This window comes from Paenibacillus phocaeensis, from assembly GCF_900021165.1.
In the GTDB taxonomy this organism is placed as follows: Bacteria; Bacillota; Bacilli; order Paenibacillales; family Paenibacillaceae; genus Fontibacillus; species Fontibacillus phocaensis.
Genome location: NZ_FCOQ01000013.1, coordinates 55,772 through 270,000 on the forward strand (window position 1 = coordinate 55,772; position 214,229 = coordinate 270,000).

At 52.9% G+C, this 214,229-nt stretch carries 196 protein-coding genes, 1 tRNA gene, 2 pseudogenes and 2 riboswitches (2 of these 201 running past the window's edge); of the genes and pseudogenes, 83 read left to right on the forward strand and 116 right to left on the reverse strand.

The window, feature by feature from the left end; translation table 11 throughout:
* Positions 1 to 108, reverse strand: partial view of a DUF2075 domain-containing protein gene (locus tag BN3795_RS07720; RefSeq protein WP_068784137.1) — the start only. The gene continues 1,752 nt to the left of window position 1, outside the view; 108 of the gene's 1,860 nt are visible here — the first part of the coding sequence; the start codon lies at positions 106 to 108; its stop codon lies off the left edge, out of view.
* 15 nt (positions 109 to 123) lie between these two features.
* On the reverse strand, positions 124 to 456 hold the full coding sequence (locus BN3795_RS07725; protein WP_068784138.1) for a nucleotide pyrophosphohydrolase: 333 nt from the start codon (positions 454 to 456) through the stop codon (positions 124 to 126).
* A gap of 107 nt (positions 457 to 563) precedes the next feature.
* Between BN3795_RS07725 and BN3795_RS26260 the strand changes: the two genes are divergently transcribed.
* Complete coding sequence (locus tag BN3795_RS26260; RefSeq protein WP_408635016.1) at positions 564 to 1,202, forward strand: Abi family protein; 639 nt, start codon at positions 564 to 566, stop codon at positions 1,200 to 1,202.
* A gap of 156 nt (positions 1,203 to 1,358) precedes the next feature.
* On the opposite strand, the gene BN3795_RS07735 is transcribed toward BN3795_RS26260, so the two are convergent.
* Genes BN3795_RS07735 through BN3795_RS07745 form a run of 3 tightly spaced genes read right to left on the reverse strand, consistent with a single transcriptional unit; the run spans position 1,359 to position 2,949 of the window.
* Entirely contained in the window at positions 1,359 to 1,823 is a 465-nt protein-coding gene (locus tag BN3795_RS07735; protein ID WP_068784140.1) for a DoxX family protein, read from the reverse strand.
* A gap of 43 nt (positions 1,824 to 1,866) precedes the next feature.
* Complete coding sequence (locus BN3795_RS07740; RefSeq protein WP_110945080.1) at positions 1,867 to 2,328, reverse strand: DUF2269 family protein; 462 nt, start codon at positions 2,326 to 2,328, stop codon at positions 1,867 to 1,869.
* A 6-nt stretch (positions 2,329 to 2,334) separates the two neighbouring features.
* Entirely contained in the window at positions 2,335 to 2,949 is a 615-nt protein-coding gene (locus BN3795_RS07745) for a TetR/AcrR family transcriptional regulator (RefSeq protein ID WP_068784141.1), read from the reverse strand.
* Between the two features lie 257 nt (positions 2,950 to 3,206).
* On the opposite strand from BN3795_RS07745, the gene BN3795_RS07750 reads away from it, so the two are divergent.
* Positions 3,207 to 3,857: a MerR family transcriptional regulator gene (locus BN3795_RS07750; RefSeq protein ID WP_068784142.1), complete on the forward strand. Its 651-nt coding sequence runs from the start codon at positions 3,207 to 3,209 to the stop codon at positions 3,855 to 3,857.
* A 353-nt stretch (positions 3,858 to 4,210) separates the two neighbouring features.
* The gene (locus BN3795_RS07755; RefSeq protein ID WP_068784143.1) at positions 4,211 to 4,729 is read left to right on the forward strand and encodes a ClbS/DfsB family four-helix bundle protein; all 519 of its coding nucleotides are present in this window, start codon (positions 4,211 to 4,213) and stop codon (positions 4,727 to 4,729) included.
* Between the two features lie 2 nt (positions 4,730 to 4,731).
* On the opposite strand, the gene BN3795_RS07760 is transcribed toward BN3795_RS07755, so the two are convergent.
* From BN3795_RS07760 to BN3795_RS07775, 4 genes are all read right to left on the reverse strand, one after another.
* The gene (locus tag BN3795_RS07760) at positions 4,732 to 5,148 is read right to left on the reverse strand and encodes a hypothetical protein (protein ID WP_232729878.1); all 417 of its coding nucleotides are present in this window, start codon (positions 5,146 to 5,148) and stop codon (positions 4,732 to 4,734) included.
* A gap of 59 nt (positions 5,149 to 5,207) precedes the next feature.
* Positions 5,208 to 6,125 carry an HPr(Ser) kinase/phosphatase gene (hprK, locus tag BN3795_RS07765; protein WP_068784144.1) on the reverse strand — a complete coding sequence of 306 codons (918 nt, stop codon included), beginning with the start codon at positions 6,123 to 6,125 and terminating at the stop codon, positions 5,208 to 5,210.
* 19 nt (positions 6,126 to 6,144) lie between these two features.
* Positions 6,145 to 6,942: an AAC(3) family N-acetyltransferase gene (locus BN3795_RS07770; RefSeq protein ID WP_068784145.1), complete on the reverse strand. Its 798-nt coding sequence runs from the start codon at positions 6,940 to 6,942 to the stop codon at positions 6,145 to 6,147.
* Between the two features lie 238 nt (positions 6,943 to 7,180).
* A complete protein-coding gene (locus BN3795_RS07775) occupies positions 7,181 to 7,540 on the reverse strand; it encodes a helix-turn-helix domain-containing protein (RefSeq protein ID WP_408635017.1) in 360 nt (119 codons plus the stop codon).
* A gap of 136 nt (positions 7,541 to 7,676) precedes the next feature.
* On the opposite strand from BN3795_RS07775, the gene BN3795_RS07780 reads away from it, so the two are divergent.
* A complete protein-coding gene (locus BN3795_RS07780) occupies positions 7,677 to 8,015 on the forward strand; it encodes a hypothetical protein (protein ID WP_068784147.1) in 339 nt (112 codons plus the stop codon).
* A gap of 121 nt (positions 8,016 to 8,136) precedes the next feature.
* Here BN3795_RS07780 and BN3795_RS07785 read toward each other — a convergent pair whose 3' ends face one another.
* Complete coding sequence (locus BN3795_RS07785) at positions 8,137 to 9,042, reverse strand: methyl-accepting chemotaxis protein (RefSeq protein ID WP_068784148.1); 906 nt, start codon at positions 9,040 to 9,042, stop codon at positions 8,137 to 8,139.
* 251 nt (positions 9,043 to 9,293) lie between these two features.
* Here BN3795_RS07785 and BN3795_RS07790 point away from each other — a divergent pair, with 251 nt between their 5' ends.
* Positions 9,294 to 11,582 (forward strand): bifunctional 2',3'-cyclic-nucleotide 2'-phosphodiesterase/3'-nucleotidase, encoded by a 2,289-nt coding sequence (locus BN3795_RS07790; RefSeq protein WP_068784149.1) that lies wholly within the window; start codon positions 9,294 to 9,296, stop codon positions 11,580 to 11,582.
* A gap of 254 nt (positions 11,583 to 11,836) precedes the next feature.
* On the forward strand, positions 11,837 to 13,393 hold the full coding sequence (locus BN3795_RS07795) for a serine hydrolase domain-containing protein (protein ID WP_232729880.1): 1,557 nt from the start codon (positions 11,837 to 11,839) through the stop codon (positions 13,391 to 13,393).
* Positions 13,394 to 13,546: 153 nt separating this feature from the next.
* Here the strand turns inward: BN3795_RS07795 and BN3795_RS07800 are convergent, their stop codons facing one another.
* From BN3795_RS07800 to BN3795_RS07855, 12 genes are all read right to left on the reverse strand, one after another.
* A complete protein-coding gene (locus BN3795_RS07800) occupies positions 13,547 to 14,278 on the reverse strand; it encodes a glutamine amidotransferase (RefSeq protein WP_068784150.1) in 732 nt (243 codons plus the stop codon).
* Between the two features lie 45 nt (positions 14,279 to 14,323).
* Positions 14,324 to 15,634 carry an ArgE/DapE family deacylase gene (locus BN3795_RS07805; protein ID WP_068784151.1) on the reverse strand — a complete coding sequence of 437 codons (1,311 nt, stop codon included), beginning with the start codon at positions 15,632 to 15,634 and terminating at the stop codon, positions 14,324 to 14,326.
* Positions 15,635 to 15,667: 33 nt separating this feature from the next.
* Complete coding sequence (locus tag BN3795_RS07810; protein WP_068784152.1) at positions 15,668 to 16,177, reverse strand: ureidoglycolate lyase; 510 nt, start codon at positions 16,175 to 16,177, stop codon at positions 15,668 to 15,670.
* A gap of 27 nt (positions 16,178 to 16,204) precedes the next feature.
* Entirely contained in the window at positions 16,205 to 17,248 is a 1,044-nt protein-coding gene (locus BN3795_RS07815) for an autoinducer 2 ABC transporter substrate-binding protein (RefSeq protein ID WP_068784153.1), read from the reverse strand.
* Between the two features lie 20 nt (positions 17,249 to 17,268).
* On the reverse strand, positions 17,269 to 18,195 hold the full coding sequence (locus tag BN3795_RS07820) for an ABC transporter permease (protein ID WP_232729885.1): 927 nt from the start codon (positions 18,193 to 18,195) through the stop codon (positions 17,269 to 17,271).
* A gap of 5 nt (positions 18,196 to 18,200) precedes the next feature.
* Positions 18,201 to 19,163, reverse strand: coding sequence for an ABC transporter permease (locus tag BN3795_RS07825; protein ID WP_068784154.1), 963 nt, complete (start codon positions 19,161 to 19,163; stop codon positions 18,201 to 18,203).
* Positions 19,160 to 20,674 (reverse strand): sugar ABC transporter ATP-binding protein, encoded by a 1,515-nt coding sequence (locus BN3795_RS07830; RefSeq protein WP_068784155.1) that lies wholly within the window; start codon positions 20,672 to 20,674, stop codon positions 19,160 to 19,162. Before BN3795_RS07830 ends, BN3795_RS07825 begins: the two co-directional genes overlap by 4 nt.
* 170 nt (positions 20,675 to 20,844) lie before the next feature.
* Positions 20,845 to 21,768 carry a ribokinase gene (locus BN3795_RS07835; RefSeq protein WP_068784156.1) on the reverse strand — a complete coding sequence of 308 codons (924 nt, stop codon included), beginning with the start codon at positions 21,766 to 21,768 and terminating at the stop codon, positions 20,845 to 20,847.
* Between the two features lie 17 nt (positions 21,769 to 21,785).
* Positions 21,786 to 22,811, reverse strand: a complete 1,026-nt coding sequence (locus BN3795_RS07840) for a LacI family DNA-binding transcriptional regulator (RefSeq protein ID WP_068784157.1) — start codon at positions 22,809 to 22,811, stop codon at positions 21,786 to 21,788.
* A gap of 577 nt (positions 22,812 to 23,388) precedes the next feature.
* The gene (locus BN3795_RS07845) at positions 23,389 to 23,874 is read right to left on the reverse strand and encodes a pyridoxamine 5'-phosphate oxidase family protein (RefSeq protein WP_068784158.1); all 486 of its coding nucleotides are present in this window, start codon (positions 23,872 to 23,874) and stop codon (positions 23,389 to 23,391) included.
* Between the two features lie 330 nt (positions 23,875 to 24,204).
* The gene (locus tag BN3795_RS07850) at positions 24,205 to 24,861 is read right to left on the reverse strand and encodes an urea amidolyase associated protein UAAP2 (RefSeq protein WP_068784320.1); all 657 of its coding nucleotides are present in this window, start codon (positions 24,859 to 24,861) and stop codon (positions 24,205 to 24,207) included.
* Between the two features lie 33 nt (positions 24,862 to 24,894).
* Entirely contained in the window at positions 24,895 to 25,611 is a 717-nt protein-coding gene (locus tag BN3795_RS07855) for an urea amidolyase associated protein UAAP1 (protein ID WP_068784159.1), read from the reverse strand.
* Positions 25,612 to 25,711: 100 nt separating this feature from the next.
* Positions 25,712 to 25,810: riboswitch (guanidine-I (ykkC/yxkD leader) on the reverse strand.
* A 453-nt stretch (positions 25,811 to 26,263) separates the two neighbouring features.
* On the opposite strand from BN3795_RS07855, the gene atzF reads away from it, so the two are divergent.
* From atzF to BN3795_RS07900, 9 genes are all read left to right on the forward strand, one after another.
* On the forward strand, positions 26,264 to 28,009 hold the full coding sequence (gene atzF / locus BN3795_RS07860) for an allophanate hydrolase (RefSeq protein WP_068784160.1): 1,746 nt from the start codon (positions 26,264 to 26,266) through the stop codon (positions 28,007 to 28,009).
* An 18-nt stretch (positions 28,010 to 28,027) separates the two neighbouring features.
* Positions 28,028 to 29,662: a PucR family transcriptional regulator gene (locus BN3795_RS07865; RefSeq protein ID WP_068784161.1), complete on the forward strand. Its 1,635-nt coding sequence runs from the start codon at positions 28,028 to 28,030 to the stop codon at positions 29,660 to 29,662.
* Positions 29,663 to 29,691: 29 nt separating this feature from the next.
* The gene (locus BN3795_RS07870; RefSeq protein WP_068784162.1) at positions 29,692 to 30,492 is read left to right on the forward strand and encodes an ABC transporter permease; all 801 of its coding nucleotides are present in this window, start codon (positions 29,692 to 29,694) and stop codon (positions 30,490 to 30,492) included.
* Positions 30,493 to 30,550: 58 nt separating this feature from the next.
* Positions 30,551 to 31,354 carry an ABC transporter ATP-binding protein gene (locus BN3795_RS07875; protein ID WP_068784163.1) on the forward strand — a complete coding sequence of 268 codons (804 nt, stop codon included), beginning with the start codon at positions 30,551 to 30,553 and terminating at the stop codon, positions 31,352 to 31,354.
* Positions 31,341 to 32,714, forward strand: coding sequence for an MATE family efflux transporter (locus BN3795_RS07880; RefSeq protein ID WP_068784164.1), 1,374 nt, complete (start codon positions 31,341 to 31,343; stop codon positions 32,712 to 32,714). Before BN3795_RS07875 ends, BN3795_RS07880 begins: the two co-directional genes overlap by 14 nt.
* Before the next feature lie 52 nt (positions 32,715 to 32,766).
* On the forward strand, positions 32,767 to 33,846 hold the full coding sequence (locus BN3795_RS07885) for an ABC transporter substrate-binding protein (protein ID WP_068784165.1): 1,080 nt from the start codon (positions 32,767 to 32,769) through the stop codon (positions 33,844 to 33,846).
* A 67-nt stretch (positions 33,847 to 33,913) separates the two neighbouring features.
* Positions 33,914 to 34,486 (forward strand): cysteine hydrolase family protein, encoded by a 573-nt coding sequence (locus BN3795_RS07890; protein WP_068784166.1) that lies wholly within the window; start codon positions 33,914 to 33,916, stop codon positions 34,484 to 34,486.
* A gap of 31 nt (positions 34,487 to 34,517) precedes the next feature.
* The gene (locus tag BN3795_RS07895; protein ID WP_068784167.1) at positions 34,518 to 35,087 is read left to right on the forward strand and encodes a cysteine hydrolase family protein; all 570 of its coding nucleotides are present in this window, start codon (positions 34,518 to 34,520) and stop codon (positions 35,085 to 35,087) included.
* Positions 35,088 to 35,092: 5 nt separating this feature from the next.
* Positions 35,093 to 36,679, forward strand: a complete 1,587-nt coding sequence (locus tag BN3795_RS07900; protein ID WP_068784321.1) for an amidohydrolase — start codon at positions 35,093 to 35,095, stop codon at positions 36,677 to 36,679.
* Positions 36,680 to 37,085: 406 nt separating this feature from the next.
* On the opposite strand, the gene BN3795_RS07905 is transcribed toward BN3795_RS07900, so the two are convergent.
* The 6 genes from BN3795_RS07905 to BN3795_RS07930 form a co-directional block, all read right to left on the reverse strand.
* Positions 37,086 to 39,470 carry a phosphoketolase family protein gene (locus BN3795_RS07905; protein ID WP_068784168.1) on the reverse strand — a complete coding sequence of 795 codons (2,385 nt, stop codon included), beginning with the start codon at positions 39,468 to 39,470 and terminating at the stop codon, positions 37,086 to 37,088.
* A gap of 267 nt (positions 39,471 to 39,737) precedes the next feature.
* Positions 39,738 to 40,562 carry a hypothetical protein gene (locus BN3795_RS07910; protein ID WP_068784169.1) on the reverse strand — a complete coding sequence of 275 codons (825 nt, stop codon included), beginning with the start codon at positions 40,560 to 40,562 and terminating at the stop codon, positions 39,738 to 39,740.
* Positions 40,563 to 40,620: 58 nt separating this feature from the next.
* Positions 40,621 to 40,974, reverse strand: a complete 354-nt coding sequence (locus BN3795_RS07915; protein WP_198524676.1) for a hypothetical protein — start codon at positions 40,972 to 40,974, stop codon at positions 40,621 to 40,623.
* A gap of 217 nt (positions 40,975 to 41,191) precedes the next feature.
* Positions 41,192 to 41,920: a GntR family transcriptional regulator gene (locus BN3795_RS07920; RefSeq protein ID WP_068784171.1), complete on the reverse strand. Its 729-nt coding sequence runs from the start codon at positions 41,918 to 41,920 to the stop codon at positions 41,192 to 41,194.
* A gap of 328 nt (positions 41,921 to 42,248) precedes the next feature.
* Positions 42,249 to 43,208, reverse strand: coding sequence for an SMI1/KNR4 family protein (locus tag BN3795_RS07925; RefSeq protein WP_068784172.1), 960 nt, complete (start codon positions 43,206 to 43,208; stop codon positions 42,249 to 42,251).
* A gap of 96 nt (positions 43,209 to 43,304) precedes the next feature.
* Positions 43,305 to 44,225: a DUF4180 domain-containing protein gene (locus BN3795_RS07930; protein WP_068784173.1), complete on the reverse strand. Its 921-nt coding sequence runs from the start codon at positions 44,223 to 44,225 to the stop codon at positions 43,305 to 43,307.
* Positions 44,226 to 44,511: 286 nt separating this feature from the next.
* Here BN3795_RS07930 and BN3795_RS07935 point away from each other — a divergent pair, with 286 nt between their 5' ends.
* The gene (locus BN3795_RS07935) at positions 44,512 to 45,132 is read left to right on the forward strand and encodes a TetR/AcrR family transcriptional regulator (protein ID WP_068784322.1); all 621 of its coding nucleotides are present in this window, start codon (positions 44,512 to 44,514) and stop codon (positions 45,130 to 45,132) included.
* 282 nt (positions 45,133 to 45,414) lie between these two features.
* Positions 45,415 to 46,059, forward strand: coding sequence for a peroxiredoxin-like family protein (locus BN3795_RS07940; protein ID WP_068784174.1), 645 nt, complete (start codon positions 45,415 to 45,417; stop codon positions 46,057 to 46,059).
* Here BN3795_RS07940 and BN3795_RS07945 read toward each other — a convergent pair.
* Positions 46,007 to 47,920: a heavy metal translocating P-type ATPase gene (locus BN3795_RS07945; RefSeq protein WP_068784175.1), complete on the reverse strand. Its 1,914-nt coding sequence runs from the start codon at positions 47,918 to 47,920 to the stop codon at positions 46,007 to 46,009. The genes BN3795_RS07940 and BN3795_RS07945 overlap by 53 nt on opposite strands.
* On the reverse strand, positions 47,904 to 48,143 hold the full coding sequence (locus BN3795_RS07950; protein WP_068784176.1) for a heavy-metal-associated domain-containing protein: 240 nt from the start codon (positions 48,141 to 48,143) through the stop codon (positions 47,904 to 47,906). Before BN3795_RS07950 ends, BN3795_RS07945 begins: the two co-directional genes overlap by 17 nt.
* Before the next feature lie 1,195 nt (positions 48,144 to 49,338).
* On the opposite strand from BN3795_RS07950, the gene BN3795_RS07955 reads away from it, so the two are divergent.
* From BN3795_RS07955 to BN3795_RS07990, 8 genes are all read left to right on the forward strand, one after another.
* Entirely contained in the window at positions 49,339 to 50,592 is a 1,254-nt protein-coding gene (locus tag BN3795_RS07955; protein ID WP_068784177.1) for a saccharopine dehydrogenase family protein, read from the forward strand.
* 1 nt (position 50,593) lies between these two features.
* Positions 50,594 to 51,721, forward strand: a complete 1,128-nt coding sequence (gene nspC, locus BN3795_RS07960; RefSeq protein WP_068784178.1) for a carboxynorspermidine decarboxylase — start codon at positions 50,594 to 50,596, stop codon at positions 51,719 to 51,721.
* Positions 51,722 to 51,962: 241 nt separating this feature from the next.
* A complete protein-coding gene (locus BN3795_RS07965; protein ID WP_232729881.1) occupies positions 51,963 to 55,943 on the forward strand; it encodes a carbohydrate-binding protein in 3,981 nt (1,326 codons plus the stop codon).
* A 159-nt stretch (positions 55,944 to 56,102) separates the two neighbouring features.
* Positions 56,103 to 56,351, forward strand: a complete 249-nt coding sequence (locus tag BN3795_RS07970) for a spore gernimation protein GerQ (protein WP_068784180.1) — start codon at positions 56,103 to 56,105, stop codon at positions 56,349 to 56,351.
* Positions 56,352 to 56,364: 13 nt separating this feature from the next.
* Positions 56,365 to 56,751, forward strand: a complete 387-nt coding sequence (locus BN3795_RS07975) for a spore coat protein (protein ID WP_068784181.1) — start codon at positions 56,365 to 56,367, stop codon at positions 56,749 to 56,751.
* Entirely contained in the window at positions 56,748 to 57,884 is a 1,137-nt protein-coding gene (locus tag BN3795_RS07980; RefSeq protein WP_068784182.1) for a zinc-dependent alcohol dehydrogenase, read from the forward strand. Before BN3795_RS07975 ends, BN3795_RS07980 begins: the two co-directional genes overlap by 4 nt.
* Before the next feature lie 31 nt (positions 57,885 to 57,915).
* Positions 57,916 to 58,134 carry a hypothetical protein gene (locus BN3795_RS07985; RefSeq protein WP_068784183.1) on the forward strand — a complete coding sequence of 73 codons (219 nt, stop codon included), beginning with the start codon at positions 57,916 to 57,918 and terminating at the stop codon, positions 58,132 to 58,134.
* Complete coding sequence (locus tag BN3795_RS07990; protein WP_068784184.1) at positions 58,131 to 58,427, forward strand: spore coat protein; 297 nt, start codon at positions 58,131 to 58,133, stop codon at positions 58,425 to 58,427. Before BN3795_RS07985 ends, BN3795_RS07990 begins: the two co-directional genes overlap by 4 nt.
* Positions 58,428 to 58,530: 103 nt before the next feature.
* Here BN3795_RS07990 and BN3795_RS07995 read toward each other — a convergent pair.
* The 4 genes and pseudogenes from BN3795_RS07995 to BN3795_RS08010 all read right to left on the reverse strand — a co-directional run bounded on the left by BN3795_RS07995 (position 58,531) and on the right by BN3795_RS08010 (position 61,468).
* Positions 58,531 to 59,201 (reverse strand): annotated as a pseudogene (locus tag BN3795_RS07995) (GNAT family N-acetyltransferase).
* 20 nt (positions 59,202 to 59,221) lie between these two features.
* Positions 59,222 to 59,896, reverse strand: coding sequence for a GNAT family N-acetyltransferase (locus tag BN3795_RS08000; protein WP_068784185.1), 675 nt, complete (start codon positions 59,894 to 59,896; stop codon positions 59,222 to 59,224).
* 45 nt (positions 59,897 to 59,941) lie between these two features.
* Complete coding sequence (locus BN3795_RS08005; RefSeq protein ID WP_068784186.1) at positions 59,942 to 60,799, reverse strand: carbon-nitrogen hydrolase family protein; 858 nt, start codon at positions 60,797 to 60,799, stop codon at positions 59,942 to 59,944.
* Between the two features lie 99 nt (positions 60,800 to 60,898).
* On the reverse strand, positions 60,899 to 61,468 hold the full coding sequence (locus BN3795_RS08010) for a TetR/AcrR family transcriptional regulator (RefSeq protein ID WP_068784187.1): 570 nt from the start codon (positions 61,466 to 61,468) through the stop codon (positions 60,899 to 60,901).
* Positions 61,469 to 61,629: 161 nt separating this feature from the next.
* Between BN3795_RS08010 and BN3795_RS08015 the strand changes: the two genes are divergently transcribed.
* Complete coding sequence (locus BN3795_RS08015; protein ID WP_068784188.1) at positions 61,630 to 62,511, forward strand: ketopantoate reductase family protein; 882 nt, start codon at positions 61,630 to 61,632, stop codon at positions 62,509 to 62,511.
* A 120-nt stretch (positions 62,512 to 62,631) separates the two neighbouring features.
* On the forward strand, positions 62,632 to 63,921 hold the full coding sequence (locus BN3795_RS08020) for an NCS2 family permease (protein WP_068784189.1): 1,290 nt from the start codon (positions 62,632 to 62,634) through the stop codon (positions 63,919 to 63,921).
* A gap of 41 nt (positions 63,922 to 63,962) precedes the next feature.
* Here the strand turns inward: BN3795_RS08020 and BN3795_RS08025 are convergent, their stop codons facing one another.
* Entirely contained in the window at positions 63,963 to 64,688 is a 726-nt protein-coding gene (locus BN3795_RS08025) for a MerR family DNA-binding transcriptional regulator (protein ID WP_068784190.1), read from the reverse strand.
* Positions 64,689 to 64,842: 154 nt separating this feature from the next.
* Between BN3795_RS08025 and BN3795_RS08030 the strand changes: the two genes are divergently transcribed.
* Positions 64,843 to 65,727 (forward strand): alpha/beta fold hydrolase, encoded by an 885-nt coding sequence (locus BN3795_RS08030; RefSeq protein ID WP_068784323.1) that lies wholly within the window; start codon positions 64,843 to 64,845, stop codon positions 65,725 to 65,727.
* Between the two features lie 62 nt (positions 65,728 to 65,789).
* Here the strand turns inward: BN3795_RS08030 and BN3795_RS08035 are convergent, their stop codons facing one another.
* Entirely contained in the window at positions 65,790 to 67,298 is a 1,509-nt protein-coding gene (locus BN3795_RS08035) for a malate:quinone oxidoreductase (protein WP_068784191.1), read from the reverse strand.
* A 335-nt stretch (positions 67,299 to 67,633) separates the two neighbouring features.
* Here BN3795_RS08035 and BN3795_RS08040 point away from each other — a divergent pair, with 335 nt between their 5' ends.
* From BN3795_RS08040 to BN3795_RS08050, 3 genes are read left to right on the forward strand one after another with little or no spacing between them, the layout of a single operon-like run.
* Complete coding sequence (locus BN3795_RS08040) at positions 67,634 to 68,116, forward strand: DUF2975 domain-containing protein (RefSeq protein WP_068784192.1); 483 nt, start codon at positions 67,634 to 67,636, stop codon at positions 68,114 to 68,116.
* A 13-nt stretch (positions 68,117 to 68,129) separates the two neighbouring features.
* On the forward strand, positions 68,130 to 68,342 hold the full coding sequence (locus BN3795_RS08045; protein WP_068784193.1) for a helix-turn-helix domain-containing protein: 213 nt from the start codon (positions 68,130 to 68,132) through the stop codon (positions 68,340 to 68,342).
* Between the two features lie 28 nt (positions 68,343 to 68,370).
* The gene (locus BN3795_RS08050; RefSeq protein ID WP_068784194.1) at positions 68,371 to 69,156 is read left to right on the forward strand and encodes a DUF817 domain-containing protein; all 786 of its coding nucleotides are present in this window, start codon (positions 68,371 to 68,373) and stop codon (positions 69,154 to 69,156) included.
* A gap of 64 nt (positions 69,157 to 69,220) precedes the next feature.
* Here BN3795_RS08050 and BN3795_RS08055 read toward each other — a convergent pair whose 3' ends face one another.
* Both BN3795_RS08055 and BN3795_RS08060 read right to left on the reverse strand, forming a co-directional pair.
* Positions 69,221 to 70,600, reverse strand: a complete 1,380-nt coding sequence (locus BN3795_RS08055) for an amino acid permease (RefSeq protein WP_068784195.1) — start codon at positions 70,598 to 70,600, stop codon at positions 69,221 to 69,223.
* A gap of 155 nt (positions 70,601 to 70,755) precedes the next feature.
* Positions 70,756 to 70,833, reverse strand: a riboswitch (glycine riboswitch).
* A 101-nt stretch (positions 70,834 to 70,934) separates the two neighbouring features.
* On the reverse strand, positions 70,935 to 71,660 hold the full coding sequence (locus BN3795_RS08060) for a 3-ketoacyl-ACP reductase (RefSeq protein WP_068784196.1): 726 nt from the start codon (positions 71,658 to 71,660) through the stop codon (positions 70,935 to 70,937).
* A gap of 159 nt (positions 71,661 to 71,819) precedes the next feature.
* Between BN3795_RS08060 and BN3795_RS08065 the strand changes: the two genes are divergently transcribed.
* From BN3795_RS08065 to BN3795_RS08090, 6 genes are all read left to right on the forward strand, one after another.
* Positions 71,820 to 72,194, forward strand: coding sequence for a MerR family transcriptional regulator (locus BN3795_RS08065; protein ID WP_068784197.1), 375 nt, complete (start codon positions 71,820 to 71,822; stop codon positions 72,192 to 72,194).
* Positions 72,191 to 72,955, forward strand: coding sequence for an SDR family oxidoreductase (locus BN3795_RS08070; RefSeq protein ID WP_068784198.1), 765 nt, complete (start codon positions 72,191 to 72,193; stop codon positions 72,953 to 72,955). Before BN3795_RS08065 ends, BN3795_RS08070 begins: the two co-directional genes overlap by 4 nt.
* A gap of 263 nt (positions 72,956 to 73,218) precedes the next feature.
* Positions 73,219 to 74,064 (forward strand): transporter substrate-binding domain-containing protein, encoded by an 846-nt coding sequence (locus tag BN3795_RS08075; protein ID WP_068784199.1) that lies wholly within the window; start codon positions 73,219 to 73,221, stop codon positions 74,062 to 74,064.
* A gap of 15 nt (positions 74,065 to 74,079) precedes the next feature.
* Positions 74,080 to 75,414 carry a CapA family protein gene (locus BN3795_RS08080; protein WP_068784200.1) on the forward strand — a complete coding sequence of 445 codons (1,335 nt, stop codon included), beginning with the start codon at positions 74,080 to 74,082 and terminating at the stop codon, positions 75,412 to 75,414.
* 42 nt (positions 75,415 to 75,456) lie between these two features.
* A complete protein-coding gene (locus BN3795_RS08085) occupies positions 75,457 to 76,218 on the forward strand; it encodes an amino acid ABC transporter permease (protein WP_232729882.1) in 762 nt (253 codons plus the stop codon).
* The gene (locus BN3795_RS08090) at positions 76,219 to 76,971 is read left to right on the forward strand and encodes an amino acid ABC transporter ATP-binding protein (RefSeq protein ID WP_068784201.1); all 753 of its coding nucleotides are present in this window, start codon (positions 76,219 to 76,221) and stop codon (positions 76,969 to 76,971) included. It begins immediately after the preceding gene.
* Positions 76,972 to 77,049: 78 nt separating this feature from the next.
* On the opposite strand, the gene BN3795_RS08095 is transcribed toward BN3795_RS08090, so the two are convergent.
* Positions 77,050 to 78,441 carry an MATE family efflux transporter gene (locus BN3795_RS08095; protein ID WP_068784202.1) on the reverse strand — a complete coding sequence of 464 codons (1,392 nt, stop codon included), beginning with the start codon at positions 78,439 to 78,441 and terminating at the stop codon, positions 77,050 to 77,052.
* A gap of 116 nt (positions 78,442 to 78,557) precedes the next feature.
* On the opposite strand from BN3795_RS08095, the gene BN3795_RS25500 reads away from it, so the two are divergent.
* On the forward strand, positions 78,558 to 78,728 hold the full coding sequence (locus BN3795_RS25500) for a MerR family transcriptional regulator (RefSeq protein ID WP_198524677.1): 171 nt from the start codon (positions 78,558 to 78,560) through the stop codon (positions 78,726 to 78,728).
* 56 nt (positions 78,729 to 78,784) lie between these two features.
* Here BN3795_RS25500 and BN3795_RS08100 read toward each other — a convergent pair whose 3' ends face one another.
* Positions 78,785 to 79,210 (reverse strand): SRPBCC family protein, encoded by a 426-nt coding sequence (locus BN3795_RS08100; protein WP_068784203.1) that lies wholly within the window; start codon positions 79,208 to 79,210, stop codon positions 78,785 to 78,787.
* A 73-nt stretch (positions 79,211 to 79,283) separates the two neighbouring features.
* The gene (locus BN3795_RS08105) at positions 79,284 to 80,240 is read right to left on the reverse strand and encodes a sigma-70 family RNA polymerase sigma factor (protein WP_068784204.1); all 957 of its coding nucleotides are present in this window, start codon (positions 80,238 to 80,240) and stop codon (positions 79,284 to 79,286) included.
* Between the two features lie 260 nt (positions 80,241 to 80,500).
* Here BN3795_RS08105 and BN3795_RS08110 point away from each other — a divergent pair, with 260 nt between their 5' ends.
* Positions 80,501 to 82,885: a glycoside hydrolase family 16 protein gene (locus BN3795_RS08110; protein ID WP_068784205.1), complete on the forward strand. Its 2,385-nt coding sequence runs from the start codon at positions 80,501 to 80,503 to the stop codon at positions 82,883 to 82,885.
* A 108-nt stretch (positions 82,886 to 82,993) separates the two neighbouring features.
* On the opposite strand, the gene BN3795_RS08115 is transcribed toward BN3795_RS08110, so the two are convergent.
* Positions 82,994 to 83,458 (reverse strand): VOC family protein, encoded by a 465-nt coding sequence (locus BN3795_RS08115; protein WP_068784206.1) that lies wholly within the window; start codon positions 83,456 to 83,458, stop codon positions 82,994 to 82,996.
* A gap of 98 nt (positions 83,459 to 83,556) precedes the next feature.
* Between BN3795_RS08115 and BN3795_RS08120 the strand changes: the two genes are divergently transcribed.
* On the forward strand, positions 83,557 to 84,474 hold the full coding sequence (locus tag BN3795_RS08120; RefSeq protein ID WP_068784207.1) for a helix-turn-helix transcriptional regulator: 918 nt from the start codon (positions 83,557 to 83,559) through the stop codon (positions 84,472 to 84,474).
* On the opposite strand, the gene BN3795_RS08125 is transcribed toward BN3795_RS08120, so the two are convergent.
* Together BN3795_RS08125 and BN3795_RS08130 are read right to left on the reverse strand one after the other, a co-directional pair.
* Positions 84,458 to 84,925, reverse strand: a complete 468-nt coding sequence (locus BN3795_RS08125) for a phage tail protein (RefSeq protein WP_068784208.1) — start codon at positions 84,923 to 84,925, stop codon at positions 84,458 to 84,460. The genes BN3795_RS08120 and BN3795_RS08125 overlap by 17 nt on opposite strands.
* Positions 84,926 to 84,949: 24 nt before the next feature.
* Entirely contained in the window at positions 84,950 to 85,435 is a 486-nt protein-coding gene (locus BN3795_RS08130; RefSeq protein WP_068784209.1) for a GyrI-like domain-containing protein, read from the reverse strand.
* A gap of 99 nt (positions 85,436 to 85,534) precedes the next feature.
* On the opposite strand from BN3795_RS08130, the gene BN3795_RS08135 reads away from it, so the two are divergent.
* Positions 85,535 to 86,515 (forward strand): helix-turn-helix transcriptional regulator, encoded by a 981-nt coding sequence (locus BN3795_RS08135; protein ID WP_068784210.1) that lies wholly within the window; start codon positions 85,535 to 85,537, stop codon positions 86,513 to 86,515.
* 121 nt (positions 86,516 to 86,636) lie between these two features.
* Here BN3795_RS08135 and BN3795_RS08140 read toward each other — a convergent pair whose 3' ends face one another.
* Positions 86,637 to 87,323, reverse strand: coding sequence for a TetR/AcrR family transcriptional regulator (locus BN3795_RS08140; protein ID WP_068784211.1), 687 nt, complete (start codon positions 87,321 to 87,323; stop codon positions 86,637 to 86,639).
* 136 nt (positions 87,324 to 87,459) lie between these two features.
* Between BN3795_RS08140 and BN3795_RS08145 the strand changes: the two genes are divergently transcribed.
* The gene (locus BN3795_RS08145; protein ID WP_068784212.1) at positions 87,460 to 88,812 is read left to right on the forward strand and encodes an MATE family efflux transporter; all 1,353 of its coding nucleotides are present in this window, start codon (positions 87,460 to 87,462) and stop codon (positions 88,810 to 88,812) included.
* A 67-nt stretch (positions 88,813 to 88,879) separates the two neighbouring features.
* Here BN3795_RS08145 and BN3795_RS08150 read toward each other — a convergent pair whose 3' ends face one another.
* From BN3795_RS08150 to BN3795_RS08160, 3 genes are all read right to left on the reverse strand, one after another.
* A complete protein-coding gene (locus BN3795_RS08150) occupies positions 88,880 to 89,836 on the reverse strand; it encodes an NAD-dependent epimerase/dehydratase family protein (RefSeq protein WP_198524682.1) in 957 nt (318 codons plus the stop codon).
* A 183-nt stretch (positions 89,837 to 90,019) separates the two neighbouring features.
* Positions 90,020 to 90,541: a TetR/AcrR family transcriptional regulator gene (locus tag BN3795_RS08155; RefSeq protein ID WP_068784214.1), complete on the reverse strand. Its 522-nt coding sequence runs from the start codon at positions 90,539 to 90,541 to the stop codon at positions 90,020 to 90,022.
* A 163-nt stretch (positions 90,542 to 90,704) separates the two neighbouring features.
* Positions 90,705 to 91,964 carry an acyltransferase family protein gene (locus BN3795_RS08160; protein ID WP_068784325.1) on the reverse strand — a complete coding sequence of 420 codons (1,260 nt, stop codon included), beginning with the start codon at positions 91,962 to 91,964 and terminating at the stop codon, positions 90,705 to 90,707.
* Between the two features lie 304 nt (positions 91,965 to 92,268).
* On the opposite strand from BN3795_RS08160, the gene BN3795_RS08165 reads away from it, so the two are divergent.
* From BN3795_RS08165 to gtfA, 12 genes are all read left to right on the forward strand, one after another.
* Complete coding sequence (locus BN3795_RS08165) at positions 92,269 to 93,426, forward strand: iron-containing alcohol dehydrogenase (RefSeq protein WP_068784215.1); 1,158 nt, start codon at positions 92,269 to 92,271, stop codon at positions 93,424 to 93,426.
* Positions 93,427 to 93,506: 80 nt separating this feature from the next.
* Positions 93,507 to 95,261, forward strand: a complete 1,755-nt coding sequence (locus BN3795_RS08170) for a PrpR N-terminal domain-containing protein (protein ID WP_068784216.1) — start codon at positions 93,507 to 93,509, stop codon at positions 95,259 to 95,261.
* 68 nt (positions 95,262 to 95,329) lie between these two features.
* Positions 95,330 to 96,694, forward strand: coding sequence for a four-carbon acid sugar kinase family protein (locus BN3795_RS08175; protein WP_068784217.1), 1,365 nt, complete (start codon positions 95,330 to 95,332; stop codon positions 96,692 to 96,694).
* Positions 96,691 to 97,710: a 4-hydroxythreonine-4-phosphate dehydrogenase PdxA gene (gene pdxA / locus BN3795_RS08180; protein ID WP_068784218.1), complete on the forward strand. Its 1,020-nt coding sequence runs from the start codon at positions 96,691 to 96,693 to the stop codon at positions 97,708 to 97,710. The genes BN3795_RS08175 and pdxA overlap by 4 nt, the downstream gene beginning before the upstream one ends.
* 22 nt (positions 97,711 to 97,732) lie before the next feature.
* Positions 97,733 to 98,623, forward strand: a complete 891-nt coding sequence (gene dapA / locus BN3795_RS08185) for a 4-hydroxy-tetrahydrodipicolinate synthase (protein ID WP_110945082.1) — start codon at positions 97,733 to 97,735, stop codon at positions 98,621 to 98,623.
* Between the two features lie 184 nt (positions 98,624 to 98,807).
* Positions 98,808 to 100,382 (forward strand): extracellular solute-binding protein, encoded by a 1,575-nt coding sequence (locus BN3795_RS08190; protein ID WP_068784219.1) that lies wholly within the window; start codon positions 98,808 to 98,810, stop codon positions 100,380 to 100,382.
* A gap of 89 nt (positions 100,383 to 100,471) precedes the next feature.
* Positions 100,472 to 101,431, forward strand: a complete 960-nt coding sequence (locus BN3795_RS08195; RefSeq protein WP_198524678.1) for an ABC transporter permease — start codon at positions 100,472 to 100,474, stop codon at positions 101,429 to 101,431.
* Positions 101,432 to 101,446: 15 nt separating this feature from the next.
* Positions 101,447 to 102,319 carry a carbohydrate ABC transporter permease gene (locus BN3795_RS08200; RefSeq protein ID WP_198524679.1) on the forward strand — a complete coding sequence of 291 codons (873 nt, stop codon included), beginning with the start codon at positions 101,447 to 101,449 and terminating at the stop codon, positions 102,317 to 102,319.
* 72 nt (positions 102,320 to 102,391) lie between these two features.
* Entirely contained in the window at positions 102,392 to 103,519 is a 1,128-nt protein-coding gene (locus tag BN3795_RS08205; protein WP_068784222.1) for a sialidase family protein, read from the forward strand.
* Positions 103,520 to 103,639: 120 nt separating this feature from the next.
* Positions 103,640 to 104,488: an AraC family transcriptional regulator gene (locus BN3795_RS08210; protein ID WP_068784223.1), complete on the forward strand. Its 849-nt coding sequence runs from the start codon at positions 103,640 to 103,642 to the stop codon at positions 104,486 to 104,488.
* A gap of 82 nt (positions 104,489 to 104,570) precedes the next feature.
* Positions 104,571 to 105,527 (forward strand): carbohydrate kinase family protein, encoded by a 957-nt coding sequence (locus tag BN3795_RS08215; RefSeq protein ID WP_068784224.1) that lies wholly within the window; start codon positions 104,571 to 104,573, stop codon positions 105,525 to 105,527.
* Positions 105,528 to 105,539: 12 nt separating this feature from the next.
* Positions 105,540 to 107,009 (forward strand): sucrose phosphorylase, encoded by a 1,470-nt coding sequence (gene gtfA, locus BN3795_RS08220; protein ID WP_068784225.1) that lies wholly within the window; start codon positions 105,540 to 105,542, stop codon positions 107,007 to 107,009.
* Between the two features lie 256 nt (positions 107,010 to 107,265).
* Here the strand turns inward: gtfA and BN3795_RS08225 are convergent, their stop codons facing one another.
* From BN3795_RS08225 to BN3795_RS08245, 5 genes are all read right to left on the reverse strand, one after another.
* Positions 107,266 to 110,856 carry an S-layer homology domain-containing protein gene (locus BN3795_RS08225; protein ID WP_068784226.1) on the reverse strand — a complete coding sequence of 1,197 codons (3,591 nt, stop codon included), beginning with the start codon at positions 110,854 to 110,856 and terminating at the stop codon, positions 107,266 to 107,268.
* A 552-nt stretch (positions 110,857 to 111,408) separates the two neighbouring features.
* Positions 111,409 to 113,703 carry a preprotein translocase subunit SecA gene (locus BN3795_RS08230; RefSeq protein ID WP_068784227.1) on the reverse strand — a complete coding sequence of 765 codons (2,295 nt, stop codon included), beginning with the start codon at positions 113,701 to 113,703 and terminating at the stop codon, positions 111,409 to 111,411.
* Between the two features lie 16 nt (positions 113,704 to 113,719).
* Positions 113,720 to 114,445 carry an ABC transporter permease gene (locus BN3795_RS08235; protein ID WP_068784228.1) on the reverse strand — a complete coding sequence of 242 codons (726 nt, stop codon included), beginning with the start codon at positions 114,443 to 114,445 and terminating at the stop codon, positions 113,720 to 113,722.
* The gene (locus BN3795_RS08240; protein ID WP_068784229.1) at positions 114,442 to 115,287 is read right to left on the reverse strand and encodes an ABC transporter ATP-binding protein; all 846 of its coding nucleotides are present in this window, start codon (positions 115,285 to 115,287) and stop codon (positions 114,442 to 114,444) included. Before BN3795_RS08240 ends, BN3795_RS08235 begins: the two co-directional genes overlap by 4 nt.
* Before the next feature lie 153 nt (positions 115,288 to 115,440).
* Positions 115,441 to 116,376 carry a LytTR family transcriptional regulator DNA-binding domain-containing protein gene (locus BN3795_RS08245; RefSeq protein WP_068784230.1) on the reverse strand — a complete coding sequence of 312 codons (936 nt, stop codon included), beginning with the start codon at positions 116,374 to 116,376 and terminating at the stop codon, positions 115,441 to 115,443.
* Between the two features lie 119 nt (positions 116,377 to 116,495).
* Here BN3795_RS08245 and BN3795_RS08250 point away from each other — a divergent pair, with 119 nt between their 5' ends.
* The gene (locus BN3795_RS08250) at positions 116,496 to 116,834 is read left to right on the forward strand and encodes a hypothetical protein (protein ID WP_198524680.1); all 339 of its coding nucleotides are present in this window, start codon (positions 116,496 to 116,498) and stop codon (positions 116,832 to 116,834) included.
* 70 nt (positions 116,835 to 116,904) lie between these two features.
* Here the strand turns inward: BN3795_RS08250 and BN3795_RS08255 are convergent, their stop codons facing one another.
* The 4 genes from BN3795_RS08255 to BN3795_RS08270 form a co-directional block, all read right to left on the reverse strand.
* Entirely contained in the window at positions 116,905 to 117,348 is a 444-nt protein-coding gene (locus tag BN3795_RS08255) for a VOC family protein (RefSeq protein ID WP_068784232.1), read from the reverse strand.
* A 116-nt stretch (positions 117,349 to 117,464) separates the two neighbouring features.
* Positions 117,465 to 118,610, reverse strand: a complete 1,146-nt coding sequence (locus BN3795_RS08260) for a hypothetical protein (protein WP_068784233.1) — start codon at positions 118,608 to 118,610, stop codon at positions 117,465 to 117,467.
* 124 nt (positions 118,611 to 118,734) lie between these two features.
* On the reverse strand, positions 118,735 to 119,304 hold the full coding sequence (locus tag BN3795_RS08265) for a dihydrofolate reductase family protein (RefSeq protein ID WP_068784234.1): 570 nt from the start codon (positions 119,302 to 119,304) through the stop codon (positions 118,735 to 118,737).
* A gap of 106 nt (positions 119,305 to 119,410) precedes the next feature.
* Positions 119,411 to 120,379: a helix-turn-helix transcriptional regulator gene (locus BN3795_RS08270; RefSeq protein ID WP_068784235.1), complete on the reverse strand. Its 969-nt coding sequence runs from the start codon at positions 120,377 to 120,379 to the stop codon at positions 119,411 to 119,413.
* A 123-nt stretch (positions 120,380 to 120,502) separates the two neighbouring features.
* On the opposite strand from BN3795_RS08270, the gene BN3795_RS08275 reads away from it, so the two are divergent.
* Positions 120,503 to 121,252, forward strand: coding sequence for an alpha/beta fold hydrolase (locus BN3795_RS08275; RefSeq protein WP_068784236.1), 750 nt, complete (start codon positions 120,503 to 120,505; stop codon positions 121,250 to 121,252).
* 24 nt (positions 121,253 to 121,276) lie between these two features.
* Here BN3795_RS08275 and BN3795_RS08280 read toward each other — a convergent pair whose 3' ends face one another.
* From BN3795_RS08280 to BN3795_RS08305, 6 genes and pseudogenes are all read right to left on the reverse strand, one after another.
* Positions 121,277 to 121,681, reverse strand: a complete 405-nt coding sequence (locus tag BN3795_RS08280) for a VOC family protein (RefSeq protein ID WP_068784237.1) — start codon at positions 121,679 to 121,681, stop codon at positions 121,277 to 121,279.
* Between the two features lie 72 nt (positions 121,682 to 121,753).
* Positions 121,754 to 122,701: a helix-turn-helix transcriptional regulator gene (locus BN3795_RS08285; protein WP_068784238.1), complete on the reverse strand. Its 948-nt coding sequence runs from the start codon at positions 122,699 to 122,701 to the stop codon at positions 121,754 to 121,756.
* Between the two features lie 112 nt (positions 122,702 to 122,813).
* Positions 122,814 to 125,081: a hypothetical protein gene (locus BN3795_RS08290; RefSeq protein WP_068784239.1), complete on the reverse strand. Its 2,268-nt coding sequence runs from the start codon at positions 125,079 to 125,081 to the stop codon at positions 122,814 to 122,816.
* A gap of 144 nt (positions 125,082 to 125,225) precedes the next feature.
* Positions 125,226 to 125,929 (reverse strand): annotated as a pseudogene (locus BN3795_RS08295) (aspartate/glutamate racemase family protein).
* A gap of 302 nt (positions 125,930 to 126,231) precedes the next feature.
* Complete coding sequence (locus BN3795_RS08300) at positions 126,232 to 126,669, reverse strand: GNAT family N-acetyltransferase (RefSeq protein WP_068784240.1); 438 nt, start codon at positions 126,667 to 126,669, stop codon at positions 126,232 to 126,234.
* 150 nt (positions 126,670 to 126,819) lie between these two features.
* Complete coding sequence (locus tag BN3795_RS08305) at positions 126,820 to 127,266, reverse strand: GNAT family N-acetyltransferase (protein ID WP_068784241.1); 447 nt, start codon at positions 127,264 to 127,266, stop codon at positions 126,820 to 126,822.
* 357 nt (positions 127,267 to 127,623) lie between these two features.
* On the opposite strand from BN3795_RS08305, the gene BN3795_RS08310 reads away from it, so the two are divergent.
* Together BN3795_RS08310 and BN3795_RS08315 are read left to right on the forward strand one after the other, a co-directional pair.
* Positions 127,624 to 128,487, forward strand: coding sequence for a helix-turn-helix domain-containing protein (locus BN3795_RS08310; protein WP_232729883.1), 864 nt, complete (start codon positions 127,624 to 127,626; stop codon positions 128,485 to 128,487).
* Positions 128,488 to 128,537: 50 nt separating this feature from the next.
* The gene (locus BN3795_RS08315) at positions 128,538 to 128,999 is read left to right on the forward strand and encodes an aldo/keto reductase (protein WP_068784243.1); all 462 of its coding nucleotides are present in this window, start codon (positions 128,538 to 128,540) and stop codon (positions 128,997 to 128,999) included.
* A gap of 26 nt (positions 129,000 to 129,025) precedes the next feature.
* Here the strand turns inward: BN3795_RS08315 and BN3795_RS08320 are convergent, their stop codons facing one another.
* A complete protein-coding gene (locus BN3795_RS08320; RefSeq protein WP_068784244.1) occupies positions 129,026 to 130,000 on the reverse strand; it encodes an SDR family NAD(P)-dependent oxidoreductase in 975 nt (324 codons plus the stop codon).
* 139 nt (positions 130,001 to 130,139) lie between these two features.
* Between BN3795_RS08320 and BN3795_RS08325 the strand changes: the two genes are divergently transcribed.
* Entirely contained in the window at positions 130,140 to 130,712 is a 573-nt protein-coding gene (locus BN3795_RS08325) for a TetR/AcrR family transcriptional regulator (RefSeq protein ID WP_068784245.1), read from the forward strand.
* A 495-nt stretch (positions 130,713 to 131,207) separates the two neighbouring features.
* Here BN3795_RS08325 and BN3795_RS08330 read toward each other — a convergent pair whose 3' ends face one another.
* The gene (locus BN3795_RS08330) at positions 131,208 to 131,792 is read right to left on the reverse strand and encodes a TetR/AcrR family transcriptional regulator (RefSeq protein WP_068784327.1); all 585 of its coding nucleotides are present in this window, start codon (positions 131,790 to 131,792) and stop codon (positions 131,208 to 131,210) included.
* 234 nt (positions 131,793 to 132,026) lie between these two features.
* Between BN3795_RS08330 and BN3795_RS08335 the strand changes: the two genes are divergently transcribed.
* The 3 genes from BN3795_RS08335 (at position 132,027) to BN3795_RS08345 (ending at position 135,723) form a co-directional block, all read left to right on the forward strand.
* On the forward strand, positions 132,027 to 132,932 hold the full coding sequence (locus BN3795_RS08335; protein ID WP_068784246.1) for an SDR family oxidoreductase: 906 nt from the start codon (positions 132,027 to 132,029) through the stop codon (positions 132,930 to 132,932).
* The gene (locus BN3795_RS08340) at positions 132,929 to 134,464 is read left to right on the forward strand and encodes an MFS transporter (RefSeq protein WP_068784247.1); all 1,536 of its coding nucleotides are present in this window, start codon (positions 132,929 to 132,931) and stop codon (positions 134,462 to 134,464) included. Before BN3795_RS08335 ends, BN3795_RS08340 begins: the two co-directional genes overlap by 4 nt.
* A gap of 419 nt (positions 134,465 to 134,883) precedes the next feature.
* On the forward strand, positions 134,884 to 135,723 hold the full coding sequence (locus BN3795_RS08345; protein ID WP_068784248.1) for an alpha/beta fold hydrolase: 840 nt from the start codon (positions 134,884 to 134,886) through the stop codon (positions 135,721 to 135,723).
* A gap of 230 nt (positions 135,724 to 135,953) precedes the next feature.
* On the opposite strand, the gene BN3795_RS08350 is transcribed toward BN3795_RS08345, so the two are convergent.
* The 4 genes from BN3795_RS08350 to rlmH form a co-directional block, all read right to left on the reverse strand.
* A complete protein-coding gene (locus BN3795_RS08350) occupies positions 135,954 to 136,754 on the reverse strand; it encodes an SDR family NAD(P)-dependent oxidoreductase (protein ID WP_068784249.1) in 801 nt (266 codons plus the stop codon).
* A gap of 232 nt (positions 136,755 to 136,986) precedes the next feature.
* A complete protein-coding gene (locus tag BN3795_RS08355; RefSeq protein ID WP_068784250.1) occupies positions 136,987 to 137,904 on the reverse strand; it encodes an SDR family oxidoreductase in 918 nt (305 codons plus the stop codon).
* Positions 137,905 to 137,993: 89 nt separating this feature from the next.
* Positions 137,994 to 138,998, reverse strand: a complete 1,005-nt coding sequence (locus tag BN3795_RS08360) for an AraC family transcriptional regulator (protein ID WP_068784251.1) — start codon at positions 138,996 to 138,998, stop codon at positions 137,994 to 137,996.
* 96 nt (positions 138,999 to 139,094) lie between these two features.
* Entirely contained in the window at positions 139,095 to 139,574 is a 480-nt protein-coding gene (gene rlmH / locus BN3795_RS08365; protein ID WP_068784252.1) for a 23S rRNA (pseudouridine(1915)-N(3))-methyltransferase RlmH, read from the reverse strand.
* A gap of 220 nt (positions 139,575 to 139,794) precedes the next feature.
* Here rlmH and BN3795_RS08370 point away from each other — a divergent pair, with 220 nt between their 5' ends.
* Together BN3795_RS08370 and BN3795_RS08375 are read left to right on the forward strand one after the other, a co-directional pair.
* Complete coding sequence (locus tag BN3795_RS08370) at positions 139,795 to 140,424, forward strand: TetR/AcrR family transcriptional regulator (RefSeq protein ID WP_269800212.1); 630 nt, start codon at positions 139,795 to 139,797, stop codon at positions 140,422 to 140,424.
* A 31-nt stretch (positions 140,425 to 140,455) separates the two neighbouring features.
* Positions 140,456 to 141,337, forward strand: a complete 882-nt coding sequence (locus BN3795_RS08375) for a hypothetical protein (protein WP_068784253.1) — start codon at positions 140,456 to 140,458, stop codon at positions 141,335 to 141,337.
* A gap of 6 nt (positions 141,338 to 141,343) precedes the next feature.
* Here the strand turns inward: BN3795_RS08375 and BN3795_RS25015 are convergent, their stop codons facing one another.
* The 4 genes from BN3795_RS25015 to BN3795_RS08390 form a co-directional block, all read right to left on the reverse strand.
* Positions 141,344 to 141,511, reverse strand: a complete 168-nt coding sequence (locus BN3795_RS25015; protein ID WP_082691335.1) for a CxxH/CxxC protein — start codon at positions 141,509 to 141,511, stop codon at positions 141,344 to 141,346.
* Positions 141,512 to 141,680: 169 nt separating this feature from the next.
* Entirely contained in the window at positions 141,681 to 143,243 is a 1,563-nt protein-coding gene (locus tag BN3795_RS08380) for a CAP domain-containing protein (protein ID WP_068784254.1), read from the reverse strand.
* A gap of 75 nt (positions 143,244 to 143,318) precedes the next feature.
* A complete protein-coding gene (locus BN3795_RS08385) occupies positions 143,319 to 144,950 on the reverse strand; it encodes a glycerol-3-phosphate dehydrogenase/oxidase (protein ID WP_232729886.1) in 1,632 nt (543 codons plus the stop codon).
* A gap of 165 nt (positions 144,951 to 145,115) precedes the next feature.
* Positions 145,116 to 146,387 (reverse strand): S1C family serine protease, encoded by a 1,272-nt coding sequence (locus BN3795_RS08390; RefSeq protein WP_068784256.1) that lies wholly within the window; start codon positions 146,385 to 146,387, stop codon positions 145,116 to 145,118.
* A gap of 410 nt (positions 146,388 to 146,797) precedes the next feature.
* On the opposite strand from BN3795_RS08390, the gene BN3795_RS08395 reads away from it, so the two are divergent.
* On the forward strand, positions 146,798 to 147,007 hold the full coding sequence (locus BN3795_RS08395) for a hypothetical protein (protein ID WP_068784257.1): 210 nt from the start codon (positions 146,798 to 146,800) through the stop codon (positions 147,005 to 147,007).
* Between the two features lie 1,230 nt (positions 147,008 to 148,237).
* Here BN3795_RS08395 and BN3795_RS08400 read toward each other — a convergent pair.
* Complete coding sequence (locus BN3795_RS08400; RefSeq protein WP_068784258.1) at positions 148,238 to 149,134, reverse strand: AraC family transcriptional regulator; 897 nt, start codon at positions 149,132 to 149,134, stop codon at positions 148,238 to 148,240.
* 141 nt (positions 149,135 to 149,275) lie between these two features.
* On the opposite strand from BN3795_RS08400, the gene BN3795_RS08405 reads away from it, so the two are divergent.
* Entirely contained in the window at positions 149,276 to 150,673 is a 1,398-nt protein-coding gene (locus BN3795_RS08405) for a family 4 glycosyl hydrolase (RefSeq protein WP_068784259.1), read from the forward strand.
* A 390-nt stretch (positions 150,674 to 151,063) separates the two neighbouring features.
* On the opposite strand, the gene BN3795_RS08410 is transcribed toward BN3795_RS08405, so the two are convergent.
* From BN3795_RS08410 to yycF, 5 genes are all read right to left on the reverse strand, one after another.
* Positions 151,064 to 151,870 (reverse strand): MBL fold metallo-hydrolase, encoded by an 807-nt coding sequence (locus BN3795_RS08410; protein WP_068784260.1) that lies wholly within the window; start codon positions 151,868 to 151,870, stop codon positions 151,064 to 151,066.
* Between the two features lie 9 nt (positions 151,871 to 151,879).
* Positions 151,880 to 152,629, reverse strand: a complete 750-nt coding sequence (gene yycI / locus BN3795_RS08415) for a two-component system regulatory protein YycI (RefSeq protein ID WP_068784261.1) — start codon at positions 152,627 to 152,629, stop codon at positions 151,880 to 151,882.
* A 299-nt stretch (positions 152,630 to 152,928) separates the two neighbouring features.
* A complete protein-coding gene (locus BN3795_RS08420; RefSeq protein WP_332835595.1) occupies positions 152,929 to 154,596 on the reverse strand; it encodes a YycH family regulatory protein in 1,668 nt (555 codons plus the stop codon).
* On the reverse strand, positions 154,593 to 156,416 hold the full coding sequence (gene walK / locus BN3795_RS08425; protein WP_068784262.1) for a cell wall metabolism sensor histidine kinase WalK: 1,824 nt from the start codon (positions 156,414 to 156,416) through the stop codon (positions 154,593 to 154,595). Before walK ends, BN3795_RS08420 begins: the two co-directional genes overlap by 4 nt.
* A gap of 1 nt (position 156,417) precedes the next feature.
* On the reverse strand, positions 156,418 to 157,134 hold the full coding sequence (yycF, locus tag BN3795_RS08430) for a response regulator YycF (RefSeq protein WP_068784263.1): 717 nt from the start codon (positions 157,132 to 157,134) through the stop codon (positions 156,418 to 156,420).
* Between the two features lie 167 nt (positions 157,135 to 157,301).
* Between yycF and BN3795_RS08435 the strand changes: the two genes are divergently transcribed.
* The 4 genes from BN3795_RS08435 (at position 157,302) to BN3795_RS08450 (ending at position 163,596) form a co-directional block, all read left to right on the forward strand.
* Positions 157,302 to 157,988 carry a response regulator transcription factor gene (locus BN3795_RS08435; RefSeq protein WP_068784264.1) on the forward strand — a complete coding sequence of 229 codons (687 nt, stop codon included), beginning with the start codon at positions 157,302 to 157,304 and terminating at the stop codon, positions 157,986 to 157,988.
* On the forward strand, positions 157,985 to 159,346 hold the full coding sequence (locus BN3795_RS08440; RefSeq protein WP_068784265.1) for a sensor histidine kinase: 1,362 nt from the start codon (positions 157,985 to 157,987) through the stop codon (positions 159,344 to 159,346). The genes BN3795_RS08435 and BN3795_RS08440 overlap by 4 nt, the downstream gene beginning before the upstream one ends.
* 70 nt (positions 159,347 to 159,416) lie before the next feature.
* Positions 159,417 to 162,551: an efflux RND transporter permease subunit gene (locus BN3795_RS08445; protein ID WP_068784266.1), complete on the forward strand. Its 3,135-nt coding sequence runs from the start codon at positions 159,417 to 159,419 to the stop codon at positions 162,549 to 162,551.
* Positions 162,544 to 163,596, forward strand: a complete 1,053-nt coding sequence (locus tag BN3795_RS08450) for an efflux RND transporter periplasmic adaptor subunit (RefSeq protein ID WP_068784267.1) — start codon at positions 162,544 to 162,546, stop codon at positions 163,594 to 163,596. The genes BN3795_RS08445 and BN3795_RS08450 overlap by 8 nt, the downstream gene beginning before the upstream one ends.
* Before the next feature lie 84 nt (positions 163,597 to 163,680).
* Here the strand turns inward: BN3795_RS08450 and BN3795_RS08455 are convergent, their stop codons facing one another.
* From BN3795_RS08455 to BN3795_RS08470, 4 genes are all read right to left on the reverse strand, one after another.
* Complete coding sequence (locus tag BN3795_RS08455; RefSeq protein ID WP_068784268.1) at positions 163,681 to 165,231, reverse strand: M23 family metallopeptidase; 1,551 nt, start codon at positions 165,229 to 165,231, stop codon at positions 163,681 to 163,683.
* 238 nt (positions 165,232 to 165,469) lie between these two features.
* Positions 165,470 to 166,201 carry a hypothetical protein gene (locus BN3795_RS08460; RefSeq protein ID WP_068784269.1) on the reverse strand — a complete coding sequence of 244 codons (732 nt, stop codon included), beginning with the start codon at positions 166,199 to 166,201 and terminating at the stop codon, positions 165,470 to 165,472.
* Between the two features lie 172 nt (positions 166,202 to 166,373).
* Entirely contained in the window at positions 166,374 to 167,660 is a 1,287-nt protein-coding gene (locus BN3795_RS08465; protein WP_068784270.1) for an adenylosuccinate synthase, read from the reverse strand.
* 323 nt (positions 167,661 to 167,983) lie between these two features.
* Positions 167,984 to 169,480, reverse strand: a complete 1,497-nt coding sequence (locus tag BN3795_RS08470) for an MDR family MFS transporter (RefSeq protein ID WP_068784271.1) — start codon at positions 169,478 to 169,480, stop codon at positions 167,984 to 167,986.
* A gap of 170 nt (positions 169,481 to 169,650) precedes the next feature.
* Between BN3795_RS08470 and BN3795_RS08475 the strand changes: the two genes are divergently transcribed.
* Positions 169,651 to 170,340: a helix-turn-helix domain-containing protein gene (locus BN3795_RS08475; RefSeq protein WP_068784272.1), complete on the forward strand. Its 690-nt coding sequence runs from the start codon at positions 169,651 to 169,653 to the stop codon at positions 170,338 to 170,340.
* A gap of 103 nt (positions 170,341 to 170,443) precedes the next feature.
* Here the strand turns inward: BN3795_RS08475 and dnaB are convergent, their stop codons facing one another.
* From dnaB to rpsF, 15 genes are all read right to left on the reverse strand, one after another.
* Positions 170,444 to 171,805 carry a replicative DNA helicase gene (dnaB, locus tag BN3795_RS08480; RefSeq protein ID WP_068784273.1) on the reverse strand — a complete coding sequence of 454 codons (1,362 nt, stop codon included), beginning with the start codon at positions 171,803 to 171,805 and terminating at the stop codon, positions 170,444 to 170,446.
* Between the two features lies 1 nt (position 171,806).
* Positions 171,807 to 172,250: a 50S ribosomal protein L9 gene (gene rplI / locus BN3795_RS08485; protein WP_068784274.1), complete on the reverse strand. Its 444-nt coding sequence runs from the start codon at positions 172,248 to 172,250 to the stop codon at positions 171,807 to 171,809.
* Positions 172,247 to 174,229 carry a DHH family phosphoesterase gene (locus BN3795_RS08490; protein WP_068784275.1) on the reverse strand — a complete coding sequence of 661 codons (1,983 nt, stop codon included), beginning with the start codon at positions 174,227 to 174,229 and terminating at the stop codon, positions 172,247 to 172,249. Before BN3795_RS08490 ends, rplI begins: the two co-directional genes overlap by 4 nt.
* A gap of 11 nt (positions 174,230 to 174,240) precedes the next feature.
* Positions 174,241 to 175,161, reverse strand: a complete 921-nt coding sequence (locus tag BN3795_RS08495; protein ID WP_068784276.1) for a DUF2232 domain-containing protein — start codon at positions 175,159 to 175,161, stop codon at positions 174,241 to 174,243.
* 6 nt (positions 175,162 to 175,167) lie between these two features.
* Positions 175,168 to 175,470 (reverse strand): MazG-like family protein, encoded by a 303-nt coding sequence (locus BN3795_RS08500; protein ID WP_068784277.1) that lies wholly within the window; start codon positions 175,468 to 175,470, stop codon positions 175,168 to 175,170.
* Positions 175,471 to 175,621: 151 nt separating this feature from the next.
* Positions 175,622 to 176,047, reverse strand: coding sequence for a CBS domain-containing protein (locus BN3795_RS08505; RefSeq protein WP_068784329.1), 426 nt, complete (start codon positions 176,045 to 176,047; stop codon positions 175,622 to 175,624).
* A 167-nt stretch (positions 176,048 to 176,214) separates the two neighbouring features.
* Positions 176,215 to 177,318 carry an LCP family protein gene (locus BN3795_RS08510; protein WP_068784278.1) on the reverse strand — a complete coding sequence of 368 codons (1,104 nt, stop codon included), beginning with the start codon at positions 177,316 to 177,318 and terminating at the stop codon, positions 176,215 to 176,217.
* Between the two features lie 334 nt (positions 177,319 to 177,652).
* Entirely contained in the window at positions 177,653 to 178,693 is a 1,041-nt protein-coding gene (locus BN3795_RS08515) for an ABC transporter ATP-binding protein (protein ID WP_068784279.1), read from the reverse strand.
* Positions 178,690 to 179,718, reverse strand: coding sequence for an ABC transporter ATP-binding protein (locus tag BN3795_RS08520; RefSeq protein WP_068784280.1), 1,029 nt, complete (start codon positions 179,716 to 179,718; stop codon positions 178,690 to 178,692). Before BN3795_RS08520 ends, BN3795_RS08515 begins: the two co-directional genes overlap by 4 nt.
* A complete protein-coding gene (locus BN3795_RS08525) occupies positions 179,685 to 180,701 on the reverse strand; it encodes an ABC transporter permease (RefSeq protein WP_110945085.1) in 1,017 nt (338 codons plus the stop codon). Before BN3795_RS08525 ends, BN3795_RS08520 begins: the two co-directional genes overlap by 34 nt.
* Complete coding sequence (locus BN3795_RS08530; RefSeq protein WP_068784281.1) at positions 180,698 to 181,669, reverse strand: ABC transporter permease; 972 nt, start codon at positions 181,667 to 181,669, stop codon at positions 180,698 to 180,700. Before BN3795_RS08530 ends, BN3795_RS08525 begins: the two co-directional genes overlap by 4 nt.
* 127 nt (positions 181,670 to 181,796) lie before the next feature.
* Positions 181,797 to 183,536, reverse strand: coding sequence for an ABC transporter substrate-binding protein (locus BN3795_RS08535; protein WP_068784282.1), 1,740 nt, complete (start codon positions 183,534 to 183,536; stop codon positions 181,797 to 181,799).
* Positions 183,537 to 184,174: 638 nt separating this feature from the next.
* Entirely contained in the window at positions 184,175 to 184,444 is a 270-nt protein-coding gene (gene rpsR / locus BN3795_RS08540; protein ID WP_009223360.1) for a 30S ribosomal protein S18, read from the reverse strand.
* Between the two features lie 21 nt (positions 184,445 to 184,465).
* Positions 184,466 to 184,951 carry a single-stranded DNA-binding protein gene (ssb, locus tag BN3795_RS08545; protein WP_068784283.1) on the reverse strand — a complete coding sequence of 162 codons (486 nt, stop codon included), beginning with the start codon at positions 184,949 to 184,951 and terminating at the stop codon, positions 184,466 to 184,468.
* A 40-nt stretch (positions 184,952 to 184,991) separates the two neighbouring features.
* Positions 184,992 to 185,276 (reverse strand): 30S ribosomal protein S6, encoded by a 285-nt coding sequence (gene rpsF, locus BN3795_RS08550; protein WP_068784284.1) that lies wholly within the window; start codon positions 185,274 to 185,276, stop codon positions 184,992 to 184,994.
* Positions 185,277 to 185,551: 275 nt separating this feature from the next.
* Here rpsF and BN3795_RS08555 point away from each other — a divergent pair, with 275 nt between their 5' ends.
* Positions 185,552 to 185,749 carry a YjzC family protein gene (locus BN3795_RS08555; RefSeq protein ID WP_068784285.1) on the forward strand — a complete coding sequence of 66 codons (198 nt, stop codon included), beginning with the start codon at positions 185,552 to 185,554 and terminating at the stop codon, positions 185,747 to 185,749.
* 374 nt (positions 185,750 to 186,123) lie between these two features.
* On the opposite strand, the gene BN3795_RS08560 is transcribed toward BN3795_RS08555, so the two are convergent.
* From BN3795_RS08560 to BN3795_RS08575, 4 genes are all read right to left on the reverse strand, one after another.
* A tRNA-Ser gene (locus tag BN3795_RS08560) sits at positions 186,124 to 186,214 on the reverse strand.
* 70 nt (positions 186,215 to 186,284) lie between these two features.
* Positions 186,285 to 186,527, reverse strand: a complete 243-nt coding sequence (locus tag BN3795_RS08565; RefSeq protein WP_068784286.1) for a DUF951 domain-containing protein — start codon at positions 186,525 to 186,527, stop codon at positions 186,285 to 186,287.
* Positions 186,528 to 186,574: 47 nt separating this feature from the next.
* Entirely contained in the window at positions 186,575 to 187,432 is an 858-nt protein-coding gene (locus tag BN3795_RS08570; RefSeq protein ID WP_068784287.1) for a mechanosensitive ion channel family protein, read from the reverse strand.
* A gap of 24 nt (positions 187,433 to 187,456) precedes the next feature.
* Positions 187,457 to 187,711: a DUF3343 domain-containing protein gene (locus tag BN3795_RS08575; RefSeq protein WP_068784288.1), complete on the reverse strand. Its 255-nt coding sequence runs from the start codon at positions 187,709 to 187,711 to the stop codon at positions 187,457 to 187,459.
* Positions 187,712 to 187,845: 134 nt separating this feature from the next.
* On the opposite strand from BN3795_RS08575, the gene yyaC reads away from it, so the two are divergent.
* Positions 187,846 to 188,454, forward strand: a complete 609-nt coding sequence (yyaC, locus tag BN3795_RS08580) for a spore protease YyaC (protein WP_068784289.1) — start codon at positions 187,846 to 187,848, stop codon at positions 188,452 to 188,454.
* Here yyaC and BN3795_RS08585 read toward each other — a convergent pair.
* The 13 genes from BN3795_RS08585 to rpmH all read right to left on the reverse strand — a co-directional run bounded on the left by BN3795_RS08585 (position 188,405) and on the right by rpmH (position 200,497).
* Positions 188,405 to 188,926, reverse strand: a complete 522-nt coding sequence (locus BN3795_RS08585) for a DUF4446 family protein (RefSeq protein WP_068784290.1) — start codon at positions 188,924 to 188,926, stop codon at positions 188,405 to 188,407. The genes yyaC and BN3795_RS08585 overlap by 50 nt on opposite strands.
* A gap of 27 nt (positions 188,927 to 188,953) precedes the next feature.
* Positions 188,954 to 190,102, reverse strand: coding sequence for an aminotransferase class V-fold PLP-dependent enzyme (locus tag BN3795_RS08590; protein WP_068784331.1), 1,149 nt, complete (start codon positions 190,100 to 190,102; stop codon positions 188,954 to 188,956).
* A gap of 125 nt (positions 190,103 to 190,227) precedes the next feature.
* Positions 190,228 to 191,067 carry a ParB/RepB/Spo0J family partition protein gene (locus BN3795_RS08595; RefSeq protein WP_068784291.1) on the reverse strand — a complete coding sequence of 280 codons (840 nt, stop codon included), beginning with the start codon at positions 191,065 to 191,067 and terminating at the stop codon, positions 190,228 to 190,230.
* Positions 191,060 to 191,821, reverse strand: coding sequence for a ParA family protein (locus tag BN3795_RS08600; RefSeq protein ID WP_059041228.1), 762 nt, complete (start codon positions 191,819 to 191,821; stop codon positions 191,060 to 191,062). Before BN3795_RS08600 ends, BN3795_RS08595 begins: the two co-directional genes overlap by 8 nt.
* Before the next feature lie 281 nt (positions 191,822 to 192,102).
* Entirely contained in the window at positions 192,103 to 192,927 is an 825-nt protein-coding gene (gene noc, locus BN3795_RS08605; RefSeq protein WP_068784292.1) for a nucleoid occlusion protein, read from the reverse strand.
* A 254-nt stretch (positions 192,928 to 193,181) separates the two neighbouring features.
* Positions 193,182 to 193,904, reverse strand: a complete 723-nt coding sequence (gene rsmG, locus BN3795_RS08610; protein ID WP_068784293.1) for a 16S rRNA (guanine(527)-N(7))-methyltransferase RsmG — start codon at positions 193,902 to 193,904, stop codon at positions 193,182 to 193,184.
* Positions 193,905 to 193,907: 3 nt separating this feature from the next.
* Positions 193,908 to 195,794 carry a tRNA uridine-5-carboxymethylaminomethyl(34) synthesis enzyme MnmG gene (mnmG, locus tag BN3795_RS08615; protein WP_068784294.1) on the reverse strand — a complete coding sequence of 629 codons (1,887 nt, stop codon included), beginning with the start codon at positions 195,792 to 195,794 and terminating at the stop codon, positions 193,908 to 193,910.
* Between the two features lie 87 nt (positions 195,795 to 195,881).
* The gene (gene mnmE, locus BN3795_RS08620) at positions 195,882 to 197,261 is read right to left on the reverse strand and encodes a tRNA uridine-5-carboxymethylaminomethyl(34) synthesis GTPase MnmE (RefSeq protein WP_068784295.1); all 1,380 of its coding nucleotides are present in this window, start codon (positions 197,259 to 197,261) and stop codon (positions 195,882 to 195,884) included.
* 284 nt (positions 197,262 to 197,545) lie between these two features.
* Positions 197,546 to 197,674 (reverse strand): hypothetical protein, encoded by a 129-nt coding sequence (locus tag BN3795_RS26070; RefSeq protein ID WP_269800213.1) that lies wholly within the window; start codon positions 197,672 to 197,674, stop codon positions 197,546 to 197,548.
* Positions 197,675 to 198,192: 518 nt separating this feature from the next.
* A complete protein-coding gene (jag, locus tag BN3795_RS08625; protein ID WP_068784296.1) occupies positions 198,193 to 198,921 on the reverse strand; it encodes an RNA-binding cell elongation regulator Jag/EloR in 729 nt (242 codons plus the stop codon).
* Entirely contained in the window at positions 198,918 to 199,820 is a 903-nt protein-coding gene (locus BN3795_RS08630; protein WP_068784297.1) for a YidC/Oxa1 family membrane protein insertase, read from the reverse strand. The genes jag and BN3795_RS08630 overlap by 4 nt, the downstream gene beginning before the upstream one ends.
* A gap of 76 nt (positions 199,821 to 199,896) precedes the next feature.
* Positions 199,897 to 200,247, reverse strand: a complete 351-nt coding sequence (gene rnpA / locus BN3795_RS08635) for a ribonuclease P protein component (protein WP_068784298.1) — start codon at positions 200,245 to 200,247, stop codon at positions 199,897 to 199,899.
* Between the two features lie 115 nt (positions 200,248 to 200,362).
* Positions 200,363 to 200,497 carry a 50S ribosomal protein L34 gene (gene rpmH / locus BN3795_RS08640; RefSeq protein ID WP_009223341.1) on the reverse strand — a complete coding sequence of 45 codons (135 nt, stop codon included), beginning with the start codon at positions 200,495 to 200,497 and terminating at the stop codon, positions 200,363 to 200,365.
* Positions 200,498 to 200,872: 375 nt separating this feature from the next.
* Here rpmH and gnd point away from each other — a divergent pair, with 375 nt between their 5' ends.
* The 9 genes from gnd to gyrB all read left to right on the forward strand — a co-directional run bounded on the left by gnd (position 200,873) and on the right by gyrB (position 211,224).
* Entirely contained in the window at positions 200,873 to 201,772 is a 900-nt protein-coding gene (gene gnd, locus BN3795_RS08645) for a phosphogluconate dehydrogenase (NAD(+)-dependent, decarboxylating) (protein WP_068784299.1), read from the forward strand.
* A 127-nt stretch (positions 201,773 to 201,899) separates the two neighbouring features.
* Complete coding sequence (locus tag BN3795_RS08650) at positions 201,900 to 202,571, forward strand: GntR family transcriptional regulator (RefSeq protein WP_068784300.1); 672 nt, start codon at positions 201,900 to 201,902, stop codon at positions 202,569 to 202,571.
* Between the two features lie 142 nt (positions 202,572 to 202,713).
* Complete coding sequence (gene gntK / locus BN3795_RS08655; RefSeq protein WP_068784301.1) at positions 202,714 to 204,264, forward strand: gluconokinase; 1,551 nt, start codon at positions 202,714 to 202,716, stop codon at positions 204,262 to 204,264.
* A gap of 489 nt (positions 204,265 to 204,753) precedes the next feature.
* Positions 204,754 to 206,100 carry a chromosomal replication initiator protein DnaA gene (dnaA, locus tag BN3795_RS08660; RefSeq protein WP_068784302.1) on the forward strand — a complete coding sequence of 449 codons (1,347 nt, stop codon included), beginning with the start codon at positions 204,754 to 204,756 and terminating at the stop codon, positions 206,098 to 206,100.
* 340 nt (positions 206,101 to 206,440) lie between these two features.
* Positions 206,441 to 207,583, forward strand: coding sequence for a DNA polymerase III subunit beta (gene dnaN, locus BN3795_RS08665; protein WP_068784303.1), 1,143 nt, complete (start codon positions 206,441 to 206,443; stop codon positions 207,581 to 207,583).
* A gap of 35 nt (positions 207,584 to 207,618) precedes the next feature.
* Positions 207,619 to 207,843 (forward strand): S4 domain-containing protein YaaA, encoded by a 225-nt coding sequence (gene yaaA / locus BN3795_RS08670; protein ID WP_068784304.1) that lies wholly within the window; start codon positions 207,619 to 207,621, stop codon positions 207,841 to 207,843.
* A 57-nt stretch (positions 207,844 to 207,900) separates the two neighbouring features.
* Positions 207,901 to 209,013 carry a DNA replication/repair protein RecF gene (gene recF, locus BN3795_RS08675; protein ID WP_068784305.1) on the forward strand — a complete coding sequence of 371 codons (1,113 nt, stop codon included), beginning with the start codon at positions 207,901 to 207,903 and terminating at the stop codon, positions 209,011 to 209,013.
* A 16-nt stretch (positions 209,014 to 209,029) separates the two neighbouring features.
* Complete coding sequence (remB, locus tag BN3795_RS08680) at positions 209,030 to 209,278, forward strand: extracellular matrix regulator RemB (RefSeq protein ID WP_068784306.1); 249 nt, start codon at positions 209,030 to 209,032, stop codon at positions 209,276 to 209,278.
* 41 nt (positions 209,279 to 209,319) lie between these two features.
* Positions 209,320 to 211,224 carry a DNA topoisomerase (ATP-hydrolyzing) subunit B gene (gene gyrB / locus BN3795_RS08685; RefSeq protein ID WP_068784307.1) on the forward strand — a complete coding sequence of 635 codons (1,905 nt, stop codon included), beginning with the start codon at positions 209,320 to 209,322 and terminating at the stop codon, positions 211,222 to 211,224.
* 79 nt (positions 211,225 to 211,303) lie between these two features.
* On the opposite strand, the gene BN3795_RS08690 is transcribed toward gyrB, so the two are convergent.
* Positions 211,304 to 212,095 carry a YheC/YheD family protein gene (locus BN3795_RS08690; protein ID WP_068784308.1) on the reverse strand — a complete coding sequence of 264 codons (792 nt, stop codon included), beginning with the start codon at positions 212,093 to 212,095 and terminating at the stop codon, positions 211,304 to 211,306.
* A gap of 337 nt (positions 212,096 to 212,432) precedes the next feature.
* Between BN3795_RS08690 and gyrA the strand changes: the two genes are divergently transcribed.
* Positions 212,433 to 214,229: the 5' portion of a DNA gyrase subunit A gene (gyrA, locus tag BN3795_RS08695; RefSeq protein ID WP_068784309.1), read on the forward strand. 732 nt of this gene lie beyond the right edge of the window; only the first 1,797 of its 2,529 coding nucleotides appear in the window; the start codon lies at positions 212,433 to 212,435; its stop codon lies off the right edge, out of view.

Consider the following 214,229-nt stretch of genomic DNA (forward strand, 5'->3'; position numbering starts at 1 on the left):
AGGTTTCATCCCCATCCTATTAATAAAAGCTTGCTCGATCTCCACGGTGATTTGGTTGCGGTCCACTGACTCGCGAAACTGCAACGCATTGCTGCTATAAATAATCATGCTGTATCCATACTCCTATAGTTCGTTATATTTCGTCATTTTGCCGAAAGCCTTGTCCACCGGATACTTGGTGCCGTTCCGCCGCATTTTGTCCCGAATGATGTCTTCGACGTTGAGGTCCAGCGCGTCGGCCAGATACACCGCGTAGATCAGCACGTCGGCCAGTTCGTCGGCAATTTCCTGTTTTTTCTGCGACACCGCGTCTTCGGACGTTTTCCACTGAAAAGTCTCCAGCAGCTCGGAGGCCTCCAGGCTTAGCGAGATCGCCAGATCCTTCGGATTGTGGAATTGCCCCCAGTTCCGTTCCTCCCGAAAAGCGAGCAGCATCTTGATCAGTTCTTCATTCATGTTCTTGCTCCTATCATTCCGTAATAGAGTTTGAGCCGCGCTAAACCTACGCAAAAAAAGAGACGGTCCTCCCCCTTGGTCCGGGGCCCGCCTCTTGTCGTTTCTTGGTGTGGCCATGCTTTGGCCCGTGGTTGAATCTTCCTACTTCCAACTTATTACGGAACGGGGGATTCGTCAAATTGAAGTACTTATCACGTGATTACACAAACAACAGACAAGTTGTTCAACATTTCTATCATAGAGACGAATCAGTCCCTATCTGGGCTATATTCGAAGTTATTAGTCTTGGGGAATTTGGAAATTTCGTCTCTTGCTCAAATATCAACATTAAGAAGAACATCTCGATATCACTAAATTTGAACCAGTCTTGTGATGCCAACGGAAAACTAACTGAAAGCATTATCTATATTATAAAAGACTTAAGAAATTCAATTGCACATAATGATGTCGTATTTGATACAAGATTCAAGAGTAGCAATCCAAGTGGGTCTTTGTTAGCATGTCTACGACTGGACACTCAAATTAGAAACATAAACTTCCATACTATAATTGATTATCTTATCCTTGTTATTTATCTCCTCAAAAACTTTCATGTTACCAAGACGGAATTAAACAAAATTGTCAGTAAATTTGAGATCTTGATTAACAACTTTCGAACCCAGGTCCCAATAAGCATTTACAATCAAATTTTCCACACCGATACCAGAAATAAGCTGAATTTATTAAAATCATTTATTGGCCCTTAAAATAATTGCATCATTTATGCTCTGAGTGTATATTATATATAGAGAATAGCGGTGAATGTCTTCGGACTACACCTAAAGGAATCGGACGCGTCCGATTCCTTTTTTATTTTATTTATTATCGTGTTTTTGCAAAACGATAATCTCTCGAATCGCTTTTTATGTTCGCCGCTCAGATCGATGACGGAAGTAGAATACCATGATGGCAAGCGTCGCCGACAAAAAAACGATTTGCATCAACGTGCGAGGAAACAAAGCTTGGTGCGCGTCCGTCGCCATGCCGGAAAGGGCGTGATATACATTGGCCGGGAACATGCAAATGAGAAGAACCGAGAGTCCTCCCGCCGCCCAGATGACCGTCGGACGCCACAGCAGCCCAATTGCTCCGGCCAATTCCAACACGCCGGTGAGCGTAACAATAAGACCCGGGTAAGACATAATGGGCGGCACCATATTGATGAGCTCCTCCCGCATCCCAACAAAATGTACCGTGCCGGTCAATACAAACATCGCTGCAACCCCACCCCGAAGGGCAACGGGCCAAGTGCGCAGACGCTTGACTCCCGCAGCTCCCAGGGCCAGGATCGCCAGCGTCACAACGATAAGAGTGATCAGGGGTTCCATGTTGCAGACCTCCTTTACTTTTCAAATTTTGCAGACCCCGGTATTAGAAACCTTTCGTGACCATCAGATAAAGAATCCCCAGCGGCAGCAAAGTAGCCACCGTGCCGTAGATCGCCCAGTTCCGAGACGCCTTATGATAGTCCGCCGGGACGCTGCCACTCTCGATGCCATCGGCGCTCAGGCGGATCATTTGGCGCTGCATTGGAAGGAGGATGAGCAGCCAAATCAGCCCGGTCAAGGCAAACAAACTCAATGAGAAGGTCAACCAATTCAGACCCATCAAGGAATAGCCCAAACTCCCCGTCATCATCCCGCCGGATAGGACGATCAGGGCAAGCCCGGGAATCGTAAAAACATAGTCGGCGATCATCACATTTTTAGCCGCATGGTGCATAATTCGCGGATTCCCGGTTCGATCGGCTCGAATTTTCCAAAATGCCGCCGTTACAATATTTCCAACCATCAGTAAAACACCGATCAAATGCAAGGTTAACCAAAATCCCACGTCCGCTCATCCTTTCTCTTCCCGTTTCTTACCGGGGTTCAAAATGTCCGTCATCAGCGCGGTTAAGTCCTGCGCTTTAACAAAAGCTTGCACATTCGGAATTCTTGCGCGAAGTCGGAATCCGAGGGTCATCAGGGTGAACAATTCCGCCGTTTTATCCGCTTCAACCGTTTCGGGAATGACGCCGTGCTGCTGACCGGTTTCAATCCAAAGCTGGGATAGAAATACGGTTCGGTCATAATACAGCTTCAAGGCCTCCGCAACCGCCGGGTCTTCCTCTTTGCCGAACAAGTACACAAGCACTTTGTTGGTCACGTTCTGCGGATTTTCGTATTCGACAATGCTGTCCTTGATTTTCTGCATGGGATCCTCAAAGTTCCGGCGGCCCTCCTCAATCTCATTCATGAATCGTTGGTTGGTTTCTTCAAGCCCTTCCTGCAGAAGCAGCACGAAGATATCATCTTTACTGTTGACGTAATGGAAAATGGCGCCTTTGGACAGGCCAGATCTGCCCATGATGTCCTGCATCGTAATCGAATGGCATCCCTTCTCCTGAATCAATGCTTTCGTCGCATCGATCAGGCGTCTTAGAGTCCGTTGTCTGCGCTCCTCCTGTTTCAAAGCCAACCCTCCAGGCAATTCTTCAAATTTTATATATTTTTATTATAAATACCGACCGTTGGTTTGTAAATAGTTTGTTTTGACCCGTAGGGTGACTTCTCTAAGAAGATGAGACGCTCCTCGTTTAAGATAGTCTAAACAATTGGGGGTATGGTTCGGCTCATATTGGATAAGATTGAAACATAAAATACTTGCAGATTAAGTTGCAGTTTAATTGTAATTCGACTTGCAGTTTGATATGCTGAGGGGGGAAATACATGAAACAAGAGGGGGGGAGCCTCGTGACAACCATGGAAATTCGAAAACAAGCCCAACTGCTTGTTCGGGAGATTGCACAAAAACCCGACCAAGAATTGATTACGATCGATGCAGGTTCTCTTAAAGGCCTCATTGGGTTAATGAGAGATTACGCCGTCCTTACCCACGTGACGAATTCGGACGCCGAAATTACGACAGTCGTGGATTCACTAGTTGACTATGTGGATATTAACGACAATAAGGCAAGTCACCGAGCCGAAACCCCTACCTATCGAACCACGGATCTCGCCCGTATCTTTAGAGTTTCCGTCACTGCAATAAACAACTGGATCGATGAAGGACGCTTCATCGGATATAAACGACAACCGCGCAAACACGCGAGAATTCCGCACTTTACACCATTTCAGCATCGGGACGGAAGCGTGGAACCCTTGGGATTAGTGGTAGAAAGGTATACGCAACAGGGACATGAATCATTTGCCGATCAGGATGAGAAGGCCATGCTTCTAAATGAAATTGAATTTCTTCAACAAAAATACGGTGGGAAGAAATTTGATGAAGCTTTTAATTCTGAACCTCTGACTGGCGAACAGGAGAGCGATGCCTCGCGATGGCGGTTTTACTTGGCGCGCCTGAAAGAACTTTCATGAGCCGTTATAGTGAATACGTCGAGAAGCACGTGCCTAGACCTCCCCTTGTGTGATTCGGTTTGAATATGATTGGCAGTATGACCCCGCTGATCCAAATGGCAGTTGGAAGTTCCACTACGATACTTACCATCCGGAAGCGTACTGGCCAGCAACCAAGCACTTTCATCAGCATGACCAGCCCACACCGCAAAAGACGAGTCATGGAAGGTTCTCCAATTTCTCCTTCCGGGACATGTGCTCCGTACTGGAAACGATACGCGTAGCCTTAAGGGTATCCAACAAATTGCCCTTACCTTAAATTCTCTCTTCACAAGCTTGCTAACTTATGAAGATCAATGGAGGAATCCAACGCCATGCAAGGTTATGCCAACAAACAAGCATTAATCTCTGAAATCCAGAAAACCGCTCAACTCTTTATCGCAGAATTTGAGGGAATCCCCGAAGCGGAGAAAACCTTGCGGTTGGAGGAAGTGGACCGCACGCCGCAGGAGATGATCGCCTATCAGATGGGATGGATTAACCTTATTCGGGGTTGGGATCGGGACGAGCTGGAGGGCAAAGAGGTCGTTACGCCTGCGCCCGGATTTAAGTGGAATCAATTGGGTGGTTTATATCAAAGCTTCTACGACCAATATCAGGACCGATCCTTGTCCCAGCTCATGGAGCTGTTTAGGACAACCGTCGATGAGCTGACGCCATGGCTTGAGGGGTTCAGCGACGAAGAATTGTTCGCGCCCGGAGGCAGAAAGTGGGCAGCTTCCACGCCTTCCAACTGGCCGATTTGGAAATGGGTCCACATTAATACCGTGGCGCCCTTTAAGTCTTTTCGCAGCAAAATCCGCAAATGGAAAAAAGTGCGCTTGACAAAGTAACCTTAACGGGGCTCACTAACTCCAAGATCTGCGCAAAACGTTAAAAACGCGATATAGAATGGATACATACAGCTCACAGCTATTATGACTAGCCCTATCCCCGGAAGAGGTCTTTCTTGGGGATCCGTAATCGGATAGGCGTAAGCAAAACATTTGATAAATATCAGGAGATAAGGGATCCAACCAATCGTTGTCAGGTATTTGAGGTTTCCAGGGTTCAGCTTGAATCGCGTAAGAACATAAGCGAGGATAGTCGACAGAATAAAAATGATGAGAACCGCAACAGGTACATAACGATCCATAGGGGTGATCCCCGTGACTCTTTCCAACCGATACACATTCACCAGAAGCTCCACTTGAATAAATAAGGAAAAGGCATAAAGCAAGCTCACGCAATTCACTTTCCAGATCATCTTCATCCTTGAATCCAAACCTCCCCACTTTAGGTTCCGATGGAGACATAAGAGCCCTCCGGCCCCTACGACTCCATCTCCCCTTCGATCCGCTTCATGAACTCCTCCGCGGCGCTGTAGCCCAGCTGCTTCAGATACCAGTTGTTGGCGGCGGCCTCGATCAGGCCGGCGACATCCCGGCCGGGCTGGAGCTGGATCTCGATATGCGGGATCTGGACACCTAAGTATTCCGTAAACTGCGGCACCGTCTCCAGTTCATTGTTTAAGTCGTTTTCCTTCCACGGCACCAGCTCGATATCCAATACGATCCGCGTCTCCTCCTGAAAAGCCCGACGCCCGTACTGCCGCACCACGTTAATCAGCCCGATGCTGCGCAAGGCCAGGAATTCGCGGGTCGTTTCGTTATGGGTTCCGAGCAGCGTAGTCGGACTCAGCTTCTTCAGCACCACAATATCGTCTGCAACAAAGCGGTGTCCCCTGCGGATTAAGGTATGCGCCGTTTCGCTTTTACCGATCCCGGATTTGCCGCGAAGCAAGATGCCGATCCCTGAGACATTCACGCACACTCCATGGATCGAGATCTCCGGAGCCAGCGCCTTGACCAGGTAACCGTCCAGCTTGGCGATAAACTCCGTCGCCGTCTCCTCCGTACGCAGCAGCGGAATGCCTTCCTGCTCGCAGTACAGCTCCAGATACGGAATCTCCTGCTGCCCGGACGTCACGATAAAGCACGGCGGGTGATATTTTACGATGTTCCCGATATGCAGCTTGCGTTCCTCCACGCTTAACGTCAATAAATAGTTAATCTCCTTCCGTCCGAGCACCTGCACCCGATTCATTGGAAAAAAATCAAAATATCCCACGAACTCCAGCCCCGGCCGATGCGCCCGAGGACGATCAATCTCGCGATCCATACGCTCCTCGCCCGCGAGGATCTCCAACTTGAATGTGTCCACCAGCTTCTGTACGGTGATCGTCTTCATCTCGTTCTCCTCCTGTCATTTAATGATGCGAGTGGCCTCTCATCCAGCGCCCCGGGTGTTTCAGCGGCTCGTTATCGGAGAACAAATCAGGCTCCTCCCTCAGCATTTCCGTAAGGACTTCCGCCACGGCGGCGGCATCGCAGACTCTAACCACCGCATCTCCCAGCATACCCTTGCGCATCGCGCCTCGAACCTCAAGAACTTCTTCGACTTTCCAAAAATGCTCCGACCAAGGCAACCCGCAATGCCTGCGGGAAGGGACCGGAATCTCCGTACCGTCCGGCGTGACCGTGTACAACCTCTCGTGATCGTCGGTGAGTCTCCCCGGGATATCCACCCATTCCTCAACCCCATGAATGAAGGTATTCCGCTTCAAGTCCACCCCAACCAGCAGAATCGTCGCGTTGCGATCCAGCAGCTTCCCCCACGAGGAGCCGCGGGCGCACGGAGTATCAAAAAGATGATCCTCCGCAATAAACGCCTTGGCCTCCCGCCCTAACGCGGCCACCGAGTGAGTAGGATGCCACGAGCGCACGACCCCCGGCCTTTGGCGGAAGAGCTCCGGCAGAATGCCGACGCAGACCGGCGAATGCCCCACCTCGAACCGGGGTTGGTCCTTATTAATGTACGACCAGGTATGCGTAGGCAACACCAGCAATCCCTGATCCATATACGCGGTAAAAGCGTCCAAAACCGTATCCGCGCCGCCTTCGACCTCGCCCAAACTTTTCATGGAGGAGTGGACCAGCACCGTTCCCGTACCGTCCAGGCCTAACGCCTCCAGTTGCTTTAGCAAGCTCTCTTTCGTATGCCTCATCCTTGTGCTCTCCCCTCGTGTACAAAAGGGTACTCGATCTATTCTATAAGTTAAATTCGCCTAGTTTTAGCAAAACTCCTTTCGATGGCGGATTTAAGAGAGTGATGCTGAAGCATTTACGAGATGGCGAACCTCGCTTCATTTCTATCCACACTAAAAAGAGACGGTCCTCCCCTTTGGGGTAAGGAACCCGTCTCTTGTCGTCTCTTGCGTAGCCAAGCTCTGGCCGTGGTTGATCTTACTTTTTCGCTGATGAGGTATCCGTTTTTAAAATTTCCCTCAACACATTCTTTGCCAACATTAGCTTCTCATCGTTCGCCTCACGAAGCATGTCCACAATTTCTTGAACAGCCCGGTCCAAGGACGTCAACTCCATTTCTTCCTCAGTGTAAGCAAACAATTGGATCAAATTAACTTCCAAGGCTTCTGCAATTTTGGCTAAATTCATAAGCGATACGTTTTTCTCGCCGCGTTCAACTTGTCCTATATATGAAAAGTGAAAGCCACCCTTTTCTCCAAGAGATTCCTGGGAAAGCCCCCGTTCTTTTCGCAATACACGAACTCTTGCCCCCACTTGCTTCAATACCTTCCGGTTCACGAGATTCACCTCTCTATGTCAAAAGTGTAGTCAAGTTTCCAAGAGGCAAACACCGAACCATAAATATCATTTACATTTTTGATATTTATAGATATCATTTAGAAGTAAAAATTTTCCGGTTGGAGGTTGAAGTGTAGTGGATAACAATGCCCTAATTAAGGACTACCAGAGTCTCTCCTTTTATCACATAAAATTAGCACGTTTGATGCGGAATCATGGCCAGTTTAAAACAGCCGTTGTCCTATGTAATTGGGCGTTAACCTCCATGACTCGAGCTTTTTTTATATATGAAAATCACGAGAGATTTGAAGATGAGGAAATTTTTCTAATTAAAATATCTGTCCCGCTACAAATGAGCCTATATCTGGGGTTGGATGTGATGACTTTTATCGATAAGCTGAACTTTTTGATTAACGATGAAAATTCATCTGATATTCCAATGCATGCTCCTAAGAGTTATCCACAAAATGAATGACGGAAATGGGACACATCCGGACCGTTGCGCTATCCCCTCATTTCCCATCAAAACTCGCAAAAAAAACTGCGCCCCTAACGGGATCGCAGTCCATAAACTTCGGCGGGCTTTCGGCCCGTATTTAAATATTTGCGGCCACGTTGCGCGCTTGTTCATCCAACCGCTGCGCAAAGGAAAAAATATCGTTAAAGTCCTCCATCGTCACCCGGATCTGCTGCTGGCTCTCCGCGATGGACGACTGGACGCGGCCGGTGCCTCCAGAAATCTCGGCGATTTCCTTGGTGATACCGCCAATCGTGACTTGAATCTTCGCCACGGATTCCGATACCTCATTGGACAGCTTCCGCACTTCGGTCGCGACGACCTCAAACCCTCTGCCATGCTGGCCCGCGTGGGCGGCTTCAATCGCCGCGTTCAGGGCGAGCAGATGGGTTTGCGCAGCGATTTCGCGAATCGTCTGCACGATCCCTTGAACCAATTTGGCCTGCTCCTGCAGTCCCTCCAAAGTCAGCGTATTCTCTTCCGAAATTTCGGCAATCCGGTCTACGCTCAACAGCAGTTCCCGGCTCCGGCTGATTCCCTCTTCCGCACTCCGGTTCAAGGTGTGGGAAGTCGTCTCCAATTCCTTGACCACTTCGCTCAAAGTGAATTGGCGCGCCGTAATATCCGTCGCGATTTTCGAGACGCCGATGATCTCGGTTTCCTGTTCATTGTAGATCGGCATATAAGTGGCCTCCAGCCACACCGTTTCCCCGCGAGCATTTCTTCGTTCTATCTTATCCTGAAAGCTTTGTCCGGACAGCAGATCGCTCCAGAATTTCTCATAAGCCGGCGAGTCGGCAAAGGTATCGAAGCAGAAATCCCGATGCCGCATGGTTAGGATTTCTTCAACTGAATACCCCATCGCAATGGCGAACACCTCGTTCACATAGGTCACCTTGCGATCGACGTCAAAACGGATCATCGCCAGATTTTTCTCCAGCGCCCTCATGAGCAGCTCGTTCGTTACCGTTTGTGCATTCAACATTCTCAACCCCCACTATACAATCGACACGTGCGCAGCATTGAATGACAAGATCTAAAGCATCATTATACCATCTCCTTCTATACAAAAAATAGACATCAAAGATCAAAGCTCTCGGGAATGAACCAAATTTGAATTTTCCCCATGACAATCTCTACCACTTCCTATAAAATATTAAAGTCAATTTAAAATATTTTTTCGGCACCACGCTTCGCATGACACCTGTCAGGGAGTACCCAAAATTCGAAGGAGGAATGAACTTGAACAAACCTCGCAGTCCGAAATTCATCCTGATCGCATCCCTGTTGGCAGCCAGTCTGGCGGCCCTGCCGTTCTCCGCATCCGCCGCGGACGGAACCGGAGCGGCCACCGTCGATCTTCGCATTCTGGAGACGACCGACCTGCACGTGAACATCGTCAATTACGACTACTTTGCGGACAAACCCACGGACGAGTACGGCTTGGCCAAGACGGCAACCTTGATCAAACAAGCCCGCGCCGAAGCGAAGAACAGCCTGCTCATCGACAACGGCGACCTGATTCAGGGCAACCCGCTGGGCGATTACATCGCAACGGTGGACAAGCTGCAGGAAGGCGAAATCCATCCGGTCTACAAAGCGATGAATTTGCTCGGTTATGACGCAGGCAACTTCGGCAACCACGAGTTCAACTACGGCATAGACTTCCTGAAGACCGCCGTCCAAGGTTCGGATTTCCCTTACGTCAACGCCAACATCTACCTGGACGACAAGGATCAAGACCCTTCGAACGACAAGAACGCCTTCACCCCCTATCTTATCCTCGACAAAGAGGTCATCGATAGCACGGGCGCTAAGCATAACCTGAAGGTTGGAATCATCGGCTTCGTGCCGCCGCAGATCATGTCCTGGGACAAGGCGCATCTGGAGGGCAACCTGATCGCGAAGGATATCGTGGAAACAGCGAAGAAATTCGTGCCTCAGATGAAAAAAGAAGGCGCCGACCTCATCATCGCGGTGCCGCACTCCGGCTTCGAGGACATCCCGCAAACGCCGCTGATGGAGAACTCGGTTCTGTACCTGAGCAAGGTGGAAGGTATCGACGCGATCCTGTTCGGCCACGCGCATAAGGTGTTCCCGGATGCCTCTTTCGAAGGCAAGACCGGCGTTGACCTCGCCAAAGGCACGATCAACGGCGTGCCGGCCGTCGAACCGGGGTATTGGGGCAACAACCTCGGGATCATCGACCTGACCCTGGAGAAATCCGGCGATACCTGGTCGGTGAAGAACTCCAAAGTCGCCGTGAAGCCGATTTATGACACGGTGAATAAGAAGCCGTTAGTAGATGCGGACGAAACGATTTGGAAGGCGATTGAGGAAGACCACGAGGCCACGCTGAAATATGTCCGAGGCCCGGTTGGCAAGACCAGCGCCCCGATCAACAGCTGGTTCGCTTTGATCCAGGACGATCCCTCGATTCAAATCGTGACCAACGCGCAGAAATGGTACGTTGAGAAACATCTGGAAGGCACGGAATATGAAGGCCTTCCGGTATTGTCGGCGGGCGCTCCGTTCAAAGCCGGCGGACGCCAAGGCGCGAACTACTACACGGACATCCCGGCCGGCGACATCGCCATCAAGAACGTGGCCGACCTGTACTTGTACTCCAACACAGTGAACGCCGTGCTGGTGACCGGCGCCGAAGTGAAGGAATGGCTCGAATGGTCGGCCGGACAGTTTAACCAAATCGATCCGACCAAGACGGAAGCCCAGGAGCTCGTGAACTACGACTTCCCAACCTATAACTTCGACGTCATCGACGGCGTAACGTATCAAATTGATGTGACGCAGCCGGCGAAATACGACGCCAAGGGCGGCGTGCTAAACGAGAAATCGAGCCGCATCGTCAATCTGTCCTATGACGGCAAACCGATCGATCCGGCGCAAAAATTCGTCGTCGCCAGCAACAATTACCGCGCGTCGTCCAGTAAATTCGCAAATCCGGACGGAAAGCGGATCATCCTGGCCTCGCCGGACGAGAACCGCCAGGTGATCATCGACTACATCCGCGAGAACGGCACGATCAACCCGACCGCGGACGACAACTGGTCGCTCGCTCCGTTTGGCAAGGCCAACGTTACGTTCGCGACTTCGCCGGCCGCGAAAGAAACGGCTGCGAAAGCGGGCAACCTGAAATTTCTGGCCGACACGAAGGACGGATATGCCACCTTCCAGCTCAGCTCGGCGGCCGAATCGGCCAACCCGGCACCGACTCCTGCGCCGACACCGACGCCAACGCCGGCACCGACACCAGCACCAACACCAGTGCCAGCGCCTGAACCTTCGCCGACACCGGCTCCTGCGCCTGTGACGCCGAAGCCAACGGCTCCAGCTCCCGTACCGGCTGCCGGGAAGGACCTCGTCTACGTCGTGAAGAAGGGCGATACCCTGTATGACATCGCACTGGAGCACGGCACGACCTGGCAGGCACTCGCCAAGCACAACAAATTGTCCAACCCGCATCTGATCCGGATCGGACAGACAATTCAGATCCCGGTAAAGTAGCGTAACGCACGGCTTTACCGTACCAACAAACCGAGCTGTCTCTGAAGGTCATGAAAGTGACCCCGGAGGCAGCTCTGTTTTATTTGAGACGACCCCTCCATCCTCAACTTCCACGCCGAAGAATGCGTCCGCCCATGTGACAAAAATGTTTGTTTGCGGATCGTTTTGTAAGACGAATCGAGGGAGAAGCTTTCTCGTCTGGGCTATGATGTACCTAGATCAAAAGGCGAGACCTGGGTGAGGAGCGGAACGGTTTGGACAAGACAAAAACGACATTGCTGAAAAAAACGCTGCAAACGTCCCTGCTATGGGGATGTATCATCGGAAGTATGATCAACATAAACGAAGCAGCCGCGATGCCGGGGAATGCCGAGGCAGCGGTTCGAGCCCATGAGGCAGCGGCCGAAGGGGGCGTCGAGGAATTCAAAACGCAATTGGACGATCAGATCCCCAAATGGCAGAAGAAATACGGGGTCCCGGGCGTAGCCGTGGGCATCGTGCACGATGGGAAAATCGCCTATCAACTGACTTACGGATACGCAGATAAGGATAAGAAGCTTCCGGTTACGGACAAAACGCTTTTTCAGGCGGGTTCGATCTCTAAAAGCTTGACCGCCTGGGGGATTTTGCATCTTGCGGATCAGGGCGTGCTGTCTCTGGACGACCCCGTCAATAAGCACTTATCCCGCTGGCAGCTCCAAACATCCGGCTTCGACCCGGATGAAGTCACGATCCGCCGGCTGCTGAGCCACACTGCCGGATTGCCGGCGCACCGGGGATACCTTGGAACGGCTCCCGGAAAGCGACTTCCCACGCTCGAGGAATCGTTGTCGGGAAAAGGTAGATGGGACAAACCCCTGACCGTCGCCAAGCGCCCCGGAGAACAAGCCTTCTATTCCGGGGCGGGTTATACCCTGCTGCAGTTGGTGATCGAAGAAGCCACCGGACTTCCTTTTGCGCGTTACATGGACGAGGAAGTGTTGAAACCGCTCGGGATGGCTTCCAGTTCGTTCCGGCAGGACACCGATGAACCCGAGATGGCCAAGAGCTACGGCTATTTCGGCCAGGAGTTGCCGGATTACCGGTTCGCGGAACAGGCCGCGGCGGGCCTAAGAACCAATCTGACGGATTTGTTGAACCTCCTTCCGGCAAGCATGGACCGGGGCGAGGGTTATCCGCCGGGGGGCGGGCTGCTGCCCGGCCAACTTGTAGACGAGATGCAAAGGCCGGTACTGGGCGAAAACGGGTTAGGCGTCTTCGTGCGAAAGCTGCCGCAAGACCGCGTCTTGATTTACCACGACGGCAGCAACCGGGGGTGGCATTCTTTTTACGGCTTGATCCCGGCGACCCGGGACGGCTTGGTCATCTTGACGAACAGCGAAAACGGCGTGGATCTCAGGCAAGATATTTACAACGCCTGGATGAAATACGAGACCGGCGAATTCCCCGAAAGCTACTATGCGGTAGAGCAAATGCGAAAAACGAATCATCTGATCGGGGCGGCCCTGGGAATTGCGTTAGGCGCGTATTTGCTGGTGTTCGTCTTGCGGCTTGAGGGAGGCCGGAGAGTTTTTATCGCCATCCATCCGCAAAAACCATATATCCGGCTAGGCATCCGCACGCTGCTGGTTCTGCTTTCGGGTTCCGCGCTCATTGGCGCCGGTTATGTTTGGAGTGTACTGAGCCTCTATTCCGGCTATAAAACGGTATATCTTTGGGTGTTGGCATGGCACATCGCCCTCCTGATCGCGGGAGGGTTCCCCAAAAAGCCGAAAACGTACAGGAACAAGCGAGATTTAACATCGAGTTAACCTTCGTTAACGCCAGCTGGGCCGCGCGTGATACGATCGGACTAAGGAGCGGAATCCCCCGGCGTTTAACTTCATAGAATAAAGCGAGCAGCAGGATCGTATCATATCCTGCTGCTCTTTTCACTATGTTCACCCGCTCGGGGGATTGAAATGCTATTTTAAATACTTGACCAAATCTCCCCAAAATGCCGGGTAATGCTGCCAGTTCACAAATTCCAGCGATCCCCAGTGCGGCGCGCAGTCGCTCGCGAAAGCCGCCGTCTTGCCCTTACCGTATTTCCCCAGAACAAGAATCGGATCGCCTTCATGACTCAATATTTCTTCCGCTCCCGGCTTCGTAATCAATTTATTATAGCCAAGCAGCTTTGGCCAAGCTCCGAACGAATCGATCAACGGATGGGATCGGGGCGCTTTCGGAGAGATACCCTCCGGTTTCTCCACACGATCTTCACCAGGCATCATTTCAACCGGTAAGACTTCTGCCAACGGGGAGTTCCGGTAGTTCGCCTTCCCCTCGATCCCCATGAATGTGAGATATCCTCCGATCATCAGGAGTCCCCCGCCCGCGGAAACGAACTGTTTGATCAGCTCAAGTCCGTTAGGCAACATTTCCATTTGGTAAAAGGTCGGGTTCTGCAACAAGAAGGTATTTGCGCCCACATCGCTCAGCACAATCGCATCATACACCTGAAGTTCTTCCAACGTTCTGGGAAAACGCACCTGCACTTCGTGGGAAGGCATGTAAGTAACGTCAACGCCTTCTTCATGCAGGCAGGACAGTAGATAAGTAGCGCCTTCTTCGTATTTCGTCGATGTAAAACTGTCAAACCCTTTCGTATGAATCATGTGAATGATCCAGGATTCGCCGATAAATAATAGCTTCATCAAATGACACCTCCGCTTTAGCTCATCGTCCGTTGTTCTTTCTCGTTATGCCTCTTCCGTTTCGCACCAATCCAGAATGGTTTTGGCTATCATTTTGACGGCGTCGATCACTTCGTCTACAGGCGTAAATTCGTCGCTGTGATGGGCAAGCCGGGGATCTCCAGGACCGAAATTGACGGTAGGAATCCCGACGTTGACCAGCCAGCCCATATCCGTGTGAAAGCCCAATCCTTCGATTTTCCCTTCCAGACCGATCGCTTGCAAAGACTGAACACAAGTTTGGACAAACGGATGGGATACTTCCGTTTCCGCACAATCCGCATCCACCATCCATTCAATTTCCGGCATATTTTCGCTTAGCCAAGGATCCGATTGGGCAAGGTTACGGATAAATTCCTCCAGTTCTTTTTTCACATGCCCGCCGACGAACTTCTCGTCCCGTTCCGAAGGCAAATATTGCGCGTTAAATACGATTTCGGCCTGATTCGCGAACGATGTCGGATACTCTCCCGCATTGAACTGGGCGACGTGTACTTGGCAAGGGATCGGGAGCAGAGGGTGGGTTTTGCGAACAGCCCAATCCTCATTCAGCAGATCGAATTGATCCAGAAATAATCGGGCTTTCTTGACCGCGTCGACCGCGCCGCCAGCCTGCCAGTCCGCTTGCGGCATTTCGATATGGCCGCTGCGGCCCTGGATCTTTAATTTGCCCCACAAAATCCCTCTGCACAAAGGGGCGATGGTCAGCGAGGTCGGCTCGGTCAGGATACACGCGTCCGCGCGGTACCCGTGATGGACGAAATCGAGCGCCCCCATGCCGCCGGCTTCTTCGTCAACGACGGTGCCCACGATGACGGGGCCCTTCAGCTTAACTCCGCTCCTGACGATCGCTTCGACCGCCATAATCATGGCGGCGACCCCGCCTTTCATATCAACCGCGCCGCGGCCAAACAGCTTCCCGTCAATCACTTCGGCGCCGAACGGATCGACCGTCCACTTCGATCCCGCCTTGACCACGTCGATGTGTCCGAACAACAGTAGCGATTTTCCCGCCGCTCCTTGTCCAAAAGTTGCGGCCAAATTCGGTCTTCCGCTAAAGTCCCTTCCCGGGTAATAACCGGCCATCCCTTCATATTGCTTCAGATCGTCCGCCACCGGTTCCCACATTTCGATTTCCGCGCCCAATCCGGACAGCTTCTTGGCGATAAATTCCTGGACGTCCTTCTCCTTGGACGGTGCGGCTTCCTCGAAAAACCATGGATTTACGCTGGGAATTTGGATTAATTGCTGCAAAAATTCAATAATTTCATCGTGATGGCCGTCGATCCACTCCATGATTCGTTCCTGTTGATTCATCGGTCCCAAGCCTCCTATTTTCAAATCGCTTCTTTATCCGAACTGTACAATGTCTCCGTTTTTAAATTCGACCCAGGGGTTGATCATTTCGTCGCCAAATTTGTCCTGTTTTTTTTCAATGACAAACATATAACGGGCATCGCCTTCAACCGGATAAGCCGGACTATGCCAAACCCCGCGGCTCAAAACGATCGCTTGGCCCGGCTTAATTTTGAAGCATTTGACCGAGAGAGGATCGGGACATTCGTCGGGGTCGTCAATATTCGCGCACAGCGCAACCGGCTGAATGATCTCCTTGTCAAAAGGAAGCAGCAGCTCCTCCCGACTCACATGCCGCTCCATGGAAGCGACCTGGAATTCCCTTTCTTTGGTAACGACCAAACCTGCGCCGACCGGCACGTCAACGTCCAACATCTGGACATAACTCCAGCAATCCCATCCGTCGCCCGTTTTGGACGGAGCAGCGGACGGAAGGTCAATTACTTTTCCGAAGGGGCGAAAGGCCTCTTCCGTTAGCTCTTCCACGCTGAATCTATGCTGCATTTAATTATTAAGCCTCCTCATTTGCGGTTAGAAATCGAAGTTGTCCACGTTATCGCTCGTGATTTCAAGCATGCCGATGAAGATGTTTGGACCGTCCACGGTTACATTGCCGACTGTCGGTATTTCCATGCCGTCCGTAATCTCCTTACCTTGTGCCAATTGATCAAGAACATAAACGGTTGTGTATGCGAGTTTTCCCGGATCCCAAATGACGACCGTGTTAATCGTGCCGTTTTTGATGTAGTTGGTCACCACGCTGGGAACCGCGATTCCGGTAATAGCGACTTGTCCCTTTTCCAATGTGCCCGCCTTTACCGCCTGTTCGACGACTTCGCCCGCAGCCGGGGTTTCGCCGCCCGCAAAACCGATGATGCCTTTCAGGTCCGGATACGTTTTGATCAAATTTTGCGCATTGGCGTAGGCCTTCTGCTGATCGTCGTCACTGGATACGGTCGTCACGATTTCAATGTCCGGATAATTGGCTTCCAAATAGGCCTTCGCCGCATCCGATTTGGCGATTTGGTTCTGGGATCCGAGACCGGCTACCATAAACGCGACCTGGCCTTTGCCTCCGATTTCCTCGCCGATAATCTGCGCCATTTTTTCTCCGACTTCCTTGTCGGTAGCCGGGGCAACATAATATTGACGGTCGGTATCGGGGGCATCGCTGTCCCAGGTGACGACTTTGACGTCCTGGCCGGCTGCCTTTTTGAATATCGGGCCAACCGCTTGGGCGTCATTCGGCGAAACGCCGATGCCGTCCACTTGTCGGGTCAACATATCCTGGATCATGTTAATCTGCTTGGAAGAGTCCGCCTCAGTAGGGGCGTTATAGATGACTTCCACGTTCAAATCCGCCGCCGCCTGCTCGACACCTTTTTCCGCCGCGGCCCAATAAGCCGGACCAATCGACTTGGGATTCATGAAATACGTTCTCGAACCGGACGACGAAGAGGTCGAATTCCCGCCGTTCCCCGCGTTTTCCCGAGCTCCGGAGCCGCCCGAATTTGCGCAAGCAGCCAGATTCACCGCCAATAAGCCAGCCATTAACGTCATACCGATTTTTCTCATTTCTTTCCCCTCCAATTTAGTTATGCTTTTTGTTTTCCGACAGCGAACAACAGCAGAACGCCAAGGATTACCGCTTGATACAGCACGGATATCCCCATTAAATTCAGGCCGTTGCGCAAAAATACGATAATGAGCAACCCGACAAACGTTCCCGCAAGACTCCCCCTTCCGCCGAAAATATGCGTGCCTCCTATTAATGTTGCCGTGATTACATCAAGCTCTATATTTGTACCTGATGTCGCTTCTGCGCTTGCCAGACGGGACACTAGGAAAACACCAGCCAAAGCCGAGAACAATCCGCTTAGCATAAATAGGATGAAACGAATGCGGACTACGGATATACCGGAGTATCGGACCGCTTCCTCGTTGTTTCCGATGCCGTACACATACGTGCCGAATCGCGTCCGTTTTATGACAAAATTTGTGATCAAAAACATAGCTGCCAGGAAAAGCGCATTAAAAGGAATTCCAAATACGGATTGCTGCCCGAGAAAGTAGAAGGCGTCCGGATAACCGCTGATCGGTCTGCCTTCATTCAACACATAAACGAGGCCGCGAAGCATGACAAGCATACCGATGGTCACCACGATCGCCTGCATCCGATGCCGGGCAATCAGGTAGCCGTTAACGCTTCCGCACAGCACCCCCGCCGCCAGCCCCAGGACAACGCTGAGCCAAATGTTCATCCCGCCCTGGTACGCCAACCCCATGCAAACCGCGGAGAAGGCGAGAATCGATCCGACGGACAGATCCATGGCTCCGGAGATGATGATCATCGTCATCGGGATAGCGATAAGACCGATCTCCACCATCTGATTCAGGACATTCATGAAATTTGTGAAGGACAGGAAATAAGGGGACATGAGGCTGAAAAAGACGATAATGAGAACCAACAAAAGAAGCTGAACCAACATTTTATTGGACCCGTTGTGAAGAAATTTGGCCACGGTGCTCAAATCAAATCGCCCTCCTTTCGTTTATTTTGCCTTACGTATTGCAACGTGTTGATGACAATGGCCAGAATGATCAGAAACCCGGTTGTCGCATCCACCCAAAACGGAGACACCTTCACGATGACCAAGCCATTTTTGATCAGCCCCATCAACAGCACGCCGATCATCGTTCCCGCGATGGTGCCGATTCCGCCAAATATGCTTCCGCCTCCGATTAAGACGGCGGCCATCACTTCAAAAGACAAACTATTGCCGGCCGTGGAAGCTTGTACGCTCCCCACCTTCGAGGCGAATATGACCGCGGCGATGCCGACCAGCATTCCGCTGTATACATAAACCATGAATTTGGTTTTCGGCAGGCTGATTCCGGCCAGCTTCGCCGCTGCTTTATTGCCGCCGATGGAGTAGATTCTTCTGCCGAAGCGGGTGAATTTCAATAGAAAGGCAAAACTGATGATGAGGATAACGGCGATGATCAGAGGAAATGAAATCCCTAAAATATGACCTTGCCCGTAAAATTGAAAGGACTCGGGAAAATTGGTCATCCATGTCCCCCCGCTGATGCCTACCGCCAAACCGCGGAAAATATACATCGTAGCCAGCGTAACGATAATGTCCGGGATGTTCATGACCGCAATGAAGTACCCGTTAAACGCGCCGCATGCGATTCCGATGGCGATTCCGAGCAAGGAAGCGAGCCAAGGAGGCATCCCGTTGCTTAGAAACAAACCGACGGAAGTGGCGGTCAGCGCCAACACTGAACCCACCGACAAATCGATGCCTCCCAGCAGGATGACCATGGTCATCCCGATGGCAACGATAAACGTGGAGATATTCTGCTCCAAAATCTGCATCACGTTGCCTATCTGCAGAAAATTCGGGGAAATTAAAGCAAACAGGATGCCTACCGCCAGCGTAAAGAAAATGATAGGCGTTTCGTGGACATTCGTGATACGTTTCATACGGCATCTCCTTTCATCGTCCGCGGATTAGAAGCGCGCTTCAGCAATTGCTCCTGATCCGCCTCCCCGTGTCCGAATTCGTGAACTAGCTCTCCCTTATGCAGAACCAAAATCCGGTCGCTCAAGCCAATCACCTCCGGCATTTCGGAAGAAATGAGCAATATGCTCAGCCCCCTCAGTGCCAACTGGTGAATGATATGGTAGATTTCGGCCTTCGCTCCGACATCTACCCCCCGCGTCGGTTCTTCGAGAATAAGAATCTCCGGTTCGGTCGCCAGCCATTTGCCGATAACGACTTTCTGCTGGTTGCCGCCGCTCAGAAAATCGACGCTTTGCAGATCACCGGTCGCTTTAATGTGCAGTCGCTCCATGTAGGACCGGCTCATCTCCCCGATGCGTTCCCGGTCCAGGATCAGACCTTTGGAGAGCTGGGGCAGCATGGGGAAGCTTAAATTTTGGCGGATCGACATTGGCTTGATGATCCCCTGGCGGTGACGATCCGGCGGGACGTAGGCAATCTTCTTTGCTTTGGCGTCACTCGGACTATTGATTTGCACGCGAACGCCGTTGATTTCAATTTCGCCCTCACCTTTCTTCAACCCGAAAAGCCGTTGTGCGACCGTATGAGAGCCGGAACCCGGCAACCCGAAAAGCCCCAGGATCTCGCCCTTTTTTAAAGCGAATGAAATCGCATGGGCGGCGTCTAACGACAATTCCTTCACCTCCAGCACCGTCTCTTCACGATGCTCCATCAACCGGACAGGGTACAGCTGGTTGACTTCCTTGCCGACCATCATTTGAATCAAAGATGGTTCGGTAACTTCTTCAATCCTCTGCGTAGCGATTTTCCTCCCGTCTCGCAATACGGTCACCACATCGGCAATTTCAAATATCTCTTTCATCCGGTGCGAGACATAAACGATGGCTACGCCCTGTTCCTTCAGCCGCTTTACCACATCAAACATTTTCTGCACTTCATTCTCCGGCAACGCCGCCGAAGGTTCGTCCATGATCAATACGTCTGCCCGGAACGATAAAGCCTTGGCGATTTCTATAACCTGTTGACTGTGAACGCCGAGATGCCGTACTTCCTTGCGAACGTCAATCCCGCCGCCGCCGATCGAATCAACCAGTTTTTGCGCTTCGCCGATCATTTTCGACCAGTTGATCCGGCCGAACCGGCCAACCATTTCCGGGCGGTCCACAAAAATATTTTCCGCCGCGGACAAATTGGGAAACAGATTGAACTCCTGATGAATGATGGATACGCCCTGTTGCTGCGCATCGAGGGGATTACGGAAGTCGACTTCTTTTCCTTTAAGCCTTATCACCCCTCGGGTAGGAGCATAGACGCCGGATAAAATTTTCATCAAAGTGGATTTGCCGGCCCCGTTTTCTCCCATCAAAGCGTGAACCTCGCCCGGATAGAGTTTGAAATCGACTTCTTCCAATGCCTTCACACCGGGAAACTCCTTACTGATCCCTTCCATTGACAAAACCGGTTGACTCATCGTTCATCCTCCTTTTCACGCAGCTCCGACTGGCTAAACTTAAGCGAATTTTCAGGCGTACTTTAATAAGACTCAACGTTAATTGGTCAAAGCGATTGTTTATGATAGATCCCGCAAGAACGATGATTGCCGGGATCTATGGCCTGGCTCCCTCATCTGCTTGCCTTCTTTTAACGAAGGTCTCCGTTTTCCGTCATAAAATCAAGAACTTGCGCTTCTTCCGGAATAGAACTTTGGGCGCCGTATGAAGAGACAGCCAATGCCGAGGCGGCCGTGGCATAACGCAGGCAATATTCCGTCCCATGTCCGGATAAATATTTGGAAACAAAAGCGCCTATAAACGTATCGCCTGCCGCCGTCGTATCCACCGCCTCTACGGGACAAGCGGGCGTAGCGATCGTTAAACCGCCGGATTCCATATATAACGAGCCTTTGTCACCAAGCGTTACAATGACGTTTCTCGCCCCCTGTTTTAAAATTTCCCCGCAGGCTTGCCGGGCTTGGGTATCATCCTCAATTTTCACCCCGGTCAACGCTTCCGCCTCAATTTCATTCAAGATCAAAAAATGGATGGACGCCAATTGCTGACGCTCAAAGCCGGCAACAGGGGCTGGATTCGCAAAAACCGGAATCCCGGCATTGTTCGCCTTCTCCAATACGGCCCGATTCGCACCGCCGGGAATTTCATTCTGCAGTAAAATAGCGTCGTATCCTGAAAGCTCCAGGCTCGCAACATCCTCCGCGCCATATGCCCCGTTGGCTCCCGGCGAAAGAATAATGCGGTTCTCTCCCCGATGATCAACCGTAATCAAGGCCATCCCCGTCATGATCGGCTTGTTTACAACATGCTCCAAACCGATCCGCGCTTCGTCCAATCGATGGCGGATTTCATGGCCGAAGAAATCGTCGCCCAAACCTCCGGCCATGTTCACCGAAGCCCCGGACCGGGCGGCCGCAACCGCCTGATTTGCTCCCTTACCGCCGGCATAAAATCGCGTCCCGTGTCCTTGAACCGTTTCCCCGGGAATCGGATGACGATCAACTTGGGTTACAATGTCCATATTCATGCTGCCAACCACCAAAATATTGGCCATCCTAATCCCTCCTTTGACTAATTCATTTTTTTAACCGATCCACGCTTCATTAATTCGACATCCAAAACCACTTTTTTAGGGTTACTTTGGTCCACATCCTTCTCCTTGATTTTCTGGATCAGCATCTCCGCCGCTTGGGTCCCCATTTCATGAGTAGGTCTGCGGACAACCGTCACCTTCGGCTGCACAAATTGGGCAAGTTCATTTTCGTCAAAACCGACTAGGGAGATGTCTTCCCCGATTTCAAGCTTTAGATCGCGAAGCGCCTTGATGGCTCCTTGGCATATCAGGTTGTTCGCCGCGAAAATCGCCGTCGGCGGGCATTCGCTTTGCATCAATTCGACGGTTGAACGGTATCCGCTCTCCTCCAGCCAACTGCCTTGCTTGTGGTATTTCGGATCGGGAGTCACTCCAAATTCGACCATAGCCTGCTGGTAACCCCAATAGCGGTCCTTGCCGTCGTTGAAATCATGCGCCCCGTCTATAATGGCAATGCGCTCGTGACCGTATTCCAAAAAATGTCTGGTCGCCTCATAAGCCCCGCGATAATTATCGATCATCACCCCATCAAGACCGCTATTGTTGATGTAGCGGTCCACCAAAACGGTCGGTTTGCGGATGGCCTGGTAAAATTCCGCTTCTTTATGCGTTCCGATCAAAATGATGCCGTCCACGTTTTTGCTAAGAAAACTTTCAAAGAACTCCGCCTCTTCCGCTTCATCCCCATTGGTGGATACAACAAGCGTAAAAAAGCCTGCTTTCTTTGCCACTTCCACCGTCCCGCCGATAACAGCCGTATAGAAAGGATTCTGAATCTCCGGCACAACCACCGACAGCATGTTCGTTTTCTTTTTGACCATCGACGCCGCCATCGTATTGGGCACAAAGTTCAATTCATCAATCACTTTCAGCACCTTTTTTCGCGTTGACTCGCTTACCCGGTCCAATCCGTTCAGCACCCGGGAGACCGTAGCTACGGATACGTTCGCGTGTTTGGCAACATCTTTAATTGTGATGTCTTTTTCCGTGACAACCCTCTCCATTCAGCCCAACTTTGTAATAACGTTTTTACACAATACATCCCTTTCAATTAAAGAAAATCAAACACCAAAAGAAGCGATATTGTAAAAACGTTTACGCATTTTCTGTTTTCATTTTAGTTGATATCGCGTCAGTTTTCAACAACTTTTTTTAGAAAAACCGATTTTAAAGCGTTTACATTTTTTAATATGACACATATATGTTAGGTTTAATCGTTGAAGTTGGCCTTTAAGGCTGTCATAGATCAATTTGATGTCATGTTTTCTTACGTGTAATACGAAACAATTAATCCATGCTCGGAGGCAACTGGCTGCCGGCACCGTTCGGCGACACCAACATCACCCGGCAAAATAGCCGCCTTTCGCGGATCGCTATCCGACCTGAAAGACGGCTCTTTCCACTTGCGGTGGCGGGGCCAGATTTCACATCACGTTAACGTTCTGTTTACGCCTAATCCCGCAGCGGCAGCATCGCCAATTAGCCGCCCCAGCCCTCCGCTTCCCGGCGCCTAGCTTCACAGCATAAGGCGAGCGGCAGGATCTTCAAATCCTGCCGCTCTTTTCGCTGCATTCGCCCGCCCTATAACTTCACCGTTTTGTTCAATTCGGTTTCCGTCTCATTTCCTGTCAGCTGGGAGAACATACGCTTGATCATTTTGACGAGATTGCCGGTTTCCCAGTATTCCGCCGCTTCGGCTTTCACTTTGATCAGAATCAGATTGGGGTCGTCGCTGGTCGTGTGCAGGAATTTGGCGTAAGCGGGGTTCCAGAATTGCCGGATCTTCTCCCGGTCGTTGACCACTTCCGCGGTTCCGCGTACCGATACGTAGGAATCCCCCACGTACGTCACGTTGACGTTTGGATGTCGCTTGAGCTGGGTGTATTTATCCGTCTCCTCTTTCGTCAGGAACCACAGATCTCCGTCGAATTCAACCTCTTGGGTTTTCATCGGACGCGACACCAGGCCTTCCTGCGTGACAGTTGTCAGCATAGCGATCTCAATGCCTTTGATCAATTTCCGGACCGTCTCCACGGCTTCCTGGTGCGCAGCCTGGTCGTTTGTCATGACTAGTTCACTCCATATAGGTTATTGGGGGGGGGCATGGCTCCCCTGTTAGGGTGAACCGATGACGGAAAAAATAAACAATGGCCAAGCCGCATCCTGTCGCCGAGCACGGAATCGCGAAATAATGCATTTTGTACAACATTTTGGGGCTAGGTTGAGTCTAATCTGCCGTATTGTTGCATTATGTACAACATTTCTAACGCTGAAGAAGCCCATGGCCCGGAAAAGCTGCAGTTTCTGCAACATTTCCGGGCCAGAGCCGCCTGAAGGGCCAAAATTGCTGCACAAATTACAACATTTGGCCCCACCCTTCTCTCGTCGTACCCTTCTCTACTCGTTCCAGATCAACACGCGGATCGGCGTCGGATTATAGGCGTTGCACGGGTTGTTCAGCTGCGGACAGTTGCTGATCAGCACCATGGAGCGGCAGCTGGATTGCACCTCCACATACCGGTTCGGGCCCGACACGCCGTCCTCAAAGGTCAGTCCGCCCTCCGGCGTGACCGGTACGTTCATGAAAAAGTTGATGTTCGGCGACAAATCGCGTTTTCCGTACAAATGGCCTTCCGGATGCTTCGACAACTCCAGCATGAACGTGTCCCGGCAGTTGTGCATATGCCCCTTCTCGTGGGCGTAACGCACCGTATTGCTCTGGGACGAACATGCGCCGCCCAGCGTGTCGTGGCGACCGCACGTGTCGGCAACGATCCGCGCCAGCTCCTTGCCCGATTCGGCCAACAGCCGGGAGCCCGTCGTCAAATAAATGTTGTTCTGCCCGCCGATCGTCCGTACGGCGCTGTAATGATCCTCAGGGTTGTCCGCATCGTAAAATAACGTATCCGCCGCCTGATTCCCCTCCAAATCGACGATGCGCAGAACTTGTCCCGGCTGCAGCTCATGCATCCAGCCTAGCCCCGCCGGAATGACCTCGTCATGGATCGCCGTTTCGGCGGCCCGTGGGCTTTCCGCCCGATAAAATGCCTTCATCATCTTCCTCAACCTCCCTTGATCATATAAGTCCTAGCTTTGCAGCGCATCATACGCCCAGGTATTGTCGAACGCCCGGCGGTTCTCCGGCCGGTAGTTGACGCAGTAGTCCTGCGCATCGACCGGCAGCGCCGGCAGCACCTCGATTTTGACCGGAACGGACGGATAGGTCTCGCGCGGATCAAGCGGATGGGGGGTATTCGAGAGAATGAGCAACAGATCCATCTCCGTGCGCAGCGTTACGACTTGTCCTGCGGCGCAATGTCCATCTGCGAAATGCATGTTCCCTTCCTCGTCGCAGTACACTTTCGAAAACCAGTTGATCACGGGCGACAAATCCCGGGGGCCGAGACCGTTACGCGTCAACTCCACCGCCAGGTTCTCCTGCCCGCTCCGCAGCCAGTCATTCCGCAGCTCCTGATATCGGCTGACCCCGTATTGGGTGTCGGTCGACTCGCGTGTCGTGTACCCTCCCAGCGGATCATGCCAGCCCAGATCGTCTTGCACGATGCTGGCCAATGCCCGGCCGTTATCGCTCATGAGCACGTTCCCTTTCGTCAAATGCGCCGTATGCTGGGCCTTCAACGTATCCGGCATGTTGTACCGTTCCGTCAAATCGCGAGCATGGTACATCAGCATCGATACATTTGCTCCCTCCTCCATCGCCGTCAGGCGGATCAGCTTTCCTTTGCCGACCACGCCGGACCATTTGCCTCCCGGATGCATCGTTTCGCTCCACAGGATGTTCATGGCCGCTTCACTCCTTTTCCCTTTCGGATTCGCCGTTTTGCGGAGGATATAACAAAAGGAGACATCTTCAAGCGCATTCAGACGAAAGCGTCTTTACGATATCTCCCAGGTTTTTATCCTTCCGTGTAGTCCCGGCGTCAGGACCGTTTACTCTCGGACCAGACTCTGGCAACCAGACGGAACCCTAGTAAACTTTAGTGTGGCTGAAAATCTATTTAGTTTTATGTTAGATAAGATAACATCATTTTTTCGAGTTTGTCAAATCGCAAATTTTCATTTTTTCACATCAAATTTTCTTTTCAACCATGGCAAAGGATCCTCTATACCTCCCGGATTTCAATGAGGAAACACAAAGCAATATCCGGTTTTTTGTGAACTCTTCACAAATTCAGGAGAGCAGGAAGAGCCGCTTCTGTTGACCTTTCATGAAAATAAACCCACGTCTTTTCAATGTCTTGACAGCTTTCGACAACCAAGGCAATAATAAAAATCATAATTTAAATGTCATATTACATGACACAAAATTCCGATAAAACGCAAAATAATCAATTACATTACATTATATGTAATTATATTTTCACAACTCTAGTTTGAGGAAGGCCTTCAACTGGAAATGCGGCTTGCGAATATCGAGAGAGAGAGGGGTTTACACATGGAGAAGCTGACTATCGCAACCTTAAAAGCCATGTATCGAAATAACAAAACGACGCCGCAAGCACTGATCGAGACCATTATCGAACGGGCGGAACGGGACCGGCCGATGAACATCTGGATCGTCCCCCCGTCGCTGTCGTTCATCCAGCCGTATTTGGACGGCCTTGCCGGAAAAGACCCGGAGCGTTATCCGTTATGGGGTATCCCCTTTGCCATCAAGGACAATATCGATCTGGAGGGCTTGCCCACCACGGCAGGTTGCCCGGCTTACGCTTATACGCCGACCCAAAGCGCGGAAGTGGTCACCCGGCTGATCGAAGCCGGCGCCATTCCGGTCGGCAAGACGAACCTGGACCAGTTCGCCACCGGGCTGGTCGGCACCCGCAGCCCTTACGGCGAGACGCATAACGCGCTGATTCCCGAGCTCGTCAGCGGCGGCTCGAGCAGCGGCTCGGCAGTCGCCGTCGCCAGAGGGCAGGCCGTATTCGCCCTCGGCACCGACACGGCCGGATCGGGACGCGTGCCGGCTGCGCTGAACGACCTGATCGGCTACAAATCGGCGATCGGCGATTGGCCGGTCGACGGCGTTGTCCCCGCTTGCGCCAGCCTCGACTGCGTGACGGTGTTCACCTCCACGCTGGAGGACGCTTACCTGGTCGACGCCGTCGCCCGGACCGAAAGGGACACCGCGCCCGGCGCGCGCGCTTATCGGTCCGTCGCCTCCGACAGGCCGCGCAAGCTGCTTCTGCCGAAAGGCCCCCTGCACTTCTACGGGGACTACCGGGATGCGTACCAAACCGCTTGGGATAAAGCCGTCAAGCGGCTGGAGCAATGCGGCATTCCCATCGAATATATCGATGGCGAAATTTTCGGCAAAGTGTCCAGCATCCTGTATGACGGACCCTGGATCGCCGAGCGTTGGGCCGATCTGGGCGAGTTCGTCGAGTCGCATCCCGGCGAGATCTTCCCGGTGACAGAGCGGGTCCTGCGTTCCTCGAAGGATCTTGGCTACGATGCCGCCTCGGTCTTTACGGCGCTGCATCAACTCCGGGATTACAAAGCGCAAACCGATGTCCTGCTGCGGGATGCCGTCCTCGTCATGCCGACCTGCGGCGGCACATACGCCCGGACCCAGGTCGCCGCCGACCCGGTGGCAACGAACAGCGACATGGGCCGCTACACGAACCACTGCAACCTGCTGGACCTTAGCGCGATCGCCGTACCGTCCGATTACGCGGGGGAACGGCTGCCGTTCGGCATCACGATGTTTACTCTGCGCGGCCAGGACCGCCAGCTGCGAGGAGCCGCCGCCGAGTTCCTGAATACCGAAGCGATCGAACTTGCCGTCTGCGGCCTGCATATGCGCGGCTTCCCGCTGGAGAAGCAACTGCTGGACTGCGGCGCTTCCTTCCTCCGGCCGGACCGAACCGCCCCTTGCTACCGCCTTCTGCGGCTGGGCACGCAACCGCCAAAGCCCGGTCTGATCCGCTCCGAGCCCGGAAGTTCGATCGACCTGGAGATATGGCGGATTCCCCTGCACCGACTGGGCGACTTGATCCGGCAGGTTCCTGCCCCGCTGGGGCTTGGAAAGATCCGACTGCAGAACGGCGGCGAAGTGACCGGCTTTATCTGCGAGCCCTATGCCGAGCTGGGCGGAGAAGACATCACCCGTTTCGGCGGTTGGGCCGCTGCGGAGCGGAGCTGGGAGCAGAGCCGACAGAACAGCAATCCCGTAACGGGTTAACGAAGGGGGGCGACAAGCATGGAGAACACTGGGAATTCCGCGGATCGAAGCGCGTTTGCGTTTACCTGCAAAGATTTGTTTCAGATGAACTCCCTTTCGGGTTTGAAGCTGCTCGCAGGTGAACGCGGAATGGAAGGCATCATCAACCGGGTCAATATCATGGAGGTGCCCGATATCGAGAACTGGGCCCAAGCCAACGAGTTCCTGGTGACGACCGGCTACTCGCACCACCACAATATGGACGCCTTCCTGGAGATCATCCCGAAGCTGGCCGAACGAGGGGTAGCCGCGCTCGGCATCAAGCCCAAACGCTTCATCGCGGAAGTGCCCCGGCAAGTCATCGATTGCGCGGAGGCTCAGGGGTTGCCTTTGTTCGAGCTGCCGGAGTCAACGATCTTCTCCAACGTCGTACGCGAGGTCATGGAGAAGGTTATCGCGCTGGAGACGAGAACCGTGCTGATGCTGCAACACCGGTTGGAGCAGGTCTCGGAGCTGATGCTCCACGGCCGCGAAATGCCGCAAATTCTCGAAACGATCGAAGACATGACCGGCAATCCGCTGTGTATTCTTGACGCGTTCCGCCGCTTGATCGCCTCGCCCCGGCATGAAGCTTATTTCGCCCCGTTCCCCGGGCGGCTGGAAGGCTTCGATTCCCGTTCGTCTCCAAGGCACAGCGTAATCACGGTCGCCGATGACACTGTTCCCGAAGGCACCGTCCGTCTGCACGTCTTCAACCTCTGGGAAACGGAACGCGATCCGATCCTCGTCCTGCTCGCCGAGAAATACGAGCCCTGCTCCGATCTGGTTCTATCGACCGTCTCCCGCATGCTGCCGCTGCTCAATATCCGGCTCAGCGGCGAAAATACGTACAAACTGGTCAAAGCCAAATACTTCGACGGCTTTCTGAAGGATTGGCTGACGGGCGTGATCCCCAGCACGGAAGACCTGGATATCAAGGGCCGGCTGTACGGCTACGACGAGCTCTCGACCCAAAGTTACCGTGCGGCCATCGTTAAATTTCATACCGGCTCGCCGCCGGCCCCGGACGGGGCACTGATCGCGGAACTCAACCGCGCAACCGCGAATTGCGGGCTGTTCACAAGCATCGGCGGCAAAATCGTCGCCCTCTTGCCGCAGTCCCCGAGCCGCGAACCGGCGCTCTTGCCGGAATCCGTCGAGCGGGTCCGCGACCGAATCGAAGAAGTTCTCGGCACCGGCGCTTTCTCCCTATGCATCGGTGAAGCCTGCGAACCGCTGGCCGTGCATCAAGCTTATCTCGATGCCGAGAACCTCTACATCGCTTCCAGCGCCAGTAATGCAACCGCCAGGCTTGTCACCTGGGAGCAGCTTGGCATTTACGCCATTTTAAGCCTACTGCCGAAGCACGCCAATATCGATAAATTCATGAACCGGTACATGAAGCCCATGCTGGAATACGACCAAGCGCATCAGTCCAGCCTTGTCGAGACGCTGAAGTTATATTTTCGAATGGGCTGCAACATCAAGTTGACCGCCGGGGCTATGTTTACCCACTACAACACCGTCGTGTACCGTCTCGATAAAATCAAATCCCTGCTCGGCATCTCGTTCGACGACCCGGAAGCGCGCCTGCAACTGCAGATCGTCTTGAAGATTCACGAGATGGGGGAATAGCGCGGACTACCGCAAAAGGGGGAATCCAAATGAAACCACGAAGCCAGCGCCTGTTTCGCATCCGTCGGGACATCAACCCGAGGTTGTTCAATACCATCATGCTTGTCACGTTCTTACTGCTGATCGCGCTGTGGTACGTGGGCAGCAATTTCTCAGGCATCAATCCGATCTTTCTTCCGACGCCGCAAGCGACTTTCTCTTACTTGTTCAAAGCCCTCCAGAACGGCAGTCTCTGGCAGGACATCGGCATCAGCTGCTACCGCGTCTTGATGGGGTTCTTCATCTCCGTCATCATCGGCATTCCGTTGGGCTTGCTCTCCGGGACGTACAAAGTGGTTAACGCAGTAATGAAGCCGTTAATCGAGTTTTTCCGCTACCTGCCGGTATCGGCCCTGATCCCGCTGATCATGGTGTGGACCGGGGTTGGCGAGACGGCCAAAATCACCATCATCGTCGTCGGCGCCGTATTTTCGATGACGGCCATGATCGCAGACATCGTCAAAGGCATCCAGATTGACCTGATCAACACCGCGTATACACTGGGCGCTTCGCAAGGGCAAGTGATCAAGAACGTCATTATTCCCGCGATCATGCCAAACGTGATGGACACCATGCGCATGGTCATGGGCTGGGCCTGGACGTATCTGATCATGGCGGAAATGCTCGCCTCCAGCTCCGGCCTCGGCTACAGCATTATGATCGCGGAGCGTTTTATGAAAACCTACATTATTTTCGGCGGCATCTTCGTAATCGGCCTGCTCGGGCTGCTGTTCGACCGGATCTTCGCCTTCATCAACAAACGCCTGTTTCATTGGGCCGAGGATGTCTAAGACATCATTTCATCAGGGAAAGACAACTTCCTGAAATCAAATAAAGGGGGAATCCTCCATGCAGCAACAAGCGACCCGTCCAAAGATCTCCTGCAAAAACCTGAACAAAATCTACCGCTCCAAAAGATCGGAAACGTTCGCGCTGAAAGACATCAACATGGACATCGCGGATAACGAATTCATCTGCGTGGTCGGCCCGTCCGGCTGCGGCAAATCCACCCTGCTGCGCATTTTTGCCGGGCTCGACGAAGCCACCTCCGGCGACGTGATGCTCGATGAACGCGTCATGACGGGGCCGGGCGCCGATCGCGGCATGGTGTTCCAGGCGTACACGCTGTTCCCCTGGTTAACGGTCGAGAACAACATCCGGTTCGGCCTTAAGCTGAAAAAGCTGGCGAAACCCGAAGCCGACGACATCGTCGAGAAATACCTGAACCTCGTCGGCCTGACCGACTTCCGGAACCGGCTGCCGAAGGAGCTGTCCGGCGGCATGAAGCAGCGCGTCGCCATCGCCCGGGCGTTGGCCAACAACCCCGAGGTGCTCCTGATGGACGAGCCGTTCGGCGCGCTTGATCCGGATACGAAGGGAAATATGCAGCTGCAGCTGCGCGAGCTGTGGGAGAAGGAGAAGCATACCGTCATTTTCATCACGCACGATATCGAGGAAGCGGTGTTTCTGTCCCAGCGGGTGTACGTCATGAGTTCCCGTCCGGGGCGGATCGTCGCCGATATTCCCGTCGATCTGCCGGCCCGGCGCGACCTGGAGCTGAAGGATACCCCGGAGTTCATCCAAATCCGCAAAAAGATCCACAGCCTGCTGCACTCCGGCGATTTCGGGATGGACCCTTATGCGGCCACCTGAACTGGTAACGACGTTCCGCCAGGATGCGCCGTTCCTGAAGAGCTTCCTGTTCCTGTCGCTGCCGATCGCCCTGCAGAGCATGATCACCAGCATTACGAACACGCTGAGTTCGCTGATGGTCGGCCAGCTCGGCGACCTGCAGGTGTCCGCCACCAGCCTGGCCGGCCAGGTCTTCTTCATCCTGAACCTGGTCATCGTCGGCATCGTCAGCGGCTCGACCATTTTCGTCTCGCAGTATTACGGCAAAGGCGACCGGCAGCATCTCAACGTCGCTTCCGCACTGGCCTTCGCGCTCATCCTGGCCGTCAGCTTCCTGTTTACGGCCATCGGGCTGTGGTTTCCCGAGCAGGTGCTGCGCGTGTTCTCGAACGAAAACGAGGTGGTCGCGCCGGCCGCCCGCTATCTGCAGGTCGTCTGCCTCAGCTACGCGCCGACCGGCTTGTCCCTGGCCTGCACGATGATCTTCCGCAACATCGGCCGGCCCGGCTTCCCGCTGCGCGTGACCGTCCTGACCATCCTTGTCGATGTGGTGCTCAGCTATGGCTTGATTTTCGGCCATTTCGGCTTCCCGGCGCTGGGCATGCAGGGAGCGGCTTGGGCGATCGTCGCCGCTCGCCTCGTCGAGATGGGGATCATGGCCGCCGTGCTCTACGGCAAGTTCCGCGACTTTGCGCCGAAGCCCGGCCATCTGCTGGCGGCCCGGAAGGGATTCCTGAGCCTCTTCTTCAGAACCTCCTTCCCCGTCATCGTCAATGAGACGGTATGGAGCATCGGGTATGCCCTGTATAACGTCGTCTTTTACCATATGGGCTATGCGGTTGGGGCCGCCGTTGGCATCGCCAAAGTTCTGGAGCAACTGCTGATCGCATTCTTCATCGGCACCGGGCAAGCGGCCGCGATCATCCTCGGGCAAACGATCGGCGAAGGCCGGCCGGAGAAAGCGCCGTATTACGCAAAGCGCATGGAGGCTTACACGGCTTTGTTCGGCATCATGACCGGACTGCTGCTGGTCGCGGGCGCGCCGCTGATCCTCCGGCTGTACCAGGGCGTATCCGGGGAGGTGCGCGATACGGTGATCCTCATCCTGATTTACCTGGCCGTCATCATGCCGATCAAAGGCATGAACTTCGTCCACATCATGGGCACGCTGCGTGCGGGCGGCGATACGAAAATGTGCTTGATCATCGACAACGTCACCCTATGGTGCGTATCGCTGCCGCTGACATTCTTGACCGGGTATGCGCTGGGGTTCGGCATAGAGGTCGTTTACCTGTTCGTCATTCTGGATGATATCTGCAAATATGTGCTGGTCCGGCTTCGGATCCGGAGCGATAAATGGATTCGCAATCTGGTGAGCTAACTTGCCGGATTCTAATCAAATATAACAATAGATGTATTGGAGGCGGAGAATCATGAGGAGACAAATGAAACAGGGGTTAGTGAAAAAGGGAGCAACGCTGCTGCTATTGGCCGCCATGATGTCCGGCCTTCTCGCCTGCGGAAACAATGCCGCAAACGGCAATGGAGCCGGAGGCAACGCCGCGGCAACCGCAGCCGGGAACGGATCGTCTTCGGAGACGTCGGCACCCGTCACGGTGAAGACGGCCTATGCGCCGTTCATTGGAGGCATCGGGGTTTATGCGCTGGCCGACAAGGAATTCGACCTGGCTCACGGCGTGGATCTGCAAATCGGCGCTTTCGGCGCCACATCGCCACTGATGAGCATCATGACCGGCGACGTAGATATCGCCTTCACAACGCTGCAATCTTATCTGATTTCTATTAATGCCTTGATTGAAGAAGGGTCCGACCTGTCCACCTTGCCGAAAATCGTCTATCTGCACAACGCTTCAACCGGTGCGGACGGCATCGTAGCCGACAAGAGCATCCAAAGGGTCTCTGACCTGAAAGGGAAATCGGTCACCGCCCAATTCGGCGAAGTCACCCACTACATGCTGGCCAAAGCATTGGCCACGGCTGGGTTGACCGTGGATGACGTCAACCTCGTCGACATGGGCCCCGGCAAAGGGGGCGCCGCGTTCGTCGCCGGCAGCGTTGACGCCGCCACGACGTTCGAGCCTTACCTCTCGCAAGGGGTGAGCTCCCGGGGCGGCAACGTCATCATCTCCACCGCCAACCTGGAGAATACGATCCTCGACGTGATCGTCGTCTCCGCCAAGAACGCCGAGGAGAAACCGGCATGGCTGCAGAACACGCTGAAAGCCGTGGAGGACGCCACGCAATACGTCAACACGGATCTGGACGATGCCGCAGCGCTCACCGCCGACGATCTGCAAGTCAGCGCTGAGGAAGTGAAGCAGATGTTCCCGACCGTCCACCTGTACACGCTGGCCGACAACCACAAAGGCATGGATGAGGGCGGCTGGTTGTACGACACGATGAAGGACGTTGTTTATTTCTACAATACGATCGGCGTCATCAAAAATACGTTTGATGTGAAGCAACTGGTATCCACCGACTTCCTCTGGTAACCCGAAACACTTGGCCGGGGCGTCAGCGCCCCGCCACCCCATTTTATAAGTATTAGGAGGCGACCTTATGATTACGATTCCCGAGCACAGCGTGTATATCCTGATCGACGTGCAGAACTCCGACCCGGCCAAACATCCGCGCGGCATCCCGGAGAGAAGATTGCAGTATTTGAAAAATGTGGAGCGCGTAACCGAGTATTTTCGCGCACGCGGCGATGTGCCGATCATCCATATCCGCGAAATCCACCGCAAGGATCTGGTCGATTTCGGCCGTGAACTGGACGGTGCGGAGAGCATTCACTGCGTCGAGGGGAATCCCGAAGCGACGTATTACGAGCCGACCGCCCCGATCGAAGGAGAGTATACGGTGGACAAGCGGCGGTACAGCGCTTTTTTTGGCACCGATCTGGAGATTCTGCTGCGCGGGCTCAAGGCCGAGCATCTGTTCCTCGTCGGCGGCATGACCGATATTTGCGTGCATTACACGGCGGTCGACGCGCATCAATACAACTACCACGTCCACGTGTTCAAGGAAGCTTGCGGAACGCCAAGCAGCGAAGAGGTCGCGCAAGCCGCGCTCGACAACATCGAGTATTTTCAAACCGGCTCGGTGATTTCCGTTGAAGATCTGTTTCATTGATGTATGGAAAAATAAAGGAGGAGACTGGATCATGCCACAAATTCCCGAACATAGCGCACTGCTCGTCATCGACATTCAGAACGACACGGAGAGCGACGCCATTCCCGTCATGGAAGGCGGCACGTGCCTGCTGAACTCCCCGAAGGTTATCGGGCATTTCCGCAAACTGGGCCTGCCGGTCATTCAGATCCGCGAACTGCACCGCGCCGACCACAGCGACTTCGGCCGCGAATTGGACGGCGTGGAGAAGGTGCACTGCCTGGAGGGGACACCCGCCGAGGAGTTCCATCCCTCCACCGCCCCGATCGAAGGCGAATATATCATTACGAAACGCCGGTACAGCGCGTTTTTTGCCACCGATCTCGACCTGTTGCTGCGCTGCCTCGGAGTCAAACGCCTGTACCTGATCGGCGGCATGACCGATATCTGCGTCCGCTTCACGGCGGTGGACGCCCATCAGCATGACTACCACTTCCATGTCGTGTCCGACGCGGTCGTGGGGACCAGCCGCCAGGCACACAACATGGCCCTGCTGAACATGGAGTACCTGCAAACCGGCGCGAACATGACAACCGAAGAAGTGCTCGCGCTGACCCGGTGATCGCGATGGCGAACGAACCGGATCGCGGCCGGGAGAGCGAATGGCGGCGCATCGCCGCCCTCGTCGACGGGCTGGAGGCGTCCGTGACGGAGCTGAGCGATCGCATATGGGAGCTGGCCGAGACGAAATTTGAAGAGTTCGTCTCGGCCGAGCTGTTGGCGGACCGGCTGGCGGCGGCCGGGTTCGCGGTCAAGCGCGGCATCGGCGGACTGCCGACCGCCTTTATCGCCTCGTACAGCTGCGGCGCGGGCGGACCGGTCATCGCGCTGCTGGGCGAGTACGATGCGCTGCCCGGCCTCAGCCAGCAAGACGGCATCGCGACGCCCGAGGTTGCGGCCGGCGGCGGAGGGAACGGCCATGGCTGCGGCCATCATTTGCTGGGTGCGGGTTCCGTGGCCGCGGCGATCGCGCTGAAGGAATACATGGCCGAGACCGGGCTGCCGGGCACGGTCCGCTACTACGGCTGTCCGGCCGAGGAAGGCGGTTCCGGCAAGACGTTCCTCGTGCGGGAGGGCGCTTTTGAGGGCGTCGACGCAGCCTTGACCTGGCATCCCGGCTACGGCAATGCGGTCGTATCCATGACCTCCTCGGCCAATTACCAGGTCCGCTACCGGTTCCACGGGCGCAGCGCCCACGCGGCGGCCGGCCCCCATCAGGGCCGAAGCGCGTTGGACGCGGTCGAGCTGATGAACGTCGGGGCCAACTATCTGCGGGAGCATGTCCCGCCGGAAGTCCGTTTTCATTACGCAGTGACGGACACCGGCGGCTTCTCCCCGAACGTCGTCCCGGCGACCGCGGAGGTCGTGTACTTGATCCGCGCGCCGGAGGTCCGCGACGTCGAAGCGGTATACGCCCGCATCAACGACATCGCCAGGGGCGCGGCGCTGATGACCGGAACGGAAGCGCAGATCCGCTTCGAAAAAGCCTGCTCCAACCTCATTCCCAACGTGACGTTGGAGCAGGTGATGTACCGATGCTTCGAAGCGCTTGGCGTACCGGCGTTCACGGAGGCGGAGCAGCGTTACGCCGCTGCCATCGCCGCCACGCTTCAGCCGGAGCGTGCCGGCGCAAGCGAAGCGGGCGCACCTGGCGGGTCGGCTGGTACTGCCGTTCTTGCCGATCCGGCTAGCCCGACTGACACGGCCGCCCTAACTGCCCCGGCCGCCCCGTTGGCTCCCGCCGCGGCGTCTCCGTCCTTCCCGCCGGCTTCGCCCGCGCTGCCGGAGACGCTCGAGCCTTACGCACCGGTGACGGGGCGGATGCTCGGCTCGACGGACGTCGCCGACGTCAGCTGGGTCGTTCCCACGGCCCAGCTGGAGACGGTATGCTTCGCCGCCGACACGCCGTTCCACTCGTGGCAGATGGTTGCGCAGGGGCGGTCTACCGCCGCCCACAAGGGCATGCCGCATGCCGCCAAAGTACTGGCGGCGACCGCGGCCGAGCTGCTAAGGCAGCCGGCGCTGCTCGAACAAGCGAAGCAGGAGCTGCGAAGCCGCGGCGGCCTGGAGGGCTACGTCTGCCCCATCCCGCCCGATGTCCGGCCGCCGGTGAAGGCCGCTCCGAAGGAGCCGCTAAAGCGGGGGACCCCTTAGCGGCAGACGCGGGCTTTTAGCAAATGCTGCATTTTGTACAACAATTTCACGCCGCAACCGTTACTTCAGAGCGATTTGTTGTAAAAAGTACAACATTTCCGCTTCCCGAGACCGATGAAGGCCAAAAATGTTGCACAAAATACAACAACTCACCGTTCACAGCTAATTTCGAAGCTCCATTGTTGCATAAAAGACAACATTTTCACGATTTAGCGTCCCTGGCCCGTGAACCAGAAGCACGCGGCGGGCGGCAATCGTTCCCGCCACCGGCTACTCCATCGTTTAGTCAGCTTCCTAGCCACCTATGCCGGTTCACCACCAGCACCACCACCAACGCCAGCATCAGCACCAAAAAGCCCGCTCCCAATAACAGGGGCGGGCTTCCTCATTCTCCTCGCAACGCGGCTTACTTCAGCGGTTTCCAGACCCAGTTTTCCACTTCCGGCAGGTCGACGCCTTCCTCGCGGATGTAGGCATGATGCTTCTTGATCATCGCATCCATTTCAGCGGCGATCGAAGCGTATTGTCCCGCGTTCGGCAGGCTTAGTACCGCTTCCTTAACCAGGTCGAACCGGTCCATCTGGTTCACCACGCGCATATCGAACGGCGTTGTGATGTCGCCGTTTTCGCGGTACCCGTGGACATGCAGGTTATGGTTGCGGCGGTCGAAGAACAGGTCCTTGATCAGGCCTTCATAACCGTGGAAGGCGAACACGACCGGTTTGTCTTTGGTGAAGAACGCGTCGAATTCGTCATCGGACAAGCCGCGCGGATCGAGCTTCCGGCTTCTCAACTTCAGCAAATCGACCACGTTGATGTAACGGATTTTCAACTCCGGCAATTTCTCATGTAACATGCTGATCGCGGCCAAGCTCTCCATCGTCGGCTCCGTGCCGGAGGAGGCAAACACGATATCCGGCTCGCCGCCTTGATCGGTGCTGGCCCAGTCGATGACTTTCAAGCCCTTTTCCACCAGTTCCGCGGCTTCATCGGCCGTAAACCATTGCGGACGTGGATGTTTGGACGAGACGATCAGGTTGATCTTCTGGCGATCGTTCAGAATTCGGTCGAACACGGCCAGCAGCGTATTGGCGTCTGCCGGCAAATACTCGCGGATGAACTCCGGCTTCTTGTCGGCCAGATGGCCCAGCAACCCCGGATCTTGGTGCGTGTAGCCGTTGTGGTCCTGTTGGAACACCGTCGACGTGGCCACGACGTTCAAGGACGGAATCTTCCCGCGCCAGCCATGATCGGTCGCTTTGCGCAGCCATTTGAAGTGCTGGGTGATCATCGAATCGACCACGCGCAGGAACGCTTCATAGCTGGCGAAAAAGCCGTGGCGCCCGGTCAACACGTAGCCTTCGAGCAGGCCTTCCGCCTGATGCTCGGACAGTTGCGAATCGATGACGCGGCCGTAGGAAGCCAGGAATTCATCGTTCGGCTCCTTCACGGCGTCCAGCCATTGGCGCTTGGTGACGTCGAACACCGGCCCGAGGCGGTTGGACATCGTTTCGTCCGGACCGAAGATGCGGAAGTTCTTGTTCGCTTCGTTCAGCCGCACGACCTCGGCCACGTATTTACCCAGCACGGACATGTCCTGGGCGACTAACTTGCCCGGTACGGAGTTATCCAGCGCGAAGTCCCGGAAGTTCGGGAGGCGCAACTCCTTCACCAGACGGCCGGCGTCGGTGACCGGATTTTTGCCCATGCGGCGTTTGCCCTTCGGCAGGATCTCGGCGATTTCGTCTTTCAATCTGCCATTCTCGTAGAACAGCTCCTCCGGACGGTAACTCTTCATCCATTCCAGCAAAGCCGGAGCGTGCTGCATGTTTTTCTGGTCCACCGGAATCGGTACCTGGTGGGCGCGGAACGAATTTTCATTCGGTACGCCGCCCCATTCCTTCGGCCCCGTCCAGCCTTTCGGGGAACGGAACACCAGCATCGGCCAGACCGGACGGGCAGCATCCCCGGTTTCGCGCGCATGCTGTTGGATGGCCTGAATTCTCTCGACGATCGTGTCGAGCGCTTTCGCCATCGCCGGATGCATCAACTCCGGATCTTCGCCTTCAACGAAAATCGGCTCCCAGCCCATGCCTTTGAAGTAAGCGGTCAGTTCTTCGTTCGTTTGGCGGGACAGGATCGTCGGGTTGCTGATCTTGAATCCGTTCAGGTGCAGAATCGGCAGCACGGCCCCGTCCGTGATCGGGTTGATGAACCGGTTGGAGAACCACGATGCCGCCAGCGGGCCGGTTTCGGCCTCCCCGTCGCCGACGACCACCGCCGAGATCAGGTTCGGATGGTCCAGAATCGCCCCCACGCCGTGGGAAAGCGAATACCCCAATTCCCCGCCTTCATGAATCGAACCCGGCGTTTCCGGCGCGGCATGAGACGCGACCCCGCCCGGGAAGGAGAACTGCTTGAACAACTTCTTCATCCCCTGGAGATCCTGCGTAATTTCCGGGTAGATCTCCGTGTAGCTGCCGTCCAGGTAAGAGTTCGATACCATCACCTGCCCGCCGTGGCCGGGTCCTTCGATATAGAACATATCCAGATCGTATTTGCAGATGACCCGGTTGAGATGGGCGTAAATAAAGTTTTGCCCCGGAATGGTCCCCCAGTGCCCGATCGGCTTCACCTTCACGTCCGATTCCTTCAGCGGTTCCAGCAGCAGCGGGTTGTCCTTCAGGTACAACTGCCCCACCGAAATATAGTTCGCAGCACGCCAATAAGCGTCCAGCTTGGCCAAATACGTTTTGGAGGAATAATCGACTTGCGATACCGTAAATGCCATTTCTACCACTCCCTTTAGATTTGTCTGTTTCTGTTTCTGTACCGCACACCTATATTGTGAATATTTTCACCCATAATTATATAATAGCGTCCTTTTTATAAATTGATACGGTCCAATTATGTGAAATATTGAACATAGTATGAAAATTGATCGGTCCTCTTCTGTAAAAAGAGTTGGCCGATCACTTCATAAAAATGATGGAAACCCAATTCATAAAAGAGCTATCCGATGGATAGCCCTGCATGTATATCCTTTTTAGCTATCTCACTACTTGCTGCCTTTCGGCAATACTTCAACCGCTATCTCCGCCCATTTCTCCGAGATGTACCTCGATGTATCCCTTCCGAATACGTCCCGACTAAGTTTAAGTATATTAATCAAATAATTGCCAGGCTCATTGATCGTGATCGACCCACTAAACTCCTTATTCTCGTTCATCTGAACGACTGTTTTTTCGCCGCTTGTTTGATAGTCTCCCTGCTGAAACTTCGTCAATTGAAATCCAAGAACCTGACTCTGAATATACTCCGTAATGACAGATCCGCTAATCTCTACGGCTTCTCCAGCCTGTACCCTCAGGAAACCTTGTGTTGGCTTATTGAACACAATATCTTTCTTATACTCATCATAAACATATCGGATCGGAATCAAGGACGGATCCTTAACGATCCGATGGACAATGATGTCTGCAGATGGATTATCATTCGAATGAATCTGCAGCGGATTCGATCCTGGTCGGAGATCAACGGAAAACGCCACCCGGCAAAATTCCCGATCTCCAATTTTCACACACCTATCGCCGGACTTTGGCCCTCTACTATCCGAAATACCGGTCATACCGCCAAGCCCCATGCTATGCATTAAATAAACGTCTCCGTACCCTTTTTGAACCAATGAACTGAACGTGATACGCCCCGCTTCTGTCGTATAGACAGGGTGCAGGACCTTCGCTGACATCTCATTCCACGTCAACTGTAAAGTTCCCCGGCTCCACTTGTAGTTGATGTTCATCTTCGGCAACATTGAAACCGGAATGTACAGCGTATTGTTTTTCATAAACGGCGGCAGAATTTTCTGGGCATCCTCAAGCACGGTAAGTTTGCCGTTCCCTTCAATATATAGCTTGGAGCTGTTAACCCTGAAATGAAGGTTAGAAAAGGGAGTCGGATGACCCGGACGGACTAAAATCGACCCAATAACTATTCGTTTTTGTGCTTTTCATGATCTTACCCACATGCGCCAGCTCCAGCCACTTGATCGGTACGTAGAGGTTGCCGTTCTTCCTAAGCAGCGGAGATGCCTTCAAGGACTCCGAATCCAAGGTGATGGTGGACTTGTTCAATTTTGCAGTTATTTGGTGTGGGTTCACTTGAAACATGGCTGCGTCACTTTCTATGATCGGCAGCTTGGATTTCGCTGCCTGCGCGGAGCCAACCTGTAACGGAAGGGCCACAGAAGCAAGCAACCCGGCACCCAGCAATAATATCGTAATCATTCGTCGCACGACGCGATCACCGCTTTCCATTTTTTTGTATAGACGTATGATGTGTAATCAAGTTGCGGAATTCGATAGGACTCCGTATTTATAATCCTTCGATCTGCTAGTCCTCTGTCAGGATAGGCAGAAGGCGAAGATACTGTACTGATTCTAAGCTAAACAAAAATGAAAAAAGGGCCCCTCCCCGGGTCATCTGTGATGACGATTGGGATAGCCCTACCTCTTACCGTTCCTGTACCGAAACAAACGTATTGAATTTCGAATACTTGTAGTGAAGCCGCATATGAGAAAATTCAAACGGCGTGCCGTTATCCAGGAAGAAGATCCCCTCCATGATGCTGACCGGCTCGTGCGGGGCCAAATGGAGCAGCTCCTGGTCCTGCGAATTGGACGGCTCGGCGAAGATCGACAGGAACGACTTGGTCACGGCCAGGTTCCGCGAGTTCTCCAAATAGTTGAAGATCGAACCTTCGATGATCGTCTGGTTCAAGTCCTGCACGATTTTGATGGGGATATACCCCGTTTCGATCATAAACGGCTCCTCGTCGAAGAGGCGCAAACGAACGATTTTGTACACAAAGTCATGCGGCTCCAGGAACAAATCGCGCTGCAGCTCCTCCGTCGGCGGAATCACCTCGAAGCTGAGCACCTTCACCTTCGGCTTCTTGCCGTGCATCTGAAAGTTATCGGTGACCCCGAGATTGGAGCCTTCGTAGTTGAAGATCGACTCGTTTTTGATGTATAAGGGATTGATGAACGTGCCCGAACCCCGCTTCTTAAAAATAATCCCGTCATGCTCCATCTTCGTCAGCGCGCGCTTCACCGAACTTCGGCTCACCTGGTACGTCTCGCTCAGGCTGCGTTCGTCCGGCAATCGCATATTCGCAAACTGACCGGAGAAGATCTTCGCTTTCAGGTCGTCGATGATTTGCTTATAGACCAATTGTGCCATAGGATACCTCTCCTCCTTCTCTCATTCTACCCTTTTTTGGCGGAACGAGGAACTGCGTATTCCCTGTCTTCAAGGAGAGTCGAGCGATTAACTATGAAATTTCAAGTATAATTCACCAATTCAGCCGATTTCGGAGGAATAAGCATGAAATTTCATATAGATAGGGCCTTCGAGTAGCCCGAACCCGGGAATCTGTATGAAAAATCGCATAGAATCCGCATCCCCAACCGTTCCCGGCAAATTATATATGAAAAAGCGAATACATGGCCATAAAACAGCCGCCGGGATCAGGCGATCCTGACGGCTGTTGTTGGAGCCGGGTTATCGGTTAACCTTGCGCCGCGTCCGTCAACCCGCGGACAAACGCCTCAAAGTTCGGCGCCAGACGGATGACCTTCTTGCTCTGCTTCTCGACGTAGACCACCTCGGGTTCGCCGTCGTTGGCGGACTCACGGTAGTCGAGCATGACCACGCCGGTGTCGGACGGCGTATCGCAGAGGACGACGCCGAATTCGGGATACCCCTCACGCTCCATGGTCGCACGGCTCCCGGCGGCTCCGCACAGCGAATGGGGTTTTTCCCGTCCGATGCCCATGAGTCCCAAGATTTCAATGGTCTCTCCGGATTCGCTTCGGTAATACCGGCTGCGGGGAATTCCACCATTATGTACCTTCATCAGGTTCACATAGAAAGCCGGCAGCCGGAATACCAGCGACTCCTCCACGGACTCGATCAGGGCATCCGTTGGCGGTGCCGAGAGATACTTCTCCGCCGCAGGGTCGCCGTCATCCCAGAAGTTGGCCGCATCGAAATCACCTTCGAACGCGACCGATGTCGCTGCGGTTGGCTTGGCTTGCGTCTTCGTCGATTCCGCTTCCGGTCCTGACGCTCCCGCCTCTGCCGCGTCCGGCTCCGCTTCGGATCCGGATTCGCCTTCGGTCGTCTTCTCCGCGATCCAGCTCAGGAATTCCAGCGTATCCTCGTCACCCGGCTCCAGCCGATCCGCGCGCTCAAATGCCGTCCTAGCTTCGTCGTACCGCTCCAGATAGTAGTACGCTAAGCCGATGCGGTAATGCCACAACGGATCATCCTGCCCCTCCTCGGCTACAGTCAGAAACTGCTCGACCGCTTCGTCGTACCGCTCCAAGTTGTTCAAAGCCCGCCCCAAATGACTGATGAGCTCGTAATCTCTTTCCTCCGCCGGCACGTCCATGACGGCTTGAACGATCTGTTCGTATTCATCCTCTTCATGCCACGTTTGCAGTTGCTCCAATAATTCTTCTCTCATCGATTAGCCTCCCAAGCGCTTTGTCCATAAGCAAATTATACCATCCTTAGGACATGCATCACCAGCAAGGCCGGTTAAGGGGAAGCGCAGGCCTGCCTACACTCCCGCCAACCAGTCCACCGCTTCGGCTTGACTGGCAAACACCCGAAGCGCATTCCCTCGATTGGACTCGGCAAGGAGCTCCTTCATCCGGCCTTTAATCAGGCTGTTGTCCGCAGCCACAATCGCCACCCGAAGCGAGAAATTGACGAACTTCTGCAGCACCTCGCCGGCCACCCCGGTTCTCAATTTGAAAAAATCCTCCGACAACGCCTCCGCATGAACAACGAGCAATCGGGCGTTGTGCTCGATACACACCTCGATCAGCCCAATGGCGTCCTTGCCGGTAGCGATTGGCGGTTCGGCGGACGTCACGACGACGATGGTTTGGTTGTTTTTCTCCACAAGTTGATAGTTCACGGGTTTCTCCCCTTCCTCTGGTTTGCGAATCCCTAAATCTTCGCGCAGCTCACGAATCCAATCGAGTTCGCTTCGATATTGCTCCAGGACGCGGCCATGGATTCGATCCCACAGGTAAGCCTCCCTGGGCGTACGTCGGGGCGAGAACTCGCCTCGGCGCAGCTTCTCCTCCTCTGCAGCAATCTGCAGGTAAATTTCCTGCTCATACCCCGCAAGAAGGGCGTCTAGTTCGCTTGGGCCAAGCGTATCCGCCCAGGCAAGGCGCACCAGAAAAGTGTTCTTAAATTCCGGAAGCTCCGGCGGCGACAGTACCCAGGCCTTCAGCTCCTCCCGCCCGGCGTCGGTAATCGTATAAATCTTCTTCGACGGGGCGCTCTCCTGGTGATGGATCTCGTTGGTCACCCAGCCTTCCTCCAACAGTTCAAGCAGCGCTTTGTAAATTTGATTGTTGTTGCCCGACCACGGCAGAAACGGCGAATCCTGAATGATCTTCTTCAGATCATAGCCGGTCAGGGACCGGGCGCTCAGCAACCCGAGAATCGCGTAGTTGATTGACATCCGACTCACTCCTGTTTATTTTAACCTATGTTAATAGTAACATATGTTTTTCGAAATGCAAGGGAGCAAGGCTGGGGACTGGAGGGGAAGCTGGCAGATTGGCCAGGATGGAGAGAGGAGAGGCGAGTTCAGGAGTGAGGATAGGGACTGGAGAGCCGCTATTGAGTCCAAAAGATTCGACTTCAAAATCTAACGGGCTCCACAGACCTTATTGAACCCAGGTTGGCGTCATTCATTTCTGGATGGAGAACTCCATTTTTGCTATACTAAGGCTATGAAAACTACAATGACAACGATTCTTCCCCAACCGAAGCTCACGAAAAAAGGAATGGAAACCCGCCGCCGTATCGTCGCCGCCGCTGCCGAATTGATGTTCGAGCGCGGAGTCGCCGGGACGAGCGTCGAGGACGTGCAGAAGGAAGCCAAGGTCAGTTCCTCGCAGCTCTATCACTATTTTAAGGAGAAACGGGAGCTGGTGCTGGCCGTGATCCTGTTCCAGACCGAGCAAGTATTAGGCGCTCAAGAGCCCCTGCTCAGCCATTTGGACAGCATGGAGGCGTTACAGACTTGGCGCGATGCGATCATCCAGCTGCAGGTTGACCGGGCGTATCAGGGCGGCTGCCCGATCGGGTCGCTGGCCAGCGAGCTGGCGGATCTGGAACCGGCGGCAAGGTCGGCCCTCGCCGCAGGATTCCTGCAGTGGGAGCAGGCGATCAGCCAAGGGCTGCGAGCGATGCAGGAGCGCGGTGAAATGCGTGCCAACGCTGACCCGGAACGGCTGGCATTGGCGCTGTTAACCGCGCTGCAGGGCGGCCTGCTCATGACGCAGGTTCGTAAGGATATCTGCGCGCTGGAGGCCGTGCTCGACGCGATGCTGGAACATATCCGCTCCTACCTCGCAGGATAGCGATTGTGCGGCAAGTTGAAACGAGATACTGAAGGAGGGAAATTCCACAACTGTAATATCCCCCGCACCGGCGGATACCGCCGGGTTGCGGGGGTTTTTGCGTTCACGGGAGATGTGTCGCGCCGCTATCTTTTTAAAAAAATGGAGTTGACAATCCAAAAAAATTCAAATAGACTAAGGTCAGCTCAAAAATGGATTGTTCACTCCAATAATGCATGAAACGGAAGGACCTGCCTTTAAAGAGAAGGGGCCGCCGTATCCAATCAAATGAGGTGTATGAAGATGACGTTCACGCAAACCCTGGATCAAATGAGACAAGAGTTTATTGCCAATACCCCGGTCGATGTATATAACGAATTGTTCCGCTTGATCCATGGGCAGCAGCAAGCGGGTCAAGCATTCGGCCTGCAGGAAGGCCAGAAAGCCAAGGATTTCACCCTAAACAACTCGCTGGGCCAACCCGTGAATCTATACGACGAATTGTCGCAAGGTCCGGTGGTGCTGACCTTCTACCGGGGCGGTTGGTGCCCGTTCTGCAACACGCAGCTGCGCGCCTACCAGAAGGTGCTGCCGCAGATTGAAGCGATCGGCGGCCGGTTGATCGCCGTCAGCCCGCAAAGCCCGGACAATACGCTGACCCAGCAAGAGAAGGAAGAGCTTCAATTTCAGGTGCTGAGCGATACGAACGGGGTGACTGCGGCAGCGTACAATATTTTGTATGATGTGCCGGATTACATCCAGGATATCTTCCTGAATCAATTCAATTTGGACTTGGCCGAGTACAACGCCACCAACCGTTGGATCCTGCCGATTACGTCCACGTTTATGATCGATGAGTCGGGCATTATCCGCTCCGCCTACGTGGAGCCGGATTTCATGAAGCGCCCCGACCCGGAAGACATCCTGGAGCAGTTGAGACGCCTGTAAGGGAATAGCTTTTGAAGCTGCGGCCTCGCCGAGTCAACCGAAGTGCGTTCAGAATCACCAGAATCACGCTGAATTCATGAATAAACATCCCCGAGGCCAAAAAAATATGCTCTGTTAATACGCCCGCCAGCAACAGAGCCACAACCGCCACGGCAAACCACAGGTTTTGCTTCATGTTGCGGACCGTGCGCTTCGCCAGCCGGCGGGCGTATACGAGTTGATCCAGCCGATCGGTCATGATCACGACATCCGCCGTCTCAATCGCGACATCCGTTCCTGTGCCTCCCATCGCCACCCCGATATCGGCGGCGGCGATGGCCGGAGCGTCGTTGATGCCGTCGCCCAGCATGGCGACGCGGTACCCCCGACGCTTCCACTCCCGGATGTGCGCCACCTTCTCCGCCGGAAGCAGCCCGGCGTACACCTGGTCGATCCCGACCCGGTCCGCAACATGCCGGGCGGCATGAACGTTGTCGCCGGTCAGCATCAGCACCTGCTTCACGCCCTGCCGCTTCAGTCCCCGAATCGCTTCCTGCGCTTCGGGGCGTACCGGGTCGGCAATGGCGAGGCTGCCGAGCAACTCCCCTTCGGCGGCTGCGAACACGACCGTATAGCCTTGCTTCTCCTGACGTTCTGCTTCCGCCTGCGCCTCTTCATTTATAGCAACGCCAAGCTGCTCCAACCAAGCCCGCTTCCCTGCCAGAACACGTTGCCCGCCAACCGTTCCGCGAATCCCGTTTCCTTTCTGCACCTCCACCTGCTCCGGCTGGTCGGCTGGTTCCAAGCCCCAAGCCTTCGCCGCATTGACAATCGCCTGACCCAGCGGATGCTCCGAGGCAGACTCGACCGAAGCGACAAGCGTCAACAGCTCATGTTCCCGGGTGCCGCCATAGGCGTGTACCTCAACTACGGCGGGTCTCCCCTCCGTTAGGGTCCCGGTCTTGTCGAACACGACCACCTCCGCCCGGGCCAGGTTCTCCAGAACCTCCCCGCCTTTTAGCAGTAAACCGTTCGCGGCCCCGTTCCCCAGTCCGGCCACCATCGATACGGGAGCGGAGATGACGAGCGCGCCCGGACAAGCAATCACCAGGAACGTCAGCGCCAGTTCGGGATTCCGGGAGACGAAGTAGACCAGCACTGCCAGCAGCAGCATACCCGGCGTATAGTAAGAGGCGAATTTGTCCAAAAACTTTTGCGTTTTCGCTTTGGATTCCTGAGCTTCTTCCACCAGCTCGATAATTTTGGCATAGGTGGTATCTTCCCCGACCTGTTCGGCGATCACCTCAAGATAGCCCGTATCTACGGTTGTCCCGCTGAATACACGGTCGTGAGCTTGCTTAGGAACGGGTACCGGTTCGCCAGTAATCGCCGCCTCGTTCACGAGAGCTTGGCCGGAAGCCACCTGGCCGTCGACCGCAATTTTGCTGCCCGAAGGCAGCAATACCCGGTCTCCCCGCGCCACTTCGGACGCGGGCACCTTGATCCGGGTGCCGTCCCGAAGCACAAGGGCCTCTGCCGGGGCCTGATCGATCAGAGCCTTCAAGGCGGAGCGCGTCTTGCCCAGCGTAATTGCCTCAAGGTACGCTCCCAGCCGGAACAAAAAGGCCACCGCGGCTGCCTCGACATTTTCGCCGAGAATGACGGCTCCGATCATCGCAATCGTCACCAACAGCTCGATGCTGAAGGCGCGTAACCGGAGGGCTTGCAGTGCTTTAACTGCAATGGCCCATCCGGAGATCACAGACGCGAGGAGCAATGCGCCGCCCTTCGCCGTCTCCCAGCCCATCAGGTACGCTCCACCCGCCAAAGCCAGCAGCAGCCCGGACGCCAGCAATGCCGTCGGTTTACGATGCGCGGCCATCGCCATGGCCCCCTCCAGCGAGCACCGGGTACCCCAGCTTCGCCAGCGTGTTTCTTAGTTCTTCCTCCTGTACCCGCCCCTCGTCGAACCTGATCTTCACCTTGCTGGAGTGGAACAACACTTGGACTTCTACAACTCCCGGCTGTTTCGTCAGCACGGTTTCGATTTTCTTGATACAGCTCGGGCAGGTGAGCTCTGCGACTTTCCATTTTACGGTGATCATATTGGCAACTCCCCTTTCGGTTCTTGATGGCTTCATCGTAACCCTGCTGCCCAAGGGATTCCTTGATTCGCGTCAAGTCGGAGATAAAGGATCGATTAGTACGTACGCTGCCCCACCTGTGACGGATGAGAGTTGTACCGCTAGTCGTGTAACGCTGATGACAAACGCTATTTGCGCCAAAATGGAGGGTCTCCGCGTGTAACGCTTGCCACAAACGCTATTGGGTCGATTTCCTGCGTTACGGAGCGAAAATCCCGTCCTTAAGCTCGCTGACAAGCGTTAGAGCGCCAGCCCCCCTCTTTTTCGCCAAATAAGACTTGTGGCAAGCGTTAGCGCGGACGGGGATGCAGTGGGAGGTACGGCGAGGGGCAGATGTAGAAGAAAATGCGACGAAGAGACAGGTGAAAAAAGAGAAGAAGGTACGACGCGCACGCAGGTGCTGCAATATAGAATGAGGTACGGCGAGGAAACAGGTGCAGAAGAAGAGATACGACGAAGATGCAAGCGCAGAAGGAGAAGAGGTCACGCCGCGCACGCAGGTACTGCAGATGTAGAATGAGGTACGACGTGGACACAGGTACAAACGCAGGTCCAGACGCTTCAGCACTCCAGACAACATAACTCGCTACCAAGGGACCACGCCCCTCGCAGCGAAAAAATATTTTAAAATTTGCTATTGCCCTCCGAAACAGTTCCTGCTAATATTAAGGAGCATGATTTTTGGAAAGGTTGTATTCAATATATCTTGAGTCTTTCCAAGCAGATAATTTTTGACCACTTTCCACAGGAGAGTTAAGGCCATACGGACAGCCGGGTCAAATGCCGATTGGCAACTTAGTTGCCTTATTGATTGAGTTAAAAGCTCAAATTTTATAAGTTGGTTACTTTACAACCAGTGCATATGCACATCAACTTGTGAAACGGTCAATAAGAGTGGTAAAGGCGAATTATTTGCTAAATAGACTCTGATCAAAGCATGATATATTGAATATTAAGACTTCCACTGCGTGCGTTCGTGCGGATGATTCCGCGCGGCGATGTTGACGGGCGTTTGTCCGTCATGATGGAGCTTTTCTTAATATTGACTATATCAGAAGCAAGTGATGCGCAAAGCTATGCGTGCATTCACTTGCTTTTTTTACGTTTCACGCCCGCTATGCCAAAAAAAATTCGAAGAAGACTAGGAGATGGAACAATGGGAAAAGCACTGATCATCGGCTGCGGCGGCGTCGCTTCCGTGGCCATCCACAAATGCGTTCAAAACAGCGAGGTTTTTGAAGAAATCTGCATCGCCAGCCGCACCAAGTCGAAATGCGACGCGCTGAAAGCGAAGCTGGACGGCGGCAAAACGAAAATCACGACGGCCCAGGTCGATGCCAACAACGTCGACGAGTTGATCGCGTTGATCAATGAGGTTAAGCCGGACGTGGTCATGAACCTGGCTTTGCCCTATCAGGATTTGACGATCATGGACGCCTGCCTGGCGACCAAGACGAACTACCTGGATACCGCCAACTATGAGCCGGAAGATACGGCGAAATTCGAATATAAATGGCAGTGGGAATACCGCGAGCGTTTCGAGAAAGCCGGCATCACCGCCCTGCTGGGCAGCGGCTTTGACCCTGGCGTTACCGGCGTATTTTCCGCGTATGCCCTGAAGCATCACTTCGACGAAATCGAGTACATCGACATCCTCGACTGCAACGCGGGCGACCATGGCTACCCGTTTGCAACGAACTTCAACCCGGAGATCAACATCCGCGAGGTGTCCGCGAAGGGCAGCTACTGGGAGAACGGCGAATGGATCGAAACCGAGCCGATGGAGATCAAACGCGTCTACAACTTCCCGGAAATCGGGGAGAAGGATATGTACCTGCTGCACCATGAGGAAATCGAGTCCCTGGCCCTCAACATTCCGGGCATCAAACGGATCCGCTTCTTCATGACGTTTGGCCAAAGCTATCTGACGCACCTGAAATGCCTCGAGAACGTCGGCATGACCTCGATCGAGCCGATCGAGTTCGAAGGCAAGCAAATCGTGCCGCTGCAGTTCCTGAAAGCCGTGCTGCCGGATCCGTCTTCGCTGGGACCGCGCACGAAGGGCAAAACGAACATCGGCTGTATTTTCAAAGGCAAAAAAGACGGCAAAGATAAGCTGTACTATGTATATAACGTGTGCGACCACGAAGAATGCTACAAGGAAGTCGGCTCCCAAGCCGTGGCTTACACGACCGGCGTACCGGCGATGATCGGCGCGATGCTGCTGATGAACGGCACTTGGAACAAACCGGGGGTTTACAACATCGAAGAGTTCGATCCGGATCCATTCATGGATGCGCTGAACAAGTGGGGCCTGCCTTGGAAAGAAAGCTTCAATCCGGAGCTGGTGGATGCCTTCCCGGAAGAGGAGACCTCCGCAGAGCGCAAAGAAACGGAGTACGTTAGATAATATGCGCTTCGAGGAACTGCCAACACCTTGTTATGTGGTCGATGAGAAACTTTTGGAGCAAAACCTGAAGATCCTGGGCGGGATTATGGAGCGGACGGGCGCGAAGATTATTTTGGCGCAAAAAGCATTTTCGATGTACACGACCTATCCGCTGATCGGTCAATATTTGAGCGGCACGGCGTCCAGCGGTTTATATGAAGCCCGGCTCGGCCGCGAGGCGATGGGCAAGGAGAATCACGTCTTTGCCCCGGCCTACCGGGACGATCAGATGGACGAAATCATCGACCTCTGCGATCATGTGATCTTCAACTCGTTCTCCCAAGTGGAGAAATATCGCGATCGGGTGCTGGCCGCCGGCAAAAAAATCGGTCTGCGCATCAACCCCGAATGCTCTACGCAGGTCGGGCATGACATCTATAACCCTTGCGCGGTGGGTTCGCGCTTTGGCGTGACGATCGAGCACTTCCGTCCCGAGCTGCTGGACGGCGTGTCCGGCCTTCATTTTCATACCTTGTGCCAGCAGAACTCGGACGATTTGGCAACGACGCTGGATGCGGTTGAGGCGAAGTTCGGACCGTGGCTGCCGCAAATGGAATGGATTAATTTCGGCGGCGGTCATCACATCACGCGTGAAGATTACGATATTCCGCTGCTGGAAGCGTGCATTCGGCGGATGCAGGACAAATACGGCCTGGAGGTGTATCTGGAGCCGGGCGAAGCCGTTGCGCTGAACGCCGGTTACCTGATCACAACCGTGCTGGATACGATGAAAAACGGCATGGACATCGCCATCGTCGATGCTTCGGCTTCCTGCCATATGCCGGACGTGCTGGAGATGCCTTACCGTCCGCCGCTGCTTGGCTCGGGCGAACCCGGCGAGAAGCCGCATACCTATCGGCTGGGCGGGCCAACCTGCCTGTCTGGGGACAATATCGGCGATTACTCGTTCGACCAGCCGCTGAAGCCGGGCGACCGCCTGGTGTTCGGCGACATGGCCATCTACTCGATGGTGAAGAACACCACCTTCAACGGGATGCCGTTGCCGGCGCTTGTGCTGAAGCATAAGGACGGCGATTGCGAAATCCTGCATCAATTCGGATATGAAGACTTTAAAATGCGGTTGGCGTAAACCACCGCTTGAATTCGAAGAGACTGCCTCTGGTCTATTGACCTGGGGTTGGTCTCTTTTTTTCGCTCTAAAAACCATAGACATGCACACCATTTCCATAGAAACGCACCTTTATTTGGAAGTTAACCCTGAATTATGATGGGATTGAGCTGCAAATTTGCGAACGTGTATAGGGGGAATGCGCTTCTTGGTGACATCGCTTACATGGATTAATCTTTTATTCTGAAAGGAGAATGAAATCGTGAAAAGCCACAGACGCATCATCGCCTGGATCTGTATCATCACCCTGTTCGCAACAACGTTCCTCAGCGCTACAGGGTGGAGCTCGCCTGTTCAGGCGGCAGAAGGCCCGAACCTGGCCGCGGGCAAGCCCGCGATGGAATCCGGCCACGCTGACGTTTATGCCGCGGCCAACGTCACCGACGGCGATGCCGCAACCTATTGGGAAAGTACGAATCACGCTTTTCCCGGGTGGGTTCAAGTTGACCTCGGCAGCGCGGTTCAGATCGATCAGGTCGTTCTGAAACTGCCGTCCGGCTGGGAGAGCCGCTCCCAGACTTTATCCGTGCAAGGCAGCACGGACGGCACGACCTTCACGGATCTGAAAGCCTCGGCCAACTATACGTTTGACCCGAACGCGGGCAATACGGTGGCGATCAACTTTACGGCCGCCAGTGTGCGCTACGTGCGGATTCAGATCACGGCGAATACCGCTTGGCCGGCCGGTCAGCTCTCCGAAGTAGAGGTATATGGCGCTTCTCCTGCCGCCCCTTCCGCGATTCCGGGCAAGATCGAAGCGGAGAACTACAGCGCAATGAACGGGATCCAGACGGAACCTACCTCGGATACGGGCAGCGGGCTGAACGTCGGCTGGATTCATGTCGGGGATTGGCTGGATTATGACGTAAACGTCGCGAACGCAGGCACGTATACAGTGGAGTACCGAGTGGCGAGCCATGCCGGGACAGGTGCACTTCAGCTGCAATCCGGCGGGACGACGCTGGCGACGACAACGGTTCCCAACACCGGCGGATGGCAAAATTGGCAGACCGTAACGGCGAGCGTGACGCTGAGTGCCGGGTTGCAAACCCTTCGCGTCTATGCCAGCGGGTATGACTTCAACCTCAACTGGATCGCGTTTACGCCCGAAACCGGCGGCGCAGATACACAGCCGCCAACCGCTCCGGCCAACCTGGCGTTCACGCAGCCGACTTCCGGCTCCGTGAAGCTGACCTGGAGCGCCGCAACCGATAACGTTGAAGTTACCGGATACGAGATTTACGCCAACGGCCAGCTGCGCGGCAGCGTCAACGGATCGACGCTGACCTATACGGACACGCAGCCCGCCGGCGTTACGGTGACCTATCACGTCATCGCCAAGGATGCGGCCGGCAACGCGTCGACGCCGAGCAATTCCGTGACGCGGTCCGGCTTGGGCGGAGAAGAAGGATCGAATCTCGCCATCGGCAAGACGATCACGGCTTCCTCCTCGACATTCACTTTTGTCGCCGCGAATGCCAATGATAACGACACAACCACCTATTGGGAAGGCGACGGCCATCCGAGCACCCTCACCGTGGATTTGGGCGCCGACGCCGATATTACGTCGATTGTGCTCAAGTTGAACCCTTCCAGCGAATGGGCCGCACGCACGCAAACGATTCAGGTGCTGGGACATGACCAGGACTCCACAAGCTTCACGAATCTGGTCTCGGCAGCTTCTTATACGTTTAATCCGGCTTCCCAGAACACCGTCATGATCCCGGTGAGCGCCACGGTAAGTCAGGTACAGCTGCGATTTACGGCCAATTCCGGGGCGCCGGGCGGACAAGTCGCCGAATTCCAGATCTTCGGAACGCCCGCACCCAATCCGGATCTGACCGTAACGAGCATCTCCTGGTCGCCGGCCACACCGGACGAGACGCAAGCCGTTACGCTGAACGCCACCGTTCGCAATGCGGGGACTGTCGCATCTGGAGCTACGGAGGTGAACTTCTACCTGGGCACCACTCTGGTCGGGACAGCCCCCGTTGGTGCGCTTGCCCCCGGCGCGGAGACGACGGTTTCCGCGAATATCGGAGCGAAAGAGTCCGGTTCTTATGCCGTAACGGCCAAGGCAGATGAGAACAATGCGGTGATTGAAACCAACGAGGTGAACAACAGCTACACCTCTTCCTCGGAGCTCACAATCGGTCAGGTGCAAAGCTCCGATCTGATCGCGGAAGCGGCCTGGACCCCCTCTAATCCGAGCGCAGGCGACACCGTGACTTTTACCGTCCATCTGAAAAACCAGGGCACGATTGCGTCGGCTGGCGGTGCGCACGCCATTACGCTGGAGCTGAAGAACGGCTCAGGGACGACCGTACAAACGCTAAGCGGTTCCTACAGCGGAGCCTTGGCACCGGGGGCATCGGCCAATGTCTCCATGGGGACCTGGACCGCGGTGAACGGAAGTTATACGGTGACGACGACAGTGGCGGCAGACGCGAACGAAGTCGCCGTGAAACGGAACAATAACACCGCCACCGTCAGCTTGTATTCCGGACGTGGCGCCCATATGCCGTTCACCGTCCTGGAGGCTGAAGCCCCCTCGAACAGCACCAACGGCACGAAGCTGGCGCCAAACTTTACGCCGGGTGACTTCGCCGGGGAAGCCTCCGGGCGTTCGGCCGTTTATTTGGACGCCACAGGGGAGTATGTGGAGTTTACGTTGACCTCGCCGGCTAATGCGTTTGTGTTGCGCAATGCCGTCGCCGAGAATACCACCGGCACAATCAGCATTTATGCTAACGGTGAGGACAAAGGCGATTTTACCGTGACCTCCAAATTTTCTTATCTCTATGCAACGCCTTCCACGCTCGGGCGGCTGGGTTATGACAACTCGGGTTCCAAGGCTTACTGGCTGTACGAGGATGCCCAGCTGATGCTCGACCAGGTATATCCGGCCGGCACCAAGATCAGAATCCAGAAGGACACCGGGGACGTGCCGTGGATCTACGTGGACATGCTTGAGACGGAAAACGTCGCACCGGCGGCAACCAACCCGGATCCAAGTAAATACGTTCAAGTGTCAAGCACGAAGTCGATTGAGCAAGCGCTGAACGAATTCCGTCAGGATTCGTCCAAGAAAGGGATCTTCATTCCGGCCGGGGAGTGGACGATTTCGTCTAAGATCTTCTTGTACGGCCGGGCCACGGAAATTATCGGAGCGGGGCCTTGGCACACGAAACTGGTCGCTCCGCAAGACCAAACGAACACGGATGTCGGGTTTAACATCAGCTCGGCAGCGAACGGCTCCACGATCAAGGATCTGTCCGCCTGGGGCAACTATATCTATCGCCAGGACGGCCCCGGCAAGTTTATTGACGGAAACGGTATGCAGAATGTGACCATCGAGAACGTTTGGGCCGAACATTTCGTTTGCCTGTATTGGGGCGTTAACTCCTCGTACAATACGTTCAAGAACAACCGCATCAAAAACATGTTCGCAGACGGCATTAACATGACCAACGGCTCCTCCTACAACGTGATCGACAACAACTATGCCCGCGGTACAGGCGACGACTCGTTTGCCTTGTTCAGCGCGATTGACGCCGGCGGCTCTTACAATGTGGGCAACCAATACACGAACCTCACCGCCGTCAACGTCCGACGAGCCGCAGCTTTCGCTGTCTACGGCGGACAGAACAACCTGTTCCAGAACCTATATGGCGCCGATACGCTCACGTATCCCGGCGTGACAATCAGCAGTCTAAGCTTCGGCTATAATACGCTGGGCTTCGGCGATGAGGACACCGTGATCGACGGCGTTACGCTGGACCGTACCGGCGGGGATTTCTGGACCAGCGTCGGCGCGGACGACAAAATCAACGATTACCAGAACTTCGGCGCGATTTGGTTCCACGGCGGCGACCGCGACTTTAAGAACATCGTGGTGAAAAACGTGGACATTAACAACCCGGTGTATTTCGGTCTGATGTTCCAATCCAAGTCGCCGGAGAATCTGCCGATGCAGAACGTTCGGCTGGAGAACATTACGATCAACAATCCGACCCGCTACGGGATCAAACTAGTGGTTCGAGCCGAAGACGGGCAGGGCCCCGCCGTTGGCGAAGCCCGCTTCACCAATGTCAAAGTGAACAACCCGGGCATCACGGCCATCTATGGCGAGAATCAATCGCCGAACTTCCACATCATCCGGGGAACGGGGAACAACTGGTGACCCTCACCTGCGGGAAGCCATAAAGCAGTTTGCGGATTAACACGAATTTTAGACGGTACCGGTCTTTGACGGGTATCGTCTTTTTTTGCGCCCGATCATCGGCATAACTCTCCAGTCCCAGGGCAAGCTATCCCTTAAAAACAGGAGGTTGCCCGCCCCATGACTAAGAAGCAAGCTTTAGCGCCTCACGAATCCGTGGATCTCCACGAGATCCTTAATTTCAAGACCTTGTGCCTGGCGAAATCCAAATTGATGCAAGGCCTTGTATTCGACCAAGAACTGAAGGACCTGATGCAAAAGGACGTGGAGCAAACGATTCAAGCCCTTCAGGACCTGCAGGCCTTGTATAGCCAGGTCCCCTTCCAAGTCCCCGTTCCCGAAAGCCGGCCCGAGCCGATCATTCAATAGAAGGAGAGCCGAGATGAACAACGATTACTTAGACCCGATTAACGCGCTGAATATGCCGGAAATCGCCGATATGACCTTCGCTACGGACTTCCTGATGCGAGCCAAGGAAGGCGTGCGCAATATCGCGATCGCCCTGACGGAGACCGCCTCGCCCGAAGCCCGGATTTTGCTGCGCAACTTGCTCAGGCAAGGCATCGCCATGCATCAGGAAATTACCGAATTGATGATGCGCAAAAAATGGTTCCATCCCTATGAATTAACCGAGCAATATCAGTTGGACCAGCTCTCGGCCAAGAATACCCTCCTGATCGGACAAATGGATTTATTTCCTGCGGACACGCGCCGGATCGGCATGTTCGACCGGACGCCGGACGAGCATCTGGAGGGAAGCCAAGCATGAAGGCCGTAACTTATCAGGGACTGAAAAACGTAACCGTCAAAGAGGTGCCGGATCCGAAGATCGAAAAGCCCGACGACATGATTGTCAAAATCACCAGCACAGCGATCTGCGGCTCGGACCTTCACTTAATCCACGGGATGATTCCGAATCTGGAGGAGGACTATATCATCGGCCATGAACCGATGGGGATCGTGGAGGAGGTCGGCCCCGAGGTGACCCATCTCAAGAAGGGAGATCGGGTTATTATCCCGTTTACGATCGCTTGCGGGGAATGTTTCTTTTGTAAAAACCATTTGGAGAGCCAATGCGACAACGCCAACGAACACGGCGATATGGGCGCTTACTTCGGTTATTCCGGCAATACGGGCGGATATCCCGGCGGGCAGGCCGAGTATCTGCGCGTGCCGTACGCAAACTTTACTCACTTTAAAATCCCGGAGAATTGCGAGCAGCCGGACGAGAAGCTATCCCTCATCTCCGACGCGATGCCGACGGCTTATTGGAGCGTGGATAACGCGGGAGTGAAGGAAGGGGACACCGTGATCGTACTCGGCTGCGGGCCGATCGGACTGCTTGCGCAGAAGTTCGCCTGGCTGAAGGGGGCGAAGCGGGTCATCGCCGTCGATTACGTGGACTACCGGCTTCAGCATGCCAAGCAGACGAACAAGGTGGAGACCGTCAATTTCGAACAATACGATAACGTCGGTTCTTATCTCAAGGAAATCACCCAAGGCGGCGCGGACGTCGTCATTGATGCGGTCGGCATGGACGGAAAAATGACCAACCTGGAGTTCCTGGCCAGCGGCTTGAAGCTGCAGGGAGGAGCCATGAGCGCCCTGGTGATCGCCTCCCAGGCGGTCCGCAAAGGCGGCACGATCCAGATTACCGGTGTGTACGGCGGCCGTTATAACGGGTTTCCGCTCGGCGATATCATGCAGCGCAACGTGAATATTCGTTCCGGACAAGCCCCGGTCATTCACTATATGCCGCACATGTACGAGCTGATCTCCTCCGGCAAGGTCGATCCCGGCGACATCATCACTCATGTGATCCCGCTGGACGAAGCCAAACGCGGCTATGAAGTATTTGATACGAAAACCGACGCATGCATCAAAGTGATTTTGAAACCGTAACCCTTACGATATCCGAGCAGGAGGGAAAATCATGAATATAGCAAATCAAGCTTTGCACGAAACTTTGGAGGTCCATGAACTGGCCGCCTCCAAAACGATTGCCTTAACCAAAGCCAAAGCAATGCAGCTATTGGTCTCGGACCCCGAGCTGAAGCAAATTTTACAGCATGATGTTCAGGTTTCGACGCAGCAATTGCACAAGCTAAGCGGGCTTCTGTCCCCGGCTCCGGAAGGAGGGACAAGCCGATGAATCCGTTGTTGGAACGCTTGATGGGGTTGGACAAACTAACCGACGAAGTCGTGGCCATGGATTACTTGCTCAATGCGAAGACCTCCGTCCGAAACTACGCCATGGCCGTCACGGAGTGCGCCACGCCCGAAGTTCGGAACGTCTTGACCAAGCAGTTGGAGGAATCCATCGACGCCCACGAGATGATCATGGGGTATATGATGAAGCGCGGCTTCTATCAGCCCTACGAGGTTCAAGATCAAATCGGACGGGACCTGCAAAACATCGATATCGCGCTGAACATTCCTTCCTGAAACAACGGGATAAAGACGAAAAAGTCGATCCGGAGAGAGATTCCTGATCGACTTCTTTGTAACCGGATCAAGCTTTGAACGAAACTCCGCGCAAAACCGCGAATTAAATCGGCAGCAGCTTGACGTGATCCTGCCCTTTCAAGCCTTCTACCATGTCGTACCACGCCTGCGGTTTGTTCGGCAGCACCGTGTAATAGCGCTGCAAGAATTGCACGATCAGTTCCGTCTCCAGGCCGTCGCTGCCGCCGTCCATCGGCAGGAAGCAGAGGTCCAGTCCGCTGACCGCCTCTCCGTCATTGTTCCAGGACGGATGCACGTACGAGAAATCCAGCCGCATGTACCCGAGATGGGATAACACTTCGCGGCGCACGTACGGATCCATCGGCTTCACGCCGCCGAATTCGTGATGCTCCACCCGGTAAGGGTCGTAGATTTCCGCGACATGCCGCGCAGCTTCTTCCCGTTCGCTTCCGCCAATACGTGCAAATCGCGCAGCCGGCGATCCGCCAGGAACCGGCCGATGCCCAGCCCCGCTTGTCCAATGATCGTGAAATCGGTCATCGCCACGTTGAAGTCCTCGTAGTAGCGGTACTCCGTCGCCCCAACGACCTGGCCTTCGTGCACCGCGACGAATACGCGGATACCGGGGTCTTCCAGCGGTTCTTTCCAGAGATCGAATTCCAGCACTTCTTCCGGCGGGAACACATTTTGCATCAACTGATGCATCGATTTAAACAAAGGATCTTGGATATTCGTGATCCGGGTAAATTCCATAAGCTTATAACGCCTCCTATTCAAAATTGGGGTGGGAGAAACGGATTTCTCCATTCCATCAGTGCGGCATAATTCCGGGATTCCTCATCTTCCAGGTAATCTTTCACCACCGTGACGGGCGTGCGGCCGCAGCGCAGCAGGAAGGTGATCACCGGATCCTTCAGCTCGCCGCTCACCACGGCGTTCAGGTATTCCTCCGCCGTCATCTCCGCTGCGTGCTTATGGTAGCCCGGCATTCTCCCGCCGCCCAGCAAGCGCTGGAGGCCCTGGTGAACCACCAGCTCGTACATGGACAACATCAGCCACTTGCCCAGGCCCCATTGCCGGTAAGCCGGACGCACGCCGATGTCCACGACGTACAGCGTATTCCCATCAGGGCGGTGGTTGCGAATATACCCGTTGTCGGTGATCTCCGCCCAGGAGTGCTCTGGCTTACCGGGGTCGAAATCGACCTTAAGCGCAGTCATCGAACCGGCCAGCTCCCCGTTCACTTCAACGCACAACGCGCCTTCCGGGAACAGCCGCACATGGTTGCTCAGTTGCTCCTCATTCCACCATAATTCCGAGGGAAAAGGAGGCGGAAAGCTCTCCTGCTGAATGCGGATCAACCCCGGAAAATCCTTCTCTTCGTAATTCCGAATCACAGCCGGAACAGGCCGGCCTTGATCAAACACGTACCACTCTTTGCGATACATCGTGTCTCGCCTCCACGGACTGCCTGCGTTCTTCTTGGTCTTGGTTTAGTTCCAGTCGGTGTACAAATCCGTCCGCCGATCCCGCCAGGTCGTGACGGAGCCTTTCTCGCGAACCTGGTAGAGCAACTCCAAATCCAGGTCGGCGGTCACGATCATATCGTCGTTGATCTCGCCTTCCACCAGGATGCCGCGCGGCGGAAACGGGACGTCGTTTGGCGTGATTACCGCCGCCTGCCCGAAGTTGCCCCGCATGAAATCCACCGTCGGCAGTGAACCGACCGTACCCGTGGTGACGATGTACACCTGGTTCTCGACCGCTCTTGCATGACAGCAATAGCGAACCCGATGGAAGCCATGGCGGTCGTCCGTGCAGGATGGACAGAAAATGACGTCCGCGCCTTTGGCTTTCGCCATCCGGACGATCTCCGGAAACTCGATGTCATAGCAGGTCAACATGGCGATGTTGCCCTTCTCGGTTTCGAACACCTCCAGGCCGTCGCCGGGCGTCATATTCCACTCCGTCACTTCGGTAGGGGTAATATGCAGCTTGGCCTGCTCCGCGATTCTCCCGTCGGGATAGAACAGATGAGCCACGTTGTACAACCGATCGCCTTTGCGCAGCACATGCGTCCCGCCGATGATATGCATCCCCGTCTGCCGGGCCAACCCGCTGAACAGGGTGCGATATTGCTCCGTAAAGTCCGGCAGTTCCCCGATGGTCAGCGCTCGGCCGTCCGACGATCCGATGGACATCAGCTGCGTGGTGAAAAACTCGGGAAACAGCACGAAATCCGCGCTGAACTCCTCTGCGGTCTTGATATAATGTTCGGCCTGACGGGCGAACTCGTCGAAGCTGCCAATAGTGTGCAGATGATATTGGACAGCGGAAACTCTTAATTTCATGGGGATCCCCTTTCTTGTTCCCAAGATGCTCAGATCGGCGAAAAGTCCGCCTTCGTAAATTTCATCATAAAGTCAGGAAGAATGCAATTCCCGGATATTCTACACTAGCCCAAGTCCCTTCATAACATAAGGACGGACAATGTCGATCAAAGTATCAATTCGATGATTATCCCCTACCGTTAACCAATCATGTGCAGCTCCGTAAATCGCTGAGCTTGTTATGGCCGAGAGAATGGTTATATGCTGGCGGTCCTTCCCGTGGTGATCCGCTCTTGAATAGATATTTTCAATGAGTTGCTGCAACATCTCCCTTACCTTGTTATCGACAAGCGTAGCAAACGTTTTGGAGTCCATTCTGCATTTCTGGTAAAACTCTACGATGTATCCGTGGGTCAGCAGAATCAATTGGTCGCATATCTCCGCGGTAAATTCCCGTGCATTCCTGACTTGTTCAGGGATCATCTCGCGAAAAGCCTGTTCTGTGGTCGCTTCAAGCAAAGCGTATTTATCTTCATAATGAGCGTAAAAGGTGGCTCGATTTATCGTCGCCTTATGGGCGATATCTTTGATGGAGATTGCATCGAATCCTTTCATACGCAATAACTCCCTGAATGCTTCATGAATTAACTGCTGTGTGCGCAGAACCCTTGGATCATGCATATTTACCATAGCTGAATCCCCTTCTATAAACATCAAATTTGGACATGTGTTGTCTATGCGACTTTCTGTGGAATCTGCCGGTTGAAACGGGACTAGAGCCGTACTATTATCGTAACAAACTTATGTTGTTTAAACCACAAGTGACTGATTGGCTGAAAGGAAGGGATCCATTGAGCACTAAAAAAAGCAGGCTTTTGATTTTCGGCGCTGGTGTGATCGGCAGTGCGTACGCACTCCGATTCGCACAGTACGGACAGGACGTAACCGTGCTGGCACGCGGTAAGAGACTGGATACTCTGAAAAGGAACGGGTTGCAATACGACGATAATGGAACGGTAAGAAAGATAATCATCCAGACAATAGATAAGCTTGAAGACGACGATATTTATGATTTTATCTTTGTTCCGGTACGATATGATCAAGCCGAATCTGCATTGACCGCAATCCAAAATAATCAGAGCAAAACCATTGTCACCTTGACCAACACCGTAGGATATGACAGCTGGCTTGAAATCTTGGGGGACCGGTTACTCCCTGGATTTCCGGGTGCGGGTGGAGATATCAAAGAGGATGTTTTATATGCCCAATTCGGTTCCGAGAAACATCAAGGCACCTTTTTTGGCGAAATAAATGGATTGACGACCGGAAGAGTGAAAGAGCTTGCCAACCTATTGGAGTCGGTGGATTTGCATTATGAAATCCAAAAAGATATTCAGGCATTCCATATTTCGCATGCTGCGTTGGCTATCGTCAACAAGCATTTTTATGCAAAGGACGGAATGGTGGATATAGAGACAGCAAGAAGTGAGAGCATTCTAGGCAAGATAGCTGCAGATATTAAACAAAACATTCGTCGGGTAGAGCTAGCCGGAATTCCAGTGATCCCAATCGAAACGAAGGCATGGGGAGAATTGCCGGACAGTGAAATCATTTCCCGTTATCGCCAGATGCTGAGCAACGACTTTATCATTGATGTAAAGCTCGGGAACCATGCCGTTAGCCAAAAGGCGGAAATCATGATGTTGGATGAGGCATTTCATCATCGTACGTAGCCTTAGATGCAATGTCCTTTTCTATTTGTGGTATAATAGCCACTGGCATAAGCGAGGGGAATGAAGTTCACTTCGTTTGATGCGGGTGGGAGAGGGATATTTTGAAAGTGTGATTGATTCATGAAAGGAGTATTTAAGCTTAAGCAACACCAAACGAATGTGAGAAAAGAGCTCGTTGCAGGATTGACCTCTTTCTTCTCCATTGTGTACATTATCGCCGTCAACGCCAATATCCTGAAGGATGCGGGGATTCCGCTGGAGGCGGGCATCCTGGCCACCGTGCTGTCTTCGCTTGTCGGCTGTTTATTGGTTGCGTTTGTGGCGAACGCACCGCTGATTCTTGTCCCCGGCATGGGGATCAACGCCTTGTTTACCTATACGATTGTGGGTTCGATGGGGCTCAGCTACCAGGAAGCCTTAGGCGCAACGGTGCTGGCGGGCATCCTGTTCGTTGTAGTCGCCTTTACGGGCTTGTCGTCCCTGATCTCCAGGGCCATTCCGTCTTCCCTGAAGGAATCTATCTCCGTGGGAATCGGTCTGTTCATCGCCTTTATCGGCCTGCAGAAGAGCGGCATCGTCACCGGAAACACCAGCCACTTTGTGGCGCTCGGCGACTTATCGGCCCCGTTGGTACTGGCTTCGATCCTCAATCTGGTGCTGACGCTGTTCCTGTTCTTGAAGAAGGTTCCCGGGAATTTTCTCATCAGCATCATTGCAGGAACGCTGGTTGCCTGGTTGTTCGGGATCGTTGATTTGGGGGCGTTCGCCTCAGAGCCGGTTTCCTTCCAAAGCTACGCCAATGTCGCGATGAGTGCGGATTTCCGCCATATGGCCAGCATTCCGTTCTTGACGGCCAGCTTCTCGCTGGTCCTGGTATTGGTCTTCGAAAATATCGGGCTCGTTCACTCTCAAGTCGACGGCATGCTGCAGGCTCCGGAGAAGAACGGGAAATCGCTGAAAGCCGTATCGATTTCCGCAGCGGCTTGCGGACTTCTGGGCACCAGCCCAACGGTCTCGACGGTCGAAACTGCGGCCGGCATTACCGCAGGCGGCAGAACCGGATTAACCTCGGTAACGACCGGATTGTTGTTCCTGGGCTCTCTGTTCTTCATGCCCTTGATCAAAATCATCCCGGACGCTGCCATCGCTCCGATCCTGATCATCATCGGCGGACTGATGCTGACGAATATCACGAAGATCGATTTCAGCGATTTTACCGAGGCGTTTCCCGCGTTTCTCGTCATTCTGATGATTCCTTTAACGTATAGCATTGTTGACGGTATCGCTTTTGGCTTTATCGCGTATCCGCTGCTCAAGATGTTTTCCAAGAAGCGGGAACAGCTGTCGGTCTCTATGTTCGTCATCTCGTTCCTGTTCCTGGCCAACTTTCTGCTGCAGTCGGTTCTATAGAAGAGAACCAAAGGGCGCCCTCTCGGGTGCCCTTATTTGAGTTATCCTTGCAGAGATTTCACCAACTCCGAGAGACACTGAATATAAGCCATCAGCTCCGCGATGCCTTGATACTGTCTTACGAGCTTCTGGTTGAGCTTCTCAAGAGCAAGCTGGAAGGAACGATCGATTTTGGACAAATTGGACTTCTCTACCTCCTGCAAAATGTCCCGAAGGTTCTCGATATAATAAATCGTTTGGCGCAAACTGCTGATCACCAGGATCTTCCGCAATTCGGAAACGGAGAAGATCCGATATCCGCTCCCCGGGTGCCGCGTCGAGGTGATCAACCCCTCCTTCTCCCAATGCCGAATCGCCGAGGGATTCACCCCCGCCAGCTCAGCCACCTTCCCGATCGTCATCGCATCGGTCAGCCTTCGATTCTTGTAGGAGCTGAAATCCGCTTGCCGGATCAGGTTCAACAGCTCTTCCACCCGCTGCTTCTCTTCCTGAACCCGATACAATTGAGAGTTGAGCAGCCACAGCGCTTCCGTGACGCTTCCCTGCTTGATTTTTCGCATCACCTCATAAGCTACAGGAATGTCGTAACCGGCGAGCAACGACCGGATCACGGTAAAGGCCCGAAGATGAACGATCGTATAAATTCGATGGTTGCTCTCCGTTCTCCGAACCTCCGGGACCAGCCCTTGTTCTTCATATCTCCTTAACGTGGTTGTGCTTACGTTCAGGCGTTCCGCAATTTGTGCCGGCGTATAAACTTCTTGCATCAACCCCACTCCCTCCGCTTAAAGTAAAACCTTGAAGTGCTACGTTAACCTTATATCGTTACTGCCATCATACCATCGAGGATTTGCTGCGCCAAACCGGAAGCTTGCATGAATGTTATATGCTGAAGATATCACATGGAAGGGAGCGATCCGAATGCATCAATCCAAGGCCGTCACCTTAGCTGACGGTTCGACGTTGGAAGTCAGCCTCACCGGGAAACCCGGCGGCCAAATCATCATGCTGCCTGTAGCCAAAAAATCCGTATACGGCCAGGAAGCGGAAAGTCTCAAAATGTGGGGCGTCGATCCCGAGTTGGGCAAGCACTTCGTAGAAGGCTTGTCCGATCTGTTCCAGGTCCTGCATTTTGATTATGAGGGGCACCGATTTCAGCATCCCCAGCCCGACCTGTTGACTCCGGAGTACCTCGCGCACGATTTCTTGCACATCGCCGATGAAATGGGGATCCCGACGTTCAGTTATTACGGCTATTCCTGGCTGGCTCTGGCCGGCTTACAGCTGGCGATTCGGACAAGCCGGCTGGAGAGCTTGATCATGGGGGGATTCCCGCCCTTGGAAGGCCCCTACCGGGAGATGTTGACGGTCACCGCCAAAACCTATGAACAGGCGCTGCAGCCGCCCTCATTTCCTTCCCCTCAGGAACAAATGCAGGACCTTGACCGCCCGGAAGCCTTCGACTGGGATCAGGTTCAGGTCGCCCTTGATCCAAGGCAATCCAAACAATTTCTAACCCTGTACCAAAGCTTAGTCGAATTCGACGACACCTCCGTACAAGACCAATTGCAGTTGCCCAAGCTTACCTTCGCCGGCGAAGCGGACCGAATCGAGTATGGCGAGAATTTTGGGGGCGTGACCATCGATATCGCCGGGACGTTACGCAAGAACGAACAAACCTTGCGCGAGCTCGGATGGAATGTGGTGCTTTTACCGGGGAAAGATATGGACCACACGAAGGCCATGCAGCCCGAAATCGTGCTGCCTCTCATGAAGCCTTGGTTAGCCGCGAATGTGTTGAAATAAATAAAAAAGAGCTAAGCGCGGGTTTACGCTGCTTAGCTCTTTGGGGTTTTAGGATAGATGATTTAGGATACCGAAACGGCTTGCTTGGTCTCCGTTAATCCAAGCGTCTGTGCAGTGGCCTGATGAAGAGTACGGAAGAGTTCCGGGTTCTCTGCCAGCGTCAATCCGTACGAAGGAATCATCTCTTTGATCTTCGGCTTCCAGGCTTCGAGCTGCTGCGGGAAGCATCTCTCGATGACCTCCAGCATGACGTGAACCGCGGTCGAAGCCCCCGGGGAAGCGCCCAGCAAGGCGGCAATCGAGCCATCGGCGGCGCTGACTACCTCGGTGCCGAATTGCAGCGTGCCTTTCCCGCCTTCCACCGTATCCTTAATGACTTGTACGCGCTGGCCGGCGACGAGCAGATCCCAATCTTCGCTCTTGGCCCCCGGCACAAAATCCCGCAATTCCTCCATCCGTTGTTCCTTGGACAACATCAGTTGCTGAACCAGATACTTGGTTAACGACATCTCTTTCACTCCCGCCGCGAGCATCGTGAGCAGGTTATGCGGCTTGACGGAAGTGATGAGATCAAGCATCGAGCCGGTCTTCAGGAACTTCGGCGAAAAGCCGGCAAACGGCCCGAACAGCAGCGCCTTCTGATTGTCGATAAACCGGGTGTCCAGATGCGGAACCGACATTGGCGGAGCCCCAACCGATGCTTTGCCATAGACTTTGGCATGGTGCTGCTCGACGACTTCCGGATTGTTGCATACCATAAACAGTCCGCTGACGGGGAAGCCGCCGATCCGCTTCCCTTCCGGGATGCCGGATTTCTGCAGCAGGTGCAAGCTGCCGCCGCCGGCGCCGATGAAGACAAACTTGGCCGTATGGCGCTGCGTAACGCCGCTGCTCAGGTCCTTCACGATTAATTCCCACAATCCGTCCGGCGTCCGCTTCAACTTCTTCACGCTATGCTTGTAGCGGATATCCACCTGCTGTTCCTTCAAATGATCCAGCAGCATCCGCGTCAGGGTCCCGAAATTCACGTCCGTCCCCGTATCGATCTTCGTTGCCGCGATCGGCTCGTAGTTCTTCCGTTCCTTCATCATCAACGGAACCCATTCTCTCAGTTGCCCCGGATCGTCGGAGAACTCCATCCCCTGGAACAAAGGATGCGCGGACAACGCCTCATAACGTCTTCTCAGAAATTCGACATTCTGCTCCCCGCGCACATAGCTCATATGAGGCAGCGGCATGATGAAATCCTGCGGATTTCGAATCAGCTGGCGCTGGACCAGATAGGACCAGAACTGCCTGGAAATCTGGAACTGTTCATTCACTTTGATCGCTTTGCTAATATCGACGGTTCCGTCCGGCCGCTCGGTCGTATAATTCAATTCACACAAGGCGGCATGACCCGTTCCCGCATTATTCCATTCGTTTGAGCTTTCCTCCCCTGCCCGGGCAAGTTGTTCAAACACCGTAATGTTCCAGTCCGGCGCCAATTCTTTCAGCAGGGTTCCCAACGTCGCACTCATAATTCCGGCACCAATCAAAATAACGTCTGTACTTGTTTGTCCGTGATTCATGTTTACCGTCCCTTATACCCTTATTTTGCTGAAAGGATGTAAGCGCTCTCGAATTGATCTCGCTTCGAGTCTCGAGACGAGCCGGCCCACATCTTTTCCGTAAAGATTGATTTGATTTAAGTGTATCAACAATACTGAGGGATTGAAATATTAATTTCTTAGATATTAATAATTGATTTTTTTAAGCCATCCAAAAAGAACTTATCGGGTATGCCCGCTGAAATTACCCTTTTTCGATATATACATCTCATTTATTAATAAATATTTATTGATTATCGATAAAAAACATGGTAAATTAACTTCGACACTAATCCCACGCGAGGTGCTATGTTGAGATGAAACGTGAACAAAGCTCTACCCTATTCTTAAGGGGCGTCGTATTTCTGATGGGGATCGCGATCCTTGCCGTCTGTGCGCTAGGGGTACCTGCCATAGCCAAGGAGTTGATCGAGTATTATCCCCCCTATCTCTACCTGACCTTGCTCATTCCCATGTATGCTTCGGCTATTCCGTTCTTCTATGCGCTGTATCAGACGTTGAAGCTGTTAGGTTATATCGATAACAATACGGCTTTCTCCGAGGCCTCGGTGAAGGCCCTGAAGAGCATTCGAAATTGCGCGGTCGCCATCTGTATTTTATATGCGGTTATCCTGCCGATCCTGTTCCTCATCGCGGAGAAGGACGATGCCCCGGGACTTGCCGCCCTCGGACTGGTCATCTGCTTCGCTTCTCTGGTCATTGCCGTCTTTGCGGCCGTGCTTCAGAGGCTCTTGAGAAATGCGATCGACATCAAATCGGAAAACGATTTAACGATCTGAGGTGAGAGAATCCATGGCCATAGTTATCAATATCGACGTCATGCTGGCAAAGCGGAAGATGAGTGTCACGGAGCTCTCGGAGAAGGTCGGCATTACCATGGCCAACCTGTCCGTTCTAAAAAACGGGAAGGCCAAGGCGATTCGATTCTCCACCTTGGAGGCGATTTGCAAGGCGCTGGACTGTCAGCCCGGAGATCTCATGGAGTATCGGAACGATGAGGAGTAGCCTGAGTCGGTATGCAGACAAAGGGGTGATGCGTCAAGGCGAACGCTTCGAGCAGGCCTTTCGGCAGTTGGTTCGTTTCGGCTGGCAGCAAGCGCTATCCTGCGTATTCCCGGTAGTGATCTTTGCCTCGCTGGCATTAACGCAGTTCATCCCGTTGCCTTGGCTCCCCCGCTACGATTGGCTGCTGCTGATCTGCCTCGCCATGCAGGTCTGGATGGTGCGCTCGGGATTGGAGACCCGCGACGAACTGAAGGTGATCACGGTCTTCCACTTGATCGGCTTGGCGCTGGAGCTGTTCAAGGTTCATATGGGGTCCTGGTCCTATCCGGAGGAAGGCTGGACGAAAGTGAACGGCGTCCCGCTCTACAGCGGATTTATGTACGCCAGTGTGGCCAGTTACCTGTGCCAGGCCTGGAGACGGCTGAAGGTGGATCTGGTTGGCTTTCCCCCGCTCTGGCTGGTCGTCCCGCTGGCCGCCTCCATTTACCTGAATTTCTTCACTCATCATTATTGGATCGATGTTCGGTGGTGGCTGTCGGCACTGGTGCTGATCGTCTTCTGGCGAACTTGGGTCACCTATGAGGTCGGCGGCAAGCCCTACCGGATGCCGTTATCCCTCTCCTTTGTGCTGATCGGCTTCTTCATCTGGATCGCGGAGAATGTGGCCACGTTCTTCAGTGCCTGGAGGTACCCGAATCAATCCGACGGCTGGCACCTCGTTCATCTTGGCAAGATCAGCTCCTGGCTGCTGCTCGTCATCATCAGCTTCCTGATCGTCGCCGCGCTGAAGCGGGTCAAAGGGCGGAGAACCTAGCAAGAGGCCATCCTGCCGGATGGCCTCTTCCCTTTAACTCTTCTTCACCAAGGTGGGACCGACATTAGAGATGGGTCTGCTCAAGAGGGGCGTGAGTTGCCTTCTCCTTGCGTTTTCTTATCGCATGCAATCCGAACAGGAGAATGAACCACAGCGGTGTCAGCAACAGGGCCGGACGGGTCTCCTCCGCAAACAGCATGATCAGCAAAATGGCCGCAAACATCACGAGGACCGCATAATTGACAAACGGCGTAAACGGAGCCTTAAAAGTCGACTTGGCCCGCAGCTCCGGCCCCGTACGCTGATAACGAATATGGCACACGAGCACCACGCCCCACACCCAAATAAAGCAGATGGCGCTAATCGTCGTCACGATGCCGAAGGCTTGCCCCGGAATCAGCTTGCTTAACAGCGCCCCTACGGAGATCACCAGCGTGGATATCAACAGCGCGTTGCCGGGCACATGGTTTTTGTTCAATTTCGCCATCCCGGAGGGAGCCTGCTTGTTCTTACTTAAGTTATAGAGGATCCGGCTGGTCGAGAACATCCCACTGTTACAAGCGGATGCGGCCGAAGTCAAGACGACGAAGTTAATGATCCCCGCGGCAATCGGAATGCCGACCAGACTAAACGTCTTCACGAACGGGCTCTCCGCCGGAGTCAGCCCCGTCCAGGGGTTAATGCATAAGAGGGCGATCAAGGCGCCAACGTAGAAGAATAAAATGCGCAGCGGAATTTTATTAATGGCCGACGGGATATTTTTCTCCGGATTGGACGTTTCTGCCGCCGACACCCCTACCAGCTCCACGCCGACATAGGCGAACACGACCATTTGGAAGGAGAGCAGGAACCCTTGGATTCCGTTGGGAAAGAGGCCGCCATGTCCCCATATGTTCTTCGCCGTCACGGTCCCCGCATCCGTCTTGAATCCGATGACCAGCAAAACGACGCCAAGGGCGATCAAGACGAGAATCGTGACGACTTTGATTAAGGCAAACCAAAATTCCAATTCGCCGAAGTTTTTCACCGTCAACAGGTTAAGTCCCAGCAGAATGATCAAGCAGACGACCGCCGGAACCCATTGCGGGATATCGAACCAATACTGAACGTAGACCCCTACCGCAATCACATCGGCCATGGCCGTCATGATCCAGCAAAACCAATAGGTCCATCCGGTAACGAACGCGGCCCGCGGCCCCAGATAGTCTTCGGCAATGTCCGTAAACGATTGATAGCCGGCTTTGGACAACAGCAGCTCTCCCAGCGCACGCATCACAAAGAACACGGCGATCCCCACAAGGAAATAAGCAAAAATGATCGACGGCCCGGCCAGTTGAATCGCTTTGCCCGAACCAAGGAACAATCCCGTCCCAATCGTACCGCCGATGGCGATCAGCTGAACATGCCGATTCGCTAAATCCCTCTTTAATTCCTGTTGTGCCATACCTGATTCCCCCTTAAAATTATGAGCTTCCTCATGTGAAATAATGAACAAAGTAAGCGTAAAAAAAAGGAGACTGGATGCCCTCCAATCTCCGGAACGTAAAAGAATAAATAGGACTTGGCATACTAGGCGAATCGCCTGCCAAATCAACGTATTTAGACTCTTCTGTCCTTTTGCCTGAGATTGTGAACCCTTCGGCGCCGCGGAATCGCGGTCTCTCCAGAAGCTGCTCCGGCTATAGTGTGATCCATAGCCATCATAGCTTGCGAATATTCGATTTTTTCAAATACTACTCCCTGACAAATGCTTTGTCAATAACCTGTGTTACCCCGTCTCAGAACGGATTGGTCGCAATAAAGCTGGCCGTCTTCACATACACGCGTTGGCTGAGTTTCAATTGGTTCACGATGAACTCCGCCAAATCTTCCGCTTGAATGAATTTCGATTCGTTGTTGTCCTTGATCAGGTTCAAGTCCAGCGCCAGATCGGTGGCCACCGTACTCGGGGTTAACGCCGAGACCCGGATGTTATTGCGGCGCACCTCTTGGGCGAGCGACTCCGTAAATCCGATCACGGCGAATTTCGAGGCGCTGTAGGCGCTCGAGGTCGCTGCCCCGTTCAGGCCGTTCGTCGAGGAGATATTGATGATGTCTCCGCTATTTTTCTCGACCAGTTGAGGCAATACCGCACGGGTGACATAATAGGTACCCAGTACGTTCGTATCCAGAATGCTCTTCCATTCGGCCGGATCCATCTCCAGCACCGTTCCGAATGTGGCAATCCCCGCGTTATTAATCAAAATATCTGCCGGACCCAGCTCTTGCTTCAACGTTTCAACTGCAGTCTCCACTTGTTCCTTCGAGGCGATATCCGCGGCCGCATAAGCGACCTTGACTCCCCGTCCCTGCAACTCGGCTGCCACCTCTTTCAACGTGGACTCCGTTCTTGCGATCAAACCTACGTTTACGCCTTCTTTGGCTAATGCCGCGGCCGTTGCTTTTCCGATTCCTCTTGCTGCCCCGGTAATGATCGCGACTTTGCCTGTTAAAGATTGTGCCATTTCAGTAAGCCCCTCTCTATTGTGGTCTTTCACTCCTCCCTTATTATACCGTAACCGGACCGGCTGACGTAAATGCCAAGAAACCCGTTGACTTAAACCATGGTTTAAGTCGTATCATAGTCATGTCGACAAGAAGCCTTAGGTTGGGGGGCCTCCAACGTGAAGTACTATACCATTGGCGAAGCATCAGCCAAGTACCATATTCCGGAATCCACTTTGCGTTATTATGAGAAAAAAGGACTGCTCCCGTTCATCGAACGGGACGAAGCCGGCAGAAGATTATTTTCGGAACGTCAATTGGCGCTGCTTCAAATCGTGATTTGCCTGAAGACCACCAATATGCCCATCAGCGGCATTAAGCAATATATGGAATGGGTCGTCGAGGGCGATACCTCGATCGAGAACCGGCTCGACATGCTGGTGAAGCATAAGCAGAACGTGTTGGACGAGATGGAGTTAATGAAGGAGCACCTGCAAGAGATTGAGGAGAAGATCAAACGTTATCATAAACAACTCGAGGAGGAAAGAACATGAATCTTTCAGGAAATACGATATTGATTACCGGCGGCGGCTCGGGAATTGGGCTGGCAATTGCCGAAAGATTTGCGCAGGCCGGAAATACCGTCATCGTCTGCGGCCGACGGGAGAGCGTACTTCAGCAAGCTCGAGAACAAGTCCCGGGCTTAATCCCCCGGGTATGCGACTTGGAGGTGGAACGTGAGCGCCTGGCGTTGTTCGATTGGGTGACGACAAACTATCCGGACGTGAATGTGCTGGTCAATAATGCCGGCATCCAGCTGCGCTATAACCTGCTCAAAGCGGACGCCAGAGACCGCTGGCATGACTACAGCAAGGAGATTGCCACGAATATTGAGGCGCCTGTCCATTTGTCCATGTTGTTTGCCCCTTATTTTGCACAAAAAGAACCGGCGGCCATTCTGAACGTCACCTCCGGCCTGGCATTTACCCCCTTTGCGATTGCCCCGGTATATTCGGCAACCAAAGCGGCGCTTCACTCCTTCACCATGAGCTTAAGACATCAATTATCCGGCACCTCGGTTGATGTGATTGAGATCGCCCCGCCGGCGGTGAACACGGATCTGGGAGGTTCCGGGCTGCATACGCACGGAGAGCCGCTGGACGCCTTCGCGGACGGAATTTTCAAGGAGTTGGCCGAGGGCAAGAAGGAAATCGGGTACGGTTCCTCAGCAGCGCGCCTGCGCATGTCCCGGGACGAAATCGACGAGTATACGGAGAAGCTGTATCAAGCCACGAAAGATTCTATTGAGTCATGAGGGGAATACGTAAAAAGAAGCAGGGGGGCTCCGCTGTCATCTCGGATGACTTTTGGGTCCCCCTTTCTACCCGAAGCCATGCAGTTTTCTCGGCCCAGTACCGCACCTATTTGTGCGCCTGTTCCGGTTGCCCCTCGAGCGCCAATCGATTAGTCTAACCTTGACACTGTATACAGCCCATGCCATAATGTATTTCAAACTAAATCCATATGTTATATGCGCTATACGAAATTTTCCGTTTTATACGAGGGGAGATCATTAAAATGAAAAAGCGTTTTTTAATAGGAATATTTGCGTTAATGTTGCCAGTGGTGATTGCCGGATGCGGAAGTAAAGCTGCGGAGGAGAATGCCTCACAACCAGACAAAGAATCGAAACAGACAACGGTGGTTGCCTCTACCAGTGGGGTCAGCAATCCATTCAGCTATGATAAGGACGGCAAGCTTACGGGATATGATGTTGAAGTCCTCCGGGCCATTTTTGAAGGTCTTCCTCAATATAAACTGGATATACAGGTCATTGAATTTGAAGGGATTTTAAATGGACTGGATAATGGACGCTTCCAGCTGGGAGTGAACAATTTCAGCTCCAACGCGGAAAGACGTGAAAAATACAATTTTTCTCTGCCAATTATTGAAAACGCCAATGTGTTTGTTGTCCGTAAGGATGATGAAAAACTCAAATCTATTAATGATTTGGCCGGTTATAAAGCAGTAACCGAAGTAGGCAACTCAGGCGCGACGCTTCTTGAGAACTATAATAATGAACATCCGAATGCTAAAGCCGAAATTCTCTATACGGATGAAAATTTTGTGAAACAGTTTGAAGGCATTGAAGCAGGAAAATATGATGTCCGTATTATTTCCCGCGTCTCGGCGGAAAAAGCGATCAAGGAACATGGTTTTACCAATCTGAAAATTGTTCCGTTTTCTATAGAAAATAGCGATCCGGGCTCCTATATTCTATTTCCCAAATCCACAGACAGCAGTTTGCTAGATGCAGTAAATAAGCGAATCAAGGAAATTTATGAAGATGGAACTTTATTGAAAATCAGTGAAGAGCAGTTGGGCGGAAATTACTTGCCAAAGAAAGAGTTAATTGAAGGATAAGGTAAGGGGGATTCGATGAAATTTTTAGTCACGGGAGATGCGCTGTTTTCCAGCAGCAATTTATATAAGACGATGGATCCGAATCTTCTTGCTCTTTTACATGGAGCGGATGAAGTGTTTACCAATGCGGAGTTTGTGACACCCAGAAAAAACACGGCCCCAGCCTCCGGAAGAGGATACCAAACCAGCGTGCGTCCGAAGGCGTTGGACGAATTCGCAAATCTTAATATCCGCTATGTCAGCTTTGCGAATAATCATACGGGTGATTATGGTATTGAGGGCATGGTTGACACCATCGAAGAGGCGGAAAGCCGTGGCTTAATCCCCCTGGGAGTGGGACTAAGCCTGCATGATGCCCGTAAACCGGCGTTTATTGATACTCCGGATGGGCGGATTGCGATCATTACCATCGACGTTACAAGAAGTGAGGTATTTGCCGCATCGAACCCTGGAAACGGGGTTCCGGCGCGTCCGGGGGTAAATCCGCTCCGTTGGTCGCGTACGTATGTCGTTAATGATCAGGATTTTGAAACCTTGAAGGAGATTAGTGAGCGGATTGGCATTGCATCCAGCATGGCGGAAGGAAAAAGAATCGAAACCTTTAAAAGCAAATCAGATAATCATTATGAATTTGGCTCACTGTTTGAAGGGTATCTGACTTTTGAAAGAGGAGATCACCCACGTGTCAAAACCACAGCACACGAAGGGGATCAGCAGGAAATTCTTCGCTCTATTCAAGATGCCAAGGAACGCAGTGACTTTGTTTTTGTAAATCTGCACACCCATGAAGGGGAGAATGAAGACTGGTATTCGGATTACCCCGCTGAGTTTATTGAAACCTTTGCTCATCATGCTATTGATGCAGGGGCGAGCTGCGTTTTCGGACACGGGGCGCACTTTACCAGAGGCGTGGAACTCTACCATGGTCAACCGATATTCTATAATATAGGAAGTCTGTTTATGGAATTTGAAGCAGGGGAGTCCATTATTTCTCCGGAAATGTTCGCCGCCTATGGTTATGCCGAAAACGAAGTTCCGTCTACCCTGCATAAAAACAGAACCAAAGACAGCGAAGGAAACTGGCAGGGCTTCTATAGTGATCGGAAATTTTCCGAAAATTTTTTGGTTTCATTTGATATTAGCGTTGAGGAGCGGCGTTTTAACTACGAGTTGATTCCGATTGATCTCAGGCTCACCCATCCAACCGTGACCAAACGCGGTTTACCCGTCTTGGCGTCAGAAGAAGCCGCTGCGTCACTGGTTCAACGGCTGAACGCCATTAGCAAAGAACGCTACAACACGGAAATTGTTTATGAAGGCGAGCTGTTAACGGTGAAAGGATTGGAATAATTTTTTTCTGCTGTAAAAATGAACGTGGAAGGAATGCAAAGCATGATGGCAAAGATTTTTGATATCGAAGCGGTTTTCTCAGCGATTCCCAGCCTGCTGAAGTTTCTTCCTGTGAGCCTGGAAATAACTTTTATTTCAATGGTTGCCGGTCTTCTTATGGGTTTAATACTCGCGGTTATTCGGATAAAAAAAGTTCCTGTTCTCAGTCAGATTGTTACGGTTTTTATCTCGTTTATACGGGGTACGCCCATGATTGTACAGCTTTATTTGACCTATAACGGGATTCCGCTTCTTTTAAAATTTATTAATGAGCAGTATGGGACAAGCTATAATATTAATGCCGTGCCCGCGATGCTTTTTGTTCTGGTTACCTTCGCGTTCAATGAGGCAGCTTACAATTCGGAAACGATCCGCGCAGCTCTGCAATCGGTGAACAAAGGACAAATTGAAGCTGCCGAATCGCTGGGCATGACCTATTTTCAAGTCTTGAGAAGAGTGATTCTTCCCGAAGCGCTTGTCGTCGCCATTCCGCCGCTTGGAAATGCATTGATCGGTTTGTTGAAAGGAACTTCATTGGCGTTTGTAGCAGGGGTTATCGAAATGACGGCACAAGGAAAAATTATTTCCGGAAGTAATTTCCGGTTCTTCGAGGTCTATCTTGCCCTGGCCATCATTTATTGGGTACTGACGATTATCATCGAACAAGTGCTTCGCTATCTGGAAAAAAGATTTTCGATTCCGGAGCCGGGCCAAAGAAACTCGATCCGGGGTGGTTTGTTTTCATTTGGAAGGAGGGAGATTTAAATGATCAAGGTAAGTCATTTGTCCAAATCCTTTCATCACAATTTAATCCTGGACGATTTATCGGTTGAGATTGAAAAGGGAGATGTAGTGGCGCTGATCGGTTCGTCAGGGGCCGGGAAATCCACCTTTTTGCGTTCCTTGAACTGCCTGGAAACTGCGGATAAAGGCGAGCTTGATCTGGAGGGGTTTAAGGTTGATTTCAGCACAATTACGAACAAGCAGCGCTTGGAGCTTCGGCAGCAAACGGCGATGGTTTTCCAGCAATTCAACCTTTTTCAGCATCGAACCGCACTGGAAAATGTAAAAGAAGGATTGAAAATCGTCAAAAAAATGAGCGATAGTGAAGCCAATAAAATTGCCGAAGAACAGCTGCAACTAGTGGGCCTTTCCGAACGTGCTCATTATTATCCAAAGCATTTATCCGGGGGCCAGCAACAGCGTGTCGGAATTGCCCGTGCACTTGCCATGAAGCCCAAGCTGTTATTGGTGGATGAACCGACCTCCGCGCTTGATCCTGAACTGGTGGGAGAGGTGCTGCAAACCATTAAACGGACAGCAGCAAGCGGCCAAACGATGATTCTCGTTTCACACGAGATGAATTTTGTATATGAAGTGGCCAACAAGGTGCTTTTTTTGGACAAGGGGAAAATTATTGAGGAAGGCACTCCGGATGAGGTGTTTAACCACCCTAAAACACAAAGAGCTAAGGAATTCCTGCAAAATTATTTCCGCACAAAAGTAAGTGGTGCTTGATCTTCAACAAACGCCATACTTGAGCCTAAATGGGCGCCTTAAAAAGGCGCCCTTCACTCTTCCCCTATACTTTTGGAATTAAGCAGATGCGCCAAGCCCGCTTTCCGTCGCAGAAATCGGCTTCACGAGCGCTTTCTTCTCCCAAGCCCGGCTTCTCCAGCGAAGCAGCATGATGAGCCCGCGAAGCCATTCATCCACGGCAAACGCAATCCAAATGCCAAACAAGCCAATGCCCAGATGAACGCCAAGCAGGTATGCCAGCGGAACCGAGACGCCCCACATCGAGCATACGCCCATTAAGACGGGGAACCGCGCATCCCCGGCAGCGCGCAGCGAATTAATGATGACCATATTAAAGGTCCGGCCGGGCTCAAGCACGATAGACAACAGGAAGATGCTCGCTCCGGTCGCAATGATCCCAGGATCTTCCGTGAACAAGCCGATCAGATCGTGGCGGAAAATCGAAGCCGCACCAACGATGGCCAACGTTAACAAGAAGCTGATCCGCACGCTCTTCATCAATCGCTTGTAAGCGGCCTTCATCTCTCCCGCGCCAACCATTTGGCCGACGATAATCTCTGTCCCCGCCCCGATCGATGCAGCCAACGCCATAAAGTAGTTCGAGATGTTCATCACATAAACATGCGTATTTAACGCGGTGATTCCAATCATGTTCACAAAACCGATGACCATGAGGTACTGCGACTGCCAGGCGAGATGCTCTCCCGCCGCAGGCAATCCCACGCTTAGAATCTGCTTCGCATAAGTCCTGTTCCAGGTCACATAATCCTTCCCGCGAATCGGCGCCGGAACTCGGCGGTACAGAATGAAGAACAGAACGAGAATGCCGACAAACCGGCTAACTACGGTCGAGATGGCCGCACCGGTAACGCCCATTTCCGGAAAGCCCAGGTTGCCGAAGATCAGCAAATAATTCCCGGTGACATGGAGGAGGTTCACCCCCAAGGTCACATACATCACGCTCTGGGTATTCCCGCTTGAACGGATCACGGACGAGACTGCGTAAGACAACGCCTCAATCCACATAAACCCGCCGATGATCTTCAGATAATGACTGGCGATGCCCATCTGCTCTTGATTCAGGTTCAGCAGCCGCAGGAGCGGCTCCCCGAAGCTAAACAGGATAACGCTGACGAGAATCCCGAAAATAAGGTTCATCGTAATCGCCAGCGCCGAGACCCGGCTCGCCTCTTTCTCCCGTCCCGCACCGAGATACTGGGATACCGCTACGCTGGTCCCGATCCCGACAAACCCGAACATCAAGATGCAGAAATAGATGATTTCATTGGCTAAGCCCACCGCTCCGGTTGCGGTATCAGAGATGCGGCTCAGCATAAACACGTCCACCGTGCCGAGCATCATCCGCAGGACGGAATCGATCAAGATCGGCCAGGTTACAGCAAAAAGACTCAGCTTCTTCCATGAAGGAATACGTTCATTTAAGGTCACAATTAACAAGCTCCTACTAGGTGATTTCTTTGTCGCCTTCCCTAGTGTAGCTCCCGTTCACGGATCCGTCTATGGGGAAATTCTGTTTTAAGCAACCCTACTTCCGGGAGATCAATATGGATGGCTTATCCTTGGAGGAAATCAAGCATTATACAGAGCTTTATCTGCGTGGAGAGGAAACTTTACAACAGCGCAAAGAGATTCTTACGGACCCACCTCATCAAAATCTTGGAGAAGCTCAACTACAAGCTCGCTATCATCGAGGCGCAGGAGAACAAGTTCGATAAGCTTCCCTAAAGAAAGCAGACGCCCGCTTGGGCGCCTGCTTCGTACCTTTCGTATCTCAGGATTCTTCCACGTACTTCTTGAAATTGTCCAGAATCGCTTGCCAGCCGGCTTGCTGAAACTCCACCGGATGCGTAATCTCGGCATCGAACGTTTCAACGACCTTCGTCTCCGGACCTTGGGCGGCGAAGGTGATCTCCACCTTTCTTCCGTCTCCCAGGGTGTAGGCGATAAGTTCATGCGTGTTCACTTCATCGTAGACGCCGCCGAAATCAAACCCCATGCTGCCGTCCTTCGCTTCCATTCGGGTCGAGAACGCGCCGCCGGCCCGCAGATCGTTCTCCGCTCTTGGCGCATGCCAATCGTCAGAGGCTTGATTCCATTGCGTAATATGCTCCGGCTCCGTCCAATACCTCCAGACTTTGTCGATCGGAGCTTGAATTACGGTCTGAACCGTTACTTTCGTGGGTTGGTTGGCTTCCATTTCTTTAAGGCACCTCTTTCAATAAGATTGTTATTTACTTTACATCCCTATAGACGTAACCCAAATTCGAAATTCATTGGTTCAAATGCTCCGGCAACCCCAAACGGGAAAATAATCTGGGGTTAATGAAATTTTGGACGTGAAGGATATGATTCCCCTTCGTTTCGAGGACATGAATCCCCCAAGGAATAAGATGGGGGCCTTCAGGGCTTTGCATATACTGCGCCAACGCCGGATATCCGCCGTTAACCTTGACCGGCACGAACCGGGAGCCCTCGCAATGCGGGCGTGTAAGCGAGAAGAACTTCGACAAATCTTCCCTGCCGCGAACCCACATTGGGAATGGCGGCATCGACATGCAGCCCTCTTCGTGGAATAAAGCAACCAGTTTATCGATATCAAATTGCTCGAAGGCGTCCACATACCGTGACAAGAGCTCTTGATCCGGCTCGGCCTCCATTCGGCTGAGTTCGTCGGAACGGAGCTCGGTTCGACTCATCGTCTCCCTTGCGCGCTGCAAGGCACTGTTCACCGCGGCCGGCGACATTCCCAGCGTCTCCGCAATTTGCTTGGAGGACCAGTCGAAGACATCCTTTAAAATCAATACGGCTCGCTGGCGGGGAGGCAAGGTCTGCAGGAGTGCGATGAAGCAGAGCTGCAGCGTATCCTTGCGAATGAGCGCATCCTCCGGATTCTCTCCGAAGTCGGGAGCCAGCCAGATCCAAGCGGAGTCCGGCAACGTCTCGCGGGGTTCAATGATAGACCTCGCCGGATCAGACAAATCGACGGGAAGCACCCGCCGCTTCGCCTGTCTCAGCTTATCCAGGCACAAATTAGAAGCGATCCGGTAAATCCACGTCTTAGGGGAGGCGTCCTGCCGGAACGAACTCCAGCTCTGCCAAACGCGGATGTAAATTTCTTGAACCGCATCGTCCGCGTCATCGATAGATCCGAGCATCCGGTAACAGAACGCGGTAAGCTCCGGCTTCATTTTCTCCAATATCTGCAGGTCCAGGGGGATCCCGTTCATATAAGCCTCCTTTAGCCAGGTAGATTCTACTATATAATTCTTTTCCCCGCACCGAATCCCTGTCGGAAGAGCTTGTTCTTCAGGGAAATATTTTAAATTTGCACTATCTGCTTGCCTCCCAAAAAAAGGAGCACCCCACCCGAAATCTGAAACCTATCCATGAAATGCCGGAATTGGTAAAATGAAAGCGTTCTCCTATGTAAAGATTTTCCTACGCGTGCATAGGTTGGGAGAAACACATGGAATAAGGGAGGGTATTCATGAAGCGATCTTACTTGATGGACAAGCGGCGGGTTCAAAAGGTATTCAGCTTGTTTCTGGCGGTCATGATGGCGGCTGGCCTCAGCCTGTTGCCAGCGCCGAAGGCGCAGGCGGCCGGGACAACGATTACCTCGATGGCCTACTTCTCGGCGGCGGACGGGCCGGTCATCACCAAATCGGGAGTCGGACAGGCTAGTTACGGATTTGTGATGCCGATCTTTAATGGCGGCTCCGCCACCTGGAGCGAGGTTGTGCAGGACCTCGGCGTCAAGGTGAAGGTGAATGGAAACTGGGTCGATATCGACAGTGTCGGCAGCTTTGTCTACAACCAGAACTGGGGTCACTGGAGTGACAGCGGATTCAACGGTTATTGGTTCACCCTTTCCGCAACAACCGACGTTCAGCTGTATTCCAAGGCAAATGGGGTAACGCTCGAATACAAGCTTGTTTTTCAGAACATCAACAAAACAACGATTACGGCGATGACGCCAACGCAAGGTCCGGTCATCACGGCGGGGCCGACAGGCGGGGCTGGCTTCACCTATCCTGTCTTTAACAACAACTCGGCGATTCCGTACGCGGCAGTAGCCGACGACTTGAAGGTCTACGTCAAGCCGGTGAACGGCAGCACCTGGATCGATATCGATAATAATGCGGCCAGCGGCTGGATTTATGACCAGAACTTCGGACAATTCACCGATGGAGGAGGCGGCTACTGGTTTAACGTCACGGAATCGATCAACGTCAAATTGGAATCGAAGACCTCACGGGTGAACGTCGTATATACGATCATTTTTAATGAGCCCGTCAGAAACTCGTACGTTCTCACCCCTTATGAGGGAACTACGTTTACCGCGAATGAAAGCGGTGCGATCGGCGTGCCTCTGCCTAAAATCGACGGAGTTGCTCCGATTGCCTCCGAGCTGGGGAATTTCGTCTACCAGATCAACCTTAACGGGCAATGGGTGGATTTAGCGGATTCCGGCCAAAGCGGGTTCACCTACTCCGCGAACGGTTACAATAACCTGTCCAGCGCCAATCAGTGGGGGTATTGGGTCGATTACATCTATGGGCTGTGGTTCCAGCCGATTCAGCAAGATATGCAAATCCGTATCGGATATCCCCTGAACGGGCAAAAAGGCGGTAACGTCGGCAATAACTTCGTTACGTACACGTTTATTGGCAATCCGAATGCACCGCGGCCGGACGAAACCAGCTACGGGGATATTCCGCTTAGCACGCCAAACGATCCGACCATTGCGGGCATGACGCTCATCTGGCAGGATGAATTTGTCGGGCCCCAACTGGATACAAGCAAATGGAATTACGAACAGGGGTATTACCTTAATAACGATCCGGGCACCTGGGGTTGGGGCAATGCGGAGCTGCAGCATTACACGAACAGTCCGCAAAACATCTTCGTCCAGGACGGGAAATTGAATATCCGAGCCCTGAACGATCCCAAATCCTTCCCGCAGGATCCCAACCGTTATGCGCAGTACTCCTCCGGGAAGATCAACACCAAGGATCACTTCTCGCTCAAATACGGCCGAGTTGACTTCCGGGCGAAGCTGCCTACGGGCAACGGCATCTGGCCGGCCCTCTGGATGCTGCCGCAAGATACAACCTACGGCACCTGGGCAGCTTCCGGCGAAATCGACGTCATGGAGGCCCGCGGGCGTCTGCCCGGCATGACATCCGGCGCGATCCATTTCGGCGGGCAATGGCCGGCCAATACGCATCTCTCGGGCGAATACCATTTCCCGTCCGGACAAACGATCGCGAATGACTTCCATGTCTATTCCGTTGTATGGGAAGAGGATAACATCAAGTGGTATGTAGACGGTAAATTCTTCTTCAAAGCGACTCGGGATCAATGGTATTCCAACGCAGCGCCGAACAATCCGAACGCTCCTTTCGACCAGGCGTTCTATCTCATCATGAACCTGGCGATCGGCGGGAACTTCGACGGCGGCATCGCCCCGGGACCCGGCGATATCCCGGCAACGATGCAGGTCGACTATGTGCGTGTCTATAAGGATGACGGCAGCGGAGGCGGAGGCGGTCAGAATCCAGGAAACCCGGGCACGCCGACTACGATTGTGATCGGCGATCAAGTGAAAGGGTTGAAGAAGACCGGCGACAACCTGCTCTTTTATGTCAACGGTGCCACCTTTGCCGATTTGCACTATAAGATCAACAATGGCGTTCAACTGAATGTGGCCATGACCCCGGCGGGGAACGGCAACTATACCTATGCGGTCAACGACCTGAACCAAGGGGATAATGTCGAGTATTTCTTCACTTATAACCCTGGGCAAGGGGCGCTGGACACCCCCTGGCAAACTTATATTCACGGGGTGACGCAAGGAACACCGGAGTAAACCATCGGCGAGGCGGGTCAACTGCTATACATCAAAATTAAGGGGCTGTCCCCCAAGCTATCCTAGATAGCTGAGGGACAGCCCCTTTACCCCCTGACGGATCAAGGTTTAAGATCGGCTGGAAATAACGCGATCTAGAAACTGATCCGCATCGCCGTTAAACTTCCAGGAAACCCCGAATCGATCTACCAGGAGACCAAAACACGAGGACCAAGGATATTGAGATAACGGCATGATGACCTGGCCACCGTCCGATAAACGATGAAAGTAAGTTTCCAGCGTGGGTTTGTCGTCATTAATCAAGCTAATCAGCACGTTGTTTCCCGTGATCAGCTCGCCTGTCGACGCCTTCATGGAAGGCAGGATGTCCGACATCATGATCTTCCCGCCTGCGAATTGCAGGGAAGACTCCATGATCATATTCAGTTCATTTTCCGGCATCGGATAATGGGGGTCTTGTGGAATATCCCGAAATTTCACCTTCTTCACCTCGGTTGCTCCCAAAGCCTCCGCATAAAATTCAATCGCTTGTTCCGCCACTCCATCGAAGTTTAAATAGACAATCGCTGGCATGAAATTCTACCCCCTTCAGTTGATAAATGAAGTATAATCTATAAAAGGTGACAGCTATCTGTCACCTCTTAAAATAAAGCACAAAAAAAGGGGTCAAGATGGAAAAGATAGAGCGATTGATATCCATCATCATGATTTTGCTAAAAAAAGAGGTGGTGTCCACCAAAGAATTTGCACAATGGTTCAACGTGTCCAAACGAACGATCCTGCGTGATATGGAAACCTTGAGTTTATCCCATATTCCCATCTATTCGGTGCGGGGCGTTAACGGCGGTTACGGCATTATGGAAGAATACAAGGTGGACAAGCGCCTATTAAGCAGTTCCGACTTGGAAAATATATTAACCGCGCTCGGGGGATTGGAACAAATCTTCATCAGCGAAGAAGTGGAAATGACCATGAAAAAAATCGAAGCCATGGTTAGCCCCCTGTCTCCGAATCCCTCCCTCCAACTGTCATTCTATGATTGGGAGGGAAGGTCCGAAATAGCTCAAACCTTGAAGATCTGTCAGGAGTCCATCTCGAACAGAAATCTCATCGCTTTTGATTATATCGATAAGAATGGCATGAGATCGAAGCGGCTCGTCGAACCCTACCAGCTTCATTTTAGTGAATCGAGCTGGTATTTGAAGGGGTTCTGTCTGCAACGTCAAGGATATCGAACCTTCAAATTGTCCAGGATCGATCAACTTCATCGGGAAGAAAGCTCCTATATCCCCAGAGATGATCTTATGGATCAAGATCAGGATGCCGGTTATCAACCGCAACTTATCACGGTTAAAGTGTTGATTTCCCCTAGCATCAAGGATCATTTCATTGAAAGGTACGGCCGCAAGAGCATCGAACCCTACAGCTCCGACCGTGAATTAGCGACCATCCAGGTTCCTCAAAGCGAAATCGGATTTCAGTTTCTTGCCGGATTCGGGACCCTTTTAAAAGTGATAGAGCCACAGTCTTATGTGGAAGCATTCAGAAATTATTTGATTCAGATGGTGGAGATTAATACTCGCCTTTGATCACGAAGAACGAACCCCGGATCGTCCCGGCCAATTTGGACTTCTGCCGTGCAAACTTAAACTTCTTCTCCTCCAGCTCTTTGGGTACCTCCATCCCTTCGGACAGCTTGAACCCCACGGCACGCTTCTTGGGATCATCCAAGGTGTACAGGACGTTGACCCCCAGTCCATCCTCGTAGAAGACGAAGGCCCACCGGATGTTCTCCACCTGGAACATCGATGTTTCTAACGGTTTGGCGGCAAACTCAATTCCGCGTTCTTCCTTCAGGATCCGGTTCACATAGTCCAGGGTTTCCTGGCTTTCGCCGGCCGGTTCAACCGTAAATACATGTTTGTATTTGTTCATAAAATACCGCGCTTCATTGGCACGCAGCCCGGCGAGCGCCTCCGCTACAGGAGAGGATTCCAGGCCGACGGTGGATACATTTTTGAAATCAACGATATAGGACATGCTTGCCCCTCCTCTACTGCTCTTTTATTTTCGCACAACGGGAATCCACATTTCGCCTACGACGCGGCCGTTCTCCTGCTCCATCAATACCGTGGCATTGGGTCCTCCAACATAGGCGACATGATTGGCTTCCGGCAACACTTGACCAAAGGCGATTCCGGCCAACTGATTGCTTAGTTCGTCGGGCGTCGTTCCTTCCCCTTTTACAATCAAGTATTCCCCTTTCGGGAACTGGATCACCCGGGATCCCTCCGCGGCCGGCAGCGCTTCCTGGCTTAACACGCCGGCGTAATACATCATCTTGTTGTTTACCGCTTCATTTACCGCAAATACATAGTCGTTTTCGGCGATCGCCTTCAACTGATCAAGTCGGCCATCCTCGCTGACGGTTTGCCAAAATTCCGATTTCTCCTTGTTGATTCCGGCGTAGTCCGTGTAGTTGCTTTTCAACTCCGTGCCAAGTCCAAATACGGTGAAACTGTCCTTCTCTTCCAAAATATAATTTGCCATGTGTCCATTCCTTCTTTCTTTTCAAATTTGTTTTCTGTTCTTGATAGGTTTATCATAACCATAAACCATGTCAAAAAATGAACCTGTTTAGGAGCCCTCATGAAAAAAGTTGAACGCATTAACACCATCATGCGGTATATCAACAACCGGTCTCATTTCACGATCACCGAACTCATGCGGGAATTCAACATCTCCCGTTCAACGACGATCCGGGATATTCGGGAGATTGAAGCCTTGGGCATGCCGCTGGTCGCCGAAGTGGGGAGGGATGGCGGTTATTCCGTGATGCATAATTCGATTCTGCCCGTCGTGCGTTTTACCGATACGGAAGTCAAAGCCCTGTTCATCGCCTTCATGGCCACTCGAAATGCTCAGCTTCCTTATCTCAAGAGCCGGCAATCCTTAGCAGAGAAGCTGCTGGGACTCATCTCCAAGAACCAGCAGGACGACCTCCTGCTCCTGGATGAAATTCTTCTGTTTGAAGGCACCAACCCGCATAATCCCGACCTGCTGGAGCTCTCGGACCTCCCTCATCCGATGCTGGAGAAGCTGATCCAACACCTGCTCCACGACAGCTACTTATGGATTACCCTGGAAGAGGAGAAAGAAATCAGGTCTTATCCGATTTATCTCTTGCAACTGTATCATGAGAAGAGCCTCTGGCTCATGGAGGTCTTCGACTTACAGGAGGAGAAGAAGAAGCTGTTTGCGGTCGATCAGCTCACTCAGATCGAACCTTACGCCCCCAAGAAAAGATGGAGTCGGAGGAAAATTCTCGAGCACCTCAGCAAGCAGGAGGAGGAACCTAACCTCATTCTTGAGCTGGGCCCCCGGGCCATTGCCCAATACAAGAAATATCATCCCTTAAAAGCATTCATTTCCTACACGGACCCTTATCAAACCACGGCCCTGCTGAGGATGGTTGTCCCTGTGGATCCGTCTGAGGAAATGACAGAGACGATCCATTGGCTGCTGTTCTTGGGTGAAGATCTGAAATTTAGAAAAGTGCCGGACGAAGTTATGGAAGGATTGCGCCAGAGAGGAAAAGAGATGCTGAAGCCGGGGCGCGGTGAACGATGATGCGAGGAAGAGATGAAGGCCGCCCCGGCAGGACGGCCTCTTCTACTGGCATTCGGCTTGAACAGGGGCTCCGGGTCTCCCCTTTGCCTCACCCTTAAGTTCGTCGGGGCAACCTCCCGCTCTACTTCTCCTGCTCCTTCATCACTTGCTCAACCCCGAGCAGAATGACCTTCAACCCGAACTCAAACGCCCGGTCTGACCCCATAAGCTCAAACAGTTGGCTGGTGAACATCCTCCGGAACAGCCCCGCTTCCTCTTCGCTCAAGGAGTCCAGAAGCTGAAGCATCTCCTCCCTCGGAAGTTCACCCTGATGTTGAAGGGTAGCCAAGACATTGCGTTCATGCTGATAAGCGTCCAGGACGAAGTTGTAGATATAGTTCACCAGCGTCGTAATCACTTGCAACTTCTGCTCTTGCTCCAGCGGCGTCGATTCCACGCAGAGCAGCATCCGGTTATTAAGCCGGATAATGTCCGGTTCATGGGGCAGCGTCATCATCAACAGCTGCGTGGAGCACGGATACCGGCTCAGAACACTCCGTACCGTTACCGCAAGCTCCGTCAGTTGTTCCTTCCAGTCTCCCTCGGAATGAAACTCCTCCAAAATGATTTTCGATACCTGGTTGGCCAGACGCTGGTAGAGATCTTGCTTGCTCTTGAAATACCAGTACAGTGAAGGAGCTTGAATCCCCAGTCGGTCGGCCAAGCGCCTCAAGCTGAATTTCTCAATCCCCTCATCCCCCAGAAGCCCCCATGAAGCCTCCAAGATCTTATCCTCCGAAACTTGAGGTTGCTGCTTCTGCTTTTTCATCGTTATCCGCCCTTTTATCTAACAGTGTAAGTTTATGCTTTACAGATCATCTAAAACCATGATATCATCTAACACTGTAAGGTTCAAACTAACGGTGTTAGATAGAACCGAAAAACCAAAGAAAGTGGTGACCCACATGGATGCAGAGCAACTCCATTACTTTGAAAAGGCACCAATCACGAAAGCCGTAGCCCACTTTGCTGTTCCGATGATGTTAGGGACGTCATTAAGTGTCATTTACTCCATTTTGAACGCCTACTTCCTCGGGACCTTGGGAAATACCTCAATGTTGACGGCACTTGCCCTAACTTTGCCTTTATTTGCAGTCATCATGTCGCTAGGCAACTTGATTGGGATTGGCAGCGGTACCTTCATCTCCCGTTTGTTGGGAGAGAAGAAAGCGGAGGAGATCAAGCAGGTGTCATCCTTCGCTTTCTACAGCAGTTTGGTTCTGGGTCTGATCGTCATTGCCGCAGGACTCCCGTTTATGGATTTTATTGTCCACGGACTGGGGGCAACGCCCGACTCCTTCGGCTTCACGAAGGATTATGTCCTGATGATGATTCTAGGCTCCCCTTTTGTGATCTTATTCTTCACGCTGGAGAATATCGTACGCTCGGAGGGGGCCGCGGTCACATCGATGATCGGGATGATGCTGAGTGTTGTCGTCAATATTGCTCTGGATGCGCTGGTGATTTTTGTTTTCCACGGGGGGATCATCGGTGTGGCTTCGGCTACGGTTATTTCTAACCTGGTCGCAAGTTTGTTCTATGCCTACCATATCGGAGTGAGAAGCCAATTCCTGACCCTCTCCATCAGATGGTTCAGAGTAAACAGGGACATCCTCAGCAATGTATTCAAAATCGGAATTCCCGTCTTTGTTATGAGCGTCTTCTTGGGGGCTATGTCGCTGATCTTCAACCACTATCTGGTTGAATATGGGGATCAAGCCGTAGCGGCCTACGGAATTTCATCGCGTTTATTGCAGTTTCCGGAGTTTATTCTGATGGGGTTATGCGAGGGAGTCGTGCCGTTGATTGCCTTTACGTTTACCGCGAATCGCTTAAGAATGAAGCAAACGATCGGATTTACGATCCAAACGATTCTGGCGCTGGCCGTCCTGTTCGGTGTCGCCGTCTATCTGGTTTCCGACCATCTCATCGGCCTATTCACGAATGACCCGATCCTGATCGAAATGGGCAGCTACATTCTGCATGTCACGTTCTTATCCTTGTTCATCAGCGGATTGAGCACGTTGTTTACGGGGATCTTTCAGGCAACTGCGCAAGGAACCGCCGCCTTTATCATGTCGATCATTCAAGGGGTCACGCTGATTCCCGTGCTCTATTTCGCCAATCGCCTGAACGGCTTCCACGGGGTAGTCTGGTCGCTGGTTATTGCAGATGCCGCCGCGTTCCTAGTAGGAGCCATCATGCTGTATGTGCTGCGGAACAAATTGCAGCCGGATTTGGAGGGGTTGGTTCAGTAGACAAATCGGATCGCACGCAGGGCAGGCAGGATAAGGGCTGCTTCCCGATCCTGCCCGGGACTGCCGTTTATTTTCTCGTCTGCAGCGCTTGAATCGTGGAGGCGATTCCCTCCCGGAACGGCGTTGCCACGATCGGGCCGATGGAACGTTCATACTTGTCTTGGCTTAGCGTCAATGGTTCTTCGGTCAAATACAGCATCTCCACGACTTCCTTCATGACGGGCAAGCCGATTCCGAGCAGAGACAAGCCCAGCTTCTTCAACGGAATCACCGGTTTGACGCTGCCGCTCGCGGATTGTGCAATCCGCACGATCTCCCGTCCGGAGATCAACCCGGCCCCCGGGATATTCCAATTCTGGTCGTAGGCGAAATCTCTGCCGGCCAGCTCAACAACCATAGCCGCCGCGTCCGGCAGATAAACGAACTCCCGGGGGGTACGCATGTTTCCGATGAAAAACGCCGTTTTGCCGGCCGCAATGGCTTCCAAAGTCGAACCCAAATAAGAAGCTTCGTTGGCCGTAGGTCCGTAATAATCGGGCAGCCGGGCGATCAGAACCTTGACCCGCTCCCATCGCTTGCTGAACAACATTCGTTCATATTCCAAACGGATTTTGCCTTTTCGCGTATGCGGCCGCTTGGGATGCTCCTCGGTCACCGGGTCGGTCTGTCTTCGGCCGTAAGGGTAAATGCCGTCAATCGCAACGACTCGGACAGCCATGCGCTCGGCCGCTTCCATCACCGACTCGCCAAGTGGAAGCAACTTGCTCTCCATCTCATGGTAAGGAACGTTCGCGCAATGAAACCATACATCCGAACCACCTGCTTGAGATGCTAGATCATCGGGTTTTATCGCGTCCCCTACGGCAAGTGTCAAATGCGCAGGGTTGCCCAGCCGATCTGCGAACTGCTCCAGTTTCTGTTGTGAACGCCCGAAGGCAATCGTATCGATTCCTCGTCTCACCAGCTCTTCCGTAATCGCCGCGCCCGTTCCGCCGGTTGCTCCAATCACCATCGCCTTTGTCATCGTCATTTCATCCTCGCTCCTTTACATTGTAATTGATTGATTACTAACTTCGATTCCTAAGCCAGGGACATCATCCAACACTCCGGATTAAAAGTTTGTGATTGATCAATTACTAACTAATGAATTCAATATATCAATATGTTATTGATTGGTCAATAACTATTATTTAAATTTTTTACTTCCTCATCTCTGCAACAATTCGGGCAAATCGATCGCGACGGCTACATTGCACAGCATTCCGCGCGCAAGGAACAGCATCGTCCGCTCTTCGGGCTTATCCATACCTGCTTCACGGAAGGCCGTCAGCACCATTTCGCGGACCTGCTTAAAACCGCTCCGCATCGTCTCCCGGATCGCTTCCTCCTGAATGGTCTGCGCCTGCATCTGCAAGAGCATCTCGTTCCGGTACTTCTCCTGAATGTTCTCGTACTCCTGAATCAGCTTGGCCTCCAACACTTCGGGCGAAGTCGTCTCCACCAATTTTCGGAACGATTCGATAATCCGGGACCAAGATACCTCCAGCGCGGCCAATAATAGTTTTTCCTTCGTCGCGAAGAAACGGAATACGTACGGCTGGGAAATTTTCGCCCGTTCCGCCACCTGCGCCGTCGTAGCACGGTAATATCCGACTTCCGCGAACACTTCAATCGCCGCAGAGATAATCTCCGATTTGCGATTAACCGACGTTGCTTCGGATTTAGCCATCCTTTGCCTCCCCCCATCCGTTAAAAGTGATTGATCAATAATTAAAGAGTATATACCGTCCCCTCAGGAAATTGCAAGCACGGAGGAATGGGCCTTTCGCCGTCCACCCCGAGTTGGGGGGATGGACGGCGATATTTATGGGGCGGAGACCTTCTGACTTCAATTATGATGCGGCATTGACCTCGCTCGGTTCCGTCCGCTTGCGCCGGAAGAATGGCTTGCCCTTCGACCAATGGATGAACGGCTGCTCAATAACATAATAAGAAACCGTTGCCGCTGCAAACGAGACGAGGACAACGCAGCCGCTGATGGTAAGCCATCGGCCCACGCTCTCGATTCCGAAATAGCGGTAGTCCGGAATGCCGTATTTTTCGATCAACGTAATGAATAAATAATGCCAGATGTACAGGCCAAACGAAATCTTGGCGGTGAACCGGAAGAATCGATTATCCAGCCAACTGCCTACTCTCAGACTGAACGGTGCAGAGAACAGCACGATGCCGAACAATAGGGCAAACGTCGGGAAGAAATACGGCTGCTGCTGGAGGCTGAAATCAAATTCGCCGGCATGCCGCAGACGCCAGAACAACAAGCCGGCAAGCACTAACGCGGCTGCCCCGACGATGTCAAACAATCCGCGTTTACGCCACCGCTCGGTCGCGTCGCCCGCCAATCGGATTCGGACCATCACGCCCGCAGCTAGAATTCCGAGAGTAAAGTGGCCGAAGAATCCGATCGGATTGTAATTCGGCATCCAGAATTTTGCCCCGCCAATTTGGCCAAAGTCCCAACCCCGACCGATCTCGCTTGGCGTAAACCACCGATGGACGAAGGAGTTGGCGATGAACACCACTCCGAATGCGGCTGCCCAGAACAACATGGCCTTCCCGAACGAACGCCTCTTGCCGAGCAGGAATAGCAGTGCCATTAACAAAGGCATAAGCACGTAGCTAAACACCTCGAAGCTGACCGACCAGAGCGGTCCGTTCAAGTCGGACGGGAAGAACGTGGTGTAGTGGAAGCCTCCCGTGAATGTGAACCCTGTGAGAATGCGCCGCCATAAGAACTCCGTAGGAATGCTCAGACTCCAGACGAGGATCAGACATACCAGGAACGAAACATAGTAGCCGGGCATGATTCTTGCAGCGCGGCGCTTGGCATACGTTCGAATACTCGGATACGTCGCGTTCTCCAAATAAGCGCTCCAAAAAGGGAACGACAGCAGAAATCCACTTAACACGAAAAACAAGCTGACCCCGCTGTTCCCGAGCAGGGCAACCGATTGTACTTCTTGAAGCCATTTCTCTTGCGCGGGCATCGCTAGACGTTGGGACAAATGATGAAGAATGACGGACAAGCAAGCGATCGCTCGAACGCCATCCGCCCCTGTGAATCGGGTACTGTCTAACCCAATCTGTGACATCAACTCAAATTCCTCATTTCCATCTTGGACTCCCCGAACGGATTGCCCACGCGGGTACTTCATATCTTTCCCTATCTCTTGGGAAAATCCTTCAATTCTTCTTCGATCTTTATGCCCCTCCAAGTAAACGTTTGGACAGGAGCGAAACGAGATGATTCAATTCACTTTATGAGATAATATGATGCATATTGCAACAATATTTTATTTTATAGCGGAAAAATATATAATCTGTTGTAATATAGCAACACTATGCTATACTTAATGCGATAGCTGATGTATTAAGACATCCAGAGGAGAAGATAAAATGGAACAGTATTTCTTTCAAACGGCTCGTCGTATTATCGCGGGCTGCGGCTCCTTAGAGCGGATTGCAGAACATCTGCAGAAGCTGGGGTCTTTGAAATCGGTGTTGCTTGTATCCCAACCCTTTCTTCAAAGCAGCGGCACGCTGGACGAGGTGACCCGTCTCTTGAATAACGGCGGGATCGCCGTCCATTGGAATACCGATGTGAAGCCGGAACCGACGATTGCTCAACTGGAGGAGCTCTACAATGCAATCGCTGAGATTCCGTGCGATGCCATCATCGGAATCGGCGGAGGCAGCGTGCTGGATGTCGTTAAACTGCTTGCTGTGATGAAAACCAATAACCTCTCTGTCCGGGAAATGCTGGGGACCGATCTGATCCCAAATCCCGGCATTCCCACGGTCCTGATTCCTACCACCTCAGGCACAGGTTCAGAAGTGACGCCAAACGCCATTGTAACTTTGCCGGAAGAAGAGCTGAGGATCGGTGTCGTCAGCAGTTATTTACTGCCTGCGCTAGTCATTTTGGATCCGCTGCTCACGCTGGGTTTGCCGCGTGATATTACGGCTTCAACGGGCATGGACGCCTTTACCCACGCGCTGGAATCGTTCATTTCCAATAAAGCCAACCGTTTCAGCGACATGTTTGCGCTCGAATCCATCCGCAATATTTCGGCAAGCCTTCTGCAGGCCTATCACCACGGAGACGACCGCAAAGCGCGCGAGGAAATGCTGATCGGTTCCATGTACGGCGGAATGGCCTTAACCAGCGCCGGGACGGCGGCCGTGCATGCGTTGGCTTATCCCATCGGCGGGAAATTCCACGTGCCCCACGGGGTGGCCAATTCTATGCTGTTGCCGCATGTGATGGAGTTTAATTTCGATGCGATTGTGGAACGGCTGGCTCTCGTTGCCGAGGCGATGGGACTTCCATCGGGAGCGGGAAGACAGCGCGACGCGGAGCGGGTCATTGAGCAGATCCGACTATGGACGCAAGAGATGGAGATTCCTCAGGATTTGACGCTCTTTGGCGCGGCACGCGAAGACATTCCCGAGCTGTCGGTTGCGGCTTCGCAGGTGACCCGACTGATGGGCAATAACCCAAAGGCGATGACGTTGGAGGATATCGGGGCCGTTTACGGCAAGCTGTTCCATTAAGGAAGGCTGGGTTATAATGGCACTAAAAGTTCAAAAATCGACTTTTTGAACAACCTCTAAAAACAAGGATGAAGGGTCCCATGAAAATTAAAACAATCGTCATTGCTCCTTACCCGGGCTTATCCGAATTAACGTTAAGCTTGCAACAAGAGCTGCAGGAATTTGAAATTGTCGTGGAGCACGGAGATCTGTCGAGGGTGTTGCCGCTGATCGGCCGCATTCATACGGAAGGTTACGATGTCATTATCAGCAGAGGCGGAACGGCCAAGTTGCTGCAGAAACATTCCTATCTGCCGGTTGTGGAAATCCCCGTCTCCGGATTCGACATCCTGCGAATCCTGACGCTGGTCAAAGGATACAACGCCAAATGTGAAATGATCGGGTTTCCCAATGTCATCGAAGGTTTTATGTCGGTATCCAGCTTGATGGAGGTGGATATCTCCTACACGGTGATCCATCAGGAGCAGGAAGTCGGCGCTGCCCTGGCAGACGCCAAGGCTAGAGGCATCCAGGTAGTCATCGGGGACAGCATCACGGTCAAAATGGCGGCGGAGAGCGGGCTGCAGGGCGTGTTAATCACTTCCGGCAAAGAGTCTTTAATGGAAGCGTTCTCGCGGGCAGGTCAGCTCTACAAATCGGCCGAGAAGCTGAAGACCAAAAATGAAATGTACGAGGCGATGCTGAGCAAACTGCAAGGCGGATATGCAGCAGCGGACCAAGGCGGCAAGCTGGAGTTCGCCAACCCTTCGTTCAAGCGGCTGTTGAAGCTGCCGGAGACGGCAGATACGCTGTATCCCTTGTACCCGGGGCTGCGCGAAATGCTCAGGGATGTCGGCCGAGGGGCGGATTATGACCAAGCGATCGCCGTTTATGAGCCGGAGCAGGGGTTGTATCTGCGGGCGCAGAGGCTGCCTGCCGAAGAAGACCGCCGGTTATATATGCTGCACGCCGCGGAAGAAGAGCCCGAGCACAGCGGCCTTACGGCCAGTTACCTTCTAGCGGAAGCTCCCTTTTTCTATTACCAGGAGGAAGGGGGGCCGGAAGCGAGTTTTCCGGCTTATCCCGCAGCTGTATTCGGCGAGAAGGGCAGCGGGCGCAAACGTTACATCATCAACGCCGCGCTCTCCGAATCCAGAGAAGGCATTCTCTATCTCAACATCCGCCGGTCGTCGGAAGAGGTTCTGAAGGCCATGATGGAGTTGATGCTGTATGGCGGCGGGCGCGTCACGGCCATAGAGGGGGCGGAATTGCTGTCCGCCAAGCAACAGAGAGAACTGGCCGAATTCGTAATGAAGCGCAAGATGAAGGCGGTATTCCTGTTTGACCGGGACCCGGAAGCGCTGGCTGCGGAGGAAAGACTGGCCGGCAAGCTACTGCGCAGTTTTCATCATCGAAGCATCTCGCTTCCGGCCTTGCGGGAGACGCCGTGGCTGGAGCGCAGCATCCGCGCCTGCCTGATCTGGACGAACGAGCGGCAGGGCAAGCAGATTGTCGGCCTCCGGGGAGAAGTAATGGAGGCGCTTCTCGCACATCCGTGGCAAGGGAATTTTACCGAGCTGCGCACGGTGATGGATCTCTTCGTAGCGGCGGCGGAAGGGCCGTTCATTGAACGGGAGGCGCTGGAAATGCTGGAGGAAGGAAGCCGGAAAGCGCGCAGCAAGTGGGTCGCGGTGGCCGGCAAGGAAGAGCTCAACCTGCGTCAGCCGCTGGAGGACATCGAGCGCGACATCATCCGGACCGTGCTGGAGCAAGAGGGCATGAACCAATCGTTGGCCGCCAAGCGGCTTGGGATCAACCGCTCGACCCTCTGGCGCAAACTCAAAGAGAAAGAATAACAGCAGTTGCTTCCGGAGCAGTGTTCAGCCGTACGGTAGTGATTGCTGTTGTATGGAGGGGATAGAAAATGAACATTGCCGTCATCGCGGATGATTTGACCGGGGCGAACGATACGGGAGTGCAGATGGCCCGGCAGGGCCTGGCCACTTCCGTACTGCTCGAACTGAAGACAGGCGGCGGGAAGCGGGAGGCCGTGGTGTTTGATACCGACAGTCGCTCTCTTCCTCCCCTGGAGGCCTATCAGAAAGTGAAAGATGTGTGCCTGTTTCTGGGGCGTGGTGGAGAGGGCTCCTCTCCGGTTATCTACAAAAAGTTCGATTCCACCCTTCGCGGGAATATTGGCAGCGAGCTGGACGCCGTTTATGAAACTCTGCAACCTGATTTTATTGTCATTGCCCCTTCTTTTCCGAGAGCCGGGCGCACGCTGACAAACGGAATGATGTACGTCAACGGGAGGCCGCTGCACGAGACCGAGATGGCGTATGATCCCAAGCATCCCGCAACCGAATCGGCGTTCTCCGCCATTCTTGAGCGGCAAAGCCGTTATCCTTACGCCCTGATTTCGCTGGAATGGCTCAGAGGAGAGCGGACTCGGCTGGATGAACGGATTGCCGGCTATCGCCAGTCCGGCATTCCCTATCTGGTGTTTGATGCGGAACGGGAAGAAGACCTGAGCTTGATCGCTTCGTTGTTCCCCGAAGGACCGGGACGTCCGAAGGTCGTTTGGGCCGGGTCTGCGGGTTTGGCCGGTGCCTTGACGGCACAAATGATGCGCAGCATGAACGAAGCCTCGGACCAGGCGGGGGTTGCCCTGGAGGAGTCCGTGCGGAACGAAGCCATACACATCGACAATACCGTGTATTACGATCAGAATTGTGTGATTGTAGTTGTTGGCAGTGTGAACCCGTGGTCGCGCCGCCAACTCACGGAACTGGTGAAAGAAGAAAACGTCTATGCGATCGCCGTTAACTCGGATAAGCTGCTTTTTCCCGGCTCGTCCGGGGTGGAGTTGGGCCGAGTTCGGGATCTCGCCATCAAGGTCATCTCCCGGGAGGGAAAACATGTGGCGCTCTACACTTCGGGCGATCCGGACGAAGTCGAACGGGTCCGCAAGCTTGGGCTGGACAGCGGGCTGACCGCTACGGAAGTGGGCGAGCGCATCAGCGCGGAGCTTGGGCGGCTGGCTGCCGATATTATCACCGAATGCGGAATCCGCCATATGGTGCTGACCGGCGGCGATACTGCGAAGCAGGTCTGCCGTCATTTAAGGGATGTGGAGATCACGCTCATTGACGAGGTGGAGAACGGGGTTCCGCTCGGACGGACGCCGGGTAAACCCGGAAGATATATTATTACGAAAGCAGGGGCTTTCGGAAGCGATCAGGTTCTGGTCCGCTCCGTGAATGCACTCCAGAAAGGTGTGACACCATGAAACCGATTATTGCCATTACGATGGGGGATGCAGCCGGTATTGGTCCCGAGATTATTGTGAAGGCGTTAGCGCACCCTCCTGTTTATGAAGTATGCCGACCGGTTGTGATCGGGGATACTGGAATTTTGAAGCGAGCCGCCGCCGTCTCCGGTCGGAAGGAAATCGACATTCGCTCCATCGAGCAAGTGTCGGAGGCTGAGTTCCGGCACGGCGTCATCGATTGTATCGATCTGAAGCTGCTTCCGGAAGCCGTGCCTTTCGGGCAGCTGTCCGCGGCCGCGGGGAATGCGGCATTCCATTATATCGCCAAGGCCGTTGAGCTCGCTAAAGCCGGTGAAGTCGGAGCCATCTGCACCGCTCCGCTGAATAAGGAAGCGTTGCATAAGGGAGGGCATCTCTATCCCGGGCACACTGAAATATTGGCGAAGCTGACGGACACGGAAGATTTCTCAATGATGTTATCCACGGATCGCCTTAAGGTGATTCACTTGACCACTCATGTGGGCTTGCTGAAAGCGGTAGAGATGATTACGCCAAAGCGGACGTACGAGGTCCTCAAACTCGCGGATCAAGTGCTGCGAACCGCGGGGAACGCGAACCCGCGAATCGCCCTGTGCGGCATCAATCCCCATGCGGGAGAGAACGGCTTGTTCGGCTACGGGGAAGAAGAGGAGAAGCTGCTTCCGGCCGTAGAGAAAGCGCAGGCGGAAGGGTTGAATGTTTACGGCCCGGCTCCGGCAGACACCTTGTTCTATCGAGCCATGCGGGGAGATTTCGATATTGTCGTTGCCTGCTATCATGATCAAGGGCACACGCCGGTCAAAGTCCTCGGCATTGAGGCCGGCGTCAACATCACCGTGGGGCTGAAGGGAGGCATCATCCGTACTTCCGTGGATCACGGCACGGCTTTTGATATTGCCGGAACCGGCCTTGCGGATGAGCGAAGCCTGCTGGAAGCGATCCGCTCTGCGGTTGAGCTGGCACCGAAGCCGACGATTGAAGATGGGTTGAGTTGAAATCACAGGAAGGATGAGGACAATGCTGGAAGTGAAGGGGATTATCCCTGCTATGGTCACTCCGCTGAATCAGCGGGAGGAAATCGACGAGCAAGCGCTGCGAGGAATGGTGAACCGGTATATCGACGCGGGCGTGCATGGACTTTTTTGTCTGGGGACCAACGGTGAATTTTACAATCTTTCGTTTGAAGAAAAGCTGGAGGTCGCGCAGATCGTTATCGATGAAGCGCGCGGCCGTGTGCCTGTATATGCCGGAGCGGGCTGTGCCGGAACAGGTGAGACCCGCCGCCTTGCGCAAAGACTGGAACAAGCGGGAGCAGACGCGCTTTCCGTAATTACGCCTTACTTTCTGACCTACACGCAGGCGGAGCTGCAGTACCACTTTGAAGCCGTGGCCGGAGAGACGGCGCTGCCCATCGTGTTGTACACCATTCCGGCCCGTACCGGCAACACGCTCAGCGTGCAGACGGTGGCCAAGCTGGCGGAGTTGCCGAATGTGGTCGGCATCAAGGACAGCAGCGGCAGCTTCGATCACATTTTGCAGCTGATCGACCGTACGCCGGAATCCTTCTCCGTGCTGGCCGGAACGGATTCGCTCATCCTGTCCACGCTCATGGCGGGCGGCACAGGGGCGATTGCGGCGACCGCCAATGTCTTCCCGGCTGCTGTAGTGGCGATCTATGAACATTGGCGCCGCGGCGAGTATGAGCAGGCAGAGCAAGGACAACGCGTCCTCCGCGATCTGCGGGCCGCCTTCTCCCTGGGCACGTTGCCTTCCGTGCTGAAGGCGGTGCTGGACGAAATCGGCCTGTCAGCCGGTCCGGCCCGGCGGCCCGTGGCTCCGTTAACCCCTCAGGCGCTGGAGGAGGTTCGACGGATGGTAGCCGCTTACACCAAAAAAGGGTTGTTGTAAATTTTATCGCCTAAAATATTGCAAATTGCAACTCATTTTAAAAATAAGTAGCACAAAAAAGATTTCCTGCGCAATTTTCCATGAGTTATAGCTATTTTTGCATTAATATTCTACTTGGCGCGTGAGATACTAGTCATAGAGAACATTCAAAATCTCAAATTACTTGAAAGAGGGGGAACACATCTTGAGAAAAAAGAAAGCGTTTAACTTAGCCCTTGCCGCTTTACTTACCGCAGGGGCCGTGCTGGCCGGATGCTCGTCCAACGCCAACACGAACACATCGAACGGCGGAAAGGGGAACGCGGAAGGAAGCGCCAGCAGTTTTTCTTATTTGATGCATGATAAATTTATTAACTGGCTGCACGAAGACAAATGGTACCCGTACGTGGAAGAAGCGACCGGCACGACCGTTGAATTCGTTCCCGGCGGCTCCAACGACGATGAATACTACGCTTCCGTCGACCAAAAAATCATTAGCCGCACTTTCCCTGATTCGGGCATCGTCTCCGTTTCGCAGGCTACCGTCTACGGCGCTCAAGGCGCGTTCGTCGATCTGGCTCCTTACATCGATAAATTCGGGCCAAATATCAAACGCTATATCGAAGAGAACCCGACTTATAAGAAGCTGATTACCAATGAACAAGGACAAATCTTCGGACTGGTATCCGAAGCTCCGCGGTTTGCGGACTTTATCTTCTACCGCGCCGATCATTTCGAGAAGGCCGGCATCACCGCAGTGCCGCAGACGATTGATGAGCTGACCGAGGTTATGCGCAAGTTGAAAGCGCATTACGGCAAGGACGACAAGAACTACTATCCGATGGTCGGCCGTGAAGGCTACATCCGCTTCCAGAGCGCGTTCAATGCGGCCGCCAACTACGATGACGGCGTATCCAAAGGGATCTACGGTAACGGCAAGACGGGTACGGACCTGTATTCCGAAGGCTACAAGAAAATGGTCGAATGGTACAAGACCCTGTATGAGGAAGGTTTGATCGATCCCGAATGGGTAGCGGGTTCCGGCACAGAGGAAAGCTGGGAATCGAAAATGCTGACGGGACAAGGAACCATCAGCTATGACTACCTGACCCGTCCATCCTGGTTCCTGGACAATGGCGGACCGGAGAACGATCCGGATTATAGCATTGCCATCTTGCCTTATCTGAAAGACCTGAACGGCAACCCTTCCGTACAGACGACGGAAACTCAATACAATATCTTGAGAGCAATGGTTGTTAACAAAGACAGTGAAGACAAAGCGGAAACGATTATCAAATTCCTGGATTATCTCTATTCCGACGAAGGCCAAACGCTCGTATCGTGGGGCGTTGAAGGCGAAAGTTATGAAGAAGTGCGCGGAGAGAAGCAGTACCTCGTAAACTTCTCGGAGCAGGAAGCAACACCTGCCGGTGAACCGCGCTGGTCCTTCCTCAACGACCGTCTCACTTTCGTCAAGCCGATTGATAACGATGCGTTCTACTCTTGGAATACCGATCTTGTACGTAAGGCTGCACACGAATTGTTCAACGACGTTAACTTGAAAACCGGCGTACAGGTAACCTACACGGCAGATCAAGCCAAGCAATTGGCTGACCTTTCCGCCAAAGTCAACGAGGCGGTGTCCTCCGGCGTAACGCAATTCGTTACCGGCAAACGCCCGATGAGCGAATGGGACGCCTTCCTGAGTGAGATGGAAGCGGCAGGATACAAGGATATCGTTGCGATCCAGCAGCAAGCTTACGACGCCATGTACAAATAAACAGCAACACCAACCGCGCCATCCTCTCGCAGGACGGCGCGGCTCCTAAATACAGGGTACAAAAACAGATAAAAATGGTGGTGGAGAAAGTGATAACAAGCGAAAGAATGACGAAGCTTCCCCAGAAAACAAGGATGCGCCGTTTTCTCGCCTATATGAATACGAACAAGCTGCTGCTGCTCATGCTGTTGCCCGGTTTGATCAGCCTCGTCTTGTTCAAACTGGCTCCGCTGGGCGGCATGATTATCGCTTTTCAAGATTTCAGCGCCTTCCGCGGGGTGACGGGCAGTCCCTTTGTCGGTCTGGAACATTTTCAACGGATCTTTGAGGACCCTTATATTTGGACCCTCGTCAAAAACACGGTCATTCTCGCCTTCTATTCCCTTTTATTCACGTTTCCCATTCCGATTCTGTTCGCCCTGCTGCTGAACGAGGTACGGGTCCGCTGGATCAAAGGAAGCGTGCAATCGCTGAGTTTCTTGCCTTACTTTATTTCTTCGGCCGTCATGGTCAGCATTCTGTACACGCTGCTCTCGCCTTCGACCGGCCTTGTGAACGATATTCTGAACCGCTTTGGCCTGGATACGATCTATTTCATGGCCGAACCGGGATGGTTCCGCACCAACTATGTATTGCTTCAAGTCTGGCAGACCTTCGGCTATTCGGCCATCGTGTATATTGCCGCAATGGCGGCTATTGACCCTTCGGTCTATGAATCGGCTTCGCTGGACGGCGCCAGCCGCTTTCAGCAAATGCTTCACATCACGCTGCCTTCCCTTAAGCCGACGATTGCCATCATGCTGATTATCAGCGTCGGCAACATTTTTACGGTCGATCTGGACCGGATTTTGCTCATGTACAATCAAAGCGTCTATGAGACGGCCGACGTCATTCAGACTTATGTGTACCGCCTGGCTTTCGCCAGCACGGGATTCCCGGAATACAGCTACGGCACGGCAGTCAATCTGCTGAAGTCCGTTGTCGCTTACATTCTGGTTGTCGGCACCAACAAGCTGTCCACTAAATATTCCGATACGCGACTATTCTGAGAAAGGAGTAGGATGATGAGAACGAAGATCAGTCTGTTTGACATCTGCAACAATCTATTTCTGTTATTGATCGCTCTTGTCTGCACGTACCCTTTCCTGTATATATTCTTCTTATCTATCAGTGACGGAAGAAGCATCGCCGCAGGGGACGTTGTGTTCTTTCCGAAGAACCCGAACCTGGAGGCCTATCAGTATATCATGACGAATCCGAGTCTCGGGATTTTCAAGGGGCTGCTGAATTCGGGCATTTATACGGCGGTCGGCACGGTTGTTGCGCTTCTGCTGACGTATATGACGGCTTATGTGCTGTCCCGCAAGCAGATTAAAGGCCGTTTTCTGATCATGAGCTTGTTCGTATTTACCTGGGTGTTCGAAGCGGGAATTATTCCGGCTTACGTCGTCCTGAATAAGCTGGGCTTCGTGGACAACTGGCTGGTCATGATCATTCCCAACGCGATCAATGTGCAGTTTCTGATCATTACCAAGACCTTCCTGGACGGTCTGCCTCCTGAACTGGAGGAAGCGGCCAAAATCGACGGCGCCAACGATTTCCAGATTATGAGCCGCGTCTATCTTGCCGTATCCAAACCGATCCTGGCCACCATCGGCGTCTTCTACGCCGTGTTTATCTGGAACCAATACCTGATGCCGGTCATTTATTTGCAAAATCCCGACTTGCAGACGATCCAGGTTATGCTGAAAAGGCTGGTCATCAGTTCGGGCGATTCCAATACGGCATTCCGCACGATTATCCAGGACGGCATTATGCTGAATCCCGGCAACCTGAAGGCCGCCGCGATCTTCGTCGCGATGGTGCCGATCGTACTGATCTATCCGTTCGTGCAGAAGTACTTCCAGAAAGGAATTCTGATCGGTTCCGTGAAGTAAGCAGGTCTTGCCTCCCGGAAGCCGATCGGTGATTCCCCTATTCCCCTATTCTTCAAACAAAAGGAGCGCGTTATGTTAAACCATCCGATGATCGAATTAAATGACCTGACGGAGGACGGAAAGCTGTATTTCAACCGCCGCCTCGGACTGGTGGAATCCCTTCTCCCCTGCGATTTCGAAACAAGCCATGCCTGTGACCTGCAGGAGCTGCCTAACGGCGATTTGCTCTGCGTCTGGTTTGCCGGCTCGGACGAAGGCAACTCGGATGTCAGCATCGTGATGTCCCGCCTGAATGCCGGATCCGACGCCTGGACGCCCGCGGTGCGAATTTCCGACGATAACGGCTTCAGCGAGCAAACCCCGTCGCTGTTCCTTCATCCGAACGGCGAGCTGTGGGTCATGTACACGGCCCAGCGGGCCCGTACGGCTACCGAACCGCCGGAGTTCAATCTGCAGTATACCTCCAAGATTTACCGCAAGGTATCCAAGGACAACGGATATACCTGGGGTCAGGCGGAAGTCATGTTCCCGCGGGAAGGCTCGTTCTGCCGCCAGAAAATCCAGATTCTCTCCAGCGGAAGATGGATCTTTGAGAACTGGATCTGCTTCAATGACGACACCCGCAACGGCAGCGATATCACGGTCATGAACATCTCCGACGATGAAGGCGCCACGTGGCGCAGCGTTGAGGTTCCCGGCAGCCGCGGCCGCGTGCATTGCAACGTGATCGAGACGGCGCCCGGGAAGCTGATCGGACTCTTCCGCAGCCGGGCGGCGGACAATATCTACTATGCGAAGTCGGACGACAACGGCGAGACCTGGACGGAACCGGTGCGGACCGAACTGCCGAATAACAACTCCAGCATTTCCGCGATCCAGCTTGCCAGCGGCAGACTCGCCATCATCTACAATGATTTGCGCTTCAACGACAAGCCGGATATTACCGTGTGGCCGTTTGAACGCTGCCCGGTCACGGTGGCCATTTCGGAGGATGAAGGCAGAACGTGGCCGTACCGCCGCCACGTGGAGACCGGTGAAGGCTTCAGCGGCCACAAGAACTTAATCCGCAACCGCCGTTACGAGTACCCCTGCATCATGCAGGCTGCGGACGGAACTCTGCACGCGGCTTATTCCTTCGGCAACCGCCGCACGATGAAGTTCGTCTCCTTTACGGAGCAGTGGGTGATCGGCGGAGAATAACCGAGGACGGACCGACCGGTTCAGCCCCTTGGGGGCTATCTCGGCTCAATTGACAAAGAAAAAGCGGTGCGGTACAGTGAGATCACTTTAATTTACGGCGACTTTTTGAGGTGGACAGAGATGGAAGATCACATCGTACAGCATTTTCACTCACCGACAAAAACACAAATGGATCAGTCCCCTTACATTACTTGGGCGGGCCACCGGAAGTGCGGCAAAGACCATGTCGTAGGCCCGCGCGTGCTTGAGAACTACAAGATGGTGTTCGTCCTCAGCGGCAAAGGTTATCTAACCCAGGGCGATCATGTCAATAAAATGCTGAACCCCGGGGATATGTTCATTCTGATCCCCAGGGAGAAGCATTTTTACTATGCCGACCCGGAAGATCCGTGGGAAATCATGTGGGTCTCCTTCAACGGCCAGCCGATCCCGTACTATCTGAGCCTGATGGGGCTGGATATCAATCACTGCTGCCTGTCTGGCATAACGACGCATACCATCATTAATAAAATGCTGCTGCTGATCCAGGAGCTCCCGGAAGCAAAGGACGGGCAATTGCTGTGCATCAGCTACTTGCTGCATATTTTTCACCTGGTGGAACAGGGAGCGAAACATTATGGCGAAGCCGGCCTGCGGACGGGCTCGGAGAGTGTGGTCCAGCAGGCTGTGCTTTTTATCGAGCAAAATTATTACATGCATCTTGATGTCGATATGCTGTGCAAGCACGTCAACTACAGCCGCTCCTACCTATCCCGGCACTTCAAACGGATCACCGGAATGTCCATTCCGGAGTATATCAGCAAAATCCGCATTCAGAACGCCAAGGTGCTGCTGCAGGAGACTGACCTCAACATTCAGGAGATTTCGGCTTCCGTCGGCATTTCGGATTCCCTGTATTTCTCCAAGCTGTTTAAAAATGTAACGGGTACTTCTCCCATGTTCTACAAGAAACATAATCAGGGGCGCTGACCCCTCGCCGATAAATATGTATTCTCCTGTTTAGACTCCGGCCGCCAGTACAGAATAACTGAAAAGGAAGGGGGGAATTCCCATGTTTGAGTTCGAGCGAAGCATCGCGTTTGAAGAGAAAGACCTGGATCTATTAACGGTCGGGGAATTGCTGGTGGATATGATCTCGGAGGATTACGGCGATGCCTTTGACAACAGCCGCTACAGCCGATATTTCGGGGGTTCGCCGGCCAACATCGCGATGAATACGAAGCGGCTGGGCATCCGGCCGCTTGTGGCTTGCGCAGTGGGGACGGACGGGCTTGGGCAATTTCTGGCGGAGCATTTAAGAAGAGCCGGAATGGATACAAGCTGCGTCCAGCACGTGAATGCGGCAACCAGCCTGGTGGTCGTGACCAAGAGCCAATCCACACCGATCCCGATCTTCTACCGGGGCGCCGATTACCGGCTCACCTACACCGAGGAACTGCATACCGCCCTGCTTCGGACGAAAATCGTCCATTTCTCCTGCTGGCCATTATCCCGGCAGCCGTCAAGAGCCGCGGTGGAGCTCATGATTCGGGACGCCCGCCGGAACGGGGGTCTCGTCTGCTTCGATCCCAACTACCATCCGGCGCTATGGACGGAAGGCGAAGACGGGGTGCAGTATATTCAGTCGATCCTTCCCCTTGTTGACATCGCCAAGCCGTCGGAAGACGATGCCGAGCGGCTGTTCGGGAAGGACACTCCGGAGAATCAGATCCGGAAGTTTCTGGACCTGGGCGTGAAGCTGGTCATTCTCACCTTGGGCAAGGACGGCGCGCTCGTCTCCAACGGGCAGGAAACCGTGAAGTTCCCTACATTGGCTACGCAGGTGACGGACACGACGGGGGCGGGAGATGCTTTCTGGTCCGGCTTCTACGCGGCGCTCGTCAAGGGATACCCGATTCTCCAAGCACTGAAATTCGGGCTGGCGGTCAGCGCGTACAAGCTCCAATATACCGGAGCAGTCGTGGAACTGCCGGCGCTGGAAACTTTCAAAATGAAGTACCAAATCTAGGAGGGCAAGCAAATGGCCGTTCGCAACCAAGTACAGCTGATTACTTATCCCGACTCGCTGGGCGGGAGCCTACAATCTTTAAACCGTGTGCTGAATGAGCATTTTTCGGACATCTTCAAGGGCGGCGTTCACATCCTTCCTCCCTTCCCTTCTTCGGGAGACCGGGGATTCGCTCCGCTTACTTATTTTGAGATTGAGCCTGCCTTCGGTTCCTGGGAAGACATTAAGGCAATCGGGGTAAAGCATGATGTGCTGCTGGATGTGATGGTCAATCATATTTCCCGGCAGTCGGCGTATTTTCAGGATTTCCTCAAACAGGGAAGACGCTCCCCGTACGCGGATTTATTCCTGACGCTCGATAAAATCTGGCCGGACGGGCAACCCGTTCAAGCCGACATCGATAAAATGTTTCTTCGCCGTCCTTTGCCGTATTCCACGTTCACGATCGAAGAGACCGGGGAAGAGGAGAAGGTGTGGACCACGTTCGGCAAAACCGATCCTTCGGAGCAGATTGACCTCGACGTTCATTCGGATCAGGTCAAACGTCTGTTGACCGAGATCTTCGAGAACTTCCGCAACAACAGCGTCAAGATTGTACGGCTGGATGCCGTAGGTTACATCATCAAGAAGCTGGGGACGAGCTGCTTCTTCGTCGAGCCGGAAATTTACGACTTCTTGGACTGGATCAAGGAGCTGGCCGATTCGCTGGAGATCGAGCTGCTGCCGGAGGTTCATGCCCACTACAGCATTCAATATAAGCTGGCGGAGCACGGCTTCTGGATTTATGATTTCATCCTGCCGTATCGCATCCTCGATACGCTCATCAACAAAAATGCGGACGCGCTGAAGGAGTACCTGACCACGCGTCCCGCAAAGCAGTTCACGATGCTGGATTGCCATGACGGCGTCCCGGTCAAGCCCGACCTCGACGGATTGATCGATACGCAAGAAGCGCGCAGGCTGGTCGATACTTGTCTGGAGCGCGGCGCCAATCTAAGCCTGATCGTCTCTGACGAGCATAAGGATGCGGACGGGTTCGATGTGCACCAGATCCGCTGCTCCTACTATTCCGTGCTGAACCGTGACGATGACGCTTATCTGGCGGCCCGCGCCATCCAGTTCTTCACTCCGGGCATCCCGCAGGTCTATTACGTCGGACTGTTGGCCGGAGAGAACGATGAAGAAGGGGTGCGCCGTACCGGAGAAGGGCGGGAGATCAACCGTCATAACTTCAGTATGGACGAGATTGAGCAGGCGCTTGGCAAAAGCACGGTCTGGCGTCTGCTCGCGCTGATCCGGTTCCGCAACGAATACGACGCCTTTAACGGTGATTTCCGCGTACTGGAATCGGCCCGTCATGAGGTCCGGCTGGAGTGGACCAAGGGGGAGCTGCGCTGCACGCTGCATATTGACCTGAACACGAACCGGACGATCATTGATTATTTGGATGCGGAAGGGATGAAGGTGCAGTACGAGGTGTAGAGTGACACAGGCGAGGAAAAGCAGGGCCTCTGAAATGGGGGCCCTGCTTTTCTTCTATCGCCGCACCCAGTCCCGATGAATCGGCATCGCCCAGCATGATACCTATCAGCTCAATGTCCACTGGAGCTTCATTGAGGGCGGACAGACAATCGTCCTCAACAAGCATCCCCGCGCTCACTCCTCTTCACATAAAAACAGCGATGCGAGGGAACTCCCCCTGCATCGCCATTTGCTGAATTTGTCTCTGTATTTCTGTTTATTTACTCCAGGATGTTTCTCCGCCTTCCAGCCGAAGTTTGTAATAATGGTCCTGAGACGCTTCCTCAATAGCTTGGAACGCCCAATGGCCCCTCGGCACATCCGGCCAAGTCGGCTCTTCATTGCCGTACAGCGGTCCTCTCTCCAACACCCGGTTGAACACGACTACAGCCTCTGCACGCGTCAACGATTTGCTTGGTTGGAAACTGCCATCCGGCATGCCTTCCACATAATTCGCTTCAAACACCTGCGCAATCTGCTCCTCCGCCCAATGTCCGGCGACATCCTTGAAAGGATGGCTCGCTTCGCCTGCCAATCCTTTCCAACGCGCAATGATCGTGGCTAATTCCGCTCTTGTGATCGCTTTGTCCGGATGGAAGCTGCCGTCTGGCATCCCCGTCATGAGTCCTACATTTGTTACAAATTCAATCGATTCCCGTGCCCAGTGATGCTCCGGCACATCCGGGTAAACCCCAGATTCACCGTTCGTTTGTTGACCCAGTAAACGGTACAGAATCGTTGCTACTTGTGCACGAGACAGAGAATCAGCCGGTTTGAACGTACCATCCGCATAGCCGACGATGTAAGCCTGATGCAGCCCGTCTGCTTCCTTATTCAGGTTCAGAATCGTGAACGTACTGAATTTCTCAATGCTGAAGCTCAGACCTAGTTTCCCTTCCGCATAGTCGCCGATCTCCGGCGTTACCAGTTTCCGTTCGCCGTCGCTATGCTCAATGAAGATGGCCAGATTCGCGAGAAATGCCTTCCGCTTATCCGCGTCTGTCGGCACATGGCTGCTGTCCATTGGCAATGTGATGTATACCGAACGGCTTAACATGTTCGTCTCAATCGTAAATGGACGATCCACCACGTACAAGTTTCCGTCTTGCAACACTTCCCGTACGATTTGCTGCTGTTTCGCCCGCTCTTCGACCTGCTTGCGTTCGTTCTCCTGCTTGATCGGTATCAAGTAGAAGTAGAGATTCTCGTTCAAGCCGATCAGCGAACCGTTCGGAATCGCGATCATCCCGTTATCGGTATAGATCTCCAGATCGAGACCCGATTCTTGCACAATTTTCAACGCATCCAGCGGCAAATCAACACGCACGTCCTTCACTTCGTCCTTGTTGTCCGGAATGATGATGCGTACGGCAGAAGCATCCATCTCCAGTGTTTTCTTTACGGATTCTGCCGCTATGCTCGCCTTTAAGGTTACCTTGTCGCTCTTAGTACTGTCAGAGTTGGTTGTCCGCACGATTTCGGTCTTGGCGACTACGCCTTGCCCTTTTGCTTCAACCTCTACTGCGATTGTCTCTGTGTTAGACGGCTGGCCTGGGCTGCCTGTATTCGAGCTTCCGCTACCGCCCGTATTCGAGCTATCACTGCCGCCTCCAGACGCGGACCCCCGCGTCACGTGAATGGTGTAGGTCTTCGTGTTCCCGTCTTTACCTACCACCTTGATCATGATTTCATTGGTTCCTACTAGCAAAGGAATCGGATCACTGGCGGATCCGCTCTTGACGGGCTTGCCATTGATCGTGATCGTTACATCCGAGCTTGCTGTTGTGACCGTAAACGAAATTTCACTGATACTATTGTTGACGGTCAGGGTGTAAACGTCATCGGTGACACTCCTCTGCAGCTCGCCCGTAGACGGTGCGATGATTACCGATCCAGACTTGGGCGCCAAGTCTTTTCTGGCGTTCTCCAACGCTTCCAGGGCTGCGTCCACTTCCGCTTGGGTAGCGTCTTCCTTTTCCAACACTTCTTGGGCTGCCGTCAACTTCTCCTGATACGCGGCCCAGCTCGCTTCCGTATAGTCCGTCTCGATCAAGCCTTTCGACAGTTCTACTTCCGCTCGCAGCTCGGATTTATTTACGGCTGGCACTGCGACTTCTTCCAGTGCTGTTCTAGCCGAATTCAGCGCCACGTAGGCCGCGTCCACTTCTGCTTGGGTTGCGTCTTCCTTTTCCAGCACTTCTTGGGCTGCCGTCAGCTTCTCCTGATACGCGGCCCAGCTCGCTTCCGTATAGTCCGCCTCGATCAAGCCTTTCGACAGTTCTACTTCCGCTCGCAGCTCGGATTTATTTACGGCTGGGGCTGCGACTTCTTCCAGTGCTGTTCTAGCCGAATTCAGCGCCAAGTAAGCCGCATCCACTTCTGCTTGGGTTGCGTCTTCCTTTTTCAGCACTTCTTGGGCTGCCTCTAACGCTTCTTGTAACTCTAACCAGCTCTCGCTGGTCCAGTCCTCGGCTTTTAGCCCTTCATGATTGATTTCCGTTACTTTCGCCTGCAATTGTGATTTGTCTACGACTACAAACTGTTTAGTCACAGTCTCCGACTGTGTTTTATTTTTATTGGCTATAACATCGATGTTATATGGACCGATATTCAGGGCCTCATCAACTGGAAAATTCCAGTTCCCGTTCTCGTCAGCGGTTACCTCTTCAGTAATAACGATAGACGGGTCTGTTGCACTAACGATCTTTATCGTTACTGTTGCATGAGGTTCTGTTATTCCTTTCAGGGTCGGACGTGTCCCTGTAATCTCACCATCGGTACTCGGTTGGTTCAATTCATTCTTGAATAAACGCCATACCAAATTCTTATTTGCATCATAACTTGCAAGAATAGAGCCGGAGTCAGCAATCAAATTCTCAATACTACCCATACCGGCCTCTTCTACTTTTCCAAACAGCACCCCGGGTTCCATTTTCTGCGTGGTAATCCCTGCTTCTCCAGTAAACACACCGTTTAGAATAAGATTTTTATTGTTTGCCAGGTTCACGTTTAATGCTTTTCCGGCAGATGTATTTCCCGTGATCCGTGCTTCACCCGAAAGGTAGACTGCACCACCGCTGGGCTGAACTCCTCCGCCAATATTGTCCGTGATAAGGCCTCCGGTCATAATAAATGCTCCATCATAAAGCACGACCGCCGCACCTGGAACTTTCGAGCTATTATTGTCTCTAATTTTCCCACTTTTCATTTCCACAGCAGAACCGGTGTGATTGATAAATATCACACTTCCTACATGTTTGGAATAGCTGTTTTGTAAAATAGCACCTTCATCAATGATAAGTTTTGATCCCGTGTAGACATTAAATAATCTTCCGTCGACCTCTTTTACTTCGAGGTTGCCGTCAATGATAATATTTCTTAATGTTAGCTGGCTCTTATTATTTAGTTGAAATAGTACTTTCATGTAACCGGTTGGATTGGCACGCTTAATCACCACGGGTTCTTTGACATCAGGGGCAGTAGCGATTGTAATATGCTTGGCCCCATCTAGTGGAACACCTACATCGCTCGTTCCAACACTTGTCAATGTGATATTGTCTATGACATATATGGTTCCCGTTCCCCCATCGGGTACCTGCTTATAGGCCGTTTGCAATGTAGCATAAGGATTCTCCCGGGTTCCATCACCTGCGGTGTCATCACCCTTACTGGCGACGTAGACGGCAACTTCATCATCCGCAGCATAGCTGGCCGGAGTTCCGAAACCTACCCCCCATCCCGTGAAGACAAAAGTAAAAATCAGAAACATAATCCCAATTTTCCGCAAATTCATATCATAGCTTTTCATTCTAATCGTTCCTTTCAGAGTTGTATTCAGCTTTCAATGAATTCTAATTTGAGTTGATCCTCCCCTTTTCTTTTAATCATCCGCTGCGACAAGGTTAACAAGACTCCTCATTAAAGAACTCGAACTCGATATCCTTCCGTACAGATTTGCTTCCAATAAACGTGCTGCTTTATATGTAATTCAGCAAGACCTAAGGTTCCTTTGAGAAGTCTTTGCTTTGGAAATTCCCCAAGCAGACGATAATCTACATTTTTATTCATCGTAAATTCCGACAAGATTATATCAAATTTAAATAGACAAAATCTCGACAATCCGATGTTCATAGGTTTTGAAGCAGCCATTCATCTGGGAATACGGGAGATATGAGCAAAATGCAAGTTTAAATCGGTGAATGGAAACGTTAGTTCAACATATAAACAACGGCGAACAAAGACTTTATTTTATAGTCTTTGTTCGCCGGATAATTGTCACTGTCGTCCTACGTTATTATCTTATAGTGAGTATCCCATCTGCGGGAAAACAAGGAGCCTCTGCCGCAGCGATACGTCCCGATTAAAATTCGGACCACCCGAATACCGGCCGCAGCATCTTGCGCATCCAATAAGCGATGACCGTGCCTGCGCCCCACGAACCGGGATTCTGCAAGTACTCCATGTATTGATCGCTGATGATATAGGTCCGGGTGGAAGTAGGGTTCTTCAGTCCGAACTTGTCCCATATCGCCGGATCATTCGAACCTCCGAGCTTGGCGAGCATTTTCGCCGACTCCCGATTTATTTTAGCCGGAAGCTGCTCGAAGGCTTGGATGATTTGTGTATGAAATTCGTCGATCGGATCGCGGTTAACCAGGCTCGTCAAATGAATGCTCTCGCGAATGTAGGAGACATATTCCAGATGCTCCGCCCAGAACTTGTCGATAAAGTAAAGCCGTACCCGCTGCTCCGAAGGGCTCATCGGCTTCTTGCCTTTCAAAATGCCGAGCCGCTCCTCGTACAGAATACGCCGCTGTTCCTCCACCATATCCGAATAACGGTTCAACTCCTGGCGGATCTGAAAGTTCTGACCCATAATCACGCGCTGAATGTGCGTAATTTTGCTGCGGAGCACCGACTCTTCGAGGGGCTCCTCCTGCCGGAGGGTCCGGTAGGCGCGCGGAATCACTTGATCGATGCCGAACCGAAGCAATAACTCGTCTTCCAGGCTTACGAAAAAGACGGAAGCCCCCGGGTCGCCTTGGCGCCCGGCACGCCCGCGCAGCTGGTCGTCGATCCGCACGCTCTCGTGCACATGCGTGCCCATGACGTACAACCCGCCCAGCTTGGCGACAGCTTCCGCTTGCGTGGGGTCCCCGCCGCCCAGCCGAATGTCGACGCCGCGCCCCGCCATATTCGTAGATACCGTCACGGCTCCGATTTCTCCGGCTTTCGCAATGATCTCGGCTTCTTCCGCATCGTTCTTGGCATTCAGAACATGGCAAGGGATGCCGAGAGCCGCCAGTTTCTCCGCCAGCCTATCCGACTCCTCGACGCTGGACGTACCGATGAGAATCGGACGTCCCGTGCGATGGACGGACGAGATTTCTTGGACCAGCGCCTTGAATTTGGCTTCTTTATGGGTGTAAATCCGGTGCGGAGCGTCGATCCGCAGATTGGGCCGGTTCGGCGGAATGCGCACGACCTGCAGCGTATATATCGCTTCGAATTCCATGGCGGACACCTGCGCGGTCGCCGTCATTCCGCACATCTTCGGATACAGACTAAGGAAGTGTTGAAGGGTGATCGTTCCGAGTATTTTCCCCCCGGCTACAGGTTGGAGCCCTTCTTTGACCGCAAGCGCAGCCTGCAGCCCCTGCGGCAAATGCCGGTTCTCCGCTACGCGGCCGGTATATTCGTCGATCAGCTCGATTTGACCGTTCCGGACGATGTAATCGACGTCTTTTTTCAATAACGCCTCCGCATGCAGCGCGCAATTCAACGACGACAACAACTCACTGTTATGGCTTTCGTACAAATTGCCGCATCCCAGCAGTTCTTCCGCTAACGCAGCACCCGCTTCACTCAAATATACATTCCGCTGGAACTCGTCGAAGTCATAATGCTCCGCTTGCTTGAGCTGCCGAGCGACCTCGGCTATACGCATGCCGCCGCCTTCCGAACCGCCCGGATCACCGGCGATGACCAGCGGCACCCGCGCCTCATCCAGAAGCAGCGAATCCGCTTCGTCCACGATGACGTAATGGAAAGGGCGCTGCACGGTATCGGCTTCGCTTAAGGCGATCGTGTCGCGCAAATAATCGAAACCCGCCTCTTTGGCTGTCACATAAGTAATATCCGCGGCGTACGCCTCCCGTTTCTCGGACGGGCTCATGCCCGCTTGCACCGATCGCACCGTTAACCCGAGGAGACGATAGATCGGGCCCATCCACTCCGCATCCCGATGGGCCAAATAATCGTTAAACGTCAGCACGTGAACGCCTTTGCCAGTCAGCGCATGAAGATAGGCAGGCATCACCGCAGAGAGTGTTTTTCCTTCGCCGGTCTGCTGCTCGATTAAATATCCCTCATGCAAGGCGATAGCCGCCATGATCTGAACCTCGTAGGGCTGTAATCCGACCGTCCTCTTCGCGGCCTCGCAGACTAGCGAATAGGCGTCAACAAGCAGCTTGTCTAAAGACGCCCCCGACTTTGCTTCTTCTCCCAGTCGGAAGGATTCCGCTTGCAGTTGCCTGTCGTCCCACGCCCCCAAATTCCGGTTTCGGATGCGTGCCACTTGCTCCCGATAGCCCTTTAGCTTGTGCCGATGATCGTGGTTTTGGAATTCTTGCATGAACTTGACGGCTAACTTCATCAGCGGTTGCTCCCTCCTACTCGTCTTTTAACCGGCGTTGATACAAAACGACAGATATGATCGTAAGAGCAACCGTCCAGGCCAAAGTGATGAGGAGGGGTTTCAATAGATCTCCCGTCGTATAGCCAACCTCGCTTAAACGCAGCAAGTGCCCAAGCTGACTGCTCGGTACGTAATCCAGCGCTTTGAAGATCGGATAATCATCTTCCAGATACACTCCCCAAGGCGCCCCGGTGAATACGAAGGCTACAGGAAGTATGGATAACGAGGCATCCAGCAGCGTCCTGGAGAATAAGCCGCAGATCGTTCCGGCCGCGATGTAGAGAATCAGCGAAAGCACAACGGCTGCCGCAAAAGCCCCTATATGGGCCGGCTTATATCCAAATAGATACGTAGAAATAGCCAGATCGACAGCCGACATGACAAAAACCAGACTGCTCTTGCCGATTAAAACGTCCAGGGTCGTAGCCGGTGTCATCATTAGGGATCTCAACGTGTTGCGCTCCTTCTCTTCCGCAAACAAGCAGGCTTGAGCAAAACAGGTCAGCATTACAAACGAAAGATTAAGAACGGTCGCGAAAGTCCCGGCCACGGAAGCTAAGGGCAGAGTCGAATCTACTCCCCGAATCAGAAGGGCGAGAACAATCGGAGTAATCAACATAATGGAGATCGCATAATTGCGTGAAAACTCTTTGTAGTCCTTCACGAAGATTGCCCGCACCCGTTTGAATGAGATACTCATCGCAGCTCACTTCCCGTCATTTTTATAAAAATATCACCTAAACTTGGCTCTTTGGTCTCCAATCGGTCAATGAGTCCACGCTTCATCCAGTCGGCGATCTGATCGGCCGTTTCCCCATCAATCGGAAGCTCGCAGGCTTCCCCATGGATGAACTCAACACGAACTACGTGTTCCCGATGCTGTTTCTTAAGCTCCTTCGGCGAACCGATCGCTTGAATTTTCCCTTGGTATAATATCGCGACACGGTTACACAGCAACTCAGCCTCATTCATATCATGCGTCGTTAGGAAAATCGTTGTCCCCTTCTCATTTAAGTAGCGTAAGCCTTTATAAATATGTGCCGAGTTTACGGGGTCCAAAGCCGAAGTTGGCTCATCCAGGAACAACAGCTCCGGCTCATGAATGACCGCGCAGGCCAACATCACACGCTGACGCATCCCTTTCGATAAGCGATGGATCTTCTTCTTGCTCTCCCCGCTTAAATTAACAAACCGCAGCACCTGATCCATCGATGACCGGGGAAGATCATACAACCTGCGATACAGCTCCAGATTTTCTTCAATCGTCAATCGCTCATATAAGCCGCTGTTATCTGTCAAAATGCCAAAACGCATCTTCTGTGCGGACTGTTGCAATAGCTCCGCCGGCTGATTAAATACACGGGCTTGCCCGCTTGTCGGGTTGAATTGAGCCGTTAAAATCTTGATTAAGGTCGTTTTTCCCGAGCCGCTCGGACCCAGGAACCCAAAGATTTCGCCCTTCGGTATGGAAAAGGACACGTCGGACAACGCATCCTTAGTTCCGAATCGCTTTCGAATCCGTTCAACTTGGATCACATTCATGAAGACCACTTCCTTTGGGTTGGGTTGATGCCCTAAGCATATAAGGATTGCCTGCTTCCAACCACCAAATCCCGCCGAAATGTAGCTGTTCCCGCCTGAACGGTACCCTGGAATCCTTGATTGGATCGAAAATGCCCCCGGAAATGGGATATTTTAAATGTGAAGAAGGGCCTTTAATTCCTGTAATTTGGAACGGGATAAAGGGACCACGGCGTCCTCCTCCGTATTTAATCGCAGACTGTAGCTATTCTTGGTCCAGGTAATAATCTCTCGGACTTTTTGCAGGTTAACGATGTAGGATCGATGGCATCTGAAAAATCCGAAATGGTTCAATCTCTGCTCCAGCTCGGTCAGCGTCAGAGCACAGACATAATTTTCTCCACCTACATGGACGAGGATCGCGCCGTCCAAGCTTTCGATGTAATCGACTTCAGGCGGATCGAATAAAATCACCTTGTCATTTCTTTTCGTAGAAATTTTTTGCAAGGTAATATTGGCCCGGTCTTGTTCCGGCTCTTCCGGTTGGCCTTCTTCCGAATCCCGAATATCCAGCGGATGGAAGCCCAATTCGTTCAATCGATAAATGGCGTCACAGGAAATCATGGCATCCTCTAAATTCGCGGTTAGAATTAAAACCCGCTTCTCTTTCGAAAGGTCGTCCAAAATCCGTTTAAAATGACGGCGTTCCTCTTCCTCCAAGTAAAAATAGGGCTCCTCCAGGACCAGTGTAGGCTGATGCGCAAAAAAGACGCGGAGCAAAGTGACATACATCCTTTTCGATGAGCTTAGATTCTTGATTCTTGTCTTTCGTTCCTCTTTCAAGGCGAAATAATCCAACAACCGTGCGACCCGATCTTGCCGCTCCGTTACTCGGACCAGAAAAGTCATCAGCTCTTCCACCGTCAAATGCAAATACTCGTTCTGCCCCGCTCGAAACAAATAATATCGGGCAGAATCCTCCAATTGACTCATCAAAAGCTGCTTTCGCTTCAAGTCCGTGATAATGCCAACCGAGGGGTTCAATGTCATATTGAATTCGATCTTCGGCAGAAGTAATTTCCCATTGTCATAAATTGGTTGAAAATGCATGCCGTCCTCCTCGTCCATGCCGCTGCAGGAGATGCTGCAGGAGATATATAATTATTTTATACTGAAACGGCATGGCTTCGCTAAGCAGGAAGTATTTTGGGGACGGGAGAGGGTTGGAGATGATTGTACCTAAGAACATCGTTTGGCTTTGTCTATTGGTTCTCACGATTCTAATGACATCCTGTAGTCATAAACAATCCTTAACATTAGAGAAAGTGATCGAACTATCCCATAAAGGACAAGAGCTTTCATGGGATGATTTTGAACGTTATGACAGTAAGGAAATAGGCAGCGGGCTTTATATTTTGCGTTATGAGATCGATGAAACTTATTCCCTTCTTATTGGGGGAAACAGCCCAAAGCATAAGCCTGCCTATATTAGATTGATCAAAGCCGATCAGTCGGAAGAAGCGATCGACATTAGAGAAAATCAGGTAGAGGAGTTTATTTCGAAGTAATGGCGTCGATTTCGATGCCGTTGCGGCAAAAAAAAGAGCCCCCACAGCGCGGGACGACTCTTTCATTCTTCTATCCTTCCCCCAGCTCCGTATAAATTTGGAACGTCACGCCGAATTTGTCCGTGACATCGCCGAATCCGGGACTGAAGGATTCCTCTTGAAACGGAAGATTAATTTGACCTTCTTGCCGCAGGGCTTCATAAATGGTTCTGGAGTGCTCAACCTTGTTTGTTGTGATACAAATGGTTACTTTTTTCCCGTCCCCCAGCGGTGAACCGTTGGGCGCATCCGATAGCATGATCTCGGCGTCACCCACTTTTAACTTGGCGTGCGCCACAAGTTGCTTCATTTCGTCGTTGAACGTATTGGGCATTTCCGGCATTTCGCCGTAAGTCATCATGGAAACGACTTCGGCTCCGATAGCATCTTCGTAGAACTGAATGGCCTCCCTTACACGTCCCTCTAAAGTAATGTAGGGAGTCATTTTTACCGTTCCTGATGGATTGCTTCCCATATGGATGGACACCTCTTTCATGAATTTCGTCTAAGATTTGTTTCTCGCTTATATAGACGAAACACCTTCGAGAAGTTCATCGGTGTAATTGCATTATTATTCGATGACGACGCCCATTATTGAATGGAGAGCTGTTGTGTGGATTCCATGCCTTCCCAAATCAGTCCGTTAGACAGATGGTACTCTTTCTCAACTGAACCGTCTGTCTTTGTGTAGGCAATCATAAAAACCTGGCCTGCTTCGATCCGCATCGGGTAGTTATTGTAAGGAAGACAATTGTCCAGCAGCGGCAAGTCCTCCACATCTTCATAGGCGTCTTCCAATCGCCAAAATTCTCGATAAGCATAATCCTTGAACCCGCTCAGATCCTCTTTCCCAAAATAAGATGCCGCATACGCCTTACCCTGTAAGGTGATGTTATCTACCCTCGATGGCTCAATAGCTTTGGCAATCGAGCTTAAGTCCTCGGAATAAAGGTGATCGCCGTAATGCTTCTGTAATTGATTGGCCATACAAGGGACGGATCGGGTAACATAGTCCATGCCATCAAGCCCGGTATGGGCTACGCCGTAGATGCCCATGACGCTCTCATTGCCCAACTTTTCAAATTCGCGGATAAAGTTTTCGGTCATCGTATTCTCCCGATATACGTCGTCCTCTTTGCTGTAAAACAAACGCCCTTGCTGGATCGCTTCTACTGTTAATGTATGCGCTTCCGATTCGGATAGATCGTTGGCCTCAAGGTACGATAAGAATCGGTTCCCGGTCGTCTCATATTGATGTCCGATGTCGGTGCCATGGAAAATCGTCTCAGGACACTCGCTTTTTATTTTTTGGTAGAACGCTTTGGTGTGGGGATTGTGGCTAGCCGTTCCCTTCCAGTCCTTATAAACCTCCTCCAAAATTTCGTCATTGTCGGCCTGCATCCATAGATTCAAATATTCAGCGGTAAAATAGGGCAACTCGACAAACAGATGCCTCATGCCCTCGTTATGATAGTAGTTCGACCACAATTCAAATTCCTTATCGATAATTTTGTCATTGCCGTGTGTTTCGCCGTACAGATAAATGCTGCCGGAGGCTTGCGTCACCACAGCGGTTTCTTCGGTTGGCCGCGCGGGCAGATTCGCTGTGTTATCCGAGGTAGAATTGCTGCAAGCGGCCAGGCTTGCGGCCACAAAGGCAATGAGCAGGCCAAGCAGCCAAGGGGATACGCCCGTCGTTTTTGCTTTGGATCGGCAGGTGAGTTCGTTGTTGTCCATAGTAAGGATCAACCTTTCTTTTTCATGGATAGATCCATACTAGGGTATCCTACAAATAAAAGCTGTGCTATAACAACTGCCACATCGTATCCACTCAAATTGAAATCATATACGAAGCTACTCCTTACTTTACCACCTCGTAACGGGTCGCAATATTACCTGAACCAAGCGTTCGACTGGACCGCAAGTTGAGCTTGATTTTCTCGCCGCCGCCGTCAAAAACAGACTTCCCGCCACCCAAGACAACCGGACAAAGGGTCAGCAGGAATTCGTCGATCAGGCCTAACTGAAGCAATGTCTTTGCTGCTCCCGGACTTCCAAAGATGACCAGATCCTTGCCAGGCTGTTGCTTGAGTGCCGCGATTTCCTCTGCGATAGTGTCCTTAATCAGCATCGTATTCTTCCACTCCGCCTTGTCCATCGTACTGGAAATGACGATTTTCTTTACGTCCTGCAGCCAAGTGGCATGATCCAGATCATGCTTCGACGCATTCGGATCATTCAACACTGTGGGCCAATAGCTCTCCATTAACTGATACGTGTTGCGTCCGTATACGGGCGATCCAACTTCGGATACGACCTCCTCGGCATATTTCTCCATTTCCTCATTGTACGGAATCCAGTCCAATCCCCCGTTTAAATCCGACGCATACCCATCAAGCGAGACATGCATAAATAATACAAGTTTCCTCATGCCCGATTCTCCTCCAATGCAAGTTAAAATTAGCTGACGTAAGGTGCAAGCAAAATCTTATCCGGGGCACCCAGCGCCGATATGGTTATTCCCTCTAATTTTATTGTCATGCGGGTCCTCCTTTGGGAGAAGGCTCGCCATAAAGCAAGCGCATGGCTTCCATTTTTCGTCGCATATACGCCTTGGCCTCAGCAGGCTCTACAATAATAACTTCTTCCCCCCACTGCCAGATCAGGTCCAGATAGAAGGCCATATCCTGTGCCGCAATCTCAAGGGTCAGGGTTCCACCGCCATCCTCATGGCGATGGAGGTATGGACCAAAACGAGCATTCGATTCCAGCATCCATACCCCTTTTTTCGTGACCTCAAGTTCGAGTGTGATCTGTTCCTGGTCCATCTGTACAGGCTTATCCAATAAAGTCTTCCGGCTTACCTCCGCGCGGCTAGGAACAGCTCTGTTCAGCTCGGCGGAGAGAATCCGATCGGCTCTAAATTGCCGAATATCCTCTCTGGTGAAGCAATACGCGGGACAATACCAGTAACCGGAACTGGCATACAGGCCAATCGGCTGAATGTCTCGCTTCGAGACCCCGCTGCTGGATTTATATTCGATGGTCACCACACTTTGGATCATGATGGCTTGCAGCAGAGTCTGGAGAATTTCCGCAGACATCGAGCGGTACGGGCTCCAGAACATAACCCTGTTTTTAAGGCGGTCAATCTGTTCTCTTCTATCAGCGGGCAAGTAATGATAAAACTTGTGAAGCGCTCCTTCGGCTCCCTCGCCAAAAGGCATAGAACTGTAATAGTCCATCGACTGACATGCAAAAAACAGGGCTACCGCCTCATTTTCGGTAAAGCTGATTGGCGGCAAAACTCTCTCCCGGAGCAGCTTGTAGCCCCCTCCCCTGCCCTGAATCGAATACACCGGTACACCGAGTTCACTTAGCTCTTGCAGATCCCTGGTAATCGTTCGAGTGGATAAGCCAAACTCATCAGCCAACTCCCTGACCGTGAAAGACCGCTTGGCGTTAATCCTCATCATTAATTGAATAAGACGCTGTGATTTTTGCAAAGGCCACCTCGTTCCTGTTTTTTATAATCTTAGCGCATAAATAAGACAAAATCTGTCTTGTTTTGGTGATACCATTATCTTATAAGTCATCTGAATAGACAACCAACAGGGGGCATGATCCGTATGCAACAGCATTTCCACGAAGAAATAGGCTTTGTGTTCATCCATGGGGCGGGCTTGGAGGGCCAAGTTTGGAGTAAAGTCGTTGAAGGGTTCGAACATCCTTATTTACTTGTTGAGTTTCCTTTGCGGAAGAGCTCGTTTGATTCCAGGAGCGGTCTTTCGTTGGAGGATTACGTCACCCATATGAAGAAGCAAGTAGAGGATTGGGGAATTCGCAGGTTTGTTATCGTAGCGCATTCGCTTGGGGGCGTTTTTGCTTCCAGACTGGCATCCGAATGGACGGATCGGTTGGTAGGCATCGTCGCTGTAGGGGCCGCAATTCCGAAGAACGGCGGTTCATTCTTATCCATTTTGCCGTTCCCCCAGAAGCAACTGATGTCTGTTATCCTTCGCTTGTCGGGTACGACACCGCCGGAATCGGCCATCCGGGAGGGGTTATGCAGCGATCTCTCACCGGATCAAGCCACAGAAGTCGTAAGCGGATTTATCCCCGAGGCTGTCCGTGTTTATACCGATCGCATCCACGTGTCCGTTCCGGATGTACCCAAGTTATACGTGAAGCTCACCCAGGATAAAGAGCTGAGTCCTTCTTTACAAGATAAAATGATCGCAAACTTCTCCCCGCAGTCCGTACAAGTCTTGGAGACCGGGCATTTACCGATGCTAAGCCATCCGGAAGGTTTAAGATCCATCCTTGTAAACTTCCTGTCGGAAGAACTGAAGCAGCGCAGTCAGCAGGGGAAAATTTGACATTGGCCCCTCCTGAGCTGCCCGTCAACCTCGACCGCTAAACCGTTGAATTGCCTCTTCGGTCACCGGTTCGAAGAAGTTCAGAAGGTTGCCGTCGGGATCGCGGAACAGCATCGAACGATTCCCCCAAGGCATCGTTGTCGGTTCCATTACCCATTGGTCGACAACGGGTTTCAGGCGCATATATTCCGCTTCGATATCGTCGACGCGGAATTCAAAGATGACTGTGCGAGGATGGGCCCCCACGGCGAAACCGGCGCCAAATAGCTGCGTCGTCTGGGAGTGGCCGATAGCCAGGGTACAGGAGGCCATCACGAATTCGGCAAATACGGGCGCAGGCCGCTCCGCCGAAACCCCCAAAACTTTCTCATAAAACTCAACGAGACGATCCACGTCGTCCGTAATGATGCGAACAGAAGCGAAATTCACGATTTATCATCCTTTCTGATCTCGAATCTTTTACATGTCCAATTATAAAAAAACGCTACTGACAACAGGATGTCAGTAGCGTTTTAGCATTTTTTGGGCTTCCTCACGTATCCGATTTCGGAAAGATTCGGGTTCCAACACGAGGACGCCCGCCCCCCAGCCAAGCACCCAGGGCAGCAACTCATCCATCTGACGAACGCGCAAGACCACATCCAATCCATCCGGGTGCTCTTTCATATCCTCTACGTAGGGGGAGTTCGATTCCTTCACCTTGTCTGCGAGGTCAAGGTTAAATCGAAGGCATACACGCAGGTGGCGATCCTCTCGAGGTGCGTACTCCCTTAAGTCAAAATGCTCCGGGAGTTCGAATCGTTCGTCCAGCTCGATTAGTTCAGCCATGCGGGACAACCGGAAATGGCGGATGTCTTGGCGCAGATCACACCGGGCCACAAGCATCCAAGACCCTTCAACGAGTACAAGGCCATAAGGCGCAACGGTACGTTCACTAAGGCAGCTTTCCGTGGGATCGGTCATTTTTTTCGAGTAATGAAACTTGATCTTTCGCCCCTCCAGTAGAGCTCGGCGGATCTTATCGAGATTCTCCCTTTCGATTGACCGGGCGGCCTGGTTAAGCGGAGAGAGCAATCGCAGCGACTTGCGGATACGAGAGGTCTCACTGCGGACAGAGTCGGACAGAGTGACCTCGATTTTCCTCCTGGCCACTTGAGCTCCCTCCCGATAATGATCATCAAATCGTTGCTCGATAAAATCTGTGCCTAGAAGCAAGGTCACAGCTTCGTCGATTGTAAAACGGATCGGGGGCAGGAAATATCCCTCCATTAAGGAATATCCCGAGCCTGTCGTGCCTGTAATCGGAACGCCCGCTTCACTGAGGGCCTGCATGTCGCGATAGATGGTCCTCACACTGGTTTCAAACCATGCCGCTAAATCCTCGGCACGTACTACTCGTCTGCTTTGCAGCTCCAGCACGATGGCCAACAAACGATCTGTTTTATTCATGGCAGCTCCCTTGAAACGTAATCCTGTGCAACAGAAACTTACTGCTACTTATGATACAGCCATCTTGATGTCGGCGTTAGGCCCCGTTGCCGTCTCTTCCCTCGGGTTCAAGCTATCGTACAGCATAATTTATAATTATCGCTTCTTGCGTATCTTCATGGTAAGCAATCCACAACTCATCTCCGGCAACCACTCCATAGACCGGTTCAATGGTCTGGCTGATGCGGTAGGTAATGCCATCTTTGTCTACGACCAAATTGGCTACGGGGCGTTCTCCCTTGGTCCCGTCAAAATCGACAGAAAGCACCTTCGCCGCCCCCTGCTTCCCTCGAAGCAATTGGACCTCCTTCTGTAGATCGCCCGGCTCCATGCTGACAGGAATGAGGGCGCCTGCCTGTACGGATAGCTCTTCCGGCGCAAAGATACTATTCACTTTACGGATTCGATCCGCACCGTGCGTAAGAATGACTTCCATCAGCAGAAGCTGCTTATTTTCGATCCGGATTGGCAGTTTCTGTACATGGATAACTTCACCTTGCAGGGAGATCAGCTCCGATGCATCAACTGTGCTTCGATTGCCGTATCTAAAGATCCGCGGCATTCCCTGAATCAAGATCAGGTCCGCTCGTTCCCCGATACGATATTCAAATCCGGGAGGTTGAACGACCGGTATGGCATAATCCCGTCCTTCTGCGTTGAAGTGAAGCTGAAGAGCTTGACCTCGGTTTACATTTCCATACCGTTCGATCCGGGCGAGGACCGCACCGGGAATAGAAACGGGGGAATTCTCCCGGGTCACAGGTTCAAGGTTTTCCTCGGTGATGAACACTGCCTTGTGTTTCTTTCGGTTGTAACTAATCATTACCCTATCGCCAATTTGAACTGCATTCAGATAAGAGAGGACCTTCTTGATTTCGACCTCTTTCACTTGACCGTCATTCTCAAACTGGACAACTAATCGGACCTGTGGGCGTTCATTCACATAGGCCCCCGTTTCTTCCATACGGATGATCCTGCCTTGAATCGGCTGGCCTTCTCTCACTTTTTTCAAATGGGATCTCGCTAATAGGCGAGGGACGAGTGCGATGCTTAGGAATAAGAGGAGATCGATGAATATCCAAACCACCCAGTTTATCACGAGGGCATTGCCTTGTTTGAGATAGTTCCAGAAACTTAGAAGGGAGACTTTGTTTTCTTCCTCCTTGAGCAGCCAGCTTTTCACCTGGTCGTTCGAAAAGACTTTAGCCTCCTGGTTGTTCAGATTCACATAACCTGACGCAAGATCTCCGCTGCTATAGTAAAGCACGTCGTGATCCAATGGCTTGTAGAACCCGGTCTCGCTATCGGTTAGATGCTCGTAAGGCAGCTGCTTCAGAAGAGCCGTGGCATCTTGAAATTTACCGGATTTCTCATTGAATACATACCCTGTCCCCGTTCCATTTATTTCATCTTCTGCACTAGAGCCGGCGATCAGCACTTCCTCGTCATTTAATAGGAACACCCGGGCTTGATAAACCGGCTTTGGTGTAGGAACCACAGCCCCCCAGTTCTTCTCGTTCGCGTCATAAAAGGTGGCTTCTTCCGGGTAATTCCCATTTTCGCGCACCCATTTGCCGTTATTGAAACCGAAGTGATCGGCGAAGTGAGCGCCCGCTCGATCCTGTGCAGCAAACGTCCCTTCCTCTTCGCGTTGAAGCAGTACGGACACATCGCCATTCTTATCCAGAATCCCGCTGACGAATGCCGTCCGATCGTCCTTTAAACTGACCGCAAACAGCGGAACGGCCTGACCGTTCTCCATACTCCCATGCACTTCATCGATCCGAACCGGTCTGGCTGGAAGCAGCCCCTCTTCGCCCAAATTGACAGTCTCCAACCTGCCGTCCTTTACCTGGGCTACAAAAAAGGCTGAATCCGGCGATTCCCATGCTGCAAGGAGTCTGCCGCGCCAGGAATAAACGCTGGAACGCCAGGAGGATGGAATATGGATCGTCCCCTGAGCCAGCTCCTCAACCTCACCTGTTGCATGAAAATAATTGACTTGCAATCCACGCGAATCGTCGTAGGTTGGTACAAGGATCCCGTTGTTCTGATACGCCGCCGGGCCCAGTTCGGCTTGAAAATCGGTAGGTACCGTCGTCTTGTTCACCACGGTTTCCGTGTCGGTATCCATGAGATAAACCTCGTATTTCTCCTGGAATCGATCCCCGTTTGAGAAGCCAATTAACTTCTTCCCCTCATCCAGCAGGTACGCCCGGTTCAAGGTTGGGGTTGAGACCGCCATGTCCCTCGTGTAATCTTTCCACGTGAAGAAACTCAAGAGCAGTACAGGAATCAAAAACACCAAATTGCCGAGAACAAGCGCCCTCCTCTGCTTCATCCTATCTCCCTCCGACATCCCCAGTCTTATTTTCATTATAAGGATCGGGGCTCCCTAATCCACCTACTTCCTACCTAATTTCTGGAACTTCGTTACAGCTTCGCCAGTGTCTGCGGTCCCCCGTGCTGTCGCCAGCGGCATGTGTCATAAACCGTCCTCACTCAAAGCGAAGTCAACCGCAGACTCTGCGTGAAGTCTGGTTGTATCGTAGAGAGGAACCCGGCAGTCCTCTTGTGAAATGAGCAGCGTGATCTCCGTGCACCCAAGAATAATAGCCTCGGCTCCCTGCTGACTAAGCTGATCTATGATCCTTAGATAGGATTGCTTAGATTCATCCTTAATGACTCCAAGGCACAGTTCTTGATAGATGATGTCATGAACGATCGTCCGTTCTGACTCGCCCGGGATGATCACATCGAGTCCGAACTTATCCAGAAGCCTGCCTTTGTAGAAATCTTGTTCCATGGTGAAAGCTGTACCCAATAAAGCCACTTTCTTAATCCCATCCTTAACCAGCTCTTTTGCTGTCGCATCTGCGATATGAAGGAGTGGAATCGTGACCGATTCCTCCATTTCCTTGGCCATCTTGTGCATCGTATTGGTACATAACACGATGAAATCCGCCCCGCCGGCTTCCAGTTTACGGGCAGAATCCATCATGATCTTGGCGGCCTCATCCCACTTTCCCTGGTATTGAAGATTTTTAATCTCGTCAAAATCCACCGAATACATGAGATTTTTGCCGAATGATGCCCGCCTAGCTTCTCATTAGCACGCTGATTAATGATTTGGTAATACACCAGGGATGACTCCCAGCTCATTCCGCCGATTAGGCCTATCGTTTTCATCCAACCCACCCCTTCAAAGGAACATTTCACTCTAGTGTACCATCAAAATATTTACCTGTCGTTTTCCATCTTCCATTCGGTATACCTTGTCGCAATAGGTAAGCAGCCCGTCAATATCATAACGATTACGAGCCCTATTTCCCACGGTTACCGTAATCTTAGAGTGAACAGAAAAAAGCCAATCAGAATTCTGACTGGCCCGATAATGAGGAGGAGCCGGGTCGCCTGCAGCCGCACATGCGCTCGGGGCCCACCTCGGCTCGGCTATGCCCGAGAAATATCAGAGGTGGCTTCTGATTCTTCTACTGTTCATTGTACTTCAAATGTAAAATGGGGTAAGGGCGGCCTGCTCCATCCGTCAAATCTTCACCGATTATTCCGAAACCACTTTTTAAGTAAAACCTTGTCGCATTCTCATTTTGTTTGTTCACATCAACGGACGTGATCCCAAAACCATTGATGCATATTTGCATCATTTGTTTCCCATACCCTTTGCCAATTTTATCGGGATCGAGAAAGAGTGCTTCCAGATGATTTCCATTGATGGCGGTAAAACCAATGAGAGAGTCTTCGGCATACCAGAGACGTACATCAAGATGAGGAAAGTACATGGGTAATTCTTTTTTGATTTCCTCTTTATCCTTGAAACTCAAAAAATGATGAGTGGCCATTACCGATCTTTCCCAAAGATTTATGATCTTCTCATAGTCATTAATGGCTGCTTTTCTGTTTTGTATCATTTCGTTCTGCTCCTTTTTCTTTTTAATTTATCACGCTCCTTTCATCACTTTTTTGTAGATGGTGATCGTATATCTCCAATTGATATATAACTTCATACTTTCCACTCGTTTCGGAATTTTATTTTCTACTCCACGACAATATCAAGCTCGTCAAGTTGGAGTACTTGTGACATCCAGGTACATCCGCGGCACCGGCCCACCCTCTGTATCGGCGACGCCACAGACAACAAACCCCACCGATTCGTAAAACCCTAAAGCGAGCGGGTTGGCGGACACCTCTATGCGTAAACCGCGGCGCGCAATGTGGGTGATCAGTGCGCTTGCAACGCCTCGGCGCATCCAATCGGGATCAGTGAACAGGTCCTCAAGCTCAAGGAAATCACCGACGGGACGTACCGACGCGAAGCCGACGACCCGATCGTCAACGACGGCAACCAGTGCAAAAGGCAACATCGCTTCATCCCAAACGAACCATTCGGGATGTGCGGCGATGAGATCGCCAGCGCCTTCGTTTTTCAGCGACGCTTGGACGAAAATGTCGCGCAGCGCCTTAACATCGCTAGCAACCGCACTTCGAATAAGGATACCCGTTGACATAAATTCACTCCCTCAACGATTATGAGCGGCATTTTTGCAGATCTCCTCCGCAGGCAGAACCTTAATCCTTCGCCCTACGTTAGGATACGGACTCTCGTAATATGTATAGGGCGAAAGCAAGAGAATTTCCAAAAGCCTGCTACAGAGTGTTGGATCTCGGTAGCTCCTATTATAGCGAAGATATTGCCCACGGGGCTATTTCCTCGAAACAGCCAACGGGAGTAACAGCATCGATACTCGTTATGGTTCTCTTTAGTGGCAACGAGACCTTCACAGAGACTATAATGATCGTATACGAAGTGCTGTGAATCCATTGGGTTCATTCCGATACGTATTCCTCCATATAAGTGATTAGAGGTGAGTTGCTTGAAAACCAATCGTGTCCCATCCGCATTGGGTGAGTTCATAAAATCGCGCAGAGAACGCTTGCAGCCTTCAGAGGCAGGAATCCAGCCGCTGCCCGGACGAAGACGCACCCCGGGACTTCGAAGAGAAGAAGTCTCTTATCTTGCCAATATAAGCGTGACTTACTATGCCTGGCTGGAGCAAGGCAAGGAGGTGAATCCTTCGCCGGAAGTGCTGCTAAGTATCAGCAAAGCGCTTCAGCTTAACGAAGACGAGCAGAAGCATCTATTCGATTTAGCCAATGTTGATGTGGCTAGCGTCGTCACAGGGTCAAATAACACTGGACCGGATACGGGAGTTCTACAGAAAATCGTAGATCAGCTTTATTATCCTTCTTTTATCACGGGCGAAGGTACGGATGTTATCGCTTGGAATCGGGCAGCGGAATTGATCGTAGCCGATTTCGGCAATCTGCCGGACAATGAACGGAATATGATGGACATTATGTTTTTGAAGCCGGATTACCGCAACAGACTGGTGAATTGGGAAGCCGCTGCCCGTTACTCTGTTGCCGTTCTGCGGGCAAGCTTCGATCTTTACAAGAACAACCCGTTCTATATGGAACGGTTTGAGCGCTTGATGCGGGAAAGTGTGGAGTTCGTACATTTCTGGGAGCTCTATGAAATCAAACAGAAACGCGTAGCCACCGCTTTATTCCGTGTTCCTGACGCACAGGAGATGGAGTTCGAGCTCCATTCCGCGGCAGGTATCGATAATGACCCGGGACTGCACTGGTGTTTCTTTGTTCCGGTGCCCGGTTCGGGTACGGAGGAAAGATTATTACGTTTACTTGAGCAGGACAGGCAACTCCCGTAGACTATTACTCCCGTTAATAGTATAGATGTGCAAGCCGAGAGTGCTGGGAGATGTTCCCTCTCTGTGCGGACAACGGGATCCAAACCCTCATTTACAGTCCTCTGGCGCGCGGTCGACTGGCTCGGCCCTGGGGAGCAACGAGTATTCGATCGGAAGCCGAGCCGGCAGCCGCCCAATTATACGAACTAACCGCAGCAGCCGATGAGAAGATCATCGGAGCGATAGGCGCAGTGGCAAAAGAGCGCGGAGTTAGTCAAGCCGTCATTTCTCTTGCTTGGATATATCGTAATCCGGTTGTGGCCGCACCTATCGTAGGAGCGCTCAAAGCCAGCCATATCGATGATGCGATTCAAGCATTGTCTATAAAGCTGACCGACGAGGAAGCCACCCGCTTGGAAGCGGAATACACGCCTCGTGTTGACCCGATAGTCGCTAGCTCCGACCCCAAAGGAATCGCCAAAGCAGCGGCATCCGTTGGCCTGAACATTTCCGTACCCGCTGCCTCCAAATAGATTGACCGGTACCTGAATAAAAGGCTTCATGCTTCCACACTCAATATCGTTTCCTTTTTGCTTAGTTTTGTCAGTTCAACACTTGTCTTCCACAAGTCTTTTCTATTCTCCCGATTATAGGAAAGATCCGACGATTTTATTTCCCGGGTGCCTTCAAAATATTTACCTGTCGTTTCATGAAGATCGGGATTCAATAGCAGCGATACTAATGCATCGCCTGATTTATGAACTGCATTTCCGTTGGGACGCAACAAATCAAACGCGGGAAGAAGATGTTTCATCATAAATCTCATTAACGGAGGAAAAGTTCGTGAGAACCCTGTACCCGGCATCTGCCCCGGATTGAAAGCATTCACCGTAATCTTCTTCTCCGTTTGCTGTTGTATTCTTTCTGCGAACTCGTAAGCACAGTATATATTACATAATTTCGAAGTCGAGTAGCGACGCTGGCCAACGGTAAGCATGCTTTCGTTAGAACTCATTTCCTTAGGGTAAGCCAGCAATCTGGCATTCTCATAGACGGGGGCGGCAACGATTGTCTTTTGCGCCGGATCATGAGTCCCGCTGCTGACAAAAACGATTCTGCCAGAATCGAGCATTTGCTCGAGCAGCATGTTGGCCAGCAGAAAATGTCCGAGATGATTAATTCCAAAGGTGCTTTCAAATCCATCTTGGGTATAGTGCGTTTTATCAACCATAATTAATCCTGCGTTGCAAACAAGAGCATATAAAGGCGGATAATCTAAATTGGAAAATTCACTCACAAAATTCCTCACGGATGCCAAGGAGGCAAGGTCAAGCTCCAAGGAGGTTATGTTCTTATTGTTTGTTTCTTTCGTAAGCGATTCGACGGCTTCCTTCGCTTTAGCTGCATTGCGGCAAGCTAGTATAACATGATGATTAGGGTCGGCTTTGGCAATGTGTTTAGCGCACGCATAACCTAACCCTGAATTCCCACCGGTTATAATAAACGTTCTTGGACTTTTCGTTTTTGTTAACATCGTAGCCCTCCTCTTTAAAATGGTTCCGTGGATCTCGAAGTTGACACCGTCAACCTATTCTCATCATATTCCTTGAAGTTGACGGTGTCAACCTGTTATTGTAAAGTTGATCCTATACCTAGATGCCAAAGAGGGTACTATGAAAAACAGTAATGACACCAAACAAAGGCTGATCGATGTCACTCGAAAAATGATAGATACTCGTGGCGTCGATTCCGTTAGTATGCGCGACCTTGGAAAGGAAATGAATCTATCCAGGAGTGCGGTTTATGTATATTTCAAAAATAAGGATGATTTACTTGCAGCCGTTATCACGGAAAATTATGAAACGCTGACAAGTCGCATTCGGAGATTAATGGAGGAAATTAACGATCCACGAAAGCTTGTTTATGAAGCTTTATATACCTTTTATGATTTTGGAATCAAGAATCATGAGCAGTATCAACTGATGTTCCGCAAGCAGTGGGGGAAGGACTATCCTCTTCTTCACACTGCAGCCGTTGAAACCTATGGAGCGATCCATAAATGTCTGGAGATCGCTCATGAACGAAATGACACGATCAACAAATCACCGAAACAATTGACGGCAATGGCATCGGCCTTTATTGCCGGACTTGTTGATCTAAATTCCGCTGGACATCTGGAGCCTGAAAAAGGATTGGACGATCCAAGCGGTTTGATTCATTCCTTTTTAGATTTGATGTTTGTTTAAGCTGGCGAATAGAAAAACCGCGTGGGATCCTGGCCTGGATCTCACACGGTTGATTTGGATCCACTTTTATAACCGCCTTTTTGTTAACTGATTAACAAAAAAAATTATCATATTCAATAGAATTGGTCAATCGTAAAGCGAATTTTAAACAAACAAAAAGCCGACAGACAATACACAATCTGTTGGCAGGCAAAGGGTTTAGCAACTGCTCGTTATCATATCCTCGCATTGAAACCATATCGTATCTGCGAATTTTGCTAATAACATAAACAGCATAGAAAATCCCTCAATTTTATCTATTTAACTGATTGGACACTTAATCTGATCTCGCAACCTATGGTCTATTTAAGAGCCCTACTTATGATACGGTTCAGCGTATGATCACTTAGGCCAAATTCTATACCGCGGCGCTCTGCATTTCGCCTTTTAATACATTTGCAGGCCTATCATACGCAAGGTGAGATCACTTCTGTTAAGTTCCGAGAAAAACCCCTTTCACCGTGACAGTCGCGACTGGAGATCGCGTATGAAGTCCTCGGCCAGTTGCCGCGGGACAAGCTGAACGGGATCGCGTCCGCTCAGAATCCAGAAGAAGCTCGGGCCGATCAGCATGGCGGTTGCCTGATCGAGCGGGACTGGAAGCGTGTCCTTCCCGAGCGAGCGAGCGATCACGACCCGTGCGCTGTCGCCGAGCGGATCCTTCGCGGAGAGCAACTCCGCCACGGCGGAATCGTGCTGCGCTTCGCCGAGGAGCGCCCGATAGGCAGCGCCGGCCGGTGAGTACGCTAGGAAGCGCACAAGCGCTTCCAGGTAAGCAGTGATGTCTTCCAAGGGAGCCCCTGTCGGGCTAATCGCTAATTCCTCCTCCGCATCAGCCACGCTGGCCTCGAATAGGATCTCCGCTTTATGGGACCACCAACGATATACGGTCTGCCGGGATACACCTGCTTTTTCGGCGATGCTCTTCATCGTCATTGCCGCATAACCGACCTCGACCAAGAGATCGTCAGCCGCATTCAGAACAGCCGCCCTCGCTTGCTCGCTTCGGGGACGACCGCCATGATAGTGTTCTTTGTCCATATTCATGCCTCAACTATACACGGAGAATGTGCTCCTTGTCTATTTTTGCTATATATATCCGTTTTCCCTCCATCAAAAATTAATTACTGGACACGTTGTATCGTTTCTAGTATATTAAGTTACACGGTGTCTCGTTATCGAGAAAGGCAAACGTCATCGTTCATCCTGACGATACGAGTAACCGCAAAATAAAATAGGTGTAGCCCGCAAAAGGGTTGCAAGGAGGTTATTCAGATGAAAGTATTTGTCACTGGAGCAACAGGATGGATCGGATCAGCCACCGTCGATGAGCTGCTAAGAGCGGGTCACAAGGTCGTTGGATTGGCTCGGTCGGACAGTTCTGCAGCGTCGCTCGAGGCGAAAGGCGCGACGGCTCTGCGCGGGGATCTCGACAACCTCGACTCTCTTCGCCGCGGAGCGACCGAGGCCGAGGCTGTTGTCCACCTGGCGAACAAGCACGACTGGGCGAATCCGTCGGAGTCGGATCGCGCCGAACGGGCCGCAGTCGAGACTCTCGCCGAAGCCCTCGTCGGCACCGACCGGCCGTTCGTGGTCGCCAATGGCCTGTCCGGTCTGGTCCAGGGGCGATCGGTGCTGGAGACGGACCCGTCGCCAGCAGTGGGTCCGGACTCTGCCCGGGGCGGAGCAGAGAATCTCGCTCTCGACTATGTCGGTCGGGGAGTGCGGACCATCATCGCCCGGTTCGCGCCGACGGTTCACGGGGCCGGAGACTGGGGCTTTATCAACTTCCTGGTGAACGCCGCGCGTAAGCAGGGTGTGTCCGGGTACATCGGAGACGGCTCCAACGCTTGGTCCGCGGTACACCGTTCCGATGCCGCCAAGCTCATCCGACTCGGACTCGAGAAGGCGCCCGCCGGATCGCGCCTGCATGCGGTCGCGGAGGAGGCTGTCTCCACCCGGACGATTGCCGAAGCCATCGGTCGCATCCTCGGCATTCCGGTAATATCGGTTGACCACGAGAACGCCAGCGCTCACTTTGGATTTGTCGGCAGCTTCTTCAAACTTTCCATGACCGGCTCCAGTGAGCGCACCCGCGAACTACTCGCTTGGGAACCTTCCGGGCCGACACTGGTGAATGACATCATGGCAGGCGCGTACACAGAGGCAGGACATCAATGAGTACCCCACAGACAGGGTCCCCTGGTGCTGCGATCCCTTTTCAGCATCAAGGGCGGGTCCTGGCATGCGTGTGCGCTTGCACCATTCTGGTCGTAGGCCTCGTTGCTGCCATCAATTTGGCTGTTCCGATGCTCGCGGCCAGCGGGCTGCACCCGAGCTCCTCGGAGCTGCTGTGGATTGTTGACGCTTATGTCGTCGTGTTCGCCTGCCTGGTCATCCCGGGCGGCGCGGCCGGCGACCGATTCGGACGCAAGGGCGTGCTGATCGCCGGGCTCGTCACGTTCGCGGCCGGCGCGGCGATCTCGGCCGTTTCGGCGAACGTGAACATCCTACTCCTTGGCCGCGCAATTACCGGCGTTGGAGCGGCACTGACGCTTCCGAACTGCGTGGGAGTGCTGGTTCACGCGACCTCATCCGATCGGCGCGGCCGAGCCCTCGCCATCTGGGGCGCGACCACCGGCATAGGCGGGCTCGTTGGAAACATCGCTGGCGCGGCTTTACTGACTACAGGATCATGGCGAACCCTGTTCGAGGCCATCGTGCCTGTTGCGCTTCTCTGCGCGATCTGGACGGCTCTTGCCGTACAACGCAGCAGCCGCAGCCCACGCAGCCTTGACCCTGCCGGCACCGCCTTGCTTGTCGCAGCAACCACTGCTCTCTTAATCGGCATCATCGAGGGGCCGGAGAGCGGTTGGAGCAGTGCCGTCGTCATCGCCGCGTTCGGGGTCAGTGTCGTGCTCGTCATCACATGGGTCGTGGTCGAACTGCGCGTTCGTCACCCCTTGCTCGACCCTCGCCTGTTCCGAATCCCCCTGCTCAGCACCGCCAGCCTGGGTATGCTCGTGATGTTCTTCGGCAGCTTTGGCTTGTTCTACCTCAACGCTTCGCTCCTGCAGTACGGCCGCGGGTACTCCGTCCTGCAAACCGGGCTCGCGATTGTTCCTATGTCGGTGCCCATGCTGCTCGCCGCTCGATACGTTCCCGACCTGGTGAGGCGCGTCGGTATTCCCGCAACGCTGTCCGCTGCCTTCCTCGCCATCGGCGTCGGACTGTTCGGCCTAACTTCCGCCTTGCACCAGCCATATTTCGCCTACGCAGCTTGGCTCGTCCTCATCGGAATTGGCTTCGCTCTCGCCCTTCCATGCCTGACAGCCGAGCTCACGGCGGCGCTGCCCGCCGAACAAGCCGGGGTCGCAGGGGGACTTCAATCTGCAACCCGGGAATTTGGCAGCGCCCTCGGCGTCGCGATTATCGGCACCGTGCTGACCGAGAGCTTCTCCCGGCATCTTCCGGCAAGCCTTCAATGCTACGACCCGATTCCGCGTACGGTAGCCGAAGCCGTCGCTGCGTTTCCTGCTCAGCAAACCGCTATCATCGACTCCTTCACCACCGGAGCCGAGTCCGCGCTGCAGGTGGCAAGCATCGTCACTCTTCTCGCGGGAGTCCTCGTCATCGCGGCCGCATTCCAGGCCAGCCGACGACGACGCGAGCAGAGCGCAACCAGTGTGGTTTCGAAGCCACCCGATGGATAAGAAGTGTCAGGCGAGTACAGTGGATCAATTACAATTAAATCCAAAAACTTGCCGTCATTTATGATCCAGTTCACCGCGCTGTCTGTAACGGCAAGCAACAACTCCAATCAACGTAAACTCCTGGTATTGAAATCACAAAATGCATACGGTATAATTTAGTGAATTAATACGAACGGAGGGGTTACGTGTGGCAAACTAATTTTCCGATCATTCTTTAAGCTTCATAAGATTGCTTAAAGGATTTGCCTTGTGTATGGTAATCGGGAAATAGCGAGCCACAAAGTAACCTTATTTAGTTTAGCAGGGATACCCTTATCTTTTTACGTGCTGGACTAAATCATTGTGTCTTTTTCCCATTACTCGAAACACAGGCGAAGAGCCTGTGTTTTATTTTTTAACAACGGGAGGAGAAAATATAGATGAATGAGCGTATTGTACTAGTCAACGGAATTGAGATCTTTACGGAAAGCTTCGGAAACCCGACCGATCCGGCTGTCTTATTAATGATGGGTGCGATGAGCTCCATGATCTGGTGGGAGCATGAATTTTGCGATCGGATCGCGAAAACCGGACGATTCGTGATCCGCTACGATAATCGCGATGTGGGACGTTCTACTTGTTATGCGCCCGGAAACCCGGAATACAATTTTGAAGATATGGCGGATGACGCTGTCCATATCCTTGATGCATATCGCATCGAGAAAGCTCACCTAATCGGAATGTCGATGGGCGGCATGCTGGCGCAAATGATTGCACTCAAGCATGCTGACAGGGTCTTGTCCCTCACCTTAATCTCAACTTCCAACTGGGCACCGGAGCTTCCGCCAATGGAGGAGAAGGTCATCGAATTCTTCGGAAAAGCGGGCGCAGTAGATTGGTCGTTCGAACAATCCGTGATCGACTTTGCGATTGGGCGAGAGCGCGTTTTGATTGGCTCTAAACATGAATTGGACGAAGAACGGGTCATCCGGTTGACTACGGAGGAGATTAGAAGGGCTAGAAATTTACCAAGCATGAACAATCACGGTCTCCTTTCCGGAGGAGAAGAATATTTGACCCGTACAAGTGAAATCGAAGTGCCGGCTTTAGTTATCCATGGCACGGAGGACCCGATTATCCCCTATGCGCACGGGGTGAATCTGGCTTCGGTTATTCCGAATTCGAGGCTGCTCACTTTAGAGGGAACCGGTCATGAATTGCACCGTAATGATTGGGGAGTCATTATAAACGAGCTAGTGGATTTCACTTCAACTCGATAAATTTTCGGCAGGCAAGGCAAAAGGCCCGAATTAGCTGTATGACAGGCTAATCGGGCCTCCTCTTTTCCATTCTCGCTGGCCTAGTTGTACAACTCTTGCAACGTAAACTAACCCATTCCAAGCCCGTTGCGGAATTTCCTAAAAAAACTTGCCGTTATTTATGGTAGGGTTCTCCGCGCAGTCTGTAACGGCAAGTTTTTTCACTAGATCCTCAAAAGAACCCGATCCCTCTATCCGTGTCTTTTGGGCTTTGACATGCGTTCCATGATCAAGGCTACCCTGCGCCTGCTAAAAAATCGGATCATTTGAGCCATAAGGTAATTGTTACGGCCATCGATGATATAGCTGCGTCCCTGGTCAATCCCTCGAAATCCAGCTCGTACAACCTTCTCCGGGGTCGAGAGCTTTTGGCCCGACCCCATTTCCTCACTGCCGACCGCATCGAAAAATCCCGTCTCGGTTGCACCTGGGCACAATGCGAGCACGCGTACGCCACGCCCGCGCGTCTCCGCCCATAACGCCTCAGAGAAGGACAATACAAATGCTTTGGTAGCCCCATAAACGGTAGAATAAGCACAAGGCATAAACGCGGCCATCGAAGCCACGTTAACGATAACTCCGTCCCCTCGCCTCAGCATATCGGGCAGCAACCGATGCGTAAGATCGACTAACGCAGCCGTGTTCAGCATAATCTCTTCCTGCTCGCGCTCCGGGTCTATTTCCTCGAAACGGCCATAAGTGCCAACGCCTGCGTTGTTGATGAGAATATCGACCGACAAGCCCAGTTCGGATATTTGTTCGGCCAGTTGACGCGGGGCATTCGCTTTGGACAAATCGCAAGCGAGCGCATAAGCCTGTACGCCGTACTGGCGGTTAATTTCCCTTGCCATTGCATCCAGTTTGTCCTTGGAGCGTGCTGCCAGAACGACATGACAGCCTCGTGCCGCCAGTTCCTTGGCATACGCTTTCCCGATTCCGGATGAAGCACCGGTGACTACAGCCAGCTTGTTTCTATATACATACTTGTTCAAGATACAAAGCCTCCTATCGATAGCACTGCTCTAATGTAAATTATCTTAATCGTACTATCGGTAGGAGGGGTTAGCCACAGCATGTCTATACTAGTAACGGGAGTAACAGCATCGGTACTCCTTATGGTTCTCTTTGGTGGCAGCGAAACCTTAACAGAGATTATAATGAGCGTATACGAAGTGCTTTGAGTCCATATAGTTAATTACGATACGCATTGTTCCATATAAGTAATTAGAGGTGAGTTGCTTGAAAACCAATCGTGTCCCATTTTCCTACAATATCATCGACTAGTGTAGGACCTACCGGTTTCCAGCCAAGCCTCTCCCGTGTCAAAGAATTGGACGTCGGATTGTCCATCAATACGAATGCTGTAAGCCATCCAAAATGCTCTTCTGCCGCTTCTGGAGAAATGCTGATCACCGGCAGGTTCAGACTTAGGCCGATTGCCTCGGCGATATCCCTAAAAGGTATGCCTTCTTCACCAGCACCGTGAAGCCTTGACCCGGCTGGAGCAGATTCCAGAGCCAATCGAAATAACTTTGCAGCATCGAGCCTATGTATAGCAGGCCATCTGTTCAAACCATCGCCAACGTATGCTGAAACACCTTTTTCACGAGCAATTTCAGCTAGACCGGTAGCAAAGCCATGCCTAATGGCGTCATGTACACATGGAGAGAGCCTAACAGCAACTGACCTTACATTACGTTCAGCCAATGCATGTGCCATCTTTTCAGCTGCACTTCGCGGCATTCCCGGTGACCCATCCTGTGGCTGATCCTCCTCAGTAGCGGGTCGCCCTAATGACGGAACCATTGTAGTTACAGAGGTAATAATAAAGGGTTTGCCAGTGCCAGCAAGGGTATCTCCCATTGCTTCAATGGCATGAAGATCGTCTGCAATTGCTCCGCCAAAGTCAGTGAAACTATTGTCAAAGGCCAAATGAATGACACCGTCCGCTGCTGCGGCTCCACTTCTGAGACTATTGATGTCATTAAGGCTACCTCTCTGCACTTGGGCTCCCATTGCATTGAGCGCTGCAGCAGACTTATCTGAACGAGCAAGCCCCATAACTTGATGACCGGCGTTTATAAGTTCCTTTACAACAGCAGATCCGATAAAACCAGTAGCTCCTGTAACAAAAATAAGCATAATAGAATCCTCCTAAGACTTCATAATAGGGTTAAGCCATCGCTTGCACATATTACAATAATTGAAGTCTCAAAAAGATTGTTGCCTGTTTAACGTGACTTATTGCCTGATTCTCCTGAGGTGAAAGTGATATCATCTGATGCATTTAATTTTTCAGCCCGCTGTTCAAATTTAGCAATATCTCTTTTAGGCGGATTTCCAAAATAGCTGCTATAATCCCGGCTGAATTGTGAGGCGCTTGCATACCCTACCAGCTGAGAAGCTGTAACTGCATCCATTTGCTTAGATAACATAAGGTTCCTTGCCTCCTGCAGCCGCAGTTCTTTTTGATATTTCAATGGGCTCATCGAGGTAACTTCCTTAAAATGTTTGTGAAAAACCGAAACACTCATATGAGCAAGCCTTGCCAGCTCTGAAACCTTCATTGGCTCATTAAAGTTGTTACGAAGCCACTCGATTGCCTTTGCCACCTGCCGCACACTTGTCCCTGAAAAGCCCATTTCGGCGATGTTAATACCAATGTTGCTTCGCAGCAGCCGCACTAAAATCTCATCCTTAACAATTGGGGCAAGTAATTCTGTATCACTTGGATTGTGCAGGCATTCCATTAACCTCGTCACCGCATTAATAATACCTATATCAGCCTCAGTGACATAACCTACACTTCGGGTTTGCACAGCGGGCAGTCCCTGTGGGTAAACTTTTGGAATAAACCCCGCAATTTTTTCCGGTTCTAATGTCAAGCCGACGGCGAGAAATGGCTGCCGAGAATTCGCCTCTATTGTTTTCAGAGCAACTGGTAAGGCAACTGGAATCATAAACATATGTGACCGGCCAATCTGAAAGATTTCCTTGCCCATCCTGACAGCCTTTACTCCCTGAGCAACAATTATGATAGAGGGCATGTAAAAAGATTTTTCCCAGTCCTTGCTTATTCGGGAATATTGCCTAGTATGCAGTCCGGAAATACTCTGGCTAAAGGTACCATCCTTCTTAGAAGGATTGTAAATCAGCTGTGCCAGTTTACTCATTTCTGAGGCAATGGGTGTTTGGTGATTCATTGTCCACGATTGTTCAAAACATCCGTCTGCCATTTTAGAGTTCTCCTTTCTGAATACTTGTTACCCTCATGTAATGATCTCACATCTCTTTTAGCTTTCCGCTCCTAACTCCTGTTTAAGACAGACTTATTATTTATGATACGGTTCCCCCCGATTAATCTTCACCGCGCGATAAATCTGCTCGGTGAGCACCAGGCGCATGAGCTGGTGGGGCAGCGTCATGCGCCCGAACGACAGCCGCTGCTGCGCACGGCGGAGCACCCCATCGGCGAGCCCGAGGCTCCCGCCGATGACGAACACGACATGGCTCGTCCCGTAGGTGCCGAGCTGGTCGAGACAGGCGGCCAGCTCCTCCGAGCTCCAGAGCTGGCCGCCGATCGCGAGCGCGATGACATGCGCGTCGCTCTTGATCTGCGCGAGGATGCGTTCGCCCTCGCGCTCCTTCACGCCGATGAGCTCCGCCTCGCTCATCGTCTCCGGCGCTTTCTCGTCGGGCACCTCCACGACTTGAAACTTCACGTACGGCGCCAGGCGCTTCGCGTATTCGGCGATCCCCTGCACCAAATAGTTTTCCTTCAATTTACCCACGGCAATAATTTGAATGAACAAACGATAGCCCTCCTTTTGAACGCTCGGCAGGTCTATACTGCCGGTACCCCAGTCGCATCATTTTTTGACACTTTCAAGAAGTTTTTGCTCCCACCTTCAATATCATGCTCGTCTCCATGCATGCAACCTTGACGCGCTTTATGTTCCGTATTATCTTCAAATAAACACCGTTCAATATTTGAACACTGTTTATTCCAAGTCCAAAAAAATTCCATTCGAGGTGATCCCCATAGGCATTCAAGATCGAAAAGAACGCGAAAAAAACGAAAAACGCGAAAAGATCCTTCAAGCCGCTGCAGAGATTATGAGAACCGAGGGCGCCGAAAACATCTCCATCCGTAAAATCGCCGATAAAATCGAGTATTCTCCCGCCAACGTGTATCACTATTTCACGGATAAAGAGGATATCATCAACCAGATCATCATGAGCACCTATCGACAAATCGTCGATAAACTGTCCTTGTCCTTATCCACGGCAGACCGCCCAGAGGAAAAACTGAAAGCAAGTATGCGGACCTACATCGAGCTGATGACCGGAATGGCGGACGAATATAAAATCATGATGCTGAGCAATTCGCCGACGATCCTGGAACACACCTCCGTTTTATTTCAGGGAGCTTCCGCATCTCAGCCCGCCATGCGAATGCTGCACCAGACTCTGCAAGAGCTCTGGCACGAACATGGCCATCCGATCGAGGACAGCCGGATTGAGCTTACCGCACAAGTCATTTGGACATCGATGTTTGGCCTGATCTTAAGGCTGATCACAGAGAAGGTGGGAGAGAAACAGAAGCAGCGGCTGATCGATCATTTCTTGGAATTCACGCTTTGCGCCTTGCCGCACGAGTAACCGCAACAACAAAAAAGATGGAGGTGTTGATATGAAGTTTCGGAAGGAAGTGACCGTATTGGCCGTGCTGATCATGGTGTTATCCTTGACTGCGGCAATCACGGGTATTTATTCGAGCGGCGGTCCCGGCAAGCATGAAATTACGTCCATACGCGGAGAAACCGTTGAGATCTATGGCAAAGGATTGTACCGGAACGATTCCGTATCCATGGCTTCGCAGGCGATAGCCCAGGATGTCGTGACCGTCCTGGTGGGCATCCCGTTATTGGCCGCTTCTCTTGCGTCAGCTAGAAAAGGCCGGTTGAAGGGAAAAATTCTCCTGGCGGGAACGCTGGCTTATTTTCTATACACGTATGCGTCCTATTCATTTACATCCATGTTCAACGACCTGTTTCTGGTCGACGTTGGCTTGATGTCCCTGAGTTTCTTTGCTTTTCTGCTCGCCATGATGTCCCTGGACCCGAGAATATTGCAGCAAAGCTTCAACGCCAAACTTCCGGTCCGAACGATCGCCGGGTTTCTGATCTTTATCGCTGCCGTGATCGGCCTCATGTGGGTGGGAAGAATCGAACCTGCGATCGTCGGCAGCGCCGCCCCCATCGGTTTGGAGCATTATACGACTTTAGTCATTCAAGCCCTGGATCTGGGCTTTGTCGTTCCGGCCGCGATTCTTTCCGGCCTGTTGCTTCTGCAGCGAAGACCATTCGGACTACTGCTTTCATCTATCCTCTGTGTTAAGGCCGTAACGATGTTGACCGCTTTAACAGCCATGATCATTGGCCAAATGGTAGCCGGGGTTAGCATGGAAGCGGCGGAAATCATCCTTTTCCCTGCGTTTAATCTGGCTGGCATCGGTATCTTGATACTCATTTTCAAACATATTCAAGAACCTGGGGCTGGATCTGTAGCCTAAACTACCTTACACCACCAAAAACCGCGCCTCATGGTCGCATTCCTGGCATTTCACCGGGGGCTCCCAGTCAATAAACTTGGTGTGCTCCAAATCCACCACATCGGGGGCTTCCTCAAACTCATCCACGAACATATCGATGGCCAGTTCCACATGATCTTTGCATACGACGTACATAGTCAAAGCATCCTTTCTTATGCGCCGCACTCCCGCGGCCGGCTTACGTATTAACAGGTTGTCCTTTATCTTTTCTACCATACTCCGCGCAAAAAAGGAACCGCCCCGGTCACATCCGGTAGACGGTCCCTTCCCCCTCCAAGCCTCAACGGCCCGGCTCGCCAGCCGGTTACAGCGGGGTATAGAAGTTTTGCGTATAATAAAGCCCGCTGTCCCCGCCGTCAGCCACGCCAACACCGAGGTATTTAAAGGAAGATTTCAGCATATTCGTCCGGTGGCCCATGGAATTCACCCAGCCGTAATGGGCGTCAATCGCATCGGTGTATCCGACGGCGATATTTTCACCCCAAATCGATAAGGCCCCTGTGCCCTGAGCCTTCATGCGATCCCCGGCCGACGATCCTTCCGGACTCCGATGGTCAAAATAATTCCGCTTCACCATATCCTCACTGTGCAGTTGCGCCGACTTCGCCGCTTTATCGCTCCAGGACACGGCATTCACGCCTTGGGCCGCCCGGAACGTATTCGCCAAATCCAAGACCTGCCGTTCCATCGCCCGAAGTCCCGTTCGCTCCGGGGTCGCAAACCGGTAAGTGCTGTCAAACGCCTTGTCTATGACGAGGACTCCGTCTACCCGCTTCGCCTCATATTTATCCACGTACAAATAAACGGCATTGTCCCCCGTTTCGTAAACGACAAAATAATCGGCATCGTTCACCGGTTTGCCCCACAGCTTGTCCGCCGCAGCCGTCGTTCGCAGCCCATCCAGCCCGCGAGTATCGCCGGTCGCAAACTGCCACCCTTTTCCATTAGAAAAGAGCGCGACCACCCGGCCCTCCTTCACCCCGATTTGGGCGTAACGCGCGGCGTCTTTATTGTAGATGTACCACAGCATCCCGGCGGCCGCCTCGTCCTTGCGGTCAGGCTCGCCCAGGAGTCGAATGACCTGATCCGTGGAATCCCCGATCGCAATTCCCTGCAGCCGCATCCCGGTCAGCGTCTGAGTTGCCGTTCCCCCCGCATCCCCGGGGGACGACGCCGATTCCTGCGGCTGTGCAGCGCCCTCGGGCGCTGCAGGTGAGCCTTGGTTGCTCTCCTGCCCCGCCAGTCCCGGCTTCTCCTTCAGCGTGATCGCTTCGGCCGACACCTCCGGCTTCATCTGCTTCAGCCGATACAAGAACGTCTGCGCTTCCGCCCGGGACAGCACATCCTTCGGAGCGTAACCTTCCAAGCCGTCCACGCCCGGTTTGCCTTTGGCCAGCCCTTGTTCCAACACAAACCGAACGGCCTCCGTCTCGCCCAACGCTTGTCCGGTGATGGCCGCAAGCAGCTGCGCCACCTGCCCCCGTGTCACTTGTCGGGTCGGCTCCTTGTAGACCGGCCAATTCCAGGCATTTACCGCACGATAATAAGGCCCATACCAAACCTCTCCTGCTGTGGCTTCTGGAAGCACCACCCCCGGATAAACCCTCAACAGCATCGCCAGAAATTCCGCTTCAGTCACCGCCTGCCCAGGCCGGAAGCTTCCGTCCGGATACCCGTCCGAGACCCCGTTCGCCTTGGACCACATCACCGTATCATACGCCCAATGCGATTGCGGCACGTCCTTAAAACCCGATGCCTCAGCGCTAACCTGACCCGTTGCAAGCAGCCCGTTCCCGGCCAAGGCCATACTAACGATGCCGATCACCGCCAGCCTTCCGATTCGTTTGTTCCCATTCATCAACGTCATCCCCATCCTCTCCTCTTGGCTGAAAAAAAGCAACGCTCATGAATTCGACAAAAATCAGCAGAATTCCTTTAATTTTTAAGTTTCCTTTGGGGGAATCGAAACCGACTCCGGAAGGAGCGCCTCCGCCAACACCTGCTCCAACTCCTCGGTCCGCTGCCGCTTCATTTCCTCCGGCCAGCCGAAATACCGGGCCATCTCGGCGATAACCGGCACCTTCCATCGTCGCACCCAGGCGATGTCAAACCACAAAGCCCCCGTTCTCCGCACGAAAAAATCCACCGCCGTCATCGCCATCTCCGCTTCCAGCGCATACCGGAGCGGGACCGCCACCTCCAACGGGAGCGGGGAGGAACCGACCGAGGCGGCCAGCTCCATCAGCCGATCCACGTTGGACCCGTATCGGGCCGCCCACTTGGCGGCGAGCGCCTGCGGGATGCCGCGTTCCGCCGCTTCCTGCACCTTCCGCGCCGCGAAGCCGGGCAGTCCCTGCGAACCGCCCACCTGCCCGCCGGAAATCGGCAGCGTCCGGGTGGAGCAAGGCGCAAAGCTCCGACCTTCTTCCCGCTTCAGTCTGGCGGCCACACGGTCGACGACCAGCTCCGCCATCTTGCGGTAGCCGGTCAGCTTGCCACCGGCGATCGTGATCAGGCCGGACGCCGACTCCCAAATCTCATCCTTGCGGGAGATTTCCGAAGGCGATTTGCCCTCCTCATAGATGAGCGGCCGCACGCCAGCCCAGCTGGATTCCACGTCCGCCGCCGTGATGGCCAGCCCGGGGAACCTCCCGTTAACCGCATCCAGAATGTAATCGCGGTCTGCCTCCGTCATGCGCGGACGGGTCAGCTCACCGTGATACACCGTATCCGTCGTCCCCACATACGCCTTGCCGTCGCGCGGGATCGCGAACACCATGCGGCCGTCCGGCGTATCAAAATACACCGCCTGCCGCAGCGGAAACCGCCCCTGGTCGAATACCAGGTGCACGCCTTGGGTCAGCTGCAGCATTTTGCCCTGCTTCGACCCGTCCAGCTCGCGCAGCGCATCCACCCACGGTCCCGCCGCATTGACGACTTTGCGGGCGCGCAGCTCATACATCCGCCCGCTTGCCAGGTCCGCCACTTCGGCGCCGATGAGCCGCGCGCCTTCGTACCGGAACCCGGTCACCTTGGCATAGTTGACCGCCATCGCCCCACGGGCCGCCGCTTCCTTGAGCACCTCGAGGGTTAGCCGGGCGTCATCCGTGCGGTACTCTACGTAGTACCCGCTGCCCAGCAGGCCGTCCCGCTTCAGCAGCGGCTCTTTCGCCAGCGTCTCCGCCGCCGTCAGCATGCTGCGCCGCTCCCCGCGCTTCACCCCCGCGAGGAAGTCGTACACGCGCAGCCCCAGCGACGTGTTGAACCGGCCGAACGTCCCGCCCCGATAGATCGGCAGCAGCATCCACTCCGGCGTCGTCACATGCGGGCCGTTCTCGTACACAATCGCTCGCTCACGCCCCACCTCTGCTACGACGCCGATCTCCAACTGCTTCAGGTAACGCAGGCCGCCATGCACCAGCTTCGTCGAACGGCTTGATGTCCCAGCCGCAAAATCCTGCATCTCCACAAGCCCCACCCGCATTCCCCGTGCCGCCGCGTCCAGGGCAATCCCGGCCCCGGTAATCCCGCCGCCCACGACCAGCAGATCCAGCGGCTCAGCCGGGTGTGCCATTTCCTCCAACAGCTGCTGCCGAGCCTTGCCTGCAAATGGATAGGTTCTGGCCATCTCCATCCTCCTTCTTTTCCCGCATACGCATAGAAAAAAGAGACCCCGACCCATTCCAGTCGTTTCGGTGTACGGCTGTCCTGTCTTCGGAATCTCTCCTGCGTGTGTTGTTTATTTGTCTTCGTCCAACCCTTGTTCGATCTCCGCTTCGGACGGTTTGTCGGTCAGTTTCAAAGTCGTCTTCTCCGGTTTGCCCTCACGGTAATACGTGACCTCCAGGTCATCCCCGATCTTCTTGTGGTCGTACAGATAGCGGCGCAATTCCAACGTCGACTTGATCGGTTGCTTGTCGAGCTGGGTGATCACGTCGTTTAGCTTCAGACCCGCATCCAGCGCAGGCCCGTGGGCTTCCAGAACAATGACGCCTGCCGTGACACGGCTCGGCAGGTTAAGATCCCGGCGCTGTTCGTCACTGATCGGCGAGAAGCGGTTGTTGAGATCCAACGTATATACGCCCATGTAAGGACGTACTACTTTACCATGCAGCAGGAGATCATCGACCGTCTTCATCACTTCGTTGACCGGAATGGCAAAGCCAAGTCCTTCCACCCCGGTATCGGAAATCTTCATCGTATTGATCCCGATCAGCCGACCGTTCAAATCGACCAGCGCCCCGCCGCTGTTCCCCTCGTTAATCGCCGCGTCCGTCTGGATCACCTCTTGCTCCCAGTCGTATACGCCATCCTGGTTCAGCGACACCGGAATCATCCGGCCGTTATAACTCACGATCCCAAAGGTCACGGTACCGCCCAGTCCCAGCGGATTGCCCACGGCGATTACCGTCTCCCCCGCGTGCAGCTTCTGGGAATCGCCCAGTTCAATCACCGTGTCTATGCCTTGGGCATCGATTTCGAGTACGGCGATATCATTGATGGAGTCCTGCCCCACCACCTTGGCCTCACGCGAAACCCCATCGCTCGTGACGATCTCCAGATCGCTTGCACCGCTAATAACATGCGTATTTGTTATAATAAAGGCCTTGCCCTTTTCTTTCTTAAAAATCACACCCGAACCCAGCACCGCCTGCTCCGGATCGCCTTCTGACAACTCCCCGTGATTCAGGATGCTGACCACGGCAGGTGAGACTTTGGCCGCTGCCGAGCTGATCTTGCTATAGGGATCGCCGGCATCGGAGAGCAATACAGCGCTGCCGGTTGCGACATGGCGGGTTGATGAGGAAGGAAGCCCTGTAATAAAACTGAATAGCAGCACGGCCACCACCGCGCTAAGAACGGAAGAGATTAAAGAGATCTGCAAGGTGGACAGCACCGGCCGGTGCTTCCGCGGCCCTCCGCGCCAGCGCCGCAGGCTGCCGCCCTCGGACAGGCGCACGCGCCGTCCCGGAACCTTGGTGGAATAAAAGTCATCGTCAAACCATCCCATCTCTATTCTCCTCCTCCATCATGCCTTCCCAACACGGCTTCGGCTCGTCAGCTGAGCCACCCACCCCAAGCAAAGGTCCCCTTCAACTGTATGCCGCGAAGGCAAAGCCATATTCATGCGTCCCCTTATATTTCTTAACGACATGAACCGAAGATAGGTTGCCTGGATTTTGAGAAGTTTGCCGCTTTTTTTCTGAACATTGGAATGTTTGACCTCACCCGTGACTACACTATATTAAAGCGATAGATTGATAGATTTATTTTACCATATTTTGATGGTTGGGAAGCAGAATTTGATCAGGGAATTAACGGGATTTTTGCTGCCGACTTCTCGCCCCCCTCCATCGCAGGTCCGAAGGCAACGCCCCCATACACCGCGCAGGCCGCGCGGCCACCTGAAGGAGGTACACTATGGATTCCTACTACTCTACGCCGATGAATGAAGTAAATGTGCTCGCCAAGCTGGCGGACATGAAGGAAGAGCATTACCACCAGCTGGTGACCTTAAGTGCGATCATGGAACTGCTCATCGAGAAAGGCATTTTGACCCGCGAGGAAATCGAGAAAAAAGCGTTGGAAATCGACGGCTTCCTCACCCCGCCCCCATACCCCACAGTGTAATTGGAGTCTTCGACCGCCCCCGCACTCCCGGACTCCGGCTAAGACGACCGTCTGGAAGCCACCGCAAATTGGGTTTGCGTCAGCTATGACTCGGATGTCAACCGGGGCCGCCCCTTTCACTTAGCGCCACCCGGTTATAGGTTCCGCGAACTTGGGAGTCGATATCGGTGAAGGGAAATCACAAAGTGGCTCCACGCTGTGACTCCATGCTGATTTGGGATACCCTACTGCGTACTTTTTCTAACGCTGACCAGAGAGCTTATTAGGGTCTAAATGGGGGGATTTCATTTCTAACGCTTGTCAGCGTGCTTATTCAGCGGAAATTAACCCTGATTTCATCTAAAACAAGGAAATAAGCTCTCTGATGAGCGTTACATCCTGCACACCCCCGTTTTAGCCCATTTAGCGTTTCTCCTAAGCGTTAGCGGTTCGCCACATCCCCCTCACACTCCTATTACTCCTGCCACACCCCTTGTCCATGTCACCCGCTCCTGCTGCTCGTCCGATGCACACTGCCCTTATCACCACCCCTGTTACTCGTCCCATCCACACTGCCCCTACCGGCACTTACTTCCACTATTGCTCCCCCATTACTCATCCCATGTACCTTGTCTCTATCCGCCCAATTGCTCCAGCCGCAACGACTGGGGGCGGCGGCTCCGGGCAGTAGGTCGCATGATGTCATCAGAAGAACTCCCCTCGTGTTATTTACTGAGGGAAGTTCTTTTTGGCTGTGAGAAGATCAACCTTTCTTCGGAGCTGGCGTCCCTACCGCCAAAATGTTGTTGAAAGTGCAACTTCTTCACCCTGTCCCTTCGCAAACACCTCATAATCCTGCAAAAAGTGCAACTTTTCGGCCCCTCAGGTTGGTCCTGGGGTACAAATGTTGCAAAAAATGCAGCATTTTGGCCCCACGAGCTAGTTTTAGGGTGCAAATGTTGCAGGAAATGCAGCATTTCACCTCCCCAGGCCTGTTCCGCCGCCGAAATCCTGCATTAAATGCAACATTTCCTGCGAGCTGATGATCCACTTCTGAGGTAGAACCGGCTTTAGAGTGAGAGTGAGAGTGAGCGTCCACGTCCGCATCCGCTAGTCGCTGGACACCTCGTCCGCAGTCTCCCGGAACCAGGTCATCCCGTTGTGGCCGTCAGCATTGTGCCGTCATTGTGCCGTGCAACCTACTGTTCTTCCTGACCCAGAAATACCTCGTTGATGGCAGCGTGCGGAAGTTTACCGTGCCCGCTCACCGCTAAACATCCGCTGCTCGCGCCGGTAGCCCTGCGGCGAGACCGCCTTGGCCTTCTTGAACACGCGACCGAAATGGGTCGCGCTTTGGTAGCCGACGCGATACGCGATATCGGTGACGGGCAGATCCGTCTCGCGCAGCAGTGCGCAGGCTTCCTCGATGCGGACGCGGTTGATGTAGGCCACCAACGTCAGCCCCGTGACTCGCGGGAAGATATGGCTCAGGTAATACGGACTAAGGTGGAAGCGCCCGGCCAGCTCGCCGAGGCTTAGATTCTCTTCGTAATGCGCGTTGATGTAGCGGGCCACTTCGGTGATTTCCCGGTACGGGCGCTTGCCGCCGCCTCCCTCTTCCCCATCATGACTCGGCCGGGCCTGCGCCATGCGGAGCAAATTGAGCAGCAGCTCAGCCAACAGTAGCCGGCTATACTCCTCATACCCGCTGGCCTGCTCCTTCTGCTCCGCCAGCATTCGGGCCAGCAACGGTCGTACAAGCTGCTGCTCCTCGGCGTTTAACCGCAGTACCGGATACCGTTCGAAGAGCTGTTCCAGCTCTCCCACCCTTCCGGGAAGCAACTTGCTCACCGCCTCCGTGCGGAAGTTCACCAGCAACCGCTCGTGGGGTTGTGACAACTTCCCCGAAGGCGACGTTTTATGCAGCACATTGATAGGGATCAGCACCAAATCGCCCGCACAAATGCGGTAGATTTGATCCTTGATGAAATAACACCGTTCCCCGGACACGAGATAATAAATCTCCCACGCATCATGAAAATGCTCCCCCTCCATCGAGAACCGTCCCGGCTGCTTCGCCGCCTCGATGAACAACGCCCGGCGAATCGGCGCTAACTGCCCTTCCAACCCTTCCAGCCCTTCCGGCATTATTCCGCTCCCCTCCCAACACTTCCCTCTCATTACAGCAAAAAATGTAGAATAACAGCTCATATTAACAAAATCCGTGCAGTAACTTTTCTAATTTTGCTCTATGTTTATTGTAACATCCTTCAAGGGAGTGAACGAGACATGCCAGAAGCAACAACGATCAATAATTTGAAAATCGCCTATATCGGCGGCGGCTCGCGCGGCTGGGCCTGGGGGCTCATGAGCGACTTGGCCCTGGAGCCCGCGCTGTCGGGGCACGTGGCGTTATATGATATCGACCTGGAAGCGGCCCAAGCCAACGAAGTGATTGGCAACCGCTTGCAAGATCACCCGGAGGCGGTGAGCCGCTGGCGCTACGAGGCGGTGAAGACGTTGCCGGAAACACTGAAAGGCGCCAACTTTGTCATCATCTCCATCCTTCCCGGAACCTTCGAGGAAATGCGGTCGGACGTACATACGCCGGAAGCCTACGGCGTTTACCAATCCGTCGGCGACACCGTCGGCCCGGGCGGTGCAATTCGTGCGCTGCGCAGCATCCCGATGTACGTGGAGATCGCCGAGGCCATCCGCGACCACGCCCCTAACGCTTGGGTCATCAACTACACGAACCCGATGAGCGTACTGACCCGCACACTGTACGAGGTATTCCCGGGCATCAAAGCCTTTGGCTGCTGCCACGAGGTGTTCGGCACGCAGGAGCTGCTCGCCGAAATGCTTGAGGACATGGAGGGGCTCTCCGGCGTCCGCCGTCAAGACATCGAGGTCAACGTGCTCGGGATCAACCATTTCACCTGGCTGGACCGGGCTTCCTATCGCGGTACCGACCTGTTCCCGATCTACCGGGCTTTTGCCGAGAAGTATGCCGAAGAAGGCTTTAGCACCCATGGGCAAAAAGACCACTGGATGAACAACAGCTTCACCTCGGCGAACCGCATCCATTTCGACCTGTTCCGCCGCTTCGGCCTGATCGCTGCCGCAGGCGACCGCCATTTGGCCGAATTCATGCCGAACATCTGGTACCTGCGCAGCCCCGAGCACGTGAAGCAGTGGAAATTCGGCCTGACGACCGTGGCCTGGCGGATCGACAACCTGCAGAAGCTGCGGGAGCGCAGCCGCCGGCTTGTGGCCGGCGAGGAGACGTTCTCGCTCAAATCCAGCGGTGAGGAAGGCATCGCCATGCTCCGCAGCTTGACCGGCGCCAGCGCTCCGATGATCACCAACGTCAATCTGCCGAACCGCGGCCAAATAGCTTCGCTGTCGCTGAATGCCGTCGTCGAGACGAACGCCGTGTTTGGCGCGGACAGCGTCCAGCCGGTGCTGGCGGGCAGCCTGCCGGAGGACATCAACAATCTCGTCACCCGTCACGTCTACAATCAGGAGGCCATCCTCAAGGCGGCCATCAACAAGGACCGCGACCTGGCCTTCCACGCCTTCCTGAACGACCCGCTGCTCTCCGGCCTCACGCCGGACCAGGCGGAGGAGCTGTTCGCGACGATGCTGAACAACACCAAGGCGTACTTACCGGGGTGGGAGCTATAGCAGAAAAAAACCGCCGGGGATTCGGCATCCCCGGGCGGTTGCTTGTCTAGCTACGATAAATGTATGCGAAAATTCAAATACATTTCGCCGTTTTTGACGATCTCGACGGAATGTATTCGAAATTTCATATACATTCTCGTCCCAGAAGGTCCATCCGACCCGAATCTATATGAAAAACCGAATACAATTCAGATTTTTCGTCCTCAGCAACACATTATACTCAAAAAATCAGATACATCACAACGAATGAGTCCACTCCACTTATACTTATACGCGCTCAGCGACGAGGAGCTTGCGCAGTGTTCCACGCCTCTCACGGGGCCTGCCACCGTCACGCCCCAACCTAAGCGGGTTCCAAGAAAAAAACCAACCGCCTCCTCCCGCCGCCACCTACCGTTCGCTCAATACATCCCACGGCGTTGGCCGGTCGTAATACGTTTCGCAGAGCTTGAACTCGCTGTCCTTGAAGAAGCAGCCACGGTCCTCCATGGCGGTGCGAACGGACATCTTGGCCAGGTCGAGCATATTGTGCTCACGGCTGAGGTGAGCCAGATACGTCCGCTTCAGGCGGCCGTTCAGAATCTCGCTCATCAGCTCGCCGGTCGCGTCATTGGACAAGTGGCCCAGGTCGCCGAGAATGCGCCGCTTGATGTTCCACGGGTACCGTCCCATGCGCAGCATCTCGATGTCATGGTTTGCCTCAAGCACTAACACATCGGCGTCGCAGATTGCCTCCTTCACCTTGTCACTGGCGTAGCCCAGGTCGGTGCATACGCTCAGCTTCTCCTTGCCGTCGTAGAAGTTATATCCTACCGGTTCGGCGGCGTCATGCGAGATGGCGAACGACTCCACGCGGAGCGAGCCGAAATCGCGGGTTTCTCCGGTGCCCAGGATACAGCGTTGGTCGTCCGCGAGGTTCCCAATCGCTTTTTCCATGGCCGCCCACGTCTTCTCGTTCGCATAGATCGGCAGATTGTATTTTCGCGCCACCGCGCCTAAGCCCTTGATATGGTCCGAATGCTCATGCGTGACCAGAATTCCCGTCAGTTCCTGCCCGGTCACTCCACGCTCCATCATCAACTCATCGATGCGTTTGGCGCTAAAGCCGGCATCGACCATCAGCGTGACTTCCCCATTGGCAACCAGCGTTGCATTTCCCGTCGAACCGCTCGACAGCACCGAAAATTGGATCCCCATAATCTCCCATTACTCCTTCGTCTTCTCTGTGTTCGGACTGATAACATCACCGCTGATGCCCTGTACGTAATACTCCTTGCCGCTCTCCAGCATGAACCGCCAGGCCGGAGCGGCCGGCAGATGAGCATCCGAATCGAACACCTCGCCGTAATACCCGAGTTCCACTTCCGTGACGACCGAGCCTTCCGGCAGGAAGTTCTCGATCAAGTTGCCAAGCGCCTTCGAGGCCGACAGCACGCGCTGCGGCTTCTCCTCCTCCGGATAGCTGATCTCGATCGCCCGGCGCTGGTACGAAATGATCTTCTGGTTGCTGTTAAACAACTTAAGCTCGATTTTGAAGAGCGGCCATTTCCCCTCCACCAACGGATGCAGCACAAACACGTCCGAGCTGCTGGCCACTTCGTCATACCGGTAATCGCCGATGTCCGGCAGGCTGTCCTTCAGCGCGGCCGTCAAATCCCGCGGCGTAAAAATCAACCTGCTGTCGACCGGCACCGGCAGGTCCGTCAGCTTACCGCTTTGCGCGTCATCCACGAACCGGTAAGCGATTTTGGGCAGTTCCGGCGTTTCCGTCGGAATTTTGGCGAGGACGCGAATGTTCTTCTCATCCATCGCCTGCTGCGTATTATTCTCCAGGGCAGTGATATCCAGGTTGGAGTCGGCCTGCTCGCGCAGATCGTTCCACAGCTGATAACCCAGCACCAGATTCAACAGTAAAAAAGCGTAAATCAGCACGTTTTTCGCCTGACCCCAATCCATGGTTCATCCCCCTTCGTTCAGATTCAGCATCCGTCTCACCCTCGTTTCCTCCTAACGGAACGTAGTGACGTTAACGGCGTATTTCCCGGCGATTTCCCAGCCTAACGTACTCCAGCGACCTTATTCGCACCGAATAGGAGCCATTTGCCACCGACCAGGCCTCATAACGTCTCCTGTTTCCGTTAGCTTCGAAATCCCCCACACCTTGGCCCAATAGCGTCATCTGTTTCCGTTAGAAGTACGTGAGACGTGAAAGTGGCAGCTGGGTAACCCAATTACTCCTTTGCATTTGCAACAGGTTATCCATCCTTGTCAGCACCTGTAGCACCTGCGCTAGCGTTAGCAACTGCTTTCGCATCCGTGCCCGCACCTGTATTTGTATTAGCACCAGTACCCGCATCCGTGTCAGCACTTGTTGTTCCTGTTCCTGCCCATGAGCCGGTACCAGCATCTGCTCCTGCACTTGCTCCTGCACTTGCTCCTGCACTTGCTCCTGCACTTGCTCCTGCACTTGCTCCTTCACTTGCTCCTTCACTGGTTCCTGCACTGGTTCCTGCACCAGTACCCGCATTTGCGCCTATTCCTGTACCTCCTCCTACTCCAGTTCCGACACCCGCACCACCGCCTGCGCCGGCAGCCTCGTCTGCATTCGCTCCAGGCTTCTCCACCGCCCCGAGGCCCAGCACCCGGGTCGCGCCGTTGCTCAGCTCGACGACCCACGTCGGCTTCAGCAGCAGGCCCTTCTCGGTGAGCGACGGCAGGTACGCCGGGTACAACCCGGCGATGCGCGCCTCCGTTTGGAGCGCCGCAATGCTCTCCCGCAGCGCCTTGCCGCCCGGCAGGGAGACGACCTTCTTCTCCCAACTGCTGCCGGAGCCGTAGATCAACGAACGCTCATAGCCGGCGATCGTGCCTTGGCGCATTTCCAGCGTGATCGCCCCGTAATGGAACGTCGGCAAGTCGAGGATCGGAAAAGCGCCAAATTGCCCGGTTCCGTAGTACTGCTGGAATACGATCCGCTGCTGATCTTCCTCGATGCCGTCGCTCGTCTGCTCTAACCGGTACTTCCCGTTCCAGCCGCCGTGCTGGTTGACGAAGTCAATCGCCGACAGCACGTTTTTGCTCGGGCTGTTCTCGCCCGCCGAAGGCGCGGCCGGATCCGTGTAGTTGATCCAATTCCGGTTTTGCTTGACCTGAAGGCTGCGTTTACTGTCCGTATAGATTTCGGAGCCGTCTTTTTCCCGGATGTATCGGGTGATGCTCGGGTCAAAGAACAAGCTCTGCATCTGCTCCGTCGTATACAACCCAATGTTCAAGCCAGTTTCGACCAGATCGACCGGTTTCTCGGGAACGTAATACCCATCGGTTAAGGTATACGGCACCCAGTCCTTCCCGAAGTCGACCTGCTGCTGCACGTCCTGCACCGTCAAGTCGGCTTTGGTTGCTTCGTATACGACGTCGCCCCGCGAGCTGAAGAAGAACACCCGCACCTGGTCATCGGTTCCCGTGTTGTAGATCATCAGCCGGTTGACATTCTCCGCATCAAACAACGAGTCCGGCGCGATCTGCATCACCTTCTGCAGCAACTCCACCGGGACCCCCCCGCCGAATACCAGCTCCACACCGATATCCTTGCTGCGGATGTCCGACCAGTTGATATTATCGATGTCATACCGCTGAAATCCGTCGAATTGACGACCCTTCAGGCGATTGTAAATCAAATTGTAAAACGTCGAATCCGGGTAAAACACCGTGTGCCGCTCCTCGCCCATATGCACGGCAATTTGCGCCGGAAAGAGCATCGCATCCGCCTCCAGGGTCGTCCCCATATTTTCCGTGCGAATGTAGTCGCTCTCCGATTTGACCACCGGATTGCTGCCCGGCAATTGATAGATCAGGAAATAACTCTGTACCAGACTGCACGCGACCAGCAAGGCCAGCGCCAGCGATTTGACTCTTTCCTTCACTGCGCCTCGCCTCCTTGCTTCTCCGCCGGCAGCGTAAAGGTCACCTTGGTGCCTTGGCCGAATTCCGATTGCAGAGAGATGGTCCCGCCGTGCGCCCGCACAATTTCCCGGGCAATGGATAAGCCTAAGCCCGTCCCGCCCATATTCCGTGAACGCGCCTTATCGACGCGATAGAATCGTTCAAAAATCCGCTCCAGGTCCTTCTTCGGAATCCCGATCCCGTTATCCTGCACTGAAATCGCCAACTGCCGGTCTTCGGTCAGGCGCGCCTCCAGCGTGATCGTACCGCCTTCCGGCGTATACTTCATCGCATTGGAGATCAGGTTGTCCAGCACCTGGTCAATCTGGTCGCGGTCGATCCAGGCCGTGTCCACCTCACTGGCGATAAACAACGTGGGTTTAATCCCCTTCTCCTGCATTTGAAAAGAAAACCGGTCCGCCACTTCCTCCAGCATCTCCATCACGTTCGTTGGCTGCTTGCGCAGCTCGGCTTCTTGAGAATCGAAGCGCGACAAGTGAAGCAGATCGGTGACGAGGCGGATCATCCGCTCGGTTTGGTTCTGAATCACGGATACGAACCGCGACCCGAGCTCCGGGTCCTCCATGGCGCCGTCCTCCAGCGCCTCGGTATAACTCTTGATCGTCGTCAGCGGCGTTCGCAGCTCATGTGATACATTCGCCACGAACTCCCGCCGCGACGCCTCCAGCTTCTCCTGCTCGGTGACGTCCTGGAGTACGGCAATCGTGCCGATGATCCCGATCTCCCGCCGATGAATCGGCGTGAACGTAACCCGGATCAGGAAGACATCCCCGTCCGGCCCGGCATTCTCGAGGATCGTTGAGTGCATCGTCCCTTGCTCCAGCACATCCTTCTCCTCATCCGGCAGATGCAGCAGGGACATGATATCAACCCGATCGAGCGCCGTATCCGCCGTCCCCAGCATCTCGCTGGCGCGCCGATTCATCAGGATCACCCGGCCGGTCTCATCCGTCGCAATCACCCCGTCGCTCATGTTCGTGAGGATCGAAGCGAGCTTCTCCTTCTCTTCTTCGTTCTGCGCCAGGGCATCGCGCAGCCGGCTCGTCATGTAGTTGAACGCCTTGCTGAGCTGGCCAATCTCGTCGTTGCCGAGCACGGGCATCTTCTGATGGAACTCCCCTTCGGCCACCGCCGTGGCACGCCGGGTCAGCTCCTTGATCGGGGAAGTAATCGTATGCGCCAGAATGACGCCAAGCACCGCCGTCAACCCCAGCGCCAGCAGGATACCGGATATAAAAATATTATTAATCCGCTCCATCGTACTGTACAGCTCGCTCATCGACGCCGCGATGTAGATCGCCCCGACGATTTTCCCGCTGCTGACCACCGGCTTGGCAACGACTTTCTTCCGGACATTATCCTCATCGATAATGTACTCCTCGTTGTCGCGAATGCCCTGCAGGGCCCGGCTCACGACCGTCTGCGTATTCTTCGTGCCCACGTAATCGGCGTGGGACGGCTTGGACGTCGTCAGCACCTTGCCGCTCGCGTCAAGCACCTGAATCTCGGCCCCGCCGATATTAAACAGGTTGTTGACCAGCACGCGCAGATTCTCCATGGATTCCTCCGCCGAGTCTCCGGTCACGCCCAGGTTTTGCGCCGCCAACACGGAGAGCAGCTCCGCCCGCTCCTGCAGCTCTTTGGTGAAATTGCTGGTCAGCGAGGTTTTCATCGCGCTCACGAAATACACCCCGATCAACTGCATCGCGATCAGGATGAGCAGCACGTAAATGATGATCAGCTTGGCCTGGATCGTGCGAAAAAAGGAGGGCAGATTCATTCTAGAGTCCACCCGCCTTGGAGCTCCGCATCATATACCCCAATCCCCGCCGCGTCAAAATATATTCCGGCTTGCTCGGATCCTTCTCGATCTTCTCGCGCAGCCGGCGAATCGTCACGTCCACCGTGCGCACATCGCCGAAATACTCGAAGCCCCACACCGCCTGCAGCAAATGCTCACGGGTCATGACCTTCCCTGCATTCTTGACCAGGTAATGCACGAGCTCGAACTCCCGGTGCGTCAGATCCAGCGGCTCGCCGTTCTTGTGAACCGTATACATGTCCGTATCGATGAACAGTTCAAACAGACTGATGCCCTGCTTTGTTTCCTCCGCACCTTCGGCCGCCGCTGCTTTCTGTTGCCGGCGCATCTGCGCCTTCACCCTAGCCAGCAGCTCCCGCGTACTGAACGGCTTCGTCACATAGTCGTCGGCGCCCAGCTCCAGGCCCAGCACCTTGTCGATTTCCCCGTCCTTGGCGGTCAGCATGATGATCGGCGTCTCAAGCTTCGCCCGCACCTCGCGGCACACGTCCATTCCGTCCTTGCCGGGCAGCATCAGATCGAGCAGAATGAGATCCGGCTGCTCGGAGAACGCCAGCCGGGTGGCTTCAAACCCGTCGAATGCGAGAACCACCTCGTAGCCCTCTTTTTCCAGGTTAAATTTCAAAATATCCGCAATGGGTTTCTCGTCATCCACGACCAGAATTTTTCCTTGCATGACTTCGTTCACCCCAACTTTCAGCCATGGGCTAATGCTCCCTCTATCTTACCATATCTGACGCCGCATCAGCCATTGCCCAAATCCCCGAAAATCACGCGTATTGCTTGTCTCTTCTACCAACTGGTAAAATCCTAGAGAGACATCACAAGGAGGACCTTATTGAAATGGCTGCATTATTAATCGTGGACGACGATCCCAATATACGCGAATTGATGTGTCTATATTTGGCTAAGGAAGGATTTACCCTCATTCAAGCCGATAACGGCACCGAAGCGCTGGAGAAGATGGAGCAAACCCGTGCCGATTTAGTCGTGTTCGATATTATGATGCCGGTCATGGACGGCTGGGAATTATGCAGCGAGCTGCGGCGGCTATACCCGGACACGCCCCTGCTCATGGTCACCGCCAAAGGGGAAACGGGTCAGAAAGTCAAGGGGTTCGGCCTCGGTGCCGACGATTATCTGGTCAAACCGTTTGATCCGCTGGAGTTGGTCGTGCGCGTCAAAGCGCTGCTCAAGCGGTATAAGATCGCCGTATCCCAGAACATCCGACTCGGAAACGTATGGCTGAACCGCCATACCTATAAAGTCACCCGGGATGACGAGGAGTTTGCTCTGCCGCCGAAGGAATTTGAGCTGCTGTTTAAACTCGGCAGCTATCCCGGGCAAATTTTCACCCGCGAACAGTTGATCGAGCAAATTTGGGGGGCTGGGTACGGCGGCGATGACCGCACGGTTGACGTACATGTCAAAAGGTTGCGGGAACGCTTCTCCAAAGGAACGAAGGCCGATCCGCCATTTCACATCGAAACGGTTTACGGACTTGGCTATCGTCTGACGGTGAGAACATGATCAAATCCCTCTACATCCGGATTGTGATGATGTTCTTTGTTGCGATCTTGATCAGTCTGCTCGCTTCGGCCATGATTACGGGTTATCTCTATGAAAAATCGATACGGGAACAAATGCAAAATGGTTTAATTACTACAGGGCAAAGTCTGATCCGCATCTTCGATCGGGTCGGTTTTGAGAATCGAGCTTTGCTAATGGAAGATATCAAGGATTTGATGAACGGCAGCAGTATTCAAATTTACGATCCCCAATTCAACGCTGAGAAGTACGGCGCAAAACCCGGGGTCTCGATTGGCGAGGACGAGATCAGACGGGCGCAGCGGGGCGATATCGTACGCGGGAACACCCAGGATGGAAATCTGTTTGTCGGTCTGAATTTTAAATATCAAGGACAGGGGTACGCCTTGTTCATCCAAACGGATGAAAGATTGCAAATCAGCGATTCGCTCAGCGGAATTATTATAACGATGATCGCCATTTTAATGGTTGCCGGAAGCTTGTTTTTTGTATTGGAAGCCGCCTTTCTCATTCAACCGCTGCGTAAAATGACAGAAGCCACCCGGCGGATGGCCAGGGGGGATTTTAGCGCGGATTTGAAAGTAAGGCGCAAGGATGAGCTTGGCGTTCTGGTCCAAAGCTTTGACGAAATGCGCAAGCAGCTCCGGAAACTTGAACAGATGCGGCAGGACTTCGTGTCCAACGTGTCTCACGAGATTCAGTCGCCGCTAACTTCAATACGCGGTTTTGCCAAAGCGCTGAGAGAAGAACAGGTCAGCGATGAAGCGCGGAACCGCTATTTGGAGATCATCATTTCCGAGAGTGAGCGGATGTCGCGAATGAGCGAGAATTTGCTGAGACTCGCCTCTCTCGAATCCACGCACCATCCCTTCCATCCCGAATCGTTCCGGCTTGATGAGCAAATTCGCCAGGTTGCCGTGTCCTTCGAGCCCCAATGGTCCGCCAAGAAGATCACCGTCGATCTGAATTTGCCGATCTCCCAAATTTTCGGCGACCGGGATCAGTTAAATCAAGTTTGGATCAATTTGTTAGGGAACAGCATTCGTTTCACGCCCGAGGGAGGAAGGATCGCCGTGTCTATCGCTCAAGGCGTCCAGCATGTTTCGGTGAAAATCCAGGACACGGGCATCGGCATCCCTCTGGAGGACCAAAATCACATTTTCGAAAGATTTTACAAGGCGGACCGGTCAAGGAACCGGCTCCAGAACGGCAACGGCCTCGGGCTGGCGATCGTCAAAAAGATCGTCGACTTGCACCATGGATACATCGAAGTCCACAGCCAACCCGGCATGGGCACGGAACTCAAGGTGATCTTGCCCTATCACAGCTTCAAGCCGTAACGGATGATTCCCTTCATTCACATTCAGTTCACATTCATTAGGTAATCTGTCCTGAGATAGGAGGATTGCCATGAACAAACTAACCAGCTTCTCCATGAAAAATATAGGGGCCGTCATCATTATTATCCTAATGCTGTTCGGCGGAGGGCTGTACGCTGCTGGAAAACTGAAAACGGAAGTCATGCCGGACATGTCCATCCCCGTTGTGGTGGTCACCGTACAGTATGTCGGATCTCCAAACGATGTCATGGAGCTCGTGACGAAACCCCTGGAGAAGAAATTAGCCAATGCGGAAGGGGTCACGTCACTTGATTCCACATCAAGCGACAATTTCTCCATGATCATCGTCAACCTAAAGGAAAATACCGACACGGAGAAGAAGAAGCAAGATCTCGAAAGCTTGCTCCAGGACGTGGACCTCCCCGATTCGGCGTCCACTCCCAAAGTATCGACATTTGGGTTTGCGTCCGTCCCCGCCTACTATTTGGCGATTTCCGCGGATAACGGAATGAGCCAGGCGGAACTGGACCAATGGTACCAAAAAGAAATCAAACCCGGACTGGAGGCAACCCCGGGATTTGACCATATGGACGAAATCGGAGCTCGCGAAACAACGCTGAGCATCAAGCTGGATGCGGGTCAGCTCAATGCTTATGGCCTCACGCCTCCGCTGGTTTCCAATCTGGTGCGTCAGAACCTCACCTCTTTGCCTACCGGCGAGGTTAAGATCGACGGAAATTCTTTAATGGCCCGGGTAAAGAGCGATACCAACAGCGTGTACGCTTTAGAGAACCTGGAACTCGCAACCCCCTACGGTACAAGCGTGCGCCTGGGGCAAATCGGCAAGATCGAATCGATTTCGGAATCCGATTTCGTCGCCCGGGTGGACGGCAACCCGGCCATCGGCATCCAGTTATATAAAACAAGCGATGCCAACGCGGTAGAGTTTGCCCAAGCGATCAATCAACAGCTGGAAAATTGGCATAACCAGGAGCCGAATATTCAATTCAAAACGATTTACGATATGTCGGTGGAGGTCAGCACCTCGATTTCGGGCATGCTCCACGAAGGCCTCACCGGGGCGCTGTTGGCCGCGCTGATGATTTTGTTGTTTTTGCGGAACATTCGCATGACGATAATCGTCCTGGTCTCGATCCCGCTGTCGATCTTAATCACGCTGCTCGTCATGAACTATATGGATATCTCGCTAAACATTTTGACGCTGGGCGGGATGTTTATTGCGATCGGACGCGTGGTGGACGACAGTATCGTCGTGATCGAGAATATTTACTCCCATCTGCAAAAGACGCAAGAGCGCGGCGAATCGGTGATTAAACAGGCGACGCTCGAGGTCGGTTCCGCCATCACCTCCTCCACGCTGACGACGGTTGGCGTGTTCGCCCCGCTTGGCATGGTTAGCGGCATTGCCGGCCAACTGTTCCGCCCGTTTGCGATTACGTTGGTTTGCGCGATGTTGGCCTCGTTGCTGGTAGCGCTGACGGTCATTCCGATGCTGGCAAAACTGCTGGTGCTGCGCGGCGCGAAAATCAAACACGAGGAGCAGAAGACGGGCCGCATTCTCACCACTTACCGCAAGGTGTCGGAGTGGACGCTCCGCAACCCGATAAAAACCTTGCTCTCCGCAGGACTTTTATTTATCGGATCCATTATAGGCTCCGTTCCGTTCCTGTCGGTCACCCTGATTCCGGAAGACGAACCTCCGCGGGCGTTTTATTTTTCCGTAAAAATGCCTTACGAAACTTCCCTGGAAACGATGGATTCCAAAGTAAGGGACATGGAAGATATCCTGAAGAGCGCCAAGGATACCGGCGGAGAGTCCCAGTTTACATTTATCGAATCGCTGGTCGGATTCGGCGGCTCGTCCGGTATCGGCCCAGTCGAGGCGACTCCTTACAGAGCACAGATTTTTACGGAAGTTACCGAAGGCAGCGATACAAAACAGGTGCAGGAACGATACAAGAACCTCCTGCTGGCGGAGCTTCCCCAAGGCTCGGAATTGGAGGTTTATTCGCTGCAAGGCAGTACCGGGGGAACTACGGATTTCCAGTACTCCTTAAAAGGGGAAGATTTGAACCGACTGAAGGAAGCTGCAACGCTATTGAAAGAACGCTTGAAGGAATTTCCGCAGCTTAGCGAAATTTCGGATTCCCTTAGCGACGCTAAAAAAGAGCTGGAAATCGAGGTTGCCCAAACGAAAGCGCAGCAATACGGGCTTAATGCATCAACCGTTCAACAAACCGTGGCCAGTTGGCTGATGAAAGCCGACCTCGGCGAGCTAAAGCTGGATAACGTGACTTATACGACCACGTTGGAATTGGACAAATCCGATAAGGATACCTTGGCCAAGCTGGGGGAGATCCCCTTCCAAACGGCGAACGGAACCCTTGTATACCTGGAGGAGATCGCCAAGCTGGAACTGATCGATGCCGCCGCGAGCATCAGCCGAAACGATCAAGAGCAGGTGATCTCGATCACGGCCAAGATCAACAGCGAAAATAAAGGGGGAGTCAGCGCACAGGTTGCACAAGCCCTTAACAAGGTTGAACTTCCAGATGGGGTAACGCGCGAAATCGGTGGGATCAATGAGGATATCGGCGAGAGCTTCTCGCAGCTGTTCGTTGCCATGGCCGTCGCCGTCTTCGTTGTCTATTTGATTATGGTACTGTCCTTCGGGAATACCAGCGCGCCGTTTGCCATCTTGTTCTCGCTCCCGCTGGCGGTAATCGGCGGCTTGCTCGGCTTGCTGTTGACCGGGGAAGCCCTCAGCATTACATCGCTGATCGGCTTTATGATGCTGATCGGTATCGTCGTCACCAACGCGATCCTGTTGATCGACCGGACGCAGCAACTTCGCCAGGAAGGCTACTCGGTTCGCCATGCGCTTCTGGAAGCCGGCACCCTGCGCCTTCGGCCGATTATCATGACAGCCGGGGTAACGATGGTGGCGATGCTGCCGCTCGCGCTCGGATTAACCGAAGGGGGAGCGATTATTTCCAAAGGGATGGCTGTTGTCGTCATCGGTGGATTGGTCTCGTCGACGATTCTGACGCTGGTTGTCGTACCGGTAGTTTATGAAATGATCGAATCAGCCAAGAACCGGATCGCCAAGTTATTTCATCGGGGCGGGAAAACAACAGCAGCATCTCATCATGACAACGGGGAAGGAGTAGAGGTCGATGGATAACAAAGCATGGAAAAAACTCGCGCTGGGCGGCATCTTCCTGGTCTCGGCCGCAATCATTGCCGCCGGCTGCACCAAACAACAGGAACCCGCGCCGCAAAACCTGAGCGTGTCTCAAAAACCGACCGTTAAGGTGAGCACGGCCGAGAAAAGAAACATCGGCGATCCGCAGGAAGTCGTCGCCGAAGTGGCTTCGGCGGTACAGCGCGATATCGTCGTGAAGGCCGGCGGTGATGTGCTGAAAGCTCCGAAAAAACGCGGGGATCTGGTCAACAAGGGGGATCTGTTGTTTGAACTGGATCCCGCCGATGTGCTTTTGCAAAAGCAGAAGGCGGAAATCTCGCTGCGCACCGCGCAGGAGAACTTAAAAAACGGCCAATTCGCCAACTCCGGCGATTCGAGCGCCCTGCAACCGTTAAAGGATCAGGTTAAACTGGCGCAAATCGGCATCGAGGAGTTAAACCGGACGCTGAAAAATTACAAAGTCACAGCACCTATTAGCGGTATCCTGACTGATTTTTCAATCGAAGCCGGAATGACGATAAACCCCGGGACCGTCGGTAAAGTCCAGCAAATCAATCCGGTCACGATCAAAGCCAATATTACCGAAGATCATGCGAAACTCATCCGGGGCAAAACCGAGTTGCAATTCTACACCTCAGATCATCCGGACTCTTTAATGAAAGCCAGAATCGATTATCTTGCCGACATTATGGATACCCAGCAAAGAACGTACGCCCTCGAGCTGAAGGCGGACAATGCCGACCTGGCCTTGAAACCGGGGACCAAGGTCCAGCTTCAACTGACCGACCAAGCGGAGCAGGAAGTACTAACGATTCCAACCACCGCCATTATCCGCGAGGGATCGGACACCTTTGCCTACGTTGTTACCGGAGGCAAGGTGGAAAAACGTACGGTACGGCTCGGGCGCCTGAACGAAATGTACCAAGAAATCATTGAAGGCATCGAACCCGGTGAACAGGTCGCCGTTTCCGGGCAACATCAGTTAAAGGATCAACAACTGGTGGAGGCCATAGCTGATAAATAAAAGGAGTCCGGCTTAAAACAACCTGGCCCGAGCGCCTCATCCTCATGGGATGACGGTACTCGGGCCAGGTTGTTTGTCTAGGAATTACAGGTACTTCATCGGGTTCTGAATACTTCCGTTCTTGTGGATCTCGAAATGCAGATGCGTGCCGGTCGAACGCCCGGTGCTGCCCATGACGCCGATCTTGTCGCCTTTCTCGACGACTTGCCCTTTCTTCACGCTGGTCTTGCTCAGATGGCCGTACAGCGTTTCATAACCATTCTTGTGGTCGATGATGATCACGTTGCCGTAGCCTGTCTTCGTCCCGACGAACGACACGACACCGTCATCGGCGGCGAGAATGCTGCGGTTCGAGGACACCAGATCGACGCCTTTATGCGTCCGCCCCCAGCGTTCGCCATAACTGCTCGTCATCTTAGCGCTGGATACCGGCCAGGCAAACTGCCCGGTTCCTTCGCCCAGCACGACCTTCGTGCCGCGAACAACGATCTTTGGCGACGATTTCTTCGTCACTTCCTGGCCCAGCCATTCTTCATCCACGACCATGCCGTTTTCCTTCGTAATCCGGTACTCCATTGTCTTCAGCCCGCTGGCCCCCGGCGAGATCACCTTGGTCTCCCCCGCCCGCATGCTGGCGTTCGTCTTGACGATCACCTGCGGTTCAGTGACGATCTCCTCCATCACATGCTCCACCGTCCGAACCGTGAGGGCCGGCTGCATCGCCTTCACATTCAGCAGCGTTCCAATCTGCAGCGTCAACTCCTCAATCCCGGGGTTGTTCGCAAACAGCTCTTTCTGAGTCACCTCAAAACGGGCCGCAATCGACGAGATCGTGTCCCCTTCCTGTACCTCATACTGAATGGCTTCCTCGTCCCCCTGAAGGATCTTTCGTACCGCTTCCTCGGGACTCATCACCTTGTTCGGGTCGGATTTGACCTCTCCTTGCGCCACCTCTTCGGCAATTTCCACCGTTTCCAGGGTGGCGCTGGAGGCTTTCGTCTTAGCCCCCGTCGACGCGCTGCCGCCGGTCCGTTTCACTTTAGCGGCCAGCGTGCTGGCCTCCACATTCGGGGCGTATTGCGATTTAACCCGGTCCAGCACCTCCCGGGCCGCCGCCTGGTCTTTCACAACGGCAATGACCTTACCGTCTACCTTCAGCTCCACGCCTTTGGCAAATCCCGTCAGCATCCCGTACAGCTCGTTCAGTGTTGACTCTGCGTCAACCTCGGCCTTGTAGGCCTCTTCCGGTTTCGTCGTGATTACCTCGGTATTCACCGCCATGATCACGTCCGGGTATTTCTGTTTATATTCCTGCTCTTTCCGTTCAATCAGAGCTTGTAGTTGCGATTCGCTCGCGATCGTGCCAATTTCCTTCCCGCCAACGTAGACCCGGTAATAGGATACCGTATTGGCCTTGACGTACTGCTGCCCCGCCAAATAGACCGTACCGGCAATGAGCACCACCGCGGCCCCGGCCAGAGCGACCTTGCGGGATTTAAGAAGATAGGGCCACTTCCGTCCCGTTTCTGGTTCGGATGTCTCTGAATCGTTTTCCGGGCGGCTGTGTTGCTCTTGCGTCGAAGAAGTGTGATTTCCGCGCCACAGCTGCCAACGTTTTCCCGTAAAACCTTTCATACCGATCTCCTTTATTTATCGACTCGATTCGACTTAAAATGGTTTCAAAATTTTAACCTTTTGCCGCTATTGTTAACTTTAACACAGCCCAACAGGAGATTTCAACTTTGAAAAAAATGCAAACAACCCGCTTAACGAAGCGGGTTCTCACGGTTTTTGCGGCCCTCTGACCGAGTTTATAAATTTACAATCCTGTGAATGTTAACGCTGACATTCCCTGTCGACAAGCCATTTAGCGCTATTTTTTTAACAGTTCCATGACTTTGGCGTATTCGGTTTTATCCAAATATTTGGACAACATCTGCTCGATATTTATCATCTCCGTCTCCGTCAGTCCGCCCTCCAGCGCTTCGGTCAAAATTTGCATCTCCCCCTGCGGCAGCTTCTTCATGAGAATGGCGAAGATTTCCTCCTTCTGCGCATCGGGCAGCTCTTCCTTCTTGGCGACAAGGTCGTCCGGGGTCACCACCACCTGCTGGTCCTCGCCCAGCGCATCTCCGCCGCTCATTCCGCCCATGACCGGCAGGGCATCCTCCGGGGCGTCAGCATTCGCATCCGTCTCGTTCGCACCCTTGCCCGCACCCCCAGCTGGCGGAGTTCCGTTGCTGTCCGTCGTCTTCCCGGTCGAACCGGCAGGATTCTTTTCACTCGTGCCGGAGGTGTCTCCCAAGTTCCCCCCGGTTTTACCCGAGTCTGCATCGGCGACGGAGTCCCTGTCGACTTTGTCAGCGTCATCGCCTTGAGCCGCTCCCCCTTCCGCCTGATTCTCACGGTTGGAGGTCCCCCCGAATCCCAGCATTCCCTTCATGATCCCGCCGACGCTGGGAGCTTGCCCTGTAAGCGGCAGGTTATAACTGCTCATGAGCGATTGAATATACGAATTGACAATGTATCCCGTCGTGACAACGGTCAATAGGCTGACCGCTACGATCGTTATGCATAATTTCAGAATCCATCCGAGCCATTTCATCGTTTTGTCCTCCTACGGCCTCAGAATCTAGTCTCTCAACCTCCAGTATGGACGGAGAAACCCGATTTCAACCTTAGCAGGGGCCAAATCTAGATAAAGAAACCGCCGGCAGAGCGATGTTTCCATCCTCTATCGGCGGCTCGTTGCATGATTCGTAGTCTACAATTCTTCGTTACTCGTAAATCGGCAAGACTTGATTGGTTTGGCTGCGGTTGCGTCCAACTGAGAAGATCGCGATCGGCACCCCCGTCAGCTCGGATACGCGGCGAACGTAATTGCGGGTCGTCTCCGGGAGCTCCTCCAGCGTTTTCGCACCGGAGATGTCCTCCGACCAGCCCGGCATTTCTTCGTACACCGCTTCGCATTCGGCAAGCATCTTCAGACTGGCCGGGTAGTGCGTAATGATCTCGCCGCGATATTTATAACCGGTGCAGATCTTTACGGTTTTCAGCCCGGTCAACACATCGAGGGAGTTGAGCGACAGCCCGGTCAGCCCGCTGACGCGGCGCGTATGGCGAACAACAACGCTGTCGAACCAGCCTACCCGGCGCGGACGCCCGGTTACCGTCCCGTACTCGTGGCCGGTTTCGCGAATCAGGTCGCCAACCTCGTCGAACAGCTCGGTTGGGAACGGACCGTCACCGACCCGGGAGGTGTATGCCTTGGCCACGCCGATGATCTGGTGGATCTTCGTAGGTCCCACCCCGCTGCCGTTGCAGACCCCGCCTGCCGACGGATTGGACGACGTCACGAACGGATAGGTGCCTTGGTCGATGTCGAGCATCACGCCTTGCGCCCCCTCGAACAACACCTTCTGACCGGCATCAATCGCGTCGTTCAAGATCACCGACGTATCGGCTACGTACGGACGAATGATTTCCGCATACTCCAGATACTTCTGCAGCACTTCTTCCACGTCCAGCGGCTGCCCGCCATAGACGGTTTCGATCAGATGGTTCTTCTCCTTCATGATCAGGCGCAGCTTCGTCTCGAATTCTTCCGCGTCCAATAAATCGGCAATCCGAATCCCGCTGCGGGAGGCTTTATCCATATAAGCCGGCCCGATCCCCTTCTGGGTCGTCCCGATCTTGTTCTCGCCCTTGCGCTCTTCCTCCAAAGCATCCAAGACCAAATGATACGGCAAAATGACGTGAGCCCGGTCGCTGATCACCAGATTCTTCGCACTGAACCCGTTCTCCTCCACATAGTTGATCTCTTCGATCAATGCGGCCGGATTAATGACCACGCCGTTCCCAATCACACAACGTTTATTTTGATTGAAGATGCCTGACGGAATCAAGGTGAGTTTGTACTTCTTGCCGTCGATAAGAATGGTGTGACCGGCATTGTTGCCGCCTTGATAACGGGCCACCACATCGGCGCTTTCCGCCAAGAAATCCGTGATTTTACCTTTACCTTCGTCTCCCCATTGCGTTCCCACAATGACTACCGTTGACATGTACATTCCCCCGCCCGGTGCGTCAAGCACCTGTATTTAAGCATTACAAAAAGACAGCCTTCCCATAGTTGATGGCTCCCGCCCGCAACCCCTAGGCCGATCCAACATTTCCAACTTGTTGTATACGCTAACAACGTGATCTCTGCCGTTCAATCGCAATTAATCATCGCTTTAACGCAGCAATACCAGTTTAACAGTGTCTATTTTTAAAGTCAAATTGAAAAACGAACGATTTAAAGGTACCATTTTACAAATGTTCGGAATTATTGCATGAATGCGTTTGAAGCCCGGTTTCCTTCCCCTAGATGCAGCCTTAATCCTCGTCACATGGCGGATTCGGATTCTTTTTTCGATAACACCTCCTTCTTCAGAAACCAGCAGAGGAAAAAGGCAGCGACGGTAAACCATAATGAGACAGTAAAAATATTTTGAAAGGCACCGACAAACACCGTCTGCACTTGGGTCAGCAAATCCGAATTCAAGTCTTGGGGAATTCCGCCGCTTGCGATTTGACTAACCGTATCCGCCGGAAGCTGGTCCGCAAGCCCGGTAACCCCGTCCTCGATCTGCCGGGCGAGCATACTGCCATACACGCTGAGGCCGATCGTGGTTCCGAGAGATTGGAACAGTTGCACCGTCCCGAGGGCAATGCCGCTATGCTCCTTATCGACCGATTCCTGCACGATCAAATTATCTGAGCCGAACAGCGCGCCAAACCCTATGCCGAGAACGAAAAACGTAACAATGACGTACAACACGGTCGTGGTAATCCCGAGCTTTGACAACAGAAAGAAGCTGATGATCGGAAGTATGAAACAGATGATGAATATAGACCGGTAGGGAAGCCTAGTAATCAGGAACCCGTTCAGGAGGCTGGAGGGAACCACGCCCGCCATAAAAGCCAGCATAAGATAACCGGCCTCCGTTGGCGTTAATCCCATCACATTTTGGGCATAGAGCGGAAACGCCGAAGTGCTGCCCATTGCCCCGAGCATCAAAATGAACACAAGCAGAGACATCACGACAATATTGCGGTTTCGAAACAAATGTAGCGGAATCAGAGGTTCCTTGGCCTTAGATTCGATGCGGACAAACCCAACAATCAAAAGTGCGGATAATAAGAGCAGACCGACGATCACTGGGGACGACCATGTAAATCCTTGATGGTCGACCAGAACCGGAGTCAACAGCAGGGCAAGGAGGGCGAGTATCAGCGTGGCTGCTCCTCCCCAATCGATTTTCCTGCTTTCGCTCCCCCGGGATTCGCGCATACCGAAGGAAAGTATCGTTGCCGCGATGACCCCAACGGGAATATTGATCAAGAATACCCAGTGCCAGCTGACGTGTTCTACGAAATAACCGCCAACGGTTGGACCCAATAGCTGGGGCAAAATCAAGAACGGCCCGATCAGGCTCTGAATTCTGGCCCTTTGTTCCAGCGGATAGGCGTCGCCGATCATCGCGAGCGCAATCGGCATCAGTCCGCCGGCGCCGATGCCCTGAATGCCGCGACCGGTCAGCAGCACTCCTATTGAGGGAGCCATACCACTGATGAGCGATCCCAAAATGAATAGCCCCATACAGAATAGGTAAATGCGTTTACGTCCATATAAATCGGCAAGTTTACTCAGAATGGGCATAAACATCGATGCCGCAAGCATATAAATGCCGGGCACCCAACCGTAGAACGCCAGTCCATGCAACTGCCGAATCATGCTCGGCATTGCCGTCGAAACGACGGTTTCATCCAGCTCGGCGAAGATCAAACCGGTGAATACACCAATCAACATCAGGCTTCTGTGATTTTTTACCCGTATCATTGTATCGTTTCTCCCCTTTACCCTATTTTGTTTACTGGAAACATTTATGTTTACAGGAATCAATATACGCCTTTGTTTCCTTAACGTCAATTATGTTTCCGGGAAACTTTATGGTCTCGTGGTATTTTTGCTATACTGGGGATAGTAAAATGACTAAGGGAGATTAGCTCATGAACCCGTCAAAATCATTCAAAGATGATTTAATTATTCAGATTATGGATACGACCGATAAACTGCAGAGACGTTTCCAAACGGAAGGCGTGGATGAAGAGCGAAGTTGGATGCTCCAGCAAACGGATAACCCTGCGGTAATCTCCTTCTTGAAGCGTTCAACTATGATGATGCTTCATGTCATTGATGCGATCGTTGCGCTGGAGCCGGTAAACGGCATTCGGATATCCTTGCATTTGGGAATTCCCCGGGGGAGCGTTTCCAAAATTACGAGAAGGCTGGTCCAAGAGAATATAATTCAAATGGAGTATCTGCCTGACAATAAGAAAAAAATTATGTTTCGCACCACACCTTTTGGGAAGGAAGTTTCCAAGGTTCATCAGGCGCTGCATCAGCACGTAGAGAGGAACGTCCATGCCTTGTTAAACAGATATACTCCTGAACAATTGGCTTTCCTCGCCCAGGTGCAGAGGGACATATTAAATACGTCGTTGGTAAAGGAGGAGCTGACATCCGTCCAGGGGGGGCAGCCTTCAGTTGCGGAGAAGCAGCCTGCGACAGTGGCGAGAGATGGTCTGGATGATTCGTTGCGGGACATTGAGGACATGCTTCATCGGTTGGATTCGGCCAATCTAAGCAAGGCCAAAAATCTGCTGCAAGTCGTATTCTTTACCGGCAACGATGGATGACGCATCCCCTGCTTTCCGAGCAGCACGAAAAAAGGTCCACGGTATCCCGTGGGCCCTTTCAATTTCTATGAAAATGAATCCTTTTGTCCGTAAGATAGATCGCTTAGCCGGCAAACGCATCCGCATGCGCCCGCTCATAATTGGCAAACTTGTTAAAGTTCTTGAGGAATACCAGCTCGACCGTCCCGACCGGGCCGTTCCGCTGCTTGGCGATGATGATCTCGATGATATTCTTCTTCTCGGTCTCCTGATTATAATAATCGTCCCGGTACAGGAACGCTACGATATCGGCGTCCTGCTCGATCGATCCGGATTCCCGAAGGTCGGACATCATCGGACGCTTGTCCTGCCGCTGCTCGACCCCCCGGCTTAACTGGGACAAGGCGATGACCGGCACTTCCAGCTCCCGGCCGATTTGCTTCAGTGTCCGGGAGATTTCCGAGACCTCCTGCTGCCGGTTCTCGCCGGGTTTGCCCCGGCCCTGGATCAACTGCAGGTAGTCGATGACGATCATGCCCAGGCCGCGTTCCTTCTTGAGCCGGCGGCATTTCGCCCGGATATCGGCCACCGTGATCCCCGGGGTATCGTCGATATAAATCTCCGCCTCCGACAAGGCGGCGATGCCCATTGTTAGCTTCGACCAATCGTCATCGCTCTTGAAGTCCCCGGTTCGCATCACGCTGGCGTCGAGGTTGGCTTCGGCGCAGATCATCCGCTGCACCAGCTGGGCCGCGGACATCTCCAGACTGAAGATCGCCACGGTCTCTTTGGCGCGCACCGCTACGTTCTGCGCGATATTCAAGGCAAACGCCGTCTTACCTACGGAAGGCCGCGCCGCTACGATAATTAAGTCGCTGCGCTGGAATCCCGCCGTCATTCGGTCCAAGTCGACGAACCCGGACGGAATCCCGGTCGTCGTTCCGCGATTCTGGTGCAGCATCTCGACGCGATCGAACACTTCCATCAGCACGTCGCGGATCGCAATAAATCCGCTGCCCGAGCGGCGGTTGGAAATCTCCAGAATACGCCGCTCGGCATCGCTGAGCATGTCGGCCACGTCTTCGCCGCCGGTATACCCGTCGCTGACGATTTGCGTTGCCGTACGGATCAACCGCCGCAGCATTGACTTCTCTTCGATAATGCGCGCGTAGTAATCGACGTTGGCCGCCGTTGGTACGGCATGAGCCAGCTTGGCCAAGTAGCTGACGCCGCCGATCTCCTCGAGCTCGCCGCGGTCCTTCAGCTTGGCGGTTAACGTGACGAGGTCGATCGGCTTGCCTTCCTCGCCCAGTTGAACCATCGCTTCAAAGATCAACTGATGGGGCTTATCATAGAAATCCTCGGTCCGCACCCGCTCCATCGCGGAGATGAGCGCTTCCGACTGCAGCAATACGGCCCCGAGTACCGCTTGCTCGGCTTCTAAGTTTTGCGGGGGGATCCGGTCAAAAAACAGATCGCCGCTCATCTTATTCCTCCGTGACGTGAACCTTAAGCGTCGATTTCACTTCCGGATGAAGCTTCACCGGCACCTGAGTGACGCCCAGCGTCCGGATCGGATCATGCATTTCGATTTTGCGCTTATCCAGCTTCACGCCGAGTTTCTCCAGCGCCTCTGCCACTTGCTTGCTGGTAATCGCACCGAACAGGCGGCCGCCTTCGCCGGCTTTCGCCTTCAACTGCACGGTCATCTCTTCCAGCTTCTTGCCGAGCTGGATCGCCTCTTCCTTCTCTTGAGCCTTACGCTTCTGCTCGGACGCCGTTTGCTGCTCCAGCGTCTTCACGTTGCCTTCCGTCGCCGGACGAACCAGACCGCGCGGCATCAGGAAGTTCTGCGCATAACCTTCCGATACGTCTTTGATTTCCCCTTTTTTCCCTTGGCCTTTGACATCCTTCAAAAAGATCACTTTCATTCGAACAACCCCTCTTCCTTCTCTATTTCATCCAGTACGGCGAGCAGCCTTTTCTCCGCTTCCGCCTGGGTTCCTTCCAACTGAACCGCTGCATTGGTCAAATGTCCCCCGCCGCCCAGCCGCTCCATGACCACCTGCACGTTCATGCTCCCGAGCGAGCGGGCGCTGATTCCGATCAGGCCATCCGGCCGTTCGCTGATGACGAACGAAGCCAGGACGCCGGTCATGTTCAGCAGCGTATCCGCCACCTGAGCGATCAACAGCTGCGGAATTTTGCGGTTCTCCTCCGTCACCGCCAAGGCGATATGCCCATGAATCATGCGGGCGTGCTTGATGATGTCGGCCTTGGCGATGTACTCCTGCAGGTCTTCCTTCAGCAACCGCTGCACCATCACCGTGTCTGCCCCGTTGCGGCGGAGGAACGCGGCGGCTTCAAACGTCCGCGAGCCGGTATGGAGCGCGAAATGCTTCGTATCGACGGTGATGCCCGCCAGCAGTGTCGTGGCTTCCAGCGGGCTGAGCTCCACCTTCTCGTGAATATACTGCAGCAGCTCGGTGACGAGCTCGCAGGCCGAGGAGGCGTAAGGCTCCAGGTAGACGAGCACCGCATCGGCCACGAATTCCTCGCCGCGGCGATGGTGGTCGACCACCACCACGCGGCTTGCTTCTTCCACCAACCGCGGCTCCATCGTGATGGAGGCCTTGTGCGTATCAACGAGCACGAGCAGCGTGTGCTCGGTCATCAGATTCAGGGCCTGCTCCGGGGAGATAAACCGCCGGACCAGGGCCTCTTCTTTGCCGATGCGCTCCATCAGGCGCTCGATGCCCGGGTTCGAGCCATCCAGCACGATGTGGGCCTCGACCTTGTACATATCGGCGGCCTTCAGCACGCCGATGGAGGCGCCGATCACGTCGAGGTCCGGCACGCGATGGCCCATGATGATGACGCGGTCGCTCTCCTGCATCAAATCGCGCAGGGCATGCGCGATGACGCGGGCGCGGACGCGCGTCCGCTTCTCTATGGCGCCGGATTTGCCGCCATAGAAGGACAACCGCTGACCGGCCTTGACGGCGGCCTGGTCGCCCCCGCGGCCGAGCGCCATATCCAAGCTGGACTGGGCGAGTTCGCCCAGCTCGCTGAAGCGCTCGGCACCAAACGCGAGGCCGATGCTGAGCGTGATCGGCACCTTCAGGTCCGCGGTCATCTCGCGGACCTCGTCCAAGATCACGAACCGGCTTTGCTCCAGTTCGTCCAGCGATTTCTGATTCAGAATCATCAGATATCGCTCGGAGGACAGCCGCCGCAGGTACACGCGGTACTGTTTGGCCCATTCCGTGATCGCCGTCGCCACGCGGGCGATCAGCGCGGTCCGCTGCTGGTCGTCCATCCCCTGGGTGGCTTCGTCCAGATTGTCCAGCAGCACGATGCCGAGCGCGGCCCGTTCGTCTTCATACCGGCTGCGCAGCACGGCCAGCTCCGTCATGTCGTGAATGTAAATGAGCCGCTCGTTAGCATCCACGGTCAGCTCGTAATACCGCTCCCCAACCTTCATTTCCACGGAGGTTCGGGCGCCGCCCCCGTCCTTCTTATCCCGGCTAGGCGCGGGCAGCTGCGGCAGCAGCTCGGACAGCGGCAAGCCTACGACGGAATCCTTGCCGTACATGCCGGTCACGAAATGGTTATGCCATTCGACCGTCCGCTCTTCGCTGTAGAGCATCAGGCCGAACGGCAGCTTGCTGACCGCTTCGCCTTCCACCCGTTTGATGCGATAGTTCAAATCCGTCACATAGCGAATCAGCTCTCTGCGGAACTGCCGCTCCGCCCGCAGCATGCCGTAGGTCAGCACGCCGACGAGGCACAAGCAGACCAGCCCCAAAATCCAGTTAAAGTAGGAGACGAAGATGACGAGCAGCAACTGAAGCATGAACATCCATACGGTCTGGTAACCGTACCAACGTTTTTGCAGAATATTAGGCATGCCTTCTCACCCTATCGTCTTGATCTCGTAATCATATCCCGCAGCGGAAACGCAATATCCAGAATCCCCACGATCCGCAGCGGCGGAATGAACAACATCGCCACGATCAGCAGGATGGGAATCACCGGATTCCACTTGCGGTGATAGGCCGCAAAGAAGAAGAAGCTTGCCGTTTGCACCATAAAGAGAAATTGCAGCAGCGGCATCAAGTTCAGCAAAATCGTGCCCATGAACCCCTGCGTTACGGATTCACCGCCGAACCATTGCAACAGCACGCCGATCAGATAGTACCAAATCAGCGAACGCGGCAGGCGCCAATCGCGAACCGGCGGCAGCTTCGGCACGGCATGCCCCAAGCTGGACAACGTCGGCCGGGAGATGGCATGGGCCACCGCGGCGATCAAGAGGGAGCAGACGATCATCGTAAACGGAATCATCCGGACCGTCAGGCTGGAGAATTGCTGACTCATCTCCGGCGACCAGACGATCCCGCCCGTCAGCGAGCTGTCAGCAACGTTCGTGAACGGAGCCATCGCCGTATTCACGAGATCTTCGATCGCGCTGGCCAGATTGAAGTCGAAGAAGACCGTACTGATCAGAAGGATCAGCAAAAATTCCAGCAGAATGGTGCCCGCCCCCGCCATCACCGTGCGGAAAGCCGGGCCTCTTTTCTTATAGAGATAGCCCATGATGATGGAAGGAATGATAAAATACACGGCCTGCAGCAAAATCAGCGGTCCGAAAATCAGCGAAGCTGCCAGCCAGACCACCGCCACGTGCACAAGAAACGCCCTTGTCGATAAAGTCGTATACAGCAAGATGCCCGGTACGATCAGAAAAAACATCGTAATCACGGTAAGCGGAGTTGCAAGTGACAACAGGAGCAGCAAATATGCGGCGCTCCAGGCCACCGATGTCCAGCGTAACTTCAAATGGGTTCACCTCTTACGCATATGTTCTTCCAGAGTAGAAATATCTTGATACCAATCCTCGAGCTGGTGACCCTCCTGCTTATGTTTTCTCAGTTTTTCCAAGATGCTGTCATCCATATCCCGATAGGAAACCCCGAGTCTCCGCCCCAAAATATAACTGCTGACGATCAGGCTGGCAAGACTGTCCGTTACCCGTGTCGTGCTGCCTTCCCATAATGCCTTAAACAAACGGGATACGTGATCGACTACTTCCGTTTTGAGCCATTCAATCACCTTGGCACGTTTGGCCACATCCATTTCCTTATGCATGGCGGACAGCTTCCACCCTCCTATAAGTTTTGTGAGCAAGGCTTCCACGAGAGAGCTTCGCACAAAACCCGCTTTGGAAGCACTACTTCAATCGCTTTATTCTTCATTATAGCATAATGCAATTGCGGCAAAAGACGCAAACCCATAGGATTTATGGGGTCTGTGCCGTATTTCGGGTTACGAACTTCTCGCAATACTCGATAATTTGGCTGCGCCGAACGATGCCGATAAACCGGCCCCGGTCATCAACCACCGGCACGAAGTTCTGTACCTTCGCCAGATTGATCAGGTCCTCCATATCGGCGTCGATCCGCACGGGCTTGATATCCATCTTGAGCGGCACGTCCTTCAGCAGAAATTTTGAAGCGGTCTCAAAATTGATTCTGCCGTTCGAATTTTTCATGTGCCACAATAAATCGCCTTCCGTAACCGTGCCGACATAAGCCCCGTCGTGGTCGATAATCGGCACCGCCGTATACCGGTGAAACTCCATCCGCTCCAACGTTTGCCGTAAAGTGGAATCCAGCGTCACCGTCACTACATCATTTTTCGGAAGCAAAAAAAACGCTATATTCATGAGAACAGAATCCTCCTCATCCTTCATTCAGACTCCCCTATTTGATACGTTTCGAAACCGGATATGTTCCGGGACGCGCTGCGTGAAATCGGCAGCCGGAATACCGGACTGCCGAGGTCTAAAGGATTTCTATAAATCGGTTTAATCTAAACTATGATGCCCGAAGATCACTCATTCTTGCTGCCTACGGGTTTGTTGCCGTTGTCCGATGGGTTGTTTTGCCCGGTCTCCGCCTTCTCGGCATCCCGGGACTCTGGCGTAATCAGAGCGGAGGCTTCCGTCTCCGGGTTCAGCCAGTTGTCGATCATCTCTTTGGCAAAGTCCACATCTTCCTCGTTAGCCTTATCGTAGTAGATGCCATTGAGCCGCATTCCCTTGCCCATGATCGTAAAACCGCTGATTTGCGGGGTCGCATCGCCCAGCAGCACTTGCTTGGATAAATCAATGATTTGGCTCGGCGGCAAATCCGTCTTAAAATTATCGCCCATCAGGTTCATTAATTCAGGAATTTTTGTCACTTGATCCAGCTTCAACATCCGATTGACCATGGCATTTAAGAACACCTGATGCCGCTTCGTCCGATTAAAGTCGCTGTCCTCGCGGTAGCGGACGAAGTTGAGCGCCTCGGTCCCGTCGTACAGCGGTTTGCCTGCCTTTATCGTAAACTTCTCATGGTCGGCTTGTTTATTGACGATGTCCTTCGTGATTGGCAGCTCCACGCCGCCAAGGGCGTCCACAATGTCCCGTACACCCTGAAAATTGATCGCGGCGTAGTTGTCAACCGGATATCCGATGAAATGCTCTACGGTGTCCTTAGCCATCTTCTCTCCGCCAAAAGCATAGGCGTGATTGATCTTGTCTTCCTTATCCTTGCCAACGATCTCCGTATAGGTGTCGCGGGGGATAGAGATCAGCAGCACCTTCGCATCCTCCGGCCGCACCACCGCGTAAATCACCGTATCCGAGCGGGCCGGCTCATTTTTCCGTTGATCCACCCCGAGCAGCAGCATACTGAACGGCTCGATCTTCTGTTCCTTCTGATCCTGCGGTTCCACCGGTTTCGCTTCTTCCCCTTCAAGCGGAGAATACGAGCGTTCCAAGGTCTGCTCGACCTTGCCCGATAGGAACAAATCAAAGGCCATTACGGCAAGGGGTTTGCGGAACAAATATCCCCCCGCTCCGACGATGAATAGGATGACCAATGAGATCACTGCGATTTTCTTGCGATTTGTCTTCGGTTTCGTCTTCTGCCTTTTCTGTCGTTCAAGCATTGTTCTACGCCTCCATTGCTATTCTGGTTTGTCTCGTCACTCTCATCTATGAGTTCATCGCTCATCTACTAATTCGACCATTCTACTATTTCCGACGATTCTACATTTCATTTCTACGTCTATCCTTATTCATCAAAAAAACAACTCTACCGCTTCGTACTATAACACATCGGGGAATTCGGGTACAACAATGCGTTACATGCAGATGCTGGTCAATCAACCAGACTGGCTTGGAATCGGAAAGTGGAGGCAAAAAAAGAGAGGCCCGCTCCTTCCGGAGATTGGACCTCTCCCTTCAACTATTGTAGTCTTGTTTGCTAGAGCTGCCGCCGCTTTAGGACAACGGTGTCCCGGGCTGCAGCGGGAAATGACAGGCCACCTGACGACCCGGGGCTGCCTCTACCAACTGCGGTTCTACCTGGGAGCAACGCTCTTGGGCGAATGGACAGCGAGTGTGAAAACGGCAGCCCGAAGGCGGATTGGCCGGGGATGGGACGTCGCCTTGCAGCACGATCCGCTCTTGCTTCCGCCCCGGCATCGGCTTCGGAATGGCCGACAACAAGGCAGCGGTATACGGATGGAGCGGGGCAGCAAATAACGTCTCCGTCTCCCCGACTTCCACCAGCTTGCCCAGATACATCACTCCAACCCGATCGGAAATATGTCGGACGACATTGAGACCATGGGCGATAAACAGGAACGTTAACCCCAATTCCCGTTGCAGCTTCATCAACAGGTTGATTACCTGTGATTGTACGGATACGTCGAGTGCGGATACCGCTTCATCCGCCACGATGAACTTGGGATTGAGCGCAATTGCCCGGGCAATACCGATACGCTGCCGCTGCCCGCCGGAGAATTCGTGCGGGTATCGATTGCGCCGGCTCGCATCTAATCCGACCAGTTCCATCAATTCGACAACCCGTGCATCAATCTGCTTGGGTGACAGGTTGCGGTGCACGCGCAAGGGCTCCCCGATGATATCTTTGACCAGAAAGCGCGGGTTCAAGGAACCAAACGGATCCTGGAAGATGATCTGCATCTCTTCGCGAAGTTTCCGCAGTTCTTGCCCCCGTAAAGCATGAATATCCCGGCCTTGATACATCACTTCGCCCTCTGTAGCTCCTTGCAGGCGAAGGATAACGCGCCCTAAGGTAGACTTGCCGCAGCCGGATTCCCCAACCAGCCCGAAGGTTTCCCCTTGGCGAATCGCCAGGGATACATCGTCTACCGCCTTCACTTGGCCGACCACTCGGCTGAGCAGGCCCTTGTGAATCGGGAAATATTTCTTGATCCCGCGGATATCTACCAATATCTCACTCGTGCTCAAGCCGGCCGATCGCTTCTCTTCAATATTCGCTGTATCTGTGATCATGCGGGCTTCACCTCATCTCTGCCGCTGGGGTCTTCGCCCGTGCGCACCGGCTTATCCTCGTAAAGCCAGCAGGCGGCGCGATGGTCTGCTCCGATCATAAATTCCGGCGGTTCTTTCTGCCGGCATACCTCCGCCGCATGCGGGCAGCGAGGATGGAATCGGCAGCCCGTTGGCAGTTGACCGATCGGCGGAATGGTTCCCTGGATCGTATACAGCTCTCCTCCCCGCTCCCCTTCAAAACCCGGGATCGATTGGAGCAGTCCCACCGTGTACGGGTGGCTGGGCTGATTGAAGATGTCCTCCACCGGCCCCTCTTCGACGATCGCCCCCGCGTACATGACCGCCACCCGGTCTGCCATTTCCGCAGCCACGCCCATATCATGCGTGATCAGCAGGATGGACATCCCAAGCTCGGCTTGCAGCTTCCGCAGCAAATCGAGGATTTGCGCCTGCACCGTGACGTCCAGCGCGGTCGTCGGTTCGTCGGCGATCAGCAGCTCCGGATTGCAGGCTAAGGCGATGGCAATAACGACCCGCTGGCACATCCCGCCCGACAATTCGTGCGGGTACTGCTTGGCGCGAATCTCCGGGGCAGGGATGCCAACCAGCCTCAGCAGGTCAACAGCCATGCTCCAGGCCTCATCTGCGGATTTATCCTGATGAAGCCGCAAGCTTTCGGCGATTTGTTCCCCTACGGTAAAGACCGGATTCAGTGCCGACATGGGATCCTGAAAGATCATGGCGATTTGGTTGCCGCGAATCCGCCGCATGTCTTCCTGCTTCTTGCCGGCCAGCTCCTGTCCGCGGAATGAAATGCTCCCCTCCAGGATCATTCCTCCGGCATAGTCAATCAGCCGCATGACCGCGAGCGAGGTGACGCTCTTGCCACTGCCCGATTCTCCAACCAGGCATACCGTCTGTCCCTTGCTTATGGATAACGAGATCCGGTCCGTGGCCTTGACGACGCCATTCTCCGTCAAGAATCCCGCCGTCAGTTTCCGGATTTCGAGAAGTTTCTCCGCCATTTTGCCAGCCTCCTCCGGGATTTGTTCAGATTCTGTCTTGGATCCAGCGCATCGCGGATGCCATCGCCGATGAAGTTTACCGCAAGGACGACGATCAAGATACACAAGCCAGGATAAACGGCCTGCATTTTATCTACCAGCATGAATTCCTGCGCATTGCTCAGCATCAGCCCCCAGCTGGTTGCCGGCGGTTGGATGCCCAAACCGAGATAGGACAAGGCCGATTCACTTAGAATCGCCGCCCCTACCATCAACGTGGCGTTTACGATAATGGGGAATGTCGAGTTCCGCAGCAAATGGCGGAAGATGATGCCCGTATTGGATACTCCAATCGCACGAGCCGCCTCCACGTATTGCATTTCCCGCAATTGAAGGAAGTTCCCCCGCACCAGCCGGGCGATGCTCATCCAGCTGGTAAAAGCCAAGATCATGATCATATATTTGATTTCCGAACCAAAGATCGCAAGCACCAAGATGTTAAGGAACAACGTAGGTACCGAGTTCATCACGTCAACGATCCGCATAAATATGGTATCGATCCACCCGCCGAAATAACCGGACAACGCACCGATAATCGACCCGATCACGACAGAAGCCAAGGCCACGGAAAAACCGATTAATAAGGAAACTCTCGCGCTATACAGAAGCCTCGTGAATACGTCACGCCCCAATTCGTCCGTACCGAGCAGATGCCCCTCGGCCCCTGCCGGGAGATTCGGGAACATCATATCGATCTTTGCCGGATCGTACTTGGTAAGCCATGGCGCAAATATGGCGGACAGAATAAAAATCAGCAACACCCCTAATCCGGTCATCGCGTAGGGATTATGCGAGAACTTCTTCCATAACAGGGCCCAAGGGCCCAAGGGTTTCTTGGCAGGAGGCACAGCTGCCGTCCCTTTAAGATCAGGCGCTTGATTGGGTTCGGGAGTTAACGCGTCCGGAGACGTTCTCGGCGATATTGTTACTTTCATATCACTCATGCGGCCTTCGTCCCCTTTCCTCCCAATTTCACCCGAGGGTCTACAATGGCGTACAGAATGTCCGCCAGCAAACTACCAAGGACAACGACGACAGCGGTGACAATCGTAATTGCCATCAGTACGGAATATTCCCGTGCCGTTGCCATCTCGACGTAAAGGCGCCCCATCCCCGGCCAGTTAAACACATTTTCTGTGAGGGCTGCGCCACCCACAAGCAGCGGCAAGTCCAATCCTAATATCGTAATAATCGGGATTAGTGCATTACGCAAGGCGTGCCGGAACACGACCTTTCTTTCCTTAACGCCCTTTGCACGAGCCGTACGGATGTAATCCTGCTCCAACACCTCCAACATACTAGCTCGAGCGTATTTAATATAGGAAGCAAGAAAACCAAGAGAAAGCACCGTAACCGGAAGCACTAAATGCATAAATAAGTCGGCGATACTGCCCTCTTTGCCGCGGCTGTGCATGTCCGAAAGCGGGAACCAATCCAGACCGAGAGATAACCATTGCTGCAGCAGGATACCGAACCAGAACGTCGGCATGGCAAAGCCTAGATAAGAGATAAAAGAAGCCGTCTGATCTGACAACCCGTATTCTTTCGTACTGTTGTAAATCCCCCAAGGAAGGGCAATTACAAGGGTAAGCAGCCAAGCCGAACCCATCAGAATTAACGTATTGCCAATCCGCGGCCACAGCAAATCGCCAACAGGAAGGTGGTTTTTGAACGTATATCCCAAATCGCCCTGAAGCAAATCGCCAATCCACCGGACATATTGCACGGGGATCGGTTGATCCAGCCCCATATTACGCTTTTGCTGCTCGAACGCTTCCGGCGACAATCCCGGGGCAAGCATGACTTGGGTCGGTCCGCCCGGTGCCGCATGGATCAGCAGGAAGGTGACGATGGTGATCAAAAAAATGACCAGAACCGATTGCAGCAAGCGCCGGATCAGATATTCTGTCATTGTTTTTCCTCCTACATCAAGATAGGTATAAAACCGGGAAGAGCTTCCTCTCCTTGAAAGGGAGAAGGAGAAAGAGAATGCTCTCTTTCCCCTCCCGCGGTTCTATTTCCTGTATCCGCTCTTTTCCTTAATCGGTTACCCACCATTTAATGAGGTGGAAATATTGGCCATAGCCCAACGACGGTTCAGGCCGATCCTCCTCCGCCCAGTGAACTCTTGGTCCTGTTCCAATCGCACTTCCGTATTGATATAGGAAGACGTACGGCAGGTCGGTCGAGATCTCCTTGGCCACTTCCTTATAAATGGCTTGACGTTCCGCTTGGTCTACCGTAGAGTAGCCGTCCACCCACAGCTGATCCAGCTTCTCGTTTTTATACCAACCGCTGTTTTGTCCTGCCGGCGGGAAGTATTTGGAAGAGTAAATGCTCTCCGAATCCGGATCCGGCGTGTTCAAAGACCAACCCAACAGAATGGCTTGATATTTACCAGGCGTCACGTTTTGATCGATCCAAGCCGCAAAGTCAATGCCTTTGGGTTTGACCTCAATGCCAACATCAGCGAGATTTTGTTGAATGATCGCCGATACTTGTTCACGACGGCTGTTCCCCGCATTGTATTGCAATTCAAAAGAGAAGCGGTGTCCCTCTTTCTCCAGAATTCCATCTTTACCAGCAACCCATCCGTCTTCCGCGAGCAGTTGCTTCGCCTTCTCCGGATCATAAGCATAATTGACAGCCGCATCTTTCGGGTCAGCCCATGTATCCGGCAGGAACGGAGCGTTGATCAGAGCCCCGACCCCTTTAAGTACGTTGTCAACCATCCCTTGTCGATTCAAGGCATAAGCGATTGCCTGTCTTGTCTTTTGCCCTGCAAATAACCCGTAGTTGTCCGGGAAGTTCTTCGAATCAAAGTTGAAGCTGACATATTCATAAGTTGGTCCCGGCTTCTGGATAATCGCGACATCCTTATTCCCTTTTACAGCTTCGACTTGTGTGACCGGAATGGCGCTAATATGATCCGTGTCACCTTTCAAGATCGCCTGAACCTCGGTATTTTGGTCGGCGTAAATTTTATAGACCACTTGAGCGATATGAGGCTTGGTCGCGCCCCAATAGTTCGGATCCGCATCCAACGTATGGCTTTCGCCTTGCTTCCATGAAGTCCATTTCCAAGGACCGTTTGTGACCGTTTTGGCCGGATCGGTACCATAGGCGTTAGCTTGGAGTTCCTTCACAGGGACATCCTTCAGAACATGCGCGGGAATCAATTCGGTAACCAGCGTGTATTGGAACGGGGAATATACCTGCTTCAACTTAATATTCGCGGTATGATCATCCACTTTTTCAACTTTGTCTACCTTATCGAATAAGCTGATACCCGGAGCACCTGCTTCTGGATTTCGTACCGTATCGAAGGTAAAGATAAGGTCGTCTACCGTTACCGGCTGTCCATCGCTCCATTTGGCGGTATCTTTCAGCTTCACGGTATATGTCAAACCATCTTCCGAAATTTGGGGAAGCTCGGAGGCCAGAGACCATGGTTCTGCAACCACATTCCCTTCACGATCCAAGTCATACAACTTGGCGAACAGGAATTGAGCCACATCGCCGGAAGACGTATCATTAATGAAAACAGGATTAAGGCTGACGATATCAGAGAAAGTGCTTAACGTAATTGTACCCCCATCCACCGGCTCATTTGCCGTTGGTTCTGTTTCAGGTTCCGTTGTATTCTCTGGAGTTGTGTTGTTCTCTGTCGGAGTCGGCGTATTGGAAGCTGTGTTATTGGTACTGCAACCCGTAAACAAAATCCCTACGAGGGATAAAATAAGTAAGATGGACCATAAACTTCTCTTCTTTGCCACCATGTGAGTTGACTCCTCCTTGTTTATATAAGTTGAGAACATGCAGTTCGTCTAGCTTGCCTCTCGTCTAGCTGTACCCTTCCTATCTCCCCCTTTATCCTCTCTCGTTACTTCTCACCGGACTTAATCTGGAATAAAACAACTTCCTTATTAACCATTGGGACTCCCTACCCTGGCTGCAAACCGCTAACTCCCCGTTATACGTTAGGCATTTGTGATAAAGGATGACATTTGAACGATATAAACCAACGGTTAATAAGGGGCTTAAGCCGATCCCTCGTAAGGAAATTCCACCAGTTGAATTATTGTTCATAATACATGTGAAAATATCTCACGTCAATATCTTTTTTAATCGTTTGTTGGCCCCTTTTAACCCCTGAATTACTAATATTTTATAGAATTTATGAATATGAAGCGTTTGCAAAATTTTTAACGTTAATTTTTCTTACTCGTAGTTAACTGCATATGTTAACAATTTTCGATAAGGTTCTATTTATTTCGTCATAACTCGACGTAATTTCGCATCGATTTACTTGGTTTGTGTCGCGGTTTCTCGAGATGTCGTGACTGTCCCTTTCTCTATAATAAAAAAAACAGCCAAACCCTAGGGTTCGGCTGTCTCGTTAGCAGATTACGTCTGCTTATTCCGTTGTGTAAGGAAGCAATGCGATTTGACGGGAACGCTTGATGGCGATCGTCAAAAGGCGTTGGTACTTCGCGCTGGTGCCGGTAACACGACGAGGCAAAATTTTGCCGCGCTCGCTGATGAATTTCTTCAACAGCTCCGTATCTTTATAGTCAATGTGAGTAATTTTATTCACAGTGAAGTAGCACACTTTACGACGTTTGTTGCGGCCGCCGCGGCGAGCCGGTCTTTTGTCGTCTCCGCCTTCTCTTTGCTTGAAGCTCATGCTTTTCAGTCCTTTCCGTGTTTAAAATGGCAAATCGTCATCCGATATATCGATCGGCTTCCCGTCGTCGGAGAAAGGATCATTTTGATTGCTGCGCGAGACTCCGCCGCCGCGGCTGTTGCCGCCGCTGCCGCCTCCGAATGGAGACTCTTCCCGCGTACCGCCGCCACCACCTGCACCGCCCTCGCGGTTCGATTCCAAGAAACGGACATTATCGGCAATAACTTCGGTTACGTATACGCGTTTGCCTTCGTTATTCTCGTAGTTCCGCACTTGAATACGTCCTTCCACAGCCGTTAACCGGCCTTTACGCAAATAGTTCGCGCAAGTCTCGGCAAGCTGTCTCCAGGTTACGACCGGGATGAAATCCGCTTCACGTTCCCCTCCTTGCGAGGTGAACGGTCTGTCCACAGCAAGCGTAAACTGAGTTACCGCTACGCCGGCTGGTGTATATCGCAGCTCCGGATCCCGGGTAAGACGTCCGATGAGAATGACACGGTTCAACAATCAAATCCCCTCCTTCGGGCAATGGGTACTCAAACTTGAATTAGGCTACGTCTTTTGTAATGAGATAACGGATAACCTCGTCGGAAATCTTCAAGATCCGTTCCAGCTCGGCAACTACTTCAGGAGTAGCTGTGAAATTCACGAGAACGTAAATTCCATCACGAACCTTGTTAATCTCATACGCAAGCCGGCGTTTGCCCATCACGTCATGTTTGGTAATTTCACCGCCGTTTTGGATGATGCCTTGGAATTTTTCGACTGTAGCTTGAACAGCTTCTTGTTCAACGTCAGGACGAATAATGTACATCACTTCGTATTTGCGCATCTGATTCACCTCCTCTTGGACTATGGCCCCCAATACGTATCCCGTTTGGGAGCAAGGAGCGAGCGTAAACTCGCACCATAGTAGTATATCAAATCCGAAGCAGCTGTGCAAGAACCCAAAACCTGCCGCCAAGAATCGAGGCGTATTCTCGACATAACTCCCCCACTCTGCTTTTATGCTTGTAAATAATTATCGGTGACCAACGGTACATGATTAATCCCCTCCGACAAACAATAAGCTTGAAATCCAAGCAAGGCTGAAAGGAGGAACGACGTATGGGCGAACAGACGGAATTTGAGGAAGGCATGCGCGCTCCCAACCCGGGGGTATATGTAGAGGTCGGGGAGGCGCGGAGTTTTCACACGCAAATCCAGAATCCAAAGCGGATCACGTTGCAGAAGGGCGAAAAATTCCCCGAGACCTCAAACAAAGACCGCAAGTGGAAGAAGGAAGAAAAAGCCCGGGTGCACTAACTTTTTTTCGCCCGATAAGGGGCGTATAAAACAACGATACCTGCACATACTACTCTCGACGGCGAGCAAGAGAGGTGTGGTTCCGTTGGTCCGTTTAAAGGATTCCGCAGGAAACAAACCGCAAGGAGATCTTGTTCACGACTTGTAGAAGCGTCAGATCACGGATTAGTGAAGACCCCTCTTCCCTGATTCGTGCTTGCTAAGGCAAACATCGAAGGGTTTCTGTTTGTCGCTGAGAGAAGAAATCCAAAAATCAGTTCGCCGTCAACCCGGAAGGACCCGCAAGGGTCCTTCTTTCGTTGGGTTATTCCTGGATTCCTCCATGACAAAAAAACTCCTGCGCTAAACGCAGGAGTTCGTCTAATTCAATGAAATGGCGGAGAGGGTGGGATTCGAACCCACGCACGCCTTGCGACGCCTAGTTGATTTCGAGTCAACCCCCTTGGGCCTCTTGGGTACCTCTCCACAGCAAGAATGATTGTACCATGAATTCATCCCGAATGCAATAGAGGTATCCTTCATCCCATAAATTATTTTATTCACCGGTTGAAGATGGACCGTTCTGGCCGATCTCCCCCTCTGCGGGAGCAGCCGACCGAAGCACTTTACGCAAGTTCTTCTCGAACTTGGCGCGAGGCACCAACACGCTGTGCTTGCAACCCACGCATTTGATGCGGATATCCATGCCCATCCGGATAATTTCCATCTCATTGCTGCCGCAAGGATGGTTTTTCTTCATTTGCACAATATCGCCCAGTTGAAACGATTTCCGCTCCATGGCTTATTCCCCCGATCTTAGATATGATCTGATTCATCCTCATTTTGTTAAGCGTTCATTTCAGCCAGCTCCAGTGCTTCTTTGGCGTACGTCTGGATTTGGCGCTCCACCTCTGCACGAAGAGCCGGAGGACACTCTACCGCGATGCGGATGACGTATTCGCTCGCGGTTAACGACTGGATGCCCAAGACGTTGGGGGTCTGAGGGATTTGTTCCTGCTCCTCCTTCAAGCGCTGCATGGCCCCTTGGAGCAGCTCTACGCTCCCCTCCAGCTTCCTGGTGTTGCTGAACGGCAAATCGACTACAGCCAGCGCAGTCCCCACCGAATAGTTCGTCACATTCGTAATCATCCCATTCGGGATAATGTGAACCTCCCCTGTCCAGCTTACCAGCCTTGTGGAGCGCAGCCCGATCATTTCCACGGTTCCTTTCAGGCTTCCCGTTTGAATGACGTCACCAACAGCGAACTGATCCTCTAATATAATGAAGAATCCGGTAATGACATCCTTCACCAGGCTCTGGGCTCCAAAACCAATGGCCAAGCCAAGAACCCCTGCACCCGCGAGCAGCGGTGCCAAGTCATAACCCAGTTCACCTAACACCAGCATAACCATAATAAAGTTGCTGGTAATAGTCGTAATGTTCTTCAGCAACTCGCCGACTGTAACCAGCCGTCGCGGGTTCATTTGCAGCCGGCTTTTCTCCCGCTTCTGCAGAGATCGGTCAATTAAGCGAAATAGGACACGGACGAACACACGAGTCAATCCGAAGATAATAATAATTTTAATTCCCGCATAGAACACGTTCATCCACATATCCATATCTGTAAACCAATTCCATATATTATCTCTCCAGGCGGTCACATTCTCGGCGGCCTCCTGAAGCGGTTCTTCAGCCAACAGCATATCTACCAATCCCTTATGCAAATTTCATAACTTGATGCTATCATAGCCCATCCCTTGACGGGAGTAAATCCCCCGAATCTCAACGGATTCCGAAGCAATGATCCTCTTCACGAGTTCTAACGATGTTTGCGGAAATCGAATTGATAACGCGCATCCTGCGGTGATTTCCTTAGGAGTAGGGCATAAATCGATATCTACCTCTGCATACTCCAATAGCATTTCCGCACGCAACGCTTGCTGTGTTGAATCAAAGGCCATCACCAACCCATCTTCATCCACTTCGGTTTCCTCCCCTTCTGCCTAATGAGACTTTCGTACGAGTATATAATAAGCGTTTCTTCCATATACTATCTACTAAATCTTTGAAGTGCGAACCCTTCGCACCGGATCCTTAACGGAGAAAGGAAGATTCCATGTCACAGATTCAACCGACCATTCCAGGACAAGAAATCCCTTATTTGAAAATCCCTCATACCGAACCCGGCATTCATTCGGCTATTATTCACCGGTTGCTTCTGCATTTCGGACAGGTTGCTCCCGGGCAAGACATCGTCATCGTATGTATCGGGACGGACCGTTCCACCGGCGATTGCCTGGGCCCCTTGGTCGGCAGTGCGTTGGCCAAGTATCGCAGCCCGTATTTTCATCTTTACGGCACCCTTGAAGAACCCGTACATGCGATGAATTTAAAAGAAACCCTGGACCAAATCCACGATCGATTCGTTGATCCGTATATCATCAGCATCGATGCCTGCCTCGGCCAAACGTCCAGCGTGGGATCCATTCAAGTTGTCCAAGGTCCGCTGCGTCCCGGTGCAGGGGTGAATAAAGAATTACCGCCGGTCGGCGATATCCATCTTACGGGCATCGTCAATGTCGGCGGCTTCATGGAATACTTCGTATTGCAAAACACGCGTCTCAGTTTGGTCATGCGGCTATCAGAAATTATATCCAACTGCCTGTACACCGCAATTAAGGAGTGGACCCGGGGGTCGATTTCCCTAGCCCGGCGAGAGCTATAGCTTCACGTTCTTCCGGAGATAGCGCATGCGGCGACTCCCCTTTGTCCAGTCCCTTGGCATATACGAAGGAGCCATCCCGATTATAAATTCCCGTCAGGACCACACCATCCTGCTGCTCGTTGACGATCGCGATGGAGAAACTCAGATCATTCCCCTTCTCGCCAAATGCGTTATAACGCTTAATCCCGATTTTCGACTTCTGCATCGGAATCCACTTCCCAATTTGCGCGAGTTGTTGCCCTTGTTCCTGCTGGATATCTTCAATTTTACCTTGCTGCATTTTCAAATCAATCAGCAAGCTCTCTAAATCCTGGATGCCGGTACCCTGCATCATCAGCTCGTATCTTCTCTTCATCTTGCGCAGCTTGCTTCCTTGGATCAAATTCCAGACCAGCATCCATAGAAACAGGAGAACCAAACCTCCGACGATCCAGCTTAATTGCTCAAAGATGAGATCATTCCATTCCCGCATGCGACTTTCTACTCCTCTTTGCTAAGATCAGTTGATTATTTTATGAATGGCATCCATTAGTACTTGAAGATCTGCTTCTGTTGTCTTGTACCCCACACTGGCACGAACCGCGCCACCTTCCAACGTTCCGGCGGTTTGATGGCCTAACGGCGTACAGTGGTATCCCGCACGAACGGCGATGCCATATTCCCTATCGAGCGCAAACGCAATTTCCGAAGCGTCTCGCCCGTTAATTGTAAAGGATACGATACCTGTGCGAGGCTGACCGATTTCCGGCCCAATCAGATGAACCTTAGGAATCTTCTGCAGTTCCCTCATTAAATATTGCGTTAAGTTCCACTCATGTTGATGAATACGTTCTACTCCATATTCCAGAACCGTGTCCACACCGGCACCTAATCCGGCAATCCCCGGGGTATTCACGGTCCCGGCTTCGTAACGATCCGGCCGAACGGACGGCTGTTCGCTTTCCTCGGATTGACTTCCTGTCCCCCCATGCAACAGCGGTTCCAATTCGAGGTCCGGTCGAATGTATAAGCCGCCGGTTCCTTGGGGACCAAGGAGTCCTTTATGTCCCGGAAACGCAAGAAGATCAATTCCCATCTCTTCTACATTTACCGGATAGCACCCTGCCGTTTGCGCGGCATCCACCAATATCACAGCTCCGTACGCATGTGCTAACCGGCTTAATTCCTGAATTGGCAAAATGCATCCCAATAAATTCGAACTATGGGAACATACAAGTAAACGTGTATGAGGCTGAAAAAGTTTCTCTACTTGACTCAGATCTAATCGACCCTGGCGATCCACCTCGGCGTAATCGACTTCGATCCCTGCGGTCCGCTTCAGAAACTCCAAAGGACGTCTTACAGAATTGTGTTCAACTGTCGTCGCCACCACATGATCCCCTGGCTTTAGCCAGCCCTTGATCGCTAAATTCAACGCCGAAGTCGCATTGGACATCATCGCGATGTCATTGGGATTCGCAATACCAAACAACTGTGCAAGCTTTACACGGGTGTTATAAAGCACCCTTCCCGCCCGCAGCGCCATCCCGTGATTTCCTCGTCCTGCATTGGCGGCTGGTCCATTTAGTATTTCCAACATAACTTCTCCTACGCTAGGAGGTTTCGGCCAAGATGTGGCTGCATGATCCAGGTAAACGACGGGTTTCATCTCGCGCAACGGTGTTCCCCCTTCGAGTTTGTTCTACCACAGTTAAGAAATGACATACCCCTTCTTCTCAAGCCCTTCCTTCACGGCAGGCCGCTCAAAAGATGGATATGTCATTCCGTTTATCGTTAGCTCAGCATATCAAGGATTCGCTGCAAATCCTGCTGGCTGTAATAGTTTATTTCGATTTTACCCTTATCTTTGTTTGCTTTAATTTTTACGGTCGTCTTATATCGTTCACGCAAGCTCTCTTCGACTTCTTCGATATAAGGATCCCTTTTCTTATTGGCAGTTTTCGGTTTTTCCTGCTTTTTGCGATCCAGTTGTTGCACCGCATCTTCCAGGTCCCGAACGCTCCATTCGTGATCGATGCATTGCTGAGCTAACTGTTTAATCGTAGTTGGATCTTTCAACCCCACCAATGCCCGCGCATGTCCCATCGATAATGTTCCACGTGAAACATATTCCTTGACTTCTTCCGGCAAGGATAACAGCCGCAGAAAGTTGGCAATATGAGATCGAGATTTACCCACTTTCATCGAAAGTTCTTCTTGTGTTAACTGGAATTGATCCATCAACCCTTGGTAAGCTACAGCCACTTCCATTGCGTTCAGATTCTCACGCTGCAGATTTTCAATCAGCGCAATTTCCATGACCTGTTGATCAGAGAAACTCCGAACTACCGCAGGGATTGTTGCGTTCCCGCAAAATTGCGATGCGCGGAACCTCCGCTCCCCTGCAATGATCTCATATCCCTTCAGCACACTGCGCACAATGATAGGTTGAATAACCCCATGCTGCCGAATCGATTCGGCCAATTCCCGTATAGCCTCCTCGTCAAAGGTCTTGCGTGGTTGATACGGATTGGCACGAAGCTGATTGAGCGGGATTTCAACAACCTTATCATCATCCTGGATGGATAGTGCCGGAATCAGAGCGTCCAATCCTTTGCCCAATCGTTTATTCATAAGATACCACTTCCTTTGCCAACTCAAGATAAACTTCCGCACCCTTCGAGCGAGGGTCATACGTAATAATGGATTGACCGTGGGACGGCGCTTCGCTCAATCGCACGTTACGCGGAATGACTGTCTTATACACCTTCTGCTGGAAGTACTTCTTGACCTCTTCTATGACTTGAATCCCCAGATTGGTTCGGGCATCAAACATCGTTAACAACACTCCTTCAATTTGTAAGGAGGTATTCAGATGTTTCTGAACCAATCTAACGGTATTCAACAATTGGCTTAATCCTTCCAATGCGTAATACTCACACTGGATCGGGATCAGGACAGAATCGGCGGCAGTCAAAGAATTAATCGTTAAGATTCCGAGGGAAGGCGGGCAATCAATCAAAATATAATCGTACAAATGCCGAATCGGCTGTAACGATTTCTTAAGCCTCACTTCGCGTGAAATCGTGGGAACTAATTCAATTTCTGCCCCGGCCAATTGGATCGTAGCCGGGATAATATGCAAATTTTCAATTTCTGTATGGGCAATTGCTTCCTTGGGATGAACCTCATTAATGAGAACATCATAGATGCAATTTGCGACATCCGCTTTATTAATGCCAACACCGCTTGTCGTATTTCCCTGGGGGTCAATATCGATCAGCAGCACTTTCTTTCCGATGGCAGCTAATCCCGCTCCCAAATTGACAGAAGTCGTCGTCTTTCCGACGCCCCCTTTTTGGTTCGCTATGGCGATGATTTTAGACAATCCAGTTCACCTCAATATAATAGAAGAATCTCTTTGTAGTCCTCATGTACGCATTCTAAGCTGCCGCTACAAAAAGACCTAAAGCAATGCGTGGTGAATACACCTGCCGGTCGATAACGATACATCAAAGTCATGAACGGACGAACATGTCCTGCATAAATGCAACCCTACCGACCCTAATCCACATGGATATAAAGAAGTTCGTGCGGGCGTTCTGACAGCCTGAGCCTGACCGAAAAAGAAGCTGACCTAAACCTCGCGGTTTGGGTCAGCGAGTGAAGTTATGAACGTTTCGGAATTTGAATCACGATTTCATAATGATCCTCATGATCCTTTTCTTCCGTTTTAATTTGCAATCCCGAACCGGTGACCATGTCGATCGACTGGCGAATCGTATTCAGTGCCAATCGGACATCCTTCGTGAAGGAGATTCGTTTCGATGGGGACTTTTTGTTCTTTGCGATTTCCTTATAGAAGGCAATGCGGGCTTCCGTTTGCTTCACATTCAGTTCTTTGCTGATGATTTCCCCCAGAACTTTCAACTGTAACTCTTCTGTATCCAGAGACAATAAAGCACGCGCATGACGCTCAGTAATTTTCCGTTCCATCAACGCGGTCTTTACTCCCTCCGGAAGCTGTAGCAGTCTAATCTTATTGGCGATCGTCGATTGGCTCTTCCCGAGGCGTTGAGCCAAGCTCTCTTGCGTCAATTGATGCAAATCAATCAAATTCTGGTAAGCCATCGCCTCTTCGATCGAGGTTAACCCTTCCCTTTGAAGATTCTCAATCAAAGCGATAGATGCCGCCTGCGAATCGTTGAAATCACGTAAAATCGCAGGAATAGATTCCAGACCCAGCTTCTTGACGGCTCTCCAGCGGCGTTCCCCGGCGATAATTTCATACTTTTCATTCCGGTAACGAACGACAATCGGTTGGATCACGCCATGCGTCCGAATGGTTTGGCACAACTCATCGATTTTCTCGTCGTCAAAGATCGTCCGCGGCTGATAAGGACTGCCGACAATTTCCTCCACCGGAATTTGTCTTACTTCATCTCCGCTGCTACGTTCGGTTAACCCAAACAATTTAGAAAATTGTTCTTTCATTCCGTCAATTACCACCTAGTTTCATAGTGACATAAGGCCAAGCCTTACGGATCATCCCTGCGGGATGATATTTTTCTAAACGAAATGCATTGTTCAAAACTCGATATATCTATTCTACCACTTTTTCCTCTATAATCCTATTCTCTTCTTAAGAGATGTTAGAGAAAAAAAGATAGAATTAATCTGAAAAAGACAGAAAAAAACCTTAGCCATGTTTCACGTGGAACATTTTGCTAAGGGGTGGAACAACATCGTTATAATAAAGGAGTTTTGAGCGGTGTCCCTGCTTTTCTTGGGTACTTCTTCGGCGTAGCGGCGGTTTTCTGGATGATGACTAAATGTCGCTCTGAATTTTCCAAGGGCAGCGAGAACTCCGGTGTTCTAACCCATTTTCCTTTAAGTTCTATCAAGCTGCGAGCAGCCTCTTGAACTTCCTCCTGCGGGTTGCTACCTTTCATTGCTACGAACAACCCTCCCGGCTTAACAAACGGCAGACAAAACTCATTAAGGACTGCCATACGAGCTACGGCCCGAGCCGTGACCAAGTCAAAAGCATCGCGCAGTTCACCCTGTCGTCCTAAATCCTCCGCACGGCCGTGCAGCAGACGAACCTGTGATAAGCCCAACTCATTCACCACATGCTGCAAAAACTGGATTCGTTTGTTCAAAGAATCCACGATCGTTAACTGTAAATGAGGATAACAGATTTTCAAAGGGATCCCGGGAAATCCTGCTCCAGACCCGATGTCCGCCATTGCCACGATCTCCCCCATCGGAACGTGAAAGGCCAAACTGATCGAATCGTAGAAATGTTTGATATAGACCTGTTCCCGTTCGGTAATCCCGGTCAGGTTCATCTTTTCATTCCATTCAACCAATACTTCATAATACCGTTCAAATTGCTTCAACTGCTCCTCCGAGATCTCAATGCCATGACCCTGGAGCAACGTGCAAAATTGGGCTTGTATCGAATCCAATGGTTACCCTCCTGCAGCTGTGACCCGGTTATAATGCTCCAAATACACTAGCAAAATCGAAATATCCGCCGGTGTAACCCCCGAGATCCGCGAAGCTTGCCCGATTGAGATGGGGCGGATTTTGGACAGCTTCTGCCGCGCTTCCATCGCCAGACCTTGGATATCCTCATAATTGATGTTTTCCGGGATTTTTTTCTTTTCCATTTTTTGTAATCGTTCAACGTGAATCAATTGCTTCTCAATATAACCGGCATATTTGATCTGGATTTCCACCTGCTCCTGCATCTCTTCGTCCAGCTCAACTTCAGAAGGAGAGAGCGAAGCGATAAGCGCATACGTCACTTCCGGACGCCGCAAAATGGTCAGCAGATTGCTCCCATCCTGAATGGGTGCCGAGCCGATCGATTCCAGCAGCGGATTGATCTCCACAGGACGAACCTTTGTCGACTTCAACCGTTCGATCTCTTCCTCGACCTTCCGCTTCTTATCCAAAAACCGCGTATACCGCTCCTCAGAGATCAATCCGATCTCATACCCCAGCGGCGTCAAACGCAAATCCGCATTGTCATGACGGAGCAGCAAGCGATATTCCGCACGCGAAGTCAGCAGGCGGTACGGCTCGTTGGTGCCCTTCGTGACCAAGTCGTCGATCAATACACCGATATACCCCTGTGAACGATCCAACACAACAGGTTCCTTGCCCTGCACTTTCCGTGCGGCGTTGATCCCGGCCATAATGCCTTGTCCCGCCGCTTCCTCATAGCCGGAGGTCCCGTTGATTTGTCCCGCCGTAAACAGGCCCGGCAACCGTTTCGTCTCCAGGGAAGGCCATAGCTGGGTCGGTACGACCGCATCATATTCAATCGCATAACCGGTCCGCATCATTTGCACATTTTGCAGGCCTGGCACCGAGCGCAGCATCTTCAACTGAACCTCTTCCGGCATACTGGTGGAGAAGCCTTGTACATAATACTCCGACGTATTTTTCCCTTCCGGCTCCAGGAAAATTTGATGCTTCGGTTTATCGCTAAACCGTACGATTTTGTCCTCGATGGACGGACAGTAACGGGGCCCCGTTCCTTCGATCACCCCGGAGAACATCGGCGCGCGATGTAGGTTATCCGTAATAATCCGATGCGTTTCCTCGGAGGTGTACGTCAGCCAGCAAGGCAATTGCTCGTTGTCCGACCCTTTCGTCTCATAGGAAAAAAACTTCGGCTTCTCATCCCCCGGCTGAATCTCCGTTTGCGAGAAATCAATCGAGTCCTTATGCACCCGCGGCGGCGTTCCCGTCTTGAAGCGCACAAGCTCGAAGCCCAGCTCCTTCAGATTTTGCGACAGGCGCACTGACGGCTGCTGGTTGTTTGGACCGCTTTCGTACATCAGCTCACCCATGATGATTTTTCCGCGCAAATACGTCCCGGTCGTCAGCACAACCGCCTTGGCCCGGTACTCCGCGCCGGTCTTCGTGATCACACCCACGCACTGACCGTCTTCGACAATCAGCTCCTCGACCATCCCCTGGAGCATCGTCAGATTCGGTTCCTTCTCCATCGTTTCCTTCATGGCATGTTGATACGAAAATTTATCCGCCTGCGCACGCAGCGCATGAACGGCCGGGCCTTTCCCGGTATTCAGCATCCGCATTTGGATGAACGTCTTGTCGATGTTACGGCCCATTTCGCCGCCCAAGGCGTCAACCTCGCGCACGACATGGCCTTTCGCCGGACCTCCAATCGAAGGATTACACGGCATAAAAGCAACCATATCCAAATTGATCGTGACCATCAGCGTGCGGCAACCCATCCGCGCTGCAGCTAATGCCGCTTCGCAACCCGCGTGTCCTGCACCGACCACGATCACCTCATAATCTCCTGCAGCGTAACCCATCTATCGTCAACCTCCTTTACCCTACACCCTTCAGACTCTATCCGTAACATCATACCATGAACCGGCCCTGCTGATACTAGAGGCGGCTTATTTCCCCAAGCAAAATTGCGAAAAAATCTGATCGATCAGCGCATCCGGCGCCGAATCCCCAATCACCTCGCCCAGTTGCTCCCAGGCGTACCGGACATCAATCTGCAAAATATCAATCGGGATCCCGGTGTCCGCCGCTTCATAAGCATCCGCCAGCGACTGCTTGGCCTTCTTCAACAAAGCGATATGCCGCACGTTGCTGACATACGTCAGATCGTTCGACTCCAGCTTCCCGCCGAAGAACAAACGGGCGATGGCCTCCTCTAGATGATCCAGCCCTTCTTCCGTTTTGACCGACAATTCGACGATCGCTTCCTCGGAAAAATAACGCCGGACCACCTCCCGATCCAACTGCTGCGGTAAATCCATCTTATTTAATAGAACGATCGTGGATCGCCCTTTCAGTTGCTCCATCAAGGCGATTTCGTCCTCATGCAGCGCCTCGGCGCTATTGAGCACGAGCAGGATCAGGTCCGCTTCGCTCACCGCCGCTTTGGAGCGCTCCACACCGATCTGCTCGACGACGTCCATCGTCTCACGGATCCCCGCCGTGTCGAGCAGCTTCAGCGGGATGTTGTTGATCGTCACATATTCCTCAATCACGTCCCGGGTTGTCCCCGGGATGTCGGTGACGATCGCTTTATTCTCGCGGGCCAGGGCGTTCATCAGCGAGGATTTGCCGACATTCGGGCGACCGACGATCGCCGTCGTAATCCCTTCGCGCAAAATTTTGCCCTGATCCGCCGTCTTCAGCAGCGCGTCGATGCCTTCCGACACCTCCGCGCATTTCTCCTTGATAAACGCCATCGTCATCGATTCCACGTCATGCTCGGGATAATCAATGTTCACTTCGATGTGCGCCAGCGTTTCAATCAACGTATGGCGCAGCTTGCCGATTTGGCGCGACAGCTGGCCTTCGACCTGCTTCAGCGCCACGGAGAACGCCCGATCCGACTTGGAGCGGATCAGGTCGATGACCGCCTCCGCCTGCGACAGGTCGATCCGCCCGTTCAGGAACGCGCGTTTCGTGAACTCGCCCGGCTCGGCGAGGCGAATGCCGCGCTGCTGGAGCAGCAAGTCCATCACGCGTTTGACGGAGATGATCCCGCCGTGCGTGCTAATCTCCACCACGTCTTCCGTGGTGAAGGAGCGCGGCGCGCGAAAGACGCTGACGAGCACCTCCTCGAGCTTGTCGCCCGTCGCCGGGTCTACGATGAAGCCATAATGTACCGTATGGCTTTCCGCCTCCGGCAACGCCGTCTTGGCGCGGAATAACCGCCCCACTTCGGCGATCGCCTCCGGTCCGCTGACGCGGATCACGGCGATGCCGCTTTCGCCTACCGCCGTCGATATCGCTGCAATTGTATCGCTAAGCATTTGCTTCACCTCGCTTAATTGTTTGTTGTATTTCGAAGAAGAATGTTCGTGAATTTCGCAGCACCGCTGGTCGTATGATCCTACGATCGCTGTTGTTCGCGAATTTCTTGGATTGGACTAAACTCAAAAGTTGTAGAAATCCACTCACAAAGGCGAACGCTCCACTTCTTCGGATTCATACGCCCCTCTCCGCCCCCAATTCACTCACCTTCGAAAATTCCGCCCTCACGCTTTGCTCCACAGTGAGCGCATCTCCGCAGGAGACAGCGCCTCCTTGCTCGCAGTCACTCCTCGCCGCACTCAGCCTCTTCACGCTCCCCCTTCGGAGCATCCTCCCTCACGCTTTGCTCCAACGTGAGCGCATCTCCGCAGGAGACAGCGTTCTCCTTGCTCGCAGTCACTCCTCGCCGCACGCAGCCTCTCCTTCGGAGCTTCCGCCCTCACGCTTTGCTCCACAGTGAGCGCATCTCCGCAGGAGACAGCGTTCTCCTTGCACATGTTCTCTCCCTAACCGTCGTAGCCTCTCAACACTCTTCTTCTTAGCATCCGCACTCACAGCCAGCAGGAGCTCCAAAGTAGAGGCGGGCCCCGTAGGGGCGAGAAGCCGGCTCCTATCACCAAAGTCCCTCGGGTGAACCGACAGAAGCAGTCATGAGCAGCACGGTTTACCAGGTATCCCGGGTGAACCCCAAGTAAGACGTACCCCGAAGGGGGGAAAAGCGTTCCATGCACCAACGTAAAGCGCATCCCCGAAGGGGACAGCGAGCAGGAGCGCCTCTTTCCCTCCAACGTTCCTCCAGTTTGCGGGAGCCCAGAGGGCAGCAGGCCCTCGGACGCCCTCCCTTACGGTAAGGGAGGGATGGGGAGGGTTGAGATCAAAAAAAATGACGCCCCCCCAGCTTACGCCGAGCAAACGTCACCTGCGTCTCATTCATTTGCTGTGCTTCAGAGTAATAACGACCCGCCGGTTGGGCTCTTCGCCTTTACTGTAAGTTTTGACCTCCGGGTGATCCTGAAGTTTGGAATGAATCACTTTGCGCTCCTGCGGCGACATCGGCTCGAGCGTAACCTCCTTACGCGTGCGAACGACCCGTCCGGCCAATCTGACGGCAAGTTCCTCCAGCGTTTTCTTCCGGCGTTCCCGGAAGTTCTCGGCATCGAGGACGATACGGATGAAGCTGTCGGAATAACGGTTAGCGATGATATTCGCCAAATATTGCAGAGCATCGAGGGTTTGCCCTCTCCGCCCGATCATTAAACCTAAATCATGGCCCGAAATGTTAAGTACGGTATGGTCTTTGCCAGGGACGACATCAACTTGGACATCCAGGCCCATATTCTCGCCGACCTCCCGGATAAATGACGCCGCCTCCACATAGGGATCCTTCTCGCTGGCCGTGGTCTTCTCCTCCATCACGGGAGCAGATGAAGAACGGGGCGCCGAAGTCGTCCTACTCGAGGTAGGTACTGATGCAGGTTCAGGTGCTTCAAGCAAAGTAAGCTCTACCTTCGCTTCCCTCACCCCTATCAGCCCCAGGAATCCTTTTGACGGCTGCTCTAACACGTTCACGGCGACTTTATCCTCGGTGGTGCCGAGCTGGGTCAATCCTTGTCTAACAGCATCTTCAATGGTTTTTCCCGACGTCACAATTTTATTCATTTCGATTTTTTGGCCTCCTTGGCACCTTTACCGGGATGACCGGCTTTGAGATTGGAGCCGCCCCGCTTCTTATTCCCGGAACCGGAAGATGAACCGCTGCCTCCGCCTGCCGTTGCAGCAGCCGCAGCCAAAGCCGGATCTTTCTTGCGATAGATAAAGAAGTTTTGCGCAATCGTGTACAGGTTACTGAAAATCCAGTACAACGGCAGCGCTGCGGCGAAGTTGTACGCCATCACAAAAATCAAAATCGGATAAACCCACATCATAAACGCCATTGGGCCCTGCATGCCCTGCGGGTTCACGTTCGACATCATCTTCGTTTGAATGAACGTCGTCAATGCCGCAATCGCCGGCAGGATAAACAACTTGTCCGGTTCGCCGAGCTGCAGCCACAGGAAGGAATGCTCTCGGATCGCCGAGTTGTAGTAAATTGAGTTATACAAAGCAATGAACACCGGCATCTGAATGATCAGTGGGAAACAACCCGCCATCGGATTGACCTTGTGTTCCTGGAATAACTTCATCGTCTCCTGCTGCTGCTTCTCCGGATTATCCTTAAATTGCTCCCGGATCTTCTGAAGCTGCGGCTGAATGGCCTGCATCGCCTTCGAACTCTTCACCTGCTTCAGTGTCAACGGCAGGATCAAGGTCCTCACGATCAGCACCATGATTAAAATCGCCACGCCATATGCGCCGTTAAACCAATCTGCAAACGCATCCAGCGCAAGTGAGAAATAGTACACCACATTTGCGGTCCACCACGATCCAGTTGCCCTCATATCTTCCGTCGTGGTAGCCTGTTGAGCATTCTGCGGTGCGCAGCCGGCAAGAACCGCTACCATCAAGACCGCCAGAAGGAGAAGAAGCCATCTTCTTCGGTTAGTCATCAATCGCGACACTTCAAAACCCCTCTCTTAACCTATCCATTTCAACGTAAATCATAACATATTTAAAGGGACAAAGAAACAAGCCTGCCTAGCGTCCGGAAACCCGCAGCAGCGAAGCTTTTCGAAGGACGTGAAGCACGCTTTTTTCGAGATCCTTATAGTCCATTCCTACGGCCCCGTTTCGCACGATCAGAATCAGGTCGACATGGTCGCGAATCTCCGCTTCATGCAGCCGGACGATCTCCTTCAACATGCGCCGCATCCGGTTGCGGACGACAGCGTTTCCGATTTTTTTACTAGCCGAAACCCCCAGCCGAAAGCGTTCGATATCCGGTTTGTTGGACCAGTACACCACCAGTTGGCGATTGGCAAAGGATTTGCCAAACCGGTAGATGCGGTTAAAATCGGCGCGGTTTCTCAAACGAAGTTTTTTATGCACGAGCAGTCTCCTTGATTGGAACTTCTGATATTAGTATAAACCAAACGTCGCCGTATCTATTTGCGCAAGGATCAAGTATAAAAAAAAGACCACCGCGGTGGTCTTTACGCACGCTTTACGCACTCAGTACTTTTCTGCCTTTGAGACGACGAGCAGCGAGAACCTTGCGGCCGTTTTTCGTGCTCATTCTTTTGCGGAAACCGTGAACCTTTTTACGTTTGCTCACATTCGGTTTGAAAGTTGGTTTCATCTATCGCACCCCCTTACAGGATTATCATAATCTGTATATTTACCATTTTCATATCCACAGAAAATGCCTTTATACATTTAACCACACCGCCTAGGAAAAGTCAACTGAACTTCCCTCTGCCCCTGCGGCTTCATCTCCATTATTCACAATCCACAACTCCCGTCACGAAAACTTCGCCAGCCCGGGTTTTCCACAGCGTTCCCCCGGGATCTTTCCGTATAGAAGTTATACACATGTGGAAAAGTATTTTCAACCCATAGCTTCTTCTTCTAAATCCCTTTGCGTTATAAGGTTTACAGTCCATCCGAATCGGAGTATATTCAAGATCATAAGTTGTATACAAGTATACAATATGTGAAAAGAGGTGCTTTATTGATGAAATTAGGCATGATTGGGCTTGGAAAAATGGGCTTCCATCTCGTCTTGAATCTGCTGGAACACGGGCATGAGGTTGTGACCTACGACATGAATTCGCAGTCCATCGCCAGCGCGGCTGAGAAAGGAGCCGTTCCCGCCGTCAACCTGGAGGAACTCGTCGCTTCATTGGAAGCGCCAAGATTGATTTGGGTTATGGTTCCTGCCGGCGACCCGCTTCGTTCGGTTGTGGATCAGCTCACCCCGCTGCTGGAATCCGGCGATATCGTGATCGACGGAGGGAATTCGCATTATAAGAACTCGCTGGAACTCTCGAAGCAACTGGCAGCACAAGGGATTCGCTTCCTTGACGTCGGCACTTCCGGCGGCGTTGAAGGTGCGGAACAAGGCGGTTGTTTCATGATCGGTGGCGAGGAAGAAGCCTTCCGTCTGGCAGAACCCCTCTTCCGCGACATCGCAGTTTCCGGCGGATATCTGTATGCCGGCCCGTCCGGGAGCGGCCACTTCCTTAAGATGGTCCATAACGGCATCGAATACGGCATGATGCAAGCCATCGCCGAAGGGTTCGAGGTGCTCGATAAAAGTCCCTACGATTATGACTTTGAACAAGTCGCCCGGGTATGGTCCAACGGTTCAGTGATTCGCAGCTGGTTGATGGAACTGATGCAGAACGCTTTTGCCAAAGATCCGAAGCTGGAGGGAATCCGCGGGGTTATGCACTCCTCCGGTGAAGGCAAATGGACGGTGGAAACGGCGCTGGATCTGCAAGCTAACGCTCCGGTGATCGCGATGTCGTTATTCATGCGATACCGTTCACTCCAGGAGGACACTTTCCACGGCAAGGTGGTTGCTGCCCTCCGTAACGAATTTGGCGGTCACGCCGTCGAATCGGCCAAGTAATCACTTAAATATGGACAAAACCTAGAGCGGGTTTCCCCATCCAACGAATTTCATGCTATGATCGAAGTATTTAGGGTTAACCGATCAATAAGCGGGATAACATCCCTTGGAATAGGAGAACTATCGCATGCAATACCCTTCTTCCTGGCTAAAAGGCAGCTCGCTCGGCGAATCGATCGCCGCGGAACTGCGCTTGCAAATCATCGGCGGCAGGATCAAACCGGGTGCCGTCCTGTCGGAGAACCGCATCGCTGCGGACTTCGGCACGAGCCGTTCCCCGGTTCGGGAGGCGCTGAAAACGCTCTCCGGCGAAGGGCTCATCAGCCTCCAGCGCATGGGAGCCGTCGTCAAGGGCCTCAGTCTGCAGGACATCGATGAATTGTATGATGTTCGTTATTTAATTGAGAGCTTCGCTTCGCAGCGAGTGGCGGAGGATCCTGAGGCGTTGATCGCAGCCCTGGCGCAAATTATCGACAGAATGGAGCTGGCCGGCAAACACCGGGATGTTGTGGAATTCGCCTACCAGGATCTCTGTTTTCACGAAACGATTATCGTCGGAGCCAAGCATACGCGGATCTTGCATCTATGGACCAGCATCCGTCAAATCGTGATGACGGTGATGCTGATTACGACACGCGAAGTATTGTCGCAGGATGAGGACAAAATCGACTACGTAATCGGCAAGCACCGCAAGCTGCTGCAGGGATTGAAATCGCGTGACGCCGGGATTATTGGCCGGAACGTGGAGGAATACTTCGCGGATTCCCACCGCACCCTGCATACAAGCATCCCCCAATAAGACGGATAAGGGACGGGGTTCCGGACCCTTTTGGCCGATTTATTGTCGACAAGTATACAATAATAAAGTGTTGCGCTTTATTATCTAAGGGAAAACTCATTACAATGGAAATACGAAAATCGAAATGGAGAGAAGGGTTGAAATGAATACCGTAACGCATATGATCGGCCTGGATATCGGGACGACCAGCACGAAGGCCGTGTTGTACGAACGGAGCGGCCAGGTGATCGCCACGGCTAATGAGGAATATCCGCTGTATACTCCCTCCGCTTCCGTGGCCGAGCAGGATCCCGAGGAGATCTTTGCTGCGGTGATCGCGGCGGTGGGACAAGTGATGCAAGCAAGCGGAATCGCTCCGGAACAAATCGGCTTCGTCTCGTTCAGTTCGGCGATGCACAGCGTCATTCCGCTGGACGGCGAAGGCAACCCGCTGATGCGCTGTCTCACCTGGGCGGACAATCGCAGCGCGGATTGGTCGGAGAAGCTGAAGAACGAATGGGGCGGTCACGAAATCTATCTCCGCACCGGCACGCCGATCCACCCGATGTCCCCGCTGACCAAGCTGCTGTGGCTTCGCCATGAACGGCCGGACATTTTCGCGCAAGCCCGCAAATTCATTTCGATTAAGGAATATATCTTCCTGAAGCTGTTCGGAGAGAATGTCGTCGATTATTCGATCGCCTCGGCCACCGGCCTGCTGAACCTGGAGCGCCTGGATTGGGACGAGGAAGCGCTGAAGGTGGCCGGCATCACGCCGGAGCAGTTATCGAAGCTTGTCCCGACGACGTATGTTATGCAAGGCTTGGCGCCCGGCTACGCCAGCGCCATGGGACTCACCCCCTCCACTCGCTTCGTCATTGGCGCAAGCGACGGCGTCCTGTCCAACCTCGGGGTCGATGCGATCGATCCCGGCGTCGTCGCCGTCACAATCGGCACCAGCGGTGCGATCCGCACCGTCGTCGACCGTCCGAGAACCGATCCCAAAGGCCGTATCTTCTGCTACGCGCTGACGGATAAGCATTGGGTGATCGGAGGGCCGGTCAACAACGGCGGCGTGATATTCCGCTGGGTGCGGGATGAATTCGCCGCTTCCGAGGTGGAGACGGCGAAACGGCTGGGGATCAGCCCGTATGACGTGCTGACCAAGATCGGCGAGCGCGTCCGTCCGGGCGCGGACGGGCTGCTCTTCCACCCCTACCTCGCCGGCGAACGCGCGCCGCTGTGGAACCCTCATGCGCGCGGCTCCTTCTTCGGACTGACGCTGCACCATCAGAAGGAGCACATGATTCGCGCCGTTCTTGAGGGTGTCATTTACAACCTGTATACGGTGCTCCTAGCCATGGAGGAACAGATAGGGCGGCCGCGGAAAATTCAAGCCACAGGCGGCTTTGCCCGCTCTCCGCTGTGGCGGCAAATGATGGCCGATATTTTCGATCAGCAGGTAGTGATCCCGGAGAGCTTCGAGAGCTCCTGCCTGGGTGCGGTCGTCCTTGGCTTGTACGCGCTGGGCGAAATCGACTCCTTCGAAATCGTCAAAGAGATGGTCGGCGGCACCCACGAGCATACGCCAAATCCGGAGCATGCCGCAATCTACAAGCAATTGTTGCCGATTTATATCCGGATTTCACGCAAGCTGGAGGAAGATTACGAGGCGATTTCTAGGTTTCAACAACAACAATCCGAGCCCCAATAGACGGAGACATACCAAATCAAATCCGACAACCCGTAAGGGCGGTCGGATTTTTTTTATCCGCGGCCAACCTGACCGAATATTTATACACACTCATCTCCGGCGTTCGAGCTTTCTCGTAATAACTTGTGAATAATTTTTTTGAGATTTTAGGGGGCCCTGTCGAATTCTAAACAAATTATAAACAATATGTAGTGGTGTGAATGAGATTTATGCACAAGTTATTGAATTTGTGGATAAAAGCAGACAGCGCATTGAAAAACAGGCCTTCTTTTGCTATGATTATATTGTTTTCGTTGTGAATATCTAAGTTTATCCGCTGATTTATTAACAGCCTGTGGATAACATTGTGAACAATTCGAAATTTTCTCGTTTTAAAATCATTATACTTTACTTAACATTGGGGATAAAATTCCCCTTTATTTATGTTTTTTCGACTTCTTTCTGCATGGCTTAAGCCACAATTGGAAGATTTAAAAGGAGTGACAGTCTGTGGACAGCCATACTTCGGAAATATGGCAACATATTTTATCCATCATTAATACGAAACTGAGCAAACCGAGCTTTGACACCTGGTTCAAGGCGACCAAGGTGGTCACCTTGACCGATCAGTCGATCGTGATCTCCGCTCCGACCACGTTCGCAGTGGAATGGCTGGAGAGCCGCTACACCAAGCTGGTGGCAACAACCGTTCTTGAGGTGATCGGCAAACAGGTCGACGTCTCGTTTGTGATTGAGGAGTCGGCCCCGCCCGAGCAAGCTCAGGTTTACAAGGAACCTCCCGCTCCCGTCCCAAGCGAGGAAAGCGTTTCCCATATGCTTAATCCGAAGTATACGTTCGATACTTTCGTCATCGGCTCCGGCAACCGATTTGCCCATGCCGCCTCCCTGGCGGTCGCCGAGGCCCCAGCGCGGGCGTACAATCCGCTGTTCCTCTACGGCGGTGTAGGACTTGGCAAGACGCATCTGATGCATGCGATCGGCCATTACATTTTGGAGCACAGCCCCAGCAGTAAAGTCGTGTACATTTCCTCCGAGAAATTTACGAACGAATTCATTAACTCCATTCGGGACAACCGCGCGGAGAGCTTCCGCAACAAATACCGCAACATCGATATTTTGTTGATCGACGACATTCAGTTCCTCGCCGGCAAGGAATCGACCCAGGAAGAGTTCTTCCATACGTTTAACGCACTGCATGAAGAGCGCAAGCAAATTATTATCTCCAGCGACCGTCCGCCGAAAGAGATTCCGACGCTGGAGGAGCGGCTGCGCTCCCGGTTCGAATGGGGCTTGATCACCGATATTCAGCCGCCGGATCTCGAGACTCGGATCGCGATTTTGCGCAAGAAAGCCAAAGCGGAGAACCTCGATATCCCGAACGAAGCGATGATGTACATCGCCAATCAAATCGATACGAACATCCGCGAGCTTGAGGGGGCGCTCATCCGCGTTGTTGCCTACTCTTCCTTGATCAATCAGGATATTACGACCCATTTGGCGGCCGAAGCACTTAAGGATATTATCCCATCCAGCCGACCGAAGATGATCACGATTCAGGACATTCAGCAAAAGGTCGGCGATTATTATAACTTGAAGCTGGACGATTTCAAGGCACGCAAAAGGACCAAAGCGATCGCCTTCCCCCGGCAAATCGCCATGTATTTGGCCCGGGAACTGACCGATTTCTCCTTGCCGAAGATCGGCGATGCGTTTGGCGGAAGGGACCATACGACGGTCATCCATGCGCACGAGAAAATCACCCAGCAGCTCAAGACGGATCAGGAGCTATTCAAAATCGTCAACAACATTACCGAAAAAATAAAAAGTGCCACCTGAATAAGGGATAAGCCTATGCACATGATATTCACATGTGGATAGGCTTCATTTCATATTTTTTCGGTTGTTATCCACATATTCAGTGCCCCTACTACTTCTTCTAATCTATTAAAGATATATACATCTTCATAAGCGGCGGACAAGCCACCGACTCTGATCCTTCACAGCCGCACTTGTCCAAGTGAAGAGGAAGGAAGCAGGGAGCGCCTCAAACCGTACATACCTCTAGGTTATGCTTCGGAGGCGAAGAATATGACAACTCATCTGCTGCCGAAGCCGCTTAATGACAAAGGATTCCCTTAGAAGCGTATGCTTCATAAAACGTTTAGGAGTTGAATTTATGAAAATCCGTATTTTAAAACATGATCTCAATGAATCGATCCAACACGTATCCAAAGCCATTTCGAGCCGGACGACGATTCCGATTTTGACCGGGATTAAGCTGGATGTGAATTTTCAAGGGATGACCCTGACGGCCAGCGATACGGACATTTCCATTCAAGCTTTTATTCCGGCTGAAGATCAGGAGAAGCAAATCGTACAGGTCGAACGTCCGGGCAGTGTTGTCCTGCCGGCGAAGTTCTTCGTTGAAATCATCAAGAAGCTGCCTTCCTCCGAGATTGAGATGGAAGTGCAGGACGGATTCCAGACTTTCATTCGGTCCGGATCCACCGATATCCAAATGGTAGGTCTTGACCCGGAAGAATTCCCGGTACTCCCCAGCATCGAAGAGAATCAAGTGATTTCGATTCCCGGCGATCTGCTGAAGAACATGATTCGGCAAACGGTCTTTTCCATTTCTACCAACGAAACCTCTCCGATTCTGACCGGGGTATTGTGGAATTTGACGGACAACCAATTCAAATTCGTCGCAACGGACCGTCACCGTCTGGCCAGCCGGATTGCCGGTCTGGACGATGCCGACGGCGTGCGCTTCAGCAACATCGTGATCGCCGGCAAAACGCTGAACGAACTGAGCAAAATTATTCCCGATCAAAATACGCGCGTCGACATCGTTGTTGCTGACAACCAAGTGCTGTTCAAGATCGATCGCGTGTTGTTCTATACGCGGATTCTCGATGGAACTTATCCGGATACTTCCAAGATTATTCCGACCACCTATAAAACAGAACTCGTCCTGGACACGAAGAAGCTGAGTGATTCGATCGACCGTGCTTATTTACTGTCCCGTGAGGAGAAGACGAACATCGTTCGCCTGCAGACCCTGGAAGACGGAACGATTGAAATTTCCTCCAGCTCCTCCGAGCTGGGTAAAGTTACCGAGCAGTTGGAAGTAGCCCAGTTTACAGGGGATCCGCTGCGCATTTCCTTCAACTCGAAATACATGCTCGACGTCTTGAAGGTCGTGGAGAGCGAACAGCTGCATATCGGGTTTACGGGAGCTATGAGCCCCATTATCATCAAGCCGGTAGACGACAGTCAAAGCTTGTACCTGATCCTGCCATACCGAACAACGAATTAATCTGTTTAGGGAAGATAAAAAAGGAGCCAACACCCATGAAAATAATTTCCATCTCAAGCGAATATATTAAACTGGATTCTTTTCTGAAGCTGGCGGATTGCGTGTCAACTGGAGGGATGGCCAAAGCCCTCCTGCAGGAAGGCGCTGTGAAGGTCAACCGCGAGCCGGAGGAGCGGCGGGGCCGGAAGTTGTATCCGGGCGATCTCGTTGAGGTGGAAGGATGCGGTTCTTTTCAGGTGACGGGAGAACAAGCGCCCTGAAGTGCCCTGACCGGGCCGAACCGCCGAAAACCGGCGGAAGATGAGGGGGCTTAGAACGTGTTTGTAAATCGTTTATCGCTGCAAAACTACCGGAATTACGGCACCCTTACGCTGGACGCCTTCGGCGCGGTTAATCTCATCATCGGGCGCAATGCCCAAGGGAAGACGAACCTGCTTGAGGCGTTGTTCGTGCTTGCGCTGACGAAATCGCACCGGACCGGCAAAGACAAGGAGCTGATTTCGTTCGGCAGCGACCATGCGGTGGTGTCGGCTGAGGTAGAGAAGAAGTACGGTGCGGTACAACTGGAGCTGCGATTGACGCCGCAGGGCAAGAAAGCGAAGCTGAACGGGCTTGAACAGCGGAAGCTGAGCGATTTTATCGGGGCGATAAACGTTGTGATGTTCGCTCCCGAGGATCTAGAAATCGTCAAAGGAACTCCCGGGGTACGGCGCCGGTTCCTTGACATGGAGATCGGGCAGGTTCAGCCCAGCTATCTCTATCATTTGCAGCAATATCAGAAGGTGCTGATCCAGCGCAATAATTTGCTGAAGCAGGCTTGGGGGGCCGGCCCCGAAATGACGACGATGCTGGACATTTGGAACGAACAGTTAGTCGAACATGGTGTTAAAATTATCAAAAAACGGAAACAATTTATAAGCAAACTGCAAAAGTGGGCGGAGCACATTCACGAGGGGATCACCGGAGGCGGCGAAACCTTGAAATTGGCTTATCTTCCTTCGTTCGGCGAGGCCGAGGAAGAAGATGAAGCTGTCCTATTGCGGCAATTTATGATAAAGTTATCACAAATGAAAGATCAGGAAATTCGCCGCGGCATGACGCTTTGCGGACCGCATCGCGATGATCTGTCGTTTATTATCAACGGCAACGAAGCGCAGGTCTACGGCTCCCAGGGCCAGCAGCGGACGACGGCATTATCCTTGAAACTGGCGGAAATCGAGCTCATTCACGAGGAAATCGGCGAATACCCGATCCTTCTCCTGGATGACGTTTTGTCGGAATTGGATCCGTACCGCCAGACCCAATTGATCGAAACGTTTCAGAGTAAAGTGCAGACGTTCATTACGGCTACGGGGATCGAAAGCATCAATGCGAGCCGGCTACAGGACGCCAGCATTTTTCATGTTCAGGAAGGACAAGTCCAAGGTTAAGGACGGAGGGAAACGGATGTATATCCATTTGGGCGGAGAAAAGGTGATTCTCTCATCGGAGTTGATTGCCATTTTCGATATCACGATCGAGAAATCTTCAAAAATATCCAAGCAGTTCCTCAGCCATGCGCTTGAGGCAAAGAACGTGGTGCGCATCGGCGAAGAGGAAGCGAAGTCGATTGTCGTGACCCAAAACGAGATCTATTACTCGCCGATCTCCTCCGCTACGCTGAAGAAGAAAGCGAACGTGATTTTAGCGGTTTAGCCTTGAATTTGATTCTAGAGAAGTAGGTGAAGGTTTTGTCAATGAACGAACAAACATATGACGAGAGTAATATTCAGGTGCTTGAAGGTTTGGAAGCGGTACGCAAACGGCCGGGGATGTACATCGGTTCGACCAGCGTTCGGGGCCTGCATCACCTGGTATGGGAAGTCGTAGACAATAGTATCGACGAAGCGCTGGCCGGCTATGCGAACAAAATCGACGTCATCGTTCATCCTGATAACAGCGTAACGGTAGTGGATAACGGCCGGGGGATTCCGGTCGGTATGAACGAAAAGCTGCAGAAGTCAACGCTGGAAGTCGTCATGACCGTGCTCCATGCCGGGGGAAAATTCGGCGGCGGCGGATATAAGGTATCCGGGGGCTTGCATGGTGTAGGCGTGTCCGTCGTGAATGCCCTCTCGACCAAGGTCATCGTTGAGGTCAAGCGGGACGGCCATGTGTATCAGCAGGAATACCATCGCGGTGTACCTCAATACGAGGTGCGGGTTATCGGCGACACGACCGAAACGGGAACGACAACGAGATTTTATCCCGATCCGGAAATTTTCACGGAGACGACGATTTTTGATTTCAATACCCTGTTAACGCGGATTCGCGAGCTGGCCTTCTTGAACAAAGGCATCAACATTTCATTGACGGACGAACGGACGGGTCATAGCGAGTCGTTCCACTACGAAGGCGGCATTATGGAGTATGTCCGCTTCCTGAACCATAACCGTGAAGTGCTTCATGAGGATCCCATTTACGTCGAAGGACAGCGGGACATGATTCAGGTTGAAGTTTCGCTGCAGTATAACGACAGTTATACGGAAAATATTTATTCTTTCGCAAACAACATTCATACGCATGAGGGCGGGACACATGAGTCCGGCTTCAAGAGCGCCTTGACCCGGATCATTAACGATTATGCCCGCAAGACCGGTATGATCAAGGAGAACGATTCAAACCTGACCGGGGATGACGTCCGGGAGGGCTTGACTGCGATTATTTCCGTCAAAATTCCGGAACCTCAGTTCGAAGGACAAACGAAAACCAAGCTGGGCAACAGCGAAGTGCGCGGGATTGTGGAATCGCTGTTCGCGGAGAAGCTGCAGGAGTTCATGGACGAGAATCCTTCCGTGTCCCGGCGAATCCTGGAGAAGTCGCTCCAAGCCTCGCGGGCACGGGAAGCGGCGCGTAAAGCGCGCGAACTGACGCGGCGCAAGAGCGCGCTCGAAGTCAGCGCCTTGCCGGGCAAGCTTGCCGACTGCTCCTCCAAGGACGCTTCGATCAGCGAACTGTATATCGTCGAAGGGGACTCGGCGGGCGGATCGGCGAAGCAAGGACGGGATCGCCACTTCCAAGCGATTTTGCCGCTGCGCGGGAAGATTCTGAACGTCGAGAAAGCGCGGCTGGACCGGATTCTCGGAAATGCGGAGATTCGGGCCATTATCACGGCGCTCGGCACCGGGATCGGCGAGGAATTTGATATTTCGAAGGCGCGGTACCACAAGATCATCATCATGACCGATGCCGACGTCGACGGCGCGCATATCCGCACCCTGCTGTTGACCTTCTTCTTTCGCTACATGCGCAAGATCATCGAAGCAGGATATGTCTACATCGCACAGCCGCCGCTGTTCAAGATTGAACGGAACAAAGTGGTTCGTTACGCCGGCTCGGAGAAAGAACGCGATGAAATCATCGCCGAATTTGGCGAAGGCGTCAAAGTCAATGTGCAGCGGTACAAAGGTCTGGGCGAGATGAATGCCGAGCAGCTCTGGGAGACGACGATGGATCCGGAGAGCCGCACGATGCAGCAGGTATCGATTTCCGACGCCATCCAGGCGGATGCGATTTTTGATACGCTGATGGGGGATAATGTTGAGCCGCGGCGGGATTTCATCCACGAGCACGCCAAATACGTCAAGAATCTTGATATCTAAGCGATATAGGGACCCTATAGAAAAAGGCTGTTCTAAACTGACCGGGCTTCCGCCCGGCAGATTTAGGAACAGCCTTTTTCTATTTTGCTTTGGCGGACTTGGCCTTCAACCGTCCGTAAGCGACGGCGTAGCGCCGAATTTTTTGGTAGACCTCCTTGGGATGCAGCATTTTGAAAGGGAACAAAGCCGGCTTCGTGTTGACTTCCAGAATCCAGATTTGATGCTGCTCGTCGATCGCGATGTCCAGGCCGATTTCCTTCAGTTTGGGAAATTTGCGGGCCAGTTGAAGCGCTGCCTGTACGCCAACCGATTTCATTTCCTTGTATTTCTCGGCAAATTCTCTGGGCGTCAGATGGGAGCTGAGCAAATCCTCGATCAGCATGACGCTGCCGCCCCCGTGATAGTTGGTGATGACCTTCTGCTGCGCGGCAATCCGTCCGATAAATCCGGTGGTTTCCCAAGTTTTGCGCGGTGTCCGCTGCACAAGGGCGCGAATATCGAATCTGCGTCGGCGGTAGGTGAGCAGGCGGATGCCTTTTTGGATCAAGTAGGACTTCTGTCCGATCTTCCCGGTTAGGGCGGCGTGCAGATCCTCGACCGTCGGGTACAGCTCGTATTCGATCCCATGCCTGAGCTTATATTGGACCGGGCTTCCCGGGGCCAGATCGTCCGTCCATTGCTCAATGCTCATGACACCGATGCCATAGGTCCCCTCATCCGGTTTGACGAAGACATAGCCGTACGTCTCGAGCATATCCCGGAGATGCTCGAAGGAGTATTTTCGCGTATCCGGAATGTATGGACGAAGGGATTCCTTCTGGCGGATCACTTTCGTTTTCTCCCACTTGCTTGCGATACGTTGGATCGTCAAATCGTTTAACCTTCCTTTCTTTCGGACCGCGGCGGGCCCGTTCTCATCCGTGCGAAAAACATAGGACAGAAGAGAAAAACAATGGTATAATTATAAGATATGGGGATTTTATAAGCTTTTTCAGTGATTCAAAGAAAATGCCTATATCCGTAGTGTATGAACGTACGATTCGATGGGAGTGGACACATCCCTATTTTTTTGCTGTCTATGGATCGTGTGCTGAAGACCGGTCACGTTTAATTGAGCTTGATTTGTGAAAGTAATATAATGAAAGTGGCGGTTTCTCGGGCTTTTTCCCATACGAAGGCACGTGGATAGATTATGAAGGAGGTCCAGCATGGCGGAAGAAAAATTCTCTCAAATCATAGATCGGGACATTAATGTGGAAATGCGCGAGTCCTTTATGGACTATGCCATGAGCATTATTGTCAGCCGTGCGTTGCCGGATGTGCGGGATGGTCTGAAGCCGGTGCATCGACGCATTCTGTATGCAATGTCGGATTTGGGGATGCATCCGGACAAACCGTTCAAGAAGTCGGCGAGAATCGTCGGTGAAGTCATCGGTAAATATCACCCTCACGGGGACTCTGCCGTTTACGAGACAATGGTTCGGATGGCGCAGGATTTCTCGATGAGATATATGCTCGTCGAAGGCCATGGCAACTTTGGTTCGGTCGACGGCGATATGGCTGCGGCGATGCGGTATACGGAAGCACGGTTATCCAAAATCGCAATGGAAATGCTGCGTGACATCAACAAAGAAACGATCGATTTCATGCCGAACTACGACGGTGAGGAGCACGAACCGGTTGTCCTTCCTTCCCGCTTTCCGAACCTGCTGGTGAATGGCGTGTCGGGGATTGCGGTCGGAATGGCGACGAACATTCCTCCGCATAACTTAGGGGAAGTCATCGACGGGGTTCATGCTTTGATTGAGAATCCGGAGATTAGTTCGCTGGAATTGATGGATTATATCAAAGGCCCGGATTTTCCGACGGCCGGTTATATTTTGGGACGTTCGGGGATCCGGCAGGCGTATACGACCGGTCGCGGATCGATAACGATGCGGGCCAAGACGACGATTGAGGAGCACAATAACAAAGCTCGCATCGTGGTGGAGGAGCTTCCTTACCAGGTCAATAAAGCCCGTTTGGTTGAGAAAATCGCCGAGTTGGTCCGCGAGAAGAAGATCGACGGCATCACCGACTTGCGCGATGAGTCCGACCGTACAGGGATGCGTGTGGTTATCGAGCTTCGCCGAGATGTGAATCCGAGTGTCGTGCTGAACAACCTGTATAAGCATACGGCGCTGCAAAGCACGTTTGGCATTAATATGCTGGCGATTGTGAACAATGAGCCGAAGATCCTGACGCTGAAGGACGTTCTGAGCCATTACCTGAAGCATCAGGTTGATGTCGTACGCCGGCGCACGGAATTCGATTTGAAGAAAGCCGAAGCTCGGGCGCATATCCTGGAAGGCTTGCGGATTGCTCTGGATCATATTGACGAGGTCATCGCCCTGATCCGGGGTTCGAAATCCGATGAAGAAGCCCGCGTAGGCTTGATGACTCGCTTCGGGCTGAGCCTCGAACAGGCGCAGGCGATCCTCGATATGAGACTCCGCCGGTTGACCGGCTTGGAACGCGAGAAGATCGAAGATGAGTACAACGAATTGCTGCAGAAGATCGCTGAGTATCGCGAGATTCTGGCGAATGAACATCTCGTGCTGAAAATCATCGGCGATGAGCTGCAAGAAATCCGCGAGAGATTTGCCGACGAACGCCGCACGGAGATTACGATCGGCGAAGAGAGCATCCTTGACGAGGATTTGATCCCGCAAGAGGAAGTGGTCATCACGATCACGCATACCGGCTACATCAAACGGTTGCCGGTTACGACGTACCGCAGCCAGAAGCGCGGCGGGCGCGGCGTCGTCGGGATGGACACCAAGGATAATGACTTTGTGGAGCATTTGTTCGTCACGAACTCCCACCATTATCTGATGTTCTTCACCGACCGCGGCAAGGCCTACCGGTTGAAGGCGTATGAGATCCCTGAGTTGGGACGTACCGCGCGGGGGACGCCGATTATCAACCTGATTCAAATCGAGCAGGGAGAGACGGTCAACGCGGTC

Excerpts from the sequence above, each read along its gene's own strand:
- BN3795_RS08070 (WP_068784198.1), top strand. The coding sequence starts at position 72,191 with ATGAATCTTTCAGGAAATACGATATTGATTACCGGCGGCGGCTCGGGA.
- BN3795_RS08100 (WP_068784203.1), bottom strand. The coding sequence starts at position 79,210 with ATGGAAGCCAACCAACCCACGAAAGTAACGGTTCAGACCGTAATTCAA.
- BN3795_RS08205 (WP_068784222.1), top strand. The coding sequence starts at position 102,392 with ATGTTAAACCATCCGATGATCGAATTAAATGACCTGACGGAGGACGGA.
- gtfA (WP_068784225.1), top strand. The coding sequence starts at position 105,540 with ATGGCCGTTCGCAACCAAGTACAGCTGATTACTTATCCCGACTCGCTG.
- yaaA (WP_068784304.1), top strand. The coding sequence starts at position 207,619 with ATGAAAATAATTTCCATCTCAAGCGAATATATTAAACTGGATTCTTTT.
- BN3795_RS07850 (WP_068784320.1), bottom strand. The coding sequence starts at position 24,861 with ATGAAGGCATTTTATCGGGCGGAAAGCCCACGGGCCGCCGAAACGGCG.
- BN3795_RS07980 (WP_068784182.1), top strand. The coding sequence starts at position 56,748 with ATGAAGGCCGTAACTTATCAGGGACTGAAAAACGTAACCGTCAAAGAG.
- BN3795_RS08290 (WP_068784239.1), bottom strand. The coding sequence starts at position 125,081 with ATGAAGCAGAGGAGGGCGCTTGTTCTCGGCAATTTGGTGTTTTTGATT.
- gyrB (WP_068784307.1), top strand. The coding sequence starts at position 209,320 with ATGAACGAACAAACATATGACGAGAGTAATATTCAGGTGCTTGAAGGT.
- BN3795_RS08225 (WP_068784226.1), bottom strand. The coding sequence starts at position 110,856 with ATGAAAAGCTATGATATGAATTTGCGGAAAATTGGGATTATGTTTCTG.
- BN3795_RS07800 (WP_068784150.1), bottom strand. The coding sequence starts at position 14,278 with ATGAAGCTATTATTTATCGGCGAATCCTGGATCATTCACATGATTCAT.
- BN3795_RS08210 (WP_068784223.1), top strand. The coding sequence starts at position 103,640 with ATGGAAGATCACATCGTACAGCATTTTCACTCACCGACAAAAACACAA.
- BN3795_RS08330 (WP_068784327.1), bottom strand. The coding sequence starts at position 131,792 with ATGGACAAAGAACACTATCATGGCGGTCGTCCCCGAAGCGAGCAAGCG.
- BN3795_RS07940 (WP_068784174.1), top strand. The coding sequence starts at position 45,415 with ATGACGTTCACGCAAACCCTGGATCAAATGAGACAAGAGTTTATTGCC.
- BN3795_RS08155 (WP_068784214.1), bottom strand. The coding sequence starts at position 90,541 with ATGGCTAAATCCGAAGCAACGTCGGTTAATCGCAAATCGGAGATTATC.
- BN3795_RS08320 (WP_068784244.1), bottom strand. The coding sequence starts at position 130,000 with ATGTTAACAAAAACGAAAAGTCCAAGAACGTTTATTATAACCGGTGGG.
- BN3795_RS08570 (WP_068784287.1), bottom strand. The coding sequence starts at position 187,432 with ATGCTGTTGGCTGAAGAACCGCTTCAGGAGGCCGCCGAGAATGTGACC.
- BN3795_RS08200 (WP_198524679.1), top strand. The coding sequence starts at position 101,447 with ATGAGAACGAAGATCAGTCTGTTTGACATCTGCAACAATCTATTTCTG.
- rpmH (WP_009223341.1), bottom strand. The coding sequence starts at position 200,497 with ATGAAACCAACTTTCAAACCGAATGTGAGCAAACGTAAAAAGGTTCAC.
- BN3795_RS08025 (WP_068784190.1), bottom strand. The coding sequence starts at position 64,688 with ATGCAAGAAGTTTATACGCCGGCACAAATTGCGGAACGCCTGAACGTA.
- remB (WP_068784306.1), top strand. The coding sequence starts at position 209,030 with ATGTATATCCATTTGGGCGGAGAAAAGGTGATTCTCTCATCGGAGTTG.
- BN3795_RS08215 (WP_068784224.1), top strand. The coding sequence starts at position 104,571 with ATGTTTGAGTTCGAGCGAAGCATCGCGTTTGAAGAGAAAGACCTGGAT.
- BN3795_RS08345 (WP_068784248.1), top strand. The coding sequence starts at position 134,884 with ATGAATGAGCGTATTGTACTAGTCAACGGAATTGAGATCTTTACGGAA.
- BN3795_RS07975 (WP_068784181.1), top strand. The coding sequence starts at position 56,365 with ATGAACAACGATTACTTAGACCCGATTAACGCGCTGAATATGCCGGAA.
- BN3795_RS07985 (WP_068784183.1), top strand. The coding sequence starts at position 57,916 with ATGAATATAGCAAATCAAGCTTTGCACGAAACTTTGGAGGTCCATGAA.
- BN3795_RS08085 (WP_232729882.1), top strand. The coding sequence starts at position 75,457 with ATGATGGCAAAGATTTTTGATATCGAAGCGGTTTTCTCAGCGATTCCC.
- BN3795_RS08035 (WP_068784191.1), bottom strand. The coding sequence starts at position 67,298 with ATGAATCACGGACAAACAAGTACAGACGTTATTTTGATTGGTGCCGGA.
- BN3795_RS08230 (WP_068784227.1), bottom strand. The coding sequence starts at position 113,703 with ATGAAGTTAGCCGTCAAGTTCATGCAAGAATTCCAAAACCACGATCAT.
- BN3795_RS07810 (WP_068784152.1), bottom strand. The coding sequence starts at position 16,177 with ATGCAGCATAGATTCAGCGTGGAAGAGCTAACGGAAGAGGCCTTTCGC.
- BN3795_RS07865 (WP_068784161.1), top strand. The coding sequence starts at position 28,028 with ATGGAGAACACTGGGAATTCCGCGGATCGAAGCGCGTTTGCGTTTACC.
- BN3795_RS07970 (WP_068784180.1), top strand. The coding sequence starts at position 56,103 with ATGACTAAGAAGCAAGCTTTAGCGCCTCACGAATCCGTGGATCTCCAC.
- BN3795_RS08060 (WP_068784196.1), bottom strand. The coding sequence starts at position 71,660 with ATGGCACAATCTTTAACAGGCAAAGTCGCGATCATTACCGGGGCAGCA.
- BN3795_RS08040 (WP_068784192.1), top strand. The coding sequence starts at position 67,634 with ATGAAACGTGAACAAAGCTCTACCCTATTCTTAAGGGGCGTCGTATTT.
- BN3795_RS07845 (WP_068784158.1), bottom strand. The coding sequence starts at position 23,874 with ATGACAAACGACCAGGCTGCGCACCAGGAAGCCGTGGAGACGGTCCGG.
- BN3795_RS08535 (WP_068784282.1), bottom strand. The coding sequence starts at position 183,536 with ATGGTGGCAAAGAAGAGAAGTTTATGGTCCATCTTACTTATTTTATCC.
- BN3795_RS08165 (WP_068784215.1), top strand. The coding sequence starts at position 92,269 with ATGGAACAGTATTTCTTTCAAACGGCTCGTCGTATTATCGCGGGCTGC.
- BN3795_RS08300 (WP_068784240.1), bottom strand. The coding sequence starts at position 126,669 with ATGATACAAAACAGAAAAGCAGCCATTAATGACTATGAGAAGATCATA.
- dnaB (WP_068784273.1), bottom strand. The coding sequence starts at position 171,805 with ATGAGCGGCGATCTGTTTTTTGACCGGATCCCCCCGCAAAACTTAGAA.
- BN3795_RS08395 (WP_068784257.1), top strand. The coding sequence starts at position 146,798 with ATGGATTCCTACTACTCTACGCCGATGAATGAAGTAAATGTGCTCGCC.
- BN3795_RS08050 (WP_068784194.1), top strand. The coding sequence starts at position 68,371 with ATGCGTCAAGGCGAACGCTTCGAGCAGGCCTTTCGGCAGTTGGTTCGT.
- BN3795_RS08520 (WP_068784280.1), bottom strand. The coding sequence starts at position 179,718 with ATGGCGGAGAAACTTCTCGAAATCCGGAAACTGACGGCGGGATTCTTG.
- BN3795_RS08355 (WP_068784250.1), bottom strand. The coding sequence starts at position 137,904 with ATGCTTATTTTTGTTACAGGAGCTACTGGTTTTATCGGATCTGCTGTT.
- hprK (WP_068784144.1), bottom strand. The coding sequence starts at position 6,125 with ATGAAGACGATCACCGTACAGAAGCTGGTGGACACATTCAAGTTGGAG.
- BN3795_RS08335 (WP_068784246.1), top strand. The coding sequence starts at position 132,027 with ATGAAAGTATTTGTCACTGGAGCAACAGGATGGATCGGATCAGCCACC.
- BN3795_RS07855 (WP_068784159.1), bottom strand. The coding sequence starts at position 25,611 with ATGAACATCCTGTGGAGCGAAACGATGCATCCGGGAGGCAAATGGTCC.
- dnaN (WP_068784303.1), top strand. The coding sequence starts at position 206,441 with ATGAAAATCCGTATTTTAAAACATGATCTCAATGAATCGATCCAACAC.
- BN3795_RS08400 (WP_068784258.1), bottom strand. The coding sequence starts at position 149,134 with ATGCCGGAAGGGCTGGAAGGGTTGGAAGGGCAGTTAGCGCCGATTCGC.
- BN3795_RS08340 (WP_068784247.1), top strand. The coding sequence starts at position 132,929 with ATGAGTACCCCACAGACAGGGTCCCCTGGTGCTGCGATCCCTTTTCAG.
- BN3795_RS07840 (WP_068784157.1), bottom strand. The coding sequence starts at position 22,811 with ATGGAGAGGGTTGTCACGGAAAAAGACATCACAATTAAAGATGTTGCC.
- BN3795_RS08585 (WP_068784290.1), bottom strand. The coding sequence starts at position 188,926 with ATGCGGGAATGGAATGATCTCATCTTTGAGCAATTAAGCTGGATCGTC.
- BN3795_RS08090 (WP_068784201.1), top strand. The coding sequence starts at position 76,219 with ATGATCAAGGTAAGTCATTTGTCCAAATCCTTTCATCACAATTTAATC.
- BN3795_RS07770 (WP_068784145.1), bottom strand. The coding sequence starts at position 6,942 with ATGAGGCATACGAAAGAGAGCTTGCTAAAGCAACTGGAGGCGTTAGGC.
- BN3795_RS07830 (WP_068784155.1), bottom strand. The coding sequence starts at position 20,674 with ATGAGTCAACCGGTTTTGTCAATGGAAGGGATCAGTAAGGAGTTTCCC.
- BN3795_RS08490 (WP_068784275.1), bottom strand. The coding sequence starts at position 174,229 with ATGCCTAATATTCTGCAAAAACGTTGGTACGGTTACCAGACCGTATGG.
- BN3795_RS07950 (WP_068784176.1), bottom strand. The coding sequence starts at position 48,143 with ATGATCACCGTAAAATGGAAAGTCGCAGAGCTCACCTGCCCGAGCTGT.
- BN3795_RS07945 (WP_068784175.1), bottom strand. The coding sequence starts at position 47,920 with ATGGCCGCGCATCGTAAACCGACGGCATTGCTGGCGTCCGGGCTGCTG.
- mnmE (WP_068784295.1), bottom strand. The coding sequence starts at position 197,261 with ATGCTTAGCGATACAATTGCAGCGATATCGACGGCGGTAGGCGAAAGC.
- BN3795_RS08115 (WP_068784206.1), bottom strand. The coding sequence starts at position 83,458 with ATGCCAGCGATTGTCTATTTAAACTTCGATGGAGTGGCGGAACAAGCG.
- yycF (WP_068784263.1), bottom strand. The coding sequence starts at position 157,134 with ATGCAAGGAAAAATTCTGGTCGTGGATGACGAGAAACCCATTGCGGAT.
- BN3795_RS08440 (WP_068784265.1), top strand. The coding sequence starts at position 157,985 with ATGATCAAATCCCTCTACATCCGGATTGTGATGATGTTCTTTGTTGCG.
- BN3795_RS08385 (WP_232729886.1), bottom strand. The coding sequence starts at position 144,950 with ATGGCACACCCGGCTGAGCCGCTGGATCTGCTGGTCGTGGGCGGCGGG.
- BN3795_RS08250 (WP_198524680.1), top strand. The coding sequence starts at position 116,496 with ATGATTGTACCTAAGAACATCGTTTGGCTTTGTCTATTGGTTCTCACG.
- BN3795_RS07990 (WP_068784184.1), top strand. The coding sequence starts at position 58,131 with ATGAATCCGTTGTTGGAACGCTTGATGGGGTTGGACAAACTAACCGAC.
- pdxA (WP_068784218.1), top strand. The coding sequence starts at position 96,691 with ATGAAACCGATTATTGCCATTACGATGGGGGATGCAGCCGGTATTGGT.
- BN3795_RS08000 (WP_068784185.1), bottom strand. The coding sequence starts at position 59,896 with ATGTATCGCAAAGAGTGGTACGTGTTTGATCAAGGCCGGCCTGTTCCG.
- BN3795_RS08245 (WP_068784230.1), bottom strand. The coding sequence starts at position 116,376 with ATGCATTTTCAACCAATTTATGACAATGGGAAATTACTTCTGCCGAAG.
- BN3795_RS08410 (WP_068784260.1), bottom strand. The coding sequence starts at position 151,870 with ATGGGGATCCAATTTTCGGTGCTGTCGAGCGGTTCGACGGGAAATGCA.
- BN3795_RS07875 (WP_068784163.1), top strand. The coding sequence starts at position 30,551 with ATGCAGCAACAAGCGACCCGTCCAAAGATCTCCTGCAAAAACCTGAAC.
- BN3795_RS07805 (WP_068784151.1), bottom strand. The coding sequence starts at position 15,634 with ATGAATCAACAGGAACGAATCATGGAGTGGATCGACGGCCATCACGAT.
- BN3795_RS08315 (WP_068784243.1), top strand. The coding sequence starts at position 128,538 with ATGTTCCCTCTCTGTGCGGACAACGGGATCCAAACCCTCATTTACAGT.
- BN3795_RS07790 (WP_068784149.1), top strand. The coding sequence starts at position 9,294 with ATGAACTTGAACAAACCTCGCAGTCCGAAATTCATCCTGATCGCATCC.
- BN3795_RS07825 (WP_068784154.1), bottom strand. The coding sequence starts at position 19,163 with ATGAAACGTATCACGAATGTCCACGAAACGCCTATCATTTTCTTTACG.
- gnd (WP_068784299.1), top strand. The coding sequence starts at position 200,873 with ATGAAATTAGGCATGATTGGGCTTGGAAAAATGGGCTTCCATCTCGTC.
- BN3795_RS08010 (WP_068784187.1), bottom strand. The coding sequence starts at position 61,468 with ATGGTAAATATGCATGATCCAAGGGTTCTGCGCACACAGCAGTTAATT.
- yycI (WP_068784261.1), bottom strand. The coding sequence starts at position 152,629 with ATGGATTGGGGTCAGGCGAAAAACGTGCTGATTTACGCTTTTTTACTG.
- BN3795_RS07905 (WP_068784168.1), bottom strand. The coding sequence starts at position 39,470 with ATGGCATTTACGGTATCGCAAGTCGATTATTCCTCCAAAACGTATTTG.
- BN3795_RS07870 (WP_068784162.1), top strand. The coding sequence starts at position 29,692 with ATGAAACCACGAAGCCAGCGCCTGTTTCGCATCCGTCGGGACATCAAC.
- rplI (WP_068784274.1), bottom strand. The coding sequence starts at position 172,250 with ATGAAAGTGATCTTTTTGAAGGATGTCAAAGGCCAAGGGAAAAAAGGG.
- atzF (WP_068784160.1), top strand. The coding sequence starts at position 26,264 with ATGGAGAAGCTGACTATCGCAACCTTAAAAGCCATGTATCGAAATAAC.
- BN3795_RS08175 (WP_068784217.1), top strand. The coding sequence starts at position 95,330 with ATGAACATTGCCGTCATCGCGGATGATTTGACCGGGGCGAACGATACG.
- BN3795_RS07785 (WP_068784148.1), bottom strand. The coding sequence starts at position 9,042 with ATGTTGAATGCACAAACGGTAACGAACGAGCTGCTCATGAGGGCGCTG.
- BN3795_RS07930 (WP_068784173.1), bottom strand. The coding sequence starts at position 44,225 with ATGTCAATCAACTACGCGATTCTCGGGTTGCTGAGCGCCCGGTCCCTG.
- BN3795_RS07725 (WP_068784138.1), bottom strand. The coding sequence starts at position 456 with ATGAATGAAGAACTGATCAAGATGCTGCTCGCTTTTCGGGAGGAACGG.
- BN3795_RS08380 (WP_068784254.1), bottom strand. The coding sequence starts at position 143,243 with ATGACGTTGATGAATGGGAACAAACGAATCGGAAGGCTGGCGGTGATC.
- rpsR (WP_009223360.1), bottom strand. The coding sequence starts at position 184,444 with ATGAGCTTCAAGCAAAGAGAAGGCGGAGACGACAAAAGACCGGCTCGC.
- BN3795_RS08145 (WP_068784212.1), top strand. The coding sequence starts at position 87,460 with ATGGATGCAGAGCAACTCCATTACTTTGAAAAGGCACCAATCACGAAA.
- BN3795_RS08255 (WP_068784232.1), bottom strand. The coding sequence starts at position 117,348 with ATGGGAAGCAATCCATCAGGAACGGTAAAAATGACTCCCTACATTACT.
- BN3795_RS07895 (WP_068784167.1), top strand. The coding sequence starts at position 34,518 with ATGCCACAAATTCCCGAACATAGCGCACTGCTCGTCATCGACATTCAG.
- gntK (WP_068784301.1), top strand. The coding sequence starts at position 202,714 with ATGAATACCGTAACGCATATGATCGGCCTGGATATCGGGACGACCAGC.
- BN3795_RS08140 (WP_068784211.1), bottom strand. The coding sequence starts at position 87,323 with ATGAAAAAGCAGAAGCAGCAACCTCAAGTTTCGGAGGATAAGATCTTG.
- BN3795_RS08150 (WP_198524682.1), bottom strand. The coding sequence starts at position 89,836 with ATGACAAAGGCGATGGTGATTGGAGCAACCGGCGGAACGGGCGCGGCG.
- BN3795_RS08105 (WP_068784204.1), bottom strand. The coding sequence starts at position 80,240 with ATGAACGGGATCCCCCTGGACCTGCAGATATTGGAGAAAATGAAGCCG.
- nspC (WP_068784178.1), top strand. The coding sequence starts at position 50,594 with ATGCGCTTCGAGGAACTGCCAACACCTTGTTATGTGGTCGATGAGAAA.
- BN3795_RS07900 (WP_068784321.1), top strand. The coding sequence starts at position 35,093 with ATGGCGAACGAACCGGATCGCGGCCGGGAGAGCGAATGGCGGCGCATC.
- BN3795_RS08235 (WP_068784228.1), bottom strand. The coding sequence starts at position 114,445 with ATGAGTATCTCATTCAAACGGGTGCGGGCAATCTTCGTGAAGGACTAC.
- BN3795_RS08470 (WP_068784271.1), bottom strand. The coding sequence starts at position 169,480 with ATGATACGGGTAAAAAATCACAGAAGCCTGATGTTGATTGGTGTATTC.
- BN3795_RS08170 (WP_068784216.1), top strand. The coding sequence starts at position 93,507 with ATGAAAATTAAAACAATCGTCATTGCTCCTTACCCGGGCTTATCCGAA.
- BN3795_RS08285 (WP_068784238.1), bottom strand. The coding sequence starts at position 122,701 with ATGAATAAAACAGATCGTTTGTTGGCCATCGTGCTGGAGCTGCAAAGC.
- BN3795_RS08530 (WP_068784281.1), bottom strand. The coding sequence starts at position 181,669 with ATGACAGAATATCTGATCCGGCGCTTGCTGCAATCGGTTCTGGTCATT.
- BN3795_RS07920 (WP_068784171.1), bottom strand. The coding sequence starts at position 41,920 with ATGGCACAATTGGTCTATAAGCAAATCATCGACGACCTGAAAGCGAAG.
- mnmG (WP_068784294.1), bottom strand. The coding sequence starts at position 195,794 with ATGGGTTACGCTGCAGGAGATTATGAGGTGATCGTGGTCGGTGCAGGA.
- BN3795_RS08275 (WP_068784236.1), top strand. The coding sequence starts at position 120,503 with ATGCAACAGCATTTCCACGAAGAAATAGGCTTTGTGTTCATCCATGGG.
- BN3795_RS08555 (WP_068784285.1), top strand. The coding sequence starts at position 185,552 with ATGGGCGAACAGACGGAATTTGAGGAAGGCATGCGCGCTCCCAACCCG.
- yyaC (WP_068784289.1), top strand. The coding sequence starts at position 187,846 with ATGTCACAGATTCAACCGACCATTCCAGGACAAGAAATCCCTTATTTG.
- BN3795_RS08565 (WP_068784286.1), bottom strand. The coding sequence starts at position 186,527 with ATGGAGCGGAAATCGTTTCAACTGGGCGATATTGTGCAAATGAAGAAA.
- BN3795_RS08515 (WP_068784279.1), bottom strand. The coding sequence starts at position 178,693 with ATGATCACAGATACAGCGAATATTGAAGAGAAGCGATCGGCCGGCTTG.
- BN3795_RS08160 (WP_068784325.1), bottom strand. The coding sequence starts at position 91,964 with ATGTCACAGATTGGGTTAGACAGTACCCGATTCACAGGGGCGGATGGC.
- BN3795_RS08460 (WP_068784269.1), bottom strand. The coding sequence starts at position 166,201 with ATGAAATGGCTCGGATGGATTCTGAAATTATGCATAACGATCGTAGCG.
- BN3795_RS08360 (WP_068784251.1), bottom strand. The coding sequence starts at position 138,998 with ATGGCAGACGGATGTTTTGAACAATCGTGGACAATGAATCACCAAACA.
- BN3795_RS07755 (WP_068784143.1), top strand. The coding sequence starts at position 4,211 with ATGCAAGGTTATGCCAACAAACAAGCATTAATCTCTGAAATCCAGAAA.
- BN3795_RS08405 (WP_068784259.1), top strand. The coding sequence starts at position 149,276 with ATGCCAGAAGCAACAACGATCAATAATTTGAAAATCGCCTATATCGGC.
- BN3795_RS08075 (WP_068784199.1), top strand. The coding sequence starts at position 73,219 with ATGAAAAAGCGTTTTTTAATAGGAATATTTGCGTTAATGTTGCCAGTG.
- BN3795_RS08240 (WP_068784229.1), bottom strand. The coding sequence starts at position 115,287 with ATGAATGTGATCCAAGTTGAACGGATTCGAAAGCGATTCGGAACTAAG.
- BN3795_RS08500 (WP_068784277.1), bottom strand. The coding sequence starts at position 175,470 with ATGCATAAGGAAATGGATGTGGCCAAACGTGCCAAGGTGATTGAATGG.
- BN3795_RS08465 (WP_068784270.1), bottom strand. The coding sequence starts at position 167,660 with ATGTCAACGGTAGTCATTGTGGGAACGCAATGGGGAGACGAAGGTAAA.
- BN3795_RS08450 (WP_068784267.1), top strand. The coding sequence starts at position 162,544 with ATGGATAACAAAGCATGGAAAAAACTCGCGCTGGGCGGCATCTTCCTG.
- BN3795_RS08590 (WP_068784331.1), bottom strand. The coding sequence starts at position 190,102 with ATGAAACCCGTCGTTTACCTGGATCATGCAGCCACATCTTGGCCGAAA.
- BN3795_RS07925 (WP_068784172.1), bottom strand. The coding sequence starts at position 43,208 with ATGAGAGAAGAATTATTGGAGCAACTGCAAACGTGGCATGAAGAGGAT.
- BN3795_RS08375 (WP_068784253.1), top strand. The coding sequence starts at position 140,456 with ATGAAGTTTCGGAAGGAAGTGACCGTATTGGCCGTGCTGATCATGGTG.
- BN3795_RS08435 (WP_068784264.1), top strand. The coding sequence starts at position 157,302 with ATGGCTGCATTATTAATCGTGGACGACGATCCCAATATACGCGAATTG.
- walK (WP_068784262.1), bottom strand. The coding sequence starts at position 156,416 with ATGAATCTGCCCTCCTTTTTTCGCACGATCCAGGCCAAGCTGATCATC.
- BN3795_RS08265 (WP_068784234.1), bottom strand. The coding sequence starts at position 119,304 with ATGAGGAAACTTGTATTATTTATGCATGTCTCGCTTGATGGGTATGCG.
- BN3795_RS08445 (WP_068784266.1), top strand. The coding sequence starts at position 159,417 with ATGAACAAACTAACCAGCTTCTCCATGAAAAATATAGGGGCCGTCATC.
- BN3795_RS08595 (WP_068784291.1), bottom strand. The coding sequence starts at position 191,067 with ATGAATAAACGATTGGGCAAAGGATTGGACGCTCTGATTCCGGCACTA.
- BN3795_RS07750 (WP_068784142.1), top strand. The coding sequence starts at position 3,207 with ATGAAACAAGAGGGGGGGAGCCTCGTGACAACCATGGAAATTCGAAAA.
- BN3795_RS08055 (WP_068784195.1), bottom strand. The coding sequence starts at position 70,600 with ATGGCACAACAGGAATTAAAGAGGGATTTAGCGAATCGGCATGTTCAG.
- BN3795_RS08325 (WP_068784245.1), top strand. The coding sequence starts at position 130,140 with ATGAAAAACAGTAATGACACCAAACAAAGGCTGATCGATGTCACTCGA.
- BN3795_RS08030 (WP_068784323.1), top strand. The coding sequence starts at position 64,843 with ATGCATCAATCCAAGGCCGTCACCTTAGCTGACGGTTCGACGTTGGAA.
- BN3795_RS08125 (WP_068784208.1), bottom strand. The coding sequence starts at position 84,925 with ATGTCCTATATCGTTGATTTCAAAAATGTATCCACCGTCGGCCTGGAA.
- BN3795_RS07735 (WP_068784140.1), bottom strand. The coding sequence starts at position 1,823 with ATGGAACCCCTGATCACTCTTATCGTTGTGACGCTGGCGATCCTGGCC.
- BN3795_RS07885 (WP_068784165.1), top strand. The coding sequence starts at position 32,767 with ATGAGGAGACAAATGAAACAGGGGTTAGTGAAAAAGGGAGCAACGCTG.
- jag (WP_068784296.1), bottom strand. The coding sequence starts at position 198,921 with ATGAATAAAATTGTGACGTCGGGAAAAACCATTGAAGATGCTGTTAGA.
- BN3795_RS07955 (WP_068784177.1), top strand. The coding sequence starts at position 49,339 with ATGGGAAAAGCACTGATCATCGGCTGCGGCGGCGTCGCTTCCGTGGCC.
- BN3795_RS08130 (WP_068784209.1), bottom strand. The coding sequence starts at position 85,435 with ATGGCAAATTATATTTTGGAAGAGAAGGACAGTTTCACCGTATTTGGA.
- BN3795_RS08475 (WP_068784272.1), top strand. The coding sequence starts at position 169,651 with ATGAACCCGTCAAAATCATTCAAAGATGATTTAATTATTCAGATTATG.
- BN3795_RS08045 (WP_068784193.1), top strand. The coding sequence starts at position 68,130 with ATGGCCATAGTTATCAATATCGACGTCATGCTGGCAAAGCGGAAGATG.
- BN3795_RS07890 (WP_068784166.1), top strand. The coding sequence starts at position 33,914 with ATGATTACGATTCCCGAGCACAGCGTGTATATCCTGATCGACGTGCAG.
- noc (WP_068784292.1), bottom strand. The coding sequence starts at position 192,927 with ATGAAAGAACAATTTTCTAAATTGTTTGGGTTAACCGAACGTAGCAGC.
- BN3795_RS08110 (WP_068784205.1), top strand. The coding sequence starts at position 80,501 with ATGAAGCGATCTTACTTGATGGACAAGCGGCGGGTTCAAAAGGTATTC.
- BN3795_RS07760 (WP_232729878.1), bottom strand. The coding sequence starts at position 5,148 with ATGAAGATGATCTGGAAAGTGAATTGCGTGAGCTTGCTTTATGCCTTT.
- BN3795_RS08390 (WP_068784256.1), bottom strand. The coding sequence starts at position 146,387 with ATGGGATGGTTTGACGATGACTTTTATTCCACCAAGGTTCCGGGACGG.
- BN3795_RS08510 (WP_068784278.1), bottom strand. The coding sequence starts at position 177,318 with ATGCTTGAACGACAGAAAAGGCAGAAGACGAAACCGAAGACAAATCGC.
- BN3795_RS08135 (WP_068784210.1), top strand. The coding sequence starts at position 85,535 with ATGAAAAAAGTTGAACGCATTAACACCATCATGCGGTATATCAACAAC.
- BN3795_RS08005 (WP_068784186.1), bottom strand. The coding sequence starts at position 60,799 with ATGAAATTAAGAGTTTCCGCTGTCCAATATCATCTGCACACTATTGGC.
- BN3795_RS07880 (WP_068784164.1), top strand. The coding sequence starts at position 31,341 with ATGCGGCCACCTGAACTGGTAACGACGTTCCGCCAGGATGCGCCGTTC.
- BN3795_RS07815 (WP_068784153.1), bottom strand. The coding sequence starts at position 17,248 with ATGAGAAAAATCGGTATGACGTTAATGGCTGGCTTATTGGCGGTGAAT.
- BN3795_RS07935 (WP_068784322.1), top strand. The coding sequence starts at position 44,512 with ATGACAACGATTCTTCCCCAACCGAAGCTCACGAAAAAAGGAATGGAA.
- BN3795_RS08525 (WP_110945085.1), bottom strand. The coding sequence starts at position 180,701 with ATGAGTGATATGAAAGTAACAATATCGCCGAGAACGTCTCCGGACGCG.
- BN3795_RS07835 (WP_068784156.1), bottom strand. The coding sequence starts at position 21,768 with ATGGCCAATATTTTGGTGGTTGGCAGCATGAATATGGACATTGTAACC.
- BN3795_RS08505 (WP_068784329.1), bottom strand. The coding sequence starts at position 176,047 with ATGAATATAGCGTTTTTTTTGCTTCCGAAAAATGATGTAGTGACGGTG.
- BN3795_RS25500 (WP_198524677.1), top strand. The coding sequence starts at position 78,558 with ATGGATGGCTTATCCTTGGAGGAAATCAAGCATTATACAGAGCTTTAT.
- BN3795_RS08020 (WP_068784189.1), top strand. The coding sequence starts at position 62,632 with ATGAAAGGAGTATTTAAGCTTAAGCAACACCAAACGAATGTGAGAAAA.
- BN3795_RS08260 (WP_068784233.1), bottom strand. The coding sequence starts at position 118,610 with ATGGACAACAACGAACTCACCTGCCGATCCAAAGCAAAAACGACGGGC.
- BN3795_RS08080 (WP_068784200.1), top strand. The coding sequence starts at position 74,080 with ATGAAATTTTTAGTCACGGGAGATGCGCTGTTTTCCAGCAGCAATTTA.
- dapA (WP_110945082.1), top strand. The coding sequence starts at position 97,733 with ATGCTGGAAGTGAAGGGGATTATCCCTGCTATGGTCACTCCGCTGAAT.
- BN3795_RS08650 (WP_068784300.1), top strand. The coding sequence starts at position 201,900 with ATGCAATACCCTTCTTCCTGGCTAAAAGGCAGCTCGCTCGGCGAATCG.
- BN3795_RS08455 (WP_068784268.1), bottom strand. The coding sequence starts at position 165,231 with ATGAAAGGTTTTACGGGAAAACGTTGGCAGCTGTGGCGCGGAAATCAC.
- BN3795_RS08305 (WP_068784241.1), bottom strand. The coding sequence starts at position 127,266 with ATGTCAACGGGTATCCTTATTCGAAGTGCGGTTGCTAGCGATGTTAAG.
- BN3795_RS08120 (WP_068784207.1), top strand. The coding sequence starts at position 83,557 with ATGGAAAAGATAGAGCGATTGATATCCATCATCATGATTTTGCTAAAA.
- rpsF (WP_068784284.1), bottom strand. The coding sequence starts at position 185,276 with ATGCGCAAATACGAAGTGATGTACATTATTCGTCCTGACGTTGAACAA.
- BN3795_RS25015 (WP_082691335.1), bottom strand. The coding sequence starts at position 141,511 with ATGTACGTCGTATGCAAAGATCATGTGGAACTGGCCATCGATATGTTC.